At 45.6% G+C, this 230686-nt stretch carries 209 protein-coding genes, 5 tRNA genes and 2 pseudogenes (2 of these 216 only partly in view); 96 read left to right on the top strand and 120 right to left on the bottom strand.

Annotation, left to right across the window (positions count from 1 at the left end; genetic code table 11):
• Together EYA81_RS16230 and ettA are read right to left on the bottom strand one after the other, a co-directional pair.
• Positions 1 to 1835, bottom strand: the 5' portion of a protein-coding gene (locus tag EYA81_RS16230; RefSeq protein ID WP_131226078.1) for a TonB-dependent receptor. 913 nt of this gene lie to the left of the window's left edge; only the first 1835 of its 2748 coding nucleotides appear in the window; its start codon is at positions 1833 to 1835; its stop codon lies beyond the left edge, outside the window.
• 224 nt (positions 1836 to 2059) lie between these two features.
• Positions 2060 to 3757, bottom strand: coding sequence for an energy-dependent translational throttle protein EttA (gene ettA / locus EYA81_RS16225; protein ID WP_005828098.1), 1698 nt, complete (start codon positions 3755 to 3757; stop codon positions 2060 to 2062).
• A gap of 138 nt (positions 3758 to 3895) precedes the next feature.
• On the opposite strand from ettA, the gene EYA81_RS16220 reads away from it, so the two are divergent.
• A tRNA-Lys gene (locus EYA81_RS16220) sits at positions 3896 to 3968 on the top strand.
• A gap of 343 nt (positions 3969 to 4311) precedes the next feature.
• Here the strand turns inward: EYA81_RS16220 and EYA81_RS16215 are convergent.
• From EYA81_RS16215 to EYA81_RS19715, 5 genes and pseudogenes are all read right to left on the bottom strand, one after another.
• On the bottom strand, positions 4312 to 6516 hold the full coding sequence (locus tag EYA81_RS16215) for an alpha-galactosidase (protein ID WP_131226076.1): 2205 nt from the start codon (positions 6514 to 6516) through the stop codon (positions 4312 to 4314).
• A gap of 100 nt (positions 6517 to 6616) precedes the next feature.
• A complete protein-coding gene (locus EYA81_RS16210; protein WP_117600585.1) occupies positions 6617 to 7378 on the bottom strand; it encodes an SDR family oxidoreductase in 762 nt (253 codons plus the stop codon).
• A gap of 382 nt (positions 7379 to 7760) precedes the next feature.
• Entirely contained in the window at positions 7761 to 8891 is a 1131-nt protein-coding gene (locus tag EYA81_RS16205) for a DUF4852 domain-containing protein (protein ID WP_229135093.1), read from the bottom strand.
• A 99-nt stretch (positions 8892 to 8990) separates the two neighbouring features.
• Entirely contained in the window at positions 8991 to 9881 is an 891-nt protein-coding gene (locus EYA81_RS16200; protein WP_117600587.1) for a DUF4377 domain-containing protein, read from the bottom strand.
• Between the two features lie 274 nt (positions 9882 to 10155).
• Positions 10156 to 10308 (bottom strand): annotated as a pseudogene (locus tag EYA81_RS19715) (mobilization protein); the annotation flags it as partial.
• 343 nt (positions 10309 to 10651) lie between these two features.
• Here EYA81_RS19715 and EYA81_RS16185 point away from each other — a divergent pair.
• From EYA81_RS16185 to mtgA, 7 genes are all read left to right on the top strand, one after another.
• Positions 10652 to 12037 (top strand): ABC transporter ATP-binding protein, encoded by a 1386-nt coding sequence (locus tag EYA81_RS16185; RefSeq protein WP_131226074.1) that lies wholly within the window; start codon positions 10652 to 10654, stop codon positions 12035 to 12037.
• 115 nt (positions 12038 to 12152) lie between these two features.
• Positions 12153 to 12926 (top strand): ABC transporter permease, encoded by a 774-nt coding sequence (locus EYA81_RS16180; RefSeq protein ID WP_131226440.1) that lies wholly within the window; start codon positions 12153 to 12155, stop codon positions 12924 to 12926.
• Positions 12923 to 13714 carry an ABC transporter permease gene (locus EYA81_RS16175; RefSeq protein WP_131226072.1) on the top strand — a complete coding sequence of 264 codons (792 nt, stop codon included), beginning with the start codon at positions 12923 to 12925 and terminating at the stop codon, positions 13712 to 13714. The genes EYA81_RS16180 and EYA81_RS16175 overlap by 4 nt, the downstream gene beginning before the upstream one ends.
• 44 nt (positions 13715 to 13758) lie before the next feature.
• Complete coding sequence (locus EYA81_RS16170) at positions 13759 to 15096, top strand: ABC transporter substrate-binding protein (protein WP_181980952.1); 1338 nt, start codon at positions 13759 to 13761, stop codon at positions 15094 to 15096.
• Between the two features lie 32 nt (positions 15097 to 15128).
• Positions 15129 to 16457: an MATE family efflux transporter gene (locus tag EYA81_RS16165; RefSeq protein ID WP_117964495.1), complete on the top strand. Its 1329-nt coding sequence runs from the start codon at positions 15129 to 15131 to the stop codon at positions 16455 to 16457.
• Between the two features lie 100 nt (positions 16458 to 16557).
• Positions 16558 to 17232 carry an OmpA family protein gene (locus EYA81_RS16160; protein ID WP_117600594.1) on the top strand — a complete coding sequence of 225 codons (675 nt, stop codon included), beginning with the start codon at positions 16558 to 16560 and terminating at the stop codon, positions 17230 to 17232.
• A gap of 97 nt (positions 17233 to 17329) precedes the next feature.
• Positions 17330 to 18034: a monofunctional biosynthetic peptidoglycan transglycosylase gene (gene mtgA, locus EYA81_RS16155; protein WP_117600595.1), complete on the top strand. Its 705-nt coding sequence runs from the start codon at positions 17330 to 17332 to the stop codon at positions 18032 to 18034.
• Positions 18035 to 18143: 109 nt separating this feature from the next.
• Here mtgA and EYA81_RS16150 read toward each other — a convergent pair whose 3' ends face one another.
• From EYA81_RS16150 to EYA81_RS16140, 3 genes are all read right to left on the bottom strand, one after another.
• Complete coding sequence (locus EYA81_RS16150) at positions 18144 to 19292, bottom strand: cytochrome d ubiquinol oxidase subunit II (protein ID WP_131226071.1); 1149 nt, start codon at positions 19290 to 19292, stop codon at positions 18144 to 18146.
• Positions 19293 to 19324: 32 nt separating this feature from the next.
• Positions 19325 to 20887, bottom strand: coding sequence for a cytochrome ubiquinol oxidase subunit I (locus EYA81_RS16145; protein ID WP_035449218.1), 1563 nt, complete (start codon positions 20885 to 20887; stop codon positions 19325 to 19327).
• Between the two features lie 132 nt (positions 20888 to 21019).
• On the bottom strand, positions 21020 to 21241 hold the full coding sequence (locus EYA81_RS16140) for a DUF4492 domain-containing protein (RefSeq protein WP_117600597.1): 222 nt from the start codon (positions 21239 to 21241) through the stop codon (positions 21020 to 21022).
• A gap of 210 nt (positions 21242 to 21451) precedes the next feature.
• On the opposite strand from EYA81_RS16140, the gene EYA81_RS16135 reads away from it, so the two are divergent.
• From EYA81_RS16135 to EYA81_RS16090, 9 genes are all read left to right on the top strand, one after another.
• Positions 21452 to 22852, top strand: coding sequence for a TolC family protein (locus EYA81_RS16135; RefSeq protein ID WP_117966544.1), 1401 nt, complete (start codon positions 21452 to 21454; stop codon positions 22850 to 22852).
• A 12-nt stretch (positions 22853 to 22864) separates the two neighbouring features.
• Positions 22865 to 24094, top strand: coding sequence for an efflux RND transporter periplasmic adaptor subunit (locus EYA81_RS16130; RefSeq protein ID WP_117966547.1), 1230 nt, complete (start codon positions 22865 to 22867; stop codon positions 24092 to 24094).
• Between the two features lie 16 nt (positions 24095 to 24110).
• On the top strand, positions 24111 to 24857 hold the full coding sequence (locus EYA81_RS16125) for an ABC transporter ATP-binding protein (RefSeq protein WP_005828066.1): 747 nt from the start codon (positions 24111 to 24113) through the stop codon (positions 24855 to 24857).
• Positions 24858 to 24910: 53 nt separating this feature from the next.
• On the top strand, positions 24911 to 26131 hold the full coding sequence (locus tag EYA81_RS16120; RefSeq protein ID WP_117966550.1) for an ABC transporter permease: 1221 nt from the start codon (positions 24911 to 24913) through the stop codon (positions 26129 to 26131).
• A 246-nt stretch (positions 26132 to 26377) separates the two neighbouring features.
• The gene (locus EYA81_RS16115) at positions 26378 to 27445 is read left to right on the top strand and encodes a sensor histidine kinase (RefSeq protein ID WP_117966553.1); all 1068 of its coding nucleotides are present in this window, start codon (positions 26378 to 26380) and stop codon (positions 27443 to 27445) included.
• The gene (locus EYA81_RS16110) at positions 27442 to 28143 is read left to right on the top strand and encodes a LytTR family DNA-binding domain-containing protein (protein WP_117600602.1); all 702 of its coding nucleotides are present in this window, start codon (positions 27442 to 27444) and stop codon (positions 28141 to 28143) included. The genes EYA81_RS16115 and EYA81_RS16110 overlap by 4 nt, the downstream gene beginning before the upstream one ends.
• Positions 28144 to 28479: 336 nt before the next feature.
• Complete coding sequence (locus tag EYA81_RS16105) at positions 28480 to 29652, top strand: phage integrase SAM-like domain-containing protein (RefSeq protein ID WP_117974792.1); 1173 nt, start codon at positions 28480 to 28482, stop codon at positions 29650 to 29652.
• 514 nt (positions 29653 to 30166) lie between these two features.
• Positions 30167 to 30349 (top strand): hypothetical protein, encoded by a 183-nt coding sequence (locus EYA81_RS16095; protein WP_117589094.1) that lies wholly within the window; start codon positions 30167 to 30169, stop codon positions 30347 to 30349.
• Between the two features lie 43 nt (positions 30350 to 30392).
• Positions 30393 to 30797: a DUF5053 domain-containing protein gene (locus EYA81_RS16090; RefSeq protein WP_117974790.1), complete on the top strand. Its 405-nt coding sequence runs from the start codon at positions 30393 to 30395 to the stop codon at positions 30795 to 30797.
• A gap of 69 nt (positions 30798 to 30866) precedes the next feature.
• On the opposite strand, the gene EYA81_RS16085 is transcribed toward EYA81_RS16090, so the two are convergent.
• The 6 genes from EYA81_RS16085 to EYA81_RS16060 form a co-directional block, all read right to left on the bottom strand.
• Positions 30867 to 31148: a hypothetical protein gene (locus EYA81_RS16085; RefSeq protein WP_005837084.1), complete on the bottom strand. Its 282-nt coding sequence runs from the start codon at positions 31146 to 31148 to the stop codon at positions 30867 to 30869.
• A gap of 212 nt (positions 31149 to 31360) precedes the next feature.
• Positions 31361 to 31687: a hypothetical protein gene (locus EYA81_RS16080; RefSeq protein WP_008664637.1), complete on the bottom strand. Its 327-nt coding sequence runs from the start codon at positions 31685 to 31687 to the stop codon at positions 31361 to 31363.
• A 710-nt stretch (positions 31688 to 32397) separates the two neighbouring features.
• Positions 32398 to 33477: a competence protein CoiA family protein gene (locus tag EYA81_RS16075; RefSeq protein WP_117720826.1), complete on the bottom strand. Its 1080-nt coding sequence runs from the start codon at positions 33475 to 33477 to the stop codon at positions 32398 to 32400.
• A gap of 42 nt (positions 33478 to 33519) precedes the next feature.
• A complete protein-coding gene (locus EYA81_RS16070) occupies positions 33520 to 33945 on the bottom strand; it encodes a GIY-YIG nuclease family protein (RefSeq protein ID WP_117720827.1) in 426 nt (141 codons plus the stop codon).
• Positions 33929 to 34615: a hypothetical protein gene (locus EYA81_RS16065; RefSeq protein ID WP_117720828.1), complete on the bottom strand. Its 687-nt coding sequence runs from the start codon at positions 34613 to 34615 to the stop codon at positions 33929 to 33931. Before EYA81_RS16065 ends, EYA81_RS16070 begins: the two co-directional genes overlap by 17 nt.
• A gap of 10 nt (positions 34616 to 34625) precedes the next feature.
• Positions 34626 to 34865, bottom strand: coding sequence for a hypothetical protein (locus EYA81_RS16060; RefSeq protein ID WP_117958694.1), 240 nt, complete (start codon positions 34863 to 34865; stop codon positions 34626 to 34628).
• Positions 34866 to 35006: 141 nt separating this feature from the next.
• Here EYA81_RS16060 and EYA81_RS16055 point away from each other — a divergent pair, with 141 nt between their 5' ends.
• The gene (locus EYA81_RS16055; RefSeq protein WP_117974788.1) at positions 35007 to 36287 is read left to right on the top strand and encodes a DUF3440 domain-containing protein; all 1281 of its coding nucleotides are present in this window, start codon (positions 35007 to 35009) and stop codon (positions 36285 to 36287) included.
• Positions 36288 to 36366: 79 nt separating this feature from the next.
• Here EYA81_RS16055 and EYA81_RS19360 read toward each other — a convergent pair whose 3' ends face one another.
• The 4 genes from EYA81_RS19360 to EYA81_RS16030 all read right to left on the bottom strand — a co-directional run bounded on the left by EYA81_RS19360 (position 36367) and on the right by EYA81_RS16030 (position 39487).
• Positions 36367 to 36897 (bottom strand): hypothetical protein, encoded by a 531-nt coding sequence (locus EYA81_RS19360; RefSeq protein ID WP_171030430.1) that lies wholly within the window; start codon positions 36895 to 36897, stop codon positions 36367 to 36369.
• The gene (locus EYA81_RS16040; RefSeq protein ID WP_117974786.1) at positions 36887 to 37411 is read right to left on the bottom strand and encodes a glycoside hydrolase family 108 protein; all 525 of its coding nucleotides are present in this window, start codon (positions 37409 to 37411) and stop codon (positions 36887 to 36889) included. Before EYA81_RS16040 ends, EYA81_RS19360 begins: the two co-directional genes overlap by 11 nt.
• Positions 37412 to 37535: 124 nt before the next feature.
• A complete protein-coding gene (locus EYA81_RS16035; RefSeq protein ID WP_117974784.1) occupies positions 37536 to 38150 on the bottom strand; it encodes a hypothetical protein in 615 nt (204 codons plus the stop codon).
• A 743-nt stretch (positions 38151 to 38893) separates the two neighbouring features.
• Positions 38894 to 39487 (bottom strand): master DNA invertase Mpi family serine-type recombinase, encoded by a 594-nt coding sequence (locus tag EYA81_RS16030; protein ID WP_117974782.1) that lies wholly within the window; start codon positions 39485 to 39487, stop codon positions 38894 to 38896.
• A 74-nt stretch (positions 39488 to 39561) separates the two neighbouring features.
• On the opposite strand from EYA81_RS16030, the gene EYA81_RS16025 reads away from it, so the two are divergent.
• From EYA81_RS16025 to EYA81_RS16015, 3 genes are all read left to right on the top strand, one after another.
• Positions 39562 to 40119, top strand: coding sequence for a hypothetical protein (locus EYA81_RS16025; RefSeq protein WP_131226069.1), 558 nt, complete (start codon positions 39562 to 39564; stop codon positions 40117 to 40119).
• Between the two features lie 133 nt (positions 40120 to 40252).
• On the top strand, positions 40253 to 40633 hold the full coding sequence (locus tag EYA81_RS16020; RefSeq protein WP_117965679.1) for a pyocin knob domain-containing protein: 381 nt from the start codon (positions 40253 to 40255) through the stop codon (positions 40631 to 40633).
• A gap of 65 nt (positions 40634 to 40698) precedes the next feature.
• Complete coding sequence (locus EYA81_RS16015) at positions 40699 to 41103, top strand: hypothetical protein (protein ID WP_117974780.1); 405 nt, start codon at positions 40699 to 40701, stop codon at positions 41101 to 41103.
• Positions 41104 to 41219: 116 nt separating this feature from the next.
• On the opposite strand, the gene EYA81_RS16010 is transcribed toward EYA81_RS16015, so the two are convergent.
• From EYA81_RS16010 to EYA81_RS15880, 28 genes are all read right to left on the bottom strand, one after another.
• Positions 41220 to 41741: a hypothetical protein gene (locus EYA81_RS16010; RefSeq protein WP_117974778.1), complete on the bottom strand. Its 522-nt coding sequence runs from the start codon at positions 41739 to 41741 to the stop codon at positions 41220 to 41222.
• Positions 41742 to 41834: 93 nt separating this feature from the next.
• On the bottom strand, positions 41835 to 42140 hold the full coding sequence (locus EYA81_RS16005; protein ID WP_131226067.1) for a hypothetical protein: 306 nt from the start codon (positions 42138 to 42140) through the stop codon (positions 41835 to 41837).
• A gap of 76 nt (positions 42141 to 42216) precedes the next feature.
• Positions 42217 to 42561 carry a pyocin knob domain-containing protein gene (locus EYA81_RS16000; protein WP_117589304.1) on the bottom strand — a complete coding sequence of 115 codons (345 nt, stop codon included), beginning with the start codon at positions 42559 to 42561 and terminating at the stop codon, positions 42217 to 42219.
• A 99-nt stretch (positions 42562 to 42660) separates the two neighbouring features.
• Positions 42661 to 43563, bottom strand: a complete 903-nt coding sequence (locus EYA81_RS15995) for a hypothetical protein (RefSeq protein ID WP_131226066.1) — start codon at positions 43561 to 43563, stop codon at positions 42661 to 42663.
• Between the two features lies 1 nt (position 43564).
• The gene (locus EYA81_RS15990; protein ID WP_131226064.1) at positions 43565 to 44617 is read right to left on the bottom strand and encodes a hypothetical protein; all 1053 of its coding nucleotides are present in this window, start codon (positions 44615 to 44617) and stop codon (positions 43565 to 43567) included.
• Positions 44601 to 44885 carry a hypothetical protein gene (locus EYA81_RS15985; RefSeq protein ID WP_035449790.1) on the bottom strand — a complete coding sequence of 95 codons (285 nt, stop codon included), beginning with the start codon at positions 44883 to 44885 and terminating at the stop codon, positions 44601 to 44603. The genes EYA81_RS15990 and EYA81_RS15985 overlap by 17 nt, the downstream gene beginning before the upstream one ends.
• Before the next feature lie 18 nt (positions 44886 to 44903).
• Positions 44904 to 46061, bottom strand: a complete 1158-nt coding sequence (locus EYA81_RS15980) for a hypothetical protein (protein WP_131226062.1) — start codon at positions 46059 to 46061, stop codon at positions 44904 to 44906.
• 2 nt (positions 46062 to 46063) lie between these two features.
• Positions 46064 to 47368: a hypothetical protein gene (locus EYA81_RS15975; RefSeq protein WP_131226061.1), complete on the bottom strand. Its 1305-nt coding sequence runs from the start codon at positions 47366 to 47368 to the stop codon at positions 46064 to 46066.
• A 128-nt stretch (positions 47369 to 47496) separates the two neighbouring features.
• Positions 47497 to 47961 (bottom strand): hypothetical protein, encoded by a 465-nt coding sequence (locus EYA81_RS15970; RefSeq protein WP_131226059.1) that lies wholly within the window; start codon positions 47959 to 47961, stop codon positions 47497 to 47499.
• A 109-nt stretch (positions 47962 to 48070) separates the two neighbouring features.
• A complete protein-coding gene (locus EYA81_RS15965) occupies positions 48071 to 49180 on the bottom strand; it encodes a hypothetical protein (RefSeq protein ID WP_131226057.1) in 1110 nt (369 codons plus the stop codon).
• Positions 49181 to 49199: 19 nt separating this feature from the next.
• On the bottom strand, positions 49200 to 49784 hold the full coding sequence (locus EYA81_RS15960; protein ID WP_129643886.1) for a hypothetical protein: 585 nt from the start codon (positions 49782 to 49784) through the stop codon (positions 49200 to 49202).
• 23 nt (positions 49785 to 49807) lie between these two features.
• Entirely contained in the window at positions 49808 to 50419 is a 612-nt protein-coding gene (locus EYA81_RS15955) for a hypothetical protein (RefSeq protein ID WP_117589266.1), read from the bottom strand.
• A 16-nt stretch (positions 50420 to 50435) separates the two neighbouring features.
• Positions 50436 to 51503, bottom strand: coding sequence for a hypothetical protein (locus EYA81_RS15950; protein WP_117974896.1), 1068 nt, complete (start codon positions 51501 to 51503; stop codon positions 50436 to 50438).
• Between the two features lie 17 nt (positions 51504 to 51520).
• Positions 51521 to 52657, bottom strand: coding sequence for an ATP-dependent Clp protease proteolytic subunit (locus tag EYA81_RS15945; RefSeq protein ID WP_117974898.1), 1137 nt, complete (start codon positions 52655 to 52657; stop codon positions 51521 to 51523).
• A gap of 127 nt (positions 52658 to 52784) precedes the next feature.
• Positions 52785 to 53018 carry a hypothetical protein gene (locus tag EYA81_RS15940; RefSeq protein WP_117600625.1) on the bottom strand — a complete coding sequence of 78 codons (234 nt, stop codon included), beginning with the start codon at positions 53016 to 53018 and terminating at the stop codon, positions 52785 to 52787.
• Positions 53015 to 55618, bottom strand: coding sequence for a hypothetical protein (locus tag EYA81_RS15935; RefSeq protein ID WP_117974900.1), 2604 nt, complete (start codon positions 55616 to 55618; stop codon positions 53015 to 53017). Before EYA81_RS15935 ends, EYA81_RS15940 begins: the two co-directional genes overlap by 4 nt.
• Before the next feature lie 2 nt (positions 55619 to 55620).
• On the bottom strand, positions 55621 to 57498 hold the full coding sequence (locus EYA81_RS15930) for a hypothetical protein (protein WP_131226055.1): 1878 nt from the start codon (positions 57496 to 57498) through the stop codon (positions 55621 to 55623).
• Positions 57495 to 58589 (bottom strand): hypothetical protein, encoded by a 1095-nt coding sequence (locus EYA81_RS15925; RefSeq protein ID WP_117974902.1) that lies wholly within the window; start codon positions 58587 to 58589, stop codon positions 57495 to 57497. Before EYA81_RS15925 ends, EYA81_RS15930 begins: the two co-directional genes overlap by 4 nt.
• Positions 58576 to 59043, bottom strand: coding sequence for a hypothetical protein (locus tag EYA81_RS15920; RefSeq protein ID WP_117974904.1), 468 nt, complete (start codon positions 59041 to 59043; stop codon positions 58576 to 58578). Before EYA81_RS15920 ends, EYA81_RS15925 begins: the two co-directional genes overlap by 14 nt.
• A 2-nt stretch (positions 59044 to 59045) precedes the next feature.
• Positions 59046 to 59477: a hypothetical protein gene (locus tag EYA81_RS15915; RefSeq protein WP_117974906.1), complete on the bottom strand. Its 432-nt coding sequence runs from the start codon at positions 59475 to 59477 to the stop codon at positions 59046 to 59048.
• Positions 59474 to 60010, bottom strand: coding sequence for a hypothetical protein (locus EYA81_RS15910; protein WP_117974908.1), 537 nt, complete (start codon positions 60008 to 60010; stop codon positions 59474 to 59476). The genes EYA81_RS15915 and EYA81_RS15910 overlap by 4 nt, the downstream gene beginning before the upstream one ends.
• A complete protein-coding gene (locus EYA81_RS15905; protein WP_227187312.1) occupies positions 60007 to 61197 on the bottom strand; it encodes a phage terminase large subunit in 1191 nt (396 codons plus the stop codon). Before EYA81_RS15905 ends, EYA81_RS15910 begins: the two co-directional genes overlap by 4 nt.
• Positions 61140 to 61268: a hypothetical protein gene (locus tag EYA81_RS19825; RefSeq protein WP_255425210.1), complete on the bottom strand. Its 129-nt coding sequence runs from the start codon at positions 61266 to 61268 to the stop codon at positions 61140 to 61142. Before EYA81_RS19825 ends, EYA81_RS15905 begins: the two co-directional genes overlap by 58 nt.
• 54 nt (positions 61269 to 61322) lie before the next feature.
• Positions 61323 to 61835, bottom strand: coding sequence for a DNA-packaging protein (locus tag EYA81_RS15900; protein ID WP_227187299.1), 513 nt, complete (start codon positions 61833 to 61835; stop codon positions 61323 to 61325).
• Positions 61836 to 61866: 31 nt separating this feature from the next.
• Entirely contained in the window at positions 61867 to 62460 is a 594-nt protein-coding gene (locus EYA81_RS15895; protein ID WP_131226053.1) for a ParB N-terminal domain-containing protein, read from the bottom strand.
• Between the two features lie 2 nt (positions 62461 to 62462).
• Positions 62463 to 63101, bottom strand: a complete 639-nt coding sequence (locus tag EYA81_RS15890) for a ParB/RepB/Spo0J family partition protein (protein WP_227187301.1) — start codon at positions 63099 to 63101, stop codon at positions 62463 to 62465.
• The gene (locus EYA81_RS15885) at positions 63064 to 64170 is read right to left on the bottom strand and encodes a phosphoadenosine phosphosulfate reductase family protein (protein WP_117974918.1); all 1107 of its coding nucleotides are present in this window, start codon (positions 64168 to 64170) and stop codon (positions 63064 to 63066) included. Before EYA81_RS15885 ends, EYA81_RS15890 begins: the two co-directional genes overlap by 38 nt.
• Positions 64167 to 64703 (bottom strand): methyltransferase domain-containing protein, encoded by a 537-nt coding sequence (locus tag EYA81_RS15880; protein ID WP_117974920.1) that lies wholly within the window; start codon positions 64701 to 64703, stop codon positions 64167 to 64169. The genes EYA81_RS15885 and EYA81_RS15880 overlap by 4 nt, the downstream gene beginning before the upstream one ends.
• A 527-nt stretch (positions 64704 to 65230) precedes the next feature.
• On the opposite strand from EYA81_RS15880, the gene EYA81_RS15875 reads away from it, so the two are divergent.
• Together EYA81_RS15875 and EYA81_RS15870 are read left to right on the top strand one after the other, a co-directional pair.
• On the top strand, positions 65231 to 65464 hold the full coding sequence (locus EYA81_RS15875; RefSeq protein WP_117589301.1) for a YtxH domain-containing protein: 234 nt from the start codon (positions 65231 to 65233) through the stop codon (positions 65462 to 65464).
• Between the two features lie 61 nt (positions 65465 to 65525).
• Positions 65526 to 66053, top strand: a complete 528-nt coding sequence (locus tag EYA81_RS15870; protein ID WP_117974922.1) for a hypothetical protein — start codon at positions 65526 to 65528, stop codon at positions 66051 to 66053.
• A 107-nt stretch (positions 66054 to 66160) separates the two neighbouring features.
• Here EYA81_RS15870 and EYA81_RS15865 read toward each other — a convergent pair whose 3' ends face one another.
• From EYA81_RS15865 to EYA81_RS15855, 3 genes are all read right to left on the bottom strand, one after another.
• The gene (locus EYA81_RS15865) at positions 66161 to 66676 is read right to left on the bottom strand and encodes a porin family protein (protein ID WP_117589281.1); all 516 of its coding nucleotides are present in this window, start codon (positions 66674 to 66676) and stop codon (positions 66161 to 66163) included.
• A gap of 110 nt (positions 66677 to 66786) precedes the next feature.
• Positions 66787 to 67425, bottom strand: a complete 639-nt coding sequence (locus tag EYA81_RS15860) for a porin family protein (RefSeq protein ID WP_117601499.1) — start codon at positions 67423 to 67425, stop codon at positions 66787 to 66789.
• Between the two features lie 313 nt (positions 67426 to 67738).
• Complete coding sequence (locus tag EYA81_RS15855) at positions 67739 to 68587, bottom strand: mechanosensitive ion channel family protein (RefSeq protein WP_117601494.1); 849 nt, start codon at positions 68585 to 68587, stop codon at positions 67739 to 67741.
• A gap of 437 nt (positions 68588 to 69024) precedes the next feature.
• Between EYA81_RS15855 and EYA81_RS15850 the strand changes: the two genes are divergently transcribed.
• From EYA81_RS15850 to EYA81_RS15840, 3 genes are all read left to right on the top strand, one after another.
• The gene (locus EYA81_RS15850) at positions 69025 to 69711 is read left to right on the top strand and encodes an energy transducer TonB (RefSeq protein ID WP_117966565.1); all 687 of its coding nucleotides are present in this window, start codon (positions 69025 to 69027) and stop codon (positions 69709 to 69711) included.
• A gap of 212 nt (positions 69712 to 69923) precedes the next feature.
• The gene (gene pdxH, locus EYA81_RS15845) at positions 69924 to 70568 is read left to right on the top strand and encodes a pyridoxamine 5'-phosphate oxidase (protein ID WP_117601492.1); all 645 of its coding nucleotides are present in this window, start codon (positions 69924 to 69926) and stop codon (positions 70566 to 70568) included.
• A 99-nt stretch (positions 70569 to 70667) separates the two neighbouring features.
• Entirely contained in the window at positions 70668 to 71711 is a 1044-nt protein-coding gene (locus EYA81_RS15840; RefSeq protein ID WP_131226051.1) for a DUF2776 family protein, read from the top strand.
• On the opposite strand, the gene pgl is transcribed toward EYA81_RS15840, so the two are convergent.
• From pgl to gnd, 3 genes are read right to left on the bottom strand one after another with little or no spacing between them, the layout of a single operon-like run.
• Positions 71704 to 72420 (bottom strand): 6-phosphogluconolactonase, encoded by a 717-nt coding sequence (gene pgl / locus EYA81_RS15835; protein WP_117966574.1) that lies wholly within the window; start codon positions 72418 to 72420, stop codon positions 71704 to 71706. The genes EYA81_RS15840 and pgl overlap by 8 nt on opposite strands.
• Positions 72417 to 73913, bottom strand: a complete 1497-nt coding sequence (gene zwf, locus EYA81_RS15830; RefSeq protein WP_131226439.1) for a glucose-6-phosphate dehydrogenase — start codon at positions 73911 to 73913, stop codon at positions 72417 to 72419. The genes pgl and zwf overlap by 4 nt, the downstream gene beginning before the upstream one ends.
• A 16-nt stretch (positions 73914 to 73929) precedes the next feature.
• The gene (gene gnd / locus EYA81_RS15825) at positions 73930 to 75405 is read right to left on the bottom strand and encodes a decarboxylating NADP(+)-dependent phosphogluconate dehydrogenase (protein WP_131226050.1); all 1476 of its coding nucleotides are present in this window, start codon (positions 75403 to 75405) and stop codon (positions 73930 to 73932) included.
• 128 nt (positions 75406 to 75533) lie between these two features.
• Here gnd and EYA81_RS15820 point away from each other — a divergent pair, with 128 nt between their 5' ends.
• The 6 genes from EYA81_RS15820 to EYA81_RS15795 all read left to right on the top strand — a co-directional run bounded on the left by EYA81_RS15820 (position 75534) and on the right by EYA81_RS15795 (position 84451).
• The gene (locus EYA81_RS15820; RefSeq protein ID WP_131226048.1) at positions 75534 to 76694 is read left to right on the top strand and encodes a dicarboxylate/amino acid:cation symporter; all 1161 of its coding nucleotides are present in this window, start codon (positions 75534 to 75536) and stop codon (positions 76692 to 76694) included.
• 74 nt (positions 76695 to 76768) lie between these two features.
• A complete protein-coding gene (gene gmd, locus EYA81_RS15815) occupies positions 76769 to 77845 on the top strand; it encodes a GDP-mannose 4,6-dehydratase (protein ID WP_131226046.1) in 1077 nt (358 codons plus the stop codon).
• A 26-nt stretch (positions 77846 to 77871) separates the two neighbouring features.
• On the top strand, positions 77872 to 78948 hold the full coding sequence (locus EYA81_RS15810; RefSeq protein ID WP_131226044.1) for a GDP-L-fucose synthase: 1077 nt from the start codon (positions 77872 to 77874) through the stop codon (positions 78946 to 78948).
• 20 nt (positions 78949 to 78968) lie between these two features.
• Complete coding sequence (locus tag EYA81_RS15805; RefSeq protein WP_131226043.1) at positions 78969 to 81383, top strand: TonB-dependent receptor; 2415 nt, start codon at positions 78969 to 78971, stop codon at positions 81381 to 81383.
• Between the two features lie 101 nt (positions 81384 to 81484).
• Complete coding sequence (locus tag EYA81_RS15800; RefSeq protein WP_131226041.1) at positions 81485 to 83143, top strand: long-chain fatty acid--CoA ligase; 1659 nt, start codon at positions 81485 to 81487, stop codon at positions 83141 to 83143.
• Positions 83144 to 83164: 21 nt separating this feature from the next.
• Entirely contained in the window at positions 83165 to 84451 is a 1287-nt protein-coding gene (locus EYA81_RS15795) for an LA_2272 family surface repeat-containing protein (protein ID WP_131226039.1), read from the top strand.
• Between the two features lies 1 nt (position 84452).
• On the opposite strand, the gene EYA81_RS15790 is transcribed toward EYA81_RS15795, so the two are convergent.
• The 9 genes from EYA81_RS15790 to EYA81_RS15755 form a co-directional block, all read right to left on the bottom strand.
• Positions 84453 to 86441 (bottom strand): fructose-1,6-bisphosphatase, encoded by a 1989-nt coding sequence (locus EYA81_RS15790; RefSeq protein WP_005828043.1) that lies wholly within the window; start codon positions 86439 to 86441, stop codon positions 84453 to 84455.
• Positions 86442 to 86496: 55 nt separating this feature from the next.
• On the bottom strand, positions 86497 to 88167 hold the full coding sequence (locus EYA81_RS15785; RefSeq protein WP_117966592.1) for a putative transporter: 1671 nt from the start codon (positions 88165 to 88167) through the stop codon (positions 86497 to 86499).
• Between the two features lie 93 nt (positions 88168 to 88260).
• Positions 88261 to 89274: an inorganic phosphate transporter gene (locus tag EYA81_RS15780; protein ID WP_117601485.1), complete on the bottom strand. Its 1014-nt coding sequence runs from the start codon at positions 89272 to 89274 to the stop codon at positions 88261 to 88263.
• 12 nt (positions 89275 to 89286) lie between these two features.
• Complete coding sequence (locus tag EYA81_RS15775) at positions 89287 to 89934, bottom strand: DUF47 domain-containing protein (RefSeq protein WP_119961682.1); 648 nt, start codon at positions 89932 to 89934, stop codon at positions 89287 to 89289.
• A gap of 42 nt (positions 89935 to 89976) precedes the next feature.
• A complete protein-coding gene (locus tag EYA81_RS19820) occupies positions 89977 to 90105 on the bottom strand; it encodes a hypothetical protein (protein ID WP_255425209.1) in 129 nt (42 codons plus the stop codon).
• Between the two features lie 135 nt (positions 90106 to 90240).
• Complete coding sequence (locus EYA81_RS15770) at positions 90241 to 90654, bottom strand: hypothetical protein (RefSeq protein ID WP_131226036.1); 414 nt, start codon at positions 90652 to 90654, stop codon at positions 90241 to 90243.
• Between the two features lie 99 nt (positions 90655 to 90753).
• Positions 90754 to 90825 (bottom strand) — tRNA-Glu (locus tag EYA81_RS15765).
• Positions 90826 to 90840: 15 nt separating this feature from the next.
• Positions 90841 to 90913, bottom strand: a tRNA-Lys gene (locus EYA81_RS15760).
• A gap of 3 nt (positions 90914 to 90916) precedes the next feature.
• Positions 90917 to 91006: transfer RNA gene (locus EYA81_RS15755), tRNA-Ser, on the bottom strand.
• Positions 91007 to 91233: 227 nt separating this feature from the next.
• Here EYA81_RS15755 and EYA81_RS15750 point away from each other — a divergent pair.
• The 4 genes from EYA81_RS15750 to EYA81_RS15735 all read left to right on the top strand — a co-directional run bounded on the left by EYA81_RS15750 (position 91234) and on the right by EYA81_RS15735 (position 94078).
• The gene (locus tag EYA81_RS15750) at positions 91234 to 92583 is read left to right on the top strand and encodes an MATE family efflux transporter (RefSeq protein ID WP_131226035.1); all 1350 of its coding nucleotides are present in this window, start codon (positions 91234 to 91236) and stop codon (positions 92581 to 92583) included.
• An 87-nt stretch (positions 92584 to 92670) separates the two neighbouring features.
• Positions 92671 to 93255 carry a Crp/Fnr family transcriptional regulator gene (locus EYA81_RS15745; protein ID WP_117966598.1) on the top strand — a complete coding sequence of 195 codons (585 nt, stop codon included), beginning with the start codon at positions 92671 to 92673 and terminating at the stop codon, positions 93253 to 93255.
• Between the two features lie 144 nt (positions 93256 to 93399).
• A complete protein-coding gene (locus tag EYA81_RS15740) occupies positions 93400 to 93633 on the top strand; it encodes a phage integrase SAM-like domain-containing protein (protein ID WP_117601480.1) in 234 nt (77 codons plus the stop codon).
• A 22-nt stretch (positions 93634 to 93655) separates the two neighbouring features.
• Positions 93656 to 94078, top strand: coding sequence for a BT0820 family HAD-type phosphatase (locus EYA81_RS15735; RefSeq protein WP_117601479.1), 423 nt, complete (start codon positions 93656 to 93658; stop codon positions 94076 to 94078).
• A gap of 187 nt (positions 94079 to 94265) precedes the next feature.
• Here the strand turns inward: EYA81_RS15735 and EYA81_RS15730 are convergent, their stop codons facing one another.
• The 6 genes from EYA81_RS15730 to EYA81_RS15705 all read right to left on the bottom strand — a co-directional run bounded on the left by EYA81_RS15730 (position 94266) and on the right by EYA81_RS15705 (position 102585).
• Positions 94266 to 95027 carry a creatininase family protein gene (locus EYA81_RS15730; RefSeq protein WP_131226033.1) on the bottom strand — a complete coding sequence of 254 codons (762 nt, stop codon included), beginning with the start codon at positions 95025 to 95027 and terminating at the stop codon, positions 94266 to 94268.
• 62 nt (positions 95028 to 95089) lie between these two features.
• Complete coding sequence (locus EYA81_RS15725; protein WP_131226030.1) at positions 95090 to 95968, bottom strand: AraC family transcriptional regulator; 879 nt, start codon at positions 95966 to 95968, stop codon at positions 95090 to 95092.
• A 74-nt stretch (positions 95969 to 96042) separates the two neighbouring features.
• Positions 96043 to 98367 (bottom strand): TonB-dependent receptor, encoded by a 2325-nt coding sequence (locus EYA81_RS15720; protein ID WP_057258986.1) that lies wholly within the window; start codon positions 98365 to 98367, stop codon positions 96043 to 96045.
• A gap of 151 nt (positions 98368 to 98518) precedes the next feature.
• The gene (locus EYA81_RS15715) at positions 98519 to 98857 is read right to left on the bottom strand and encodes a hypothetical protein (RefSeq protein ID WP_034525598.1); all 339 of its coding nucleotides are present in this window, start codon (positions 98855 to 98857) and stop codon (positions 98519 to 98521) included.
• A 45-nt stretch (positions 98858 to 98902) separates the two neighbouring features.
• Complete coding sequence (locus EYA81_RS15710; protein WP_131226029.1) at positions 98903 to 100648, bottom strand: bifunctional UDP-sugar hydrolase/5'-nucleotidase; 1746 nt, start codon at positions 100646 to 100648, stop codon at positions 98903 to 98905.
• A 26-nt stretch (positions 100649 to 100674) separates the two neighbouring features.
• A complete protein-coding gene (locus EYA81_RS15705; RefSeq protein WP_117601476.1) occupies positions 100675 to 102585 on the bottom strand; it encodes a HAMP domain-containing sensor histidine kinase in 1911 nt (636 codons plus the stop codon).
• Positions 102586 to 102706: 121 nt separating this feature from the next.
• Between EYA81_RS15705 and EYA81_RS15700 the strand changes: the two genes are divergently transcribed.
• Complete coding sequence (locus EYA81_RS15700; RefSeq protein ID WP_117966607.1) at positions 102707 to 104842, top strand: Tex family protein; 2136 nt, start codon at positions 102707 to 102709, stop codon at positions 104840 to 104842.
• A 39-nt stretch (positions 104843 to 104881) separates the two neighbouring features.
• On the opposite strand, the gene EYA81_RS15695 is transcribed toward EYA81_RS15700, so the two are convergent.
• A complete protein-coding gene (locus EYA81_RS15695) occupies positions 104882 to 105778 on the bottom strand; it encodes a CPBP family intramembrane glutamic endopeptidase (RefSeq protein WP_117601474.1) in 897 nt (298 codons plus the stop codon).
• Between the two features lie 113 nt (positions 105779 to 105891).
• Here EYA81_RS15695 and EYA81_RS15690 point away from each other — a divergent pair, with 113 nt between their 5' ends.
• Complete coding sequence (locus tag EYA81_RS15690; protein ID WP_117601473.1) at positions 105892 to 106944, top strand: leucine-rich repeat domain-containing protein; 1053 nt, start codon at positions 105892 to 105894, stop codon at positions 106942 to 106944.
• A 280-nt stretch (positions 106945 to 107224) separates the two neighbouring features.
• Here the strand turns inward: EYA81_RS15690 and EYA81_RS15685 are convergent, their stop codons facing one another.
• The gene (locus tag EYA81_RS15685) at positions 107225 to 108844 is read right to left on the bottom strand and encodes an ABC-F family ATP-binding cassette domain-containing protein (protein WP_005827934.1); all 1620 of its coding nucleotides are present in this window, start codon (positions 108842 to 108844) and stop codon (positions 107225 to 107227) included.
• Positions 108845 to 109065: 221 nt separating this feature from the next.
• Between EYA81_RS15685 and EYA81_RS15680 the strand changes: the two genes are divergently transcribed.
• The gene (locus tag EYA81_RS15680) at positions 109066 to 109698 is read left to right on the top strand and encodes a nucleotide exchange factor GrpE (RefSeq protein WP_131226027.1); all 633 of its coding nucleotides are present in this window, start codon (positions 109066 to 109068) and stop codon (positions 109696 to 109698) included.
• 11 nt (positions 109699 to 109709) lie between these two features.
• The gene (gene dnaJ / locus EYA81_RS15675) at positions 109710 to 110882 is read left to right on the top strand and encodes a molecular chaperone DnaJ (protein ID WP_117966609.1); all 1173 of its coding nucleotides are present in this window, start codon (positions 109710 to 109712) and stop codon (positions 110880 to 110882) included.
• A gap of 74 nt (positions 110883 to 110956) precedes the next feature.
• Here dnaJ and EYA81_RS15670 read toward each other — a convergent pair whose 3' ends face one another.
• The 5 genes from EYA81_RS15670 to EYA81_RS15650 form a co-directional block, all read right to left on the bottom strand.
• Positions 110957 to 111415: a WbuC family cupin fold metalloprotein gene (locus EYA81_RS15670; RefSeq protein ID WP_034523374.1), complete on the bottom strand. Its 459-nt coding sequence runs from the start codon at positions 111413 to 111415 to the stop codon at positions 110957 to 110959.
• Entirely contained in the window at positions 111415 to 111762 is a 348-nt protein-coding gene (locus EYA81_RS15665; RefSeq protein ID WP_005836079.1) for a UpxY family transcription antiterminator, read from the bottom strand. Before EYA81_RS15665 ends, EYA81_RS15670 begins: the two co-directional genes overlap by 1 nt.
• Complete coding sequence (locus EYA81_RS15660; RefSeq protein ID WP_005836078.1) at positions 111741 to 112847, bottom strand: Wzz/FepE/Etk N-terminal domain-containing protein; 1107 nt, start codon at positions 112845 to 112847, stop codon at positions 111741 to 111743. Before EYA81_RS15660 ends, EYA81_RS15665 begins: the two co-directional genes overlap by 22 nt.
• An 8-nt stretch (positions 112848 to 112855) precedes the next feature.
• On the bottom strand, positions 112856 to 115324 hold the full coding sequence (locus EYA81_RS15655) for an SLBB domain-containing protein (protein WP_117966612.1): 2469 nt from the start codon (positions 115322 to 115324) through the stop codon (positions 112856 to 112858).
• A 112-nt stretch (positions 115325 to 115436) separates the two neighbouring features.
• A complete protein-coding gene (locus tag EYA81_RS15650; protein ID WP_117966615.1) occupies positions 115437 to 117137 on the bottom strand; it encodes an SDR family NAD(P)-dependent oxidoreductase in 1701 nt (566 codons plus the stop codon).
• Between the two features lie 198 nt (positions 117138 to 117335).
• On the opposite strand from EYA81_RS15650, the gene EYA81_RS15645 reads away from it, so the two are divergent.
• The 8 genes from EYA81_RS15645 to EYA81_RS15615 all read left to right on the top strand — a co-directional run bounded on the left by EYA81_RS15645 (position 117336) and on the right by EYA81_RS15615 (position 124831).
• A tRNA-Thr gene (locus tag EYA81_RS15645) sits at positions 117336 to 117408 on the top strand.
• A gap of 373 nt (positions 117409 to 117781) precedes the next feature.
• A complete protein-coding gene (locus EYA81_RS19710; RefSeq protein ID WP_227187305.1) occupies positions 117782 to 118054 on the top strand; it encodes a hypothetical protein in 273 nt (90 codons plus the stop codon).
• Between the two features lie 15 nt (positions 118055 to 118069).
• Positions 118070 to 119293, top strand: a complete 1224-nt coding sequence (locus EYA81_RS15640; RefSeq protein ID WP_242672388.1) for a glycoside hydrolase family 43 protein — start codon at positions 118070 to 118072, stop codon at positions 119291 to 119293.
• Positions 119268 to 120134: a TolB family protein gene (locus EYA81_RS15635; protein ID WP_131226025.1), complete on the top strand. Its 867-nt coding sequence runs from the start codon at positions 119268 to 119270 to the stop codon at positions 120132 to 120134. The genes EYA81_RS15640 and EYA81_RS15635 overlap by 26 nt, the downstream gene beginning before the upstream one ends.
• A 66-nt stretch (positions 120135 to 120200) precedes the next feature.
• Positions 120201 to 121238: an endolytic transglycosylase MltG gene (mltG, locus tag EYA81_RS15630; RefSeq protein WP_117601465.1), complete on the top strand. Its 1038-nt coding sequence runs from the start codon at positions 120201 to 120203 to the stop codon at positions 121236 to 121238.
• Between the two features lie 76 nt (positions 121239 to 121314).
• Complete coding sequence (locus EYA81_RS15625) at positions 121315 to 122907, top strand: thiamine pyrophosphate-dependent enzyme (RefSeq protein WP_131226024.1); 1593 nt, start codon at positions 121315 to 121317, stop codon at positions 122905 to 122907.
• Positions 122908 to 122911: 4 nt separating this feature from the next.
• Positions 122912 to 123493, top strand: a complete 582-nt coding sequence (locus EYA81_RS15620) for an indolepyruvate oxidoreductase subunit beta (RefSeq protein WP_117601463.1) — start codon at positions 122912 to 122914, stop codon at positions 123491 to 123493.
• Between the two features lie 30 nt (positions 123494 to 123523).
• The gene (locus tag EYA81_RS15615) at positions 123524 to 124831 is read left to right on the top strand and encodes a phenylacetate--CoA ligase family protein (RefSeq protein WP_119961673.1); all 1308 of its coding nucleotides are present in this window, start codon (positions 123524 to 123526) and stop codon (positions 124829 to 124831) included.
• A gap of 546 nt (positions 124832 to 125377) precedes the next feature.
• Here the strand turns inward: EYA81_RS15615 and rplT are convergent.
• The 11 genes and pseudogenes from rplT to EYA81_RS15560 all read right to left on the bottom strand — a co-directional run.
• Positions 125378 to 125728, bottom strand: a complete 351-nt coding sequence (gene rplT / locus EYA81_RS15610; protein ID WP_004289896.1) for a 50S ribosomal protein L20 — start codon at positions 125726 to 125728, stop codon at positions 125378 to 125380.
• A 100-nt stretch (positions 125729 to 125828) separates the two neighbouring features.
• Positions 125829 to 126026: a 50S ribosomal protein L35 gene (rpmI, locus tag EYA81_RS15605; RefSeq protein WP_005827880.1), complete on the bottom strand. Its 198-nt coding sequence runs from the start codon at positions 126024 to 126026 to the stop codon at positions 125829 to 125831.
• A gap of 65 nt (positions 126027 to 126091) precedes the next feature.
• Positions 126092 to 126694 carry a translation initiation factor IF-3 gene (gene infC / locus EYA81_RS15600; RefSeq protein ID WP_119961672.1) on the bottom strand — a complete coding sequence of 201 codons (603 nt, stop codon included), beginning with the start codon at positions 126692 to 126694 and terminating at the stop codon, positions 126092 to 126094.
• Between the two features lie 121 nt (positions 126695 to 126815).
• A complete protein-coding gene (thrS, locus tag EYA81_RS15595; RefSeq protein ID WP_005836068.1) occupies positions 126816 to 128756 on the bottom strand; it encodes a threonine--tRNA ligase in 1941 nt (646 codons plus the stop codon).
• 79 nt (positions 128757 to 128835) lie between these two features.
• Complete coding sequence (locus EYA81_RS15590) at positions 128836 to 130896, bottom strand: tetratricopeptide repeat protein (protein WP_131226022.1); 2061 nt, start codon at positions 130894 to 130896, stop codon at positions 128836 to 128838.
• Between the two features lie 116 nt (positions 130897 to 131012).
• Positions 131013 to 131570, bottom strand: coding sequence for a peptide deformylase (def, locus tag EYA81_RS15585; RefSeq protein ID WP_057256095.1), 558 nt, complete (start codon positions 131568 to 131570; stop codon positions 131013 to 131015).
• 43 nt (positions 131571 to 131613) lie between these two features.
• A complete protein-coding gene (gene ruvX / locus EYA81_RS15580; protein WP_005827870.1) occupies positions 131614 to 132039 on the bottom strand; it encodes a Holliday junction resolvase RuvX in 426 nt (141 codons plus the stop codon).
• Positions 132040 to 132155: 116 nt separating this feature from the next.
• Positions 132156 to 132908, bottom strand: coding sequence for a YjbH domain-containing protein (locus tag EYA81_RS15575; RefSeq protein ID WP_057256766.1), 753 nt, complete (start codon positions 132906 to 132908; stop codon positions 132156 to 132158).
• Between the two features lie 127 nt (positions 132909 to 133035).
• Complete coding sequence (locus EYA81_RS15570) at positions 133036 to 134175, bottom strand: OmpA family protein (RefSeq protein ID WP_005827866.1); 1140 nt, start codon at positions 134173 to 134175, stop codon at positions 133036 to 133038.
• Positions 134176 to 134218: 43 nt separating this feature from the next.
• Positions 134219 to 135091, bottom strand: a complete 873-nt coding sequence (locus EYA81_RS15565; RefSeq protein WP_131226021.1) for a DUF3869 domain-containing protein — start codon at positions 135089 to 135091, stop codon at positions 134219 to 134221.
• Between the two features lie 13 nt (positions 135092 to 135104).
• Positions 135105 to 136088, bottom strand: a pseudogene (locus EYA81_RS15560) (hypothetical protein); the annotation flags it as partial.
• An 864-nt stretch (positions 136089 to 136952) separates the two neighbouring features.
• Here EYA81_RS15560 and EYA81_RS15550 point away from each other — a divergent pair.
• The 5 genes from EYA81_RS15550 (at position 136953) to EYA81_RS15525 (ending at position 142649) form a co-directional block, all read left to right on the top strand.
• Positions 136953 to 138092 (top strand): site-specific integrase, encoded by a 1140-nt coding sequence (locus EYA81_RS15550; protein ID WP_005827858.1) that lies wholly within the window; start codon positions 136953 to 136955, stop codon positions 138090 to 138092.
• Between the two features lie 342 nt (positions 138093 to 138434).
• Positions 138435 to 139682, top strand: coding sequence for a YjbH domain-containing protein (locus tag EYA81_RS15540; protein WP_131226019.1), 1248 nt, complete (start codon positions 138435 to 138437; stop codon positions 139680 to 139682).
• 13 nt (positions 139683 to 139695) lie between these two features.
• Positions 139696 to 140586, top strand: a complete 891-nt coding sequence (locus EYA81_RS15535) for a DUF3869 domain-containing protein (RefSeq protein ID WP_057256764.1) — start codon at positions 139696 to 139698, stop codon at positions 140584 to 140586.
• Between the two features lie 43 nt (positions 140587 to 140629).
• Positions 140630 to 141769, top strand: coding sequence for an OmpA family protein (locus EYA81_RS15530; protein ID WP_005827866.1), 1140 nt, complete (start codon positions 140630 to 140632; stop codon positions 141767 to 141769).
• A gap of 127 nt (positions 141770 to 141896) precedes the next feature.
• Positions 141897 to 142649: a YjbH domain-containing protein gene (locus tag EYA81_RS15525; RefSeq protein ID WP_057256766.1), complete on the top strand. Its 753-nt coding sequence runs from the start codon at positions 141897 to 141899 to the stop codon at positions 142647 to 142649.
• A gap of 74 nt (positions 142650 to 142723) precedes the next feature.
• On the opposite strand, the gene EYA81_RS15520 is transcribed toward EYA81_RS15525, so the two are convergent.
• The 9 genes from EYA81_RS15520 to EYA81_RS15480 form a co-directional block, all read right to left on the bottom strand.
• Positions 142724 to 143689 (bottom strand): PCMD domain-containing protein, encoded by a 966-nt coding sequence (locus tag EYA81_RS15520; RefSeq protein WP_034525516.1) that lies wholly within the window; start codon positions 143687 to 143689, stop codon positions 142724 to 142726.
• Between the two features lie 25 nt (positions 143690 to 143714).
• On the bottom strand, positions 143715 to 144821 hold the full coding sequence (locus EYA81_RS15515; RefSeq protein ID WP_057256401.1) for a sulfotransferase: 1107 nt from the start codon (positions 144819 to 144821) through the stop codon (positions 143715 to 143717).
• A 55-nt stretch (positions 144822 to 144876) separates the two neighbouring features.
• Positions 144877 to 146340 carry a sulfate adenylyltransferase subunit CysN gene (gene cysN / locus EYA81_RS15510; protein WP_131226017.1) on the bottom strand — a complete coding sequence of 488 codons (1464 nt, stop codon included), beginning with the start codon at positions 146338 to 146340 and terminating at the stop codon, positions 144877 to 144879.
• A 32-nt stretch (positions 146341 to 146372) separates the two neighbouring features.
• Positions 146373 to 147284, bottom strand: a complete 912-nt coding sequence (gene cysD / locus EYA81_RS15505) for a sulfate adenylyltransferase subunit CysD (RefSeq protein WP_005826557.1) — start codon at positions 147282 to 147284, stop codon at positions 146373 to 146375.
• 6 nt (positions 147285 to 147290) lie between these two features.
• Positions 147291 to 147896 (bottom strand): adenylyl-sulfate kinase, encoded by a 606-nt coding sequence (cysC, locus tag EYA81_RS15500; protein WP_117600911.1) that lies wholly within the window; start codon positions 147894 to 147896, stop codon positions 147291 to 147293.
• A gap of 20 nt (positions 147897 to 147916) precedes the next feature.
• Positions 147917 to 149470: an SLC13 family permease gene (locus tag EYA81_RS15495; protein WP_117600912.1), complete on the bottom strand. Its 1554-nt coding sequence runs from the start codon at positions 149468 to 149470 to the stop codon at positions 147917 to 147919.
• A 7-nt stretch (positions 149471 to 149477) separates the two neighbouring features.
• Positions 149478 to 150302 carry a 3'(2'),5'-bisphosphate nucleotidase CysQ gene (cysQ, locus tag EYA81_RS15490; RefSeq protein WP_117600913.1) on the bottom strand — a complete coding sequence of 275 codons (825 nt, stop codon included), beginning with the start codon at positions 150300 to 150302 and terminating at the stop codon, positions 149478 to 149480.
• A gap of 535 nt (positions 150303 to 150837) precedes the next feature.
• Positions 150838 to 151338, bottom strand: a complete 501-nt coding sequence (locus tag EYA81_RS15485; RefSeq protein ID WP_117600914.1) for an SPOR domain-containing protein — start codon at positions 151336 to 151338, stop codon at positions 150838 to 150840.
• A gap of 47 nt (positions 151339 to 151385) precedes the next feature.
• Entirely contained in the window at positions 151386 to 151790 is a 405-nt protein-coding gene (locus tag EYA81_RS15480) for a lipocalin-like domain-containing protein (RefSeq protein WP_171030443.1), read from the bottom strand.
• Positions 151791 to 151964: 174 nt separating this feature from the next.
• Here EYA81_RS15480 and EYA81_RS15475 point away from each other — a divergent pair, with 174 nt between their 5' ends.
• The 4 genes from EYA81_RS15475 to EYA81_RS15460 all read left to right on the top strand — a co-directional run bounded on the left by EYA81_RS15475 (position 151965) and on the right by EYA81_RS15460 (position 154191).
• Entirely contained in the window at positions 151965 to 153242 is a 1278-nt protein-coding gene (locus EYA81_RS15475) for a DEAD/DEAH box helicase (RefSeq protein ID WP_117600916.1), read from the top strand.
• A gap of 93 nt (positions 153243 to 153335) precedes the next feature.
• Positions 153336 to 153545, top strand: coding sequence for a YtxH domain-containing protein (locus tag EYA81_RS15470; protein ID WP_005826568.1), 210 nt, complete (start codon positions 153336 to 153338; stop codon positions 153543 to 153545).
• Between the two features lie 19 nt (positions 153546 to 153564).
• Positions 153565 to 153918 (top strand): phage holin family protein, encoded by a 354-nt coding sequence (locus tag EYA81_RS15465; protein ID WP_005826569.1) that lies wholly within the window; start codon positions 153565 to 153567, stop codon positions 153916 to 153918.
• A 12-nt stretch (positions 153919 to 153930) separates the two neighbouring features.
• A complete protein-coding gene (locus EYA81_RS15460; RefSeq protein WP_005826570.1) occupies positions 153931 to 154191 on the top strand; it encodes a hypothetical protein in 261 nt (86 codons plus the stop codon).
• Positions 154192 to 154266: 75 nt separating this feature from the next.
• Here EYA81_RS15460 and EYA81_RS15455 read toward each other — a convergent pair whose 3' ends face one another.
• Positions 154267 to 155238, bottom strand: coding sequence for a type I phosphomannose isomerase catalytic subunit (locus EYA81_RS15455; RefSeq protein ID WP_131226015.1), 972 nt, complete (start codon positions 155236 to 155238; stop codon positions 154267 to 154269).
• A 197-nt stretch (positions 155239 to 155435) separates the two neighbouring features.
• Between EYA81_RS15455 and EYA81_RS15450 the strand changes: the two genes are divergently transcribed.
• The 20 genes from EYA81_RS15450 (at position 155436) to EYA81_RS15355 (ending at position 177855) form a co-directional block, all read left to right on the top strand.
• Positions 155436 to 156533 (top strand): aldose epimerase family protein, encoded by a 1098-nt coding sequence (locus EYA81_RS15450; RefSeq protein ID WP_117965515.1) that lies wholly within the window; start codon positions 155436 to 155438, stop codon positions 156531 to 156533.
• A 42-nt stretch (positions 156534 to 156575) separates the two neighbouring features.
• The gene (locus EYA81_RS15445) at positions 156576 to 157886 is read left to right on the top strand and encodes a sugar MFS transporter (protein WP_005826573.1); all 1311 of its coding nucleotides are present in this window, start codon (positions 156576 to 156578) and stop codon (positions 157884 to 157886) included.
• Positions 157887 to 157935: 49 nt separating this feature from the next.
• A complete protein-coding gene (gene galK / locus EYA81_RS15440) occupies positions 157936 to 159090 on the top strand; it encodes a galactokinase (RefSeq protein WP_117600918.1) in 1155 nt (384 codons plus the stop codon).
• A 266-nt stretch (positions 159091 to 159356) separates the two neighbouring features.
• On the top strand, positions 159357 to 160496 hold the full coding sequence (locus EYA81_RS15435) for an aldose epimerase family protein (protein WP_131226013.1): 1140 nt from the start codon (positions 159357 to 159359) through the stop codon (positions 160494 to 160496).
• A 27-nt stretch (positions 160497 to 160523) separates the two neighbouring features.
• Positions 160524 to 162218, top strand: coding sequence for a sodium:solute symporter (locus tag EYA81_RS15430; RefSeq protein ID WP_117965440.1), 1695 nt, complete (start codon positions 160524 to 160526; stop codon positions 162216 to 162218).
• Positions 162219 to 162277: 59 nt separating this feature from the next.
• Positions 162278 to 162955: an NUDIX domain-containing protein gene (locus tag EYA81_RS15425; protein ID WP_117600921.1), complete on the top strand. Its 678-nt coding sequence runs from the start codon at positions 162278 to 162280 to the stop codon at positions 162953 to 162955.
• A gap of 42 nt (positions 162956 to 162997) precedes the next feature.
• Positions 162998 to 163684: an L-ribulose-5-phosphate 4-epimerase gene (locus EYA81_RS15420; RefSeq protein WP_005826585.1), complete on the top strand. Its 687-nt coding sequence runs from the start codon at positions 162998 to 163000 to the stop codon at positions 163682 to 163684.
• 38 nt (positions 163685 to 163722) lie between these two features.
• On the top strand, positions 163723 to 165231 hold the full coding sequence (araA, locus tag EYA81_RS15415; protein WP_117965442.1) for an L-arabinose isomerase: 1509 nt from the start codon (positions 163723 to 163725) through the stop codon (positions 165229 to 165231).
• 110 nt (positions 165232 to 165341) lie between these two features.
• Positions 165342 to 166940: a xylulokinase gene (locus EYA81_RS15410; RefSeq protein WP_119961967.1), complete on the top strand. Its 1599-nt coding sequence runs from the start codon at positions 165342 to 165344 to the stop codon at positions 166938 to 166940.
• Between the two features lie 23 nt (positions 166941 to 166963).
• The gene (locus tag EYA81_RS15405) at positions 166964 to 168508 is read left to right on the top strand and encodes an alpha-N-arabinofuranosidase (RefSeq protein WP_117965446.1); all 1545 of its coding nucleotides are present in this window, start codon (positions 166964 to 166966) and stop codon (positions 168506 to 168508) included.
• A 190-nt stretch (positions 168509 to 168698) separates the two neighbouring features.
• Complete coding sequence (locus EYA81_RS15400; RefSeq protein WP_117965448.1) at positions 168699 to 170708, top strand: transketolase; 2010 nt, start codon at positions 168699 to 168701, stop codon at positions 170706 to 170708.
• Between the two features lie 90 nt (positions 170709 to 170798).
• Positions 170799 to 171236, top strand: a complete 438-nt coding sequence (gene rpiB, locus EYA81_RS15395; RefSeq protein WP_117600925.1) for a ribose 5-phosphate isomerase B — start codon at positions 170799 to 170801, stop codon at positions 171234 to 171236.
• Between the two features lie 175 nt (positions 171237 to 171411).
• Positions 171412 to 171687, top strand: coding sequence for a tetratricopeptide repeat protein (locus tag EYA81_RS15390; protein WP_005826598.1), 276 nt, complete (start codon positions 171412 to 171414; stop codon positions 171685 to 171687).
• A gap of 16 nt (positions 171688 to 171703) precedes the next feature.
• Positions 171704 to 171931 (top strand): ferredoxin family protein, encoded by a 228-nt coding sequence (locus tag EYA81_RS15385; protein WP_005826600.1) that lies wholly within the window; start codon positions 171704 to 171706, stop codon positions 171929 to 171931.
• 19 nt (positions 171932 to 171950) lie between these two features.
• A complete protein-coding gene (locus tag EYA81_RS15380; protein ID WP_117600926.1) occupies positions 171951 to 173036 on the top strand; it encodes a 3-methyl-2-oxobutanoate dehydrogenase subunit VorB in 1086 nt (361 codons plus the stop codon).
• Entirely contained in the window at positions 173033 to 173206 is a 174-nt protein-coding gene (locus tag EYA81_RS15375; protein WP_005826603.1) for a hypothetical protein, read from the top strand. Before EYA81_RS15380 ends, EYA81_RS15375 begins: the two co-directional genes overlap by 4 nt.
• Positions 173207 to 173218: 12 nt before the next feature.
• Positions 173219 to 173980, top strand: coding sequence for a thiamine pyrophosphate-dependent enzyme (locus EYA81_RS15370; protein ID WP_117600927.1), 762 nt, complete (start codon positions 173219 to 173221; stop codon positions 173978 to 173980).
• A 22-nt stretch (positions 173981 to 174002) separates the two neighbouring features.
• Entirely contained in the window at positions 174003 to 174548 is a 546-nt protein-coding gene (locus EYA81_RS15365) for a 2-oxoacid:acceptor oxidoreductase family protein (protein ID WP_005826606.1), read from the top strand.
• A 254-nt stretch (positions 174549 to 174802) separates the two neighbouring features.
• Entirely contained in the window at positions 174803 to 177013 is a 2211-nt protein-coding gene (locus tag EYA81_RS15360) for a putative porin (protein ID WP_117878056.1), read from the top strand.
• Positions 177014 to 177024: 11 nt separating this feature from the next.
• On the top strand, positions 177025 to 177855 hold the full coding sequence (locus EYA81_RS15355; RefSeq protein WP_131226012.1) for a transporter substrate-binding domain-containing protein: 831 nt from the start codon (positions 177025 to 177027) through the stop codon (positions 177853 to 177855).
• Positions 177856 to 178128: 273 nt separating this feature from the next.
• Here the strand turns inward: EYA81_RS15355 and EYA81_RS15350 are convergent, their stop codons facing one another.
• Positions 178129 to 180054 (bottom strand): NAD(+) synthase, encoded by a 1926-nt coding sequence (locus EYA81_RS15350; protein WP_131226010.1) that lies wholly within the window; start codon positions 180052 to 180054, stop codon positions 178129 to 178131.
• 296 nt (positions 180055 to 180350) lie between these two features.
• On the opposite strand from EYA81_RS15350, the gene EYA81_RS15345 reads away from it, so the two are divergent.
• The 6 genes from EYA81_RS15345 (at position 180351) to EYA81_RS15320 (ending at position 183872) form a co-directional block, all read left to right on the top strand.
• Entirely contained in the window at positions 180351 to 180788 is a 438-nt protein-coding gene (locus EYA81_RS15345; RefSeq protein ID WP_117965455.1) for a Fur family transcriptional regulator, read from the top strand.
• A 13-nt stretch (positions 180789 to 180801) separates the two neighbouring features.
• Positions 180802 to 181359, top strand: coding sequence for an NADH peroxidase (locus tag EYA81_RS15340; protein ID WP_117887551.1), 558 nt, complete (start codon positions 180802 to 180804; stop codon positions 181357 to 181359).
• 124 nt (positions 181360 to 181483) lie between these two features.
• Positions 181484 to 182008 carry an RNA polymerase sigma factor gene (locus EYA81_RS15335; RefSeq protein WP_117965457.1) on the top strand — a complete coding sequence of 175 codons (525 nt, stop codon included), beginning with the start codon at positions 181484 to 181486 and terminating at the stop codon, positions 182006 to 182008.
• The gene (locus EYA81_RS15330) at positions 182005 to 182463 is read left to right on the top strand and encodes a hypothetical protein (protein ID WP_117965459.1); all 459 of its coding nucleotides are present in this window, start codon (positions 182005 to 182007) and stop codon (positions 182461 to 182463) included. The genes EYA81_RS15335 and EYA81_RS15330 overlap by 4 nt, the downstream gene beginning before the upstream one ends.
• 12 nt (positions 182464 to 182475) lie before the next feature.
• Positions 182476 to 182946 carry a DUF4252 domain-containing protein gene (locus tag EYA81_RS15325; RefSeq protein WP_117965461.1) on the top strand — a complete coding sequence of 157 codons (471 nt, stop codon included), beginning with the start codon at positions 182476 to 182478 and terminating at the stop codon, positions 182944 to 182946.
• A gap of 20 nt (positions 182947 to 182966) precedes the next feature.
• Entirely contained in the window at positions 182967 to 183872 is a 906-nt protein-coding gene (locus EYA81_RS15320) for a hypothetical protein (RefSeq protein ID WP_117965463.1), read from the top strand.
• 112 nt (positions 183873 to 183984) lie between these two features.
• Here the strand turns inward: EYA81_RS15320 and EYA81_RS15315 are convergent, their stop codons facing one another.
• On the bottom strand, positions 183985 to 185673 hold the full coding sequence (locus EYA81_RS15315; RefSeq protein ID WP_117600935.1) for an OmpP1/FadL family transporter: 1689 nt from the start codon (positions 185671 to 185673) through the stop codon (positions 183985 to 183987).
• A gap of 33 nt (positions 185674 to 185706) precedes the next feature.
• Positions 185707 to 187077: a hypothetical protein gene (locus tag EYA81_RS15310; RefSeq protein ID WP_117600936.1), complete on the bottom strand. Its 1371-nt coding sequence runs from the start codon at positions 187075 to 187077 to the stop codon at positions 185707 to 185709.
• Between the two features lie 281 nt (positions 187078 to 187358).
• On the opposite strand from EYA81_RS15310, the gene prmA reads away from it, so the two are divergent.
• Positions 187359 to 188201 carry a 50S ribosomal protein L11 methyltransferase gene (gene prmA, locus EYA81_RS15300; RefSeq protein WP_117600937.1) on the top strand — a complete coding sequence of 281 codons (843 nt, stop codon included), beginning with the start codon at positions 187359 to 187361 and terminating at the stop codon, positions 188199 to 188201.
• A 54-nt stretch (positions 188202 to 188255) separates the two neighbouring features.
• Here prmA and EYA81_RS15295 read toward each other — a convergent pair whose 3' ends face one another.
• Together EYA81_RS15295 and EYA81_RS15290 are read right to left on the bottom strand one after the other, a co-directional pair.
• Positions 188256 to 189128 (bottom strand): glycoside hydrolase family 25 protein, encoded by an 873-nt coding sequence (locus EYA81_RS15295; protein ID WP_165491395.1) that lies wholly within the window; start codon positions 189126 to 189128, stop codon positions 188256 to 188258.
• A gap of 69 nt (positions 189129 to 189197) precedes the next feature.
• Positions 189198 to 190844 (bottom strand): diphosphate--fructose-6-phosphate 1-phosphotransferase, encoded by a 1647-nt coding sequence (locus EYA81_RS15290; protein WP_117600938.1) that lies wholly within the window; start codon positions 190842 to 190844, stop codon positions 189198 to 189200.
• A gap of 307 nt (positions 190845 to 191151) precedes the next feature.
• On the opposite strand from EYA81_RS15290, the gene EYA81_RS15285 reads away from it, so the two are divergent.
• Together EYA81_RS15285 and EYA81_RS15280 are read left to right on the top strand one after the other, a co-directional pair.
• The gene (locus EYA81_RS15285; RefSeq protein ID WP_117600939.1) at positions 191152 to 191457 is read left to right on the top strand and encodes an RNA-binding protein; all 306 of its coding nucleotides are present in this window, start codon (positions 191152 to 191154) and stop codon (positions 191455 to 191457) included.
• 79 nt (positions 191458 to 191536) lie between these two features.
• Positions 191537 to 192043: a cold shock domain-containing protein gene (locus tag EYA81_RS15280; RefSeq protein WP_117600940.1), complete on the top strand. Its 507-nt coding sequence runs from the start codon at positions 191537 to 191539 to the stop codon at positions 192041 to 192043.
• 81 nt (positions 192044 to 192124) lie between these two features.
• Here the strand turns inward: EYA81_RS15280 and EYA81_RS15275 are convergent, their stop codons facing one another.
• The 3 genes from EYA81_RS15275 to EYA81_RS15265 are packed head-to-tail and all read right to left on the bottom strand — an operon-like array spanning position 192125 to position 197911.
• Positions 192125 to 193501, bottom strand: coding sequence for an efflux transporter outer membrane subunit (locus tag EYA81_RS15275; RefSeq protein ID WP_117600941.1), 1377 nt, complete (start codon positions 193499 to 193501; stop codon positions 192125 to 192127).
• A 17-nt stretch (positions 193502 to 193518) separates the two neighbouring features.
• Positions 193519 to 196629 (bottom strand): efflux RND transporter permease subunit, encoded by a 3111-nt coding sequence (locus EYA81_RS15270; RefSeq protein WP_117600942.1) that lies wholly within the window; start codon positions 196627 to 196629, stop codon positions 193519 to 193521.
• Between the two features lie 7 nt (positions 196630 to 196636).
• Entirely contained in the window at positions 196637 to 197911 is a 1275-nt protein-coding gene (locus tag EYA81_RS15265) for an efflux RND transporter periplasmic adaptor subunit (RefSeq protein WP_117600943.1), read from the bottom strand.
• 303 nt (positions 197912 to 198214) lie between these two features.
• Between EYA81_RS15265 and EYA81_RS15260 the strand changes: the two genes are divergently transcribed.
• Genes EYA81_RS15260 through EYA81_RS15250 form a run of 3 tightly spaced genes read left to right on the top strand, consistent with a single transcriptional unit; the run spans position 198215 to position 199869 of the window.
• A complete protein-coding gene (locus EYA81_RS15260; RefSeq protein ID WP_117600944.1) occupies positions 198215 to 198484 on the top strand; it encodes a hypothetical protein in 270 nt (89 codons plus the stop codon).
• A gap of 1 nt (position 198485) precedes the next feature.
• Positions 198486 to 199040 carry a 1-acyl-sn-glycerol-3-phosphate acyltransferase gene (locus tag EYA81_RS15255; RefSeq protein WP_117600945.1) on the top strand — a complete coding sequence of 185 codons (555 nt, stop codon included), beginning with the start codon at positions 198486 to 198488 and terminating at the stop codon, positions 199038 to 199040.
• A 22-nt stretch (positions 199041 to 199062) separates the two neighbouring features.
• The gene (locus EYA81_RS15250) at positions 199063 to 199869 is read left to right on the top strand and encodes an amidohydrolase (RefSeq protein ID WP_131226009.1); all 807 of its coding nucleotides are present in this window, start codon (positions 199063 to 199065) and stop codon (positions 199867 to 199869) included.
• On the opposite strand, the gene EYA81_RS15245 is transcribed toward EYA81_RS15250, so the two are convergent.
• Positions 199841 to 200542: an SIMPL domain-containing protein gene (locus tag EYA81_RS15245; RefSeq protein ID WP_117600947.1), complete on the bottom strand. Its 702-nt coding sequence runs from the start codon at positions 200540 to 200542 to the stop codon at positions 199841 to 199843. The genes EYA81_RS15250 and EYA81_RS15245 overlap by 29 nt on opposite strands.
• Before the next feature lie 498 nt (positions 200543 to 201040).
• On the opposite strand from EYA81_RS15245, the gene EYA81_RS15240 reads away from it, so the two are divergent.
• Positions 201041 to 203032 (top strand): glucosamine-6-phosphate deaminase, encoded by a 1992-nt coding sequence (locus EYA81_RS15240; protein ID WP_117600948.1) that lies wholly within the window; start codon positions 201041 to 201043, stop codon positions 203030 to 203032.
• Between the two features lie 89 nt (positions 203033 to 203121).
• On the opposite strand, the gene EYA81_RS15235 is transcribed toward EYA81_RS15240, so the two are convergent.
• On the bottom strand, positions 203122 to 204933 hold the full coding sequence (locus EYA81_RS15235) for a glycoside hydrolase family 2 protein (RefSeq protein WP_131226007.1): 1812 nt from the start codon (positions 204931 to 204933) through the stop codon (positions 203122 to 203124).
• Positions 204934 to 205073: 140 nt separating this feature from the next.
• Between EYA81_RS15235 and EYA81_RS15230 the strand changes: the two genes are divergently transcribed.
• The 5 genes from EYA81_RS15230 (at position 205074) to EYA81_RS15210 (ending at position 211163) form a co-directional block, all read left to right on the top strand.
• Positions 205074 to 207995, top strand: coding sequence for a xanthan lyase (locus tag EYA81_RS15230; RefSeq protein WP_117600950.1), 2922 nt, complete (start codon positions 205074 to 205076; stop codon positions 207993 to 207995).
• Positions 207996 to 208114: 119 nt separating this feature from the next.
• Positions 208115 to 208435 carry a hypothetical protein gene (locus tag EYA81_RS15225; protein ID WP_117600951.1) on the top strand — a complete coding sequence of 107 codons (321 nt, stop codon included), beginning with the start codon at positions 208115 to 208117 and terminating at the stop codon, positions 208433 to 208435.
• A complete protein-coding gene (locus tag EYA81_RS15220) occupies positions 208436 to 208651 on the top strand; it encodes a sulfurtransferase TusA family protein (RefSeq protein ID WP_117600952.1) in 216 nt (71 codons plus the stop codon).
• The gene (locus EYA81_RS15215; protein ID WP_131226005.1) at positions 208651 to 210486 is read left to right on the top strand and encodes a YgiQ family radical SAM protein; all 1836 of its coding nucleotides are present in this window, start codon (positions 208651 to 208653) and stop codon (positions 210484 to 210486) included. Before EYA81_RS15220 ends, EYA81_RS15215 begins: the two co-directional genes overlap by 1 nt.
• A 35-nt stretch (positions 210487 to 210521) precedes the next feature.
• A complete protein-coding gene (locus EYA81_RS15210) occupies positions 210522 to 211163 on the top strand; it encodes a hypothetical protein (RefSeq protein WP_117600954.1) in 642 nt (213 codons plus the stop codon).
• Between the two features lie 18 nt (positions 211164 to 211181).
• Here the strand turns inward: EYA81_RS15210 and mfd are convergent, their stop codons facing one another.
• From mfd to EYA81_RS15155, 11 genes are all read right to left on the bottom strand, one after another.
• Positions 211182 to 214571, bottom strand: a complete 3390-nt coding sequence (mfd, locus tag EYA81_RS15205) for a transcription-repair coupling factor (protein WP_117600980.1) — start codon at positions 214569 to 214571, stop codon at positions 211182 to 211184.
• A 524-nt stretch (positions 214572 to 215095) separates the two neighbouring features.
• On the bottom strand, positions 215096 to 215341 hold the full coding sequence (locus EYA81_RS15200) for a hypothetical protein (protein WP_119961979.1): 246 nt from the start codon (positions 215339 to 215341) through the stop codon (positions 215096 to 215098).
• Positions 215329 to 217320, bottom strand: coding sequence for a hypothetical protein (locus EYA81_RS15195; protein ID WP_131226004.1), 1992 nt, complete (start codon positions 217318 to 217320; stop codon positions 215329 to 215331). Before EYA81_RS15195 ends, EYA81_RS15200 begins: the two co-directional genes overlap by 13 nt.
• Positions 217321 to 217322: 2 nt before the next feature.
• On the bottom strand, positions 217323 to 218936 hold the full coding sequence (locus EYA81_RS15190) for an O-antigen ligase family protein (RefSeq protein WP_131226002.1): 1614 nt from the start codon (positions 218934 to 218936) through the stop codon (positions 217323 to 217325).
• 30 nt (positions 218937 to 218966) lie between these two features.
• A complete protein-coding gene (locus tag EYA81_RS15185; RefSeq protein ID WP_117600958.1) occupies positions 218967 to 219419 on the bottom strand; it encodes a hypothetical protein in 453 nt (150 codons plus the stop codon).
• Between the two features lie 302 nt (positions 219420 to 219721).
• The gene (locus EYA81_RS15180; protein WP_131226000.1) at positions 219722 to 220174 is read right to left on the bottom strand and encodes a hypothetical protein; all 453 of its coding nucleotides are present in this window, start codon (positions 220172 to 220174) and stop codon (positions 219722 to 219724) included.
• A 220-nt stretch (positions 220175 to 220394) separates the two neighbouring features.
• On the bottom strand, positions 220395 to 220847 hold the full coding sequence (locus EYA81_RS15175) for a hypothetical protein (RefSeq protein ID WP_129644048.1): 453 nt from the start codon (positions 220845 to 220847) through the stop codon (positions 220395 to 220397).
• A gap of 67 nt (positions 220848 to 220914) precedes the next feature.
• Entirely contained in the window at positions 220915 to 222327 is a 1413-nt protein-coding gene (locus EYA81_RS15170; protein WP_131225998.1) for a hypothetical protein, read from the bottom strand.
• 49 nt (positions 222328 to 222376) lie between these two features.
• Positions 222377 to 224539, bottom strand: a complete 2163-nt coding sequence (locus EYA81_RS15165) for a glycoside hydrolase family 97 protein (RefSeq protein WP_131225997.1) — start codon at positions 224537 to 224539, stop codon at positions 222377 to 222379.
• A gap of 54 nt (positions 224540 to 224593) precedes the next feature.
• Positions 224594 to 225766: an FN3 domain-containing metallophosphoesterase family protein gene (locus EYA81_RS15160; protein WP_117600964.1), complete on the bottom strand. Its 1173-nt coding sequence runs from the start codon at positions 225764 to 225766 to the stop codon at positions 224594 to 224596.
• Between the two features lie 9 nt (positions 225767 to 225775).
• A complete protein-coding gene (locus EYA81_RS15155) occupies positions 225776 to 226984 on the bottom strand; it encodes a glycoside hydrolase family 27 protein (protein ID WP_117600965.1) in 1209 nt (402 codons plus the stop codon).
• 509 nt (positions 226985 to 227493) lie between these two features.
• Between EYA81_RS15155 and EYA81_RS15150 the strand changes: the two genes are divergently transcribed.
• Positions 227494 to 227733, top strand: a complete 240-nt coding sequence (locus EYA81_RS15150; RefSeq protein ID WP_119961984.1) for a hypothetical protein — start codon at positions 227494 to 227496, stop codon at positions 227731 to 227733.
• A 769-nt stretch (positions 227734 to 228502) separates the two neighbouring features.
• On the opposite strand, the gene EYA81_RS15145 is transcribed toward EYA81_RS15150, so the two are convergent.
• Both EYA81_RS15145 and EYA81_RS15140 read right to left on the bottom strand, forming a co-directional pair.
• On the bottom strand, positions 228503 to 229582 hold the full coding sequence (locus EYA81_RS15145) for a CehA/McbA family metallohydrolase (protein ID WP_117600966.1): 1080 nt from the start codon (positions 229580 to 229582) through the stop codon (positions 228503 to 228505).
• Between the two features lie 22 nt (positions 229583 to 229604).
• Positions 229605 to 230686: the 3' portion of an NPCBM/NEW2 domain-containing protein gene (locus tag EYA81_RS15140; RefSeq protein WP_117600967.1), read on the bottom strand. Its footprint extends 913 nt past the window's final position; the window shows 1082 of its 1995 coding nt (coding positions 914-1995); its start codon lies beyond the right edge, outside the window — the gene reads right to left on this strand; it ends in the stop codon at positions 229605 to 229607.

Below are 230686 nucleotides of genomic sequence, written 5' to 3'. Positions count from 1 at the left end.
TTCACATTGCCTCCCAAATAATGCTTCTTCGAAGACAGCTGTTTGTCACCACTATAATAAAAACGGTCTTTACGCCAATAACTGGTATTTGTAAGACCACCTGAAACAAATGCACTCACTTTATCTTTATTATACTCCAATTGGGCAAAACCACCTTCGTACATCACAAAACCGTCGTAGTCACGACGAATCACATCTCCTACTCCCAACTTCTGGTTTACCCAGGAGGTGACTCCACCATTCACACTATTCTCAGCCAATACACTCTTACGGTTATAAGAGTCTACATAATACTGCCCTCCAAAAAGATCGGTAATGACATTCTTGTGCAAACCTTTATAATAGCGGAAGTCAATACCACCATAGAAATCAAAGTAATCACCAAACTTAGTGGTATAAGTAGAAATTAATCCTGTCCAGAAATGGTCGTTCGAGGCTTTGTTCATAATCATCAGCGAACCTTTATAACCGGGCATTCCACTCACATTCACCGGATTAGTATAGTTATCTGCATTAAGCTTATCCACAGCATCATAATCAAAAGTACCATCAGGACAACGGAACTGAGTGTTCACCGTACCATCACTGGCCGTACCGTACCAAGAGCTGGTGTACCCCGTTACCCCCGTACCACTATAGCCCGCACCAGTACCGATAGACATATAAGCTGCTGTACTGAGGCTTGACTTATGGTTGATTTGCCACAAATGATTAAGAGACATCTGGGGCTTATGGTATTCGTTACGTGAAGAGTTCATCACTTGTCCATTGCGATAACCGAAAGTAGAATTGTAACGATAGGGACTTTCCTCACCCATCCATTGTTTTACACGCTGATACTCCTTGATATTCAAACCATTTGCCATATTACGCTGATTATGCCACTGAGGTGCTCCAAAAGCTGTAAATGAAAGTTGATGGTTGTCATTGATACGTTTTGCAATACTCATGAACCAAGTGTAGGCCTCGGATTCCGTACCTTGAATATAACCGTCGCGTTTATCTCTGGCACCCAATAAAGTAAAGGCCCAACCATCTTTTGTCAGACCGGAAGAGACACTGAACATCACTTTACTGTAGCCGTCATTACCCATGCCGTAAGAGATGAAGCCGCCTTTCTTGGCATCAGTAGTCTTGGTTATAATGTTTTGTGAGCCACCTACTGAAGGAGTTGACACCTTGCTGGCACCAAGTCCACGTTGTACCTGAATACTGCTGGCCACATCAATCAAACCACCCCAGTTACTCATGTATACTTTCTGGTTTTCCATTCCGTTCATGGGTACACCGTTAATCATCATAGCCACATATTCTGACTTAAAACCACGAATCTTTATGTTGGAATCACCAAAGCCACCTCCCTCATTAGAAGCATAAACACCCGGAGTAGATTTCAAGATTTGCGGTAACTCCTGAGAACCTATCTTATCTTCAATAAATACGGGGTCGACAGTAGATACTGCAACCGGAGTCTTGCGTGCCACAGCAATAGACGATGTAATCACTACGTCCTTCAGCATCACAGCATCCGGTTCCATTGGGATAGCACCCAAATCCACAGAAGCGCCCTTCTGCGTAATCTTCTTCTTCTGGTCTTTATAACCCACGTACTTGAATAGTAATGTCGCATTCGAAGCAACGCTTTGCTTGAAATAGCCATCAATGTCGGTCACCGATCCTTGTGTAGTACCTTCCACCATGACGGCGGCACCCACTAACGGTTCACCTGTTTCTGAATCAACAAGTTGACCTCTCACTGTAGTCTGAGCAAATGCAGCGGCACTAAATACCGACAACACTGCAACCAACAGGAATTGAATTAGATGTTTTCTCATAATTCTGTTTTTTGTTAATAGATAGTATTAATTAAACATTAATTTATGTTTTAAGTCGCAAATATAACTAATAAAAACGAGATTAATGTTATATTTATGTTACATTTTTTGAAGGTAGAAAGGCTTTTTTGAGATATTTTTAAACAAAAAAAGCCCTGCATTCTACAGCAGGGCTTTCGTATTGTCAACAAGTAAAAGAATATACTTTCAAATTCGCACCGAAATCAATCATTCATGAGCTTTCTATAACGTACACGGGTGGGTTCTTCTTTCCCAAGACGTTTCTGTTTATTTTCCTCATATTCTGAATAAGAACCTTCAAAGAAGAACACATTGGAGTCTCCTTCGAAAGCGAGGATATGCGTACAGATACGGTCAAGGAACCAACGGTCGTGACTGATGACCACAGCACATCCGGCAAAGTCCTCCAAACCTTCTTCGAGGGCACGGAGCGTATTCACGTCGATGTCATTGGTGGGCTCGTCCAGCAACAACACATTACCTTCCTCCTTCAGGCAGAGCGCCAGATGCAAGCGGTTGCGTTCACCACCGGAAAGCACCCCACAGAGCTTTTCCTGGTCGGCACCGGAGAAGTTAAAACGGGACAGATAGGCGCGTGCATTAATGTCGCGCCCTCCCATGCGAATCAGATCGTTTCCGCCGGAAATGACCTGATATACGCTCTTGTTGGGGTCGATATCCTTGTGCTGCTGGTCCACGTAGGCAACCTTTACGGTCTCCCCCACCTCGAATTCGCCTTTGTCTGCCTTTTCCAGTCCCATGATAAGACGGAAAAGCGTAGTCTTACCGGCACCGTTAGGGCCGATGATACCCACGATACCGTTGGGTGGAAGCATGAAGTTGAGGTCATCGAACAACAGTTTGTCACCGAACGCCTTTGCCACATGCTTGGCTTCAATCACCTTATTACCCAGACGGGGACCGTTCGGGATAAAGATTTCCAGCTTCTCTTCCTTCTCCTTCACATCCTCGTTCAGCAATTTGTCGTAGGAGTTCAGACGCGCCTTTCCCTTTGCCTGACGGGCCTTGGGAGCCATGCGCACCCACTCCAGCTCGCGTTCCAGCGTCTTGCGGCGCTTGCTGGCGGTCTTTTCCTCTTGCTCCATGCGCTTGGTCTTCTGTTCCAGCCAACTGGAGTAGTTACCTTTCCAGGGAATACCTTCGCCACGGTCCAGCTCAAGAATCCAGCCGGCAACGTGGTCGAGGAAGTAACGGTCGTGCGTTACGGCAATCACCGTACCCTCGTACTGCTGCAAGTGTTGTTCCAGCCAGTCGATGGATTCGGCATCAAGGTGGTTGGTGGGCTCGTCAAGAAGAAGCACGTCGGGCTTCTGCAACAATAGGCGGCAAAGGGCCACACGGCGGCGCTCACCACCGGAAAGATGTTCTACGGACTGGTCTTCGGGCGGACAACGGAGGGCGTCCATGGCGCGTTCCAGCTTGCTGTCAAGGTTCCAGGCATCGGTCGCGTCAATGATGTCCTGCAACTCGGCCTGGCGGGAGAAGAGCTTGTCCATCTTGTCCTGGTCCTCATAATATTCGGGCAAGCCAAACTTCTGATTGATTTCCTCGTATTCTGCCAGCGCGTCCACAATGGGCTGCACGCCTTCCATTACAATTTCCTTTACGGTCTTGGTGGGGTCGAGGTACGGTTCCTGGGCCAGATACCCCACAGAATATCCCGGCGAGAACACCACTTCGCCCTGATAGGACTTATCCAATCCGGCGATAATCTTCAGCAGGGTCGATTTACCCGAACCGTTCAGACCGATGATACCGATTTTTGCCCCGTAGAAGAACGAAAGGTAAATGTTCTTCAGTACCTGCTTGTTGTTCTGCTGAATGGTTTTATTCAGCCCAACCATAGAAAAGATAATCTTTTTATCGTCTACTGTTGCCATGTATTTAATGATTAATGTTCAGTGATAATGATTAATATCAAGGATTGATGGGGACAAAGATAAGAAAAAAGATGATATTATTTTGCAAATTTCAAAAAAGTATCTATCTTTGCACCCGCTTAACAGCAATGAAGGATTGAATCGCTAGCTCAGCAGGTAGAGCACAACACTTTTAATGTTGGGGTCTTGGGTTCGAGCCCCAAGCGGTTCACATAGAAACAAAGCCAGAAGGCGACAAAAAGAAAAAAGTCCTACAATATCAATGTATTGTGGGACTTTTTTTATGTTTCCATCTTACCTGAAAGTCCCAAAAGGGTACGAAAAGAAAAGTTGGACATCCAAACAGTGGTACAATTGGTACAGTGGGTACAGCGCCTCTTCTGCTTCACACACATGCGCTTATGTACATTACTTCATAACGCGTACATTATTTATATACATGCGTGTGTGAGATAGAAGAGACGCTGTACCCACTGTACCAACTGTACCCATAAACCTCACCTTTACGCCGCTCAAGTTCACCTTTACACGGCCCAACCTCACCTTTGCTTATGTCACTTCACCTCTTCCAGATAAAGCACACGGCTCGAATAGTCGTTCTGCTTGTGATAGTCCACCTTATGGTTGTAGGGAATCTCCAGCCCGTTTGCCATGAGGTAGGCACCACTGAAACTCTTTCCTTCGTAGTTCAAGGGAACATTATCTATACGGTTCAGTTCATGCACCCGGTATTGCTTGTCGGCACAGAGCCCTGCCATCTTCACACGCGGCAGGTGCTGGTTACAGAAATGTTCCGTCTTCCACCAATAGAAGACTGCCTTGTCCTTCTCCGGAGCCACGTACATCAGAGAAGCCACACCTTGCTTGTCATAAGGAGAGAGCAGGCGGTAAATGTCTCCCAACTGTACTACGGGACGAATGGTCTTGTACTCGGCAATGGCATTCTTGCAAAGAGCCTTTTCTTCTTCCGTCATATTTTTGGGCTGGATTTCCATACCCAAACGACCACTCATGGCAACGTCTATCCGATATTTCAGAGGGATGGTGCGGAACGTCTGATGATTGGGGGCAGCACTGATGTGCGATGCCATGGCTATGGCGGGGAAGAAATAGGAAGTTCCCCACTGCATATAGACACGTTGCAGGGCATCGGTATTGTCGCTCACCCAGAACTCGTCGAAGTAAGGCAGCACTCCGTAGTTGGCACGGCCACCGCCACTGGCACATGCCTGGATGGTAAGGTCGGGGTATTTGGCACGGATGCGCTGGCACACCTTCTCAAAGCCGCGATGATACTCTATATACATGTGGCTCTGATTTTCTTTGGTCAGGTATTGGGAACCGTGGTTCATGACAGCCATATTGGCATCCCATTTGATATAGTCTATCTCAGGATAAGAAGTCATCAGATTGTCAACAACACCGAACACGAAGTCCTGTACGGCAGGATTGGCAAGGTCGAGCACCACCTGCGTACCGCCGCGTCCCAGTACGAGGTCGCGTTCGGGAGCTTTGAGCACCCAATCCGGATGTTGTTCGTAAAGTTCGCTGGTGGTGTTTGCCATCTCCGGCTCAATCCAGATACCAAACTTGATGCCGTGCTTTTTGGCATCACTCAACAGCCCTTTGACACCGTCCGGAAGCTTGTTCTTGTCCACCACCCAGTCGCCGAGTGATGAACTGTCGTTCTTACGGGGATATTTGTCGCCAAACCAGCCATCGTCCATCACGAACAATTCGCCGCCCATGGAGGCGATGTCCGCCATCATTTGGTCCATACCCTGCTGGTTGATGTCGAAATACACGCCTTCCCAACTGTTCAATAAAATCTTACGGGGAGTAGTGCCGTGCGCCAACTTGTGCAGACGCGCCCAGCGGTGGAAGTTACGGCTGCTGCCACTCAATCCCTCGTTACTATAGGTCAGGGCAAGTTCGGGAGTGCGGAAAAGCTCGTCTTTCTTCAAGGAATAAGCAGAGTTCTCTTCGTTGATTCCGGCAAAGAAATGGTGATATTCATCATCATGCGTCTCGATGCGGAGTTTGTAGTTACCACTGTAACAGAGGGCTGCGCCAATCACGTTGCCCGTGTTCTCCTGCGGACGGCCGTCAAGGGAGAACATCACTTCCGCATGGTCGGTATGAGAATTTCGCACACCGTCCTTATTCTTGATAACCTTCATGCCCGGAGTGAGAGGTTCCTGCGTCAAAAAGCCCTCATTGGCCCAGGAACCGGAGAGATGGGAGAGCCACACATCACCGCGGCGGATGGGCAGATAGCCGGAGGCAAACTGATTGAGCACTACCGGCTTCTTCTCCTGATGAGAAATTTCAGTCCAGGATTCTATCACGTCGGCATCTTGCCAGGCTCGGTAGCAGACATTGACAAAAAAGGGATACACTTTGTCTTTCAGCGCCACGACAGTCGTCACGGCATTTCCTTCCTTCTCGGTAGTCACATTCAGCACTTCAAGCTGGAGGGTCATGTTACCGTCAGCATGCTTCACAGCGAGAGCCGTCTCCACGGGGGTATTCAATCCATATTCGGGATAGGCCGTGTGGCCTGCTTCTGCCGTGGCAATATTCAGCAAATCGGTTTCAGAAAGTCTGTTACCATAATACAAGTGTCTCAGTGTACCGCCTTCAGGAGCCGAAAGCACCAAAGAAGTTTTCGGAGTGGATACACATACGTTTTGAGCCAACAAACTGCCGGTCAGCAGCAGTGCTCCAAAAAGGAAATTTGTTCGTTTCTTAAAATTCATGCTTTTCTTGTTTAGATTCTATAATCATTTAGCTGTGGGCAAATGTAGACGTTTCCCCGAAGATAAAATAGTATCATTTTATCATATTCTTATACAAATTCTATTTCCGGCTGACAATTGTCCCGGTAGCCTGGTTGGCAGGCATCACCAGCACTTCTGCAATCTGGATATGCTCGGGGACGGCAGCGGCAAAATAAACCACTTCGGCTATATCGTCACCGGTCAGCGGACGTATACCTTTATACACATTGTCAGCCGCCTCCCGGTCGCCACGGAAACGGATGACAGAGAAATTGGTTTCCACCAGTCCGGGCTTGACGTTCGTCACGCGTACCGGAGTATCCACCAAGTCGATGCGGAGTCCGTCGGAAAGGGCCTTGACGGCGGCTTTGCAGGCACAGTACACACTGCCGCCCGGATAAGCGTAGTCTCCGGCAATAGACCCCATGTTGATGACATGACCGCGTCCGCGCTCCACCATGCCGGGAACTACGAGGCGGGTCATAGCGAGAAGCGCTTTCACGTCTGTATCAATTACCACATCCCATTCGTCGAGATTACCCTCGTGCTCCTTGTCTACTCCGATAACGAGTCCGGCATTGTTAATCAGTATGTCTATCGCTTTCCACTCCACCGGAAGGGATTCGAGGGCGGCACAAGCAGCCTGCCTATCGCGGACATCAAAAGGAAGCAGATACACATCGGCTCCGAATTTTTCTTCCAATTCTTTCTTTACAGCATTCAGTTTCTCCACATTACGGCCATTGAGTATAAGCCGGTAACCGTTCATGGCAAACTTGCGAGCACAGCCTTCCCCTATTCCGGAGGAGGCTCCGGTGATGAGTACAATTTTCTTTTCCATCGTGTAATAGTTTTTTATATCAATACTGTCAGCAAAGGTATTACTTATTATTTATTACAATCACATTTTTGAAAAGTCCTTTCTTCTTTTACAACCTCTTGCTTTATAAGTTTATCATCAATAAAAGTAAAAGCTGTTGTTATAATATACCATGTACCTTTGTTTAATTCTTCTTTATAGAAGAGTTTTTCTTTCTCTTGATTGTCTTGTGTATAGGATATTTCCTTATTAAAAGGCTTTCCATATCTTTTTATGAAAAGATTTTATCTATACCAATTTTATATTTTCAGAGCTGAATTTACTTATTCGACTGGATGTATAACATGATGTCAGGGCGATTGTTACCAATGTAGTCAGAATGATATTTTTTAGTTTCATATTACTATTTATTGTTCTTTTCAGGTAACGTTTGTGTACCAAGATAATTGTATGTCACTTCTTGTATGTTATAAGGGAAGACATTATAATAACCGTCTGTTTGTACAATTTCCATGTTCAAAGCTTTTTGACCGTATGCTTTACGGAGTGTTGACCACTCGAAATCGAATGAGGTTCCGGGACGCATCACCATGGTACGTTTATCAGGAAGTGATACTGGCTGTTGGAGGATGCGCACATATACATATAGGGTAGCTGTTGGTGGCAAGGTCGCCGAGGTCATTTTACGCATGGTATAGATGCCTTGGGCAATGTTTTTTTTGCAAGGCAGGGTGGTAAATGACGGAGCGTTAGTGAAATGAAAGGCACAAGTTCCCCATAAGCAATAACCTTGTTGGGATAATTCTCTGTTCTGCTTGGTTTCCACATCGACACACGTTAAGCCCGAAATCGGAAAATGCTGTTGATTAATGTCATACATTTGGAGTTCCGAGAAACATTTGATGCGGAACACTTTATTGAAATCTGCCTTTGCTACAGCTTGTTCCAGTTCTTTCCGGTATGTTGTACGGAGTTCTTCCAGTACAAACGGGTCATTGGCTGCTTCTGCATATTGTTTGGGAGCACGGAGAGAGGCATAGGTTTCAACTGATGTTGTGTCGATAGGTTTGCCGTAAAGCTTATGTGCGTAGGCGAACAAGATAGCTGGGGTAAGGTCAACAGCTCCATTCATAAGGGAAACATGATGTCCGGACATGATGTTTCCTTTGCTTAAAGCCATGTTTAGATATACGCCGATCTTGAAATCCCCTTGTTCGGCAAAGACTATTTGGGGCGTTTCCGGCTGTTGGTAAATGCCGAACTGTTGATAGAGTTCGGGCTGGTAAGTAGGTATGTCGGTAATGACGGCAGTCCGTCCGGTTGAGTTTTTCGGATCCAGACTGTCGAATTGATTATTAGCGTTTAGCTGCCTAATAAATAGATAGCCCGAAGGCAATGGTTCGCCAATACGGAGCGTGTCGCCTACTTTATAAGTACGACCGTCACAAGCATCAATGCTCTGTTGGGCTTGAAGGGGTTGGCATAACAAACAGACACTGCTTAACAATAAAGCGGTCAAATTCATTCTTTTCATACGTTTTTTTATGCTTAATTCTATAGTTCTCATATTAATAGATTCTTATAATAGTTGCAATGATAATTAGGATAATTGATGCTCGCTGAGGATTTTATGTTATTTAATAGAAACGGCATAAGAAACCACAACTGTTTTTACTCCGGCTTGCGGATATTTATTTTTGTAGTATTCAGAAAGGTCTTTATAAAGATAAGCTACATCGGGAGTTAAATCTACGTTTCTTGATTTAGCAGAACGACCCATAAACACATCAAATGAAAGATAATTCGTTTCATTTCCCTGTTCATCTGAAAAAGTCCATTTTCCATAACCAAACACATTTCCCTCTGGAGGAAGTAATTTGTAAGATTCTGGCATTTCTTCCGGAGCTTTGTTTTCGTTTTTTATAATACACGGTCCCAGTGTATTATTATCGTCTTTTATTGCAATACATCTTAGGAATTTGTCTTCGCTCCGCCAAAATATATAGTGAAAATCCAAAGGAATAAGAGATTCTTTTTCCAATTCTTCTTCAATAAGTTTTTGATTATTATCTGCATCTACTACATATTTGTATTTAGGAAGCTGTACATTCTCGTAGTATGATTTAGGGATAAAATGTAAAGGCAAATTTTCTGAATCTTTCCTATTTTTAGATATTATTTCAAGTAGTTCATATTCCGTCCATGCGGGATTTTCCATGCTATAATCCAAATAATTTGTTTCACTGATTTTTACCTTATATTCATATCCTTTCTCAAACTCAAATTTATCAATGACTCCAAGGCTCTCCCATTCTTGGGCATTTTCTTTCTTTACAGCATATACATCAGATAAATAATTAAATCCGTCTGACCAACAAACACCGGGTATCTTCTTTGATGCAATGGTTAGAGAATATTCCTTGTAGTCTGTCACTTTCTCACCCTCTTCATCTTTGTTATCACAGCCTATAAAGCCGAATATACAGAGGAATAATATCAGTATTTCTAATTTTTGTGTTTTCATATCTGTCAAATTTTACGATTCTGTATTTACTTTTATTTGCTCTATCCTTATTTTGTGTGCAAATATATAAAAAGTGCCATTCATAAGGCATTATGAACAGCACTTTTTATTGTTTTCCAGCAAGATAAAACGGTTATATCTTCATTCCCCTGCCTTTCCTTTGCGGCTGTATAGGTCGGTGTATGCTCTGCCGTAGCTTGTCGAATTGCTCTTTGAACCACTCGACAATGGGCTTTCGGTCAATGGCAAGAACCAGTCTCGTCCCGTCCGTGGGGTCTTTCACCCCGTCGGGGTATTCGATGAGACTGCGGTTTAGGTGGGTACATGTGGGGTCGGCGTTCTTCGGAATGATGAAACGCTCGATATGTGCGGTCGTTCCGCTGTCGCTGCCGTGCGCCTTTTCCATGTGTAAAACTACGAAACCCATATATCCTTCCTTTCTTTTTTGGCTTGTGAAACAATAAATCTAACTATCTTTGAGGGCGGCGAAATACCGTCCTCGACGGGGTGTGCAGAGGGGCTTGCCCCTTGCCCTATTGGAGAATTTTCAGCGATACGGAGTATTGCGGCTCGGAAGTAACAAACGATATATCAGCTGATTATCTACACTTTACCAAAAATTACTTTTTCGCTATGTGTTTATTTTAACTTCATAGGGATAATGAATTTTAGAGTAAAGCGAAAATTCCCGATAAATTATGTAACTTTGCACTCGCTTTTTTGAAAGCCCGAAATTCGTTTAATTCGTTTGGATAAAGTAAAAGACGCTTATGCAAAAGTCCGATTGCATCATCGGTGTGGAACATGTATCGAAATTCTTCGGAGACAAGGCCGTGCTGAATGATGTGAATTTGTCTGTCCGTAAGGGCGAGTTTGTAACAATACTGGGACCGTCCGGCTGCGGAAAGACAACACTGTTACGCCTCATTGCAGGCTTTCAGACAGCCTCGGAAGGAGTGATAACCATTGCCGGAAAGGACATCACACAGACACCGCCGCACAAGCGTCCGGTGAACACCGTGTTCCAGAAGTACGCCCTCTTCCCCCACCTCAACGTATTCAACAACATAGCCTTCGGGCTGAAGCTGAAGAAGCTGCCCGGTGCCACTATCGAGAAGAAAGTGAAACAAGCCCTGCGCATGGTGGGCATGACAGACTATGAGGACCGCGACGTGGACTCCCTCTCCGGCGGACAGCAACAGCGCGTAGCCATCGCCCGAGCTATCGTCAACGAACCCGAAGTACTGCTGCTGGACGAGCCTCTCGCTGCCTTGGACCTCAAAATGCGCAAAGACATGCAGATGGAACTGAAGGAAATGCACCAGAAGCTGGGTATCACCTTCGTATACGTGACCCACGACCAGGAAGAGGCACTCACCCTGAGCGACACCATCGTTGTGATGAGCGAAGGACGCATCCAGCAGATAGGTGTGCCGACCGACATCTACAACGAGCCCATCAACTCCTTTGTAGCCGACTTCATCGGCGAAAGCAACATCTTGAACGGAGTCATGATAAAAGATAAGGCCGTTACCTTCTGCGGGCACGAATTTGAATGCGTAGACACGGGATTTGGTGAACAGATGCAGGTGGACGTAGTAATTCGCCCCGAAGACATCTACATCTTCGATGTATCCGACGCCGCACAGCTGACGGGCACCGTAACCAGCTGTATCTTCAAAGGCGTACACTATGAAATGCTGGTGCAAACGCGCGAAGGCTACGAGCTGATGGTGCAGGACTACCATGCCTTCGAGGCAGGACGCGAAGTCGGTCTGCTGGTAAAACCCTTCGACATCCATGTGATGAAGAAAGAACGCACCTGCAACACCTTCGAAGGAAAACTGGTGGACAAAACGCACGTAGAATGCCTGGGCTGTAACTTCGAATGCCTGCCCGTGCAAGGCATCGAACCGGGCAGCAGCGTGCAAGTGGAAGTGGACTTCCAGGACGTCATCCTCGAAGACAACGAAGAGGACGGCCGTCTGACGGGTGAAGTGAAATTCATCCTCTACAAAGGAAACCATTACCACCTGACCGTGTTTACAGACTGGGACGAAGACATCTTTGTCGACACCAACGACGTGTGGGACGACGGCGACCGTGTAGGTATCATCATCGCACCCGAAAACGTGAGAATAAGGAATAAAGAATAGGGATTAGGGATTAAGGGTTAGCTATTATAAATTCTTTATCCTCCACCCTTAATCCCTAATCCCTAATCCTTAATCCCTAATCCCTTAATCCTTAATAAAGATGATAACTTTCTTTATGCGTCGGCGCAACTGGACGGTACCCTACGCGCTATTTCTGCTTGTATTTGTTATAGTACCGCTGCTGCTCATCGTGCTCTACGCCTTTACGGACGACGGAGGAGCGTTCACGCTTGCCAACTTCCGCAAGTTCATGATGCACCCCGAAGCGATGAACACGTTTGTCTACTCCATCGGAATAGCCGTTATCACTACGCTGATCTGCCTGCTGCTGGGCTATCCGGCGGCGTATATCCTGAGTCAGAAGCAATTCAACGCCTCGCGCACCATGGTGGTACTGTTCATCCTGCCCATGTGGGTGAACATCTTGATACGTACGCTTGCCACAGTAGCGCTGTTCGACTTCCTGAACCTGCCGCTGGGTGAAGGCGCACTTGTGTTCGGTATGGTCTACAACTTCCTGCCGTTCATGATATACCCCATTTACAACACCCTTCAGAAGATGGACCACAATTTGATTGAGGCTGCGCAAGACTTGGGAGCCTCCCCCACGCACGTATTCGGCAAGGTGATTCTACCGCTGTCCATGCCGGGTGTGATGAGTGGTATAGTAATGGTGTTTATGCCTACGGTATCCACCTTCGCCATCGCCGAGCTGCTGACGATGAACAACATCAAGCTTTTCGGTACCACGGTACAAGAGAATATTTACAATGGAATGTGGAACTACGGTGCCGCCCTCTCGCTCATCATGCTGCTGCTGATAGGCATCACCGTCCTCTTCACCAACGAGGAAGACGGCGCATCGAATGAAAGCGGAGGTATGATATGATGACACGAATCTTGACCCGCGGCTACTTGTGGCTGCTGTTGGCGTTGCTCTATTCGCCTATCCTGATAATCATGATATTCTCCTTCACCGAAGCAAAGGTGCTGGGCAACTGGACGGGGTTCTCCACCAAGCTGTACAGCTCGCTGTTCACGGGCGGGATGCACCACTCGTTGATGAACGCTATCTGGAACACATTCGCCATTGCCCTGCTTGCCGCCACCGCCAGCACGGCACTGGGCAGCATTGCAGCCATCGGCATCTTCAACCTGCGCTCGCGCACACGGCAGGTAATGAACTTCGCCAATGCCATCCCGATGATGAATGCAGACATTATCACCGGTGTGTCGCTGTTCCTGCTGTTCGTCAGCTTCGGCATATCGCAAGGATTTACCACAGTGGTACTGGCACACATCACCTTCTGCACACCCTACGTGGTGCTCAGCGTAATGCCCCGGCTCAAGAAGATGAACCAGAATGTCTACGAGGCGGCACTCGACCTGGGCGCCACGCCGTTCCAGGCATTGTGCAAGGTGATTCTTCCGGAGATATTTCCGGGTATGATAAGCGGCTTCATCCTTGCCTTCACGCTCTCCATCGACGACTTTGCCGTGACCATCTTCACCATTGGCAACCAGGGGCTGGAAACGCTCTCCACCTACATCTACGCCGATGCGCGCAAGGGTGGACTGACGCCGGAACTGCGGCCACTCTCCACCATCATCTTCGTGACGGTGCTGGTGTTGCTGATTGTAATCAACAAGCGGGCCGAACGGACAAAAAACGATTGATGTGAGTGATGAGTTATAAGTTATCAATTGTCAAAAACAAGATGATGAAAAGGATAATAAACATACTGATTCTACTGTGCTGTATCGCATCCCTCTCCTCTTGTGGAAACTCTACAGAAGAGCGCAGCCGTGTACTGAAGATATACAACTGGGCAGACTACATCGATGAAGATGTGCTTGCCGAATTTCCCGACTGGTACAAGCAGCAGACGGGCGAAGACCTCCGTATCATCTACCAGGTGTTCGATATCAACGAAATCATGCTCACCAAAATTGAGCGCGGGCACGAGGACTTCGACGTCGTATGCCCCTCGGAGTACATCATCGAACGTATGCTCCGCAAAGACCTCCTGCTACCCATCGACCGCAACTTCGGCCGCACACCGGACTACATCCCCAACGTGTCGCCCTACATCCGCCACGAGCTGAACAAGACCTCGCAACCTGAACGCCAGACCGAGGACTATGCCGTGCCCTATATGTGGGGCACCGCCGGCATCCTCTTCAACAAGAAGTTCATTACTCCCGAAGAGGCAAGCACGTGGAATATCCTCTGGACTCCCAAAAACCGTAGCAAGATACTGATGAAGGACAGCTACCGCGACGCCTACGGCACTGCCATCATTTACGCCCATGCCCGGGAACTTGCCGACAGCACCGTCACCGTAGAGCAACTGATGAACGACAACTCCCCGCAGGCCATCGCCCTTGCCGAGAAATACCTCAAGGAGATGAAACCCAACATCGCCGGCTGGGAAGCCGACTTCGGCAAGGAAATGATGACCAAGAACAAGGCGTGGATCAACTTCACCTGGAGCGGCGACGCCGTCTGGGCCATCGAGGAGGCCGATGCCGTGGGTGTGGAACTGGACTACACCGTCCCCCGCGAAGGCAGCAACATCTGGTATGACGGCTGGGTAATCCCCCGCTACGCCCGCAACGTGAAGGCAGCAAGCTATTTCATCAACTACCTCTGCCAGCCCTCCGTGGCGCTGCGCAACATGGATGCCATCGGTTACGTCAGCGCCGTCGCCACACCGGAAATCATGGAGGCGAAGACCGACACCACGCTTGACGTGCATTCCGACCTCAGCTACTTCTTCGGTCCCTTGTCCGGAGCCGACAGCCTACAGATAGACCCGGTCCAGTACCCCGACCGCCGCGTAGTGGAGCGCTGCGCCATGATACGCGACTTCGGCGACCGCACGGAACTGGTGCTCGAAATGTGGAGCCGCGTGAAAGGTGACAATCTCAATACGGGCATCGTACTGCTCATCTTCGCCGTCTTCGGTCTGCTCTTCATCTGGCTGGTATATACCAAGATACGAAAGTACAAGCAGAAACGCCGCCACCGCCTCCGCAGAAAGCGAAAAAGGAGATGATTAATACATTGTTTATCTAAAAAAACGTCAACGTGCAAGGAACTAAGAATTTGACACAAGGCCCCATCAACCGCCAGCTATTCACGCTGGCAATGCCCATCATGGCCACCTCATTCATCCAAATGGCCTACAGCCTGACAGACATGGCATGGGTAGGACGTCTGGGCAGTGAGTCCGTGGCTGCAGTAGGTGCGGTAGGCATACTGACGTGGATGTCCGGTTCCATCGCCTTGTTGAACAAGGTAGGTGCCGAAGTCAGCGTAGGCCAGTCCATCGGTGCACGCAGCGAAGAGGATGCACGCAGTTTTGCTTCACACAACATTACAATTGCCCTGCTCATCTCCGTCTGCTGGGGAGGACTGCTGTTTCTTTTCGCCCGCCCCATCCTGAACATCTTCGAACTGAAACAGCATATCACAGACGCCGCCGTGACCTATCTGCGCATCGTGTCGACGGGACTGCCGTTCGTCTTTCTCTCCGCTGCCTTCACGGGCATCTACAACGCGGCAGGACGTAGCAAGATTCCGTTCTACATCAGCGGGACGGGACTGATTATGAATATCCTCCTCGACCCTCTTTTCATCTTCGGCTTTGGCTGGGGGACGGTAGGGGCTGCACTTGCCACCTGGCTGTCCGAAGCCATGGTCTTCGGCATCTTCGTCTACAAACTCCGAGGGAAAAGCGCTGTACTCGGCGGATTCTCCTTCCTCGTCCGTCTGAAGAAGAAGTACACCCGGCGTATCTTCAAGCTCGGCCTGCCCGTGGCCACACTGAACACACTCTTTGCTTTCGTCAACATGTTCCTCTCGCGCACCGCTTCGGAGCAGGGAGGGCACATCGGACTGATGGCATTCACTACCGGAGGACAAATCGAGGCCATCACCTGGAACACTTCACAAGGATTCTCTACAGGACTGAGTACATTCATTGCACAGAACTATGCTGCCGGACAAAAGTCGCGCGTGAAGCAGGCATGGCACACCACCCTATGGATGACGGGCGTATTCGGAAGTCTCTGCTCACTGCTCTTTATCTTCTTTGGCAGTGAAGTGTTCTCTATCTTCGTGCCCGAAGCCGAAGCCTACCGTGTGGGAGGTGACTTTCTCCGCATCGACGGTTATTCACAAATGTTCATGATGATGGAAATCACCATGCAAGGTGTGTTCTACGGACTGGGACGAACGGTACCGCCTGCTATTGTCAGTATCGGATGCAACTATATGCGCATTCCGGTAGCATTGCTACTGGTACATATGGGTATGGGAGTGGACGCCATCTGGTGGGCAGTGAGTGGAACCACCATTGCCAAAGGTCTGATACTGACAGCCTGGTTCATATCCATCAAAAGGAAAATTCTCTAAAAAAGAACAGAACTGACGAACTTTAGGAAGAGAAATATGGTTATATATACATAAATTTGCAACATTAAAGATAAGATCAACTTTTAAAGAAAAAAGAGTTATGAAGAAAATGAAATTTACAGTATTGTTTTTATGCAGTGCATTGCTGCTGGGCAGTTGCGGCACCATGAACAACAAGGCAAAAGGTGGAATAATCGGTGGTGGTTCCGGCGCAGCGGCAGGTGCCATTATCGGCGGACTGATAGGTAAAGGCAAGGGGGCAGCCATTGGCGCGGCAGTAGGCGCGGCAGTAGGTACAGGTGCCGGTGTTGCCATCGGACACAAAATGGACAAGAAGGCTGCCGAAGCTGCCAAGATTGAAGGTGCCCAAGTGGAGCAGGTAACGGATGCCAACGGCTTGCCGGCTGTCAAAGTATCCTTTGCGGCAGGTATTCTGTTCGGCTTCAACTCCGCAGCACTGAGCAACGAGGCAAAGGCCTCCCTGCGCGAACTTGCACAGATTCTGAAGGAAGACCCGACAACGGACATTGCCATCATCGGCCATACCGACAAGGTGGGTACCTACGAAGCCAACATGAAGGTTTCCAAGAACCGCGCCTATGCTGTAGAAAACTATTTGCAGGATTGCGGTGTATCTCCTGCCCAGTTCAAGAAAGTGGAAGGCGTGGGATACAACGAATACGATGAAAGTCTGTCTGCCGACCAGAACCGACGCGTAGAGGTATATATGTATGCCAGCGAACAGATGATTAAGAATGCGGAGGCGAATAATTAATATGCTAATGTGATCAATGTGCCAATGTGCTAATTGGCATATTGACACATTAATCACATTGACATATTAGTACATTAATCACACTGGCACTCTCTCCATGAAACTCCCGAAACCTTTGCGGTTCCTCCGCAACATCATATTATTCTTCTTTATTTCCACTATCCTGGCGGTAGTGGTTTATCGTTTTGTACCCGTCTACATCACGCCATTGATGGTTATCCGCAGCGTGCAGCAAGTCTTCAAGGGCGAAAGTCCCCGTTGGCACCATACTTGGGTATCTTCCGACAAGATATCCCCTCACCTGCCGATGGCCGTCATTGCTTCGGAAGACAACCGGTTTGCCACACACAACGGGTTCGATTTCATCGAGATACAGAAAGCGATAAAGGAGAATGAAACAAGAAAACGGAAACGGGGCGCCAGTACTATCAGCCAGCAGACGGCAAAGAATGTATTCCTATGGCCCCAATCTTCCTGGGTACGCAAAGGACTGGAAGCCTACTTCACCGTACTGATAGAATTCTTCTGGTCCAAAGAACGTATCATGGAGGTCTATCTCAACTCCATCGAAATGGGGAAAGGCATCTATGGCGCACAAGCCGCCGCCAAATACAAGTTCAAGACTACAGCAGCCAAACTCTCTGCCGGACAATGTGCACTGATAGCAGCCACACTACCCAACCCCATACGCTTCGACTCAGCACACCCCTCCCCTTACATAAAGAAAAGGCAAGGACAGATTCTACGATTGATGAAACTGATACCCAAATTCCAGCTAAATGAGAAACAGACAAAAGAATAAAAAGAGGACGTGCCCAAAGTACATGAGCACTTTCATAATGTTATTCTGCGTAATCCGCGCCTAAAAAAAAGCGTTCAAAGGGGGTTGATACATCCCCTTTAATTTTTAATTAATACGCATGGCCTCCCTCTCCCATCTCCTTCGCATCAATCTTACGATTATCAATGCTGCGCCATGCATAGAAGATATAGGCAAGAACGAAAGGAACAAGGATAGAGACATAAGCCATAACCTTCAGTGTGAACTGGCTCGAACAACTGTTTGCCAACGTCAGCGAGCTTTGTAAGTCGTGGGTGGAAGGATAATAGGCTGTATTGTTATAGCCTGCCACAAGCAGCAATGCCAATACCGCAAGCACCGTCCCTGCACCGGCAAACCAGATTCCCTTGTCGAACGTCGGCTTCCACAGCGTACGGATGATGCCCCAAAGCACAGCCACCACACCAATCAGGAATACAAACAGCACTACCGGCATCTGCAAGAAGTTCATCAGATACTTGTAAGGTTCCATGAACACCTCTCCCGTTTCCGGACGGACAGCGTAGCCGTCGGCCACCAGTGTACGGATGACGAAGGCCAGGAAGAACACCAGAAACAATGCCGTATTTCCCCAGAGTGCCCGGCGGCAGCGTCTCACCAAGTCGTCCTCATTGATGTTATTAATAAAATAGAGCGCCCCCAAGATGCGCGCCAGGAAGAACACAGCCAGCCCGAGCACCACATTCCACGGATTGAGCAGCGCATCCAGCCCGTGTCCTGCATTGGCCCACTGACTGATGACCGGCATCACCGTATCTGCCATATTCCCTTTATTGATGTAAAATTCGGACCCCGTGAAGAACGTGGCCACTGCCCCACCCAGCAATACCGGACCTACCACTCCGTTTATCACCAGGAACGTGCGATACGTTGTCTTGCCCAGCAGATTTCCCGCCTTCGACTGGAACTCGTAGCTGACAGCCTGCAACACAAAGCTGAACAGAATAATCATCCACAACCAATAGGCTCCTCCGAAACTCGTACTATAGAACAACGGAAACGAAGCAAAGAACGCGCCTCCAAACGTGACGAGCGTTGTAAACGTAAACTCCCATTTCCGTCCCGTAGAATTAATCATCATCTTCTTTTGCTCCTCCGTCTTCCCCAGACAGAACAGAAGCGAATTACCTCCCTGCACAAACAGCAGGAATACCAGCAGTGCTCCCAGCAAGGAGACTACGAACCACCAATAGTGTTGAAGAAAAATATAGGTATTCATTGTGAATTATGAATTATAAGTTATGAGTTATGTTATGAATTATGCGTTTCTGTTTCCGGGCCTTTGCGAATGGCCTTCAGCATAATTCCCACCTCGGCAATCAGCATGACAGTGAAAAGTACCAGAAAGATAAAGAACGTGGTCTGCACGGAACCGACATCCAACTTGGAAATGGCGGCACTTGTGGGCAGCATGTCTTGGATGGCCCACGGCTGGCGACCACATTCGGCAACCACCCATCCGGCTTGTCCGGCCAGATAGCCCAGCGGAATGGTGAGCATGGCCACCCAATGCATCCACGGCATCCGCGACAAGTCTTTCTTATAGGCCAGGAACAGCACCACGATAAAGAAGAGGATGAAATATCCACCCAACATCACCATCACACGGAACATGTAGAACGTAAGAGGCACATTCGGCACCAATTCGTTCACATCCTTGATATAACCGTAACCGAAATAGGCTACATTATCTTTCAACACTTTGGCAGCCACCTCTGCATCTGCCTCATTGCCCGCAGCCTTGGCTGCACGATAGGCGGCAAACGCACTGATGGCCGTTTTCCCTTTTTCTATTTTCTCTTCTGCCGAAAGCGCCACAGTACCGTCCTTCAACGGGTATCCGCCTTTCAGCAGGTCATTGATGCCGGGAACAAAGGCATCCGTCTTCCGTTCGGCAAGCAACGACAACATCTTAGGGATTTCCACACGGAAAAGGAATGGGTCTACTCCGTCTTGCGGCGTCTGCTTGGCAGGATTCAGCAGCCCGAACGCTACCAATCCGGCACCTTGCCGCCCTTCATAATAACCTTCCATAGCAGCCAACTTCATCGGCTGCTTTTGCGCCACTTGATAGCCGGAGCCATCGCCCGTCCAGGCAGACAGCACGGCGGCACACAGACCTACCCATGCGGCAATCTTTACACTTGCCAGCGCAAATTTCTTCTCGCGCTTCTTCCACAGATACCAGCAGCTCACCCCCACTACAAACACGGCAGCCAGTACCCAGCCGGACAGCACACTGTGGAAGAACTTGTTGACAGCCATCGGCGAAGTGGCCACAGCCCAGAAGTCCACCATCTCGTTGCGTGCCGTATCGGGATTGAACTCCATGCCTACGGGATTCTGCATCCACGCATTGGCAACCAGAATCCACCAGGCGGAAATCGTGGCGCCCAGCCCCGTAAGCCAGGTAGATGCCAGGTGGAAACGCTTACTCACCTTATCCCAGCCGAAGAACATGACGGCGATAAACGTTGCTTCCATAAAGAAAGCCAAAATACCCTCGATGGCAAGCGGTGCACCAAAGATATCGCCCACAAACCAACTGTAATTACTCCAGTTCGTACCGAATTCAAATTCCAGAATGATACCGGTTGCTACACCAATGGCAAAGTTGATACCGAAAATCTTCATCCAGAATTTAGCAGTACGTTTCCAAAATTCGTCACCCGTACGGTAGTACGCCGTTTCCATGATGCCCATAATTACCGCCAGTCCAAGTGTCAGCGGCACAAAAATCCAGTGATAGATGGCGGTCAAGGCAAATTGGGCTCTCGACCAGTCAATCAGAGAAGTGTCAATGTGTCCAAGCATAAGAATCAAGTTATGAGTTATAAGTTATGAGTTATTGAGTTACTAAGTTATTGGGTTGTCAAGTAAGAACACAGAGACACGGAGAATTTATAAAGGCAAGGACATAAACTCTGCGGCTCTGTGTCTCCGTATTTAGTCACCCAGGCTCCGGTGGATAAGTTCATTACTAACATAGCCTTCTTTGTCGTCACCCACCACGGGAGTATTCAGAAACCGTGGGAAAAAGAAAAGACGGAGAATAAAAAACATGATGAATAACTTCACAAGGATGATAAGCCACAAAGTACGCCCTAACGTCATACTTCGAAAACCTTCCAAATAAAAACGCCAAATGTTTACCGCAGTTCGTTTCATGCTGATAAAATTATAATGATTACAAATATAAAATACTTTTATATAAAGAACAAATAAAAAGGTGAAAAGTTGAACAGAAAAAAGACTTCTCCCATTCATCGGTACAAAAAAGATTTTAGGCGAGGAAAATTCCCCCAACGTCTATCACTTTTGCAATCCTCTCTCCCCCCCACTACATTTGCCAATGTAAAACCATAGAATAACGAAGATATGACGAACGTAAAGAGATTGACAGTGATAGCGCTATGTGTGGCAAGCTGCATGGGAGTGGCCGCCCAAAACGACACTTCCGCGCAAACGCCCGGCAGCTCCGGGCAGCTTGCCGACGGCCTGCCCGCCCAATGGGATTTGCAGACCTGCATCGACTATGCTTTGCAACAAAACATCACCATCCGCAAGAACCGCCTCAGCGCGGAAAGTGCCCAGGTAGATGTAAAGACCGCCCGAGCCGCCCTCTTCCCCAATCTTTCAGCCAGTGTGAGCCAGCGTGTCGTAAATCGCCCGAAGAGCAAGACAAACACCATCATTGACGGCGACAACATCACCAGCAGCCAGAGCAAGACTTCCTACAACGGCAGCTACGGCATCGATGCCAATTGGACCCTCTACAACGGCGGAAAGCGCCTCAACACCATCAAACAGCAGCAACTGAACAACCGCGTTGCCGAGCTCAACGTGGCCCAAAGCGAAAACAGCATTGAGGAAAGCATCGCACAGACCTACGTACAGATACTCTATGCCTCCGAAGCCGTGAAAGTGAATGAATCGACTCTGGAAGTGAGCCAGGCCGAATGCGAACGTGCCCGCCAACTTCTTGAAGCAGGAAGCATCGCCAAAAGCGACCTGGCACAACTGGAAGCGCAGGTAAGCACCGACAAGTACCAACTGGTGACAGCGCAAGCCACCCTACAAGATTACAAACTGCAACTGAAACAACTCCTGGAACTGGACGGCGAATCCGAGATGAACCTCTACATCCCCGCCCTCGGCACGGAAAATGTACTGGCACCCCTGCCCACCAAAACGGACGTTTACCGATCCGCTCTCGTGCTCCGTCCGGAAATAGAAGCCGGCAAGCTGAACATACAGACATCCGACCTCGACATCAAAATTGCCCGTGCTGGCTATCTGCCCACACTGAGCCTCAGTGCTGGTATCGGAACCAGCCATGCCAACGGTAATGACTTCACCTTCAGCGAGCAAGTCAAACAGAACTGGAACAACTCGCTGGGCTTCACCGTAAGCGTGCCCATCTTCAGCAACCGGCAGACCAAGAGTGCCGTAGAGAAAGCCAAGATTCAGAAACAGACCAGCGAACTGGACCTGCTGGACGACCAAAAAACGCTGTACAAGACCATTGAAACCCTCTGGCTCGATGCCAACAGCGCCCAGCAGCGCTACGCCGCTGCCACGGAGAAGCTGAAAAGCACACAAACCAGCTATGAACTGATTCAGGAGCAGTTCAACCTGGGCATGAAGAATACCGTAGAACTGCTGACGGAAAAAAGCAATCTGCTCAGCGCACAGCAGGAGACACTGCAAGCCAAATACATGGCGATACTGAACATGCAACTGCTGAAATTCTATCAAGGAGAAAAAATCGAATTATAATACCTTATATATATGAACAAAAAAAGAATCATCCTCATTGCCATAGCTGCCGTTGTCATAGTGGGCGGCGGCGTATGGCTCTTCGGTGGTGCCAAGGCCAAGCACAAGGTGACCTACGCCACAGCAACCATCCATAAAGGCGAGATTTCCGAATCCGTAACCGCCACGGGAACCATCGAACCGGTGACGGAAGTGGAAGTGGGTACCCAGGTGAGCGGTATCATTGACAAGATTCATGTAGACTACAATTCTGTAGTAACCAAAGGCCAGCTCATTGCCGAGATGGACCGCGTGACACTGCAAAGCGAACTCGCTTCGCAACGCGCCGCCTACAACGGTGCAAAGGCCGAATACGAGTACCAGAAGAAACTCTACGAACGCAACAAGACGCTGAACGAAAAGCAGCTCATCGCCGCCACGGACTATGAGCAGTCCGTCTATAATTATGAGAAGGCCAAGAGCAACTACGAAAGCAGCCAGGCATCTTTGGCAAAGGCGGAACGCAACCTCTCCTACGCCACTATCACCTCTCCCATCGACGGCGTGGTCATCAGCCGCGACGTGGAAGCAGGACAGACCGTAGCTTCCGGCTTCGAGACGCCGACACTGTTCACCATCGCTGCCGACCTGACGCAGATGCAGGTTGTGGCCGACGTGGATGAAGCCGACATAGGCGGTGTGGAAGAGGGACAGCGCGCCACGTTTACCGTAGACGCCTACCCGAATGACGTGTTCGAAGGAGTGGTCACACAAATCCGTCTAGGAGATGCCAGCTCAAGCAGCACGTCGAGCGCCAGCACCAGCACGGTTGTGACCTACGAAGTAGTCATCTCCGCCCACAACCCGGACCTGAAACTGAAACCACGCCTGACAGCTAACGTCACCATCTTCACCCTCGACCGCAAAGACGTACTGTGCGCTCCTGCCCGTGCCCTGCGCTTCAACCCCGAAAAACCGCTTATCGGAGACAACGATATTGTGAAGGATTGCGAAGGGGAGCATAAACTCTGGACCCGCGAAGGCAACACCTTTACCGCCCATCCGGTGAAAATCGGTATCTCCAACGGAGTCAACACGGAAATCATCAGCGGCATTAACGAAGGTACCGTAGTGGTGACCGAAGCCACCATCGGCAGCATGCCCGGCAGCGGCGCTCCGGACATGAGTCAGGAAGCTCCCGGCGGCGAGAAGAGTCCGTTCATGCCTGGCCCTCCGGGAAGTAAGAAGAAGAACGGAAAATAATACAAAGAAAAGAATTATGAATAAAGCAGTCATTGAACTTCAAAATATCAAACGCAACTTCCAGGTGGGGGACGAAACTGTACATGCCCTACGCGGCGTCTCGTTCACCATCCGTGAAGGTGAGTTTGTCACCATCATGGGTACATCGGGCTCCGGGAAGTCGACCTTGCTGAATACGCTCGGCTGCCTGGACACGCCCACCAGCGGAGAGTACCTGCTGGACGGCATCTCCGTACGCACCATGAGCAAGCCTCAACGTGCCGTATTGCGCAACCGTAAAATCGGGTTCGTATTCCAGAGCTACAACCTGTTGCCTAAAACCACTGCCGTGGAGAATGTAGAGCTACCGCTGATGTACAACTCCTCCGTCTCGGCTTCCGAAAGGCGGAGACGTGCCATCGAAGCCCTGCAAGCCGTGGGGCTGGGAGACCGGCTGGAACATAAATCCAATCAAATGTCCGGCGGTCAGATGCAACGCGTAGCCATCGCCCGCGCCTTGGTGAACAATCCCGCCGTTATCCTGGCAGACGAAGCCACGGGTAACCTGGACACCCGCACCTCTTTCGAGATTCTGGTACTGTTCCAAAAGCTGCATGCCGAAGGACGCACCATCATCTTCGTCACCCACAACCCCGAAATAGCCCAGTACAGCAGCCGCAACATCGTGCTGCGCGACGGACAAATCAAGGACGATACCATCAACACCCAAATCCAGAATGCAGCCGAAGCCCTGGCAGCATTGCCTAAACAAGAGGAGGAATGAGGGATAAGGGATTAAGGATTAGGGATTAATTTTAAACTTTCCATTAAAACGATATGAACGGAACAAACCTTTTCAAAATAGCCTTGCGAGCCTTGAACAACAACAAGCTGCGCGCATTCCTCACCATGCTGGGCATCATCATCGGTGTGGCGTCCGTCATCACGATGCTTGCCATCGGACAAGGTTCGAAGAAAAGCATCCAAGCGCAAATCTCCGAGATGGGCTCCAACATGATTATGATTCACCCCGGTGCCGACATGCGCGGCGGTGTCCGCCAAGACCCCAGCGCCATGCAGACACTGAAGCTGACCGACTATGAAGCTTTGCGTAATGAAACCAACTTCCTGGCTGCCGTCAGCCCCAATGTCTCCTCCAGCGGACAGCTCATCGCAGGCAACAACAACTACCCCTCCTCCGTGAGCGGCGTGGGCACGGACTATCTCGAAATCCGGCAGCTCAGCGTGGAGAACGGCGAGATGTTTACCGAAACCGACATACAGACCTCCGCCAAGGTGTGTGTCATCGGAAAGACCATCCAAGACAACCTTTTCCCCGGTGGAGAAGACCCCGTAGGACGTATCATACGTTTCAACCAAATTCCTTTCCGCGTGGTGGGCGTACTGAAATCTAAAGGCTACAACTCCATGGGCATGGACCAGGATGACGTCGTACTTGCCCCTTACAGCACCGTGATGAAACGCCTGCTGGCACAGACCTACCTTAGCGGCATCTTCGCCTCCGCCCTCACCGAGGACATGACGGACAATGCCACCGACGAAATCACCGAGATACTGCGCCGCAACCACAAGCTGAAGGAGAGTGACGATGACGACTTCACTATCCGCAGCCAGCAGGAGCTCAGCACCATGCTGAACTCCACTACCGACCTGATGACCACGCTGCTTGCCTGCATCGCCGGCATATCGCTCGTAGTGGGCGGCATCGGCATTATGAACATCATGTACGTATCGGTGACGGAGCGTACACGCGAAATCGGTCTGCGCATGAGTGTAGGCGCACGCGGTGTCGACATCTTGAGCCAGTTCCTTATCGAAGCCATCCTTATCAGCATCACCGGAGGCATCATCGGCGTCATCATAGGATGCGGAGCCAGCTGGATAGTGAAGAGCGTTGCCCACTGGCCCATCTTCATCCAGCCGTGGAGCGTATTCCTCTCCTTCGCCGTATGTACCGTCACCGGAGTGTTCTTCGGTTGGTATCCCGCCAAGAAAGCTGCCGACCTCGACCCGATAGAGGCCATACGCTACGAATAACATATCTCTCTCTTGCCAGAAGTTATCAAAACACGTCCTAAGTATTAAAGAAAAACTTTCTGCCAATAAAGAGAAAAGTTATGCCGAATTAAGGATAATGTCTATCCCAAGCTTTGGGATAGACATCCGCAAGCTTGGGATACATATCCGCAACCTGGAAACGCTTATCCGCAACCTGCGAACAGAGATTTGCTTCGCAGGCGGTGGATATTTCCAATATCCATCTAAAATCCGTATCTTTGTATTATGATGAAACAACAGCTCCCTAACCCACGCCACCGCGGCATCGAAACCCTGATACACATCATCGTCTGGGGTATCGTCATCGGTTTCCCCTTTCTGATGATGACACGCAGCGGCTTCAACATCAGCCTTGCGGACTATCTGCGCCACGGTAGCAGCAGTACCCTCTCGTTCTTCCTTGTATTCTACATCAACTACTGTCTCCTCATTCCCCGCTACTTGTTCGAAGGACGCATCCGGCAGTACCTCCTGCTGAACACACTGCTCATCATCTGCATTACCACCGGCGCCCACCTTTGGCAAGAATACACATTCCAGAACCATCTGCGCGGCGATGATGACGGTCAGCACATGGGTCCTCCCAAATGGATATTCATCTTGCGCGATGTATCGACCATGATTCTCACCGCCGGCCTCAGCGCTGCCATCAAGCTGAGCCGCCGCTGGGCGCAGATGGACGCCGCCCGCCGCGAAGCCGAGAAAAGCCGCACGGAAGCCGAGTTGAAGAACCTGCGCAACCAGCTCAACCCGCATTTTCTGCTCAATACGCTGAACAACATCTACGCCCTCATCGCCTTTGACACTGACAAGGCACAGACTGCCGTGCAGGAACTGAGCCGGTTGCTACGCCATGTGCTGTATGACAATCAGCAGAACTTCGTTACCCTAGACAAGGAGATGGACTTCATCCGCAACTACATCGAACTGATGCGCATCCGCCTCTCCGCCAACGTCCGTGTGGAAACGAAGATAGACGTCCGACCGGACAGCCGTACCGAAATAGCTCCGCTCATCTTTATTTCCCTCATAGAGAATGCCTTCAAACATGGCATCTCTCCCACCGAGCCCAGCTTTATCCGCATCCATTTCAGTGAAAGCCCCGGAGAGATATACTGTGAAATAACCAACAGTTACCATCCCAAAAGCATGGCGGACAAAAGCGGAAGCGGCATCGGTCTGGAGCAAGTGCGCAAACGCCTGGAGCTGACCTATCCCGGTCATTATGACTGGAAGCAAGGAGTGAGCGAAAACATGAAAAAGTATAAATCTGTTTTAATCATAAAGATATGAATCTGAAGTGTGCCATTGTAGACGACGAGCCCCTTGCTTTGGGGCTTCTGGAAAGCTACGTCAACAAAACCCCGTTTCTGGAGTTGGCCGGTAAATACTCCAGTGCCGTGCAAGCCATCAAGGAGTTGCCCGAAAAGCACATCGACCTGCTTTTCCTCGACATCCAGATGCCCGAACTGAACGGACTCGAATTTTCAAAGATGGTCGATTTCAATACCCGCATAGTCTTCACCACCGCCTTCGACCAATACGCCATAGACGGTTACAAAGTCAATGCGCTGGACTACTTGCTGAAACCCATCTCCTACATCGACTTTCTGCAGGCTGCCAACAAGGCTGTACAATGGTTCGAACTGCTGCAACAGCCAAAGGAAGAAATTCAGAGTATTTTCGTAAAGAGCGAGTATAAGCTGGTACAAATCGAACTAAGTAAAATTCTGTACATAGAGGGGCTGAAAGACTATCTTAAAATCTACGAGGAAGATTCCCCCAAGCCCATCTTGTCTTTAATGAGCATGAAGGCTATGGAGGAACTCCTGCCCACCTCGCGTTTCATGCGCGTTCACCGTTCCTACATTGTCCAAAAGGATAAAATACGTATTATAGACCGTGGTCGCATCGTATTCGGAAAGAATTACATCCCGATAAGCGACAGCTACAAACAAGCTTTTCAAGAATTTTTAGACCAAAGAAGCTAAAAAAATCGACCAATCCGTCGATAAAATCGGAAAAGCCGTCGATTTATTATAGAATCCTTTTGCAGATTAAAATATGTTTTTTTATCTTTGCGCTGAACAGATAGGAGTTGTGAAACTCCCCCAATAGAATAGTTTAGTTAAGTCTAGTTTAGTTTTTGTGTGAAGCACTTCCTCCGTAAGCGAACGTTGGAAGTGCTTTTATTTTAGGTGTATCAGGTACTTACGGAAAAAGCAGATTTCCATCACTTCGCAGCAGGTTGCAAAATTTGATTGTCGGACAATTGTCGGACAGTATTTTTTAATAACCAAATTGTCGCAACTTTATTAAACAAAAAGATGGCAACACTTAAACTTTGTATCGTACCAGCTAAAGTGCTTATCAACGGAAAGCACAAAGTAAGAATATCTCTGGCACACAACTCCGGTACCAGATACATTCCTACAAACTGTATCATCGATGACTTGTCCCAATTTAAAGATGGTCAAGTTATCAATCACCCCGAAGCTGCATCTATGAACATGAAGCTCCGGAACCTGCTCAACCATTACCAAAAAGTCATAGACAACATCTATGATGTGGATGTATATTCATGTTCCGAACTCCGGGAAATCATCATCAAGAAGAAAGACCATACCAATGCCAAATTCTCCTCAGCTATGAATTCTTATCTATCTGAACTCGCAGAAGAGAAAAGAAGTAAATCAGAGAAGTTATATAGGCTATCCTGCCAGTCCTTCATTAAGTCACAAGGTGACTTATTACTTTCTATGATTACACCTCGGAATATAAAGCATTTCGAGATGGACCTTGAGGATAAGAGGTTATCCCCTACCACTATCAAAATATATCTGACATTACTCAAAGTGATTATCAACTATGCAAAGAAGCACAATATGGTAAAATATGAGATTGACCCTTTTGAGTTCTGCCGAATGCCATCCGCTAATATTCGTGAACTAGACCTTACTATTGACGAAGTAAAAGCTATCCGGGATATGGAAATTCCCAAATACAACATAGGTGTAGTACGCGACATATTTATGCTAAGTTATTACCTCGGTGGAATCAACCTTATAGATATGCTTGACATTGATTTCCGTAAAGATTGGATAGAATATTACCGACGGAAAACAAAGAGCAAGAAAAGCGGTGAAAGCAAAACCGCATTTTCAATCCAACCGGAAGCCAGAGAAATCATAAACAAATACATGCAAAAAAACGGAAAGCTTGTGTTTGGCAAGTACAAAACATTCGGGCAATGCTACTCCGTGGTATCACGTAAAATGGAAGAACTTGCCAAGATAGCTGGCATAAAGAAACATGTGATATATTATTCAGCCCGTAAATCATTCGTCCAGCACGGATTTGAATTAGGTATCTCCTTAGAAATACTTGAATACTGCATCGGCCAGTCGATGAAAACCAATAGACCAATATTCAACTATTTTAGGGTCATGCGAAAACATGCGGATGATGCAATGAGAAAAATCTTCGACAGTCTAAAGTGATTGTTCTTGGACGAAAGCTATTGCCTCGATAGTAGCTTCTTCCCTCTCCTTTTCTATGTCGGAGTTCAAGCGGTCTATTAAGTCCATATTTCCCGTCAGCGCGGTTTTCACACAATCGGAAAACGTGACTGTCAGCCGATAGTGACCGTAACCAATAAAGGACTTCGTGAGCTTCGGGAAGGATGATTCAGTTTTACCCATAACGCAACCGGATTAAGAATAAGAAGCGGAAAAAGAACGGTTCCGCTTTCCCGTTGCGTTACATATCTACTTACGTCGGATACAGGATGCCATTAAGCTATCTCACGGGGGTCGGAACCGTATATGAATAAGCTACTGGCAAAATCAATCACCAGTAGCCCAACGGTCAGGTTCTACCCGACGCAAATAAAAGTATGTAACGCACTGCAAATATGGAAAAAATATGCGAAATAACGAAAATAATTCATGCAATAGTTGTATAATAACCAAAAGATTATTATCTTTGTAATGTCAAATAACAAAAGTAATCAACATGAGTAACGAACAAATTAAAAAGGACCTGCTTATACAAAGAGCATTCCTCAAAAAAGAATTAGACCAGCTAAGGTTTATTGCCGAAGTTACCGGAACTAACCAAGAAAAAGAGATTGATAAAAGATTAGACCGATTACTGACAATCGACAAAATATTGAAAGAGTTAGAAAAAAAGAAGTAAAACAAAGTCCCTCTCTCCGGAGAGGGCACTAAAAAACAAATATATGACACTGAAAGATGAATTACTGGCATTAAAGCCACTACTTGGTACAGACTCTCCAGAGTTCTATACCAAAATGAGAGAAATAGCCGCCAAGTACAATTCGGAAGAAGATAAAAAAGCTATTGCAGATTTCGTATCAGAACGCTTACAGAACATTGATAGGAAACTGGACGTTATAGAAGAAAGTGCAATCAAATTGCAATTACAAGAAGTTGCCGAAATAGTTTCTCTAAGCTATCTTGCGAAAAAGTATTTCAACAAGAGCCGTTCGTGGTTATATCAGAGGTTAAATGGCAATCTGGTAAACGGGAAACCGGCACGCTTTACTAAAGAAGAATTACAGACATTCAACAATGCACTACAAGACATATCTCAAAAAATAGGCTCACTTAGTATCTCATATTGATACTCTGTTATTTGACACCATCCCCGTAGTTGAGCCGCTACGGGGATTTTTTACTGAAAAAGAAGCGATTCATTCAACTGTCCTTTCCACAATCTCCATCACTACATGGCTTGACTCCAACCAGAGCCAATACCACAGCCAAAGCATAATCCCACCCAACCAAACAAAAGCCACATCAATATAGTACAAATTTAATATCCTGCTAACCAATACACATAAGAGTTCTCCGCAAAGCACATAGGCAGCAACCATAGTAACAAGCTGGTCATTGGCAACAGTTATCAAAACCAGAATGCCTATAACGGGAAGAAGGGAAATACAATCAATTAGAAGTTGTTGTTTGTCATTCATAATACAATAGGGATTAGAATACAAATATAAACATTATTTTGTATAAAACAACCCTCTATAATAGGAATTTCTGACAAAAAAGAAACGAACTATTATTACAATATAAACAAAAAGAGCGACTATTCAGCCGCCCCTTTCGCATTAACGAGATAGACATAAAAGTATCTCAAATCATCTCTGTAGATGAATCCGAACCACTACAGAGTTTCCATTCATTCTACAGTTTCTCCTTTTTCATTCAGAAGTACCGTTACTTCTTCAGTGGATTGATTTTCCTTGGTGATGGTCAACACAACCTTATAAATCTTACCGGTTTCTTTCTCGGAAATGAAAGCCTCCTTTATTACAGCCCCCTCATAGTCCTTAGCCAAGACATTCATAACTGCCTGAGGCAAGTCTTTTACTTCCACTTTTGTGAACTCATCCTGAGGATTTTGCTGAGTTTGCTCTACAGACTGTGTTCCAGAAACCACGTAAGCAAATGCTACTGAACTGCCTAATCCCATAACCATTGCTAATGCTACCAATACTTTTTTCATAATCGTAAGTTTTAAGTAAATAAATATAGTTTTTGTATTAACTATAGGACAAACGATATGCCATGATGTACATCAGTACATAATACATTATACATCAGCATATTATAAAAACAAGAAGGAATAATTATGTGTGGAAATATGTGGAACTGAGTACCACACATGGGGAATAATTACACAATATGGATTACTTAATTCCTGGGAAATGGAACAAGACAGCTGAATAAGCTGCCCCTTCTATAAAACAGTCAACAAACAGACATTCACTAATCAAATGACATAAACATAAGCATAAATAACCCGGCTAAAGCCATAGCAAATGCAATTACCATATAAATTACTTTTTTCATAACTAATAATTTGGTTAAACACATATTTCCATCGCACGTTCAACAACGTACTCTTATCTCCGACAAAACCTCAGCCGCATAAAAGCTGAGGTCCAGCATGTTCCTTTCAATATCTACAATCAATTAGAGCACACAATGTTGGAACATTCTGTAAATCCAGTATAAAGAAACTGCAATGGCTGAAAGAAGGACTATACTAACACTATACACCGGATTCTACTATAAAGACAAATGTGTTTCTGAAATTCCCTACGTGATTTGAGGGAATTTTTATAAAAGAAAAGGCACGCAAACGAAAAAGCCCCGACATGTCATATACAAGGTATGAATTGTTACTGAAATATGAACAAAGGAAAAGGCAACTTATTGGGCTACCTTTCCTTTTATATAATCTATTCCCTCATTCCCCATACCTTTTTTCCAGATATTATATGTAATATATGATAAATAATCACAGTTTTCATTTATAATATTTTTATCAATACTGAACTCATTACATCTTAAAGCCTCACTGGATTTGCAATGCCTTTCAATACCTTTTTTCTTATACAAACAACATATCCTCTCGCTCGTATAATAATTCGTTTTATAATATTTACATAAGAAACAATTTCTCACATTTTCATAATTTTTATAGGCAATTACCCAACCAAAAGTCAAAGGATCTATAGTACGATTAGTATAATAATCGAATGTAATCTCAAATATAGCAGATGAATATCGATGGGTATATTCATTACAACTAATACGCTTATATAAACCTTTCATTGATTCTAATAATACGAATTTATTGAGTTGCATCCCACATGTTCTAGTAATCCCATCTTTACGCCTAAAATTATAAAACATTGTTGTTTCATCTTCTGAAATTATTCCATTTCTTATAATATCGTCTAATTCATATTCGGAGCTTAGAGCAACTTCAATAATACGCATCCCAGATTCTATCTTCTCCTTCTCACATTGATGTGAAACTAAAATCTCAATAAAAATAGGCTCATGTCTATTTTCAGAATCAGAAAGAAGTAAATCAGCCCGGAAACCTTTATATGTTTTTTCTCGAGTGATTACATTGTAATAATTCTTTAAGTTAAAAGATCGGCTCGATTTTTTCTCACAATAAGAAGTATAGTCATCATGATTCCATAGACAATGTTCAAAATTAGAGCATCTATCTTTTGTTCTAAAAGAGATATTTAATGCACTATCTGAATTAAACCACTCTTCAATTCTTTTCTTGGCAAGAGCATGAAGATAAGTTTCGTAGCTACAGTTTTGCGGTCTTATCTTATGAGCATAATGCTTTACTTTAATAGAACCTTCTTTTACAACCATTTCTCCTTTGCAATGAGGACATCGATATTCTATTCCTTTCTGAGCATTTCCAATACCAATGCAATTTTCATTCTTATCAAGAGCATACGTATATTTGAGTTCTGCCATATTAAAGAATCATGCTTTATTCAACAAAAGTCATATTCATTTTTATCTTTGAAAAATGGAATTATCAGTCGTCTGCACGTTGGCTAATAAGAATTCTTCTAAAGCGGCACATTCAAAAGCCGAATCAAATGGAACCGCAATAGCTGCAATATATTTAGGTGACGTGCTCCAATAAGGGCTTCTAACCCGGCATTTCCCTTCACCATCATAACAAAAATAACTTCCAAGCCTTCTGCCAATGGCAACGGATGATTTACCTATATATAGCACATTGTCCTTATCGTCCATAATCAAATAGACTCCAGGCCTATCGGCATATGGGTAGCATTGGGGCCAGCAGTTTTCCATATTCTCTTTCCCAGGAAACAAATCATACTTGTTACTAACTGAAAAACGTGTAAGACTTGGGTGACGATACTTCTCTTCGTATAATCTCACTAATTTTAAAACCTCATCTAATTTTGCCATTCTTGGTTACTCTGTTTTTTAAATCATCGAATCCCTTTTGCCAAAAACACATATCTACAACTTTCATTGATGGATAGTGGTAGTGAAGTTTTTCAGAAATATATCTTTGGCATTGCTGTATTGTATCTTTATTGCTCTGAGAACAATCAATTATCCGCTTTAATAATTCTTCGTCAAACTGCTTGCCTTGACAATGAAATGCCCGCTTAAACAAGTCATCCAATGCAGGAACACAGCCAATGGTTCCCAACATGATTTTAGTAATCAGAGTATCTGTCGCAGCAAGGTTTAAGGATGAAGTCTTATTTTCCGGTTTATAATATGTGATTTTACTGTAGTAATCTTTGAGCGCATTGTACAACTTCATTATTTGAGAAACATCATCCATTGTAAACCATTCTTTTCGTAGGGAATGAAATTTCCTTATTATGTTTACGGCATCCATATGAATCGTATAATCTTTCCAAAGTATTCCACAACTACCTCTATACATTCCCCAACTCGCTAAATAAAAAGCAAGGTGAAGAGATAAATAGTCTACTGAATCTAAATTACCGAATGCCGTATAGCAATATTCCCATGATTTAAAGCGATGATTTGAGTCTTGAACCATATTACTCAAATATTTTTCAACGCTACTTTTTTCTATGTCTAAAATAGGAAATGTCATTTCTATATAGTTAATTGTTTGACTCAATAAATTCCTTCAACCGATACAATCTATCAATGGCCGGATTGTAGAAAGCATCCGGATAGTGCTGCTTAATATCGCAGATATTCGCATTAACATACATAGAGGTGTCAAAAATATGTTCTGCCTCACTTAGCATCACCTCCTTGGGTAACTGGGTTGTCTGTGCCCATTCGATTATTGCCTTGACGGATTCCTCGTCATAGGAATATTTACTTTCTTCTGCCATAATTGCTATTTATGTTTTTATGAATTAGCCTGCACAAATATAGATAATTGAAGCCAATTACAAATGATATAGAAGCCGAAGTTATAGGAAATATTGAGGCTTTGCATTAATTTTGTCACTACTTATAATTTTTTACACCATATGAGCCCAAAGAATGTATATGAATTAATCCAGGAAAGACTGGAAGTGATTTTTAAAGAGTTCGACAATATATACATTTCCTTTTCAGGTGGAAAGGATAGCGGAGTGTTGCTGAACCTATGTCTGGACTATATGCGTAGGAACCGGCTGAAGCGCAGGATTGGAGTGTTCCACATGGACTATGAGATACAGTACAGTATGACCATTGACTATGTGGACCGGGTATTGGAGGCAAACAAGGACATGCTGGACGTGTACCGTGTCTGCGTGCCTTTCCGTGTAACGACCTGTACCTCCATGTACCAGAACTACTGGCGTCCCTGGGACGAAGCAAAAAAGGAAGCATGGGTCAGAGAAATGCCGGAGGACGCAATGACTGTAGACGATTTCCCTTTCTATAACCGCAGGATGTGGGACTATGAATTTCAGACAGAGTTTTCCCGTTGGCTCCATCAACGGAAAGCTGCACGGCGTACCTGCTGTCTGGTGGGCATACGTACCCAAGAAAGCTACAACCGTTGGCGCACAATCTATCGAGGTGTGAAAGAGCAATATAAGGATTACCAATGGAGCACGAAAATCGGTGAGGGTGTGTATAACCTATACCCACTGTTCGACTGGAAAACGGAGGATATATGGATTGCCAACGGCAAATTCCGATGGGATTACAATAAACTATACGACCTCTACTACCAAGCCGGGGTAAGCCTTGACCGGCAACGGGTGGCAAGTCCATTCATCAGTGAGGCCATTGAGAGCCTTGCCTTGTATAAAGTCATTGACCCCAATACTTGGGGACGGATGATAGGACGTGTAAACGGAGTCGGCTTTGCCGGACTTTACGGCAATACCCGTGCGGCAGGAAGGAGAGCGATACGTCTGCCGGATGGATATACCTGGAAGTCATTCATAGAATTCCTGCTTTCGACCCTGCCGGAACATACCAGGAGAAGATACCAGGCCAAGCTGGAAACCAGTATCAAATTTTGGAAGGAAAAGGGTGGAGTTCTCAGTGATGAAGTCATACAGAAGCTGAAAGACCGCAATATCCCCATCCAGGTAGGTGACAGCACCAACTATAGGACAGACAAGAAACCAGTACGAATGGACTACCTGGATGACATTGACATAGAAGAGTTCCGAGAAATTCCCACCTATAAGCGTATGTGTATATGTATCCTGCGTAACGACCATACCTGCAAGTATATGGGGTTCGCCCTAACCAAGGAGGAGAATGAAATGAAGAGCAATGCCTTGAAAAAATACAAGGATATTTTATAAATACTGCATTGTACAGTAAACATATAAAACTGCCCCGACTTTCGCAAGCCAGAGCAGTCCAATTTATAAATTTAAAGTCTTATGATGAAGATTGTCTGTTGCGCCAATGTTTTACTATCAGCATAACGACAATCAAAACGGTTACACAAACACAAGCAAAACCAATTTGTTTAAGCAAGGTGGATTCTTTTTTTTCTTTTATAGTTTCTGACCGTTTTTCCTCACGGGTATTGGAAATGGTTCTTTTATCAGCCTTGACACTCGTAGTATCGGCTACTACCGTCTGTCTATCCTCCTTCTTATTGAAATCACCTTCTACATGACCGTCAGCCAATAACGGAGATTTCCCGGTCAGGCTGTCGGGCGGTTTTCTTGTATCATAGATACGGAAATCAATCACATAGTTACCATTAGCGGTAATGAGTTCGCTCAAAGAGGTACTTGCCCCATGTACGATATCGACCGATTCACTCGTGCTGTCCTTTCTGATTACTTCTGCATCGGACTTGACAGTTTTATGAGAGCTGCCACATGATAACAATAGGAACAGACACATGAAAGGAGCCAGCAATATATGCCGGCTTACCCAGTTCATAACCTTAGCCAACATAGGCAATGTCATTTATACGGTTCATCCAGCCTCTCTTGAATTTATTGTTAGCCGGACGTTTCCTGCATATATCCTCAATGAAGTCGAACCGTGCAAGCTTAATCATGTCGAACAACTCACGCGGGTTCCTGGCATTCACCGCAGCAAGTGTCTTAGGACCTACTATTCCGTCCACAGTAACACCAAGCAAGCGTTGAGGTATCTTTATCCCATGCGCACCGGATGCCCACACCCAATCGACAAGGATATTAGCAACTGATTGCGATTTAATATCGTCAGCTTTCCATCTGTCCCAATAATGCGGCTTGAGCACCCGGTTAACGACATCCTCACGGGTAAGCAGACGCAGGTCATCCACGTCTATATCACCGTCACCGTCCTTGTCATAGCCGCATGATTTCCACGTGCCGATAGTCACACCCATATTCGTAGCCCCTCCCAAATCGTCAGGGTCATTTACAAAACCGCCTTCCCATTTGAGAATCCACGGCGCTAATTTATACACATTCGCCATTCTTATTTTCCTCCTTGATTTTTGGTTTTACATAAAAATACAATATATTTGCAAACGCCTTTGTTTAAACTTTAAGTTGTGTAGTATTAAGGGAAAGGGAGCCGTTGTGAAACACCTTCCTTTTTCATAATTTGACCTCCCTGAACTCCGGAAGGATGTACTGGATATTCACCGCCGCCTCATGCAATACTTTGTGAAGTTCGTCCTCACCCATCCCGGTATCATCAGTAAACTCACAAAAGATATTGCCAACCCAATCCTGGGAGGAATTGAGCCTCTTGATGGCAACACTGCGGCATCCGTTCGTCGAGAGTAATGATTTGACAACCCTATCCTTGACCTGGCTGTCAATATCCGAATAGAACATGAAAAGATTCTCCGCAAGGCTTTTCGCAAATACCGCCACCTCACTCATGGGAAGCGACTGGACATTCTCACGCATACCGGCAATGCCCTTACGCTTCACCTCGAACTGTATACTAAGGAACGCCACATGTCCCAAAGGATGAGGTTGGACGATATACACCCGGTCCGCTTTCGTTTCATAAAGAACCCTCCAAAGCTCACCGAATACCCTGGCCGAGTTCTCACTCCTACGGTAACTTTTCCTTTCCTCTTCTTTCTTGAAGTACTCCACTTTTAAATCCGTCATCTTGTTCTTAGTGTACTGGTTGTAGGCGAAATAGGCAGCCGCCAAAGTTCCGAGGGCGCTGACCATGTTTGCAATGTCTATTTCCATTTGTTTTTTTTAATATTAAAGGTTATATTTGCAACGTTTCATAAACAAATTTTATATAGCAGATTGTAATACGTCTTGCCTGCGACTGGTCGGACGTATTTTTCTTGTATCCTGCATATCTCGATAAAAATGAGTATCTTTGTTTCTCATAAACAATTTTTTAATTCGACTGTGTCCTGGTTTGTTCGTGAGAGCAAACCGGATGCGAAGCTTTATAAATCTGCGCAGGGAGTAAACTTCATACCGCAACATCATACTTCTCTCTAATTCCCTGCAAAAATTCCGTTCTACCGTGAGGTAGGACGGTTTTTTATATGAATGCCCCGTGTACGAAAAAAGCAAGGCATCATCAAATACACCAACATTCTACAATCACTGCCCCCAACCATTTATTTCATCCTTGTTTATATAAACATTAAAAACTATATTTGTACCGTTTTTTGAAAACTTATCTAATTTATAAAGTCCAATTACACCCTGCTTGTGACGAGTAGGGTGTAATATTTAGTAACCAACCATACAAACGTCCGACATTGTACAAATGTACATCAGACGAAATCAAACAAGTTGTTGAATTACAATTTTCCACTGACATCCCGTGACAGCAAAAGTAATTGCTTCCACAACCTTGAAAAAGGACATAAAAAAAGAGCTCGATGACAACATAAGTCGCCACTAAGCTCTTGGTATTTATATACATTTCTACAAGCAAATATAGGAATTTATATTTGAAATCCGATTACTTATTGCATCCTTTTTAAATGTTCATCCAATGTTTTAGGATTGCACTTCAACTTCCGGCAAATAACGGCTTTACTATAACCATATTCGAGCATAGTTCGGATAAGATTTTCCTTTCCAGTCAGCTTGTAATGCGTGTTTTTATCCCCCTTTTTTCGACCAAGTCGTATTCCTGCAGCTTTTCTGTAAGCAAGGGCCTCCTTGGTTCGCTGACTGATAAGGTCACGTTCAATTTCAGCGGATAAACCGAAAGCGAATGCCAATACCTTACTGTTGATGTTATTACCTAATTCGTAACGCTCCTTGACAGTAAGAACACAAGTTTCCTTAATCATACAGAGGTGAAGCATTGACATAATACCCATCAGGTTTCTTCCTAATCGGCTGATTTCTGTTATGATTAGAGTGTCGCCTTTCTTCATCCTCTTGAGAAGTGGACCTAATTTCCTATCATTAGCAATTTTGGTACCGGAAACCTTCTCGGACACCCATTTATCTATTACAAGTCCTTTTTCCGTTGCAAATTTCTGGACTTCGAACCTTTGGTTCTCGACTGTTTGTTTGTCAGTGCTAACCCTAATGTATGCGTAAACCATTTTTAGCCGTGAAGGTAGTCTTATTCAACAGCCTAACCAAAAAGGGTATTCTAATGACCCTCAAAAGTACAAGGATGATAGAGAAAGTAAAGTTATCAGAAGTGGCAACCGGTAATCCGGCATCACTTATTGGGTTAACATCCGGTCAAAGCTTGGCGCAAATGCCTATAGACCGTTTGCCAAAGACTGAGTATATCGCTATGGCATCGGGAACGGACAAATTACGATATACACAATTAAGGTATAGTACTACTTCAGGGGCAGGAAGCAGGATTCTTTTGATTGTCCCCATTTCCGGACTGACTGATAAAATGGATGCAGCCGGAGTCTTGGGTAGCCTATATGTGTTAAGAGCTGGAATGAACTACATGCCTATGATGGTAAAAGCCGATATAATGCTGTTCCGTTCCTCTTCATTCCTTGTTAATGATATGAATGTAATGGGAGCAAGTGCCGATGGTCCTGTAAACTTCAAATTGGGACATTGTACTTATGAAGGGCAGTTATATCTTGCGGTTAAATTCAATACGGAATTTTCTATAACAACTTGCTTTCAAGGATTCTACACGTCAGATTGTGTATTCCGTAACGTTCTTGAAGAGAATGTTACGGACTGGACAGACTTACTATGAAATAAGCGGAGGAAATTCTTTTAGCCGTATTAATAATCTGTAGAAATGCTCAGTAACTTTTACTTTTATTGTGCTCATTGCTGTCTATTGCTTATTTCCGTCATATCCTTTGACCCTCAAAAGTACAAAGGATATGATAGAGAAGGTAAACATAAGTCAAGTAATGAACCAGTATCAGATAGTAACTGATGCAGACTATGTGTGTGTGGAAAAAGGGAATAGCCAGGGGAAGATCAATAAGGGTGATTTGCTTAATGCAATGTTTCAAAAAGGAACACCCGTAAAAGATTACAACTTAAATACAGAAATTGGTATATACTACATAAACGTTAGCGTTAATGGCACCATCAACGGACCATCCAATTCAATTAGCTATGGTATTCTTTTTGTACTTAAAGGATTAAATAATTATATTGTTCAAATAGCATGTAGTGTTACTGGCCTTCTAAATGTATTCATAAGGACAAGAACTGAACTTGCTTGGAGTGAATGGAAATCAGTAAATATTACCTAATATGACGGTATAATTTGCTCCTTTTATTTCTTATCGAATCTTCTGACCCTCAAAAGTACAAAGGTATGATGGAAAAGATTAAGTTGTCAGAAGTGGAGAGAGGTTTGCCTAACGGAATAATTGCTCAGATACGCGGGCTGAATACCCAGGGAGAGGGCATTTTAGAAACGGTGGAATCTTTTTTGAGTGACATATTATGTGCAAGAGGCTCCTTTATATATAACAGTCAAGAAGTTATAGATAACCTCAAGCAACCTGGTGTGTATATGCATGGGGACCCCATAATCGGTACGGGGACTTTCTATGGCGCGCATGGTGTGCTCTTAGTCTTGTATGTAAATGAATATACAATACATATTGATTTTCCTGCAAGGAAAAACTTTATCCTTGTAAGAAAGTGTGTCACTGTCAACGGGAAAGATGATTGGTCAGAGTGGAAATATATATCGTTAACAGACATATCAACGTAACAGACCTACCCGTTTTATCCGAGATGGCCGGAACGGATAATCTGTTTCTCACAAACTAAACATCCGTCAATGGCGACAAAGACAAGAAACGGAAATAAATGCTACAGTGGGGGGAATTATTCCCCCACCTTAGACTCCTCCATGTAGCTCGCAGCAGTCACCTCACTCTCGTCAGCCGCTTCCAATATGAATTCAAATGTTGTCGGATGGTAGGAAGACAATAGTTTCGCATATACTCCGGGCGTGTAATCCCTACGCTCAAGAAATACCTTGAATGCTCCAGTATCGGTATTATAGAGCTTGAATTTCGGCCTTGCATTTTCCGTTCCCAAAACACCGCCTATCAGATTTAATTTGTATGAAGGAGCTGCTGTTACCCCTTCAGACCTATATATTGAAAGGAAATATAGGGCAACCGGTCCTCCTCCGTATGACTGTACACTAAATAGAATTCCATCGGAGAAAGAAGATGTGTCCTTTCTCTCAAACAACAATATGGAGGATGTCATGGATACCCGCTTTTCTTGTCGCATGTCCCTGGAAGGTTTCAGACCGTTTTTTACCTCTGTTGCAATGGGTAGTTTCCCTCTGATTAACTCAACTACATTGGAATCTGTTATGTTAACTTTCTCTATCATATCCTTGTACTTTTGAGGGTCAAAGGATAGGTAGGAAAATGGATACTCCAAAAGTCTCTTATGTTATGGTATTATTTATTAACGTCCAATCTTTCAAAACCTCTCCATTGCTACGAATGGTTTTAATATATATTTTTGCAGAGTTAGTAATATATAAATGGCTGTGTATTGAAACCCTCTTAGCGCTAATAAAATTCCAGTGCCCATATTATTTAAATTATCAGTAGATGAATATACACCAGCACTGATTTTACTATCGTATTCTTCATTTAATATATTCTTACCTTGTTCAAATCCATTAGCTTGCATAAGTCCCTTGTTTGCTTCTGTTGCAGCAGGCAGTTTTTCTCTAATTAACTCAACCACATTGGCATCTGTTATATTAACCTTTTCTATCATACCTTTGTACTTTTGAGGGTCAGAAGATACGAATGAAAAAGAATGTATTAGGAAATATTCTATTTAGTAGTAAAAATCATTTCCATTGAGTCCAAACACCATTGACTCGTGACCTCTTATACTCTTTCAGGTCGATAAAGGATATTGCTATTTGTACAAAATCAGCTGAACCTATAACTTTGACCCAATAAAAGCTATTGGTTGGAATGTTTGCCACATTATTCCATACGCTATATTCTCCAGCTTCTACAAGGTTGTTTAAGTCTCCATCTTTAACAATATTTGCTTTGTTCATTTGCAAATTAAGGTCGCTTTTCTTAATCTTCACCGGTTCACTACTTGTTTCCCCATAGAAAAAATCTGCATCATCCTTAACAGATAAGCTGTTCAAGGCTTGACTTATGTTTACCTTCTCTATCATATCCCTTGTACTTTTGAGGGTCGTCATTTTCGGATAAAAACGACAACCAGTTTAACATTTTGTTTTTATTCTCGTTTTGTTAATAATTATCTTATTTTGTCAACTGTTCGAATAGCGTTTCGTTTCCACCCCATTCTTGGAAAACGCCAACCCGATGGATGGATTTATGAGAGCACTGTATACATCATTTCCCAACGACGAGTCATTAATCATAATCGAGCCTGCTCGCAGAATAGTATCGCCAAATTCCTCACTGTTATGGTAGTTCCTCAATCTGACCATAGGAAGGTAATTGATGTTTCCATTCCATTGCTCTTCCATAAACTTGATTTCACCGATAACACTATTGTTCTGGTTGTACATCCTGATGGAGTTGGTATCCGGATCCAACTCGATTCTCGTTCCATTCAGTGAAGTGGAGAACTTGCCGATAATCTTAATGTCACCGTTATCCTCTATTCGGAATGCACCGTTGGGGGACCTGATGTTTCTGAACACGCCGCCGTCAACCTCGACATTTCTTCCATAAAAGATCCCCCTCAAGAAGTCAATCAGCAGGTTCGGCCTGAACCCGTTCGCCGGATTCATCGGATCACTGTAATTGAAGTCCTTGTACCCGCCCTCCGTCTCCACGGCCGAACCGTCCGCTCTCACCCCGTACTGGGAGAACATGTACTGCCCGTAGAATACGGCGCTCGCCAGTTTTGCGAAGTTCGCCATCAGAATCTCGACGAACGAATACCTGACCTTGTCCATCAGCACCCAGGTGGCCTTGCTGCCGTTGGCCGCATAGTCCTTTTTCGGATTAATATTCTTAAAAGTGCCCTCCTTGTTCAATACGTAATACTGCCCCTCACACAGCACCATGGGTGCGGACAGTGGGGTACGGGTATAGGATACGGATGCCGCGTACTCCCCGGTCGGATAGACCAGCGGGCCGACCGGTCCCTGCTGGAGATACTTCACTTCTCCCGTCTTGCTTGCCAACGCTTTCTTTGCCATATCATGCTGCCGTTGAGATTGTCCATGAAACATTGCCGCCTGCCTGCTGGCACATAGCTTCGGTGCAGGTACCGCTTGCCGCAGCCACATTCGCCGTAGCCGGATTGAGAATGACCCCTGCCGAATCCATAAAGACAAAATAGAACAGCATATTCTTTGCCTTCGTGGTCTGTCCCCGCTTGACAAGGATAGGCGTATAAGTCACCGAACCTCCGGAACCGGAAACAATCGTCTCATCCTCGGGATTGGGATTAGTTATGATGTCGTAGGGGTCTGACAAGTCCATCACCGTCTGCGTGTCAAGGCCTATCAGATTGCCGCCCTGCGACACCTCCACCTTAAAGATGCCCGTAGTGTCAACCAGGCTGTCCGTAACGGTCAGACTCTTGCCAGTCTGGTCGACGAGTGTCTGCCAGGCACCGTTAACCATCCTGGACCACTTGTAGGTCAGTCCGGAGGTGATCTCTGACGCTCCACGTCTCGCCATCGCCGTGAGAACGACACTGCCTCCCTTCTCACGGATGGCAAAGTATTTGTCATCACCCGAAACGATGGTCACCACGTTCTGGTTGCCCACACCCTTGGTGATAGAGATGCTGTAGACGAACTGCACCTCATCCGACACGTTGCCCACGGTCACCGTAGCCACCGCCTTGACGCTGCAGCTCGCACCGGATGACGCCTTCACCAGGTTCTTCACGATCTGAAGCCCGTAATAGTTTGTAGTGCCTGCTTTATATGGAATGAACTTGAAATGACCCGTCTCGCCGCCAAACGTGTTCGTGGAGACGTTGGATGTGAAGCTTATCAACACGTCATTGAAATACCACCTGATGGAAGAGGGCACCACAATCCCCTCAGCCACCCGTGAGGAGGTGAGAAGGAAGGAGAGCGTCGGCTTCATCGTGGTAAAGTCGGGGGCTATGTTTGTCGGAGCGCCCGACTCACCGTCATACTCCTGGTACAGGTCTCCCTTGTCGCACATGATGGCAGGCATGTATACACCGGACTTCTGTGAGAATATCACCTGCCCGACCTTACTCGCTACGCTCATCGGTCACCTCCTCCCCGTCTTTATCCATGAAACCCTCCGGAGTGGCGACCTCCACCGGATCTTCCACGCCGTCTATCTCACCCTTGGCCTGCTGCGGGGAAAGGCACACGCCCCCGACTACTGCCGCCCGGTCGAATACCGTATCGCCGGGAAAGCCTGCCACATCGGCCTGCCATAACAGCACATTGCCGTCGGCAGTGCTGTTGCGGATTCCTGCCACTCCCAGCTTGTCCGCAACCTCTCTCGTCACTTTGATATAAAATGCCATACTGCTATCGATTAATGGTTAAACATCCCTTTTCCTTGCCACTATAAACTTACCGCTGTCATCCGTCACGTACTTGCCGTCAGATGTCACCACCGCCGCATACGGGCCCTTGTCAATCACCTTCAGCTGTAGCATCATGCCGTCGGTGCATGGGATGGAGGGCGAGTACCCGGCAGCGGCCAGCACGTATGAGGAGGCGCCGGCCACCTTCGTGTACCATTCGCACTCAAGGATGGCCTGGGGATTGGGGACAATCCCTGCCGTATCACGGATGACCGGTTTCGGGTATATCATCTTGGTTCCGTCGGCCACCTGCTGCGGAAATCCCTCCCAGTCAATCTCGATGGCGGGAATACGCCTGCGAATGGTGGTGGAGACATAGTCTATGTCACTGTCCGGCTTGGATGAAGGAGCACCGTCCTTCGAGTACGATGCTTTCACAACGTAGGTCTGTTCGTGGCCGATATAGTCCCGGTCTATGGTAAGCACGTTCTTTGTCAGTGATACGAACTCCCAGTCATTGTCGCCGTTACCGTCGGTAATCTGCTCCAGTGCGCCCGTATTCAGCTTCCGATAGAAGAAGAACTTGCACTTGTTGGTTGCTGTGACATCTACATCGCCGACAAGCAGCTTGGCGGTAATGATATGTTTTGATATATCACGGCAAGGATTCCAATCCAAAGAAGAAGGAGAATCAATCACCAGCTTAGGCTGTGCTTCGCTGCCATCTACGGCGCGAACAAGACGGCTGAAACGGTAGACGTGCGTCTGTCCGGTACGCTTCGCATCGACATACTCGGCGTAGAACTCCAGTGTTACCGGACTGCCGGGAACGGTATTCTTTTTCACTTGTATCTTACCCTTCTCGGCTCCGGTCTCGGTAATGACATAGCTCTTGTTGGCAGATGTAATCAATGTCCGCACACCGTTCAAGCGCTCGTACCACTTCATGTTGACCAATGACGCGTTGACCGCGCCCACTTTGGTCACCGCATCCGGGTCGGTGGCATTGCACCGGGGGAACAGCGTCAGGGGGGTAAGCGTGTAGTCCGGAGTGTACTCGGCCTTGTCAGCCTGGTACACCTGCACGTCCGGTACGCTGCCGACAACCTCTATCCCGCCGCTGGTCTGGAGAGGGCGGTAGTTGACCTCTATCTTCTTCTGTATAGTCTGCATAATTAGAAAGTTATATAATTCATTGTCTCATAATTATTCTGCCCGTCACGCAGCAGCACCCTTGCGATAAACTTGCACCCGGTCATGTTCATATAGTCGGGGCCGAGGTCGTTGACCGTCAGCGGCAGCGACTTGCCGGTTTCCGCGTGTGCGACCGCCCAGGCGTTGTCCTCGGTGACGTTGCCCGTGTCGCGCGTCCACTCCACATCACTGTCAAGGATATGCGCCGTCACGTCACGGTTGTACAGCTCACCGGTAATGGTGAGGGTGGTCGCAAAACGCTCCGCATCGAAGTACCAGCCGTTGCTGCTTTTTATATCGATGCTGAAATCCGGATTGCCCTCGACCATTGCCCAGCCCGCTGCTCCGTACTTCGGTTCGTCGGTAGTGCCGGAAACAAGACACATCCACTTGCATCCGTAGTGCCACACGGTATCGTACATCATCACACGTACAGTCTCGGTCTGTGCCTCGCGGTCGGCTTGGTAGGGTTCTGCTCCCGTGGCGGTCTCCATGCTCCACTCGCCGCGGTCGTTGGCGATGCGGGGTAATACGCCTTGGAAGTCGATGCGGTGGATGTCCTGCGCTACCAATCCCCGAACGTAGATATAAGAGTGCAGGTAGTTGATGGGCAGGTTGTCGAACAGAGACAGATGCTTCAGCCTGCCGACGATCACCGAATAGTTGCTTTCCTCAAGGATGGGTTTTGTGACCCCGTTAAGCATGCAGATACAATGCTCACGGGATGACAGATACCAATAACCCTGCCGTTCAGTATCAACCGGGTTGCCACGGTGTGATAATATCATCAACGGCTCAGGAGGATAATTCTTGCCACCCGGCACCTCGCTATCAGGGTACATCACAGCGTTGATCGTATTGGCTGAGATGTCAACATGCAAGACACGTAGCCAGGAGGTATAATACTTGCCGCCACCTGATGTAAGGTCATTGACAACACCATATACAACATCGTTTTCTGCCAGTGCAGTAAAGTCGTTATCCCACCGCTTCTTCATCTTCAGGCTGTATGTGCCGTCTTCAAGCTGCGATACACTTTCGATGGTACCGGACTCGGAGAATGAATAGTCGCTCTCCATGGCGGAGAGACGGTTGAAGATAAGCTCAAGGACGGTAAGGCTGTCGCGGACCTCGAGGCGGGACAGCTGCATACGGCCGTCAGGGAATATTCCGGCACCCTTGCCCGCGACCATAGAGTCGATAAACTCGCCGAACTTCAACAGAAAATTTGTGCCGTCAGACTGGTCTTTGCGAAGGAACACCTTTGATAATTCTTCGATGCTCATTCCTTGTTGAATGAGTTCAAGAATGCCAATAAATGTCCGTCCAACCCTCTCTGCGGTATTCTCTCCCTCAGAAGAGGCGTTCCTTATCTGTAGAGCAAGTTTCCTTAATATGTCAAGTGTATCAGGCATTATTCACCAAGTACTCTAAAAGTTACACGATTAGCATTAATCCCTCCATTTCCCCTATACAGCGGAAAGTCTTTTTTGTTATCATTCAAATACCGAACACATTCTTTCATATACCTATCAGCAACAGAGAAAGCATCATTATAAGCCATAAGTTTCTCCTTAAAATCAGAACGCGACGAATACTCGTTATCTTTATTGACAAATCCAAAACGGGTGACATTTCCATCTCCATTTTTCACGATACGAGCATAGGTATAATATGCTAATGTCGTTTTCAGCCCTACAAAGGAACGTTTGCCTCCACATTCTATGGTATAAGAACTACCATTAAGCAACTCACTATAATTTTCCGGATGTTCTTTCACATCTAAGAATAAAGCATCACCCAAAGCTGACTTCAAATCAATGTTCTCCGACTCCCGAATATATGCCTCTATCTTTTCCGTATCGATGTGTATTGACATCGTACGAGCCAACTTATAGACCTCATCTGTTGTTATTAGACATCGCAGCATTTCTTATATATTTAAGAGGTTGTACACTAAAGTCATTGGAAGGATTGAGAGGTTCATACTAATGCGCAAAAATTTTCTGAAAAGCCCGTTCAATCATGCGTTGTTGCTTTGACACAATAGAGTTATAGTATTCAAAAGCATCTTCCAATATATCCCCAGAAAAACCAACCTTACCAATCCGGATACAATACCAAGGCTCCTGCCCGAAAGCCGAATAAATACGTTCAACCACACTGGCATCAGTAACGGTAAACTCCTTATCATAATTTTTAGGACTAATATCCACAAACTCCGGTTTTTCTTCATCAGATTCCAAGGTTACCTCTAAGACCTTTGTCGCATTGGTGTCTCCTTGTAATTGCACGATAGTATCAGAAAAACCAGTATCTTCATTAGTCCTATCCTCTTTTATAGGATTTCCGTTTTCATCAAAACGTACCGAAGAAGCACCTTTCTTTGTAATTATCATCCCGGAAGGCATGAAGTTACAACGCACATTACGATACTTCACATTGGCTAATCCCTCATCCGTACTCATTTCCGTAATCACACGGTCAGCTCTTCCGATAGGATACACGAATTTCCCTGTGTTGCTAATCCATAGTATCTGCCCCTTATAGTTTTCAATCCCTCCGGCAGCCCGAATTTGCGCATAGACCACCTCCTTACGTGGATTAAATACATCTATAAACTCCACATTTTCTGGTATTACCTTTATGGCTTTTCCCTGACGGGTTTTCTTTCCTGTCCAATCCGGATGAACTGCGATTTTTGCGATATATCCGGATTCATCCTCCTCCAACAAACGGCAATTTTCAAAGGGGATGTGCTGTACTTCCACTATATCTGCGAACATATTATAATTAACATGTATCGCCATCCCATCGTAATCAGCAACATCCTTGCAGACGAAAGCATGGATGTCATCTGCCGTATCTCCACGGCGGTTAACCACATATTCAGAAAAAGCAACCTCACGAAACCCATTTCCCTCTATGAAATTGGCATAACGTTCTGCACATTCGCTACCCGTTGAACTCGCAGCGATGATATTTCTTAGATGTTGGGGATATAAATTATCATCACCGTAGCTTTGGATGCCAAGATTACGTAAATAGCCCGTGTCAACACGCCTATTACTCTTCTTCTTTAATTCATTTACATTCATCGTTCCGTGAGGTTATTCTTTATTTCACCGTTTCTACGGCTTCTATAGTCTGCTTAGAGTCAACTACAGATTGAGCCTCTTTAATATGAGCATCCAATACTTTAGCTGTAACTTTCTTCCCGTTCAGTTTATAAGTCTTGAACGCATCTCTCACAATCTCAGAAGTAGCACCTTCCACTTCAAAGGCTTTCACCAATTCTGAAACCAAAGTTTCATCCAATGGTAAAGCAGGACTCATCCGTCTTTCAACCCTTTTCTCCCAATCGGAAGGCGTTGAAGCAAAAAAGACTATCCCTTTAGGATTTTCCGCAAGATACCTTTCTGCCGCTTCGTCAGTAAGATTGTTGTTGGTGTACATTTCACTACTTCCAAAGCCTACTTGGAGCAATACACCATTTTTCAATGCATAACTTGATTTTTCTTTCATTTTTCCATATCTTTTTAAGTACGAATACATTTCAATCACAGCGTCACGATAGCAATCACCACATGAGGTCTTGGTAAATGTCCTACCAAGAACTTCATGAAACATCAGTTCAATGTCTGATTTATCAGAAGAAGAAAGGGAGACCTTATCCCCCAATCTCTTCAACTTATCAACCATCTCCAAGACAAGCATATTCCCTCCTATGCTGCCGGTTCAGCCGTCAAAGTGTTGACAGCAGTCTTAGTTGCTTCATAACTCGTCTTGAACAAGAATAATGCAGATTTAGGCGTTTTCTGCTCTTCCAAGGTAACAGCCCATCCACCTTCAGTATCCTCGCTATACTTATCGTTGTCGATAGCTGTAGCTGTAAGCCCTTGGTAGTAACCATACACCTGAAAAGCGGCATCACCAGGGTTTCCTTCTTTCTGTAAACCCTTATATTTATTCTCCAACACCACAACATAGGTACCGTTAGCCAATCCGTCAATAACATCAGCGCATACATCCGGGTCGTTTGCCAATATCACAATCGCGACAGTATTGGTAAACGAACTACGATATGTGCCAGCCACTAATGAGGTCTTTGTACCCGTAAATGGATTTTTACCAGGAACAACAACCTTATAAGCCTTCTTCCCGGTTTTCATAGCCAGCGTTTCAATCACATTCTTTTTTGTAGAATTGAATACTGTGGCTGCAAAGTCCACATCCGCACGATTCATTATTACCCCTTCCTGCTCCAATCCTTGTACTACTGGATCATCACACGACGGAACAATATCTTTCTTTAAAATATCATCACATACTCCCATAGAATACCTCCTTTTGTCAATATGCTACTTGCACCAAGTTGTCCTCGCCAATCATAGAACCGAGTTTACCAGTAGAATAGATATAATTCTTACGGGGTTTTCTTTCAAACCAGATATCAAGGTCAGATATCGGGTTATCGCCTTCACAACCGTACATTAAATTGTCCGGAGAACATAGAACCGCACGGTGAGGAAGGTTCAGTTTCGTTTTATCGTTCTGATACGCTTGAATAAATCTATCCCAAATAGAACATTTTACGACCGTAACGCCGTCATACTCTCCTACTTCAAGGCCGTCAAAAATGACCGTCCAAGGCATAATAACCTTATATTTCTCCCTCACATCACGTGACAAAGAATCACATAATGATTTTGTAGCAAAAATTGCATGTCCGGACTTCTGGAAAATACGGCTATCCGCATCTTCAAGCATCGCGTCAAACACAGATGTAGCAGCCCCCAATTCTTTCATCTTGGACTTCTGCAAAGCATAAGATGTTTCAGAGTTGGCTGATATAACGGTATGCTGACCGGAATTCTCTGCACATATGGCAAACAGGCGTTTAAAGAAACCGTCACATGTCTTGAACAATTCTACATTCAATCCATCCGTAATTTGACCGGAACCGTCAATATTAGCGGCATCCTTGTCTCCAAACCAAGTGAAGCGCCATAACATTTTCATCATTGCTTCCGTCAGTTTTGGAAGGACAATCCCATCCATATATTCAGTAGAAGTAAGGTCCGCAATATTGGTACCCGTCTTCAAGCAGTACTTTGCAATAGTATTCTCCAAGTCCTCATAGCACATTTCCAACGGGACTTGCCAGTCACCAATTTCCCATACTTTCTGGGCGGCAGCGATAGCCACTTTTTGATATTCAGGGTCACATCCGGCGCCTGCGATACCTACATCCTCCATCTCACCGATGAAACCAACTTTCTTGCCATTGGTCACTTTAGGCATGAACGTCATAAAACGCTCCATATCCTCATTTTGAAAGACTGTCAGTTCAATCAAGTCTTTCAAATCTTTCACCGCCTGATTGTCTGGCGTCAATTTTGAAAAATCTAAAATAGGCATACTCAATTCTCCTTTCTTTACTTTTTAGCTCTCTTCTCCCTTTCCTCTCTCAATTTTCTTTGAATAGGTGTCTCCTCTGCACTTGCTTGTGTCTCAACAGTATTCTTGAAGGATTGGGTACGCAAAGAGACTCTATAGGTTGAACAATGTTTTGCTAGCCAATTCTCACCCCCTGCCATCTTTACAGCATTCAGTATCTTATTGTCCTCAACTGTACGGGCATTGGTTTTCAATGCCGCATTTTCCTCTTCAAGTTCTTCAATGCGCGCCTTTAAAGCTTCAATCTCCTCATCACCGTTTGTTTCTTCCGGGTCTTTGATTTCTGTAATCACTCCGTCTGTTACAATGATAGTCTTACCATCGGGCATAACATGCTCGCCATCGGGGGATGCCGCATCTCCCACTTGCGGTTCTCCTTCTTCACGTTCCACCGTCAGTGTATTACCTTCGGCATCTGTCAGTTCCATAGATACTACCGGAATGTCTTCTATCTTCTGGTAGCCACATTTCGCAAGCAGTCTGTCAATGATAGATTGCTTTACCGTTACTTGTTTTTCTTTGTTCATTTTCTCACTATTAAGTTTATAATCAGTTCCTTTTGCTGTAGTTGGTATAAGAACATCAGATATAAATCCAAGTTGTTTTGCAACCTCACCGCCAAACCATGCCTCCTTGTTCATCTGGACCTCCAAAATGGTCGATTCAACTCCTGTCCGTTCAACATATACAGCCATCATCTTATCCTTTTCCGCTTCCAGACTTGATTTGATGGATTCTATAGTTTCAAGGTCCAATAAATCATCATATCTTGCCAAATATGGTTTGTGGATGAGAAACTTTGCATGAGGATAAGCCTTTCTGCGTTCAAGTGGAGCAGAAAGCAAAATGATGGTAGCCATAGAAGCACATCGTCCAACAACGGTACAAGATATTTCCTTACCTGACGCACGTAATGCATCATAAATAGCATACCCCTCAACTGTATCACCGCCACACGAATGGATTTCAATGTCAATTTTAGGGTCAGCCGGGTCAAGCCATGAAAGGAAGTATTGGATATCCGGAAACGAAAGCCCCTCGTCACCGGTCAAATACCAATTTTCCATTTTATCCTTATCGGCTACAATGTCCTTGTTAATGTATAATTTAGCCATATCACATAATTGTTTGTAACAAAGGTAGAAAACATGATACGGCTTGAAGAAAATAAGAAGTCTATTCCACTGACACGCTTTGTCAGCAACTTTTTCAAAACAAAAAAAGGGCGGAATAATTCCGCCCCTAAATATCCACTTTACTTGAGAACTTATCTATTATCCGATAAATTGTCCTTTCCGCAATATTATACTCATCGGATAAATATTGCATGATATAAGTCTTTTTATGCCCCTCCTTTGACAGACGGACATACTCTTGATACACGGGAATATATTTCACATCCCCGACATCAAGCGAAGCGTCCCCCATCATTTGAAGAAGACTTTTATTCAATATCAATAGTTCATATGCTTTCATATACTACCAAGATTTTCAACGTACTTAACCCTATTAGCAACAGAGGTAAACTCTTCCACAGAAACCACCGGAGCAGGCGCCATCATCATACCTTTTGCAACAGCTTTGGCCAGCATGTCCTCTCCTAACGCCTGATTGGAAGAAGCTGTTACATTAATGGGAATACCTCCTCCTATCTGATTGAAAGCCGACAATAACGGAGCAAACATCGAGGTTGCAGCAGCCGTCATTACACTTTCACCGTTGGACAACATAGCAGGTATGGAATCGCTTGTACCGGAACCTGGCCCTTCAACTTTACCTCCTTGTGCAAATTTAGCACTTTTCACCGATTTCATAGCCTTTCCCATAACAGTAGTTACAGATGCCACTACAGTACCTATCGCAGCAAGCATGTCAATCCATGTTGCAGATGAGCGGGTAGCTGTTTCTACGGCTTTGGCAATGGCTACCCCTTGCGCAATAGAAACCTCCGCAATAGCCAGTATTTTCGCCAACTGAGCCATATTCTCGTTATCTCCTGCCGCTTGTTCCAACAAATCAGAAAGATTCCCTGCCAAGACAGAAAGGGATTCACCTTTATTTTGCTGCATCTCCACTTCCTTGTCAATGACCGCCTGCTTTGCATTCAAGTATTCTTGGTCTGCAGCAAGCTGCCTGGCCCGGAATTCGGCATCACTCTCCTCTCCCATCCGTCTCAAGCTGTCTTTCAGTTCAAGCTTCTGCTGTTCCTGCATACGAAGAAGCTCAAGTTCACTATCTCCATTCAATTTAGCTTCTGCCAATTCATTATCCAATCGAAGTTTGAGTGCATCAGCTTGTTTCTTTGCTGTATCATTCTCATGTTGAACGGACAAATCATAAATCTCTTTATTGTACTTCTCCGTAATAGCAAGCTTCATCTGTTCAGTAAGCTCTTTCTGACGGAGTTCTACGTCACGTTGGGCAACAAGTTGCTGCATCTTTAGTTGGTACTCCTGCTCACCTCCAGCTTTTACGGATTCAAGTTGCAGAGAGATTAGTTTCTGCCGGTTCTCCACCTCCTTCATCAGTTGTTCTTCCGATAATTGCTGTAATGCATCATTTTTTTGCTGTTCAAGTGCAATGATCTGCTGATTGAGTGCTTGGCGCATAGTTGCTGTAAGACCTATTTCAGTACGTAAACGGATACGTAAATCCTCTATCTGACGCTCATACACTCTCTTAGTCTCAATAAATTGTTTTTCTTGGGCATCCTTGACTATCTTCAAGGCTTCATCTTCTGCTTTTCGGATTTCCTCGCGCTCTTTTTCTTTGATGGCAGCCACTTTCTCTGCCACAGCTTTCTGCACTGTGACTATTTCTCCTCTAATCGTATTCTCCTGCTCAAGTAATTCCATAGTTTTAGAGAAATACTCCTTCTCCGCATTGTATTTTGCAGCTTCAAGTTCAGCCAACTTATCATTTGTCTCTGCATCATTTTCTGCCCATTCTGAACGCTTACGAAGAAGCTCAAACTCTCTCGTTGCCAAATCCACATTCCGCTTTGCCTGCTCCTCTTCAAGCTTATTAGCCTGCTTTACGAAAGCAAGTCTCTCCTCTGCCGTGAACTTCTCCTTGTCTTTCGCCTGCTGGCGCAAACGTGCGACCTCCAGCTGGTCTTTAGCATTCTGTACTTGGTCCGTTCGCGCTTGTTTTGCTATGGCTGCTTCTTCCTTAGCCAGTTTGATAGCCTCTCTATTGGCATCGTTAATGTCCCTGATATACTTTCCTATGCCAGGCAATTTTTCTGCCATCTTAGCTATCCATCCAATCATCTTTGCTCCAGACTCGACAACAGATAGAATACCTCCCGCCAATCGTTGAACTATGTTCAAAAGAAAATCAAGTGACCTTGATAATGGAGCAGTAATAATGTTCCAACGATTTGACGCTTCTTCACTGGAATTTATAGCTTTGGATACAAGCATTATCGCTGCAGCAATACTAGCAAGAATAGCAACTATCGGATTCGTCAGTAAAGCTAATAATTGCTTACTAAATCCTATAACAGCTGTTTTCCCAACATTAAAAGCTTGTTTCACTCCTCCAAGTTCTGTTTGCATTTTAATAATTGAATCAAGAAATGGGATATTTGATTGTGCAGCCTTTAAAATAGCAGCTTCATAGTTTCCTACATTCCGATAAAAACGCTGCGTTTCCTCCTCTGCTTCCTTTAACTCCTCGGTGATTGCATTAATATGATTCTGCAGTTCTTTACCTTTAGTACCTTCTCTTTCTTCTCTACTCAATGCGTCATATGCAGCGGTAGCATTGGAAAGTTCTGCTCGTAAAGCCACAAGGCTACCCTCTTGTTCCTTCTCTAATTTTAATTGATTCTGAACTTGCTTATTCAGCATCCGAATAGCATCATTATATTGCTGCGTTGCTATCTTCGTTTCAGACAATTTCAAATTATATTGTTCTCGACTAATCCGCCCAGCCTTCAAGTCATCCTTTAAAGTTTGCTCCCTTTTTCGGAGTACATCCAACTGTGAACGATACTCCGCTATTTTACGAATAGCATCATCATAACGTACTCTAATATTAAGAATCTTTTCTTCTACATTGCTATTTCCCATAACTACACCTCCAATTGTAACAATTTACATTCACATATTCCCGTATCTTCTGCCTTAATGGAAATAATGGCATAATATCTACCATATTGGGCCAAATAAATTGGAACAGTCATATCCAAGTCTCTCAACTCAATATCATTTATTTCTATCTTTTCTGTAATAACAATAGGCCTTCGTATGATAGATTGGTATGTTTGGTAATACATAGAAAGGAGTGTATTCCAATCAAGACCAGTAAATACCCCTTTCACACCATTATAAGCCAATAATCTTGGCTCAACTGAATTGTATTCCAAATTACCTTCCTCATCATATGAATATATTGGTATCTTGGCTACATCCGAGAATTGGTCACTGGCAGCAAACGGCAATTCTACAACATCTCTTTCACTTTCTATCGTTTCGTTTTCTACAAACAAATACCCATCATATTTCCCCACTACCGTATCATCCTCCTTCCATCTATAAAAATTCTTTTGAGAAAAATCATCAAGAGAATAGGCAATCGCATTAGGTTTATTATCTTTATATGTAGCAACCAGCCTACGGGTCCAATCCAACGCTTTCGCCTTATTAGACATAATTGTATCAAATGATACAAACACAAGGCCGTTACTTTCTGTGAACAAAGGGAAAGTACCTATGATTGCCGATATAGCTTTAATAAAATCAGACTGCTTTATATCTGGCAGATTAGGTATTATCCAATATCTACCACCCAATAATATTTCTTGCTCTATATTCGTTATCTTCAACGTGCCGCTAATAGAAACGACATCAGATGGCTTGCCTATATTCTGCAAAGCAAATTTCAGATGAGGAATAGAAGAATGTAGAGTAGAAAGCATCTCTGTTTGCCTATTCTCAAATTGAAACAAGACCTCATATACACCGTCACTTATAAAATTTACATTCAGTAATGGAATTGTAAGTACAGTACTTGTATCCAGTTCGCTACCGACTTCATTGAAGTTGTAATTATAAACTTCCAATGTAGCAGATAATGGAGCCACATTTGTATTTACTTTAACTTTAAAATTACCCGATATCTTAGGTACAGCATTTATGACTTTAGACCTATAGCCATTGTAATATCCTCCACTCACTCCGTTTCCTATTACTGCAAGGTTTCCATAAAACGAACCAACATTTCCCATATCGTTGAAGTATATGTTTGTCTTGCCAGCCCTATCCTCTGCAACGCCCTTTAAATCAACGGTTATAGCTTCGATTTCTGCATACTCTTCGCTTGGATTTTTTTCCAATAATGGAACAAACATGTTTTCCAATAAAGCCTCTTTGTCTTTTGGAAAAATAAAAGATATGCCGTTATCCTCTTCTATGTATTCCATGATTTGTTTTACAGACTGAACAGGATGATACCACACCATTGAATCTCCATTTCTGAAACCATAGTCAACCTTTGGATATACACGATCATTTTCTCCCCAATCTTTCCATTCAATATATTTCGGATAATATATACCTCCCACATATTCACCAGCATCCATATCTCTCAGGCTTTTTCCACTTTCAAGCATTGATGATAGTGCTGTTATATTTCCCCACGTCATGGCAATCTCAATCTTATCAGATATAGATATAAGTACAGCCTTAGCAGTTGGAATAACCTCTACCCCATTACGAAAATATCTTGCATCATGATATTTCCGAGGATAACCGGAGTCTGCAGATGGAAGCTCAGCATGCAATATGATACGTTGATTCCTTATTGTCTTAGGTAATTTGATTGTATAACTATTATTGCTCACAATCTTACTCAAGTCTGTAAAAATATTGCTCTTGAAATTAAGTGTAATCTTGGTATTATCGTCCAAGTCTACCAACTTACCATCAATAAATAGCATGTCATTTCTCATAAGCTTTGTACTCTTGTTTCTGGTAATATGATTGTTGCTACGAAATCCTGCAATACGGCTCTTGTCTTATTGAAGTTACCAACAGATACATTCACCGCCTTCCAGCTATCAACTCCATTCACATTTTTACCTGCATACATATCAACGATGGGTGACAACGCGAGTTGAAACAAGAAGTCAAACGTTTCAGAGTCCACTAAAGGAGCACACACCAACAATGTATTCTCTTCTGTTTTTCTCTGCTTACGTCCTGAACCTCCATGATAGCCATTAACATAGTTATAGTCTTGCATATTATTACGAATAAATTCACCATCATTGGCAATTTGTTTACTCTCATCACCACGTTTAAACAACCAATAGCAATAAAAGCCATGACGATTTATCCAACGTAAATAAATTCCATCCGTGCATTCATCAACTAAAAGCCTCACGTTTACAGCCATATTCGTCAATGCATGAAAAGTAAAATCAAATGTATTGTCGAACACGTTTGCCCCCACACTCGTTCCCGGCAATTTCAATACGACCTCATTGTTTGCATCAATTCCATTCAAAGTAATATTATACACCTTTCTTTCAGACAATGTAATAGCTGGTAAAGAAATGCTGTCAGCGGTCACACTCACATTAGCATTACCGGCCGTATACATTCCTACCGTAAACGGAAGGTTTTTAAACCACGTCAATATACGATTTCCATTATACCGTTCACCCACCTTCATTGCCCCCCAAATGATGAACGTATTGAATTGAAAACTTTCAGACATTGAACTGTCCGAATAAAAGTCAATATCTACAGAGAACACACGTCCTACCCCGCTATCTTTCGGAATCGTCTGTGAATAATCAATTTTCCAAAATTCTACAGTGTCAAATGTAGACTGCATGTAAAACGACACATCAAAAAAGCATGCATTATTAAACAGAGCCCTCTTCTCCTTGTATGAAATTTCAGAAACGATATCAGTCACCGTCACCTCCACGTAATCCCAAGCATGCCCGTAAATGTTTATCACTACCGGATTAAAACAGAAAGATATTTCATCCGGATATTCTATGGTTGTTTCCCCTATCTTATGAGTTCTCATTACTATGTAGATTTATATGTGTCACATCATCAACGAGTATACCAAACACACGGTCCATAATGTCCCGTATTGTTTGCTCCACGTCCGTTGTATATATATCCTCGTACGTACCAGAGTGATAAAGTGATGTGCCCTCTGTTGCTATCTTCCGGGCCACAAGGTATGCAAATGACCTTGGTCTCTCCACTTGGATACCCTTGTCTATCATCCATTGCTGAATAATCTTATAGAATCCTTTCGGTACTTTCCCCGAGGCACGTCCCACCTCCAGAACTCCGAACGCTTGACGACCATAAAGAGTACCATGATTATCATCCACGACAACGTGCAGGCTCTTGATAGTTTTGCCACTTGCACGCTGCCCAGCCCGTATATGATTTTCTATGATGCGCTGCCGAAGATTATCCAACTCCTCACACAATATCGCCTTTACCTCTTTCCTCCTATCTTCCATAACTAGCACATGGGCGCTCCTTGAACCTCTTTCAATTTCAATTCTATTACTATTCCGGTAACATTTACATCCAGCTTATCATAGAAAACGGAATAAGGTACCTCATCGCTCACCCACTCAAACAGCTCGCTCCTATTCAACTCACGGATAAACTGAACCGCATATCCTTTGCATCTCTCAATGACCTCCTCATTCTCCACCCCATCGAAATCAAATTTGGTCTTATCAGCAAATGCTATCATGCAGTTAGGAGAATCCCTTAGCTGTGTTCTTGATATGACGAATTTCCCGGATATAGGAAGCAAATTTATAATGGCCGGCAATGGCATCTTATCCAACCTGACATTGGCGGTCGCCCAGTTATCGAACAAATAGGTGACTCCTTCCAGCTTTTCTGCAACAGAAGCTATCTTCCTTTCTACACTTGTATTCATTGCTTATTCTGATATATTTCCCGTAATCGACGTTCATAGCGTATTTTCTCTGCATCCATGTCAAGGCATTTATATACCCTCACCCATGGAACACATTCTACCTGCTCATGGTCAGTTATCCCCATGCGGGTAGCATAGTAATCCACCAAGCCAAACAACCCGAACGAAAGTTTATCAACCCCAGCACGTCTTTCTTCCGGAGTCGGTGCCACGCTTGTAGTTTCAAAGAGCTTGGTAATACGTTCAACTTCCCTGGTTACCCATGTGGAGAATCCCAAAATATCCGCTGCTTCATACTTCTCTATCTTATCAATAGGCAAACCGAGGACAACACAACATGGAACCATTATACAGTCTATTACATTGCGTACGGATTGCAGTTCCATCAACTGACCTATGGTGAGGTCGTTCAGAGTCTCCGGAACTCTGACACCTGCGACAAAGTCCGGTTTAGGCAACTTTCCTATCTGCTCCAACAGTTCAGTAGCATTGCTCGCCACGTCACTCAATATCAAAAACTCTTTTACTGTCATATCTGTCCTAATTTTGCTTTTGGTCTTTTAGGCATCGGTTTTATACGAAAAAGCATTGCCATTATCAACATGTCGAGGTAATCCGGAGAATGTCCGAGTATATCTTTCATATTCTCCTTGCTGATTATCCCTTTCTTCCGGGTATCGGCATCTATATGGTCTTGCTTCAAGACGGACAATTCTTCCATTATGCGCTCTCTTTGCGCTTCCGTACATATAATTCTTATCTGCCGATTATTTATTAGCTCTGCAAGCTTAAATGCACATTCAGATTTCAGATTGTCGTACTCTGGATTAATCGGTCGGGTACCACCATGAAATTCTTTGATACCATTCAAATAACTTTCAAGGTAGCTTCCAAGTCCATCACTATCAACTACCATCATACTACGTGGAATCTTCCACTGTATCATCATGTTTTTAAGATCCGTCTCAATAGATTTACCCGTGCTATATTCCTGGTCTAACCGGATATAACACACATTACCCACCCAGTGCCCCCCGACAAAACGGTCGCGTCCTTTCATGGCAAGGTCAGCTGCTCCCGTCGATAATCCTATCGGTTTTACGTGCTCATTTGCGAATAGGTCACAAATAGCATCATAATCACAGAGTGCTGTCGGGTCGTTGTCATACTCCCAATTACCATAGTACAAGCGCTCCTTTGTCACTTTGTCCCTGGTATTGCGGAGCGTATCTATGTAATCCTCGGTAGCGTAGGGATTATCCTGCACCAATGCTTGAATAAAAGCGTATGGGGCTTCCAGCTTGCCTTCTTTCCACGGTTTGTAGAACTCACGATAAAGCCAGTTCTTCTTTGGATTGCAAGTGATAAGTATCTTCCCGGATATTCCATACACATCATTCAAGTGCCGTCCTATACGCGTCTTCAAAACCTCAAATGCGAGGTAGTGAACCTGCCCGGCTTCTTCAATCCATCCTCCAGTAAACTCCTTGGAGCCCAATCGCTCATACATCGGGTCTTTGACGGGATAATATGTCAAGTCAAGAAAGATGATTTCCGACCCATTCCCTAAAAGTATACCGTCATTGGTCTGCTTGTAGTCAGTGAATCGATGCCACTTTGCCACCTTGTCGAAAGTGACAGAGATAGACTCACGGCTATCTTTCAAATTATTTCGGCCAGCGAACCATCGAGTGCCCGGGAGATAGTAAGCACATTGCATAAGCCATTCACACCCAAGCCATGATTTTCCACCTCCACCAGCGCCACCATAACACAGAAACTTCGTAACATCGTCACGAAGGTAGTTATAGGCTAACCTCTGCTTTATATTGACCTTATATCCCATTACTTGACTTTCTCCGCATCTTCTGTATATGGTAGAAAATTAAATCCTTTGAACTCTTTTCCTGCATTCGTATGGTCCACCTCCTGCTTGTCAACAAGCCCTAACTTTCGGGCAATGATATTCGCATTGAAAGCTCCAACGCACGCTCCCTCAAACTGCTGCGTTTCGATGGTTTCCTCCACGCGTGCGATGACCTCCAAAAAATCTTCATCATTCTTATTTCTACATTCGGAACGAAAAGTGCTCCACCACTTGGAAGAAGCACCTACATAAATACAGAACCCGGTTAGGGAATACGGACGGGAAGTCGGGGAAACTTCTTGTTGTACTTGTTGCTCATTGACTGTCTCCACCTTCTTCCCTTTTTTCCTTTTTACCGGAACAGTCTTTTGAATGGCCTTTTTGGACAACCAGGGATTTTCATCACACCATTGGAAATACTCACATGCCGCCTCCCATAAGAGTTCTGGCGTGGAAAAGAGTTTATCCCTCCCATGCTTGCTCCTTAACATCCAAAATTTATTTCCCGTCGGTGCCGCCATATTATTTCTTCATTCTGATAATCTCTCCACAATGAGGACATGCAAGTTCAATATATTCAGTTCTTTCCTGCTCCAGACCTTCTTCAATACGTTCTGCCTTCTTCCTGAAAGATTCATTCTCTTGGCGATGCATTTCCTCACTGAATTCCTGTTTTGCCGCTTCTGATTGCGACTCTTCCGTGACATAATTGTTTGTCGGAATAAAATTCATGTCAAAACCGAGTAACTGGTCTATGGGTTCAAAAAAGAAGTCTTGCATATCTGCAGGTACATTCATTGTCCTAAGCTCACGTATCAGTTTCTCTTCATCCCATGACGCAAATTCTGATGTCTTATTATCTGCGATACGATACTGACGCGCCTTTTCCTCGTCCAAGTCCACAATGATGCACGGGGCCTCTTTATATCCAAGATTCAAAAGGGCAAAATACCGTGTATGACCAACAATGATTTCAAAATTCTTATCCAACACAAGCGGCTGATTGAAACCATATTTCTTTATTGACTCTTCTACCGGCTTAACAGCCTTACTATTGTTCCGGGCATTATTCCAATACGGAATAATCCTATCTATTGCAATGCTCTGTATATCCATAGTTATAATTCCAATGAGTTTGTATGATGAACAATTTCTTTGATGGCTTTGCTGTATTCATAATTCCTGAACATCTTGGCAAAACCGGTAATATGCTTCAGCTTCACAAGCTCCAACGGCTCCATGCCAAGCTTTCTACAAATAACAGCATCCGACTCACCGTTTTTTATCATGTTATAAATGATGTTTGTCATGCCATCAACGGAATGCTTGCCACGGGCACGATTGTGACGGACCGTAGAAGCCATACGGTCGTTGATATCCTTGTCAATGACAACAATGGGAAGACGCCCACTATTGCGCTGGGCAATGTCCTTATACATGCGCGCGATAAGGTTACGATGAAACCCGTCGACAATAATATACTTTTGCTCCTCTTCACTCCAAATCGTAACAATTGGCTGTGTATATCCATCTTCACGAATGGAAGTATAAAGGAGCTGCATCTCCTGCTTTGCCACAGCGTTCGGATTATAGTTGTTCGCCTTCACCATATCCATCGGTACCCAGAGGACACGGTCCACCGGATTGGCCTTTTCAGGAGACAGAGAGAATAAAATCTGTCTTATCTCATTGAAGAAGTTTATTTTATCTGGCGCTTCATCAAGCATCCGGATGATTATTTCTTTTAGTTTTTCCATATTTATACTTTGATTTATGAACCAATAACCTATTATTCAACTTTGTCTGTTCAAAGTCCTCTGTGATGATACCACGGGCAAAGGCGCGATATATATCAACGCGATCGGAATCAGACCAGCCCGCAATCTTATCAACCACCGTATTTAGATTATTGGTAAAAATTACTTTATTCTTGCTCTCAGCTACGATATTGTCTATGAGATATTGCAGATATTCCGGCCAGTCCTTGAAACAGTTGGGATAGTTTCTTACCTCTTCAAAGGCATCCAACAGAAGATGGTTCGTTGTGCCAATATTGGGAATACGCATGTACATGGCATTATAAGCCTTCGGGTCAATCTCTTGCAAGTAAGGAATATTCTGATTACTGTTCTCATGGATAAGAGAAGATACCCTTGCAGAACGCAACGGTTCCTTTGAAAAGATATAGTTGTAGACCTTATTGTATTTCAACCGATTGGAGAAGATGTAATACCATATATCGCGATATGACCAATCATACAAAGGATATATAACAACACCATGGCTACAACGTTTTCCATATGTCATTCCTGGCAAGGTTTCCTTTCCCGTCAATCCAGCACGACGAGCTGGTGACTCTTCAATACGGACACCTCCCAAAGATATATACCCCCCTCCCAAGTGATGATATGCGATGGCATCAAACATATCCTTAAATCTGTCGACTCCATAGACGTTTTCCTTAAAAGAGACATCTTCTTTCTCACGCATCCACACTTTCCCTGGCTCCCAAGGGATAAACCAGTCACCACTGTTCGCATTCCATAACCGGAACGGAATTTGCACCCAAATAGGTTCCACCTCTGGCAATGACATAACATAACGCATATACTCAACAGTATATGTGTACTCACATTCCTGATCAAGAAATATAACCGGCAACTTTTGAATGCCCAATTCACTTGTCACTTCCAAAGTAAGGTGTAATAAGGCAGTACTATCCTTGCCTCCGGAGAAACAAACACCTAATCTGTCCCCCATAGAAAACAACTTCCTTATCCGGTCTTTTGCCGCTTCATATACATTCTGCTCTGAATACAATATCATACGTTCGTCACGATATAATAGTTATCAAACTCCCTTACTTCACAATGAGGAAATCTTTCCTCCAGCTCACTCCTTGAATGACTGTAATGTTCCAGATTACAGCCGGTACGTTTATAAGTTACCGGATGATAATTCTCCTTGTAGAACATGAGGAAAATATTCTTTCCTTCGGGAATATCCGTCAGTGCTTCAATATCAATGTAACTGGCCGAGCCGAACAAAGCTACAATGCTATTGAATGTTGCAAACTTTAAATTGAGCAACTCAAACGGAATACACAAATTATTATACTCCGGATGCTTCTTTCTGAAAACATCAAGCATCTTACTACTTGGGTCAATACCCCAATATTCATCCGGAGACACTTTCAGAATATCAAGGAGTAACCCCGTACCACATCCCACATCCAGAAAAATCCCTGAAACCTCAAAAAGCATTGAGGCAATCTTACGATTCTCCTCAATACTGGCTTTGTCTTTGAACAGAGAATCATAACTCTCTGCAACTGCATCATACTGATTTACTGCGTACATACTTTATTATTTTGATTTACAAAATAAAGATACCGAATAATCCACGAACGGACTATTCGGCATCAAAGAAGTTACTGACACGATTTGGCAGAAGATTTTGCTTTAGCCAGCAATACCTTAAATAAATCCCAACCTTCAATTTAACAATTACACCGTTAATGGTTAACAAGTACATTTACCAGCTAAACCATGTTATAAGATGGCTGAACAAAGGCTCATAATTTGCATAACTTCCACAAAACCTTACCTTTGCAATGTGTTTTTCATAGTATTAGATTAAGGTTAACAAAAAGATTGGCTGTCTGGGATAGATAGCCTTTTTTGTACATATTACAGGCTACATCTCAAAAGCAAGTTGTCTCCAATTTATCCGATTATTTGGAAGACTTTCATTACATATTGTACCAATAAATAAGATATTTTACTCCTACATTATCTTTAAAAATGTTTCCACCATTTGCTAAAGACAATATTTATTTCTACATTTGAATTTTAACTAATCAAACAATATCACTAAATGTAAGAATATGAAAAAGTTTTTATTTGCCATATTGGCATGCACAATTGCACTTGGCTTTACATCATGCAGAGAGAAAAAAGCAAAAGACAAGGTTAAGGATCGTGTAGAAAATGTAAAGGAATCTGTTGAAGACGCACTCGAAGAAGCACAAGAACAGATTGAGGAGGGAGCAGATGATGTGAGGAAAGCCCTGGATGAAGCCGGGGATGAAATTGAAAAAGCAAAAGAAAAACTGGAATAAGAGTTGTAAAAAAGGCCGTCCTAATTTTATACAGTAAAGATCCACCTAATTTAAAAACATTATGAAAAAGATTAATTTACTACTGCTTTTTCTCCTATTGGCCTGCACCTTGCCTGCCCAGGATGGCATTTCCATCTTTATTGGCAGAGCCAACCGCTACGCAGCCGTGGAACTTTCTGATTACAGAAAGCGCCTATGTCTGGAATACAATATTTCAAACCGTTCCTTGGACGATTACTACAGACGCTGTGGGAAGGACTGGGGGAATGTAGGAATTGCACTTGAAATAGCCAGGACTTCCGGGAAAAAAATGCGTGACGTCTGTGATTATTACAACCGGTATCAACGTTACGGATGGAACCGTATCCTTGTGGAAATCGGCATAAATCCGGGAAGTGTGTATTATACCCCTTTCTATGACAGAGTCCATCACCATAGTGACTGCTGGTATGAATATTATAATTCATACTGTGAACGCCATGACAAATTTCACCATAAGAAACATAAATACAAAAAGCCGAAGAGACACCACAAGAAGCACTATCGATATTACGATGATGATGACGATGATGATGATGATGACGATTGATTTGGCTTTGAAATCCAAGCATTGAAACACTAAAAAAGAGGGGATAAGCATTAAACTATGCCTATCCCCTCTTTTATATCAATGAGATTTCTGTTCCGATATTTTCTTCAAAATCTGTACGCAGCCCCGATGTTGATGACACCCTGATCAAAATCACTGACCAACTGGTACTTAAATTCAAGATTCATGGCCCAATTACGGCTCAATGCAAATTCGGCTCCAACTCCCAAGTTTACACCGAAACGACATTCATTATGATTCCCATCGCCATCCACATGAACATGATCCCCATCCCAGTCAACATCATACATATCAAACATCCAGTTGGACAAAGTCAACCCAAACAGTGGATAAAGCTTGACATTGCTAGCTACCGGACACAGATAATGAAAATTCACGTTCACATCCAGCATGCTTACATTGTCATTTTCAAAAAAATAATTAAGAGAGGGCTCGATACGTATAGGATTGGTTATATTATACTGATACTTGATTCCCAATCCGATACTTTCAATTTCTGTACCATAACCAAGACCGAAACCTATGGCTTGTTTCCCTTTCTGCGCATAAGCACCTACTGACAACAAAAAAAGAGTTCCTAATAAAATGAATAATTTTTTCATACTACACCGTTTTATTTTAAAACAGATAAAATAATTTATAGATTGTCTACAATAAAAAAGTTAAACTATTAATAAAAATATACTCAATCAAGGGATCGTAAGGGAACTATTTAAAATTTATACCCCAGAGTAATACCGATATTCGCATTGTGCGGAGCATCCCCATCCATAATCTTGCAGAAGCCAAGCTGTGTGTCAACCCCCACAAGAATTCGGCCAAACTCTACCCCAAGACCGATGTTCCAACCGGCATCGAACCTATTGTAATTCAAGCCGTCATCACTGAATGTATCGACTTTCTCATCTCCATTGATATTGATACCTCCAACAGATGCCTTGCCATCGAACTTGGCTTTACCACCTACCCCACAGGCAAGATACGGCCCTGTCGCAATGACCAGGTTAGTATTGTCTGCAATATTGAAACGGAATTGTACATTGATGGGCAATTCCAAATAAAGCTGGTTGATCTTCACATCTGCATCCGCATCTACGACGCTACCGCTATATCCACTTGAATATTTCGCACCTTTCTGTGAGAAGAATAGCGAGGGCTGTAAGGAAACAAGGTCGCTGAATTGGTATTCCATTCCCACTCCAATGCGTGCTCCTGGTTTAAATTTGGAATGGTCAGAGTTTTCACCGATGTAACTGCTGAGATTAAGACCGGCCTTTACATTGAAAGACAATTGCGCAAATCCCATCGTGCAGAACAGCGCAAATAGAACAGTCAAGAAACTTTTTTTCATCATAATTACAAATTAAAAAAATATTAGGTTGTTATTCTTGTCAAAACCTTCTACCGCTTTTTTGTCATAAACACCACTAACAGCTATAAAAGCTGAAACAGTTAAAATAATCTTTTTATATCATATCCTAATTAAGAAATACTTGCAAATCTATATATAAAGCTTCAATAAATTAGCAACCGATAATGTTTAAAAGCAAACAAAAGGAGTTTATGATTTCTTTTTCGGAATTAATGAACAGTATAGCATACTTTTCAGAGCAAACATAAAGCTTCAAATTCTTGATAAATGGAAACTGTTATAGATAATAAACTCAATCTTTTGCGTGATGTAGAGTGAGCTGCGGGAAGGGAAATCCTATTCCTTCTTCATTAAATGTAGTATAAACTATTTCATTGATATCATACAGCACATTCCAGTAGTCCACACTTTTTACCCAGACACGGACTGTAATATCGATGCTGCTTGCACTCAATGAACCTAAGACAATAAGGGGAGCCGGTGTATCCAATATACGGCTGTCTGCATTGATTATGCGCTGTAAAACGGCTCTGACTCTCTTTACATCCTCACCGTATTCAACACCGAATACCCATTCAACACGACGCTTGTCCTGCTTACTGTAATTAGTGACGGCATTACCACTGAGACTTCCATTAGGTACATAAATCATGCGGTTATCAAGAGTGGAAAGTATAGTGTGAAATATCTGTATTTCCTTTATCGTACCACTTACTCCCGGACCGTCTATGTAGTCACCTACTTTAAACGGTTTGAAAATAAGTATAATCAGTCCACCGGCAAAATTTGAGAGATTACCGGACAGCGCCATACCCACAGCTACACCGGCAGATGCGAGTAACGCCGCAAAACTGGTGGTCTCCACACCGAGTTTGCCGATTATGGCAAAAGCAAGAATCATGTTCAGCAGTATCTTTATCAGACTCTTCAAAAAAGTCTGTACACTGGTTTCAATCTTCCGTTTTTCAAGTATCCTAGCTACTAATGCACTTATCTGTTTGATGATGAAACGCCCGATTACATAGATTAAAATAGCGATTAATATATCCTTACCGGCATCCATACCAAAATCCACCAATTTTTCCAATGCCTGTTCAAGTTTACCTCCAGCGGCAGACGTGTTCAATAAAAACAAAATCATTTCCGTATAAATAAAATAAGATTATAAAATAGGGTTAAATTCAGCGTACAAAGATAGTCAAATTCAAATGGCTATCATATATAATCTATATTTATTGCCAGCATCTGATTCCAACCAACATACTAAAGAATTGATACAAAAGCTATAACCGCATTTCAATACTATAAATACAATTTGTTTTTGTGTGAAGCCTTTCTCCATAAGCGAACATTGGAAGCGCTTTTTTGCACCTCAACACTATTTAATTCATAAGCGGAAAAATTATCAAAGCAAATTTAAAAAACTATATATAACCATATATCAAACAACAACATAACATTCATTTTCTTATCTTTAATGCAGAAACAAGTGGGCACGCATGTTTTATGATTTTACTAATCACATCTGTATAATATTAGTTTCGCGACAACCATTATACAGTAATAATCTTATAAATTATGGAAATCAAGAAAACATCCAAAGCAAGCCTGGAAAACAAGAAGTCAAATTGGCTACTTGTAGGTTATGTAATTGTGCTGGTCTTCATGTTCGTTGCATTTGAATGGTCGAAGCGTGATGTTAGGATTGACATGAGCGGTGCTATTACCGAGAACGTATTTGAGCAGGAAATTGAAATTCCTATCACGGAGCAACCCGAATTAGCAGCTCCGCCACCCCCTCAAGCTCCTGCAATTGCCGAGGTATTGACAATTGTGGATGATAATGACAATGTGAAAGAAACAGCCATTGCCTCTTCCGAAGAAATCGGTGAAGCTGTAATCATCAAACCCATATCTCCAACCGTAGATGAAGAGATTCCGGTAGAGGACGAGATTTTTGAAGTTGTAGAGAAGAATCCTGAGTTTTCTTATAATGGCATGAGTCTGATGCAATATCTGGGTAAGAGCATAAAATACCCGACTATTGCACAAGAAACCGGAACCCAAGGGCGCGTAATAGTACAATTCGTTGTCAACAAAGACGGCAGCATCGTAGATGTAAAAGTAGTAAGAGGCGTAGATCCCTACCTGGATAAAGAAGCTATCCGTGTGATTTCCACCATGCCCAAATGGAAACCCGGTGAGCAACGAGGCAAACCGGTCCGTTGTAAATTCACAGTTCCCGTAATGTTTAAATTACAATAGCAGACATGCCAGTGTCCACTTCCCATTTGTCTCCATAAAGTAATCTCCAATATCCGGCATCCCGATAGCCACCACAATCGGGATGCCATTTTTTTAAGTATCAACACAACCATTTCCTTCTTCCATATTTTCTTTCCGCAGAGAAACAAAAACATTCAGCCCTCTCAGACTGTTACATAGAAAAACATCATTCTTGATAAAACCACACGATAATGAAATCACAACTCTTTGACATCAGAAGAGAATATAAGAAAGGCAGACTGACGCCGGGTAACCTCAACGACAATCCCCTTGAGCAATTCGACCATTGGCTGAACGATGCTATCCATAGTGATGAGTACGAGCCCACCGCCATGACGGTAGCTACAGCCTCGACAGACGGGCATCCCTCTACACGCACAGTGTTGCTGAAAGGGGTGGAAAATGGCCGGTTCATCTTCTTCACCAACTACGAAAGCAGGAAAGGCCGGCAACTGACTGCAAATCCGTATATATCCTTATCTTTCGTATGGCACAAACTGGAAAGGCAAATACACATTGAAGGAAAAGCTGAAAGATGCGCTCCTGCCGATTCTGACACCTATTTTGCAAGCAGACCTTACAAAAGTAAAATCGGGGCGAGGATTTCACCCCAAAGTCACGTCATTGGCAGCCGTATGGAGATAATGCGCGCGTTCGTCCGCGAAGCGGCAACATGGGTAGGGCAAAGTATCAAACGTCCCGACAACTGGGGAGGTTTTGCCGTCACCCCTTTCCGTTTTGAATTCTGGCAAGGACGGGAAAGCAGGCTACACGACCGTTTCCTCTATTCCCAACAAGCGGATGGCAGCTGGAAAAAGGAGAGGCTGGCTCCCTAAATACGGACAGACAAGCACTTCTCATCACAAATAAATCTTAAAAGGAGGAACAAAGCCGCAGAAACGCTGTTTGAAGGGGAAACTCTAAAAACAACAGTTATGAATTACGGTATCAGTATTCTTTTCAGGGCCATACCCTTGTTGATGGCCCTTTTCTGTTTCGGCTACGGAGCCTTTGTGCTCCACGAAGGAGTGGACTCGGCAAAATTTGTGGCCGGTCCGGTAGTATTTTCCTTAGGGATGATTTGCATTACCTTGTTCGCCACAGCGGCAACAATCATTAGACAAATTATTCATACCTACAATCCGATAGTCAGATACGCACTTCCGGTTATCGGTTACCTGGCAGCCGTACTCACAGTAATCTATGGTTGGAATTATATGCACGAAGCTGCCACGGCAAGCAATTTCGTAGCAGGACACGTGATTTGCGGAGTCGGTTTCATCACAGCTTGTGTAGCTACCACAGCCACAGCCTCCACCCGCTTCACCCTCATTCCCGCCAACTCGGAACGTACCGACCAGCTACAACCTGCCGATGCATTCAATTCCTCCCAGGGATATATCCTAATAGCAGTTGCCACCCTTATGGCAGTAATGGCATGGATATGGGCCTTCTGGCTATTGTCAAAAAGCAGCGGGCACAATGCATATTATGTAGCAGGCCATGTCATGGCAGGACTTGCTTGTATCTGTTCCAGCCTGGTGGCGCTGGTTGCAACCATCGTCCGCCAGATACGCAACAACTATACAAAGGCTGAGCGGAAACGGTGGCCGGCCCTTGTTTTGATAATGGGCAGCATCAGCATTCTCTGGGGACTTCTGGTCTTAGCCAACAGCAATCCGGCACTCTCCTCCACAGGATATATTATGATAGGTCTGGGACTGGTATGCTACAGCATTTCCAGCAAAGTCATCCTGCTTGCCGCCATCTGGCGGAACACTTTCAAGCTGGCCAACCGCATCCCGCTGATTCCGGTCTTCACGGCCCTGGCTTGTCTGTTTCTCTCCGCCTTTCTGTTTGAGATGGCAAACCTGCACAATGCCTATTTTGTACCTGCACGTGTACTGGCTGGTTTGGGAGGCATCTGCTTTACATTATTCTCCATCGTAAGCATTCTGGAGAGCGGCACATCTAAGTAAACATTTTCCCGCCATTGGCCTGAGCATCGAGGAACAATTCCACACGCTCGGCATGGTGGGCCACATAAGCTGCCGGACCGGTATCCCCGGAATCAAGAATATCGCGGACCACATCCGCCTTATTCTTGCCGGTAACAAAGAAAATAAGATTCTTCGCAGCAAACAAAAGGCAGCCGGTCATGGCTATGCGTTTCTGCCCATTATAGGGATTGACACTCACCTCATAAGGATGAAAGGAAGAAAGCAGATACTCCTGCCCCGGAAAGATAGAGGAGGTATGCCCGTCGTCTCCAGCACCGAGCAAAACGACATCGAAGGCCGGGAAGCCACCCCAAAGCGGAACCGTACGGCAAACCAGCGTCGAATAGTTCTTTGCTTCAATCTCCGGGCGGTTCACTCCATAAATAGGGTAAACGTATTCATCGGGCATGCCTACTTCATCCAACAGCAAACGGCGCATGGTACCATAATTGCTCTCATAATCCTCTGCCGGCACACACCGTTCGTCCACCCAATAAATCCGCATCCGCATCCAAGGAGTCACCTCCTTGTATTCGTTAGCCCAAATGTCAAACATCAGCGAAGGAGTACTTCCCCCACTGAATGCAAAATAAAAGGTCTTTTCCGGTTCACGCTCCATCATCGCAATCAAATGTTCAATCAACGCATGCGCCGTAGCTGTAGCCGAATGGTAAACATAACTTTTCATAACTCGCAATATTCATCTGTATTAGTCAAATTCTTACACGGATTGGTCCACTCAGCACCATGTTCGTGCATCATTGCTTCACTTTCCAAAGGTCCCCACGTACCTACGGGATACCCATATAAAGGAGCATCCGTATGCTCTTTCCAATAACGCAACACGGGATCGAAAAAGCGCCATGAAGCCTCTACCGCGTCGCTGCGGGTAAAGAGTGTAGGATCACCTTGTATGCAGTCCTCTATCAGACGGGCATAGGCATCGCCGGTAGGCAACCCGCCCAACTGGTCATAACTGAAGTCCATCATCACCTGCTTCACGTCAAATCCCGGTCCGGGAGTCTTCATGCCGAATTTCAGCACAATGCCTTCATTAGGTTGCAAGCGGAGAATCAGCTTATTCGCGCGGGGACAATGTCCACCCTCGCAACGGAACATCTGATGGGGCGTCTCACGGAAATGTACAACAATCTCAGTCACCTTTGTCGGCATTTGTTTGCCGGTACGGATATAGAAAGGAACACCCTTCCACCGCCAGTTGTTAATACCGATTTTCATGGCAATATACGTTTCGGTACGCGAATCAGGTGCCACGTTCTTCTCTTCCCTATACCCGGCTTTCGAGCCCGAAGCCGTATATTGTCCGCGGACAATGTGTTCCTCCAAATCCTCCTCTTTCAAGGGGGCCAATGACTCATAGACCTTCACCACCTCGTTGCGGAAATTATCGGCATTGAAAACGGCAGGCGGTTCCAATGCAGTGAGCGCCACAAGCTGTATGAGGTGGTTTTGTACCATATCGCGCAGGGCTCCGGCACCTTCATAGAATCCGCCACGTCCTTCGATACCCAGATTCTCTACGGCTGTAATCTCCACATAGTCTATATAATTACGGTTCCATAGCGGTTCGAAGATTCCATTGGCAAAACGGAAAGCGAGAATGTTCTGCGCCGTTTCCTTACCCAGAAAATGGTCGATGCGGTAAATCTGATGCTCCTTGAAAACGGAAGCATAAATGCTATTCAGCTTTCTGGCCGACTCCAAATCGTAACCGAACGGCTTTTCAACGATGATACGCGTATCAGGACGGTTCAGACCGGCCGCCTTCAAGTGCAAGGGAATGACACCGTACAAGGAAGGTGGAGTAGCCAGATAGAACAGCAGGTTGTCCGGTTTCTTCTCACCGGTAAACTCTTGTAAACGTCCGTCCAGCAGATGATAGCCTTCAACCTCGGCAGGGTCCAAAGTCTGGTAATGCAGATGGCTGCAAAAATCCTCCATTTTATCTTCCACCTGCTCTTTGGAAGCTACAAACTTACCCAATTCACCCATTATATATTCTTGGTAACGGGCATCCGTATACTCGGTGCGTCCTATCCCCAGAATGGAGAATCCTTCCGGCAACCGCCCGCCACTATATAAAGTATAGAGCGCCGGCATCAGTTTGCGCTTCGTCAAGTCACCCGAAGCACCGAATATAACAATCACTAATTTCTTCATCATCTTCTCCCCTTTCTCACACATTGTATGTACCCGATTTCGTATCTCCTCCGTGTCCCGTCCAATTTTCATGGAAAAACTGTCCACGCAACTCGTCTGTCCTTTCAAAGGTATGCGCACCAAAATAGTCACGTTGCGCCTGAATCATATTGGCAGGCAACTTGGCAGACACCAGCGAATAGAAATAATTCAAGGCGGACGAGAATGCAGGTACCGGAAGTTCCTCTTTCATGGATTGTGCCACCAGATGTTTCCAGCCGGAAAGCAGCAGCTGCATTTCATTTTTGAAATAAGGTGCCAACAGCAGATGTTTGGGCTTGTCTTTAGCCTCGAAAGCCGTAGCTATGTCGTTCAGGAAAATACTACGGATGATGCAGCCACCCCGCCACATGCGGGCGATGGATGCCAAATCGAGGTTCCAGGCAAAAGCGTCGGATGCACGCTGCAACACAGCGAATCCCTGAGCATATGACACTAATTTGGAAGCATAGAGTGCGGAATAGATATCCTTCACCATCTCCGACTTGTTGTACACTGCCTGCGAGCGTCGGCATACAAATTGCTTGGAAGCCGTTTCACGCAAGCCCTTCTGTGCCGACAAACTACGTTCGAACACAGCCGTAGCAATCAACCCCAGCGGCATGCCCAGCTCCATCGCATTGATAACGGACCACTTGCCCGTACCTTTCTGTCCGGCAGTATCCAATATCTTATCTATCAGGTAACCTTCTGATTTGTCCTTATGACGCAGTATGTTGACGGTAATTTCAATGAGATAGCTACGCAACTTGCCCTCATTCCAATCAGCAAAGATTTCCGCCATCTGTCCATTGTCCAGACCCAGCAGATTCTTCATCACCCAATAAGCTTCGGCAATAAGCTGCATATCTCCATATTCGATACCGTTATGTATCATCTTGACGAAATGACCGGAACCGGCAGGACCAATCCACTGGCAGCACGGAGTACCGTCAGATGCTTTTGCCGCAATACTCTGCAGGATAGGCTTCACCTCAGGCCAGGCACTTTCAGAGCCTCCGGGCATGATAGACGCGCCGTTCAGTGCTCCTTCCTCTCCACCGGAAACTCCGGCTCCCACAAAACGGAAGCCTTTCTTTTCGGCCAATGCCACACGCCGGTTGGTGTCCTCATAATTGGAATTGCCACCGTCAATCAGGATATCCCCTTCGGACAAATGGGGAAACAGCTGTTCCATCAGCTCATCCACCGCACTGCCAGCACGAACCATCATCATTATTTTGCGGGGTATGGCAATGGAAGTTACAAATTCGGCTATATCTGTATAGCCTTCAATTTTTTTCCCTTTGGCGCGGCCGTTCACAAAACGTTCCACCACCCCTTCTTCCACTCCCGGAACCGTACGATTATATACCGAAACATTCCATCCCTTATCTGCCATATTGAGGGCCAAATTCTCGCCCATAACTGCCAGACCGATAAGTCCAATGTCTGTTTTATTTAAATTCTTCATATTCATGTAAATTTTGTCTTTATATGGAAACAAAATGCTAACAGCATTTGTTCGTATGAATTACGAAAATAAAATAGTACTTTTGTCAGCGAAAGCCTATTTTTCAACCAGAAAGAAAACCAATGCTCATGAAGAACTTCCACATCGGATTATTGCCACGCATCATCATTGCCATTATCTTAGGTATACTTTTCGGAAATTTCCTACCGGCTTCGCTGGTACGGCTGTTCGTAACATTCAATGCCATTTTCAGTGAATTCCTGAACTTCTCCATCCCCCTCATCATTGTGGGACTTGTCACGATTGCCATTGCTGACATCGGCAAAGGAGCAGGACGGATGCTGGTCGTTACGGCACTCATTGCTTACGGAGCTACCCTATTCTCCGGCTTTCTCTCCTACTTCACCGGTATGGCGGTATTTCCTTCCCTCATAGAAACCGGGGTACCGTTAGAAAAAGTCAGTGAATCTCAAGGCATTCTTCCCTATTTTTCCGTGGGCATCCCGCCCTTGATGAATGTTATGACCGCACTCGTACTTGCCTTCACACTGGGGCTGGGTCTGGCTCATCTGAAAAGTGAGGTACTGAAAAATGCGGCACGCGATTTTCAAGAGATTGTCATCCGCATGATCAGTGCAGTGATATTGCCGCTGCTTCCCATCTATATTTTCGGCATTTTCCTCAACATGACGCACAGTGGACAAGTATTCGGCATCTTGATGGTCTTTATTAAGATTATCGGTGTAATCTTCCTGCTTCACATCTTTCTCCTGGTATTCCAATACAGCATTGCGGCACTGTTTGTCCGCAAGAACCCTCTCAAACTACTGGGACGGATGATACCTGCCTACTTCACGGCTTTGGGCACTCAATCCAGTGCCGCCACTATCCCCGTAACATTGGAGCAGAGTCGGAAGAACGGCGTCTCTGCCGATATTGCCGGATTCGTCATCCCACTTTGCGCCACCATCCATCTGTCGGGCAGCACATTGAAGATTGTGGCATGCGCCCTGGCACTGATGATAATGCAAGGCATGCCCCATGATTTCCCTCTATTTGCAGGATTCATCTTCATGCTGGGCATCACTATGGTGGCCGCTCCCGGGGTACCGGGAGGCGCCATCATGGCATCACTGGGCATCCTGCAATCCATGCTGGGCTTCGACGAGTCGGCACAAGCGCTGATGATCGCACTATACATAGCGATGGACAGCTTCGGCACTGCCTGCAATGTGACGGGCGACGGGGCAATCGCACTGATTATCGACAAAGTGATGGGAAAGAAATAGTTTATATTTTGCCATCTCGTGGAAAATAACGAATATTGCAGTCCGAAAAGACATAATAACAAAAAGCATACATTATGAAGAAAGCCCTTATCTCCGGCATTACCGGGCAGGACGGCTCGTTCCTTGCCGAATTCCTCCTGCAGAAAGGATATGAAGTGCACGGTATCCTGCGTCGCTCTTCCTCTTTCAACACCGGCCGCATCGAACACCTCTACTTCGATGAGTGGGTACGCGACATGAAACAGAAACGTACCATTAACCTGCACTATGGAGACATGACAGACTCCAGCTCTCTCATCCGTATCATCCAGAGTGTGCAGCCGGACGAAATATATAACCTTGCCGCCCAAAGCCATGTCAAAGTATCCTTCGACGTGCCCGAATATACCGCCGAAACCGATGCCGTAGGCACCCTGCGCATGCTCGAAGCCGTACGCATTCTCGGTATGGAAAAGAAGACACGCATTTACCAGGCCTCCACTTCCGAGCTCTTCGGAAAAGTGCAGGAAGTGCCGCAAAGCGAGACAACCCCGTTCTATCCCCGCAGCCCCTATGGCGTAGCCAAACAGTATGGCTTTTGGATTACAAAGAACTACCGCGAAAGCTATGGCATGTTTGCCGTAAACGGCATACTCTTCAACCACGAGAGCGAACGCCGAGGTGAAACCTTCGTGACAAGAAAAATCACACTGGCGGCCGCCCGCATCGCCCAAGGCTTCCAGGACAAGCTGTATCTGGGCAATCTGAATGCCCGGCGCGACTGGGGATATGCCAAAGACTACATCGAGTGCATGTGGCTCATTCTGCAGCACGACACCCCCGAAGACTTCGTCATTGCCACCGGAGAAATGCATACCGTACGCGAATTTGCGACACTGGCATTCCGGGAGGTAGGCATCACTCTGCGCTGGGAAGGCCAGGGAGTGGATGAGAAGGGTATCGACACACAGACCGGAAAAGTCCTCGTGGAAGTCGACCCCAAATATTTCCGGCCTGCCGAAGTGGAACAATTGCTGGGCGACCCCACCAAAGCAAAAACACTGCTGGGATGGAATCCGAGACAGACCAGTTTTGAAGAGTTGGTACGCATCATGGCAGAGCACGACATGAAATTTGTGAAGAAACTGTATTTAAGAAGCAAAGAGCTTTGAATGAACTATTAAACTTTCAGACAATAATGTTAGACAAAAATGCCAAAATATATGTAGCAGGCCACCGGGGACTGGTAGGTTCTGCCATCTGGAAAAATCTTCAGGAGAAAGGATACACCAATCTCATCGGCAAGACCCACAAAGAACTCGATCTGCTCGACGGAGTTGCTGTACGCCGCTTCTTCGATGAGGAGCAGCCTGAATATGTATTCCTTGCCGCCGCTTTTGTGGGTGGCATTATGGCCAACAGTATCTACCGTGCCGATTTCATCTACAAGAACCTGCAGATACAGCAGAACGTTATCGGCGAAAGCTTCCGCCACGGAGTGAAAAAGCTTCTCTTTCTTGGCAGTACCTGCATCTATCCCCGTGATGCCGAACAACCGATGAAAGAAGATGCACTCCTCACTTCTCCGCTGGAATACACTAACGAGCCCTATGCCATCGCCAAAATAGCCGGATTGAAAATGTGCGAAAGCTTCAATCTTCAATATGGTACGAACTACATTGCCGTGATGCCCACCAACCTTTACGGCCCCAACGACAACTTCGACCTGGAACGCAGCCACGTGCTCCCCGCCATGATACGCAAGATACACCTTGCCCACTGCCTGAAACAAGGCGACTGGAATGCCGTACGCCACGACATGAACCTGCGTCCGGTAGAAGGCATCAACGGCGACAGCAGCAAAGAGGACATTCTGAATATCCTCCGGAAATACGGCATCAGAGAAGAAGAAGTGAGATTATGGGGTACCGGCACCCCCTTGCGCGAATTCCTCTGGAGCGAGGAGATGGCAGATGCCAGCGTCTTCGTCATGGAACACGTCGACTTCAAAGATACCTTCAAGCCGGACGACAAGGAAATCCGCAACTGCCACATCAATATCGGTACGGGCAAGGAAATCACTATCCGCCAGTTGGCAGAACTGATTGTCAACACCGTAGGTTATCAAGGCCGGCTGACCTTCGACACTTCCAAACCCGACGGCACCATGCGCAAACTGACCGATCCCGGCAAGTTACATGCATTGGGATGGCATCATAAGATTGATATCGAGGAAGGTGTGCAACGCATGTACCGATGGTACTTGGGAAAGTAATTAGTGACGTCTGATTAGCCATGAATGTCATGCGGCACAAGGTGGGAGCTGTATTGTTTATATTGCTGATACTTTTATCAGGTATCAGCCCAACCGTACATGCCATGATGGTTCCCGTGACCTATTCCGTTCGCGGCAAAGTCATCGACAGACAGTCCAGACAACCCGTGGCCTACGCCAACGTTTTCGTTGCCGGTATCCCCGGGAAAGGGGCTTCCACCGATTCACTCGGCACATTCAAGATAGAGCAGGTGCCTCCAGGCATTTATAGCCTTGAGGCATCCTGCATAGGATACCAGACTGTTTCCACCCCCGAATATATCGTTTCAGCCTCAACTCCGTTCATTGAGATAGAGATGGAAGAGGATGCCAATCTGCTGAACACAGTAGTGGTGATGCCTTCCCCCTTCCGGCGAAGTATCGAAAGCCCGGTCAGCATGCGTATCATCGGCCTGCAGGAAATAGAGAAAAGTCCCGGAGCCAACCGGGATGTCTCGCGCATCGTACGCTCCTATCCCGGTGTCTCTTTCTCTCCCATCGGCTATCGAAACGACTTGATTGTTCGGGGCGGTTCTCCTTCCGAAAACCGCTTTTATATGGATGGCATCGAAATCCCCAACATCAACCACTTTGCCACTCAAGGTGCATCCGGAGGACCGGTAAGCATTGTCAATGCCGACCTGATACGCGAGATTGCATTTTATACGGGCGCCTTCCCCTCCAACCGCTCCGGAGCCTTGAGTTCCGTCCTCGACTTCCGCCTCAAGGACGGCAATCCGGACAAGCAGGCGTTCAAAGCCACCATCGGTGCATCAGAAGTCTCGCTCAGCGGAGCAGGACACCTGGGACAACGCACCACTTATCTGTTCTCTGCACGCCAGTCCTACCTGCAACTTTTGTTCAAGGCTTTGGGACTGCCCTTCCTGCCCAATTTCATTGACGGACAATTCAAAACAAAAACCCGTTTCAACAAGCACAGCGAGCTGACCCTGCTTGGTCTCGTAGGCATTGACAAGATGAAACTGAATACCGATGAAAAAGGAGAAGATGCCGAATATCTGCTCAGCTATCTCCCCACCATCCATCAGGAAACATTCACTCTCGGAGCCTCTTACAGACACTACAATGGAAGACACGTGCAATCCCTTATACTGAGCCATAACTACCTGAACAACCGCAATCTGAAATACCGCAACAACGATGACTCTTCCGAAGACAACCTGACCCTGCGCCTACGCTCCACAGAGCAAAAGACCACCCTGCGTTTTGAAAACCAGACGCGCTTGGGAGCATGGACCCTAAAAGAAGGAGCAGAACTGAACAACTCCATCTATACAAACCACAGCCGGCAAAGACTATACGGCAGTCATTCGGGTACGCTTTCCATCTACGAAACCTCACTCAACATCTTCGGCTGGGGTGCTTTCTTCTCTTCCGACTATACCACCGCCGACAAGCGTCTCGCCCTTTCCGCCGGTATCCGTATGGACGGCAACACTTACAACCGAAAGATGCGGCAGCTATGGAAACAGTTCTCCCCACGCCTCTCTGCATCCTACAAACTCTCGGAACAATGGACCCTGAGCGGAAGTACCGGCCTCTACCACCAATTGCCTCCCTACACCGCTTTGGGATATAAAGACAATGAAGAGCAATATCTCAACAAAGGCCTGAAGTACATGCAGGTCTTTGAAAGTAGCCTCGGTCTGGACTGGCACCTGCAAGACCGGTTCATGGTTTCTGCAGAAGGTTTCTTCAAGCGTTACAGCCGTATGCCACTTTCCCTTCAAGACAACATTCCGTTGGCATGCAAAGGAAACGATTACGGTGTCACCGGCAATGAAGCACTCGTCCCTACAGCCAGCGGCAGGGCCTACGGACTGGAAACCATGTTCCGCTGGCAGGCATCCGGCAAGTTCAATCTCGTATCCTCCTTCACCTTATACCGCAGCGAATACCGCAACCGTTCAAATGAAGACTTCATTCCATCTGCCTGGGACAACCGTTTCATACTCAACATGAGCGGTACATACAACCTGCCCCGGCGCTGGAGCATAGGAGGCAAGCTAAGCTATATAGGCGGCAGCCCCTACACTCCCTATGATGAAGACAAATCATCACTCGTAGAAGCATGGGATGCCAAAGGACAGCCCTACTACGACTATGCGTACTATAATACCGGGCGGCTGCCCAACTTTGCCCAGTTAGACTTGCGTGTGGACAAGTCCTTCTACTTCCATCACTGCATGATAGGAATCTACCTGGACATACAGAATATCACCGGCAACAAACTGAAACAGCCGGATGTGATAATGAGTACGGGCATCATCGAAAATCCGTCCGCTCCTGTTGCCGAACAGCGCTATAAAATGAAATACCTCAAGCAGGAAAGCGGCACTATCCTGCCTACTTTAGGTATAACTGTCGAGTTTTAGCAAATAGCCGCCATAAAAACTATTTTCCTTATAAAAGTTTGCTTTCTATATATAAACCCTTATATTTGCACAATTTTCAATCAAATGTGCAATTAAATATCATGGAACAAAGTTTTATCGCCTATATAGAGAATAGCATAAAGGAAAATTGGGATTTAGACGCTCTGACCGACTACAAGGGAGCAACCCTACAATATAAGGACGTAGCCCGCAAAATAGAAAAGTTGCATATCATTTTCGAGGCAAGCGGCATCAAGAAAGGCGATAAGATTGCCGTCTGTGGCCGCAACAGTTCCCACTGGGGCGTAACATTCCTCGCGACATTGACCTACGGTGCGGTAATCGTCCCCATCCTTCACGAGTTCAAGGCAGACAATGTACACAACATCGTGAACCATTCCGAAGCCAAACTGCTTTTCGTAGGCGACCAGGTTTGGGAAAATCTCAACGAAAGTGCCATGCCGCTGCTGGAGGGCATCATGATGATGGCAGACTTCTACATTCTTGTCTCCCGCAGCGAAAAGTTGGACTATGCCCGCGAACATCTCAACGAAATGTTCGGTAAGAAATACCCCAAGAACTTCCGCAAGGAACATGTCAGTTATCACAAAGACCAGCCCGACGAACTGGCGGTCATCAACTATACATCCGGCACCACCAGTTACTCCAAAGGAGTGATGCTGCCCTACCGCAGCCTTTGGTCAAACACCACTTTTGCTTTCGAAGTATTGCCGCTGAAAGCCGGTGACAAGATTGTCTCCATGCTGCCAATGGCACATATGTACGGACTTGCATTCGAGTTTCTGTATGAATTCGCCGTAGGTTGCCACATATTCTTCCTCACTCGCATGCCCAGCCCCAAAATCATTTTCCAGGCTTTCACCGAAGTGAAGCCTAACCTGATTGTGGCTGTTCCGCTCATTATCGAAAAGATTATAAAGAAGAGCGTACTGCCCAAGCTGGAAACTCCCGCCATGAAGCTGTTGCTGAAAGTACCCATCATTAACGACAAGATAAAAGCGACCGTACGCGACCAGATGATTCAAGCCTTTGGCGGAAACTTTACAGAAATCATTGTAGGAGGAGCTGCCTTCAACCAGGAAGTGGAGCAGTTCTTAAAGATGATAGATTTCCCCTATACGGTAGGCTATGGAATGACGGAATGCGGCCCCATCATCTGTTACGAGGATTGGACCCGCTTCAAACCCGGTTCTTGCGGAAAGGCCGCACCGCGTATGGAGGTGAAAATCCTATCATCCGATCCCGAAAACATTCCGGGAGAGATTGTCTGCCGTGGTCCCAATATCATGCTGGGTTACTACAAGAACGATGAAGCCACCGTGCAGGTACTCGACAAAGACGGCTGGCTGCACACCGGAGACCTTGCCCTGATGGATGCCGAAGGCAACGTTAGCATCAAGGGACGCAGCAAGAACATGCTACTCGGCCCGAGCGGTCAGAATATCTACCCGGAAGAGATAGAAGACAAACTGAACAATATGCCGTACGTAGCCGAAAGCATCATCGTGCAGCAGAACGAGAAACTGGTAGGTCTGGTTTATCCCGACTTCGATGATGCCTTTGCCCATGGGCTGAACAATGACGACATCGAACGCGTCATGGAGGAAAACCGTGTGGCACTGAATGCAGAACTGCCCGCATACAGCCAGATATTCAAAATGAAAATCTATCCTGAAGAATTTGAAAAAACGCCGAAGAAATCTATCAAGCGCTTCTTGTATCAGGAGGCCAAAGGATAAAGCCAATAGGGTTCAACCAATATGAAACAACTCCTTTTATTCTTCTTTACATCCCTGCTCATTGCAGGGACAACTCTTGCCCAAGAACATAATCCGGGCAGCGTACAGCCGGACACGATTCAGAAATCCTCCGAAAATACTTTCCGGAAACAACACTCTCCACGAACAGACCATGGCCCGGTAGGTATCAATATCTCCTTATGGAAAAACATCTCCACACAGCGGACTGACACCGTAGGAAGCACCTGCTTCAATCTGGGTGTGTTCTCCTCCATGAACCGTCTGAATGGTCTCGGCATGAATATTCTTGGCAGTGTAACCGGCAGGGATGTGAACGGTGTACAGATGGCAGGTCTGTCAAATATGGTGGGGGGAAGCATGCGAGGCGTGCAGATAGCAGGAATTACCAACATCAATGGTAACAACCTTATCGGAGTATCCGTTTCGGGACTGGTAGGTATCAACGGAAATCATGCGCAAGGCATCATTATTTCCGGTCTGGCAAACATCAGTGGAGACTATAATCGTGGCGCTTCCATAGGCGGCTTGTTGAATATCAGCGGAGAAGGTGCTTCCGGCATACACTTTGCCGGACTCGCCAATATTTCCGGTGGAAATTTCAAAGGTTTTTCAGGAGCCGGCCTGCTAAGCGTAATCGGTGAAGACTTGAATGGCATGCAGATGTCCGCCCTTGCCAACATCACTGCCGGAGATATGACCGGTGTTCAGGTTTCCGGCCTGGGCAATGTGGTGGGTGGTACAGCCCGAGGATTACAAATAGGTGCTGCCAATATGGCTATACGCGCCAAAGGGCTTCAAATAGGTCTATTCAACTACTACAAAGAAAAATTAGACGGTTTCCAGTTGGGATTAGTCAATGCCAATCCCCAAACAAAAGTTCAACTGATGTTTTTCGGTGGTAATGCCACCAAGCTGAATGTAGGTGCCCGTTTCAAGAACCGGTTCTTCTATACCATCCTCGGTGGCGGTACCCATTATCTGGATTTTGGCGATAAGTTTTCCGCTGCCCTCTTCTACCGTGCCGGTCTTGAATTACCACTCTACAAACAGCTGTTCATCAGCGGAGATCTGGGATACCAACATATAGAAACCTTCAAGAACAAGGACTACGGCATTCCGGCACGTCTCTATGCCCTCCAGGCACGTGTCAATCTGGAATACCACCTGACCGAGCGCTTTGGCATATTCCTCACCGGCGGTTATGGCGGCAGCCGCTACTACACCCAAGGGAAAACCTATGACAAAGGCATCATTGTAGAGGGCGGAGTGACGATACTGAAATTATAAATTATTGTTTCTCCTTAATCAGCCCCGTCCTATACGCCACCAGCAGTTTCATCAAATCCTGAATCTGCGTAACGAGTTCACTTCCTTTGTCCGTATCCTTCACCATCATACGCTGCGAATTGAATTCGACAACCAGGGTTGTAGACTTGATGTCTTGCCCTTCTTCAATGGCTTTCTGACGGCTCTGGAACGGCTCATGCTGTACCAGTTGCAAGCCATGGGAATGATATACCAGCGTATATCCCGCAATTCCCGTTTCCGGCTGATAGGCTTTTGAAAAACCACCGTCAATCACCAGCAGCTTACCATCCGCTTTGATGGGTTTCTCACCTTTAATGGTCTTTACCGGTACATGTCCGTTGATGATATGCGAATGTGGCCCCGGCTTCACGCCGAACTCTTCAAGAATGCGGTCACACACCTCAGCCTCGTTGCGCAAAGCATAATAATGCCCTTTCGTCTCCTTATGCAATGTTTTGTCGGCCACAAAATAGCGTTCAAAAGTAGCCATCTTGTCTTTATCGAAGGAAGGGGCATCCGGTCCGCACCACATGTACCAGACATAATCCAGTGCAAACTGTTTCTCGTCCGAACCGTCCTCGTCAAAGTAAGCGGTACGTATCAGCTGGTCGGTCTTTTTCAGCAACTTACGTCCCCAGTATTCCTTTTGGCCGATGCGGACATGTTTGAAACTGCCGTCCGCATTCAGAGGCACGGAAGCATGATAAAGCAGGTTACTGTTGCACACCAGATACATGCCGCCATACGTAAACAAACAGCGCATGTGCTTCTTCATCTTCTCGCTGTTCATGAAAGAAGAATGAATCCGATGCATCAATTCACGCTCTTCGTCCGACAGACGATACGGGTCCGCCGGGTCTACGGTGGGAAAATTCACATCGCGCAAAGGATATTCCTTACCTTCGTATACAAACACACCACGTTCGAAATCCACCAGATGCAGCAGTTTCCGGTTCTCCATACCGAACTCTGGACGACGGCTGATGATTTCCGCCTCCAGTTTCAACTGGATAACCGTAATCGCCTTGTGCATCTGTGTAATCAGCCGCAAGGTCTTCTCATTGTATTCCGCATCGGCAAAGTTCATTTTCGGCGCAAAGATAGTGCAAGGGTCATCCGCATAGGTATCCATGGCAAACGTCGCAAGCGGCAACAGATTGATGCCATAACCATCCTCCAGTGTTGCTAAATTGGCATAGCGCATCGACATACGGATTACGTTGGCTATACAAGCATCATTACCCGATGCGGCACCCATCCACAGAATATCGTGGTTACCCCATTGGATGTCGAAATTATGATAATCGCAGAGAGTATCCATGATAATATGCGCACCCGGTCCGCGGTCGTATATATCGCCCACGATATGCAGCGAGTCGATGGTCAGACGCTGGATAAGGTTGCACATCGCCACAATAAAGTCATCCGCACGCTTCGTAGAGATAATGGTACTGATTATGACATTGATATAGGCATGTTTGTTGGGTTCGATGCTCGATTCGTGCAACAGCTCTTGAATGATATACGAGAACTCTGCCGGAAGTGCCTTGCGTACTTTCGAACGGGTATATTTGGACGAAACGTTCTGGCATACTTTTACCAACTGGTTCAGTGTTATCAAATACCAGTCATCCAGGTCCGTTTCCTGCTCCTTGATAAGTTGCAGCTTCTCTTCCGGATAATAAATTAACGTACAGATTTCCTTCTTCTCACTTTCGCGCAGCGTATGCCCGAATATTTCGTTCACCTTACGTTTCACTGCCCCCGATGCATTCTTCAGCACATGCTGAAAAGCCTCATACTCGCCATGAATATCCGTCAGAAAATGCTCTGTACCTTTCGGCAGATTTAGAATAGCCTCCAGATTGATGATTTCCGTACTGGCATCAGCAATGGTAGGAAAACTGCGTGATAATAATTGCAAATAACGCAAGTCATTGACAATACTTTCCGGAGTTATATTTCCCATAGTTATTTAATTGAATAATTGATAGTTGATAATTAATAGTGCCCTCCATTCCCCATTATCCATTAATGAAGAACATGAGCAGCACTTGGGCTATGATTACCCGTAGAAACATACACAGCGGATAGACCGTAGCGTACGCTACAGACGGATTGTCTCCCGGGATGGTGTCGTTGGCGTAGTTCAGCGCCATGGGGTTTGCCATGCTTCCGCACAGCATACCTGCCATTGTTCCGAAATCTATCTTCAGCCACTTGAAGGTAACGATACCCATAATCAATACCGGAACCACAGTCAGCGCAAAACCTATGGCAATCCATAACAGTCCTTCCGGCCGGAATACCGTATCGAAGAAATGGGCACCCGCATCCAGTCCCAGGCAAGCCAGATAAAGAGACAACCCCAATGCGCGGAGCATCAGGTTCGCACTGCGCGTAGTATAAGTCACCATGTGCATCCTCGGACCGAATGTCCCGATAAGAATACCTACGATGATAGGACCTCCTGCCAATCCGAGCCGTACGGGAGCGCTGATGCCGGGAATGGAAATAGGAATCGCTCCCAAAGCCAGACCGATGACAATGCCGATAAATACCGCCACCAGGTTCGGTTCCTTCAGGCTTTTCACTGCATTGCCCAGCACCTTCTCCACATTTTGTATGGCAGCGGCTTCGCCCACTACGGTCAGGCGGTCACCCAATTGCAAGGTCAGTTCCGCTGTGGCCAACAACTGCACGCCACTGCGATAAACCCGGCTGATATTGATACCGTAATGATTACGCAGATGGAGAGAGCCCAGCTTCTTGCCGTTCAGCTCCGGACGTGTCACCACGATACGTTGCGAAATCAGCTGGCTGTCAATGGCATTCCAGTCTATATCTTCCTTGTTCCAGTCGGTATGCTCCTGCTCGCCGAAGAGCACGGTCAGTGCCGGTGTATTTTTCTCCGAGGTAATCACCAGCAGGCGGTCACCTTCCTTTATAATCTTTTCCGAAGTAGGAATACTCACATTCCCATCCCGCCACAAGCGGGAAATCACAAACTTCGGATAGCTGTTCAGCCCGCCTATTTCCTTGATACTCTTGTTGAAGATGGCAGGATTGTGCACCTGGAACGCAACAATATAAGGCTTGTTCACATCATCCTTCTCTTTCAATTCCAGGTCTTCCTTATGCGCCAGCGTCTTACGGATGAACAGTACGGCCAGAATGACCCCTACCACCCCCAGCGGATATGCCACCGCACACCCCAAAGCAGGTGTACTGGTCTCCAATCCCATCTGTTTCAATGTCTGCTGTGCCGCACCGAGTGCCGGTGTATTTGTCGTGGCACCGCAAAGTATGCCCACCATATCCGGCAGGGATACTCCCAATCCATAGCTGCCCACTACAGTCAGCAGGGTGCCGATGAGCACTACACCCGTGGCGAGCATATTCAGCTGTACCCCTCCTTTACGGAAAGAACTGAAAAAGCCCGGTCCCACCTGCAAGCCCAAAGCATACACAAATATCACCAGCCCGAAGCTTTCCGCATAATTCAGCATCTGCGGGTCTATGGACAACCCGAAATGCCCGGCAATGATGCCGGCAAAGAATACAAACGTCACTCCCAATGAAATGCCGCAAACATGTATCTTTCCCAATCCCAATCCGATAGCGGAAATCAACGAGAGTACCACAACCGCCTGCAAGGCGGAGTGTTCAACGAATAAACTATATAGCCAGTCCAATGTGCATTCTATTTTACAGTTTCAAGCTGCAAAGATAGTGCAAACCTAATGCAAAATAAAACGAACCCGTCTATTTTTTATGCGGCAGCACTTCTAAAAAAGAGATACGATACAATAAATCCCTGCTGCCAGCAAAGCACTGACGGGGATAGTCAGCACCCAGGCGGTCATCAGACTCTTCGTAACTCCCCAGCGTACGGCCGAAAGCCGCTTCGTGGCCCCTACCCCGATAATGGCTCCCGTAATGGTGTGTGTCGTACTCACCGGAATCTTCAGATACTCCGTCAGATAGAGTGTAAACGCACCGGCAGTTTCCGCAACCACCCCTTCCAGCGGCGTCACCTTCGTAATTTTGGTTCCCATGGTCTTCACAATCTTCCACCCACCGGACATGGTACCGAGTGAAATGGCCGTAAAACAAGAGAATGCCACCCAGTCCGGCAGGTCATCAATACTGTTTATCCCCATTCCCAATCCTTCCGAATGCCCGGCTATCATGGCCGCAGCAATGATACCCATCACCTTCTGTGAATCATTCAGACCGTGCCCGATGCTGAACAAAGCCGAAGACACCAGCTGCAGTTTCTTGAACCACAACTCGGCCGTATGAGGATGCGCCCTGCGGCAAATATACAAGACCAACAACGTAAAACCGAATGCCACCACCATACCAATCAAGGGAGCCAGAAAAATGAATGCCGCAATCTTCAGAATGATACTCAGCTGGATGGCCTCAAAACCGTGTGCCATGATGGCAGCTCCGGCAAAACCTCCGATAAGCGTGTGCGAAGAAGAGGAAGGAATCCCCTTCCACCAAGTAAACAGATTCCAGGCAATGGCTGCAATCACACCGGCCAGAATGATAGGCAAAGTAATGTAAGGCTCCATCACCGTTTTCGATACGGTGTTGGCAATGCCGAAACCGCCGATGACACACTTGGCGATAAAAAAGGCCACAAAATTGAAGAAAGCCGCCCATATCACCGCCTGAAACGGTGTAAGCACTTTGGTAGACACAATGGTGGCAATAGAATTGGCCGCATCATGAAAACCGTTGATATAATCGAATATCAGAGCCAGCACAATGATAATCACTAATAGTTCCATACATCCGTCCGTTTATGCGTATTTCACAATCAGGCTCCTCAAAATCTTGCCCACGTGTTCGGCTGCATCCGTCGTTTTCTCCAGCTCATACATAATCTCCTTGATTTTGATGAGTTCAATGCAGTCCTTCTCTTCTTCAAAAAGCCTGGTGATGAAGAATTCATAGACATCATCCGCCCGGTTTTCTATGTCATGCATTTGGTTGCAGTATGCGCGCAGCTTATCCGGACTCTTGCGGAATGCTTCCAGTTCATCCATGGCCTGGTCAATGAGGGCCGCTTCCTGTTGGACCATATGTCCCAGCTCTTTCCCCTTGTCCGAAATAGGATGCGGATTATAGATAGTGATACGCTTGGCACAGCTGTTTATTCCATCAATCACATCATCCATGCCCGAAGCCAGGTCGTGGATATCCTCCCGGTCAAAAGGAGTAATGAAAGTAGTGCCCAGTTCATCCAGAATCAGATTGGTCAGCTTATCGCCCTCGCGCTCCAAATCTTTGATTCGTTTATAATCTTCCGCCCTCTTCTCAGGCGAGTCATGGCCCAATATTTCTATCAACAGAGCCGACGAGGACAATAAAATCTCAGACAATTGCTTCAGCAAAGGAAAGAATTTCGGTTCTTTCGGTGTGAACCGGCTAAAAAAAGAATTCTTCATAACGGATAAAAATGTACTAAGTATATTAATTTATTTTTGTTTTCATTGTTTCAGTCTTGCACGCAGCACTTCTACCACGGCCGGCAGTATGGAAATCATAATAATGACCACAATCAGCAGAAACAATATGACATACGCCCACATATGATATTCCTGCACTATATCAATCATATACTGATCAATATGGAGAATAAAATCCAATAGAAATTCCATTATATATTGATTATCAGTACTTAAAAATAGAGAAAAACTCGGCATGGGGAGACGGGAAATCTCTCCGGCTCCCGAAAGAGAGGGGGAAAAGCACTAAATAAGAATACGCCTCAGCGTATATACATAATATCTATATGAAATCTTATGAGGATGGAAAGTAAAAGGGAAAGAAGTTGTCTTTTCTTCCGGAAGCAGAGTTTTCAGGGTTCTCGCGACCTTGACAGCAATGAAGTCAGGATTAAGCCTCAATAATTTCGAGCAAGAGACATGCCGCAATGAGAAGGTATTTCCTATGCAACCGGCATCTGCCAGGCAATTGTAATTCGCGTCCTCCCCTTTTCCCTGGCATTGTCTGCCATCTGCCCCCGACAAGTTGTACCGGGTTCCGGAGAAATAATGCACATCCGCGGTAGGGAGTGTCTTACATCCCTCCATATCATCAGAAACGGAAGTGAACTTCGATATGAGGAACAACCCTAACAAGATATAGAATATACATTTCGCCATAGCGGGTGCAAATATAGAAACTATTTTCGGATTACAACAGAAAAATAAAAAACAAAAAGCGGTCAACCGTTTCATCAGTCAACCGCTTTCTTGTTTTTGTAGTGGGTACGAGAATCGAACTCGTATACCATGCGTGAGAGGCATGTATCCTAACCGTTAGATGAACCCACCCTCGCATTTGTCTTGTACACCCTCAGGGATTCGAACCCTGGACCCACTGATTAAGAGTCAGTTGCTCTACCAACTGAGCTAAGAGTGCATCTGGCGGAAGCTGGGGGATTCGAACCCCCGGTACGGTTACCCGTACGTCAGTTTAGCAAACTGGTGGTTTCAGCCACTCACCCAAACTTCCTTTTTATAACCAGCATTCTTTTCAAATGCGGTGCAAATGTAGGGCAAACTTTTGGACTGTGCAAATCTTTCCTACATATTTTTTTCACCGTTTTCATGCAATTTGAGATAACACGTTAACACTCAAACCCTAAAACAAGAAAAAAAATTTGATACATATCAAACCGTCCTTTTCAACCTTTCCTTATCTTTGCGCGATTTTTAAAGTATAGTGCACATACACGGACAATGATACAACAAGAAAGCCTGAAAAAGCGGCTTGCCAAGCTGGCCGCCCCCATCTTTATAGAGACACTTCTCATCATGATGCTCGGTGCGGTGGACACCATCATGCTGAGCCGCCACTCGGACAACAGTGTTGCCGCCGTAGGGGTAGTCAACCAGATTATCATGCTCACTTTCCTCGTTTTCGAAGTCATCAATCTCGGAACGTCCGTTCTGTGTTCCCAGTATCTCGGTGCGAAACTACACAAGAAAGTAGTGCAAGTGGTCGGCGTATCCATCCTCGTCAACCTGGCGGTAGGTATCACGGTCAGCCTGGTACTGTTCTCCTGCGCCCGTCCCATCCTCCGGCTGATGGGCCTCACCGCCGAATTGATGCAGGACGGCACGGACTATATGCGTATCGTAGGCGCTTTCGCCTTCTTCCAGGCATTATCCCTCACTCTCTCCGCCTCCCTGCGCAGCGCCAACAAAGCCATCTACCCGATGATGGTCACCGTTGTGGTCAACATCCTCAACATCATCGGCAACTACTCCCTCATCTTCGGCCGCTTCGGCTTTCCGGAACTGGGCGTAGAAGGCGCTGCCATCTCTACAGCCTTCAGCCGGGGCGTCTCCATGATTATCCTGTTCGTCATACTGTTCCGCAAGCACATCCACCGTTTCCCAGTGGCATACTTCCGCCCTTTCCCATGGATAGAACTAAAGAATCTGATGAAGGTAGGCCTGCCCTCCGCCGGCGAACAATTGTCGTACAGCTCGTCGCAAGTCGTCATCACCTACTTCATCAACATGCTGGGAGTAGAAGCGCTCGCCACCCGTACCTATTGTGTCAACATCATCATGTTCGCTTATCTGTTCAGCATCTCCATGGCCCAGGGCGGCGCCATCTGTATCGGGCATCTGATAGGCGAGAAGAAACCTCACGCAGCCTTCCTTATGGGGAAATACGTCATGAAGAAATCCGTCATGATAACCGTCATGCTGTCCTGCATCCTCGCCCTTTCGGGACATGCCATCTTTGGCTGGCTCACTTCCAATCCCGACATCATACGCATGGGGGCCACCATCCTTATTATAGATATCCTCCTCGAAATTGGACGCCCCATCAACATTTTCGCCACCAACGCCCTTCGTGCGGCAGGCGACGTCAACTATCCTTTCTATGTAGGCCTGGTAGTGCAGTGGAGCGTGGCTGTAGGAGCGGGCTACCTTTTCGGAATCCCCCTCGGATGGGGCATCTGCGGCATGTGGGTAGCCTTCCTATTGGACGAGAATATCCGTGGATTCATTTTCGTCCGCCGTTGGTATGGCATGAAATGGGTAAACAAAAGCTTCATCCGAAATTGTTTTTAATTCCAAAAGTCCTATCTTTGCTCCCCGAAAGCAGAAGCGGACCGAACTTTACCGGTCTTGCTTACCGAACAAATAAATCATGGTCTTATGGATGCATTATTGAAAGAAACCGTAGACGCCACTGTCAATTCCCGTTATCCGAGTATGGCTCCCGAAGGAAGAAAGCTGATAGAGAAAATCCTCATCCGCAAGGAAGTCGAGAAAGGCGCATTGTTACTCAATGAAGGGCAGGTAAGCCATAATATCGTACTTGTAGGAAAAGGTATGCTGCGCCAATTCTATTATAAGAATGGCAAAGACGTCACCGAGCACTTTTCCTATGAAGGCTGCATCATCATCTGCATCGAAAGTACTCTGAAGCAGGAACCCACCCATCTCATGATTGAGGCGCTTGAGCCGAGCGTCGTATATCTGTTGCCGTACAACAAGCTGTTGACGCTCACCGAAATTTCATGGGAAATAAATATGTTCTACCGAAAGATTCTGGAATATTCCCTGATTGTCTCACAAATAAAGGCTGATTCCTGGCGATTTGAGACTGCACGCGAACGCTACACCCAACTCATGGAACAACAGCCCGAGGTCATCAAGCGGGCTCCTTTGTCGCATATTGCGTCCTATCTGCTGATGACCCCCGAAACACTGAGCCGGGTACGTTCGGGCATACTGTAACCCTCCTCCTGTCTGCCCGAAGGCCACATATCTGAGTTTTATACGAAAACCCCTCTTTTCTTCCTGAAGAAAAGTTCCACCGGGACGAAATCTTTTCAGTCCCGGAAGCGTTTATATGCAATTCTAAAACTTAAAATTCAGATTATGACTTCTATATATACATTTACAAGTTCACTGATACGAAGCATAAGGCAAACCGGACGCTATAGCACCTCCGGCATATACACCAGTACACTGAACAGTTTTCTCCGCTTCACCGGCAACCGTTCCATCACCTTTGAAGAGCTTACCCCCAACCTCATCAAGCAATACGAAGACCGGTTGCTCGGCGAAGGGCGGCGCCACAGGCGGTCAAGGATAATTTTCTCCACAGTCTGAAACCAATAAAAGCTATTCATTTATGACCATAGCCGTTGATTTTGACGGTACCATTGTAGAACACCGCTACCCCCGGATAGGAGAAGAAATTCCCTTTGCCACCGCTACGCTGAAGATGCTGATAAACGAGCGTCACCGGCTGATTTTATGGTCGGTACGTGAAGGGAAGCTCCTGGAGGAAGCTGTGGAATGGTGCAGGGAACGGGGTGTGGAATTCTATGCCGTCAACCGGGACTATCCGGAAGAAGACATCGCACACACCGGTTTTTCACGCAAAGTAAAAGCCGATCTCTTTATCGATGACCGCAACCTGGGCGGACTGCCTGACTGGGGAAGCATTTACCGCATGATACATGACCGACTGACCTACGAAGAACTGTTTCGCGAAAACAGTGAACCGGTCCGGCAGAAAAAGAAAGGCTTTTGGGCACGTTTGAAAAAATAATATCCAAAGGAGATTTTTGACTTATGTCAATTCATAACCCGTAAAAACCTTCTAATTTTGTACTCGAAATAGAGAAAGATTAGTTTTTGTAAGAGTAAAGAGATTAGTTTTTAGGGTGCACTTAAAAAATAGGCAATATCCACAACGGTTATTGCCTATTTTTATATATAGCCGGAAGCCAAGTATATCAATACAAACTTCCCTGACCGACTTCCTTAAAGAGCTTCGCCAACTTCTCCACCACCGGCTTCATATAACGTTCTCCTTTCTCGGCAGAAGCTTTTTTGGGGTTCCCTACCCCGCTGTCGACTGTAGCCTTATCCCAATGGCGGGGAGCCCAGCCAACCTTTTCATTCAAGGAAGGAATGGCAAACGGGTGGGATTCTCCGTCACCGGCCTCAGCCAGATTCACCAGCTCGGGATGGTAATGCATCATGACGGAAGTCTCAGACTCGCCGGCATGGTCGTCGACAGCAGCCTCAAAGTAGTCTTTGGGAGAGACGATGCTGAACCAGTCGGCAGCGATAATCAGAAAATCGGGATATACAAACACCAGGTCACGAATCATTCCCTTGAAGTTGTTGCCGCCATGACCGCTGAGAATAATCAGCTTGCGCATGCCTTGTGCATAGAGGGAGGCAACTATGTCTTCCAAAATGGCCTGCTGGGTGGAGTAGCGCGTATGAATGCAGAACGGAAGTTCGCGCTGCCCCGGATTGTGTGCACCGAAAGGTACGGGAGGCATCACCATGCAGCGTACACCGGAATTCTGCAAAGCCAGCGCAGCCGCGTCTACAGCAATGTCATGCGGCAAAATACAATCAGTGAGATAAGGCAGATGCAGATTATGGGGCTCCGTAGCTCCCCACGGCAAGATGACAACGTCATACTTCACTCCTTTCACCTTTCCATAGCAGGAAACAGTAAGGTCAATTTCTCTTTTTTCCATGATAGTTTATTTTGGGGGTAAATCTTTACCGCAAAAATAAACATTATTCCGTCACATTGAACCTATTGCCGGCGATATTCTTTAGGTGACATGCCAGTGTGATGCTTGAAATACTTACCAAAGAAGGACTGGTTGGCAAAATGCAGCTCGTCCGCAATTTCCTGAATGCTCATTTCGGAAGACTTCAACAAGGCTTTGGCTTCCAAAACTACGAGACTGTCAATCCATTCGCCTGCCGTCTTTCCGCTGATTTCTTTCACTACGGTGGAGAGGTGCTTGGCGGTGAGAAACATCTTATCGGCATAATAGGACACACTTCGCTCTTCTTTATAGGACTCTGAAACGGCACGGATAAAGCGCTCGAACAAGTCTTCCTTCCTGCTTTTGGGAATGCGTTCCTGAACGACATGTCCTTGATAAATGTTATATATCTCATAAAAAAGGGCCAACAGCAGCCCCTGAGTGATTTCCTTACGAAAAGGGTTGTCTTTCAGCTTCACCTTGCTCCAAAGAAAAGAGTGATACTCCTGAAATGATTGGGATTCCTCCGGAGTGATGTGGACAAAAGGCCGTTCCTTAATCATAAAGAACATAGGGAAAAGCTGCTGCATGGTAGGTATCACCATATCCATAAAGTCCTTTGAAACAGCAATGAAAAGTCCGGAAAAATCTTCGGAGCGTTCCCGTTGCAGAACAATCTGGTCGGGAAGAATAATGCCCAACATACCTTCCCGCATTTCACATTGCTGCAGGTTGAGTTCCAGTTTGCACCACCCTTTCAAACAGACAGTCAGGCAAGCAGCATTCAAACGGGTGGGATAAGAGCTCAAAGGCATATCCTTGATGTTATTAAAAATAGCAAAATCATTGCCGATGAAATCAATCATCGGCAAATGATGTATCTGGGAAATGTCTACATTCCGTATTCTCTTAGTATCCATGGTTTTTGTGCTTTGGCGACAAATGTAGGACTATTTTGCGGAATTTAGCTCTAAAAATTCTTAAATGGAAACTTTTAGTTCATTATCTTGAAACCGATAAAAAAGGTTCTCGGCTGCGTCGGTCCGTAGAAATAACCCGCATCGCGGAATTCCCCTTTATCCAGGTCTTTCTGGAAACTGTTAAAGATATTCTGTACACCCGTATTCAACTGAAGCTTGATATGGTCGTGAAGCACAAACGTATAGTTCAACTTCACATTCAGATCCAGAAATTGGGGAGTATGCTCCATGCGGTCTGAAGTGATATTACAGAAGGCACCCTCGGGAGCATCTTCCGGTGCGTAGTGCGGAACAATCATCTTTCCCGTATAAGTGCCGGAAAGAGAGAAATCAAAATTCTTTACCGGTGCGGAAGAGAAAGTGAAGTACCCGTAATAATCCGGTGTACGGGGCATGCGCTTAGTGGTAAGGTCTTTTCCGTCCACCTTTGTCCAAGCTTCCTCATGGGTATAGCGGCTGCGCTGTGCCGTAAATCCGAGTTGGAACTGCGCCTCCTTACCATGGGCAATCCTCGCATCCAGATTGGCACCATATACACGTGCACCGTTTCCGTTGCGGCGCTCCTTAATAACATCCCCTACTTCGTTCTTGCCGATATCTTCGAGCACAAAGACATGGCGCAGGTCTGTATAGAAACCTTCCACCAGAATGTTTGCCTGCCAGTGCCCCAAATGGGCAGTCCAGTCTACCGAACCGCTGTAACTGTTGGAACGCTCTTCACGCAGATTGTCGGACAGTTTGATTTGGACACCCTTACCGCCTACTGCCGTTACGTGCAAGTCCTCATCGTATGCCTGCGGAGCACGGAAACCGGTAGAATAAGTCAAGCGTGCCTGAAAATCATCTGTCGGCTTGTAGAGCAGGTTGACGCGAGGACTGAAAATAAGCTTGTCAATCAGGTTGTGCTTGTCCAGACGGGCGCCGACCAACATGGTCAGTACATTCATTTTCCACTCATTCTGCACGAAAGCACTGGCAATGCGGACATCCTGCTCCATGTCACGATGATAGCCGGTCATAATGTCATGCAGGGAGTTGTTCTGATATTCCAGTCCGCCGGTGAAGGTAGCGGGAGCAAAGAAACAGTTGTCCATATTGCCTACATACATGCCACCGGCAACCCAAGTCAAGTCTTTCGTCTTGCCGTAGGCATTCATGTCCTTTTGGGCACCATAGTAACTGTTGCGATCGGTGTGCTGGATGGAGGTGTAAGCTGAAATCTTATGCTTGTACTCTTTCCAGAATAAATCGTAGCTCACGCCTCCGCTATTGATGATATGCTTGGTCTGCTCGGTAATGTCCGTCTCATGCGGCTGCAAATCAAATTTATTACCTCCGCGACGAAGTTCGTTAGTAGTATGGTATTCCAGATTGATGCGGCTGAAATGCGTAGGACGGTAATAGGCACGGAAACCGAAGGTATTCATGTTCAGCTTGCCCAGCTCGGAAAAGCCATCGCCATCGCGGTCGTAGGGGTTACGGTTGCGGTAACTCTCATAAAGGGCAATGCCGTAGGAGTTATCTTTGGCAACCAGCGATACATTGCCACCCATATATTGCTCCCAGGACTTGCCGTCCATATTGGAGAACATACTCGATACCTGGAAGGAATTGTTGATGGGATCTTTGGTTATGATGTTGATGGTGCCTCCCACAGCATTAGCTCCAAACAAGGCAGAGCCTCCGCCACGCACCACTTCTACCCGTTCAATCATGTTCACGGGGATTTGCTCCAATCCGTACACACCGCTCAATGCACTGATGATGGGACGGCTGTTTATCAATATCTGCGAATACGGACCTTCCAAGCCATTGATGCGCACCTGGGGGAAACCACAGTTCTGGCAGTTGTTCTCCACACGCAAGCCCGACTGGTAGTTCAGTGTCTTGGCAAGGTCGGTGGAGTTGACCATCTCGAACAATTTGGTACTCATCACATTCACGACTACCGGAGCTGCCTTGCGGCTTACCTCGTTGCGGTTGGCAGATACCACCACTTCATCGGTCATAAAACTCTCCTCTTCCATCGGGAAATGTATGACGGCAGTAAAGTCCTTGCTCACCGTCACTTCCTTCTCTTGGGTCTTATAGCCCACGGCAGACACACGGAGCTTGTATTTTCCCGCCGGAAGCTTGCGGAACTCAAATTGTCCTTCTTCATTGGAAACCGTTCCCTGACCGCTGCCGATAATCAAAACCGTGGCATACGGTATATTTTCCTCCGTACCTTTCACTATCACATGGCCGGAAATCATATTGCCTTCCTTTATAGGATTTACGGCAAAAGCTACGCTGGCACTTACCACTGCAAGTACCAACGCCAAAATGTATTGTTTCATCAAATTAGCGCTCTAAATAAAAAAATAATTCAAGTCTGAAAAAAGATAATAATCCGACATACCGCACTTCTTTCACTGAAATACCGGACATTCGAGACTAAAACACCTGGTATCTACATGCAAAAAATCCAGGCGTTTTTAAACCTAATGACTATGAAAAAAGAGCGGGAGGAGCGCGAAGGGAAAGAGTACGTATAACTTCCCCCTTTACAGTAGGCGTTGCCGGTTTGGCTCTGAGCATGGACAGCAAAGGACGCATCGGGTGCTGAACCTCATACACATCCACCCCGGAAGAGTGGAATACCGACAGATGCCCGATAACCAGAAGGGAAGTCTGAGAGTGAGAGTGTGTGCCATGAAAAGGGTGCGAGTGCGTTATCATCACCCCATTCACATAATGGACGTGAGTGAACGCAGTGATACTTGCCTGGTACATGATAAACAGTACCAGCAAGCTCAATGCACCTATAATTTTTTTCTTCTGCTTCACGTCCAAAAACTTATACTATAGATTTTGAGCCGCAAAGATAGTGAATTATTCTTTAACTTTGCCAAACAAGAACTCATAATCACGCTTGGAAGCCGGAGCCGCCCACTCTTTGGGAATAAACTTCCACTGATTCAGCGCACGCGGTTCAATCACCTTCTTCTGCTCAATGTACTGCATCAGATAATAGCGTAAGTCCTTATCCGTAGAGTGGATGATGCGCTCCTTCAATTCATCCTGCGAGATGCCGGCCCCCTTTGTCAGCAATTCGCCGCCACCGTTTCCGCGATAAGAATTCACCGCTACCTTATACATTTTATCCATATCGAACGGAGTACCGTCTGCCATACTGAGAATGGCTACCTTCTCGCCATCCGGCTTGGTCACATCCACCGTGTAGATAATACCCGCCGCAGAATCGAAGTTGAAGCTGAAATTCTTGAATGAGGCCCTATCCGTAGCACCTTCGCGGCGCTTCTCACGGAAGAGAAGGATATGGTCGTCCGGAGACTTCATCCGATTGGTCCACAAATCATACGACATCTCCAAGGCATCGCGTATCTCCTTTCCCGTCAGACGCATGGTGTAAAGCATATTTTCATACTTATACAGATTGAACATATCGTTCACAAAAATGTCTCCTTTACGGATTTCCGTATCATAGGACAAAGGAGCCGCAAAAGAAATATCCGCTCCGCTGATTGCCAACTGCAACTCATGAATAAGGTCTATAAAAGCGGAAGAACCGAAATAGGCAGGACGTGTGGAGATGGCCTCGGTAAAAGAACCTATTTTCTTGGAAACAAAATTCTGCACAGCTGCATATTCGGGGGCAAAGCGCTGCATGAACTCTTCGCTGACACCGTAGTCTTTCGTATCGGACAGTATGCCGTCTATCTTCTTGCCAACAACCTTGCCGTCACGCAATTTCAAGGTTATATCCACATTACTTACAACGACACCGTTGCTGGCAGGGTCCATCACCAGTACCGAGTCACCAACTATGTTGCACACCCTCTTGCATTCGCGAGCATGGTCATGGCCCATCAGGACAATATCGAATCCCGGCACATTGCATGCCACTTCCACCGAAGCGTTTTCGCGATACTTGCCTCCCATCAGCTGGGCATCCTGACCGGCATGGAACATACCGATAACCAAATCCGGCTTTTCCTGCTCACGGATAATCTTCATCCATTTGCGGGCAGTCTCCTCCATATCGTCGAAACGCAACCCTTTCCACAGATTCTCTGAAAGCCATACGGGAATGGCAGGAGTTATCATACCGAGAACCACAATTTTCACTCCGTCACGTTCCAGCACCTCATAGGGTTTGAAATGGGTTTCTCCGGTAGCAATATCCACAATATTGGCACCCAATATCGGAAAACGGCAATCACCTGCCCAACGGTCGAAAACGGCACGACCGGTCTCTACATCATGGTTACCCATATTACCGGCATCATACCCCATGAAATTCATCATCTCTGCAGTCAGATGGGGAGCAACAGTATCTATGTAATTATAGTAGTAGGCAGTGGGCTGTCCCTGCAGAATGTCGCCATTGTCCAAGAGAATCAGGTTTTCGCCATAAGTCTCACGCTCTTTTTGCACCAAAGCATGCACGCGTGCCAGACTGCCGGTTGCCTCCCGGCGGCGTATAAAGTCGTAGGGATAGTAGTTTCCGTGTATATCACTGGTCTGTACGACTTTCAGTTTCACCTCTCTTTCCTGCGCAGGCAGTATGCTTGTCAGGACAAAAATCCAGATAAAAAAACAACTAAATCTTTTCATTATATTTCCTTATTTCTTGTCAGTCCTTATAAATTCATGGGATGGGTAAATACAAACCGCGCTCCATCCGTATAGGCAGGATCTATCCAAATTTCACCGCCCCACTTCTCAACGGTCAGCTTACAGATGGACAAGCCCAAGCCGGTTCCCTGCACATATTCGTTCAGCTTCTCGAAACGTTCGAACACCCGTTTCTGTTTGTCCAAAGGAATGCCGCAACCGGTGTCAGTCACCGAAAATACTGCTACATTCCCTGCTGTATCCAGTTCCAGCTTCAAGGTTATCGTACCTTCCTTTGTAAACTTGTCCGCATTGGAAAGCAGATTTATCACAACCTGCTGTAAACGCTGCACGTCCGTCCGCATCTCCACCACCTCACGTTCACACTCAAATAGGAATTGATTGGTCGACCTACGTGCCTGGGCCACGGAAGCTACTACCTGCTGGCATATCTGCACTACATTGCAGCTCTCCAAAGAAAGGATGACGCGGTCGGCCTCCAAACGGGACACATCCAATATGTCATTAATCAGCCGAAGCAGCAAATCAGAGTTGGTCCTGATAATTTCAAAATAGCCACGCTGTTCTTCTTCCGAGGCTCCTCCGGCAGACAGCACGTCCGAGAAGCCCACAATCGCATTCAATGGCGTACGGATTTCGTGGCTCATATTGGCAAGGAAAGCACTCTTCAGGCGGCTGGATTCTTCAGCACGGTCCTTTGCCTCTCGCAAAGCACCTTCGGATACCTCCAGTTCATCCTTCAACTTCTTTGTATGATAATAAAAATAAAGGGAAACGAACAAACCGCCCAACAGCACCAATAGCACAGCACAGACAGACCAGATATGATACTTGTACTGTTCATAGAAAGAAGGGGTTACATTCAGCATCTTTACCGGTTCCGGAAGGTTGGCAATATTCAGTTCCTTTTCCTTCACGAGCTTGCCGTCCAGTATGGTCTCATTCGGAATGACTTCCATATGAGTATTCCCATCCTGCGGGTCAGTCAGCAGACGATAAGATTGCCTTGCCATCTCCTTGCCCAAAGCACGGTAGGCAGGAACGATGCCTGCCACAGCCCAGTATCCCAAACCTGCAGAACTCAAAGAGAATGTGGGCAAGGCTGGAGCAGCTTCCATCATGGCATAAGTAGCATTACGCATAAAATAACCATCATTCATATCCACGCGCCACGTCCCCATTAATACTGCCGTATGTTCCGGCAGTTCATGTAACCTATCACAAATAGTATATATTGTATTGACACGTCCGTCAAGCAGTATCAGATCCAATTCGGGAAATTTCTTCATTTCCTTCACTACATAGGCTTGCATAGCAACACCACCATAACTGTTGTCTGATATAAAAGCGATATTCTCGGTGTCAGGATACATCTGCTTTACCATGTTAATATTCGCCTCCACATCATACTCATAAACGAAACCGGCCTTGATAGGCGAATCCGGAAAATCCGTGAAAAAATCTACGGATTCAGGCATCCAAGTTTTCAAATCGATGGTATCTCCCGGCAACAATATGGCGTTCCGGCTGGATAGCGCACTCACTACTGGAGTATTGCCGCGTACAGAGTCTTCCAAAGAAAGGTAGGCAGCCCAAGCTTCCTGCCCAATAAGAACAATCAATGCCGGACTTTTATCATTCTGGTATTTGGATAATAGCCCTGCCATTCTCTTTTCCCAAAAAGGAGCTTCGGAAAAACTTTTGCAATTCATGTTTTCCAATGCAACGGTATTTGTCCCTCCTAAACGTTGGAATTCCTCCATAAAGTCAGAGATATTGCTGGAAGTCCGACCGGCATCCGGATTATAGGAGCTGATAATCAATACCGGATGCTCTCCCGTAATTGAGAAAACAGGCAAAAGGCAGCAGAAAAGCGCTACCACGCATGGTAATATTGTACGATATATGTGTTTCAATTGATTGATTCGTTTAATTGCTCCATAGCTTTGACAAATATAGATAAAAGTTGGAACCTAAAGAAAAAACAACAATTGTTTTTTTGTACTTTTACCCCCTATTTATAAAATGAGATACAAAATGATACAAGATTTTCATCGAATGATATCTGCCGTTCTCGGCATATCAGAAAAACAAATAAGCCAGACCCTCGGCTTGCTGGAAAACGGAGCGACAATCCCTTTCATCAGCCGCTACCGAAAGGAAGTGACGGGAGGACTGGACGAAGTGCAGATTGAATCCATAAAGACCCACTACGAAAAGCTGAGCGAAACCGCCAAACGTAAAGAAACCATCCTCAGCACCATTCAAGAACAAGGCAAACTGACCGCCGAACTTCAGAAGCGTATCGAGGAGACCTGGGAGAACACCCTACTGGAGGATATCTACCTTCCCTACAAACCCAAACGGAAAACACGTGCCGAAGCAGCCCGCCAAAAAGGACTGGAACCCCTCGCCACCCTGCTGATGCTGCAACGTGAGCCCCATCCGGAGGAACGCGCCGCCGGTTATGTGAAAGGAGACGTGAAGAACGTGGAAGATGCACTGAAAGGTGCCCGTGACATCATAGCCGAGCATGTAAGTGAAGATGAACGGGCTAGAAACAGCGTCCGGAGTTCCTTTGTCCGCCAAGGCACACTGACCGCCAAGGTGGTGAAAGGCAAAGAAGAAGAAGCGGCCAAATATCGCGACTATTTCGACTACTCCGAATCCTTGCGGCGATGCAGTTCCCACCGTCTGCTCGCCATCCGGCGCGCTGAAGCGGAAGGTTTGCTGAAAGTCAGCATCAGCCCCAATGACGAAGAGTGTGCGGAGCGCCTAGAACGGCAGTTCGTACGGAGCAACAACGCCTGTGGACAGCAAGTAGCAGAAGCTGTGCAGGATGCTTACAAACGCCTGTTAAAACCGTCCATAGAAACGGAATTCGCGACCCAAAGCAAGGAGCGCGCCGACGAGGAAGCCATCAAAGTGTTTGCGGAAAATCTTCGTCAATTGCTACTGGCCTCACCATTGGGGCAAAAGCGTGTGATGGGTATAGACCCCGGATTTCGTACTGGTTGTAAAGTTGTGTGCCTCGATGCACAAGGAAATCTACTCCATAATGAGAACATCTACCCCCACCCTCCAGTCAGCAAGCAGAAGGAGGCATTCGCCAAACTGCAAATGATGATGGAGTCCTATAAAATAGATGCCGTAGCCATAGGTAACGGAACTGCCAGCCGCGAGACGGAAGAGTTCTTGAAGCATCAGCGCTTCAACCGCGATGTGCAGATATTTATCGTCAGCGAGCAGGGAGCTTCCATCTATTCGGCCTCTAAAATTGCACGGGACGAGTTTCCCGACTACGACGTCACCGTGCGTGGTGCCGTGTCCATAGGCAGACGACTGATGGACCCACTGGCAGAGTTGGTAAAGATTGACCCGAAATCTATTGGTGTGGGGCAATACCAGCATGACGTGGACCAGACAAAACTGAAAAAGTCGCTGGACCAAACTGTAGAGAACTGCGTAAACCTGGTAGGTGTCAACCTAAACACCGCAAGCAGCCACCTGCTGACCTATATCTCGGGATTGGGTCCTCAACTGGCACAGAACATTGTGAACTATCGCGCCGAAAACGGTGCCTTCACCTCCCGTAAAGAATTGATGAAAGTGCCGCGCATGGGCGCCAAGGCATTTGAGCAATGTGCCGGCTTCCTACGCATTCCGCAGGCAAAGAACCCGCTGGACAACACTGCCGTGCACCCGGAAAGCTATTGCATCGTAGAACAGATGGCAAAGGACTTGGATTGCAGCGTAGCCGAACTGATAGCCAGCCGGGAGCTGCGTCTGAAGATTAATCCGGAACGCTACCTCTCCCCCACCGTGGGCATGCCGACACTGAAAGACATCCTGCAAGAGCTGGACAAGCCCGGACGTGACCCGCGCGGACCGATAAAGATATTTGAATTTGATAAGAACGTGCGCACCATCAACGACCTGCGCGAAGGCATGGAACTGCCCGGCATCGTAGGAAACATCACCAACTTCGGCGCATTTGTCGATATAGGCATCAAGGAAAACGGACTGGTACACCTCTCCCAACTCGCCGACAGATTCATATCAGACCCTAATGAAGTAGTGTCCATTCACCAGCATATACGCGTAAAGGTACTCAGCATAGATATGGACCGGAAACGCATACAGCTGACAATGAAAGGAGTGGAACAGAATTAGGGATTAAGGATTAGGGATTAATGGTTAATGGTTTCCGTATTAATCCTTAATCTCTAATCCCTTATAATAGTGTCTTAAGATAATTACTGTACCAAGCACTAAAAGTAGTGAACACAGAATGGAGCCTTCGAACCCGAAGGTTCCTCCATTTATCAAATTTTCTTCCGGAAAGTGAAGAATCAGCAGATTCTCATTGCTGAATTCATTTCCACTGACTTTATATCCCAAAACGGAACCTTGAATCCAGTTCCAGAACCAATGCAAGGCAATGGGGAAACAGAGGTTACGCGTATATATATAGGAAGCCCCCAAGAAACAACCTGCCAGCATGATATTCAGAAACGGGACAAAGGCAAAGTTAGGATTGAAAAGGTGCATCAACGAAAATAACACCGCAGAGATAAACAATGCCACAAACTTATTGATGCCTCCATCCAGCATACGCCCTAAAATAAAACCGCGTCCGATAACTTCTTCCGTAACCGCCACAAAAAAATAAAGCAAAAGACTGACCAGCAGAGATATGGGAGAAAACAAGAACCCTACCACCTCCACTGCCCCTAACAGCAAAGACAAGCCAAAACCGACTACATACAAGAACACGACAAACAAAGCTCCTCTCAGCAGGCTCCTGCCCCATCCCTTCAAAGACAAGCCCAAACCCGAAAAAGGAAGCTTCCTAAAGCCCAACACCATACAAGCGGCAATCAGCCCACTGACCAGCATCAAGACTTCATTCAGCATCTGAAAGTAAATGTTTGTTTCACCAACTTCCGTCTTCAACTCCGGAAAAACTAATGCAAAAGGTATGGCAAACAAAAACAGAAAAATCATTGAAAGTACAGCAAACAGTACTATATCAACGAATGCCAACCAAATACTTTTTGCTTTACTTGCTGTAACAAGCCCTTCCTTTACCGTCTCTTCTGTCTCCATTTGTATCTCAATATTGATTAATATCCGACAAAAATAATAATAAAAAGAAAAAACCTCATGTATTCCTGCCGTTTTCTTCCTATATTTGAAAAATCAATCTAGAATCAATAAACATGAAACTAAGAAAAATACTTTTAGCCATTGCCGGACTGGCGTTAATGCTGAATGCCTCGGCACAAAAATCCAAAAGATACTACGTAGCCAAACCCGGTACCTTGGTGGAGCTGATGACTGAAGCGGAAGCTAATGAAATTACCCAACTAACCCTGCAGGGCAAACTGAATGCCATAGACTTCAGGCATCTAAGAGATGAATTCAAGAATCTGCAGCAGTTGGACATCTCGAACGCATCTATCAGCACGTATGCAGGCAAGAACGGAACTTATCCAAACCGTTTTTACGTATATCCTGCCAATTGCATTCCGGCATATGCCTTCTGCAAGCAAATGGACGACAGTACCTTCATTGGCAAGGAGACACTGACTAGGGTTATCCTTTCCGACAAGACCAAGAACATCGAAGATGCTGCCTTTAAGGGATGCAAAAATCTCAAGATATGCCAGATACGGAAGAAAACGGCTCCCAATCTGTTGTCCGAAGCATTGGCTGATAGCGTTACAGCCATATTTGTTCCATTGGGATGCAGTGACTCCTACCGTACCAAAAAGAAATGGGAGACCTTTGCATTCATTGAAGGAGAACCACTGACAGTAAATGTGCAGATTGGTAAAATGGGCAGCCTTGCCAGCGAACTGCTAAGAGCCGGATTTCAGCCCAAAGACGTTAACTTTCTGACCGTTGAAGGTAAAATGGACGAAGCCGACTTCACATTGATACGCGACTATATGCCCAATCTGGTTTCCATCGACATGACCAACAGTAATGCCACTGCAATTCCCGACTATACTTTCACCCAAAAGAAGTATCTGCTGAACGTACGGCTCCCGCAAGAGCTTAGAAGCATCGGACAGCGTGCATTCAGTGGCTGCGGTCGTTTGTGCGGCACGCTGGTGCTTCCTGCTAGTGTAACCGCCATTGAGTACGGAGCATTTATGGGATGCGACAACCTGCGCTATGTGCTTGCCACGGGGAATAAGATTACCACGCTGGGCGACAACCTTTTCGGCGAAAGCCAAGGCAAAATTATATATAAGGAGAAACAATAACCCAGACTATTCCCCGCCTTAATAAGAACAAAGAGACTCTTTTAATAGCAAAAGAAGGTGTGTCAGAATGATAGCTAAAAATCATTCTAACACACCTTCTTCTTTTTTTCAATATCGCACAAGCCTTTATTAAACAAAAAAGATATGAAAGAAGAATCGTTCCATCATGGCAGAAATATTGTTCCACCGTGGTGAAAAAATCGTTCCACCATGGTGGAACGATTTTTTCCTCATGATGGAACGATTTAAAATATGCTTATTTAGTCCTTAGCTTCCGTTATCACTTTGTTGCGTACATACGTGCACGCAACTCCTTGATGTGGTCTGAAGTGATGTATTCGTCATACTCCATCATCTTGTCGATAATACCGTTCGGAGTCAATTCGATGATACGGTTGGCAACCGTCTGAATGAACTCGTGGTCGTGGGATGAGAAAAGGATATTGCCCTTATAGGTCTTTAGATTATTGTTGAATGCCTGGATAGACTCCAAGTCGAGGTGATTGGTAGGTGTATCCAGAATCAAGCAATTGGCATTGCGCAGCTGCATACGTGCAATCATGCAACGCATCTTCTCACCTCCCGACAATACGCTTGCTTTCTTCAGCACCTCCTCACCGGAGAACAGCATACGTCCCAGAAAACTCTTCATGTAGACTTCATTGCCTTCGCCGAACTGGCTCAACCAGTCCACCAGATTCAGGTCTGTATTAAAGAATGCAGTATTGTCCAGCGGCAGGTAAGCGGTGGTGATAGTCACACCCCAGTTGAAGGTACCCGCATCCGGTTTCATATTCTCGTTGATAATCTCGAACAGGGCGGTCATGGCACGCGGGTCGTGCGAAAGGAATACAATCTTGTCTCCCTTCTCTACATTGAAGTTGACGTCGCGGAACAGCACCGTACCATCTTCCAGCGTTTTCGTCAAACCGGAAACTTCCAGAATCTGATTACCCGGTTCGCGTTCGGGCGTAAAGATAATGCCCGGATACTTACGTGATGACGGCTTGATTTCTTCTACATTCAGTTTCTCCAACATCTTCTTGCGGCTGGTAGTCTGCTTGCTCTTTGCCACATTGGCACTGAATCGGCGGATAAACTCTTCCAGCTCTTTCTTCTTCTCCTCGGCCTTTGCCTTCTGGTTCTGCTGCTGACGGAGCGCCAGCTGGCTGGACTCGTACCAGAAGCTATAGTTACCGGCAAAGAGGTTAATCTTTCCGTAGTCGATGTCCACCGTATGCGTACAAACGGAGTCGAGGAAGTGACGGTCGTGGCTTACCACCAGCACCGTATGCTCAAAGTTGGAGAGGTACTCTTCCAGCCAAGTCACGGTCTCCATATCCAAGTCATTGGTAGGCTCGTCCAGCAGCAAGTTATCAGGATTTCCATAGAGAGCTTGCGCCAGCATGACACGCACCTTTTCCTTGTTGTTCAACTCACCCATCAACAGATAATGCTTGTCCTCCTTGATACCCAAACCACTCAACAAGGCGGCAGCATCGCTTTCGGCATTCCAGCCGTCCAGCTCGGCAAATTTCTCTTCCAATTCGGAAACCTTCAGTCCATCCTCGTCTGTGAAATCCTCTTTGGCATACAGCACTTCACGCTGCTTCATGATGTCCCACAACACCGTGTGTCCCATCATCACCGTGTCCATTACCGTAAAAGCATCCCACTTAAAGTGGTCCTGGCTCAAAACGGAAAGACGCTCTCCCGGAGCCAGCATGATGGAACCCGTCGTAGGGTCCAGCTCCCCGGAAATCGTTTTCAGGAAAGTAGATTTTCCGGCACCGTTGGCACCGATGATACCGTAACAGTTACCACTTGTAAACTTCAGGTTTACGTCATTGAACAACACTCTTTTACCAAACTGTACTGAGACATTAGAGACTGTAATCATCTTTATATTTACGATTTATTTATTTACAATTTACTATTTAATACCTATTAGTCTGCGAATTGCGAGTGCAAAGATAGTTATTTTTCCATGAATAGACACAGAGAAGCGCTGTCAATCTGACATAAAAGTATTACCTTTGCAGCGTTTTCGGCAAAAACATCCGTTTTGGCAAAGTTTTTGCTGGAGCACTGATATCGTATTAACTTAAACCCTTAACAGCAATGAAAGCAAAATCATTTTACAAGAATAATAAGCATAACAATATGAATCCGAAAGAAAAAGAAAACAACCAGGAAGAGGAGCTGAAAACTCAAGCTACTCCTAACGAAAGTGACGAAGAAACCGTAGGACAAGAAGTTTCACAAGAAAACGAAGCTCCCCTAACAGAAGAAGAAAAGCTCGCTCAGGAACTGGAAAAGGCCAATGAACAGATTGAAGAGCAGAAAGACAAATATCTGCGCTTGTCTGCCGAGTTTGACAATTACCGCAAACGTACCATGAAGGAGAAGGCAGAACTCATCCTGAACGGTGGTGAAAAGAGTATCAGCAGTATCCTACCCATTGTGGATGACTTTGAACGCGCCCTCAAAAACATGGAGACAGCTACCGATGTAGCTGCCGTAAAAGAAGGCGTTGAACTTATCTACAACAAATTCATGTCTGTATTGGGACAAAACGGCGTTAAGGTGATAGAGACAAAGGAACAACCGCTCGACACAGACTATCACGAAGCCATCGCCGTGATTCCGGCACCCAATGAAGCACTGAAAGGCAAAATTCTGGACTGCGTACAAACCGGTTACATCCTAAACGACAAAGTGATCCGTCATGCCAAAGTGGTAGTCGGAGAATAACATAAAACTGTATGGAAAAAAGAGATTACTACGAAGTATTGGAAGTCGAAAAGACAGCAACGGTAGAAGAAATAAAGAAAGCCTATCGCAAAAAAGCCATCCAATATCATCCGGACAAGAATCCGGGCGACAAAACAGCCGAAGAGAAATTCAAGGAAGCGGCAGAGGCATACGACGTACTAAGCAATCCGGACAAGCGTGCCCGCTACGATCAGTTTGGCCATGCCGGACTGGGTGGTGCCGCCGGTAATGGTGGTCCGTTCGGCGGCTTCAGTGGAGGCATGTCCATGGACGACATCTTCTCCATGTTCGGTGATATCTTTGGTGGACACAGTGGAGGAGGTTTTGGCGGTTTTGGAGGTTTCGGCGGAAGTGGCGGCACACAACAACGCCGTTACCGTGGTTCGGACTTGCGCGTCAAGGTAAAACTGAACCTCAAGGAGATCTCTACCGGTGTGGAAAAGAAATTCAAGCTGAAGAAATACGTGCCTTGTACCCACTGTCATGGCACGGGAGCCGAAGGCGACGGCGGCGCCGAAACCTGCCCGACCTGTAACGGTAGCGGCACGGTAATCCGTAACCAGCAAACCATACTCGGCACCATGCAAACAAGAACCACTTGCCCAACTTGTGGCGGTGAAGGCAAAATCATCAAAAACAAGTGTAAGGAATGTGCCGGTGAAGGTATTGTATACGGTGAAGAAGTAGTAACCGTAAAAATCCCGAAAGGTGTCGCAGAAGGTATGCAGCTCTCTATGGGAGGAAAAGGAAATGCAGGCAAGCACAACGGTATGCCGGGAGACCTGCTGATTCTTGTAGAAGAAGAACAAGACCCGAACCTGATACGCGACGAAAATGACTTGATTTACAACCTGCTCCTCAGCTTCCCGACAGCAGCCTTGGGTGGTGCAGTAGAAATTCCCACGATTGATGGAAAGGTGAAAGTAAAAATTGACTCAGGTACGCAACCGGGAAAAGTACTCCGCCTGCGCGGCAAAGGTTTGCCCAACGTGAATGGATACGGCACGGGAGATTTGCTAGTAAATGTCAGCGTATATGTACCCGAAACGCTGAGCAAGGATGAGAAGAAAACATTGGAGGAAATGGAAGAATCTGATAACTTCAAGCCAAACACTTCGATTAAGGAGAAAATATTCAAGAAGTTCAAGAGCCTGTTTGACTAATAACATGGTACATAAAGAAGCCTCCCGATATACAATAAAATATCGGGAGGCTTCTTTGTTTTATCAAAAAAATATTAAAGTTCCAACATCCGCTTCATAAAAGCCTTTATTCCCTCCACATCAGAAGTCTGAGGAGCCCATGAAGCCAAATCCTCTGAGGGTAGAGGCTGATATGGGCCTTTTTTAATTTCAAAAATAACGGTGCCTGACTCCAAGGCAATAATACTATGCCACGTATTAGAAGGAATCTCCAGACCATATTTACCTTCCGAAGGATTGAGGCATACCTTATCTGTTACATTACCGGCATCATCATAAAAAAATGCCAGCAGACTTCCACGCAAAACCAGATAAGTTTCTTCCTTATCTGTATGACGGTGAGGAGGAAGATAAGTTCCTGGTTCCAAAGCATTCAGCAACCGATGAATAGGGGCATCCATAGACGCATGAAAATTATAATTCATACGTAAACGGGAATTCTCCTTGGCTTGTGAAGTAACGGTATCCAGCAGCTCTTCTGTTATCAGCTTCATCATAACCTCAGCAATTGAGCAAACTTGGCAGGAAGTTCTGCTTTACCCGCTTCAATAGACAAACTTTTTCCTTCTTTATCTAGTAATATAGCAGCCTTCTGCGAGGAAGCCAATGAGGCAACTTCCGCCACATTACCAGCAACAAACAAGCATCCGGAAAAAAGAGGGGTAATCACCTTCCGGGTATGCCCTTTCCATTTTACAAACACAGCCTGCATCGGGCAATATGTAGTATATCCCGCAGCATTCAAACGCTGCATCAACTTATGTTCAGACTTAGGTGCTGTGTACAATGCATGCCAGCACATCATATCATTATCCGTCATCATATTGTTTGCTTTTTCCATCCCTTTAATAAATCTTTTACAAATAATATCCATCCCACACTGCCGACACCTGCCAAGAACATGAAGCCGATCAAAATCATCAATTTATTGGGCTTTGCAGGCTTCAAAGGTACCGTAGCCGGCTGGACAACCGTATATACCGGTGTAATCTCCTGCACCTTAGCTCTTGCCATCTGCAATTGTTGAGACACTTGTGTATATACTTGATAGGCTAAATTCATTTCATTCTGTAAACGCTCTTGCTCTGCGCGATAACTCAGTAATATTATATTCTGGTTTGCATCTACAAAATTTGCGTATTTCTTCTGGGCATCCTCATAACTGGCCTTTGCTTCTCCATAAAGTTTTTCGGTAAATGCCAAATCATGACGAGCCTTATTAGTCCGATAATCTGTGATGTAGTTCTGCAGGCAATGCATCACGGTATCCGTCAGCGAAGCAGATATCAAAGGATCCTGCATAGTAACAGACAAGGTTGTCACACCTGTCTTTTTGTCTACGGAAACAGAGATACGTTTACTTAAAGCATCTGCAATGGCAGACTCATCTCTAGTAAGACGAAAAGGATCCAGCTTTGCGTCCCCCTCTTCCGGTTCATCCTTAAACAAAGACAATGTCCATCCTAACACTTTAAAAGGAGCGGAGAAAATTGCACTCCACCAAGGAGAACGCTGTTCTTCTTTCAAATAAGCATATAAAGTCGTGTCTACTTTTGCTTTCTGATCCTTGACTTTAACATCGAACAGTTCAATCAGAAAAGGAGTAGAACTTACAATATCAGGATAAAGTTCGGGTGACAAAGCATCCTCACCAGAAGAAGTGCCCAAATTGATACCCGCCATGGCTGCAAGGGCTCCCATACTTCCACCACCAGATTTGCCACCACTCTCCGGAGCCAATGTCACACTTGTAGAGTACTCCTTAGGAATACTAAATGCAACAACCAGTCCTACAAGAGCAGCGATACCACACGCCTTAAAAACCAATTTGCGACTAGCCCATACTTTCTGGGCCAGTTCTATCAAATCTATTTCTTGTTCCTCAGGTTGTGGAGAGGTTATGTTTTGTATTCTTTCTTCGCTCATAATTCAAATTACTTAAAGAGATTAACCATAGTCGCAATCATCGCTGCAATAGAAGCTGTCGTACTTCCCATTCCCAGAATTTCAGCAGTAGTCATCTTCTTTTTCTGTTCTTTACTTGGAACAATTATTTCACAACCAGGTTCAATGGCTTTCTTGTTCCCTGCTTTTAAACGAGAAACTGTACCATTCATGTATATTACATAGACCTTACGTTTCTTGGCATCATTACCAAAACCACCAGCTTGATTGATGTAATATTTCAAGCTTTCACCCTTTTTATATAAAACTGTATTCGGATACATTACAGCACCGTTGATTTTCACTGTACTTACGTACTCCGGAACAAATAACACATCTCCCTCACGAAGCACCATATCAGCATCTGAACCGGGATTCTTCAAAGCCTCTCCCAGATTTATACCTACAGAATAGGTATCAGACAAATCCAATTTTTTTACAGATATGGAATCTCCACCTCCCGCTTGCGCCATACGCAGGGCATCTTCTTTACGGCGAAATTCTTCTTCGGTCATCCTACGAATAAGACGCGCTCCTTTTACATAAGCATCGGGAGTCACTCCACCAGCCTTAGCTATCAAGTCACTCAAACGTTCATTTTTTTTCGATAGTGCATAATTACCGCTAAAAAGAACTTCTCCTCCCACCATAACATTCTGTTGTTTAAAATAAGACGGACTCTTACGAATATAAACTTCATCAAAAGGTTCAAGATGGAAATCCTGGCTTCCTTCTCCCACCAATAAGCCATCTTTCAAATCAAAAGAGAAATTCTGGCCTACTGTAGTACTGAAAGATGTACTCTTCGTATCTTTCATACGCCGTGCCACTTCAACTTTCGTCGTAGCCGCTGCCTCCAACAAGCCACCAGCCTGCAACACCAAATCCTCTACTGTCATTTTATCAGAATAGAGATATGTACCCGGATTGGCAACTTCACCATGGATGGTAAGTGTAGCTTCTTCCTTCAAATCATGAATACTTGGGATATATAAAATATCATTCTTCTGCAAAGGAATATCTGCAGCCGTCCCGTTCAGCAAACCTTTCACATCTACTTGTATAATCTCATGCGACAAGTCTTCAAGCTCACGATCGATTATAGCACGGTTTAAGAATGCATCTCCGCGAAGTCCTTCTGCTTTCTTAATCAGCTGTTTCACTGTATTCATCGTACCGTCCAACTGATACAAGCCTTCACGATATACAGCACCGCGGACTTCCACACGATTCTCAAAACGTTGTAAAACGGAATCAACCGTTATCTTATCACCGTCATCTACGCGGAATACAGAATAATCCATCTCATCCACATTATAAATTTGATGCTCACGTCCACTTTTACGGATTATACGTAATGCTTTTTTATAAGCATCACCCGTAAAACCACCTGAATACTTCAATAATGTGCCTACGGTTTCAGTGGGTTTCATTTCATAAAACATCGGACGTTTTACCTTACCCAATATCTGTACCAATGACTGGTAAGGATCCACAAGAATTACATCACCATCCTGCAGACGGATGTCATCCTTCATTTTTCCTTTCATAAGTAAATCGTAAACATCCAAATCTGCTATTGTATTTCCATTGCGAATCACTTTAATACTGCGTAAACTACCAATCGGATTCACACCACCTGCACGATATAAAGCATGGAATACGGAAGCAAATGATGAGAGGGTATAAGTTCCGGGCACCATAACTTCACCCATAACGTTTACTTGAATAGAACGTATTTCTCCTAATGTCAATTTAACTTGGGTAGAGGGAACATTTCCAGTTACTCCAGAATATATTCTGGCAAATTCTTGTTTCAAATAATTATTGGCTTCACTTACTGTTTTACCACTCAGATAAACCGGTCCTAAATTATTCACAAGAATACTTCCTTCCGGAGATATTGTTTGTCGGATTGTTGTTTCAGAAGCTCCCCACACATCAATAATCACCTCATCACCAGGTCCCAGACGATAATTCTCGGGAGTAGCAACATTCACATTAGGTTCGAAAGTCAAATTATCGTTAGTAAAAATATTATGACCATAAATTTGCGAAGTCGGATCCCCCGCCCCTTTCTCTTGAGACAAGGAACGATTATCCATCATTTGTAAAGAATCCCCTGCAACATCCGTTTGCCTGGCAGAATACGTTTCCGAAGTTGTACGCAACCCTTTGACTACGCCACTCATTTCACCACGTTGACGAGAACGTTTCTCATCTTGGGTATTGCTCTGCGGACTTCCAGATTTAGAATGTTCATACTTTTTCTGAATTCTTTCAACTTGTTCCCTTGTCACTCCCCGCCGCATTAATTCAGTAGTAATCTGCTTTTGATTTTTACCCATCTGCTGAGCGCTTTTTACATACTGAACAACCTGATCATCTGACATCTGCTGAGCAAAAGCTACTCCTGACAAAGTAAATACCAAAAAGAATAGTGTTATTAATCTACGCATAAAATATTCTGATTAATCTTTTGAGTTCTTGTAATAAATATAAATCGGGCACAAAGGTAATATATTATTTTATAATATACATTTATTCCACTTCTAAGTTTCAGAAAAAGCATTAAAAAGCTGTCATTTTCACGTCTTTTCCTTGGGTAGAAGAAAGTGAGAAAATTGGCACTATTTTTTTCATTAGTCCAATCAAAATAGCCTTTTTTTCGGTATAACTATGTTGCACCAAGGCCAGCACTTCTTCCCGCACATGTTCATAATCATCAACAGATGCCTTTTCACGCTTTATCTTTTCACTGATTACAGAATCCAAAAGCCCATCCCCAGGCCCTCCTACAATGTACACTTCTCCTCCATCCCCCATGACTCCCACTTCCAGGGTGAGCATACAAGCTTCAGACAAGGTCATCAAACAATGCGCATTCATCGGATACATCTCACTCAAACGTACTATGAACATATCAGTTTCCCCTTTGTCGCGTTTCAACCTGCAATAAGATGACTGCACATACATTTCCGCCACACGCTTACTATATTCCATAGCATTCTCCGGATGACGTGCATTAGTTACAGACATCATAACCATACGGGACACTCTATACTTTACCGCCAGGTCCGCAATATTCACTGTTCCCGATATATTCGTTTGAATTGCCTCTGACACAAAATCATCCATCAGTTGTACATGTTTATAAGCAGCAGAATGAAAAACAAGTTGAGGACGTGTTCCTTCAAATATAGCCTCCATACGCGTACGGTTAGCAACATCTGCAACCAATACGCGGACCTCCAGATTCTTCCAATGATCAGACAATTCCAACTGTACATCATACAATGGGGACTCTGCCTGATCTACCAGAATCAACTGATAAGGATTCAGTGTAGCCAACTGGCGGACGATTTCCCTTCCTACAGCTCCCGCTGCTCCCGTAACCATTACTCTACGCCCCTCAATATGGGCCGCAATTTTACGCATGTCAACTTGTACCGGTTCTCCACGAAGCCAATCTTCTATTTGAATGTCCTTGATCAGTCCATCATCCATACAATCGCTTAAGGGAGGAACGGTCATTACATGAATATCATGAGAGAACAGTTTATCCAGCATTCCGGAATTTTCCAAATCCGATACCTTGCTTGGAGAGATAATGATTGTATCCACTTTCTTTTTCTTTAGACGATCAAACAGCTGTTCATCATTGGGATATACCCTGCATCCCATCGTATGTTTACCTATCATATCAAGTTCGTCCGAAATAAAGCCACGCAGGCGATAATGATTATTACGACTAACTCTCAAGGATTTTGCAACATCGACTCCAGTCCCATGGAATCCATAAATAAAAACATTCACGCAATGACGTGCATCAAAAGCAATAGCTTCATAAAGCATCTTCACAGCAATGCGCATACAAACCATCAGAGAGAAAGTAAACATATATGCCATAAACAGAATGCTGTTCGGCAAAGTTTCTTCAAGCCCCAAAACAGACCAACAGAAATTCCCCAAAAACAGTACAACATAGCTTATCGTAAGGCTCCAAAACACACGATAAATATCTACAAAAGAAGAAAAACGGATGACACCTACATAAGTACGGAAAATATGAAAGAAACAGACATTACACAATACAGCCCAAATGGTCAGCCATACATACAAAGAAATTTCATAAGATACGGACGAAAGCCTATATTGCAAAAAACATGCAGAAAGTATGGAAATCACAACGATAATTACATCTACCGACAACACCACCCATTTGGACGCTATGCGTGAAGAAAGATATTTATAATATGTTCTAAAATTCATAATCAGTATCAGACTTTTTGCTATAGGACCTACGACAAAGATGCTTCTTTTCGTTTTATTATCCAATTTTTAAGGCAATAAAGTTCAGAACATTCAAACAGAAAATTATTCTACTAAAATATTTCTAAAAAAAACAAGGATTCTTTTTGCCTTTTCAAATAAAGATGTACCTTTGCACCCCGTAAACAAAAGTTTATTGCCGCTATAGCTCAGTTGGTAGAGCAACGCATTCGTAACGCGTAGGTCGCCAGTTCAAGTCTGGCTAGCGGCTCAATATTAAAGCACTGATTATTCCAGATAATCAGTGCTTTTTCTTTTCTAAAATAAAAAACGCTCTTCTACGAGTATATTTGCATAAAACACAATGCCCTTTCAAACAGTTTAATCCATAGCCGCATGATTATCTCAAAATAGGTTTAAAACAGCACCATCTGATTACATCCACAGTCTAAAATGATAACTTGAAACATATAGATACACTATTAAAAACATAATACACCTATATTATATATAGTAATTCCCAATATTTGTGGCAACTTTTCAATAACCAAATTTTTCAATCTTAAATGAAGTATTGAGGTGACGAAAAAACACAAGCTAAAATCAAAAGGTTACCATAGATTTCTATAACATACTATAAGAAAATGAAAAGAATCAAGTTATTTACAGCGGCTTTGCTGCTGGCGGCTATGTCCGCAGGAAACGATGTGTGGGCGCTTTCCACTTCAGGAAAGAAAGACACGCATCCGGTAGAATCACCCAAATTCTTCAGTGGAAACGCCAACCCACTGTCGGATTTCATTTTTGTGGCCGACCCGACATCGATGGAATACAACGGAAGGCTCTATGTGTATGGAACCAATGACACCCAGCAACTGGACAGTGTGGGGAAAGATGGCAAAAACACATACCAATAAATCCATTCGCTGGTTATGTTGTCTACCGATGACATGGTAAACTGGACTTATCACGGACTGATTGACGTAAAGGCCCTCTCACCATGGGGTATAGCCTCATGGGCTCCATCCATTGTATCGCGGATAGAATCGGACGGTAAAACCCACTTCTACCTCTACTACTCCAACAGCGGTGCGGGCGTAGGCGTACTAACCTCCACCTCTCCCGTAGGCCCGTGGACCGACCCGCTGGGGCGTATGCTGGTGAGCCAGTTCACCCAAGGATTAGGCCACTGCAAAGCTCCCTTCGACCCGGGTGCCGTGATAGATGACGAAGGTATAGGATGGTTATCATTCGGTGGAGGCGGAAAGGGGGAAGTCGGCACCGACTACATGCCTGGAGATGCCCGCATTGTCCGCTTGGGCAAAGACCTGATTAGTCTGGACAGCGAGATAGTAGAGATAAAAGCTCCCTATCACTTCGAAGCCAATGAGCTGAACTACTGGAACGGCACATGGATTTATACCTACAATACCGACTGGAACAAGCGCACCGAATGGCCCCACGAGGGAGTGGACAAACCCAGCATCTGCTGCATGTCGTACATGACTTCACACACGCCTCTCGACACCGACAGCTGGAAGTATGTGGACAATTATTTCAAGAATCCCGGAGACTATGGTATGGGGTTCAGCAACAATCATACCCATCTGCAAAAATACAAAGGAGACTATTACCTATTTTATCACAACATGTGCTTGCAAGAACACAAAGGCACCAATGGCGGTTTCCGCAGCCTTTGCGTCAACAAGCTGAAGGTAGACGAAAAAAACGTGAAGCTGGAAATGGGAGAAGCCACACTGAAGGGTGTGGACCAGATAAAGCCAGTGAACCCGTTCATTCATCAGCAAGCAGAAACAACAGCCGCTACGCTAGGCATACACTTTGAGCCTACAGCCACACCCGGCAACATGCTTGCAGTGGGCAGTGAACAAAAGAAATCAGTTATATCCGTACGTGGCGTATTCTTCTCCGGCTTTCCCTCTCTATTCCGTGCCACAGCAGTAGGACACGGCACTCTGGAAGTGCACCTTGACCGCCCCGATGGTGAAGTACTGGCCTCCACCTCCTTCAATTCAGACTCTTTACAGACTGTCTCTACAAAGATAAACACAGACAAAGACGGTATTCACAACCTTTATTTCGTATTTAAAGGCAAAGAACTGAAGGTAGATGAATGGATATTTGAGAGATTTTGAAAAGCATAATCTACAAATACTGGATGTAACCAATGGTAACCGGACCGTCGTCAAAGAATTTCCCTACCGGATTGAAGCCCCCAATTGGACGCCCGACGGGCAATGGCTGCTATACAACAGCGAAGGAAAGCTTTACCGCCTTTCCCCCACCTCGTCTGCCGAACCGGAACTGATAAACACCGGATTTGCCCAAAACTGCAACAACGACCACGTCCTCTCGGCCGACGGACAGCAGATAGCCATCAGCCACGGGACGAAAGAGGACTATAAATCGCGCATTTATACACTTCCCATCACGGGCGGCACTCCCCGTTTAATAACGCCTATGGCTCCCAGCTACCTCCACGGTTGGAGTCCCGACGGTAAAGAACTTGCCTATTGCGCCGAACGAAACGGCAACTATGATATTTATACCATCCCCGTGGAAGGAGGTGAAGAAACCCGCCTGACCACTGCCGAGGGTCTGGATGACGGACCGGAATATTCCCCCTGCGGACAATACATCTGGTTCAACTCCGTACGCACCGGACTCATGCAAGTCTGGCGCATGAAGGCAGACGGCTCCGAACAGACCCAGATGACCTTTGACGAAACCCGCAACTCCTGGTTCCCCCACATCTCTCCTGACGGAAAATCCGTTGTATTCATCACCTACTACAAAGGTGACCTGGAACCGGGAGAGCATCTGGCAAACAAGAACGTAGAACTACGCCTAATGCCCGCAAACGGTGGAGAACCCAAAACTTTGTTAAAGATTTTCGGCGGACAAGGCACCATCAATGTCAACTCATGGGCACCGGACAGCAAACGCATAGCCTTTGTCAGCTATCGAATTAACTGATATGACTTGATGATTTTCACTCCATTTTTTACTAACTTTGCCCGACTAAAGATGCAGTAAAACAAAATGGAAAAGAAAAAGAAGAAAATCATTATCGGAACATTCGTTACACTAATTCTTATTGGAGCAGCTTGTGCAGGAACAGTATACTACTATCTGTTTGCCCCGCAATTCCATCCGCAAAAGACAGTCTATATCTATATAGACCGCGACGACACCGCCGACTCCATATATAATAAGGTGAAACAACAAGGCCATCCCCGAAGCTTCACCGGCTTCCGCTGGATGGCCCAATACAAGAAATATTCCGAAAACATACACACCGGACGCTACGCTATCCGGCCGGGAGAAAACGTATATCACGTATTCAGCCGTCTGTACCGCGGATATCAAGAACCTATGAACCTCACCGTCGGCAGCGTACGCACGCTGGACCGCCTGGCACGCAGCATAAGCAAACAGCTCATGATAGACTCCGCCGAAATAGCCGGACTGATGAACGACTCCGCATTCCAACAAAAACTGGGATACACCAAAGAGACCTTGCCCTGCCTCTTCATCCCCGAAACCTACCAAGTCTATTGGGACATGAGTGTGGAAGAGTTCTTCGAAAGAATGCAGAAAGAGCACCAAAGGTTCTGGAACCAGGAACGCCTAGGCAAAGCCACCGCCATCGGAATGACCCCGACGGAAATCTGCACCCTTGCCTCCATCGTCGAGGAAGAGACAAACAACAATCCTGAAAAACCGATGGTAGCAGGGTTATATATCAACCGCCTGCACGCCGGCATGCCCCTGCAAGCCGACCCTACCATCAAATTTGCCTTGCAGGCCTTCGGTTTGCGGAGAATTACGAATGGCCATCTGGCGGTAGAATCCCCCTACAACACCTACCTCAATACCGGATTGCCTCCCGGCCCCATACGCATCCCCTCACCCAGCGGGCTGGATGCCGTGCTGAATTATACGAAACACAACTACCTCTACATGTGTGCCAAAGAGGACTTCTCGGGCACCCATAACTTTGCATCCAATTATGCCGAGCACATGAAAAATGCAAGAAGATATTGGGATGCATTAAACGAAAGAAAGATTTTCAAGTAATCTGCTGATAAAATAAAAGCAAAATCCTATATTTGCGTCAAATATTAATCCATGACTAACACTTAAATATTCAGATATGAGCAAGCAACTCTTACTTGGCGATGAAGCCATTGCACAAGCTGCATTAGATGCCGGACTTTCGGGCGTATATGCCTATCCCGGCACTCCTTCTACGGAAATCACCGAATATATTCAGATGGCACCGGTTACTGCTGAAAAGAACATTCATAACCGCTGGTGCTCTAACGAAAAAACTGCGATGGAGGCTGCCCTGGGCATGTCCTTTGCAGGCAAGCGTTCACTAGTGTGCATGAAGCACGTGGGTATGAACGTGGCTGCCGACTGTTTCATCAACTCTGCCATTACCGGCGTAAAAGGTGGTCTGATAGTCATAGCTGCCGACGATCCCAGCATGCATTCCTCGCAGAACGAGCAGGACAGCCGTTTCTATGGCGACTTCTCCCTCATCCCGATGTACGAACCAAGCAACCAGCAGGAAGCATACGACATGGTATACAACGGATTCAGCTTCTCCGAACAGACCGGCGAACCCATCCTGATGCGCATGGTTACGCGCCTGGCACACTCCCGTTCCGGTGTAGAGCGCAAGGAGCAACAACCGCAGAATGAGATTTCCTTCAGCGAAGACCCACGTCAGTTCATCCTCCTGCCGGGTAATGCACGCAAACGTTACAAAGCATTGCTGCAACGCCAGGACGAATTTATCAAAGCTTCTGAAAACTCCGCTTACAACAAATATACCGACGGTCCCAACAAAAAGCTGGGTATCGTGGCATGCGGCATCGGCTACAACCACCTGATGGAAAACTATCCCGAAGGCTGCGAATATCCGGTACTGAAAATCGGACAATACCCGTTGCCCAAGAAACAGCTGATGCAGCTGGTAGAAGCATGTGACGAGATTCTGGTACTGGAAGACGGACAACCGTTCGTAGAAAAACAGCTGAAAGGCTATCTGGGCATCGGCATCAAAGTAAAAGGCCGTTTGGACGGCACTCTTTCACAAGACGGAGAGCTGAACCCGGACAGCGTGGCACATGCCGTAGGCAAAGAGAACAAGGCTGAATTCAGCGTTCCTTCTCTGGTAGAGATGCGCCCGCCCGCTTTGTGCGAGGGTTGCGGCCATCGCGACATGTACACGGTGCTGACCCAAGTATTGAAAGAAGAATATCCCACTTATAAGGTGTTCAGCGACATTGGTTGCTACACGCTGGGAGCCAACGCTCCGTTCAACGCCATTAACTCTTGCGTGGATATGGGCGCCTCCATCACCATGGCGAAGGGTGCTTCGGATGCCGGTCTGCATCCTGCCGTAGCCGTTATCGGCGACTCCACCTTCACCCACTCGGGCATGACAGGACTGCTGGATTGCGTCAACGAAAACGCCGACGTCACCATCGTCATCTCCGACAACGAAACCACCGCCATGACCGGAGGACAAGACTCTGCCGGCACCGGACGTTTGGAAGCCATCTGCGCCGGCATCGGTGTAGCTCCCGAACACATCCGCGTCGTAGTTCCTTTGAAGAAGAACTACGAAGAGATGAAGCAAATCATCCGGGAAGAAATCGAATACCACGGCGTATCCGTCATCATCCCCCGCAGAGAATGTATCCAAACATTAGCACGCAAAAAAAGAAACAAGTAAAGCCATGAAAAAAGACATCATACTTTCCGGCGTAGGAGGACAAGGTATCCTCTCCATCGCCACCGTAATCGGCAAAGCAGCCCTCAAGGGCGGACTCTACATGAAGCAGGCAGAAGTACACGGCATGAGCCAGCGAGGCGGTGACGTGCAGTCCAACTTGCGCATCAGCGACCAACCCATCGCCTCGGACCTTATCCCCACAGGAAAATGCGACCTCATCATCTCCTTGGAACCGATGGAGGCGTTGCGCTACCTCCCCTTCCTCAGCCCTGAGGGTTGGCTGGTGACCAATGAAGCTCCCTTCATCAACATTCCCAACTATCCGGCAGAAGAAGACATCAAGGCCGAAATCAACAAGCTGCCGCATAAAATCATGCTGAACGTAAACGAGGTGGCAAAAGAAGTCGGCTCTCCCCGCGTAGCGAACATCGTACTGCTGGGCGCCACCATCCCCTTTCTCGGCATTGACTATGCAAAGGTGCAAGACAGCATCCGCGAAATCTTCCAACGCAAGGGAGACGCCATTGTAGAGTTGAACCTCAAAGCGTTGGCTGCCGGCAAAGAGATTGCTGAAAAACTGATGTAAACTATAATTGACTCTAAATTTCAACATACCATGAATAACAAATACTGGGAAGAAGAGATTGAAACGATGCCCCGTGAGCAGTTGCGCGAACTACAACTGCAACGGTTAAAAAAGACTGTCAGCATTGCCGCCAACTCTCCCTACTATAAAAAAGTATTCCAAGAGCATGGCATCACTGCCGGCAGCATCCGGTCTATAGAAGACATACGTAAGATACCGTTTACCACCAAGGCTGATATGCGCGCCAATTATCCTTTTGGATTAGTAGCAGGCGATATGCGTGAGGACGGAGTACGTATCCATTCTTCCAGTGGCACTACGGGCACGCCGACGGTCATCGTACACTCCCAACACGATTTGGACTCTTGGGCAAACTTAGTGGCACGCTGCCTCTATATGGTAGGCATCCGTAAGACGGATGTTTTCCAAAACAGCTCCGGCTACGGTATGTTCACCGGAGGACTGGGCTTTCAGTATGGAGCCGAACGTCTGGGTGCACTGACTGTTCCTGCCGCTGCCGGCAACAGCAAGCGCCAGATTAAGTTCATCACCGATTTCAAGACTACTGCCCTACATGCCATTCCCAGCTATGCCATCCGTCTGGCCGAAGTATTCCAGGAAGAAGGTATAGACCCTACCAGTACAAGCTTGAAAACGCTTGTTATCGGTGCCGAACCCCACACAGACGAGCAACGTAGAAAGATTGAGCGCATGCTTGGTGTCAAAGCCTACAACAGCTTCGGTATGACTGAAATGAACGGTCCCGGCGTAGCCTTCGAATGTACCGAACAAGACGGCATGCACTTCTGGGAAGATTGCTACCTGGTCGAAATCATTAATCCAGAAACCGGCGAACCCGTACCGGAAGGTGAAATCGGCGAACTGGTACTGACAACCTTAGACAGAGAAATGATGCCGCTTATCCGTTATCGCACGCGCGACCTTACCCGCATTCTGCCTGGCAAGTGCCCTTGCGGACGTACCCACATCCGTATAGACCGCATCAAAGGCCGTAGTGACGACATGTTCATCATCAAGGGAGTCAACATCTTCCCCATGCAGGTGGAAAAGGTACTGGTACAATTCCCCGAATTGGGCAGTAATTACCTCATCACACTTGAAACGGTTAATAATCAAGATGAAATGATTGTAGAAGTTGAACTCAGCGACCTCTCTACCGATAACTATATCGAGCTGGAGAAGATTCGCAAAGCAATCACCCGTCAGTTGAAAGACGAGATTCTAGTAACCCCGAAATTGCGGTTGGTGAAGAAAGGCTCCCTACCGCAGAGCGAAGGAAAAGCCGTCAGGGTAAAAGACCTGAGGAACAACAAATAAACCGTAAAAACCTCTGTTCAAAACAGACCATCTGTTCCTGTTCACCCTATACAGATGGTCTGTTTTGTATAAACGTATCATCTATCTTCCCTTGATACATCATCTGTTTCAGCATCACGTATCATTTGTTTCACAATCACCCACATCCGCATAAAAAGAAAGAGGAACGGGTTATCCAGACAGATTACCGTTCCTCTTTTATAGAAAGCCGCACCGATGATGTGATGAAACTCCGTATGACATGATTTGAGTGCTCCTCCTCTTTGTAATCCACCGACTCAAGAGTTACCCCGAAGGGCGTGGCCCGCCATTGAGAAGCGAAGCTTGTCTCGGTATTTCATAAAAATTGATGAGTTTCCCGATCCAATCAATGCGGCTATTTTTTCTATAACAAAGGTAATGAGTTTCTATGAAAGAAACAAGTAAAATCAGCAAATTGTTTCAAGCCCTTTTAATGTTTTAACCCCTCCCAAGACTATCAGAAAACAAAAAGTGCTGACTACCAAAAGAGTAATCAGCACCTCGTAGTTTATCTGCTAACTGTTTTTATGCAGCCTTTGCTTTAGCAACGATAGCCTTGAAAGCTTCCGGATGGTTCATCGCTAAATCAGCCAACACCTTGCGGTTGATTTCGATACCGGCTTTGTGCAAAGCGCCCATCAGCTTAGAGTAAGACATACCTTCCAGACGAGCGGCAGCATTGATACGCTGAATCCACAAAGCACGGAAGTTTCTCTTCTTGTTCTTACGGTCACGGAACGCATAAGTCAAACCTTTCTCCCAAGTATTCTTGGCAACGGTCCAAACGTTCTTTCTTGCACCAAAGTAACCTCTGGTCAATTTCAAAATTTTCTTTCTTCTTGCTTTAGAAGCAACATGATTTACTGATCTTGGCATAGTTTTACTTGTTTTTGAATGTTAGCGCCGTTACTTCACGCAGCGGACTTAAAGCTAATGCATTCGGTTAATAACTTTAATACTTTTGTACGCTTTTCAATTACTTCATTGCTAAAAGCTCTTTCACCTGGCTTACATCTGTTGTACTTACAAGTGTAGAGTAGCACAAGTTTCTTTTCTGCTTCTTAGTCTTCTTAGTCAGGATGTGACTATGAAAAGCGTGCTTTCTTTTGATTTTACCTGTTCCGGTAAGAGTAAATCTCTTTTTAGAACCGGAGTTAGTCTTCATCTTTGGCATCTTTTTTAACTTTTTAATTATTAAATTATATGGCAACGCACTATACCTATGGCGTTACTCATTCTTTATTCTCCTTCGGTTTCAGCCGACGCGGCCTTTGGCGCATCTTCTGCAGGCTTGGGAGCCACGTTCTTCTTCGATGCCGCCGCTTTCTTCGGAGAGAGCTGGATTGTCATTCTCTTTCCTTCCAGAACCGGCATCTGGTCTACCTTCGCATAATCTTCCAAGTCATTGGCAAAACGGAGCAGCAGCACTTCTCCTTGCTCTTTGAACAAGATAGAACGACCTTTAAAGAATACGTAGGCTTTCACCTTATCGCCATCTTCCAAAAAGCCTTTGGCATGCTTCAACTTGAAATTATAGTCATGGTCATCAGTCTGAGGTCCAAAACGTATTTCCTTCACGTTTACCTTCACCTGCTTTGCCTTTTGCTCTTTCTGACGCTTCTTTAACTGATAAAGAAATTTAGAATAATCAATAATACGACAAACAGGGGGTTGTGCATTTGGAGAAATCTCCACGAGATCCGCTTCATGTTCTTCAGCAAGTCTTAAAGCCTGCGCTATCGGATACACTTTTGGTTCTACTTCATCGCCCACTATGCGGACTTCTTTGGCCCGGATTTGTTCGTTAATCCGATGTTGCCCTTTTAAGCTGTCATTCTTCATTAAATAACGTTTACTTCCAGTTTGTTTCTTATTTACTATTCCCAAATTAATGTTTTATGTTAAGTAAAAGCGATCTTTAGAACATCTAATATATGCTATGCTTCTACAATTGGGCGCAAAGTTACCATTTATTTATCATATTCTGAACTTCTTCGTTCATTTTTTTGGCAAATTCTTCAAATTTCATGGTTCCCTTATCACCTTCTCCCTGCTTGCGGACAGCAACTTCCTTGTTTTCAGCCTCCTTTTCACCTACAACCAGCATGTACGGAATACGCTTCATCTCATTGTCACGAATCTTACGACCAATCTTTTCATTGCGTTCATCCACAATGGCACGGATGTCATATCGCTTCAAGTATTGTTTCACTTCATGCGCATAGTCGTTGAACTTCTCGCTGATAGGCAGAATAGCGACCTGATCAGGAGTCAGCCACAACGGGAATTTACCAGCTGTATGCTCAATAAGCACAGCCACGAAACGTTCCATGGAGCCGAACGGAGCACGGTGAACCATTACGGGACGGTGCTTCTGATTGTCGGCACCGGTATATTCCAGTTGGAAACGTTCCGGCAGGTTGTAGTCCACCTGGATGGTACCCAGCTGCCAACGGCGACCAATGGCATCCTTCACCATGAAATCCAGTTTAGGACCATAGAAAGCAGCTTCTCCATATTCTATTTTTGCCTTCAACCCCTTTTCTTCACAAGCTTCGATAATGGCACGTTCTGCTTTTTCCCAGTTCTCGTCACTACCGATATATTTTTCGCGGTTCACCTTGTCGCGCAAGGAAATCTGTGCCTCGAAGTTCTCGAAGTCCATAGATTCGAACACGATGGAGATAATGTCCATTACACGGAGGAACTCATCCTTCACCTGGTCCGGACGACAGAAGATGTGCGCATCATCCTGCGTAAAGCTACGTACACGTGTCAGCCCGTGCAGCTCACCACTCTGCTCGTAACGGCAAACCGTACCGAACTCTGCCAAACGCAAAGGCAGGTCTTTGTAAGAACGGGGTGAGTTCTTGTAAATCATACAGTGGTGAGGGCAGTTCATCGGTTTCAAGAAGTACTCTTCCCCTTCTTCCGGTGTATGTATGGGCTGAAAGGAGTCCTTACCATATTTTGCATAGTGTCCGGAAGTGATGTAAAGCAATTTGTTGCCGATGGGCGGACACATTACTTCCTGATAATCGTAACGGGCCTGGATGCGACGTAAGAAGTCCTGCAAGCGGATACGCAGTGCAGTACCTTTGGGCAGCCACATCGGGAGTCCCTTACCTACGGTGTCGGAGAACATGAACAAGTCCATCTCCTTACCGATTTTACGGTGATCGCGCTTCTTTGCCTCTTCCAGCAGAACAAGATACTCATCCAGCATCTTCTTCTTCGGGAAGGTGATACCATAGATACGGGTCATCATCTTACGGTCTTCTTGTCCACGCCAATAAGCACCGGCGACGGAAGTCAGCTTAATAGCCTTGATAGGAGCTGTGGTCATCAAGTGAGGGCCACGGCACAAATCAGTAAATGCACCCTGCGTATAAGTTGTGATGTGACCGTCTTCCAATTCGGAAATCAGCTCGCATTTATAAGTTTCTCCACGGTCACCAAACATCTTCAAAGCATCTGCCTTGGCAATGTCTTGTCTGACAACCGCTTCTTTCTTAGCCACCAGTTCAGCCATCTTTTTCTCAATGGCCGGCAGGTCAGCTTCCTTGATAGTCGTTTCACCCGGGTCCACATCATAGTAGAAACCGTTTTCGATAGCAGGACCTATACCGAACTGGATGCCCGGATAGAGTTCCTGCAAAGCTTCGGCCAGCAGGTGGGCACTGGTATGCCAAAAGGCATGCTTACCCTGCTCATCCTCCCATTTATAAAGAACCACTTCAGCGTCTTGCATGATAGGACGCCCCAAATCATAAATTTCTCCGTTCACGCCACAAGCCAGCACGTCTTGTGCCAATCGCGAACTGATGCTTTCTGCAATCTGCAGTCCCGTTACTCCTTCGTTATATTCACGAACAGAGCCGTCTGGAAATGTTATCTTTATCATAGTTTATATGTATATTTCATTTTTCAGAACGCAAAAATAGCTAATTCTTTTTGATATTCTATTTTTTAGCAAAAAAATGTTATTCCCGTGTATCTGTAAACCTCTTTATGATATTATAGGCCGACACAATGCCCAACTCTCCGGCTTTACTCAAATCGGCAATACCTTGTTTGTTATTCCCCAGGAAGATGTGCGTCAACCCACGGTTAAAGTATGCTTCAGCAAAATCGGGGCTCAGCTCAATCGCCTTGTCATAATCCGCCAAGGCGGCACGGTAATCCTTCAGCAACGAAGACACATTGCCACGGTTATAATAGCCATAAACAAAATCAGGAGCCAATTGGATAACGTGGTCCAGGTCATTCTTCACAACTTCATAATCGATGGCCGTCACTTCAGGCTTCTTCATTTCCGTTGTACCCGAAGTGGCGCCTTCACTCATTGTGGCTTCGGCCTTTTTATATTCCAGTTGCTTATAACGCACCAAAGCACGCATAAAGTATGCCGGAAAGAAAGTGTCGTCCAACAAGATACTCTTTGTAAAGTCATCTATGGAACTGGCAAAATCCTGAACCAGATAGAAGTCCAGACCTCTCATGAAACGTTTCTTGGCGTTCTTCTCGTCAGCCACCACATCAGACGTATGAGCGTCTATCAAAGCAAAGTGGAAGCGTACTTGTTCCTCCGTCAGCGGAGCTTCCATATTGGTGATGCGCAGTGGCTTCGGGAACAGTTTCGAATGGTTCAGTTCCTCAATATACTTATGATAATGTACGATACGCTTCACATCGCTCAGTTTCTCATAATAAGTCAAAGCATACATCGGCTCAAGCTTGATGGTCACATTCCGGTCTTGTACACGTCCACGATAATCGCTCTTATAACGCTGGTCAACTTCCGAATCGTCCGCTATTACAATTTTCCGATAATTTTCCATATTCTTGTCGGATTTCTTACGGGTCTTCCCGCCATCTCCATTGGAGTTCCCCGAAGAATTATCCGCAACATCCTTACTGTCGTCACCTTCCTTTTTGTCACCAGAAGAAACACCGTTACGCTTGTCTATCTGCATCTTCATGATTTTGAACTCATCCTGCTCGGCTCCTTTATGGTCGCCAATCTTTTTACGGGCTTCGGCACGCTGATAATAGCCGGCCATAAAGTTAGGATATTCTGCAATCACTTTGGAATAGTCACTGATAGCTCCCCGGTAATCCCCCGTCTGCGCACGTAACAAACCACGATTGAAGGTGGCCATCATGTTATCCGGTTCCATCTTCAACACAAAATCAAAATCCTCTATTGCCCGGTTGTCATCGCCCACCTGGGCACGCAGCAAACCGCGGTTGTAATGCCCGAGAAAATTATTCGGATCAATATCCAAAGCCAAATCATAATCACTCATGGCACCTCTCAAATTATTCTGATGGAAACGCGCCAAGGCACGGTTGATATAGTTACCGGCATTCTTTGCACTCAGATGGATAGACTGGTCCAAATCAGCTTCAGCCTCTTTATACTTCCCCTGCTGGAGGCGTACAATAGCTCTTGCCCCCCATCCATCCGGGTCATAACGGTCCATATCGATGGCTTTGTCAAAATCACGCAAAGCTTGTATCGTATCGTTCTGTTTCAGGGAGACTTCCCCGCGCATCAGATAGGCACGTGTATATCTGGGGACAATTGTCAGAAGCGTACCCAAATCTTCCTTAGCCGCCTCATAATCTTCTTTCTGAATATGGCAAAGGGAAAGATTATGCCAAAGCACCACATTCTCCGGATCGTATTTGATAGCGGTTTTATAATCTTCAATCGCCTCGTCAAACTTGTTCTGACGGATACGTGCCAATCCTCTGATCTGGTAAGCACCTACCACAAAAGGATTTCTTTGAATCGCAGCATCACAATCACTCTCCGCTCCCTGATAGTCATCCAAATTGATTTTTGCCAGTCCACGGAAGAAATAAGGCTCATATAAATAAGGTTTCGCGTTGATTACCTGATTAAAATATTGGATAGAAAGCACGTAATCCTCAAAATACAATGCATTCCGAGCAATGGTCATCACCCGTTCCGTATTGATTTGCGCATACAACAATGTGGGTAACAGCAAAATAGCTGTCAGTATTTTTCTTATCATCTTGTTTTATAAATGCTTGTAAACGAAACAAAAGTAACGTTTTTCGTTTACTTGTCGGGATTAGCGGAACACTTTTTATATTTTTTGAGCCTTTTATACCATATTATATGGTTGACTTATTTCTTTACGGTTTTCACCTTATAAGTGCAGTGTGCCTTGCCCTTCAACATGGCATTCAGTTTTCCTTTAATCATCTGCTTGCGCAACGGAGACAAATGGTCGATGAACATCTTTCCTTCCAGATGGTCGAACTCGTGCTGCATCACGCGTGCCAGGTAGCCTTCGATAATCTCATCGTGCGGTTCCAGATTCTCGTCCAGGTACTGCACATGTATTTTGTTGCCACGCTTCACCGACTCATGAATACCGGGAAGGCTCAAGCACCCCTCGTCCATAGAAACCTCCTCACCGGACACCTCCAAAATATGGGCATTGATATACGCCTTGCGGAAATCTTTATATTCTGGCATATCTTCGGAAAGTACATCCAAATCGATTACCACCACGCGGATGGGAAGCCCAATCTGCGGTGCTGCAAGTCCTACGCCTTCGGCATGGTCCATCGTTTCAAACATATTCTCGATAAGCTCTTTCAAATTCGGATAGTCCGGGGCAATATCCTCTGCTACCTTTCTCAATACGGGCTGACCGTACACATAAATGGGTAAAATCATTTCCTTTACTACAAATTACTAATTACAAATTATTTTCTATACATTATAAAAAGGAGAAACGTTTGTTCTCCAAATAAGTTTGCAGAATAATAGTTGCACTGATTTCATCCACCAGTGCTTTATTTTGGCGGTCTTTCTTTTTCAATCCAGCCTCAAGCATCGTCCGATGAGCCAGAACAGAAGTAAAACGCTCGTCTACATATTCAACCGGCATGTCAGGCAGTTTCTTCTTCAGCGAACGGACAAAAGGTTCGATATTCTTCATGTTTTCCGAAGCCTCATTATTCATCTGCTTAGGAAGGCCTACCAAGATACGCTCTACCGGCTCCTTAGCCACATAATCAAGAAGAAACTGCAACAATTGGTGTGTAGGCACAGTTGTCAGTCCATTCGCAATCATCTGCAATGTATCACTCACGGCTATTCCCGTACGTTTTCGACCGTAGTCTATGGCTATTATTCTACTCATAATGGGCTACAAAATTACGATTAAAATTTGAATTCCGCCGTTAATCTTACATATATAATACAGAAAAAAGGGATGTCTGATAGTATCAAACATCCCTCCGCTGATTTTTTCATTAATTATTTCAAATGAATTTTGTATGTCAGCCCTCCCGTGAAATATTTCATCCTCTGCATTTCGACCTGCACATGCAGATGCTTGAACAGCAGATAAGTGGCTCCCAAAGCAAAGTCCTTGGAGTCGTACTCCGCTATCACCCTCAACTGCGGATGGAAGGTGGGATTGTAGGTGACACCCAGTGCAAAGCCATTCAGTTTGTACTCCTTGCGGTTGTTGTAAAGGTAGGAAAGATGGACACCGATCTCCTCCTTACCCACAACGGGTATATGCTTGGAGGCGGCAATATAGAAACGGCTGTAATAGCCGTTACCTTCCGTGGTGCCTACCTGGCCGCCACCGGAGGAAGTGAACGGGTCGGACGTCCCCAGCACGACAGCCGGCATGTATTTCCAGAACTGCCCCTCCTTCAACACACGCAGACGGGCGGAAAAGTAGCGGTCCTGGTTCGTGAACCCGCTATACCCGTATGGCTTCAATCCCAACGCCTCCGCCTTGAAGAGCGTACACGTGTAGGCCACTTCCAGAAAGGGGAAGATGGTGACGTTCAGGAAATAGTTGTAGGTATGATAGTACCAGGTGGGCGGTGTGAGCTCCTTGTTCAGGAAGTTGCCGCCGACCATGAAAGTCTTGTCGCGCTGCATCTCCGCAGAGGGCGCATGCAACAGCCCGGTTGTACCATACGTCAACTGGGAAAAGGCCGAAAGGGAAAGGCTGCAAAACAGAACGATAAAGAATAGCTTAAACTTCATCATCACATATAAATTCAGTCGCTGATAAAAAATGGGTTGCTTTATAACGTGCATCGGACATAGTACCAAAAAAAGGCGTCTGAGTCCCAGACGCCTTCATTTTTAGAGTCTATTTGTCACTTGGAGTGTATTATTCCAGGATAACTACGCGGTTCAGGAAGTTCTTGCCGAACATGTTTTCAGTACCACCGAATCCTACGAGTTCAAGCTGGTCCTTGTCAACACCCTGAGCAATCAAAGCGTCGTAAACAACCTGGGCACGCTTTTCGGACAGCTTCTGGTTCCAAGAAGCGCTACCGGTAGCCTTGTCTGCATAACCTGCAACTTTGTACTTCTTGTCCGGATTAGCCTTCAGAATCTTGGCAGCCAGTTCGATGTTAACCTTGCCATAGTCGTCCAGACGGGCGCTGCCAATCTTGAAGAAGATGGCACGCGGACCGGCAACTTCAACTTCCTTGGTCACTTCCTTAACTTCAGGTTTAGCGTTGGCCAGTGCATTCTTGCAGTTAGCCAGGTCAGCCTGAGCCTGAGCCAGTTCACTTCTATATCTGTTGATTTCCGCATTGACTGCGTCTTCGTCAATCTTAGAAACCGGAATAAACTTCTTACCGCCGAAGATGTAGCTAACACCTGCGGTCAGCATACCTGTACCTTCAGCCTTGCGATGGCTGCTGATATTACCGAAAATGGACGGAGCGATGGCACCGCGAGCTTCTACGTCAATGGCCCACTTGGTGTTGATATTGAACTTCAAGCCCAAACCGGCAGAAGCGCCGATACGTGCACGCATTTCTGCTTCACCGGCAGGAGCCATAGACTGCGAAGTACCATCAGCACTAATTGTAACATCCACATTTTGAGATTTTGCTACAGAAATTTGAGGTCCCAAGAAACCGTAAACTTCGAAGAAACGGTTAGGATTAGCACCGGCAAACAATGTAGAAAGATTGATCATTGCATCAATGTTACCACCTACATAAGTCTTGTTGTGTTCCCAGTATGCATCATCCAAACACAAATGCTGAGTAATACCGTTTACCTGAGCACGTACCCCCCAAGTCGGAGTAATCAGCTTACCAACTGACACGCTGAAATGCGGAGCAATCTTATTGAAACCGTCATTGTTGATGGCGTGGATACCACCACCTACACTGACAAAAATATTATCGCTCCATTTCGGAGTGTAGTAGTTCGTTTTTTCCTGTGCATTCAGATTTGCTGCACAAGCGCCTGCCAATAGTAAGGAGGCTATCATTAATTTACTTTTCATTTTCTCTTGAGTTTAAAGATTGATAACTACAACTGAAAATCAATTAGTCAGCAATTATAATACCACCACCGGCATTGCCTTCACCATGACCATGACCGTGGCTATGACCGTGACCAGGAATATCCTGATTTTCAGAGACACTCAATTTAGAAGTAGTATAATCATCAACCTTAATAGAACCCAAAGCATCAGCATCAGCCTTAGTCACAGCTTGTTTCACAACATTATACTCAGTCGTTACAATTGTATAAGTTATAGAAGCCGTTGTTCTTGAGTTAGCATAAACAGAATATTCACCATCTTTTGTTGATTCAATATGTTCCGTATAGGTATTTTCAAGCGTATTGAAGAAAGATTCAATAGCAGCACGTTCAATAAGATCGTCTGTGTTGATTTTTTTTGAACCTTCTACAATTTTGGCACCGCTCTTTTCTACATAAGTAAATGAAGGGATAGAATACCAATAAAGTTCATAATTATCCCACACTTTTTCTTTTGTTTTTTCATCTGTAGATGTAGTGGGTACTGCTACAATCTTAGTCTCAGCATCTTCTTCCTGAAGAATGATAGTCGGAGTCAGAGTAGCAAATTGCCCAGCTTGCAAAGCAGGAACCTTAACTGTAACAGTTGCACTCAAACCATTATAAGAAGCTGTAACATCAACACTCTTAGCAGCCAGAGTAGGATTACCAGTAAATGTCAACTCTGCAGGTGCGATAGTGGCTTGGCCAGTTACATCTGTAGTAACACCATCCTCTATAGCAAGCACAATCGGACTAATAACAGCTTGTGCATTAGTAGGAGTTACATTAACGTTGAACTCTTCCTTCTCACAAGAAGTTAAAGTTGTAGCTAAAGCTACTACGGCTAACGCAAATACTGCACTTATGCCGTTTAAGAATTTAATCTTTTTCATCTCAATTAATTAATTAAAAATTTAACAATTCTGACTTAATAAAATATGGGTTAAAACTATTTTCTTCCATTATATTGTCACTAACTTCCGCTTTATACTGTCTATAATAGTACCTTTCATTACCTGCATTATAAACAATGCCCATATTAGCAGAGGTATTCACACGAGGTATATATCCTTTCCTTTTATATTTATAAGGAGGTAATGCCACTTGAAATCGGAAGCCTCCATTCATCTTTGCATGTTCTGCTTTCATTGCATAGAAACCAATCGAACAATAGCGAAAATGACGAATCATTTCAAATTTAACACCTTTCTCCTTCAATAAATACTGTTCTGCTTTCAGATTAAACTGAGTGTTAAATTGCGGCCAATAAAAGCTACCGCCCAAAGACCAAGTAACAAGTGCTGTCGAAGGATCATATACATAGCGAAATCCGCTCCAATATCCCATTCCTGTATACCCAATCCGAGCCATTAAGGAAAAGCGTTCATCCTTAAAAGGGCGATAAAATTCGGCGTCCACTCCATATTGGTCAGCACTAAAACATCCCACAGTCACTTTACCAAACACATTATACGGTAATCTAAAACGCTGTGAAATTGTAATATGTCCTGGATGAACTTTATCTTCAAACCTTCCATACCCATCATTATAAACCGGTATTTTCAACTGTGCCGTTAATTTCATACCTTTCCATAACGAAACTTCTATCGCAGGACTCAAATCAAACAAGACCTGGTAAATCTGTGTAATCACCAGATTCTTGAAAGCTAATTGAGGATACACCAATACATCAATCTTGAACAAAGAACTATTTTTCAACTTTATTTTCCGTGCATTTTTCCAAGTATCACCCAATTCATAGCTTACATTCCAGTCATCACGTTCTGCTTGGAGCACCGAATCCCCCTTTATGGGATGATAATAAAGAGAAATCTGAGGTACATTATTGTCCAGAACTATTATCCGGCATGACTTTTCTTCCGGTACACCTGCTAATAAATGGGCTTTCTATCTAAAACACAGACAATCCTTGGCTTCTCTCTCTTTGTTTGTCTGCTGTTGCATAGGGGATTAATGACGCCTAACGGCCATGAACAACTCTGCTAATGGTCGTCAAGCGATTGCTTTATGGCCGTAAGCAGGGTTGTTCATGACTGTTAGGCGTCACTAACCCCAAGACTTTTCGGATGAAGTACGTAGCCTACATCTATTGTGGATAGGGCGCAAATGTATTGTACAACAACTTAAAGGACATTAGACGGCATTATTCATAGCCATGAGTTAGAAATCATCCGCTTGAATGGCTCACTCTACCGGTACCTTTCATAGTCCCTGCGGAATGATGCGTCCTACCGCCCAACTCGATATCCACCGATTTCGTAGAAGAGCAAGCTCGAAAATGCAGGAAAAACGAACTGATTGATTTATGTAGCTCTTACGTAATATTATGCTAGTAAACAGGTGGTTACTGCAAAACCTCGGCGTTTCAGGCAGGTGGAAGCAAAATTTGCTTCCACCTTTTCGGCTTGCTTCCACCGCAGGGCAAATGCCGATGGATAGGGGAATGCAGAAGGTGGGTGGAAGTGTGGAAGCAAAGTGATGGAAAATAAATTTCCAGAGAAAGTTTCCGCCGCCATAGCAATAGCCACACTCTTGATAGTTTAATTGTTACTGGCTTATTATTATATTTGTTCTTTCAGTAACGCTGTGCCCTATACTGTAAATATTTGATAGTTAATAAGGTAATTATAAAAAAAGACAAGAGTGATAGAACATGAAAGCAATTTGTAGGATTGATTTTTGTTACTGCTTTGTTACTACTAATAATAAACTGTATGTTTTTATTTAAAGAATATGAAAAAGCAATTGAATTTAAAAGAGCCAATAAAGGTGAGAACAAAAAAATTGGTTAATGGATGCCAATCCATATATCTGGATATTTATATGAATGGAAGGCGGCAATACGAATTCTTAAAGTTGTATATTATCCCTGAACATAATCAAGCTGATAAAAAAAGAAATGTCGAGACGCTAAATTTGGCAAATGCGATAAAGGCTCAGAAGATTTTGGAAATATATAATCAAACTTACGGATTTAATCATAACAGATTGTCCAATATGAAGCTGACTGGCTATATGAAATTAATAGCAGAACAAAGTGTGAACAATAGAGTACGGAAAAGTGCCATACATGCCGTTGTATGCCATTTGGAAAGATATACTCCGAATGGAATATTGCTAAGAAAGGTGGACAAGACTTATTTGTTGGGTTTTATAGATTACTTGAAGAAAACAAAACAAGAACATTGTAAGAAGGAAAAGACATTGCATGTTAACACCCAATTCTATTATTTGAAAACGCTGCGCTACTGCTTGAATAGGGCCGTCTCTGAAGATTATATAACTGTTAATCCGATGAATAAGATAAAGAACGAGGACAAACCAAAACGTAATCGAACAGAAAGGGATTATCTTACTATAAAGGAATTGACCAGATTGGTTCATACTCCTTTTTATAATACCTTATTAAGGAAAGCATTTTTATTCAGCTGTTTTTGTGGGTTGAGGCATTGTGATATTATTGCATTGAGATGGGAAGATATACGCTATGATGAAAATGGCAATGCACTATTGAGTATTATTCAGAAGAAGACGAAAGAAGCCATATCGCTTCCACTCTGTTCGGAAGCCATAAAACATCTGCCAGACAGAGGAAATGCACCAGAAACGGAAAAGGTGTTTGCCGGATTGGTCTCACTGGGGAGAAGTAATGTAATTTTACACAAATGGGTTGAACAAGCTGGGATATCAAAGCATGTAACATTTCATACAGCGCGCCACACACATGCAACAATGATGCTGACACTGGGAGTAGATTTATATACGGTCTCCAAACTATTGGGACATACCAATATACAAACAACACAAATTTATGCAAAGCTTGTAGATGAAAGTAAAAAGAAAGCTATTGATTTAATTCCTAATATATCATAGGGGTTGGTTAAATGCGAAGTGCAATTTGTCATTCTCTTTAATTCTTGCAGATATTTCTTCTATTTATCCTTTTTCAGAGAAAAGTGAATTAGCAAAAACATCTGAAAAATGACTATTTGGCACAAAAAACAACATTCTGTATAGTAATTATGCACAGCTATATTAAGGATTTTAAGATAGCTAATATACTTCATATAAACATTCTGAGTATTTGTTGGGGGCTTTTGAAGAAAAAACAACATTATTTCATTTTTTCATATAAAAATCTTTGGTATTATTAAAAATGTGTCTATTTTTGCAGCATATTTTGTGTTATACGAACACAAAAAATGGTTGAAAAAGATGAGGTATAAAAACTCTAACATAAGAAAGTGCCTAAATACTAAAACAATAGCACTGTGTGCAGCGTTCTTTTTATACTGTTTGCTCCCTTTAAAAGGGATTTGCCAAACGGGGGAAAGTACTGTAGATGCTTTAGTGGAAATGGGATTTGAAAATGTTGGATGGACAGAAGATGGCAATGAACGTGTGTATGTTCTGCAGAACTCTGCATATCGTTTGCAAGGCGTAGGCATAGGCAAAGCGGTGGATGTTATTCAAAAGATGGGTTTACCGGAAGAAAAGTCATGCCGCATAATAGTTCTGGATAATAATGTACCCCAGATTTCTCTTTATTATCATCCCATAAAGGGAGATTCGGTGCTCCAAGCAGAACGTGATGACTGGAATGTAAGCTATGAATTGGGTGATACTTGGAAAAATGCACGAAAAATAAAGTTGAAAAATAGTTCTTTGTTCAAGATTGATGTATTGGTATATCCTCAATTAGCTTTCAAGAATCTGGTGATTACACAGATTTACCAGGTCTTGTTTGATTTGAGTCCTGCGATAGAAGTTTCGTTATGGAAAGGTATGAAATTAACGGCACAGTTGAAAATACCGGTTTATAATGATGGATATGGAAAATATGAAGGTAAGGTTCATTCGGGAAATTTGACTCTTTCACAACGTTTCAGGTTGCCGTATAATGTGTTTGGTAAAGCTACTGTCGGGTATTTTAATGCGGATCAGTATGGATTTGATGTAGATTTATTTAGGCCTTTTAATGATGAGAGATTTTCTTTGCAGGCTCGAATAGGATATACTGGAACTGGATATTGGGACGGATTTAAATTGCATTATGATCCTTCTACATGGGTTGCCACTTGGTCTTTGGGGGGGAGCTTTTATTGGCCGCGGTTCAATACTCAGTTCACACTGAAAGCTGAACAATATCTAATGAAGGAAAAGGGGGTCAGATTTGAAATGGCTCGTCATTTTCGTTATTGTTCGATAGGCTTTTATGCTATGAAAGCAGAGCATGCCAAAGCGAATGGAGGATTCCGGTTTCAGGTGGCATTGCCTCCTTATAAGTATAAGAGAAGAGGGTATATACCGCGTGTAAACACCTCTGCCAATATGGGCGTTGTATATAATGCGGGTAATGAAAGGACTTATTATAAGCAATACAAAGCAGAGGCAAGTGATAATATAATGGAAGAAAATAGTTTTAACCCATATTTTATTAAGTCAGAATTGTTAAATTTTTAATTAATTAATTGAGATGAAAAAGATTAAATTCTTAAACGGCATAAGTGCAGTATTTGCGTTAGCCGTAGTAGCTTTAGCTACAACTTTCACTTCTTGTGAAAAAGAAGAGTTCAATGTAAATATTGAGCCTATCAATGCGCAAGCTACTATCAGTCCGATTGTACTTGCCGTAGAGAATGGCGTTACAACTGATGTAACTACTGCTGCTACGGTCACTATCAGTCCGTCAGCTACGTTTACTGGTAATCCAACTTTGGCAGCAACCAAAGCTACGGTTACTGCTTCTTATAAGGATATGAGTGTAGAAGTCAAAGTTGATGTTCCGGAATTGCAAGCTGGTCAGTTTGCTTCTTTGACTCCGACTATCATTCTTCAGAAGGAAACAGCAGAAACAAAAATCGAAGTTGAAGAATCTACTACTGATAAAAAGGAATCTGTAGATGGCAAGAACGCTGTTGCCAATCCTAGTGATTATTGGCTTACCACTACCATACGTTACACTAAAAAAACGGGGAATAAGGTAGTGTCTACTAAGAATGATGCAACGGATTTTGAAGATAAGATGCTTGTTAATCAATTCTTTGCAACTCTCAAGGATACATATAAAGAAGAACCTGCTGTAAAAGAAAATGTTAAAGTTTATGCTCATTCTCAAACAGAAGCAAAGGCTGTCTATACTGTTGTAAATACTGAGTATAAGATTATTAAGAAGACTGATGCTACAACAAAAGCTGGCGATGTCACTCTTGGTATTGCTGTAGTAAATAACTATACAAAAACAGATTTGGATATTAAAGTTGATCAGCCGATTCCGGGTCATAATCATGCTCCTCAATCTCATGGTCATGGACATGGTCATGGTGATGATGGCAACGCAGGTGGTGGTATTATAATTGCTGACTAATTGATTTTCAGTTGTAGTTATCAATCTTTAAACTCAAGAGAAAATGAAAAGTAAATTAATGATAGCCTCCTTACTATTGGCAGGCGCTTGTGCAGCAAATCTGAATGCACAGGAAAAAACGAACTACTACACTCCGAAATGGAGCGATAATATTTTTGTCAGTGTAGGTGGTGGTATCCACGCCATCAACAATGACGGTTTCAATAAGATTGCTCCGCATTTCAGCGTGTCAGTTGGTAAGCTGATTACTCCGACTTGGGGGGTACGTGCTCAGGTAAACGGTATTACTCAGCATTTGTGTTTGGATGATGCATACTGGGAACACAACAAGACTTATGTAGGTGGTAACATTGATGCAATGATCAATCTTTCTACATTGTTTGCCGGTGCTAATCCTAACCGTTTCTTCGAAGTTTACGGTTTCTTGGGACCTCAAATTTCTGTAGCAAAATCTCAAAATGTGGATGTTACAATTAGTGCTGATGGTACTTCGCAGTCTATGGCTCCTGCCGGTGAAGCAGAAATGCGTGCACGTATCGGCGCTTCTGCCGGTTTGGGCTTGAAGTTCAATATCAACACCAAGTGGGCCATTGACGTAGAAGCTCGCGGTGCCATCGCTCCGTCCATTTTCGGTAATATCAGCAGCCATCGCAAGGCTGAAGGTACAGGTATGCTGACCGCAGGTGTTAGCTACATCTTCGGCGGTAAGAAGTTTATTCCGGTTTCTAAGATTGACGAAGACGCAGTCAATGCGGAAATCAACAGATATAGAAGTGAACTGGCTCAGGCTCAGGCTGACCTGGCTAACTGCAAGAATGCACTGGCCAACGCTAAACCTGAAGTTAAGGAAGTGACCAAGGAAGTTGAAGTTGCCGGTCCGCGTGCCATCTTCTTCAAGATTGGCAGCGCCCGTCTGGACGACTATGGCAAGGTTAACATCGAACTGGCTGCCAAGATTCTGAAGGCTAATCCGGACAAGAAGTACAAAGTTGCAGGTTATGCAGACAAGGCTACCGGTAGCGCTTCTTGGAACCAGAAGCTGTCCGAAAAGCGTGCCCAGGTTGTTTACGACGCTTTGATTGCTCAGGGTGTTGACAAGGACCAGCTTGAACTCGTAGGATTCGGTGGTACTGAAAACATGTTCGGCAAGAACTTCCTGAACCGCGTAGTTATCCTGGAATAATACACTCCAAGTGACAAATAGACTCTAAAAATGAAGGCGTCTGGGACTCAGACGCCTTTTTTTGGTACTATGTCCGATGCACGTTATAAAGCAACCCATTTTTTATCAGCGACTGAATTTATATGTGATGATGAAGTTTAAGCTATTCTTTATCGTTCTGTTTTGCAGCCTTTCCCTTTCGGCCTTTTCCCAGTTGACGTATGGTACAACCGGGCTGTTGCATGCGCCCTCTGCGGAGATGCAGCGCGACAAGACTTTCATGGTCGGCGGCAACTTCCTGAACAAGGAGCTCACACCGCCCACCTGGTACTATCATACCTACAACTATTTCCTGAACGTCACCATCTTCCCCTTTCTGGAAGTGGCCTACACGTGTACGCTCTTCAAGGCGGAGGCGTTGGGATTGAAGCCATACGGGTATAGCGGGTTCACGAACCAGGACCGCTACTTTTCCGCCCGTCTGCGTGTGTTGAAGGAGGGGCAGTTCTGGAAATACATGCCGGCTGTCGTGCTGGGGACGTCCGACCCGTTCACTTCCTCCGGTGGCGGCCAGGTAGGCACCACGGAAGGTAACGGCTATTACAGCCGTTTCTATATTGCCGCCTCCAAGCATATACCCGTTGTGGGTAAGGAGGAGATCGGTGTCCATCTTTCCTACCTTTACAACAACCGCAAGGAGTACAAACTGAATGGCTTTGCACTGGGTGTCACCTACAATCCCACCTTCCATCCGCAGTTGAGGGTGATAGCGGAGTACGACTCCAAGGACTTTGCTTTGGGAGCCACTTATCTGCTGTTCAAGCATCTGCATGTGCAGGTCGAAATGCAGAGGATGAAATATTTCACGGGAGGGCTGACATACAAAATTCATTTGAAATAAGAAGTAAGTCAAAGTCTCGTTGACTCCATAAAAAAAGCAGCTAAAGTATGACATCAACTTTAACTGCTTTTATTCTAATAGACCAATTTTACATTGTCAATCCATAGCGAATTGCCAGGAGAACCTATATAAGCACCACCATGACTAGAGGTGAATTGCAACAGCAAATGAGTGGGCACATCGTCCTTCGTCCCCCAGGCAACCTCCTTAATAGGCACACTCTCTCCTTTACTGTTAACTGCATAGCGTTCTTCAACCTGAAGACGCATCATGTGGGCCTTGTATGCAGGGTCACCGGTGATATCACCGTACATGATGGAATAAGTGGCATTATTATGCCAATCGGTAGTAGTATAATATCGTACGACCATCGTTCCTACACGCTTGGCATAGATATTCCCCTTCTCATCTTCCCAACGCTTTTGCAGAAACAGATTCACTTCCGGGAAGTCCTTTCCCTCAACATCTGTGATACGGCTAAAGCCCGTTGCACGGATACGCTTCTCGCGGTCGGACATCTTTACTTTATAATCAAACTGTATGGCGATAGGTTTCTTTGTAAACGGTATGCCGGAATTCAGCATTTTCTGCGGATTCTTGGTCCCCTTGATAGGTTCGTGCACCTCACCCAGAAACATGGAGCCGGCAGCCAGCACCGTGATATCCACTATTCCAAAAACCTTCACACTCTCCATACGGGTGTCCATACGGGCACAGAAACCATCCCCTCGCTTTTCCGGGAAAACAGAAGTATTGGTTTTCGTGATACCGGCTACCCGGGCCATCACATTGGATGTCGCCCACGGCGAACCTCCCATATTCTTGTATGCCTTGGTCTCGGTGACAGTAGCAGTAGGCCCGATAGCATATACATTCTTCGTGGCACCGCCAATAATACCGGATTCCTTGATTTGGCGGTCAATCCATTGATCCATATTTCCGAAAGGAATCATCTCTACCTCGTGCTGCTGTGCAGAAACTGCTCCGCAACAGAGCATGGCAGACAGCATTCCCAATATACGAACTTTCTTTTGAATCATTTCTCTCATTAATAATTGACAATCATTATAAATCGTACTTCCACTGTTCCAGCGCAAAATTCCAGTTATCCTGAACCAACTGCACTGTACGCTCATCATACTTGTATTTATTCTTCTTATATCCTTTCTTTCCGCCTACATACTTTTCAATATCGGCACGTGCCTCTGCAAAGCCCGGAATGGACAAAGCCTTGTAGATATGTTCAGTCATTCCCATTGCATCCGCTTCGAAGTCTTCAAACTTCACCTCTATCAAGTTTCCTTCAGGAATACATGTCTTGTCCGCTTCGTACTTATGATACAGTTTGGCATAAATGGACAAAATATTCTTTTCAAGCTCCTCATTACTGATATCCTGCAACTTCAACGGCTGAATGGTATTAGTAAAGAAACTACGTGTACTTTCGAAAACAGTATAAGGATTACGCATCAGATAGATAAACTTAGCATTGGGGAACATCTTGACAAGCTCTTTCACACGTCCCGTATGAGGCGGATTCTTACTAAGAAACTGAGTTCCCTTCGTATTCCAAAGAGAGATTTTTATCAATTTGACGAAAGTCTCCTCAAACACTTTCAGTTCTTTCTCTGTAATATCATCAAACAGCAGATATTTATCGGCATACTCTTGCTGATATTCGGGCAGGAACCAGAAATTATAATAGGTGTAGGGCATCATATTTGCCAAAGCAAACTCCTCTTCTTGCGGAAGGTCGACGGCAAGCTCCATATTGTCCGTGGGGCGTTTGTCCGGCATCAGCCAGCTCATGTTCTTCTTAAAGAAAGGCTGCCCCCACATCATGAGATGCGGAAATACAGTCTGGTATGTCGTGTTGTAACCGAAATGCTTGTCGCAGGAGAAAACATTATGCACAAACGTAGTCCCGCTACGCCAATGTCCCAAAATGAATACCGGATCATGCTCCAGGGGCTTATCTGCCAGGAGCTTTTCATAACGTCTGTCCTGCAGAGGAGCCAAAGTGGACAGCAGGCGGCAGACAGCTTTTGTCAGCCGATACTTGCCTTTGTAGGCAGCACCGATGTCACGACCGCCCGTTATATCCTTGAATGTTTTCCAATCTGCGCCTACCAATGTGTTTATAGGAAGCTTGTTGAATTCTAATAGTCCCATTATAGTCTATATATTAATATATTACAGTTTCTCTCCCACTCTATCAAAAAGCTGTTCATTCTTTTTCCACAACCACTGCAATGCCTTGGCGCTCCAACTCCTTCACAGCCTTTTCTATGGCTTCGTAATGTTCGGGAGCTATACCCAGCTTAGGCAAATTCAGTATAGGCAGGTCTTCGGACAAGTGCATCTCCTTATCCTCCACCCTATCGATAATCATACCTACAGCACTGGTATTGTTGGTTATCGGGTCTATCAGGATGAACGAACCGGTAGCCTTATTCTGCCGATAAGGGTCAAAGAAAAGCTCTTTGGCAGTGGTCAGCACCACACGCGCAATCTGATTGAGCTGCATCGGCAATGTTTCCTTGCTCAACTTTCCATTGTCAATGGAAAGATGCTCCATCGTATTGACATCCACCTTATACTTGATGCTGTCGATGCGGGTACGGCTTATATTGGTGGTCTGTTTGATGAAGAATGATTTGTTGATATCCATCGGCTCTTCATCCATCCAAACCAGCATCGTTTCAAAATTGCGGTCCATGACGGGCAGGTTATCCGGATGTACCAGCATTTCCCCTCTCGACACATCTATCTCGTCTTCCAGAGTCAGGGTGACGGACTGGGGCGGAAAGGCGTAATCCAATTCGCCGTCGTATGTAACTATACTCTTGATATGCGACTTCTTACCGGAAGGCAATGCCATCACTTCATCTCCCTTACGAATAATACCCGAAGCCACCTTGCCGCAAAAACCACGGAAATCAAGATTGGGGCGCAAGACGTATTGAACCGGGAAACGAAAATCCTTCAAATTATGATCGTTGTCAATATGTACCGTCTCCAGAAAGTCAAGAAGTGAAATACCCTCATACCAAGGAGTACGTTCCGATTTCTCCACTACATTGTCCCCGTCCAAAGCTGACAGCGGAATGCAGTTTACGTCAGGAATACCCAATGGAGCTATAAACTTCCGATATTCATCGACTATCTCATTAAAACGTTCTTCGGAGAAATCCACCAGATCCATCTTATTGACAGCAAGCACCACATGCTTGATGCCAAGCAACGACACCAGGAAAGTATGCCGGCGCGTCTGCGTAATGACACCCATACGTGCATCCACCAGAATAATTGCCAGGTTAGCCGTAGAGCCTCCGGTAATCATGTTGCGTGTGTACTGCTCGTGTCCCGGAGTGTCGGCAATGATAAACTTACGGTTGTTGGTCGAGAAGTAGCGGTATGCCACGTCGATGGTGATGCCTTGTTCGCGCTCTGCCTTCAAGCCGTCCAGCAAAAGGGCGTAGTCAATGTGGTCGCCGGCATTTCCCATGCGCTTGCTGTCGCGTTCCAGTGCGTCCAGCTGATCCTCATATAGTTTCTTGCTGTCGAACAACAGACGGCCTATCAATGTGGATTTTCCGTCATCCACAGAACCGGCAGTCAGTAAGCGCAATAAGTCTTTCTGCTCATCCTTATCAAGAAAAGCCTTTATATCAAGTGTAGAATCGTTCATCCTTAATGATTTAATTCTTAATTTTAATTCCTTTAGAAGTATCCCTCGCGCTTCTTCTGCTCCATGCTTGCGTCTTGGTCGAAGTCAATGACACGGGTCGTCCGTTCACTCTTGGTGGTGGTCATCATTTCCTCGACAATCTTCTCGATGGTATCGGCATCGCTTTCCACAGCACCGGTCAACGGCCAGCAACCCAGCGTACGGAAACGCACCATACGCATCTTTATCTGGTCGCGGTACTGTTCAGGCAAGCGGTCGTCATCCGCCATTATCAGATTTCCGTCAATCTCCACACAAGGACGTTCCTTGGCAAAATACAACGGCACAATAGGAATATTTTCCAAACGTATATATTGCCAGATGTCCAGCTCCGTCCAATTACTTAACGGAAATACTCGGATACTCTCTCCTTTATGTACCCGGGCATTATAAATATCCCACAATTCGGGACGCTGGTTTTTGGGGTCCCATTGATGGAACTTGTCACGGAAGGAGAAAATACGCTCTTTGGCGCGTGACTTCTCCTCGTCGCGGCGAGCGCCACCGAATGCCGCATCAAACTTATACTTATCCAATGCGTGGAGCAAAGCCTGCGTTTTCATCAGGTCCGTATGCACCTTGCTGCCATGCGTAAAAGGTCCGACACCTGCATTGAAAGCTTCCATATTGCTTTCCACTATCAGGTTCCAACCATACTTCTTGGCATACTCGTCACGGAACTGTATCATCTCCTTAAACTTCCACTTGGAATCGATGTGCATCAACGGGAACGGCACTTTGCCGGGAGCAAACGCCTTTTCGGCCAAGCGCACCATAACCGAAGAATCCTTGCCGATACTATACAGCATCACCGGATTCTCAAACTCCGCTGCCACTTCACGGATAATATGAATGGACTCTGCTTCGAGTTCCTTCAAATGGCTCAATTTATATTCTTCTTTCATTATATCTTATTTCTTCTGAATTCTTGGTAAAATGAGTTCCAACAATTTATTGACCGATTCTTCCAGGCTGAGAACAGAGGTGTCCAACGTCAGAGCCGGATGAGCCGGTTCCTCAAAAGGAGCGGAAATGCCCGTAAAATTTTTAATTTCTCCCTTACGTGCCTTGGCATAAAGCCCCTTCACGTCACGGCGCTCACACTCTTCAAGCGGGGTGCTGACATAAACTTCCAGAAAATCGTCTTGTCCGATAATATCAGCTGCCATTTCACGAATATCGTTATTAGGACTGATAAAAGCCGCGATTGTTATAACCCCCGTATCAAGAAAGAGTTTGGAAACTTCGGCTATACGCCGGATATTCTCCACACGGTCGGCCTCCGTAAAGCCGAGGTTACTGTTGATGCCACTGCGGATGTTGTCACCATCCAGGATACGGCAAAGCAATCCCCTTTTATGAAGTTCGCGCTCCAAGGCAATGGCTATCGTACTTTTGCCGGAGCCGCTCAAGCCGGTAAACCAAATCATCACGCCGTGCTGCTTCAACAAGTCTTCTTTGTCCTTCCGCATCAGCATTCTGTCGAATATCGGATATATGTGGTTGTTTTCTTCCATATGTTATTATTTCTTCTTTTTTAAAATGGCCAAATTAAAGGAATCAAGAAAATGGATATCAGGAAAGTAATGATATTCAAAGGTAACCCGATGCGTACAAAATCCGTGAACTTATAGTTACCGATACCTTGTACAATCAAATTAGTCTGATACCCTATAGGAGTAGAGAAACTGGCGGAAGCCGCCATACAAATTACAACGAAGAAAGGCATCGGGCTGACTCCCATCTGTGAAGAGATGGAAAGTGCCAATGGAAAAGCGAGTGCCGCAGCCGCATTATTCGTAATCAGTTCCGTAAACAGGTTCGTTATGATAAACATAGCAGCCAGTAACACGTGGGGGCCATAATGATGGCTCATCCCTATAATGAAATGCGCCACAGCGTCTGCCACTCCGGAATTCACCATCGCCTTGCTGATAGCAAAAGCACAAGCAATCGTTATCAGAATATCCCAAGATATATATTTGGTATACTTGCGGGCCGGGAATATCTTTGTCCAGGCCATAATGATAGTAGTAATGGAAACGAAGAAAAACATATCCAGCTTGATTTCCGGGAAAGCTTCCTTGACAGCCGGAAGTTCACCGACCGTTGCCCCCACTATCATCAATATCAGCAAAGCCAAGGCAAACCAGCGCTTTCCCTTTCCGGGCACCGGCTCCGTATCCTTGCCATTGGCCAGCAACACGAACACCGAAGATTCCCCCCAGGTCTTTATAAAAGAGTCATCAGCCATCACCACCAGCGTGTCTCCTTCGCGGAGATATTCATTTTCCAGATTTCCGGCAATGCTCTGACCGCTACGCTTAATCTCCTTCACTTCGGCCCCATAATGCCGCTTGAAGTTAAAATCACCAAGTTTCTTGTTGATACCGGGAAAACGGGCGCCGAGTACAGCCTCCACCCGATGCAAATCTCCATGCTCCTCCGGCTCCTCATCCAGCTTTACCGCATCCGTACGAACATCCGGCAAAAGCCTTGAGGAGAAAGCGAACAGATAAAGGATACCCGCAATCGCGACGAAAATTCCTACTTTGCCCAACTCGAACATAGTGAAACCTTCATATCCGGCTTCCAATATCATGCCATGCACCACCAGATTGGTTGATGTGCCTATTAATGTACAGATACCACCAAGTATTGTAACGTATGAAAGAGGTATAAGAAACTTGGTAGCAGGCAATTTTACCGATTCAGCCCAACGCTTGATAATGGGAGCAAAGATAACAACCACCGGAGTATTGTTTAGAAAAGCTGAAATGAAGGCAATGGTGGGCAACATGCGGAACTGCGCTTTAAAGACTGTAGTCTTACCCTGCGGAAGCAGCTTCTTGATTATTTGCCCCAAAGCACCCGACTGCCTGATGCCTTCACTGACAAGAAACAGCATGGCAACAGTCATCATCCCCTTATTACTGAACCCTTCCAACATCTCCTTAGGAGTAAGGATGCCTGCACACAAGAACAATACTACGACAGAAAAGAGCACCATGCCCGGACGCATTTTATCCAGAACCAAGGCAATCACCATACCCAACAATGCCAATAGTACAAACAATATCTCAAATGTCATACAGTCGTTATTTTATTTCAGTATGCTTGGGCTCTACGATAAACCACGGATTCAGCAAATCCTCCTTATTATATTGCAAAGGTTCTTCCTTCCCCACCTGATAAATTTCCATTCCGGCAGCACGTGCAATAGCATGCCCAGCCGCCGTATCCCATTCCATCGTAGGGGCAAAACGAGGATATACATCAGCCTTACCTTCAGCTACCAGACAAATCTTGATGGAACTTCCACTTGATATAAGCTCAACTTCCGCATGGCTGCATTTCATCTTCTCGATATAATCTTCTGTCTCGGGCGTCAGATGCGAACGGGAAGCCACAATGACAAATCGTTCGTGCATACCTGTTTCCGGCAGCCGGACAGCTTTCGCAATCAATTCATCCCAGGACATTCCATTACGCGCAGTAATACCGGATAGCTTATAAGCACCCGAATCATGCACTCCAAAATAGAGCTCCTTTTTTACCGGCACATAAATAACTCCCATTACCGGTACCGAGTGATGCACCAAAGCTATATTCACCGTAAACTCACCGTTCCTCTTGATGAACTCCTTCGTACCGTCCAAAGGGTCTACAATCCATAAGGTTTCCCAATTTCTACGCTCTGAAAAAGGCAAATGTTTACCTTCCTCGCTTAGCAGAGGGAAAGGTGTATCAGCCAAAAAACGGCAGATAGTTTCATGAGCTTTACGGTCGGCAATAGTAAGAGGAGAATTATCCGCTTTTTTTTCTACCTGAAAATCCGATGCCGGATCATCGTAAATGGAAAGAATTTTCTCGCCAGCCTGCAAAGCGGCATCAATCGCATTCAGTATATATCGTCGTTCCATACTATATTCTTCTCAAAGATAAAGCACAAAATTAAAAACTTTTTTAGGTCCAAAAGTTTCCACCTCTTGTTTTATAACTTCTTTTAAACGAAAGAGAGAATATTATAAGCACTTTTCACAATCAGGAAAATCAATCCGGAGCAGAAAAATAGAGTGAAGTATTCACGAAGGAGAAGGAAATAAAGAAACTGTGACAACATGAGTTTATCAGAGCCTTTCCTCAGTTAGTTCATTAGTTCACAGCACTGAACACTTTGTTTCAGCATAGGAAAACAAGTTGTTTCAGTATATAAAAACATTTTGTTTTTATGCAATAGGACGAGATGTTTTGTTAAGAGAAACAAAGTGTTCTCTTTAATGAAACAAACTGTTCCGTTAAAGGAAACACTTTGTTTTGCCAAACCAAACACATGACAGCGCCAGCCTTCACATTCTTTCGGCATATCATGAAAAAGGCAGTAACTTCGCAGTTACTGCCTCATCTTGAAAGGAAACATACATTCCTTTCTGTTATGAATTACCAAAAAGAATTCTATTAATTGATGCTGTACAGCAACCATGCCTTCTGGAAGTCATCATTCGAAGGATGTTTAGCTTTGAAAGAGTCACGCAGATTCTCGGCGGATGCTCTGTCATCGAATGTACCGATAACTACACGATACAGATTTCTTTCTGCATTGTAAACCACCATTGCAGTATAACCTTCATTCACCAATGTCTGCTTCACACCTTCCGCATTAGCTTTCACGCTATAAGCTCCGCAAACTACACTAAAGGTTTTCAAGCTGGTACCACCTGATACCACAGTCACCTTTTCCTGACGCATGTCGGCAGGTGCACTTTCCACTACCTTTACTTCTACCGGAGCGGTAACTACTGGAGCCACCTCTTCAACAGGGGCAGTTGTCTGCGGCTCGGCCAATTCCTGCTGTTTTGCCTTTTCATATGCTTTCTTATAAGCACTTTCACTTGATTTACAAGAAGAGAATGCCAGAGCTATACATACTCCCATTCCCAATACGGCTAATTTTTTCATCTTTTCTATTGTTTTTATTAGTAAAATCGTCTATTCTTATCTTTATCTCAAAATTTCCGAAATACAGATTTCGTACCCTCATATTCCAAACGCAATGAAGAGTAGGATAAATCTTCTACTTTAAAGATACGTTTTCCTTCCGGCCACCCGAAATAAGTATCATAGTTTTTATCGTTAACACTTTCAGGCAACAAAATAATGGAAATTTCAGCACCTTTCAAAGAATAATTTCCAAAAAACGTAGTCGCCCCCCCATCTTTCAACAAACATATGGCAGAAAAACTTCCTTTTTGAAAATTATAAAATACACTGTCCACTTTCTCTGATGTACCGTCGGCATATTGGTACTGACGCAACTGCCACTTACCCGCCAAGTCACCCCCACCATTCATGCAAGCAGTCAAGGTACAAGTCACCAATACAATCCAAAGGTATTTTAAATGCAATTTCATCATTTTTCCATGCCACTATCTAAATATGGAACAAAAGTACACCATAACATGCGATTATACCTCAGCATCCTTAGTTAAATATAATTAAACCACTCCATAAAAAGAGATTTCCCGGAAGACTTGACGTATATTTGCCAAATATAAACAGAGCATGAGGCTCACTTAATTGATTACATGACATTTGAAAATTTGAATTTGATAGAACCTATATTGAAGGCTCTTCAAGAAGAGGGGTATTCCACCCCTACCCCAATCCAGGAAAAATCGATCCCTATATTACTTCAAGGAAAAGACTTATTAGGATGTGCTCAAACCGGAACAGGCAAAACCGCCGCATTTTCCATCCCTATCTTGCAAAAGTTATATAAAACGGATAACCGCAAAAGTATCAAAGCACTCATTCTGACGCCGACCCGCGAGCTGGCCATACAGATAGGAGAATGCTTCAGTGCATATGGTAAGTATACCGGATTGAGACATGCCGTCATCTTCGGCGGTGTAGGACAAAAGCCACAGACAGATGAACTGAAACGTGGAGTACAAATACTGGTTGCAACTCCCGGACGACTGCAAGACCTGGTCAACCAAGGTTTCATTAACCTAAAAGCGCTCGAGTTCTTCGTATTGGACGAAGCAGACCGGATGCTGGACATGGGATTCATACATGATATCCGGCGCATATTAAAGTTATTGCCCGCAAAACGGCAGACTCTCTTCTTTTCGGCCACAATGCCTCCGGAAATAGAGACCTTGGCAAACTCCATGCTGACGCACCCCGAGAAAGTGGAAGTCACCCCTGCATCGTCTACGGTTGACACAATCTCCCAATCAGTCTATTTCGTTGAGAAAAAAGAGAAAAAAGACTTACTCATTCATCTGCTGAAGAATCCGGCTATCGAATCCGTACTTATCTTCACCAGAACTAAATATGGAGCAGACAAACTTGCACGTATCCTCAGCAAGTCCGGAATAAGAGCCGAAGCCATACATGGAAACAAGTCGCAGAATGCCCGACAGCGAGCACTGACCGGCTTTAAGAACCATGAACTGCGCGTACTGATAGCAACCGATATTGCAGCACGAGGCATCGACGTGGACCAACTATCACACGTCATCAACTACGAGTTGCCCAACATTCCGGAAACATACGTACACCGTATCGGACGAACCGGACGTGCCGGCCACGACGGTATTGCTCTCTCTTTTTGCGAATCGGAAGAACTGCCTTACCTGAAAGATATCCAAAAATTGATAGGGAAAAGCATCCCAGTAATAAAAGAACACCCTTTTGTCACCGCCGATGGCTTAAAAGCCCAAGAAATCAAGACTGAAGAAATTAAAGCTAAAACCAAGGAAAACAAAATCTATCGCGGGAGCCGTACGAATGGAGACTTTTGGAGAAGAAAAAAGCAAACCTCGCAAAACAACACCCAAAAAGGAGTTGGAAGATAAGGACAATCATAAAAAAACTGATATTCCGAACAAAGTTTCAAAAAAAATTGTTAGTTTTGTCGTACGAACCTCAAAAAAGAAAGGAATATCATTATGAAAGGATTAAATGTTTTAGCAGCTTTCCTGGGTGGCGCCGCAGTAGGTGCAGCCCTCGGTATCTTATTTGCTCCTGAAAAAGGAGAAGACACCCGTAACAAAATCGCAGAAATTCTCCGTAAGAAAGGGATTCGTCTGAACCGAAGCGAAATGGAAGACTTGGTAGATGAAATTGCTGCGGAAATCAAAGGCGAGGTAACGGAATAAGGTAAAAAGCAGAACCACTATGTTTGCAGACGACAAAAGTATAGAAAATATGCAGCAGCTCTTCATTGAATTCAAGAAATACCTGGAGCTGCAAAAAGAATACACCAAACTGGAAGTCACCGAAAAACTGTCCAAACTGCTTTCTACGCTTTTATTGGTGCTATTGGTCGTTATACTCGGCGTAGTGGTTCTGTTTCATCTGTCGTTTACGCTGGTCTATATCTTAGCTCCGCTGGTAGGTGGGCTAATGATGAGTTTTGCACTTATCACGTGCTTCCATATCCTACTCATCGTTCTGCTTGTCCTATTCCGCAAAAAACTCATTATTGATCCGACAGTAAAACTTATCGCAGAATTATTCTTAGACAATTAATTCGAAATATTCATGGATAATACGACCAATACCACTCCCGTCACTTTAGAAAGCATCGCCCAGAAAAAAGCCATGCTGCTACAAGAAATACGACTCCAGAAAGAAATCATGACTGGGCTTACACAAGAAATTTTTGCTCCGCTGGAACCAGCTACCAACAAGGCAAATGCCATGATGAGAGCATTCAACACCGGTATGGCTGTTTTTGACGGTATAGTATTGGGGGTAAAGGTAATGAAGAAATTCAGAAAAATATTTGGAAGAAAGAGATAGAATATCGGATAAAAAAAGAGGGGATGACCATAACAGTCATCCCCTCTTTTTTTATCCGATATAGTCTAAGCACTTTTATACGTACGTCTCAAGCAACTTCACTGCTCCTTCAGGCACAATCGTCACTTCTTGGGTTGCAGCCGGCAGCAGGATTGTTTCGCCCGCCTGTACGGAAACTTCATTCTTCTCATTATCAATAATACGGCAAGAGCCCTCCACACAAATAAAGATAACAAAAGAATCCAGTTCAGAATAGTCACAAGTGATTTCTTCCGTCATGTCATAGATTGAAGTCGTGAAATACGGGCTTGCCACCATTTCTACCGGTTCATTCTGCACCTGATCGTATTCCGTACGAAAATCGTCCTGCACATCTGCAAAATTAATGGCATCAATAGCCTGGCTTGTATGCAGTTCTCTTGATTTACCGTCCTTATCCTTACGATTGTAATCAAAAATACGGTAAGTGATATCCGACGTTTGCTGTATTTCTGCTACAAAAGCTCCCGCACCGATTCCATGTACACGACCTGCAGGCACATAAAACACATCGCCCGGTTTGATGGCACAAGTCTGCAGAACATCCGCAAACGTACCATTATACACTCGTTCCTTATATTCTTTCGGAGTAATCTGCTCTGCAAAACCGGAAATCAACTTGGCACCCTGGTCAGCAGCAATAACATACCACATTTCATTTTTACCAAAACTGTTATGACGTTTCTTAGCCAACTCGTCACCCGGGTGTACCTGAATCGACAAGTCCAACTTGGCATCAATAAACTTTATCAACAAAGGAAACTTATTTCCGAAACGTGCATAGTTAGCTTCTCCTACCAGGTCTTCCTTATACTTTCTGACCATATCCGGCAGCGTTAATCCTTTGTCAGCACCATTGGCCACTATAGACTCACTACCTTCTACTGCCGACACTTCCCAACTCTCGCCTACATTAGCAAGGGGATCATTCAAATGTTTGAATGGAATAATCTTGTCGCCTCCCCAAAGCGTCTGCTTCAGAATAGGCTCAAATTTTAGAGGATACATTCGTTGTTTTTATTAGAACTTTCTGTTAATGATGTGATTTTTTAGATTTCGGGAGCAAACATACAAAAAATATCAATTTGTATTCCATTTGTTAAACGCTAAACTTTCCTAAAATGTTCTCCACATTTCCTTCCAATTGCTTGGGGGAACAAAAGAATTTCTTTTTATTTGCAAGAAATTTAATTAATACCATGGATATGATAAACACTACTCCAACAGAAAGTAATTTGTCCGGTTTAAGCCCAAAAGACTTTCAAAAGGATATAAATAACAAAAAGACAGATTTGTTTATCCTGAAGAATGCCCAGGGAATGGAAGTTGCAGTTACTAATTACGGTTGTGCAATACTTTCCATCATGGTACCCGACAAAAATGGCAAATATGCCAATGTTGTATTAGGACACGACAGTATTGAACATGTAATCAACAGTCCGGAACCTTTTCTAAACACTACCATCGGACGCTACGGCAACCGGATAGCCAAAGGAAAGTTTACTTTATACGGCGAAGAGCACCAATTGGCAATCAACAATGGTCCCAACTCACTGCACGGCGGTCCGACTGGCTTCCATACCCGTGTATGGGATGCCGTCCAGCCAGAGCAATCAACAGTCATCTTCAACTACACATCCGCTGACGGCGAAGAGGGCTTCCCCGGAAATCTCGAAGTAGAAATGACTTATCGCCTGGAGGATGAGACCAATGCTCTGGTCATCGAATACCGGGCTACTACCGATAAAGCCACCATCGTCAATCTGACCAATCACGGATTCTTCAATCTTGCCGGTATAGCCAATCCCTCTCCTACAGTCTTAAACAATATCGTTACCATCAACGCAGATTTTTATGTACCCATCAATGAAGTATCCATTCCTACCGGAGAGATATTGAAAGTAGAAGGTACTCCAATGGATTTCCGTACTCCCCATACTCTTGGTGAACGAATTGATGAGAAGCATACACAAATTGTGAATGGCGCAGGATATGACCATTGCTATGTACTGAACAAGACTGAAAGTGGAGAGTTGAGCCTTGCAGCCACCTGCATGGAGCCCAACAGCGGACGAACCATGGAAGTATATACCACTGAAAATGGCGTCCAGCTCTACACTGGAAACTGGCTCGGAGGCTTTGAAGGTGCCCATGGAGCCACTTTCCCTGCAAGAAGTGCAGTCTGCTTTGAGGCCCAGTGTTTTCCCGATACACCCAACAAGCCCCATTTTCCGTCGGCAGTATTGCTACCGGGTGATGAGTACCAGCAAGTGACAATCTACAAGTTTGGTGTACAAGAATGAAATAACTAATCCAATTTATAAACTTATTAATTTTACAAAACCATGACACAACAAAAACAGAATGGTAAACTCATCGCAATTATCACGATGATCTTCCTTTTTGGTATGATTTCATTTGTTACCAACCTTGCTGCCCCTATGGGAATCGTACTGAAAAATCAGTTTTCAGTATCCAACGCTTTAGGAATGTTGGGTAACTTTGGTAACTTTATTGCATATGCAGTGATGGGAATACCAAGCGGCATCTTACTACAACGGGTAGGGTATAAAAAAACGGCATTGATAGCAGTAGCTGTAGGCTTTATCGGTGTAGGTATCCAATATTTATCCGGTCATTCAAGCCCTGATATGGCTTTTGCCGTATATTTGATTGGCGCTTTCATCGCCGGTTTCTCCATGTGTTTGCTTAATACAGTGGTCAACCCGATGCTGAACAAGCTCGGCGGTGAAGGTAACAAAGGAAACCAGCTTATCCAAGTGGGCGGCTCTTTCAACTCCGTAATGGCCACCATTACTCCGATGTTCGTAGGTATCCTGATTGCCGGTTCCATTGAAAAAGCTACCATCTCTCAGATATTCCCTGTAATGTACACGGCAATGGCTGTATTTGCCATCGCGTTCTTCGTTCTTCTGATTGTGCCCATACCGGAACCCAATGCTGCAACTTCAACAGAACCTATCGGTAAGTTGATGTCAGGCGCTTTAAAATTCCGCCACTTCATTTTGGGAGCTATAGCAATCTTTGTATATGTAGGTGTTGAAGTTGGTGTACCGGGCACCTTGAATTTGTTCTTAACCGACCCTATTGAAAAGGGAGGAGCCGGCATTTCTTCCACTATTTCCGGTTTTGTTGTAGGTACATATTGGTTCCTCATGCTGATTGGACGTCTGGCCGGTGCTTCATTGGGTGCAAAAATCTCCAGTAAGGCAATGCTTACCTTTACTTCCGCATTAGGTTTACTTTTGGTATTCCTTGCCATCTTCTCATCTACCGGTTCGCTTGTCAATCTGCCAGTACTCCAACAAAGCGCTACGGGAGGTCTCTCTTTCGGATTTGCAGAAGTACCTATCAATGCAATGTATCTGGTACTGGTAGGTCTGTGTACTTCCATCATGTGGGGTGGCATCTTTAATCTGGCCGTAGAAGGATTGGGTAAATATCTGGCAGCCGCTTCCGGTCTGTTCATGGTATTGGTATGCGGCGGCGGTATCTTGCCCGTTATCCAAGGTTTGGTGGCCGACATTGCAGGTTTCATGCCGAGTTACTGGGTTATCATCGCAGCCCTTGGCTATCTGTTGTTCTACGGTTTGGTAGGCTGCAAAAATGTTAATAAGGACATCAAGGTTGATTAACAAGAAAATATAGGTAATTTATTTATTCACCTTATAAAATATAAATATCATGGATATAGAATACGTAAGAAGCCGTTTCATCAAGCACTTTGACGGAACAACGGGAGCTGTTTATGCTTCTCCGGGTCGCATCAACCTTATCGGTGAGCATACAGACTATAACGGTGGTTTTGTATTCCCCGGAGCAATCGACAAAGGAATGATTGCAGAAATAAAACCCAACGGCACAAACACAGTAAAAGCTTATTCCATCGACCTGAAAGATTATGTGGAATTTGGTTTGAATGAAGAAGATGCACCCCGCGCAAGCTGGGCAAGATATATCTTTGGCGTGTGCCGGGAAATGATGAAACGCGGTGTAGATGTAAAAGGCTTCAATACTGCTTTTGCAGGCGATGTGCCCCTAGGTGCAGGAATGTCCTCTTCAGCAGCTTTGGAAAGTACCTATGCCTATGCTTTGAACGACTTGTTCGGTGACAACAAAATAGACAAATTTGAATTGGCAAAAGTGGGACAATCTACAGAACACAACTATTGTGGCGTAAACTGTGGTATTATGGACCAATTTGCTTCCGTATTCGGAAAGAAAGGAAGCCTCATCCGCCTGGATTGCCGTTCACTGGAATATCAGTATTTCCCATTCGACCCGCAAGGCTATCGTCTGGTTCTTGTAGATTCTGTAGTGAAACACGAACTTGCATCTTCAGCATACAACAAACGCCGTCAAAGCTGCGAAGCCGCTGTTGCTGCTGTCCAGAAGAAGCATCCACACGTAGAGTTCCTGCGCGACGTTACCATGGGCATGCTGGAAGAAGCCAAAGCCGACATCAGCGCAGAAGACTATATGCGTGCAGAATATGTCATCGAAGAGATTCAACGCGTACTTGACGTTTGCGATGCCCTGGAAAAAGGCGACTATGAAACTGTAGGCCAAAAGATGTATGAAACACATCAGGGCATGAGTAAGTTGTACGAAGTAAGCTGCGAAGAACTCGATTTTCTGAATGACCTTGCATTCGATTGTGGAGTTACCGGTTCACGTGTCATGGGCGGTGGATTCGGTGGATGTACAATCAATCTGGTAAAGGATGAATTGTACAGCACATTCATCGAAAAAGCAAAAGATGAATTCAAGAAGAAGTTCGGCAGAAGCCCGAAAGTATATGATGTAGTCATCAGCGACGGTGCCCGCAGATTAGAATAACAGACATCAGTATTCAAATAAAAGGCGTTTCCCAGCAATGGGAAGCGCCTTTTTCTTCCCCCCTATTCCACCGTTTTCCACTCTAAAAAAACAAGATCATCCGAGAAGTTTATTCCGGACGTGCCTATCTATACAGCCAGTTGACACAGATATGTTTTTGACACTTATGTTGCATAACATATAAAAGTGTACAGCCTACACTAAAGAAAAGTGTTATTTTTACACCAAAAGAAGATAATCATCTCATTTACATTAAATACAAAACCATGAAAAGACATGTTCTACTTGCAGGAATTGCCGCAATGATGCTAGCTGCGTGCAATCAAAAGACAGAAACAACGCTTACGCTGTCCGGTCTTGATCCAGTAAAATTCCAAACAACGGTCAATGACGCCCAAACACATCTTTATACGCTGAAGAATAAAGCGGGCATGGAAGTATGCATCACAAACTTTGGAGGACGTATTGTATCCATTATGGTGCCCGACAAAAACGGAGCTATGCAAGATGTAGTATTGGGCTTTGACAGCATTGCCGATTACATCAACATTCCAAGTGACTTTGGTGCTTCTATCGGCCGCTACGCCAACCGGATTAATCAAGGGAAAATCGTTCTTGACGGAGATACCATACAGTTAGCACAGAACAATTTCGGACATTGCCTGCACGGTGGTCCCAAAGGATGGCAGTACCAAGTATACAATGCCAATCCCATTGACAGCACAACTCTGGAGCTTACCCGCATTTCACCGGATGGAGACGAGAATTTCCCGGGCAACGTTACGGCAAAAGTACTTTTCGAGTTAACGGATGACAATGCCATTGATATAAAATACAGTGCAACAACAGACCAAAAGACGGTCATCAATATGACTAACCATTCTTACTTCAATTTATCTGGTGATCCTTCAAAGGCAGCAACAGACCACATCTTATACATCAATGCAGACAACTATACTCCGGTAGACAGTACTTTCATGACAACGGGTGACATCATCTCCGTCAAAGAAACACCAATGGACTTTACCACTCCCAAGAGTGTAGCACAAGACATCAACCGGACGGACTTTGAACAAATAAAGAACGGAAACGGATATGACCATAATTGGGTACTGAATACTAAAGGTGACCTATCCCAAGTGGCAGCTAAACTGACATCGCCTATAAGCGGCATCACTCTGGAAGTTTATACCAATGAGCCAGGCATACAAGTATATACCGGGAATTTCCTGGACGGCACCGTAAAAGGTAAAAAAGGCATTACTTACAACCAACGCGCTTCCGTATGCCTCGAGACACAACATTATCCGGATAGCCCCAACAAAGCCCAATGGCCTTCTGTCGTACTGGAACCCGGACAAATTTACAACAGTGAATGTGTCTTCAAATTTTCCGTAGAAAAATAACAGTAACCTTATAAATCATTTATTATCGTGGAAACATTAGATTGGCTAGTCATTGGAATCTTTTTCCTGGCTTTAATTGGAATTATTGTCTGGGTTGTCAAACAGAAACAGAATGACTCAGCAGACTATTTTTTAGGCGGTCGTGATGCCACATGGCTTGCTATCGGTGCATCTATCTTTGCATCCAACATCGGTTCCGAACATTTAATCGGACTAGCCGGTGCCGGTGCTTCCAGCGGTATGGCGATGGCACATTGGGAAATACAAGGTTGGATGATCCTTATCTTAGGCTGGGTATTCGTACCGTTCTATTCGCGAAGCATGGTATTCACGATGCCTGAATTCCTAGAACGCCGCTATAATCCACAATCACGTACAATATTGTCTGTAATATCTTTAATCAGCTATGTACTGACAAAAGTTGCCGTGACGGTTTATGCAGGAGGATTGGTATTCCAACAAGTATTCGGTATAAAAGAACTTTGGGGGATCGACTTCTTTTGGATTGCCGCCATCGGTCTGGTTATACTGACTGCGCTCTACACAATCTTCGGAGGAATGAAGTCGGTACTTTATACCTCCATCCTGCAGACCCCCATCTTGCTGTTAGGTTCACTGATAATCCTGGTACTCGGCTTCAAAGAATTGGGAGGCTGGGATGAGATGATGAGAATCTGCGGTGCAGCCACAGTGAACGATTATGGCAACACAATGACAGAACTTATACGCAGTAATAACGACCCTAACTTCCCTTGGTTGGGTGCACTGATTGGTTCAGCCATTATCGGATTCTGGTATTGGTGTACAGACCAGTTCATCGTGCAACGCGTACTTTCCGGAAAGAATGAAAAGGAAGCACGGCGCGGTACCATCTTCGGAGCTTACCTGAAATTATTGCCCGTATTCTTATTCCTTATCCCAGGCATGATTGCTTTCGCATTACACCAAAAATATCTCGGAACCGGGGGAGAAGGTTTTCTACCTATGCTGGCAAACGGAAATGCCAATGCAGATGCTGCTTTCCCAACTCTAGTAGCAAAATTACTTCCTGCAGGAGTCAAAGGTTTGGTTGTTTGCGGTATTCTTGCAGCATTGATGAGTTCTCTCGCATCTTTGTTCAACTCATCTGCTATGCTTTTCACCATTGACTTCTACAAACGTTTCAAGCCGAACACTTCTGAGAAAAAGCTGGTAGGAATTGGACAGATGGCAACTGTTGCGATTGTGATATTGGGTATACTCTGGATTCCCATTATGCGCAGTGTAGGCGATGTCCTTTACACCTACTTACAAGATGTACAATCTGTATTAGCACCAGGCATTGCCGCAGCCTTCCTCTTGGGGATCTGCTGGAAACGCACCTCTGCACAAGGCGGTATGTGGGGACTGATTGCCGGAATGATTATCGGTTTAACCCGTCTGGGGGCAAAAGTATATTACAGCAATGTAGGAGATGTGTCAAGCAGTACCTTCAAGTATCTGTTCTATGATATGAACTGGCTGTTTTTCTGCGGATGGATGTTCTTGTTCTGCATCGTAGTGGTTATCGCAGTCAGCATGTTTACAGCTGCCCCAAGCGCTGAAAAGATTCAAGGGCTGGTATTCGGAATTTCAACTCCCGAACAAAAAGCAGCTACACGTGCGAGTTGGAATAAATGGGATATCATTCATACCCTTATCATCCTGGGTATTACTGCTGCTTTTTATTGGTATTTCTGGTAAATCGGTATGTTGCCATGATATATATCCATGCAGCATACCCCTTAAACAAAAATTAAGATATGAGTAATTACTATAGTTCAAATCCGAAACTTTATGTAAGTATCGACTGCATTATTTTCGGTTTCAATGAAGGAGAATTGAACCTGCTGTTGCTGAAGCGTAACTTTGAACCGGCAATGGGCGAATGGTCGCTGATGGGTGGATTCGTGCAGGAAGACGAAAGCGTGGATGATGCAGCCAAACGAGTCCTGAATGAACTAACCGGACTGGAAGATGTATATATGGAACAAGTCCAAGCTTTCGGAGCCATAGATCGTGACCCAGGAGAACGCGTAGTCTCCATTGCTTACTATGCGCTCATCAACATCAACGAATACGACAAAGAATCCGTACAGCAACACAATGCTTTCTGGGTAAATATCAATGAACTGCCAGCGCTAATCTTTGATCATCCGCAAATGGTGGAGAAAGCTCGGAAGTTGATGCAACAAAAAGCGTCCACCGAACCAATCGGCTTTAATCTACTACCTAAACTGTTCACGCTGTCACAACTGCAAAGCTTATACGAAGCTATATACGGCGAGAGCATTGACAAACGAAACTTCCGAAAACGCATAGCAGAAATGGACTATATAGAAAAAACTGACAAAATAGACAAAACGGGGTCCAAACGTGGAGCTGCTTTATATCAGTTTAATGAGAAGGCATACCGCAAAGCTCCGAAATTTAAGCTCTGAAAACCTAATATTCAACAACTTGTAATTAGTAATTTAAATAATATGCTGGAAGCACTGAAAGACAAAGTATTCCATGCTAACCTTGAACTGGTGAAGCACGGATTGGTTATCTTCACATGGGGCAATGTATCGGGCATTGACCGCGAATCCGGTCTGGTAGTTATCAAGCCCAGTGGGGTGAGTTACGATGAAATGAAGGCAGAGGATATGGTGGTAGTGAATCTTGACGGCAAGGTCGTGGAAGGACGGTTAAAGCCCTCTTCAGACACGCCGACCCACCTGGTTCTCTATAAAGCATTCCCCGAAATCGGCGGTGTGGTGCACACGCACTCTACTTACGCCACAGCCTGGGCACAAGCCGGATGTGACATACCGAATATCGGGACTACACATGCCGATTACTTCCACGACGCCATACCCTGCACAGCAGACATGACGAAGGAGGAAGTGGAAGGAGCATATGAACTGGAAACGGGAAATGTTATCGTAAAACGCTTTGAGGGGCTGAACCCGGTACATACTCCCGGAGTATTGGTAAAGAACCACGGTCCTTTCTCGTGGGGAAAAGACGCACACGAGGCGGTACATAATGCCGTAGTGATGGAACAGGTGGCAAAAATGGCAAGTATAGCCTATGCCGTGAACCCCAATCTGACCATGAATCCGCTGCTGATAGAAAAACATTTCAGCCGCAAGCACGGTCCTAACGCTTATTATGGACAGAAATAACTATCATTCTTTAAATATAAACTATAAAAATAAATCGTATGAACGCATTTGAACAATATGAAGTATGGTTCGTAACCGGAGCACAGCTCTTGTACGGAGGTGACGCAGTTATCGCAGTAGACGCACATAGTAATGAAATGGTGAAAGGTCTGAATGATTCCGGGAAACTGCCCGTAAAGGTAGTATATAAAGGTACGGTCAATTCATCCAAAGAAGTAACCGCTACCTTCAAAGCCGCCAACAACGACGATAAGTGTATCGGAGTCATCACCTGGATGCACACCTTCTCTCCTGCCAAAATGTGGATTCACGGTTTGCAGGAACTGAAGAAGCCATTACTACACTTCCATACACAGTTCAACAAGGAAATTCCCTGGGAGACGATGGACATGGATTTTATGAACCTGAACCAATCGGCTCACGGCGACCGCGAGTTCGGACACATCGTGACACGCATGCGAAAGAACCGCAAAGTGGTAGTAGGCCACTGGCAGGACGAAAAAGCCCAAAACCAGATTGCCGCATGGATGCGCGTAGCTGCCGCATGGGCTGATGCGCAGGATATGCTCATCATCCGCTTCGGCGACCAGATGAACAACGTGGCTGTGACAGACGGTGACAAGGTCAGCGCCGAACAAGTATTGGGCTATCATGTGGACTACTATCCCATCAATGATGTGATGGCATACTACAATGCTGTCAGCGACGAGGACGTGAAGGCACTCGTAGCAGAATACTTCAAGCTCTACGACCACGCTCCCGAACTGGAAGACGCACGTACGGAAGCCTACACCAAAGTATGGAACTCCGCCAAGGCCGAAATCGCCATTCGTCGCGTGCTGAAAGACACGGGTGCCAAAGGCTTCACCACCAACTTCAACGATTTGGGTGACTTTGACCAAATCCCCGGACTGGCCTCACAGCGACTGATGGCGGAAGGTTACGGCTTCGGTGCCGAAGGCGACTGGAAAACTGCGGCACTGTACCGTACCACTTGGGTGATGAGTCAAGGCATGCCGAAGGGGTGCTCCTTCCTCGAAGACTATACACTGAACTTCGACGGAGAAAAGAGCGCCATCCTGCAGGCACACATGTTGGAAGTTTGTCCACTGATTGCCGAACAGAAGCCGAAACTGGAAGTGCACCGTCTGAGCATCGGTATCGACAGCGAAACAGCCCGCCTGGTATTTACCAGCAAGCAAGGTGAAGGTGTAGCCGCTACCATCGTAGACCTGGGCAATCGCTTCCGCCTCATTGTGAACAAAGTAGAATGCATCAAGAGTAAGCCTCTGCCCAAGTTGCCCGTTGCCAGCGCACTGTGGATTCCAATGCCCAACCTCGAGGTGGGCGCTGCAGCCTGGATTCTGGCCGGAGGTACACATCATACCAGCTTCTCCTACGACCTGACGGTGGAATATTGGGAAGACTTTGCCGAAATGACCGGCATCGAAATGGTGGTCATCGATGAAAATACCACCATCAGCGAGTTCAAAAAAGAACTGCGCATGAATGAAGTCTACTATATGCTGAACAAGGCACTTTGCTGATAATCATTACGGATTACTAATTACGCGTACCACAAACGTAACCAGTAGTTTGCAATCAGTAATCCGTAGTTTATAATCGTACTATAAATCCGTAATTTATCATTAATACCATGAAATTAGATGCAAAATCAACCATTGAGGCAGGTAAGGCCATCCTTGGCATAGAACTCGGTTCCACACGAATCAAGGCGGTTTTGATTGACCAGGAAAACAAACCCATCGCCCAGGGAAGCCATACTTGGGAGAATCAGTTAGTCGACGGACTGTGGACATATAGCGTCGAAGCTGTCTGGTATGGGTTGCAGGATTGCTACGCAGACCTTCGTGCTAATGTAAAGAGCCTTCACGATACAGAGATAGAAACCCTGGCAGCCATCGGTGTCAGTGCTATGATGCACGGCTATATGGCATTCAACGAAAAAGAAGAAATCCTTGTACCCTTTCGTACCTGGAGAAATACCAATACCGGCCAGGCTGCCGCAGCCCTATCCGAACTATTTGCCTACAACATCCCTCTGCGTTGGAGCATTTCCCACCTCTACCAAGCCATCCTGGATAATGAAGAACACGTTCCATCCATCAATTACCTGACCACCCTTGCAGGTTTTGTCCACTGGCAAATAACCGGTCAAAAGGTACTGGGCATAGGAGATGCCTCCGGTATGCTCCCTATCGATCCCATCACCAAAAACTATTCTTCTGAAATGGTGGATAAGTTCGACAGACTTATTGCTCCGAAAGGATACGACTGGAAGCTTCGGGATATTCTGCCGAAGGTATTGTCGGCCGGTGAAAACGCAGGCTTCCTTACTCCCGAAGGAGCCAGTCGCCTCGACGTATCGGGACATCTGAAAGCAGGAATTCCCGTCTGTCCGCCCGAAGGTGACGCTGGAACCGGCATGGTTGCCACCAACGCCGTAAAGCAGCGCACTGGAAACGTATCGGCAGGCACCTCCTCTTTCTCAATGATTGTATTGGAGAAAGAATTGTCCAAGCCCTACGAAATGATTGACATGGTAACCACCCCCGACGGAAGCCTCGTAGCTATGGTGCATTGCAACAACTGCACTTCCGACCTCAATGCCTGGATCAATATTTTCAAAGAATACCAGGAACTGATGGGTATCCCCGTAGATATGGACGAAATCTACGGAAAGCTCTATAACCACGCTCTGATAGGCAATGCAGACTGCGGAGGCCTCATCTCATACAACTACATATCAGGCGAACCTATAACGGGACTGGCAGACGGACGTCCACTGTTTGTACGTTCGGCAAACGACAAGTTCAACCTTGCCAACTTCATGCGCACCCATCTGTATGCTTCAGTGGGAGTTCTCAAAATCGGCAACGACATCCTTTTCAATGAAGAGAAAATCAGAGTAGACAGAATCACCGGTCACGGAGGACTCTTCAAAACCAAAGGAGTAGGCCAGAGAATACTGGCAGCTGCCATCAATTCACCCATTTCCGTTATGGAAACAGCCGGCGAAGGTGGTGCCTGGGGTATTGCCCTCCTCGCTTCCTACCTTGCAAACAACGGAAACGACCAATCCCTTGCCGACTTCCTGGACAAGCATGTATTCACCGGAAATGCCGGTATTGAAATCTCACCGACAGCCGAAGATGTAAGCGGATTCAACACCTACATCGAAAGCTATAAAGCTGGTTTGCCCATCGAAGAAGCAGCAGTAAGATTCAAGAACTAAGTATTTAATAACACTAAAAAACTATGAACACAAAGTTATTTATCAGTAGCATATTTCTCTCCACCTCGTTGTCACTCTTCGCACAGAAAAGTGCCACTATTACTTTACACACAGACCAGAGCGAGCAAATCATTCCCAAAGAAATCTACGGCCAATTTGCAGAGCATTTGGGAACTTGTATCTATGGTGGACTTTGGGTAGGTGAAAACTCCGATATTCCCAACATCAACGGTTATCGCACCGACGTATTCAATGCACTAAAGGAGCTCCGTGTACCCGTCCTTCGCTGGCCAGGAGGCTGCTTTGCCGATGAATACCACTGGATGGACGGTATCGGCCCTAAAGAAAACCGCCCCAAAATGGTGAACAACAACTGGGGAGGCACTATCGAAGACAACAGTTTCGGAACCCATGAGTTCCTCAATCTCTGCGAAATGCTGGGATGTGAACCCTATATCAGTGGAAACGTAGGCAGTGGTACCGTAGAAGAACTTGCCAAATGGGTGGAATACATGACCTCCGAAGGAGACTCCCCCATGGCACGCCTGCGCCGCCAGAACGGTCGCGACAAAGCCTGGAAAGTAAAATACCTCGGCGTGGGTAACGAAAGCTGGGGTTGCGGTGGAAGCATGCGTCCCGAATATTATGCCGACCTCTACCGCCGCTATTCCACCTACTGCCGCAACTATGACGGCAATAGCCTTTTCAAGATAGCCAGCGGTGCCAGCGACTACGACTATAACTGGACCAAAGTGCTGATGGACCGCGTAGGCGGCCGTATGCACGGTCTTTCCTTGCACTACTATACCGTCAGCGGATGGAACGGCAGTAAAGGCGCCGCCACCCGATTCAGTAAAGACGATTATTACTGGACACTGGGCAAATGCCGCGAAATAGAAGATGTCATCAAGAAGCATTGCACCATTATGGATAAATACGACCCTCAAAAGAACGTGGCTCTTATGCTTGACGAATGGGGAACCTGGTGGGACACTGAACCGGGTACCAATCCCGGACATCTGTACCAGCAGAATACATTGCGTGATGCTTTTGTCGCCTCCCTCAGCTTCGACATCTTCCATAAATATACCGACCGTCTGAAAATGGCAAACATTGCCCAAATCGTCAATGTATTGCAATCCATGATTCTGACCAGCGGAAAAAACATGGTACTCACCCCCACTTATTATGTATTCAAAATGTACAATGTACACCAAGATGCCACGTACATCCCTCTTGAGCTGAACTGCGACATGATGGATGTACGCGACAACCGCAGAATACCAATGGTCAGTGCTACCGCCTCCAAAGATCAAAACGGCAAGATACACATTTCCATGTCCAACGTAGATGCAGACAATGCACAGGAAGTGACCATCAATCTGTCTGGAACGAAAGCCAAGAAAGCAGTTGGTGAAATATTGACTTCCACCAATCTGACGGACTACAATTCATTTGAAAATCCCGACAATGTGAAACCCGTTCCGTTCAAAGAGGTAAAAATTAATAAAGATATTCTCAAGATTAAACTTCCGGCCAAATCAATCGTTACTATTGAATTACAGTAAAACTACCGTGCACCGCACAAAATCAGCTAAATACGTTTAGTATCATTTTAGCAGCAAAAAGGCAGTAATACTGATAAAAAAGACACTCTTCGAGTGTTGTGAATTACGCATAAAGAGTTATCTTTGCCCTTGGAAAACCTACAAGGCCCCAATAATCCATTGATAATATTCAAAATTAATTAGATTCAATATGAACGACAACAAACTTATGAACCGTGCGGCGGACAATATCCGTATCCTTGCTGCATCCATGGTTGAGAAAGCCAACTCCGGGCATCCGGGCGGTGCCATGGGTGGTGCTGACTTTGTAAATGTACTCTTCTCAGAGTTCCTGGTATATGACCCTGAAAATCCGGCTTGGGAAGGTCGTGACCGTTTCTTCCTTGACCCGGGACACATGTCACCGATGCTTTACTCTACATTGGCCCTGACCGGCAAGTTCACGCTGGACGAACTGAAAGAGTTCCGCCAATGGGGAAGCCCCACTCCGGGACATCCCGAACGTGACATCATGCGCGGCATCGAAAACACTTCCGGTCCGCTCGGCCAGGGACACACCTTTGCTGTCGGTGCAGCCATTGCAGCCAAGTTCATGAAGGCACGTTTCGAGGAAGTGATGCCACAGACCATCTACGCCTACATCTCGGACGGTGGCATCCAGGAAGAAATCTCCCAAGGCTCAGGCCGTATCGCCGGAGCATTAGGGTTGGATAATCTCATCATGTTCTATGATGCTAACGACATTCAGCTTTCTACCGAAACAAAGGATGTGACCATCGAAGATACCGGCAAGAAATACGAAGCTTGGGGCTGGAAAGTCATTAAAATCAATGGTAACGATCCCGATGCCATCCGCGGTGCACTGAACGAAGCCAAAGCTGAGAAAGAGCGTCCGACGCTGATTATCGGCCATACCGTAATGGGTAAAGGTGCCCGCAAGGCAGACGGCAGCAGCTACGAGGCCGATTGTGCCACACACGGTGCTCCTCTGGGCGGCGACGCTTATGTAAACACCATCAAGAATTTAGGTGGTGACCCGACAAATCCGTTTGTCATCTTCCCCGAAGTGGCCGAACTATATGCCAAGCGTGCAGCTGAGCTGAAGAAAATCATGACTGAAAAATATGCAGCCAAAGCCGCATGGGCAAAAGCCAATCCGGAAAAGGCTGCCAAACTGGAAATGTTCTTCTCCGGCAAGACTCCCGAAGTGAATTGGGCCGCCATCGAACAGAAAGCAGGCGTTGCCACCCGCGCAGCATCCGCCACTGTACTCGGTGCTCTCGCCACTCAAGTAGAAAATATGATTGTTGCTTCTGCCGACCTTTCCAATTCCGACAAGACAGACGGATTCCTCAAGAAAACACATGCCTTCAAGAAAGGTGACTTCAGCGGTGCATTCTTCCAGGCCGGTGTTGCCGAGCTGACTATGGCTTGCTGCTGTATCGGTATGGCACTGCACGGCGGTGTAATCCCCGCTTGCGGAACATTCTTCGTATTCTCAGACTACATGAAACCTGCCATACGTATGGCAGCCCTGATGGAAGTTCCCGTGAAGTTCATCTGGACGCACGATGCTTTCCGTGTAGGTGAAGACGGCCCTACCCACGAACCGGTAGAACAGGAAGCTCAAATCCGCCTGATGGAAAAGCTGAAAAACCACAAGGGACACAATTCCATGTTGGTGCTCCGCCCGGCAGATGCAGAAGAAACAACTGTAGCATGGAAGCTGGCAATGGAAAATACCAAAACCCCAACCGGTTTGATTTTCTCCCGCCAGAACATCGCCAACCTGCCCGAAGGCAACGATTACGAACAAGCTGCCAAAGGCGCTTATATCGTAGCCGGCTCCGATGAAAATCCGAATGTAATCCTCGTTGCTTCAGGCTCGGAAGTTGCCACATTGGTAGCCGGCGCTGAATTGCTGCGCAAGGATGCCATCAAGGTGCGTATCGTGTCCGTCCCTTCCGAAGGCCTGTTCCGTAGCCAAGCTCCGGGATATCAGGAAGGCATTATCCCGTGTGGTGCCAAGGTATTCGGCCTGACAGCCGGTCTGCCCGTCACACTGCAAGGGCTGGTAGGTCCCCGCGGTAAAGTATGGGGATTGGAATCATTCGGATTCTCGGCACCTTATAAAGTGCTGGACGAAAAGCTCGGTTTCACCGCAGAGAACGTTTACAAGCAAGTAAAAGCAATGTTATAATCATTATCCGATGTGCTGATGTGCTGATTGCCCGCGCCCCACAACTGCAGGCATCAGCACATTGGCACATCGGTATATTAACTGACCATCATGAAAACAATAGGAATCTGTTCCGACCATGCAGGCTTCGAATTGAAGGAATATGTCCGCGGCTGGTTGGAAGCCAAAGGCTGGGCTTACAAGGACTTCGGGACCTACTCAACCGAGAGTTGCGACTATCCCGACTTTGCACATCCGTTGGCACTGGCCGTTGAAGCCGGAGAGTGCTATCCGGGAATTGCCATCTGCGGAAGCGGTGAAGGTATCAGTATGACGCTGAACAAGCATCAGGGTATCCGCGCCGCTCTCTGCTGGACGGCAGAAATAGCCCATTTGGCACGCCAGCACAACGATGCCAATGTACTCGTCATGCCAGGGCGATTCATCAGTACCGAAGAAGCCGACATGATTATGAAGGAATTCTTCAGTACACCATTCGAAGGCGGACGCCACCAACGAAGAGTGGACAAGATACCGGTACACTTGTAAAGCAGTAGAACCATATTCTTTATGATATCTGCCCGAAGTTCTGACATTCTGATAGAATCGTGAGAAACTTCGGGCTTTTTATTTGCCCCTTTTTCTTATTTTTCACAATGAAGATGCTCATTATCTTCAAATAAAAACTATCTTTGTGGTTCGATAACCCGGATATTTTTTAGATATGGAACGACTGAATACCATAAAAGAGCTTATCAACCAGGGAAATGTAGAACAAGCCATTCAGCAGCTTGACGAAATACTGCAAACAGACTTTCCCGGCAAAGACGAAGCTTACTACCTGCGGGGAAATGCCTATCGGAAACAAGGCAACTGGCAACAAGCGCTGAACAACTATCAGTATGCCATCGACCTGAACCCCGAAAGCCCGGCACAGCATGCCTATCAAATGGCTATGGACATCCTGAACTTCTACAACAAGGATATGTACAATCAATAAATAAAGAACGTAAATTATGGCAAAAATCAAAGGAGCAATCGTAGTAGACACCGAACGTTGCAAAGGCTGCAACTTGTGTGTGGTAGCATGTCCGCTCAACGTAATAGCCCTCACCAAGGAGGTGAATGTGAAAGGGTATAACTATGCCCACCAGATATTGGAAGATACTTGTAACGGCTGCGCCTCGTGCGCCACAGTATGTCCGGACGGATGTATCTCAGTATATAAAATAAAAGTAGAATAAATCTGTAAATCAGTAGAATATGGCAGAAGAAGTTGTATTAATGAAAGGAAACGAAGCCATCGCCCACGCAGCCATCCGTTGCGGTGCAGACGGATACTTCGGATATCCCATTACTCCGCAATCAGAGGTATTGGAAACTCTTGCCGAACTGAAACCTTGGGAAACGACCGGCATGGTGGTTCTTCAGGCAGAAAGTGAAGTGGCAGCTATCAATATGGTGTACGGCGGTGCCGGAAGTGGTAAAATGGTCATGACCTCCTCCTCCAGCCCCGGTGTCAGCCTGAAGCAGGAAGGTATCTCTTATCTGGCAGGTGCCGAGCTGCCTTGCTTGATTGTAAACGTTATGCGCGGCGGTCCCGGTCTGGGAACCATCCAACCGAGCCAGGCCGACTATTTCCAGACAGTAAAAGGAGGCGGCCACGGTGACTATCGTCTGATTGCCCTTGCTCCGGCTTCCGTACAGGAAATGGCAGATTTCGTAGGACTGGCATTCGAACTTGCCTTCAAATACCGCAACCCGGCAATCATCCTTGCCGACGGTGTCATCGGCCAGATGATGGAAAAAGTGGTGCTCCCGGCACAAAAGCCACGCCGCACCGATGCGGAAGTCATCGAACAATGCCCATGGGCCACTACCGGCAGAACCAACGGCCGCAAGCCCAACATCATCACCTCATTGGAACTGAAACCGGAAGAAATGGAAAAGAACAACATCCGTTTCCAGGCCAAATACAAGCAGATAGAAGAGAATGAGGTTCGCTTCGAGGAAATTCATTGCGATGATGCCGACTACCTGATTGTAGCCTTCGGCTCCATGGCACGCATCGGACAGAAAGCAATGGAGCTGGCGCGCGAAGAAGGAATCAAGGTAGGTATGCTCCGCCCCATCACGTTGTGGCCGTTCCCGACCAAAGCCATTGCCGCGTACGCCGACAAGGTGAAAGGCATGCTCGTTACAGAATTGAATGCCGGACAGATGGTAGAAGATGTCCGCCTTGCCGTGAACGGTAAAGTGAAAGTGGAACATTTCGGACGTCTCGGCGGCATTGTTCCCGATCCGGATGAGATAGTAGATGCATTGAAAGAAAAACTGATTAAGAAATGAATCCTGATAAAATAAGAAACGTACTGAACATTCTCTTCATGGTACTCGCCCTAGCAGCTATCATTATATATTTTGCTGCAAAAGATGACTTCAAGCTGTTCATCTACGTCTGCGGCGCGGCGATATTCGTCAAGCTGATGGAGTTTTTCATACGGTTCACCAACAGATAAGGAGAAGTGATTATGACAAAAGAAGATATTATAAAGCCCGAGAATCTGGTTGCCAAGAAACCGACTCTGATGAACGACAATCCCATGCACTACTGCCCGGGATGCAGCCACGGCGTAGTTCATAAACTCGTAGCCGAGGTTATCGAAGAAATGGGACTGGAAGACAAAGCAATAGGTATCTCCCCCGTGGGATGTGCCGTGTTCATCTATAATTATATAGACATCGACTGGCAGGAAGCCGCCCACGGACGTGCGCCCGCACTTGCCACTGCCATCAAGCGCCTTTGGCCGGACCGCCTGGTGTTCACTTACCAAGGAGACGGCGACTTGGCTTGTATCGGTACTGCCGAAACCATCCACGCCTTGAACCGCGGTGAAAACATCACCATCATCTTCATCAACAATGCCATCTATGGTATGACCGGGGGACAAATGGCTCCCACTACCCTTGTAGGCATGAAGACTGCTACCTGCCCCTACGGACGCGACGTGCATCTGCACGGCTATCCGCTGAAGATGGCCGATATTGCTGCACAACTGGAAGGCACCGCTTATGTGACACGCCAAAGCGTACAGTCTGTTCCTGCCATCCGCAAAGCGAAAAAGGCCATCCGCAAAGCATTCGAGAACTCTATGGCAGGCAAAGGTTCCAACCTTGTGGAAATCGTCTCCACCTGTAACTCCGGCTGGAAGATGTCTCCTGCGAAATCCAATGAATGGATGGTAGAGAACATGTTCCCCTTCTATCCGCTGGGCGACCTGAAAGATAAATAATCATGCTAAAGACAGAAGAACAATGAAAGAAGAAATCATTATAGCAGGCTTCGGTGGACAAGGTGTATTGTCCATGGGAAAGATTTTGGCATATTCCGGATTGATGGAAGGCAAAGAGGTGACTTGGATGCCGGCTTACGGACCGGAACAACGTGGTGGTACAGCCAACGTAACAGTCATCGTGAGTGACGAGAAAATATCCTCACCCATCTTGAGCAAGTACGATGCTGCCATCATCCTGAACCAGCCGTCACTGGAGAAATTCGAAAGCAAGGTAAAACCCGGAGGCGTACTCATCTACGACGGTTACGGCATCATCAACCCGCCGACGCGCAAGGACATCCACGTTTACCGCATCAACGCCATGGATGCCGCCAATGAAATGAACAATGCCAAGGCGTTCAACATGATTGTATTGGGTGGATTATTGAAAATCAAGCCGATGGTTACACTGGACAGTGTACTCAGAGGATTGAAGAAGACACTGCCCGAACGCCACCATCACTTGATACCGATGAACGAAGAAGCTATCAAAAAAGGAATGGAACTTATTCAGGAAATGAAATGAAAGGCTGTGTAAAGCCACTCCCCCATAAGAGGAGAAACTTTACGCCAGAATAAGAGATAAAGGAAAGCGGATAAGCCCTTGTGATATTGATTTATTGCAAGGGCTTATTTCATTTCAAGCCCCCAAAGCATGGATTCAAGGGCAGAGAACCGGAAGCAGTATAGGGCAAAACAGAAAACAAGACATTTTAAAAGAAGCAAAAAAGGCTGAATTCAGTAAGCAAATAATTTTTTATTGTATCTTTGCGCCTAATTATGAGACGAATTGTACTGACATATATATTTCTGTCCGTTATAGGGATATGGGGGGCTATGGCGCAAAACACCTTAAACCCAATGAACAATCGCGACCGGTTCGGTAACCAGATTGACCCGAATACCCAGCCGGACAATCTGGAAGACAGTACCAATACTGAGATTCAAAGTCTTCCGCCAAAGCTTTACATGTGGAAACTAAGTGAGACACTAGGCAACCGTACCATCATACCTGCCGATACAGCCAGCCTCAACTTCCAGAGCACCAATCTGGTGGAAGGAATGTTCGGCCACTACAATTACTTGGGGAATTTAGGTTCTCCACGCCTCTCACGTCTGTTCTTCGAACGAGAGGAAAGCGAACCCACCATCTTCATGGCTCCCTTTTCGAGTTTTTTCATACGTCCCGACCAGGTGCTTTTCACTAACAGCAACGTGCCTTACACCAATCTTACCTACTACAAGGCCGGCAACAAAGTGAACGGTGAAGAACGCTTCAAGTCCTACTTCTCCGTCAACGTCAACAAACAGCTGGCATTTGGCTTTAACATCGACTATCTGTACGGGCGCGGTTATTACCAGAACCAGTCCACCTCGCACTTCAATGCAGGTCTGTTCGGTAGCTATATCGGTGAAAAATATCAGGTACAAGCAGTCTACAACAATTTCTTCCTGAAAATGAACGAAAACGGCGGTATTGCAGACGACCAATATATCACCCGTCCCGAAAACATGTCTGGAGGAAAGAAAGAGTATGAATCCACCACTATACCGGTCAAATTGGAACGGAGTTCCAACCGCAACAAGGATTTTTATATCTATCTGACACAGCGCTATCGTCTTGGTTTTACGCGGAAAGTACGGAGCACACAGGAAGGCAAACCGACGGAATCCGCACCCCAAGCTTCTTCCTCCCCGTCCTCCGAAGCCAAAATATCCGCTTCGAACAACGACATAGCATTGCCAAACGACAGCATAGCATCAAAATCGGTCGGCACACTTGCAGCCGTCAATGACAGCTTGCCGTCTGTTTCTACCGCAGACAACGACTCACTTTTCGAAGAAGAGTTCGTCCCCGTCACCAGCTTTATCCATACCCTGAAAGTAGAACGGTCGCGGCACCAATTCCGTTCGGGAAGCGAGCCCGAAGGATTCTTCCCGGAAGACTACAAACTTTACAAGAATTACAGTAACGACTCTACCACTGCATTCAGTGTAAAGAACGTGTTCGGAATAGCCTTGCTGGAGGGCTTCAACAAATATGCCAAAGCCGGACTTACGGCTTATATCTCCCACAAGTTTAGCCGGTACGACCTGATGAACACGGACACGCTTACCGACATGCGCCGCATCCGCTACACCGAGCAGGAAATCTTTCTGGGTGGCGAACTCGCCAAGCGCGAAGGCAAACTGCTACACTACAACGTAAACGGTGAAGTGGGCTTGGTAGACAAAGCCATCGGGCAGTTCCGTGTCAACGCCAATCTGGACCTGAACTTCCGTCTATGGAAAGATACGGTGAACTTCTACGCCCGCGGTTATGTGAGCAACACGCTTCCTTCCTTCTATATGCGCCATTATCACTCCAACCACTACAACTGGGACAATGACAACATGGACAAAGAATTCCGCACGCGTGTGGAAGGCGAACTGAACATTTCTCGTTGGGGAACCAATCTCCGTGCCGGTGTAGAGAATATCAAGAACTACACCTACTTCAACCAAAGCGCCCTGCCCGAACAGAACGGAGGCAACATACAAGTGCTGTCTGCTACGCTGAAACAAGACTTCCGCCTCGGTATCTTCCACCTGGACAACGAAGTGACCTGGCAGAAGACGAGCAATGAAACAGTACTTCCATTGCCCCAACTCTCGCTCTACCATAACTTCTACATACTGGCCAAACTCGCCAAGAAGGTGCTGACCGTTCAGTTGGGTGCCGATGTCCGTTACTTCACCAAGTACAACGCACCCGCCTATGCACCCGGCGTCCAGCAATTCCATCTGCAACCTACGGACGACTTGGTGGAAATAGGCGGTTACCCCATCGTAAACGTATATGCCAACCTGCACTTGAAGCGGACGCGTATCTTTGCCATGATGTATCATGTCAACGCAGGTATGGGAAGTGCCAATTCCTTCCTGGTGCCGCACTACCCCATCAATCCGCGCCTGTTCAAGATTGGTGTCTCATGGAACTTCTATGACTAACAGATGGGCGTATGACGAAAAGCAGACTGCTCAAATACGCATTTCTGGGGATTACAGCGGCTCTCATAGCCCACTATCTCATCAAGAAAGAAGAAAAGCCGAAAGGTCATCCGCGCGACTATGCCGAAATAGCTGCCGAAGGCATCATACATGCTTCGACGGAATACAACTCCATCAGCTTCTATGTGGATGATGACACCTTGTCCGGTTTCCACTACGAGCTGATAGAAGCTTTTGCACGCGACCACGGACTGCAGGCTGCCATATCACCGGAAATGAGCTTCAACAAGCGGCTGGAAGGCCTGGCCGATGGGAAATATGACGTGATTGCCTACGGCATCCTTGCCACCAGCGAGCTGAAAGACTCCTTACTGCTTACCACCCCCATCGTATTGAACAAGCAAGTGCTGGTGCAGCGCAAGCTCGAGAATATTCCCGACTCATCACTGTTCATCAAAAGCCAACTGGACCTGGCGGGCAAGACACTGCACGTAGTGAAAGGCTCCCCTTCCATACTACGCATCCGCAACCTGGGAAATGAAATAGGCGACACCATCTACGTTGAGGAGATAGAAAAGTACGGTCCCGAACAACTGATTGCCTTGGTAGCCCACGGAGACATCGACTATGCCGTATGCGACGAAAGCATTGCCCGTACCGCAGCCGACAGTATTCCTCAAATAGACATCAATACCGCCATCAGCTTCACGCAATTCTATTCCTGGGGGGTAAGCAAACAGTCCCCTATCCTGCTGGACAGCCTCAACACATGGCTGGATAGTTTCAAAAAGGGAAAGGAATACAAGAAAATCTACAAACGATACTACGGGAAACGAAACTAAGCTGCACTTTTCCATACACGCAGCATATCCCTACTTTTACAACTACTTATTAATCAACAGCTTATTACTGCAAAATTCTGCATACATTTTGCAGTGATACTGCAAAGCCGTTGCAGTGGCGCTGCACACCGATATGCAGTACGACTGCAACAGTTATGCAGTGATACTGCAACACGTTTGCAGTCGCACTGCAAAACACATGCAGCAAGAATGCAAACAAGATGCAGTCATCAAATACCCATATCGATATTACGGCATACCCGAAGTAAAGAATTAGAGTCCTTCCACCTCCCTTAGCCACATCTCCGACGAAGCATCGCTCGGCATTCTCCAATCGCCGCGCGGGCTCAGAGAGATACTGCCCACCTTCGGACCATCCGGCAAGCAGGAGCGCTTGAACTGCTGGTTGAAGAAACGACGGCAGAAAGTCTGCAACCATTTTTTGATGGTTTCTTCATCATACATCCCCTTGAATGTGCGTGCTGCCAGGAAAAATATCTTGGAAGGACGGAAACCGCAACGCAGGAAGTAATAAAGGAAGAAGTCGTGAAGCTCATACGGACCCACCAAGTCCTCGGTAATCTGCTGGATATTACCGTTCTCATCTGCCGGAATCAGTTCCGGGCTGATGGGAGTATCCACAATGTCGAGTAAGGTAGCACGTGAAGCATCGTCCATATCATGCTCCGCCACCCATTTCACCAAGTGCTTCACCAGAGTCTTGGGGACGCTGGCATTCACACTGTACATCGACATGTGATCGCCGTTGTAAGTGGCCCATCCTAAAGCAAGTTCCGAAAGGTCGCCCGTACCGACAACCATTCCCCAGGTCTGGTTGGCAATATCCATCAGGATTTGGGTACGCTCCCGTGCCTGCGCGTTCTCGTAAACCACGTCGTGCACATGGATGTCATGGTCTATATCCTTGAAATGCTGTACGCAGGCCTCCTTGATACTGACTTCGCGGACGGTCACACCGAGGGAATTCATCAAGTCAATGGCATTCGTATGAGTGCGGTCGGTCGTCCCGAAGCCCGGCATAGTGATGCCGATGATGCCCTGGCGGGACCATCCCAACTTATCGAAAGTCTTTACGCAAACCAGCAACGCCAGCGTAGAGTCCAGTCCGCCCGAGATGCCGATAACGGCACTCTTCGCCTTGGTATGCACCAGCCGCTGCGCCAGTCCGGACACCTGAATGGAAAATATCTCTTCACAACGCTCGTCCAGCGCCGCCCCCTGTGGGACAAACGGATGCGGTTCAAAAGTACGCGTCAGATTCAAATCCTTGCTGTTGACATACTCCGTAGAGATTCGTACCGGAAGCTCCGAAGCACAATTTGCATGGCAGGCGGCAAAAGTCGTATTCACCCGGCGCTCCATGCGCAAGTGTTCCACGTCAATTTCGCTGACAACCACCTGCCCGTCGAAAGAAAAACGTTCGTTTGCCGCCAGCAGAGTCCCGTTCTCATAAATCAACCCGTTACCGGCAAACACCACATCCGTAGTGGATTCTCCGAAACCGCATGAGCTGAACACATAACCGACAATGCAACGTGCTGACTGCTGGCTGATGAGCGAGCGCAAATAATTGTGCTTGCCAATGCCTTCATTGTCAGCCGAAAGATTGAACAAGATTTCCGCACCTTGCAGTGCCAGCGTCGAGCTAGGCGGTATGGGCGCCCACAAATCCTCGCATATCTCCACTCCGAAAGTGGTATCCGCTGTTTCGAACAGCAGGTTTCTCCCCATCGGAACAATCTGCCCGCAAAGGCGCACACTGTTTTCCGCCACATCACAAGCGGAAGTAAACCAGCGTTTCTCATAAAATTCCTTATAATTGGGAAGATAAGTCTTCGGAACAATGCCCAGCACTTTCCCCTTCTGAATGACAACCGCCGCATTCAGCAACACACCGTTCAGTGCAACGGGCATGCCCAATATCGAAATAATATCCATCTGGCGCGTATTGTTCAGAATCTGTATCAGCCCCATTTCCGCCTCTTCGAGCAGAAGTTGCTGGGCAAAGAGGTCGCCACAGGTATATCCGGTAATGCATAACTCCGGAAAAGCTATGATTTGCACACCTTTCCCGTCGGCTATAATAGTCTCTTTTTCAATCTCTGAGGCATTGAACTTACAGTCAGCCACCTTGACACGGGGCACAGCCGCCGCTACTTTTACATATCCGTAATTCATAAGGATGTTATATTATTTATTCGATGCAAAGATACGGCAAAATTCTGATTAAGAGAGATTAGAGAAAAACGTTTTCTCTATATCGGCACGAGAAACTGACTAAAGCCGGGTGCATCCTATCTTCGCTTTTATGACAAAAATACGGCAACCTACCTACAAGAAGAGGAACACATATAAACAATTTTAATGACCGCAACTAAAAATTTTCCGGAAATCTTTTGGAGAATTATAGGAACTTCTTACCTTTGCAAAAGAATTAAAAATGTAATAATTACAAGTTTGAATATCAAGTTGGCATGGATGTAGTAAAACGATTGCAGAATCATAACATTAAGCCTTCAGTGCAGCGCATAGCCATTATGAACTACCTGATGGAGCATCGTACGCATCCCACGGTGGATGAAATATATACGGCATTGTCTCCCTCCATACCGACACTGTCGAAGACAACGGTATACAATACCTTGAAACTACTAAGCGAGCAAGGTGCCGCACTGACTCTGACCATTGACGAGCGCAATACGTGTTATGACGCCGATACCAGTCCGCACGGTCACTTTTTGTGTAAACGTTGTGGAAAGATTTATGACTTGATGTGCAATAATAGCATCAAGAAGGTAGTCGACATGGATATGGACGGACATGATGTACAGGAAATTCACTACTATTACAAAGGAATCTGTAAACATTGCATGGAAAAAGAACATTTAAGAATAACTAATTCAACTAATTAAAATCTGAGAGAAAATGAAAAAGTTTAGATGTACTGTATGCGGTTACGTATACGAAGGAGATGCAGCTCCCGAAAAGTGCCCATTGTGTAAAGCTCCTGCAAGCAAGTTCGTAGAAGTTGAAGAAGCAACAGCTGACGGCCCCTTGGTATTTGCCGACGAACACGTAATCGGTGTAGCCAAAGGTTGCGATGACGAAATGATTAAGGACCTGAACAACCACTTCATGGGCGAATGTACAGAAGTTGGTATGTATTTGGCAATGAGCCGCCAGGCAGACCGTGAAGGTTATCCCGAAGTTGCTGACGCTTTCAAGCGCTACGCATGGGAAGAAGCAGAACACGCTGCTAAATTCGCTGAATTGCTGGGTGACTGCGTATGGGACACCAAGACTAACCTCGAAAAGAGAATGAACGCTGAATCTGGTGCTTGCGAAGACAAGAAGCGTATCGCCACTCGCGCTAAGGCTTTGAACCTCGACGCTATCCATGATACCGTTCACGAAATGGCTAAGGACGAAGCCCGTCACGGTAAAGGTTTCGAAGGTCTGTACAACCGCTATTTCAAGAAATAATCCGATACTTTTATAGTAATGTGATGAAAAGGGACTGCTAATTTTAGTAAGTCCCTTTTTTTATTCTAACTTTTTTCACTTTTCAATGTCACGTTTGTAATTCCCATTCGTCTTATCTGTGTAAATGGAACTCAAAGAATTCAAAATAACCGTTCTTCCCCTCCGTGCCAAGCTACTGAACTACGCACGGAAGTTGACCGACGAACCGGAGGATGCAGAAGATGCTGTCCAGGAGGTGCTGCTCAGGCTATGGAACAAAAGGCTTGAATTGGAGCAATACCGGAACATCGAAGCATTTGCCATGACGTTGACGCACAACATCTGTATAGATATGTGGCGCTGCAAATGCAACGACAACCTATCTCTCGACATTGTGCAGGCGGCATCCCCCACCGGAACACCGGAACGGCTGTTGGAAATCAAAGATGAAATCCGCTTGATGCACGAAATCATCCACTCGCTGCCCAATCTTCAACGCACCATCATGCAGATGAAGGACATCGAAGGATACGAAACGGACGAAATCGCCGAAATCACGGGATGCGGACCGGAAGCCATCCGCAGCAATCTGTCAAGAGCCCGGAAGAAAGTGAGAGACGTTTACCTGCGAACCATACAAAAAAGAAAAGAAAGGAGAAAGGAACCATGAAGATAGATGAACTGCTGGATAAATATTTCGAAGGGGAAACTTCCTGCGAAGAAGAACGTGAACTGCGCCGTTTCTTTACAGAAGAGGAAGTGCCGGAGCACCTGCAAATGTACCGCCCCCTATTCGCTTATCTGAACCGGGAAGCAACTTCAATGGCGGAACCGACAGAGGAAAAATCCGTAACAACAGAATCGGCAAAGGAAGTACCCGCACAGCGGAAGCCTTCCCGTCTCTATCGCACATTCTATGCTGTCAGCGGCATTGCCGCCGGATTGCTCCTGCTTCTCGGGGTAGCCAAAATTATATTTCCGCTTTCCGGTGTTCCCGAAAATTATGTCGTCATCGACGGCCAGCGGTATACAGACGAGAAACTGGTGGAAGCCAAAGCACTGGAAGCCCTGCAGAATGCCAGCTTCACGGATGAAGATTTAAGCAACTTACTGTTTCAACACTAATATTACAAGGTTATGAAAACATCTACACTGATTTGCATACGTATTCTGTGCCTCTTTTTCCTGCTGATTTGCCTGCCAGCCTTTGTACATGCACAAGAGGGACTGCAAATAGCCGACCTGTTCAACAAGTATGGCGAACAAAAGGACGTGACCAGGGTAGAGCTGAACGGAAGCATCCTGAAATCTTACCGCATGACTACCTACAAGAGCCTTGTGTTCAAGAATGTATCCCCCTATCGCCGGGAAATTCAGCAGGCCATTGTACACGACAAGCAAGACAACGCAAAGAAGGCGCAGGAGGTAATGGAAAGCGGTGTGCTGCGCAGTGCCTATTACCAACTGAAAGAGGTGGAACGCAATGGAAAGAAACTGAACCGCTACCTCATTTTCAAGATAGGAAAAGACTCCATGGGCACTTTGATTTACATAGAGGGCCTGCTCAGTGAAAAGGAAATGATGGATATGCTTTACAAATCGGAATAACACTAAAAACAATATACGATATGAAAACCAGAATTATGATTTTGGCCTGCCTGCTTGCTGTGCCGGCCGGCCGCATGGCAGCACAACAACAGACTGACCCTGAACAGAAAGCTACAGTACAGACACAAGGCGACTCCATCATCATCCGGAAAGGAAAAGGAGACATGCGCATCAAGGTGTACGAAGAGCAGCTGGAAGACGGCGAGAAAAAAGAAGTGCAAATTTATGAAGGGGTCTATCTCGAGAAGGTGGATGCAGACAAGCGTACTTTCCTCGATGCCCTGCCATTCATCCCCAAAAAGAGAAGGTACAATGCTTACGAACCGCACTGTTCCGGTCTGTATATTGGCTACAGCCGGCTGGCTAACGACTTCCTCTTCTTCGGAGCAAGTGACAAGATGGGACTCGACTTGTCCAAATCATGGGAATTCGGCTTCAACATCCTCTCCGTATATCACAACTTCAAGAAGAACCCGCATTGGGGAATCAACCTGGGAGTCAGCTGGGGATACCGTTCTTTCAATATCGACGGTAACTATGCTTTACTAAAGGAAAATGGAACCAGTATTTTCACCGCAGGGAATGAAGAGACCAGCTACAGCAAAAGCCGTCTGCGCCATTTCTTCTTCCGCGTACCCTTATTGATGGAATGGCAACAAAGAGTAGGAAGACACAAAGTGTTCTTCAATGCCGGTCCCGAATTTGAGATACGCCACGGCGTGAAGTCATTCTCACACATCAATGGAGGCAAGAAGAAAACCGTAGGAAAAGGTATGTATGCACAGCCCGTCGGCATAAATCTGCTGGCACAAGCCGGTTACGGTAATATCGGCATTTACCTGCGCTATTCCACATACGGATTATTCCAAAAAAACAAGGGACCGGAAGTGTCTCCCTATTCATTTGGCGTGGCATGGTATTTGTAACCCCTCCTCTATAACACAAGACTCCCCGAAATGTATTTGTACATTCCGGGGAGTTCTTTTATACCCTAAGGTATTGACAATGAAAGGTTATCTGCAATGAAAAATTATTCTTCTAAAAACGTATGCCTAGAGTGAGGAGCACTTGGCTACGGGTATTGGTTACTTTGGTTGCTTGTACCAAACTATTCCCATCAAATGTATCAAATGGATAGAACTTCGCATCATAAGTAGTATACTTATAAGCTAAATCAGCATAGAACATAGAACCGCGATAACCTATACCCAATGTATAGTTACTCAACGATTCACTGTTAACAAAGTCAGTATCCGTCTGAATGGAGTTTAGTGGGAGATTCTTAAAAGCGTCATCCTTGAAAATAGAAGACTGATAATTATAACCAGCGCGCAAAGCAAACTGAGGAATCACCTTATACTCGGCTCCCAAACGAATGGTACTAACACCTTTTAACATATCTGTAGTAGAATTCTCATAATCGAAAGAGTCTGCATAACCGGCATCATCTCTGAACTGAATAGAGGAATAATCCTTATATTCATATTCAGCTCCCAACGCTAAATTATTACCCACAGTATATCCTAAACTGAGATTATAAGTCCACGGAGTACGAAGTTGAAATTTGCTCACCATGTCGCCATTAAGAATATCATAAGTATCTTCATCATAATGTCCTATCTCATTGCTCGGAGTACCCACTTCATTCGTCACATTCAAATCATTCCATACATCAGACTCCAAACGTGCATTGGTTTTATAATCCAAGCTATAGAATACCGGTGTGTGTACCGAGAACCCTATACGTAATGGAGAATACTCAAACGGACGTACGATAGCTCCCAACTTCACATCAAATCCTGCTCCATTGATTTTACTCCATGTCTGCAAATTATAGCCTTCACCTCCACCATAATTTTCATCATAGAAACAATATTTGCTATAATCCAATGCATAAGCTCCAACAGTTAATCCAAAATAGATACGGTCGTTAAAGTTAAAAGCAACATTAAAGTCAAACTGATCAATTCCTCCACGTTCCTCAGAATGAAACTTAGCATCTGCTCCGGTATACATACCTACATATTCGCCCGGAGTGCGGTACATCAATTCTCCATCCACATTTTGCACTTGTACACCATCTTTCATATAAGGTACATAGTTAGAATAATTCGGGTTTGAGGCCAACAATTTATCTAAATCTCCTTGCGAAATCAAGTCTGTAATCAAATAGCCATTATATCCCATAGCAGAAAGCCAACCTATATTATTATCCCGATAAGGATTATCAGGCCAATCTTTAATACCACCTGCACCTGATGCCTGATTAGCCATATAAATAGTTTGAGAGAAATCACCAAGATTACCTTCCATCTGCATGTTATTGTAAAAAGATTTTACACGCTGGTAGTTGAATCCAAAGTTCACGTATCGCAAAGGAGTTACATTTCCTACCTTTGTGGAAAACACAAAACCTGCATTATTGAAATCTGCCCGTGTCTTATCCGAACTCATTTTATTACCCATATAGTTACTTTCAGTTCCATATGAAGAAAATCCAAAGGAAACAGCAGCATCATTACTACGATATATACCTATGCCCGCAGGATTGGTTCCCATAGTGGTAATATCTCCTCCCAATGCTCCCATAGCACCTCCCATTCCTACAAAACGAGCAGTCCCATTCAAATCTTTATTTGCAATATTAGCTGCATTATAAATAGTCTGTGCACTGACACTCACAGCTGTAAACATAGCAAGTGCCATCATCATTATATTTTTTTTCATAAATCCACTTTTTAGAATTAATCAGTAAGTTCTTTATCTCCTTCTGGAACTTCCACCACTTGAACGAGAAGATCCTCCACCAGTTGAATAACTTCCACCCGAAGAACGAGAGCCACCTCCAGAAGAAAAGCTGGAAGAGGAACGACTATTACTGCCACTATTATTATAAGAACGACTACTGCGATTATTATTGAAATTACTACGTACAGGAGCAGTACTTGAGCCACGATTATAAGTTGCCGAGCTACGGGTAGTACTTCGCGAAGATGTCCCTACCGAGGAACGACCGCCTGCTGTAGAAGTATTACGTCGCACTCCCTCTACAGTAGAACGACTACTACCATAAGAACTACTACGTGTACTACTTGGGCGAGTATAAGTAGAGCGTCTACTCGTAGCGGCATCCGAACGCGTAGCACTGGAGCGAGTAGCGCTGGAACGTGTAGCAGCAGATGACCTTGTCCCTACTACTCTGCGATTAGTGTCGGTACTTCCACGTCTAACTTGTCCCGTTGCAGCAGCCCCACTGCGACGCACTGTTTGCCCACCATTCACATAAGAAGAACGTCTAGTTGTTGTACTTCCTCCATAGGCAGAGACCCTATTTCCACGAGAACTTCCAAATGAACGTCTATTGGTATATGCATTTCCCCAATGACCACCGCCTCCATGATACCATCCAGGATAATAGTGGTGGTGGTAATGATGATGGTGTCCCCACCAACCACCGCCGTACCAGCCGCCCCAGCTGAAACTCCAACTCGGACCGTACCAGCTGTTCCATCCCCAGCCATAGTAAGGATAGCCGCCCCAACCATAAGAGTTATAGCGCCAGTCCCACCACAAACGATTGGTAAATGTCGGGAAAGCGTATGCATACAGACCATCGGTGTACACGTTCCAATCCCAGGAATTCAAACCATAGACCACATCCCAATACAGTGGGCTGCTGATGCTGATGGCATAACGGGGATTGCGGAAACGGATAATACGGGTAGCATACTCGTAATCATCCTGCGAACCCTCGAACTCACCGTTCACCCATTCGCCGTCCAGGCCGTCATCTTCTTTTTCATTGATGTAAAGGGTATCGTTCTCCATCACGAAATCATTGTCGCGGGAATCGTAACGACGGTTATATTCGTCCACATTGCGGATTTTCCCCTTACGGTCTTTTACTACAACAGTAGTGCTTCCCGGCGATGAATAAATAGTGGTCGGCGCATTCGACTTTACTACAATCTCTTCTACGGGAGCAGCTACTTTCTTCTCCCGCTTCACTTCTTCTTTTTTCTCTTCCTTATTCTTGGAAGGAGTGTAGTACAGGTCGTCATCTATACTTTGTGCCACCAGTGTCCATGGGAGGCACAAGGCAAAAAGCGATAAAAAAACAATCTTTTTCATATTAGTTTGGTTTATGGATTTTACGTTTATCTATTTCTTCACGTCACAAAGATAACGCCGGATTTTATCCCATACAGCAGATTTTCCCCAAAGATTTATAGGGAATTCCCTAAATACCCTATCATTCAATAAATCAAAGGCCCTGCCGGATAAAAAAAGAGCACGTCCGTTTTATTCTACCCCCGGTTTGCATTATCTTTGCAAAAAGATAAACAAATATACGCAGAAACAGGTTTGCTTCTAAGAATCATATTCTGTATTTAACAAACAATCATATTCCGATGAAATATTTAGAATTTACATTCCGCACCGTTCCGTGTACAGAAATAGTCAACGATGTGCTTTCCGGCGTCTTGGGTGAAGCCGGCTTTGAAAGTTTTGTCGAGCAGACCGACGGCATCACCGCTTACATACAGAAAGAACTTTATAGCGAAACCGCCCTCAAAGAGGCACTTGCCGACTTTCCCCTGCCCGACACACAAATAGAATACAGTTATGTGGAAGCCGAAGATAAAGACTGGAACGAAGAATGGGAAAAGAACTTCTTCCAGCCCATCGTCATCGGAGACCGCTGTGTCATCCACAGCACTTTCCACAATGATGTTCCCCAGGCTGAATATGACATCGTCATCAATCCGCAGATGGCATTCGGCACGGGACACCACGAGACCACCAGCCTCATCATCGGCGAACTGCTGGACAGTGACCTGCAAGGCAAATCACTGCTCGATATGGGTTGCGGAACTTCCATCCTTGCCATATTGGCACGCATGCGTGGAGCCTCTCCTTGTACAGCTATCGATATAGATGAATGGTGCGTGCGCAACTCCCTCGAAAATATAGAATTGAATGGAGTGGATAACATTGCCGTATCCCAAGGTGATGCCTCCTCTCTGGAAAGCAAAGGTCCGTTTGATATGGTTATCGCCAACATCAACCGCAATATCCTCCTGGCAGATATGAAGCACTACATAGCCCGCATGAATCCCGGTGCGGAGCTGTTGATGAGCGGTTTCTACATAGATGACATTCCCGTCATCCGCGAAGAAGCCGAACGCAACGGGCTGCACTTTGTCCACCACCGTGAGAAGAACCGATGGGCAGCGGTGAAATTCCAGAAATAATAAAGGTCTATACTAAGAAGCTAAAGGTCAATATCAGGAAGCTAAAGTTGACCTTTAGCGCTCTATACAAGGAGTTTTCAACGTAAGCTCCAAAAGTTCCTCCATTGTACCATTAAAGACGTTCAAATCCACCTCTTCTTCGATACCGGGCACAGTGCCTACATCCGTGTGCTGCCAAAAGTGCCACTTGCCCTCATAGCGCACGGAATCTACATAATAATGAGCTATCCAATAAGGATAAGCATTGAAAATGGAATCGCTGAGATAGCGTTTCTTGAATTTATAGGAAGTATAAAGAATAGGCTTTACGCCGTAATGCGCCTCTACCCTATCCAGCCAAGTCTTGACCGCCGTTTTAAGTTCCTGCGGTGACTGCTTGCCGGTAGTCTCCACATCGAGTACGGGAGGCAGGTCTCCCCTTGCCAGCTGCACGGTACGGATAAAGAAATCGGCTTGCTTGTGGGCATCGGTCTTAGGGATAAAATAATGATAGGCACCACGGATAAAACCGTATTTACGCGCCTGGCCGAAGTTCTGCGTAAACGTATCATCACCATGGTCGCCACCCTCGGTAGCTTTCAGAAAAATAAAATGGATAGGAAATTTGGCTTCTCTATTATGTGTCAGGAGTTCCCAGTCTATCTCTCCCTGATAATGGGATATGTCTATGCCATGCACCTCATAGTTGCAAGGCATACATACACCGTAACCTTTCTGGCCATAACAAGGCTTCCAGCGATAAGCATAAGGACGAATGAAAAACCAGTAAAAGCCGGTAGAAAAAACAAGAATGATACAGACCGCCAAAAGATTGCGCAACCATACGGGCATGGTACGCGGCTGCGTTTTCTTCTTGCTCCGCGGAGAGGAAGAACGACGTGCGGCAGTAGTTTTACGCCGGGTATTTGTGGAGGTCTTGGTTGCCATGAGTAAATGAAAAGAAAGGGCGGAATGAACCGCCCCTCCGTTTTATTGTCAACTTGTTGATGCGTCAACTTATTTAGCCTGCTCCAGCTGCAAAGTTTTCGTAGCCTGGTCGCAAACTTCTGTCGGACCGAAGTACTGGATAGGACCCGGATAAACATAGTCTGTTTCCATAGCCCAACGGTCGCGCTGAGCCGCGAATGCCTTGAACGGAGCACCGTCCAGCTTCACCAGAGCCTTCTGGATAACCGGCTTCATTTCACCGTGGCGACGTTCCATGTTCATCATCATAGTGATGGGCACACCGCCTGCAATCCATTCTTCGGCAGGAGCAGTCGTGTTGCGTACAGAAGACATGTAACCGGTCTTTCCGTTAGCAATCAATGCAGATGCTGCATAACCCAAAGAGTAGCAGTAGTCAGCGTCGAAGTTAGACGGAGCAGCGCAACGTCCTTCGTAACCGAAGAAGTGGTGCTGTGCAGCAAACTTGCCTACGAACTTGCCCTCTTCTTTCCACTGAGCCAGCTTAGTGCCAACCATTTCGGACAGCAACTTTTCTGTTTCAATCAGAGATACCTGTACGTTTCCGTGCGGGTCGCGGTCCAAAGACAACTGGCGAGCCACGCCTTCGGGCAAGCTTGCGTAGATGGCAGCATTCTCCGGAGAGAGTTTACGAATGATATAATCGCGTTGGTGAGATTTCTTAATTTGAGCAAACTCTTCTGCATTGGCAGCAAGGAAGTCGTTCAACTCAGCAATCAGACGCTTCATGGCCGGGATGAATTCAACCAATCCTTCGGGGATAAGAACCGTACCGAAGTTGTTACCCTGAGCTGCACGTTCGGCAACGACCTTGGCAATGTTGGTCACAATATCGTCCAAAGACATATCCTTCGCTTCAACCTCTTCAGAGATGATACACATATTGGGCTGTACCTGCAATGCACATTCCAAAGCAATATGAGAAGCAGAACGTCCCATCAACTTGATAAAGTGCCAGTATTTACGGGCAGAGTTACAGTCACGTTGGATGTTGCCGATTACTTCAGAGTAAGTCTTGCAAGCTGTATCGAAACCGAAAGAAGTTTCAATCATATCATTCTTCAAGTCACCGTCGATGGTCTTGGGACAACCGATTACCTGCACACCATAATTCTTGGCAGCATAGTATTCAGCCAGTACGCAAGCATTGGTGTTGGAGTCATCGCCACCGATGATTACCAGTGCCTTGATGCCGAGTTCCTTCAGGATTTCATAACCTTTCTCAAACTGTTCTTCCTTTTCCAGCTTTGTACGGCCCGAACCTATGATGTCAAAACCACCCGTATTGCGGTATTCATCAATGATGTCAGCAGTCAGTTCCATATAATTATGGTCAACCAAGCCGCCAGGACCCAGAATAAAGCCATACAATTTGCTGTCTTTGTTCAGCTTCTTGATACCGTCGAAAATACCGGAAATCACATTGTGGCCGCCGGGAGCCTGTCCACCGGAAAGGATAACACCCACGTTCATTGCGGGGAAGTCAACCGCCTCATCGGTAGTTTCAAACTTAATCAAAGGCATTCCGTACGTGTTGGGGAACAATTTCTTGATTTCTTCCTGGTCAGCAACAGACTGAGTAGCTGCGCCTTCTGCAGCCTTAACAGTTCCTTTCAGCGCTTTCGGAAGTTTGGGCTGATAGGCAGCCCTTGCAATTTGCAATGCACTTTTAGTCATTTCTCTTAATTATTTAAAGGTGTTAGTAAAGTTCCGTTTAAAAGCGTCGCAAATTTCGCTTTTTTTCGTAAGATATGCAAACGAGAAGCCGAAATAATGTATAAAATGACATTTATCGTTTTTTATCCTAAAATAAAAAGGAGAAGAAAGCAATTAACTGATTTATTGTGTTATCTTTGTCGCAAAGTTTGAGTTACGAGTCGTTATCGCATTGTTCTTCTTTTAATATACATCTATTATTAGGCGGTCTCTTCCATAATTATTCTCCATACTCCAATTTAATAATTACAATTAATTAAAATTTCAAATGAACATTTACATTTCAGGTTTAAATTTCAGCACAACAGACGCTGACTTAAACGATTTATTTTCAGAGTACGGAGAAGTTTCTTCTGCAAGAATCATTACAGACAGAGAAACAAGAAGATCCAGAGGTTTCGGTTTCGTAGAAATGCCGGACGATACAGCAGGCCAAAAAGCCATTGACGAATTGAACGGTGCTGAATTTGACCACAAACAAATCTCGGTAAACGTGGCACGCCCCAGAGAAGAAAGACCTTCCAATGGCGGCAATCGCGACAGAAGAGGCGGTTACAACTCTAGAAGATATTAATATTCTTAACTACTGACAGAAGCAGGAGGTGTTGTAGCAATGCCCCCTGCTTTTTTTATAACTAAAAAAATAAAAATACATGGCCAAATCCATCTCCGCAGACAAGCGTGAAAATGAGAAGAAAAGACTCGCCCGACGGGCTGAAAAACAGAAAAAGAAAGAAGAAAAAAAGCTATCCAACAAAGCGAGCAGCTTTGAAGATATGATTGCCTATGTTGACGAAAACGGCATGATAACCTCTACTCCTCCGGCAGAAAACACTCCTAAAGAAGAAATAAAGCTGGAAGAAATCGTCATATCAACTCCCAAAAAAGACAAGGAAGAACCGGTCATCCGCAGAGGACGTATCGAATTTTTCAATGAATCGAAAGGCTTCGGCTTCATCAAGGACTTATCCGGAGTCGAAAAATACTTTTTTCACATTAATAATGTGCTGACAGATATAACAAAAGGCAATATTGTGACGTTCGACCTTGAACGTGGCCTTAAAGGCATGAATGCCGTAAACGTAGCTCTTGAAGTAGAAAAGGCAAAGAAAAAGAAAGAAGACAAGGAGACTCTAAATACAGAATCCCAGATGAAATAAGCCAATTATAGAAAAAGGGCGTGTATGTACCGAAATATTTGATAGTATATACACGCCCTTACAGTTTTCTTTAATCACACGTCATTCGGTTTGCCAGCCGCCCCCCAATGCCTTATAGACATTTACCATGGCAATAAGTTCGTCGCGGATGGCATTGCTTACCCCTATTTGGGCATCAAAATAACCACGCTGGGCGTCGAGCACATCCATATAATTGATGACGCCGTTGATGTATTGCAACTGTGCCAAATCCACATATCCCTTGGCAGAGCGTTCAAGTTTGGCACGCAGTTGGTAGACCTCCTTTATCTTATTGAAATCCACAATGGCATTCTTCGCTTCCTTAAAAGCATTCAGCACAGTCTTTTCATAACTATGCACTTCGGCTTCAAAAGAAGCCTTCTGCGCTTTCAGTGCAGCACGGTTCTTTCCCCAACCGAAAAGCGGTGCCAAGACCGCCCCATTCAATAAGGAATAGGGGGATTCCAGAAAATTGGACAACACATCACTTTCCAATCCAAATTGTCCGGTCAGGGCCAGACGGGGGAACATATTGGTATAAGCAACTTTCACTTTGGCATGTTCAGCCTTCAACTGCTGCTCTGCCGCACGGACATCGGGGCGACGTTCCAACAAATCCGAAGGCAGACCTACCGGTAAGGACTCCGGCACATCCAATTCCTGCAGAAAATTGACACGCTTGATACGGGTAGGAAATTCCCCCACAAGGAAAGAGATATCATTTTCTTTCAGAGAGATACGGCGCTCCAAATCCGGAACAAGCGTAGCCGTACGGGCTAACTCCACTTGAGCCTGCTGATAAGAGGTCTCCGAGGTCAGCCCGCCTTCAAAACGAATACGGGCCAAGCGCACTCCCTCTTCGCGCGCCTTTTGTGTCTGGCGTACAATCTCCAGTTCCGTATCAAGGGCTACCAGCTCATAATACGCCTGCGCCACTTCCGCAACGATAGTCATGCGCAACGCACGCTGCGCCTCCACACTTTGCAGATATTCGGCCACAGCAGCCACCTTCTTCCATCTCAAGTTTCCCCAAAGGTCCAGTTCCCAAGAGAGCAATGCCTTGGCTTCGTAAGAATTGCCTACATCACGGCTATGACCACCGTAATTCTCCACCTCACGCTCAGCCTCCACTTTTCCGGTGAGCTGCGGCAGAAGGTTGGCAACACTGATACGTTTTTGAGCAGCCATCTCCTTGACACGGGAAGCTGCGATCAGCATGTCTTTGTTATATTCCAGAGCACGATCTATCAAACCACGCAGCGTGCTGTCCGTATAAACCGCCTGCCACTGTTCATCGGCTATGCTCATGCTATCCTGCTGCTGTGCCAGGCTATCTGGCAATGCCATCTCCGGACGCACATAGCTCTTGCCCACCTTGCATGAGGTAAGGGCAAACATACTCAGCAACAAAATAATATATATGTTCTTTCTTTTCATAAATGTTGTCTTTAAAATCAGTCTTTCTTAATCTTATGCTGCACTTTTGCTTTTGTCTTGTATACCAGGACAAAGAAGAACGGTACAAGCACAATACCGAATACAATGGCAAATATCATTCCGAAGAAAACACCCGTACCGATGGCCTGACGGCTTGCCGAGCCAGGTCCGCTTGCCAATACCATAGGAAGCATTCCCAATACAAAAGCGAGGGAAGTCATCAGAATAGGGCGGAAACGGAGTTGGGCAGCATGGATGGCAGACTGTATCAAGTCTCCTCCCTTGTCGACCTGCACCTTGGCAAACTCCACAATCAAAATGGCATTCTTTGCCGCAAGTCCCACCAGCATCACCAAGCCAATCTGAAAATAAATATCATTCTCCAATCCGCATATCACAACGCCCAGATAGGCACCCAAAGCGGCAACCGGCAGTGAAAGCAATACAGCGATAGGCACCGTCCAACTTTCATATTGCGCAGCCAAAAAGAGGAATACGAAAAGGAATACCAGCGTAAGCACAAGGCCCGTCTGTCCTCCCGCTTTCTTTTCCTGATAGGAAAGGCCACTCCACTCCAGACCAATATTGTCTGGCAAGTGGTCACGCGCAATCTGCTCCATAATCTCCATTGCCTGACCGGAACTGTAACCTTGTGCCGCAGAACCGCGGATGACGGCAGTAGTAAACATATTGAAACGCTTGATACTGCCCGGACCGGTGGTATAAGAGGCATTTCCCAAGGAAGTAAGCGGCACCATCGCTCCGTCCTTTGCCTTTACAAAGAACAAGTTGATATTATCCTTATGCTCACGATAAGGAGCCTCAGCCTGAATATACACCTTATATATACGGTTGAACATATTGAAGTCATTCACATATACAGAACCGGTATAAGCCTTCATGGTAGAGAATACATCCGCCAGGGGCACACCCAGCATTTTCACCTTATCACGGTCCACATCAAAATAAAGCTGCGGTATTTCAGACTGCAAGGATGATGAAAGCCCCGTCAGCTCCTTATGTTTCTGGGCATAATACATCAGTGTATCTGCTGCCTGCACCAGGTTGTCAAACGTTGCTTCTCCACGCGCCTCAAGCTGCATTTCGAAACCTCCCGAAGTACCCAATCCCGGAATGACCGGAGGCGTGGAAAGATAAACCCTGCATTCGGGATATTCCTTCAAATCCTTCTCCACATTCTCCATTATCTTATCGATGGAAATTCCCTTACGTTCTTCCCACGGTTTCAGGATAACCGTCAGCTCACTGCGCGCCTGGTTACTACCCACACGGGGACTGCTACCTGTCACGTTCTGCACATAGGCCACATAGGGATTCTTCTCCAAGTATTGCACAGCACGATCCGTCACCACACGGGTTCGCTCCAAAGTAGCACCTTCCGGCAACTCCAACTCTATCTTAAAATAGCCCTGGTCTTCTACCGGCAGGAAGCTGGTAGGCACCAACCGGTGGATAATGAAAATAGCAACCAGTACCAGCCCGAACGCACTCATTAAGCGGCGGGGATTCTTGATGACCCGATTAATGACAGCCACATATTTGTGATTGCCCAAGTTCAGCCATTCATTGATTTTGCGGAAAACTATGTTCTTTTTCTTTCCATTGTCGGGTTTCAATATGAGCGAGCACATGACGGGACTAAGTGTCAGGGCCACTACCGTAGAAAGCAACACAGAAACGGCGATAGTAATGGTAAACTGACGGTATAACTGTCCGGTGATTCCACTCAAGAAACTTACCGGTACAAATACGGCACAGAGCACCAATGATGTAGCAATCAAGGCACTTGCCAATCCATTCATCGCCTTTTTGGTAGCTTCATACGGGCTCAATTTCTCCGTCTCCATAAGATGCTCTACGTTCTCCACCACCACAATGGCATCATCCACCACAATACCGATAGCGAGAATCAATCCAAGCAAAGTCAGTATGTTCAGAGAGAAACCGAAAATAAGCATGAAACCGAAGGTACCAATCAGGGAAATAGGTACCGCAACAATCGGTATCACCGTCGCACGCCAACTTTGCAAGGAAAGAAATACGACCAGTACCACCAGAATCAGCGCTTCGAACAACGTCTTGTATACCTCGTGAATGGATTCGGAAATATAAGTCGTCATGTCGAAGGGAATCTCATAACTCATCCCCTCAGGGAAATTTGCACTGATTTCCTCCATAGCAGCCTTCACGTTTTTTGCAACTTCCATTGCATTGGCCCCGGGAAGCATATAAATACCGAGAACAGCAGCATTCTCACCGTTGATTCCACTCTCCGTACTATATGAAGATGCTTCCAATGAAACACGAGCCACATCGCGCAGACGAATAATGGAACCGTTGGCATTGGCACGGACCACAATATCCTCAAACTGCTTTACCGAACTTAAGCGTCCCTGGGTAGTGATAGGGATAGTAATGTCGAGCCCATTCACCGGCTGTTGTCCCAAAACACCCGCAGCAGACTCACGGTTCTGGTCCTTCAGGGCATTCTGCAAATCCTGCACCGTCAGTCCGAAGTTGGCAAGTTTGTCGGGCAACGCCCATATCTGCATGGCATAGTAGCGACTGCCAATGTTGGAAACACGTCCAACACCGGGGATACGGCGCAACAAGTCGAGTACATTGATAGTAGCAAAGTTACTCAAATAAATTTCGTCGAACTTCGGGTCACTGGAAGTCAGACAGATGGTCATCAACTGGCTGGGAGCCTGCTTTTCCACAGAAATACCGTTTTGAATCACTTCGGCCGGCAAACGGCTCTCCGCCAGTTTCACACGATTCTGTATTTCTACGGCAGCCAAATCCGGATCGGCAGACACGTCGAAAGTGACCGTAGCCGAAAATCCTCCAGAATTGGAACTGTTGGACTCCATATATAGCATACCGGGAGTACCGTTTATCTCCTGCTCGATAGGGGTTGCCACCGCCTGCGAAACAGTCAATGCACTAGCTCCCGGATAGGAAGCACTGATTTTCACTACTGGAGGCGTTATCTGTGGATATTGGTCTACCGGCAGCATGGTCAGGCCAATGATACCGACAATTACAATCACAATCGATATCACCGCCGAGAATACCGGGCGGTCTATAAAGAAACTTACTTTCATAACATCATTACTTTGAAGGGTTGTTGTCCTTTGATTTATTCTCAGTCGGAGTAGTCTGCTTCGTTTCGGAAACAACCTGCTTGTTCAGAGAATCACTCGTCTGTTCTTCCTCCTTTTTAGGAACGGCAACCTGGGCACGTACTTTCATACCCGGAGTCAGCTTGTGGAAACCTTCCGTCACAATTTGTTCTCCGGCAGCCAGACCACGTTCAACCACCCAATTGTTGCCAAATTCAGGTCCCAACTCAATGAAACGCTTTTCAACCGTAGAGTCCCGGCGCATCACAAAAATATATGCACCACCTTTCTCAATGGTAACTGCCTTTTGAGGAACGGCGACAGCACCCTCACGTACATCCAGCAACAGCTTCACCTTTGTAAACTGCCCCGGCAACAACACTCTGTCAGGATTCGGCATTTCTGCACGTACGGAGAATGTTCCCGTCTGCGGGTCCACCTGAGGTTCGGCAAAGTCCACATACCCCTTATAAGGATAAATAGTATTATCCGCCAAAGTAATCGTAATGTTCGGCTGCCAGGAACGCGTCGAGTCCTGACGCCCTATATCGATATTCCGTTCCTTGCTTTTCAGGTAATCCAATGCCGTCATACTGAAGTCTACCAGAACTGTATCGCTTTTCACAATCGTAGCCAGCAAGGACTTGCCTCCCGGTCCGACCAATGTTCCCAAATCCACATTTCTTTCACTGATATGTCCCGATAGCGGAGAACGGACCAATGTATACCCCAATTCCAATTCAGCTTGATCCAAATCGGCCTGGCTCATCGCTACCGAGGCCTCTGCAGTCTCATAAGCAGCCTGGGCATTGTCTAAATCCAGCTGGCTGGCAGCGTTCTGCGCATAAAGGGGGCGGATACGCTCCAAATCACGTTTTGCCTTCAATGCCTGCGCTTCATCCTTCTTTAACTGTGCACGGACTTTGTCAGCCTTTGCCCTATACTGGTCCTGGTTTATTACAAAAAGCACCTGGTTCTTGGTGACATATGTTCCTTCTGCAAAAAGCATATTCTCCAAATACCCTTCCACACGCGCACGTACCTCTACAAACTGCTGGGCACGAATACGTCCCACGTACTCACCATATATCTCTACATCTCCTTTTTCTGCAGATTCTACGATTACGGTAGGAGCTTCCGGTTCAACCTTCTTAGGCCAAGTCAGAATAAAATAACCAGCCAACAATACCGTCATGCAGGCAACCATCATCAGTAGCCTCTTCTTCTTCAGCTTTAATTCTTTTTTCGTAAAAAACTGTTTCATGCTTGTTTGTCTATTAAATTTAACCCTATTTCCTTCTATCAAAGCAAATTCGATGCCAATCCACCACTATCTTATCCGTTACATCTAATAAGCTATATATCAGACAGAAGATAAGATAGTAATTCTTTATTCATGGGGGCATCTTCCATTTTACCTTGTGGAATACATCCACAGTTTGTAGAATTATTCCACAAAAGTAATAAATTAAAAACACATAAAAACCCTTTTTTCCTCTACACTAACAAAGAAAAACATTATCTTTACCGAAAATAACTCAGATTATTCATTTTAAACGTAAAGATTATGGCAAGTAGAAAAGAACTAAAAAAGAATATAAACTATATTGCGGGTGAATTATTCACAGAGTGTCTTGTAAATAGCTTATATGTACCTGGAACAGACAAACAAAAAGCCGATACACTGATGGCTGAAATTCTAAAAATGCAAGATGAATTCATAAGCCGCATCAGCCATACCGAACCAGGAAATGTAAAAGGTTTCTACAAAAAACTTCGTACTGACTTCAATGCAAAAGTAGACGAGATTATTAATGCAATGGGCAAACTGAAATAAGATGAAGAAAGCCTTTTATAGCTTCATTTATTATCGTCTGCTGGGCTGGAAGACAAATGTGACGGTGCCCAACTACGACAAATGTGTAATTTGTGCGGCACCCCATACTTCCAATTGGGACTTATTTATCGGTAAATTGTTTTATGGTGCCATCGGCCGTAAAACCAGCTTCATGATGAAAAAGGAATGGTTCTTTTTTCCTCTTGGAGTGATATTCAAAGCCGTTGGCGGCATTCCGGTGAACCGGGGGCGCAAGTCTTCCTTGGTAGACCAAATGACAGAAAGGTTTGCCGCCAGTAAGCATTTCCATCTGGCCATCACTCCCGAAGGAACCCGTAAAGCCAATCCAAACTGGAAGAAAGGCTTTTATTACATAGCACTGAAAGCACAAGTACCCATTATGCTTATCGGGATTGATTATCCTTCCAAGACCATCTCCTCTACCAAAACTGTCATGCCTACCGGAGACATAGAAAAGGATATGCGCGAGATAAAACTGTACTTCAAGAACTTTAAAGGAAAAAATCCCGAAAATTTTGATTTAGGAAATATCTAATCAGGTATTAAGCATTAATGTCATGCGAATAAGCATTCTGCAAACAGACATTGTCTGGGAAAATAAACAAGAAAATCTCCGTCGTCTCCGCGAGAAGTTAGAAACTCTTCGTGGAACAACGGAGATTGTTGTTTTACCGGAAACATTCTCCACTGGCTTCAGTATGGACACCAGCAGCTTGGCCGAACCTACAACGGGAGAAACCATCACGACTCTGCGCCGATGGTCTGAAGAATACCAACTCGCTCTTACAGGCAGCTATATTGCCTGCGAAACAGCCTCGAAAGGAGGAAATCCCTCCTACTACAACCGTGCATTCTTCCTTACGCCCGAAGGCAATGCCTACTATTACGACAAACGACACCTCTTCCGGATGGGACACGAAACAGAGCATTTCACTTCCGGCTGCCAACGTCCCATTATCCAGTATCGCGGCTGGAACATACTGTTGCTTGTATGTTATGACCTCCGCTTCCCAGTTTGGAGCCGCAATAAGCACAGCGAATACGACCTTCTTATTTATGTTGCCAACTGGCCCGTTTCCCGCCGGAAAGTCTGGGACATTCTGTTGCAAGCACGTGCTTTGGAAAATATCAGTTATGTCTGCGGTGTCAACCGTATCGGCAGAGACGGCAGAGACATTCCACACAGCGGAGGCAGTGTGGTCTACTCTCCGAAGGGGGAAGTGCTTGCCACTGTACCCGACAACGAAGAGACAACTGCCACCGCCTCCCTCAGCCTTTCCTCCCTGCAGGAGTTCAGGTTAAATTTTCCCGCTTGGAAAGATGCGGACGAGTTCGTTATTTCTTCAAATAATAGTTCACAGTAGTCACTACACGTACGCTTTTTATATAAGGAGTATAAGCATCGCGGTCACTGATGGAAAACTGCCCTTGCGAGGCATTGCGGATTTTTCCCAGTTCACTGTCCGAATCCTTAGCAAATTTCTCGGCTGCGGCACGGGCATTTTTGGTAGCTTCTTCTATCATTTTGGGTTTCACTTCATTGAGACCGGTAAATTCATAAGACACGTTATATTTATAATCCCCTCCCGTGATGGCAATGCCCTGCTTCAAGAGTTCTGCTTGCCCGGACATGAGTTTACGTACCCTATCCACATTCTTGGAAGTGACAGTGATGACAGACGTGGCATTATAACGATAAGCCACGTTGCGGTCAACATAACGTTCGGCCTGCATGTCAATCACTTCGGGTGGTGCAATACTTATTTCCTCCTTCTCAATGCCGTTGTTTTCAAGGAAACCCACGATGGCAGCGTTTTTCTTCTCCATATTGGCATAAAGCAGTGCAGGATCATTACCTATGTCTTTGTAGACAAGAGGCCAGACTACTTTGTCGGCAGGTACTTCCATCTCAGCCAACCCTTTCACACTGACTACACGATCCTTATTCACAAAATTGTTGATACCGCCTTTTACCATGATTCCCAACAAAAGCAACCCCACAGCTATGATGGCTGCTTCTACTTTCCAGCTTTTCATACATTAATATTTTAGAGTTTATAAACACACACAAATATAACAAACCCAAACGACAAAAAGTGCAATGAATGGTCTATTTTTATATGATTATCCTCACTTATACCCCAAACGAACGAGACATTATACAAAATGCACCCAATCCGCTTTTTTAGAGTATTTAATGAAAATACCCCAAAGAAAGAGTACATCTTCTCCAAAAAGTACCTATTTTTGTCCTTCGAAACAATGTCAAAGCGACAACATGATTAATTTAATAATTCTAACCCCTAAATCCTATGTTGACCCAACGTAAAATCCATACTCACGGTGGCGATTGGCCATGACTTTATGGAATGTACCGAAGACACTTTCCGTACGGCTGTCAAACCCCATATGAGATATGGGACGAACAGTATTTCTTAATTAATCTTCAGCAATATGCGGATGAACATTGTTTTTCGTATATTTGTTGATTGAAAGAACAGTACAATACTTAATCATTTATTAATAATAAATTTTATGAAAACCAATCTAAGCTCTCAAATCACTCTCAACAGAGTCTCCCCCAGGTACTACAGACCTGAGAATGCATTTGAACGGTCGGTATTGACCCGACTGGAAAAAATCCCTACAGATATTTATGAGTCTGCAGAAGAAGGCGCCAACCAAATTGCCCTTGACATTGCACAGTTAATCCGTGACAAGCAAAAGGCGGGACGTTTCTGTGTCTTGGCACTGGCAGGCGGTAACTCTCCGCGCAATGTATATGCAAACTTGGTACGTATGCACCAGGAAGAGGGATTAAGTTTCCGCAACGTAGTCATATTCAACCTCTACGAATATTATCCATTAGCTCCCAATGCCATCAACAGTAACTTCAACGCATTGAAGGAAATGCTGATAGACCATGTGGACATTGACAAACAGAATGTTTTCACCCCCGACAGTACCATCGCCAAAGACACCATCTTTGAATATTGCCGTCTTTACGAGCAGCGCATTGAAAGTTTCGGTGGCTTAGATATCGCTTTGCTGGGCATTGGTCGTGTAGGTAACATCGGTTTCAACGAACCGGGTTCACGCCAGAACTCTACCACCCGTCTGATATTGCTGGACAGCGATTCCCGCAATGAAGCTTCCAAAATGTTCGGTAGCATTGAAAATACCCCCATCAGCTCCATCACCATGGGAGTAGCCACCATCCTCTCGGCAAAGAAAATATATCTACTGGCATGGGGTGAGGAGAAAGCACAAAAGGTGAAAGAATGCGTTGAAGGTCCGGTAACAGATACTATCCCTGCATCTTATCTACAGACCCACAACAATGCACATGTAGCTATCGACTTGTCTGCCGCCGCCAACTTGACACGTATCCAACGCCCCTGGCTGGTAACTTCCTGCGAATGGAACGACAAGCTCATCCGCAGCGCCATCGTCTGGCTATGCCAACTCACCGGAAAACCCATTCTGAAGCTGACCAACAAGGACTACAATGAAAACGGTTTGAGTGAACTGCTGGCATTGTTCGGCTCAGCCTATAACGTGAACATCAAGATATTCAATGACCTGCAGCATACCATCACCGGATGGCCGGGCGGCAAGCCGAACGCAGACGACACCTATCGCCCTGAACGTGCAAAGCCCTATCCCAAACGCGTGGTCGTATTCTCTCCGCATCCCGATGACGACGTTATCTCTATGGGAGGTACCATCCGTCGTCTGGTAGAACAGAAACATGACGTGCATGTGGCTTACGAAACTTCCGGTAACATTGCCGTAGGCGATGAAGAAGTTATCCGTTTCCTGCACTTCATCAACGGGTTCAACCAAATCTTCAACAACAGTGAGGACCAGGTTATCAACGACAAATATGCCGAAATCCGCAAGTATCTGAAGGAGAAGAAAGACGGTGACATGGATACACGCGACATCCTGACCATCAAGGGGCTGATTCGTCGTGGCGAAGCACGTACCGCATGTACATACAATAACATACCTTTGGATCACTGCCACTTCCTCGACCTGCCGTTCTACGAAACGGGCAAGATACAGAAGAATCCTATCAGCGAAGCAGACGTGGAAATCGTACGCAACTTGTTGCGTGAAGTGAAACCCCATCAGATTTTCGTTGCCGGTGACCTAGCCGACCCGCACGGAACACACCGTGTTTGTACGGATGCCGTATTTGCCGCCATCGACCTGGAAAAAGAAGAAGGTGCCAAATGGTTGAAGGAATGCCGCATCTGGATGTACCGCGGTGCATGGGCAGAATGGGAAATCGAAAATATCGAAATGGCTGTGCCCATCAGCCCGGAGGAACTGCGTGCCAAGCGTAACTCTATCCTGAAGCATCAGTCACAAATGGAAAGTGCACCGTTCCTGGGCAATGACGAACGTCTGTTCTGGCAACGCAGTGAAGACCGCAACCGCGGAACAGCCGCCTTGTACGACAGCCTCGGACTTGCTTCCTATGAAGCGATGGAGGCCTTCGTGGAATACATTCCGCTATAAACGGATGAAATATAAAAAAATAAAAAGAGACTGTCTCCAAATTTTCATTATGGAGACAGCCTCTTTTTTTAATATGTATCGGACAAATCCTATTTATAACTCTCTTCCAATTCTCTGTACCATTTCTGCAAAACAAAGAAAGCTTTTTTCTTCTGTCCTTTATCAGACACCAGCCCTTTGCGATTAAAATCATCTTGTATTTCGGGTACATGACGCCTCGGAGAGCGGAAATCCTTCAGTATCCACGGTGTAGTACCGGCCAGTCCCGGAATACGCTTCAACATATTCACGTGGCGGATATACAAATCTTCCTGATACTCCTCCGTAAACCGTTCTTTCCTGGAACCGTGCCGTCCATACAAAGCACCTCCTCCAAGTTCGCTGATAAAGACCGGTTTCCGGGCATCGAACACCCAGTTCACACGGTCACATTTTTCCGAATCGCCGTCATACCAACCCACATATTCATTAAAGCTGATAATGTCAAGGAGTTCTCCCAACGGGTCATTCACAGTCATAACGCCCGGACGAACTTCTTCCTTCTCCATCGCTGCACCAACCAAGCGGACATTATCCAAACTCCTGACCTTGTTTGCCAGCTTGGTAAGGAATGCCAGGCGCGGTTCACTAAGAGGCGTTTCATTGGCTATAGACCAGATGATAACGTTACATCGATTCTTGTCACGTGCAATCATATCACACAACTGCTGTTCCGCATTCTGATAGGTATCCTTATTCTCCCAATGAATAGTCCAATACACCGGAATCTCCGACCATACCAGAAATCCCATGCGCTCTGCCTCACGCACCATCTCTTCATTGTGGGGATAATGGGCCAGGCGGACAAAATTGCATCCAAGCTCCTTTGCCCAACTCAGTAAAGTACGGGCATGGTCTCTTGAATAGGCACGCCCGCTATAGTAGGGAGTCTCCTCGTGGATACTGATACCTCTGCAGAATATCTCTTCATCGTTCAACAGTATTTTAGTTCCCTCTGTACGGATAGTCCGGAAGCCGATCTCATCAGAGACTTTATCTGTTTCGGAAGCCAGATTCACCACATACAGCTTAGGTTTTTCCGGAGTCCACAAGACTGGTTTGGCCTTTACCTGGAACGAAGCATAACCGTTGGAGTCCGTTACAACCTCTTTCTTCACTTTCAGTTCCGGAATATCCAGCACTATCTTTTGCTCTTTGGCAGAACCATCCAGTTGTACCCAGCCTTCAACCGTATCTTTATCATTCTTCTTCAATTGTACGTAATAATCACGTATGTAAGTCGAAGGCGTTTCAATCAAGGTAACCGGCCGGGTGATGCCACCGAAATTCCACCAGTCGGCATTGACCGTAGGCACAGCTTCGGGATGGCGTTTGTTATCGACTTTCACCACGAGGCTATTGGTACCTTCCCTCAAAAGGCCGGTAATTTCAAAATTAAAAGGAGTAAAGCCACCGATATGCCTGCCCAGACGTTTGCCGTTCAGCCATACAATGGCTTCATAATTAACAGCTCCAAAGTTGAGGAAAAGACGTTTGCCCGGTTGCAGGGAGTATTCAAAATGCTTTCGATACCACACAGTGCCTTCATAATAGTACAACTGAGGCCGTTGTGTATTCCAGTCACCGGGAACAAACAGCAGTTTATCCGTTTCAAAATCATACTCTTGAAGTTGGGTCTTATCAGAATAAGTCTTGTCTTGGGCATAACCGCCGTCATAAGGCTTCAAACGATAGTCATAATAACCGTTTTCAAAGGGATCTACAATCGTTTTCCATTGTCCGTCAAGGGACGTTGTCTGGCGTGCACCGACATTCATGATTTGGAGAACCTGCTGCCCGAAGGCCAAAACCGGTACCAGAAGCAAAAGGAAGGCAATACTGCTTTTCAAAAGTGTCTTCATAAGGTTTACATATTATATATGTCTGCAAAAATAATAAAAAGAAAATAACCGCAATCGTCAACGAAGCTTTCTTTTATGTACTTTTGCACGCATCACTATCTGATAAAAGCAGATATTGACAACTTCATTATTTCATCAATATGAAAAAACTTATCCTAACCGGCATATGGCTCTTATATGGAATCCTCCTTCCGGCACAAGAACTAGAGCAGAATGTGGAAGAACGCCTCCAGACATTCTTTAAGGAATACACCACCCATACGACCAACATCGGTACCTACAAGCTAGACAGTTTCCGCATTGACTTCCGGAAGAAGAAATTACTTGTCTATGCAAACGAGCGCTTTGCCTACCAGCCTCTACGGCCTGAAACCGTCGATGCCATTTACCGCCATCTGGGACAAATCCTACCAGGACCAGTAAACAACTTCGACCTCACCGTCTTTGCTGATGGGAAAAACATTGAAGAGCTTATCCCCAACCTCTACCGGAAAGGGAAGAAAGACAAGGCACGTACGTTCAGTCACTTGGAATACAAAGGTATACCTTGGGTAACCCGTACTTCACGCCCCTACGAAATCACCCGAGGACTGGAAGGAAATCACATTGCCCTTTGGCAAAGCCACGGGAAATATTACATCAATGACAAGAACAAATGGGGATGGCAACGCCCGAGGCTGTTCTGCACCACGGAAGACCAGTTCACCCAGTCGTTCATCCTGCCCTACCTCCTGCCCATGCTGGAGAATGCAGGAGCCAATGTATTCACTCCCCGCGAAAGGGACACACAAAAGCGGGAAGTCATCGTAGACAATGACGGTAGCCTAAGCAGAGATGGAGGACAAGGTTCCCTCTATCTGGACGTGAAAAGCCGGAAAGCACGTTGGGAACAGACCTCCCAACCCGGATTTGCCCAACGGAAACGAATCTATCAGGACAATGAAAACCCTTTCCTCACCGGTACGGCACGCTTTGCCAAAACTGAAAAGAAGAAAGACAAGGCTTTTGCCGAATGGGTGCCCGATATTCCGGAAACGGGAGAATATGCCGTATACGTATCTTATCAGACTCTGCCGGGCAGCGTAAGCGATGCCAAATACCTTGTATTCCACAACGGAGGCGTCACAGAATTCAAGGTGAACCAGCAAATAGGAGGCGGCACATGGGTGTACCTCGGCACATTCACTTTCGACAAAGGCCGGAATGACTATGGCATGGTGGTATTGAGCAACGAAAGCAAGGAGAAAGGCGTGGTCTGTGCCGATGCCGTCCGCTTTGGAGGAGGCATGGGCAACATTGCCCGCGGAGGACAAACCAGTGGCTTGCCCAGATACCTGGAAGGCGCACGCTACTCTGCCCAATGGGCAGGCATGCCTTACTCTGTTTATGGAGGCTACGAGGGGAAGAATGATATGAACGATGACATCAACGCACGTTCCCGTACGGTGAATTATCTTGCCGGGAAATCAGTATTCAACCCGGCAGAAGAAGGCTTGGGCATCCCCTTTGAAATGAGTATGGCCCTGCACAGCGATGCCGGTTTCAGCAAGGAAAATGAGATTATAGGCACTCTAGGCATTTATACCACCAACTTCAACAACGGCAGGCTGAATGCCGGTACAGACCGCCATGCCTCCCGCGACCTCTCGGACGTCCTACTGACGCAGTTGCAGCGTGACATCCGCTCCACCTTCAACGTAGACTGGACACGTCGCAGCCTATGGAACCGCAACTATAGTGAAACGCGCCTGCCCGCCGTTCCTTCCACCATCGTAGAACTGTTGTCTCACCAGAACTTCGCAGATATGCGTCTGGGGCATGACCCCAACTTCAAGTTCACCGTCGGACGTGCACTCTATAAAGCCATTCTGCAATATATATGCAACCAGCACGGGAAAGAGTACATGGTCCAGCCGCTTCCCGTCAGCCACTTTGCCATCCGCTTCGGTAAAAAGAAAAATACTTTAGAGCTCTCCTGGCAAGGCAAGGAAGACCCGTTGGAACCGACTGCCAAACCACGCGAATACATTGTATATACACGTATCGGACGTGGAGGATTTGACAATGGCGTACGTGTCAGTTCTCCGTTCCATACCGTAAAAATAGAACCGGGCATCGTCTATTCCTTCAAAGTAACCGCCGTGAATCGGGGCGGCGAAAGCTTCCCTTCGGAAATCCTTGCTGCCTATAAAGCCAAACGGGAAAAAGGACAGATACTTATCGTCAACGGATTCGACCGTATCAGTGGGCCGGCCGTCATAGACACTCCCGAGACTGTAGGTTTCGACCTATCGCAAGATCCCGGCGTTCCCTATCTCTATGACATCTCCCTCTGCGGTACCCAGCAGAACTTCAACCGGAAGGAAGCGGGAAAACGCCTGGGAGAGAGTAGAGAGGAATACGAAGGTATGAAAATTATCGGAAATACTTTCGATTACCCCTTTATACACGGCAAGGCCATACAAGCCGCCGGTAACTACAGCTTCGTCTCATGCAGCGATGAGGCTGTGGAAAAAGGCATCCTCTCTTTAGAGGACTATCCGATAGTAGACTATATCCTCGGGCTGGAAAAAGAAGACAATTCCAGCAATCCGGCACGCAATACATACTACAAGACATTCTCCTCATCCATGCAGCGCATATTGGCTTCGTATTGCCGGTCGGGAGGCAATCTCCTAGTCAGCGGCGCCTATGTGGGCAGCGACATGGACAATTCGCAGGGTAATAGGGATTTTATCCAGAATATTCTGAAGTACCGGTATGGAAATTCCTTGAAAACAGACGGGGATAAAATCGCTGTCCAAGGGCTGGGGCGTACTTTCACCCTTCCCCGACTGCCGAATGAGCAGGACTATCCGGTCACTTCCCCTGATTGCATCCTGCCCATGTCTCCCGCTTTTCCAGTCATGACCTATGCCACCGGCAACGCATCTGCCGCCGTGGCCTATCAAGGCAGCGATTACCGCACCTTCATCATGGGATTCCCTTTTGAAAGTATCAGGGAAGAAACGTCCAGAAATGCAATTATGGCCTCGATACTTCGCTTTCTCACCACAGATTAGGCAGAGCAACACAGAGAAAAACAGCAATCCCTATAAATAATCTGTAGAAATCTGTGTAATCTGTGGTGAAAAAACTATCTTTGCTTCTATTAATCATTAAACACTAAACATTAAACATCATGTACACCATACAAGCCAACCCCAGCGGAACCCGCAGCTTAGAAGTTTCAGAAGAAAACCTTGCCACCATTGAGAAGTACGGACTCTTCCGCCATCTCATCGACAGCAACGGCATTGTAGACGAAACAGTGCTCGACAAGTTGAAACTGAACATTCGCTCCCTCATCGCCGCACAAGAGGAAGATAGCAAAGACCTACTCGACCTCTGCATCGACGTTATCTATCACAACAACATGAAGGCCTTCGGACTGCAGCAACTCATTAAGCTCTATCTGCAATGGCTTTCCCAACAAGGCACTATAGAAATAGAAGAAGAATAAATGAAAACCATCGATACCTGCGGACAACAGCATTACAGCCCTCTAATCCCTGCCATAAAAGCCATGTGCAAGGCCGGGAAAGGCGAGAAGCTGGAAATCATCATGGACAACGCCACTGCCTTCAATGACATGAAAGAGTATCTTTCCGAGCAGCAGATAGGTTTCCGTGAGATTTACGACGGAGAACGAATGACATTACAGTTTACAATGTATTAATGAAAGAATATCGCCTTACAGACTGGCTTCCCACCACCAAGAAAGAAGTGGAACTGCGTGGTTGGGACGAATTAGATGTAATACTTTTCAGCGGTGATGCCTACGTGGACCATCCGTCTTTTGGAGCCGCCGTCATAGGTCGTATCCTCGAAGAGGAAGGACTACGCGTAGCCATTGTCCCCCAACCGAACTGGCGCGACGACTTACGCGACTTCAAGAAACTGGGACGCCCCCGTCTGTTTTTCGGCATCAGTCCCGGCTGCATGGATTCGATGGTCAATAAATACACTGCTAACAAACGCTTGCGCAGTGATGACGCATATACACCGGACGCACGTCCGGATATGCGCCCCGAATATCCTTCCATTGTATATACCCGGATATTGAAACAACTATTTCCCGATGTCCCCGTCATACTAGGTGGCATCGAGGCAAGTATGCGCCGTTTGACGCACTACGACTATTGGCAAGACCGTGTACGCCCCAGTATCCTCCTCGACAGCGGTGCCGATTCACTCATCTACGGCATGGGAGAGAAACCGGTGGTGGAACTTGCGAATAGGCTGAAATGCCAACAAATAATGGACACCAAAGGCTTCAAACAGCTCATTGCCGATATTCCGCAAATGGTCTATCTCGACAAGGAGGTAGCTGCAGAAGAAGGAGATATTACCCTCTTTTCCCACGAAGAATGTCTGAAGGATAAAAAGAAAGAAGCTGCCAACTTCCGTCATATCGAGGAGGAAAGCAACAAATATACAGCATCCCGCATGTTACAAAAGGTCGGCAAACAGACAGTGGTAGTCAATCCCCCCTATCCTCCCCTGACGGAGGCAGAGCTCGACCATTCTTTCGACTTGCCTTATACGCGCCTGCCCCACCCCAAGTACAAGGGAAAACGTATTCCGGCATACGACATGATAAAGTTCTCCGTCAACCTGCATCGCGGATGTTTCGGAGGGTGTGCCTTCTGCACCATCTCCGCGCATCAGGGCAAGTTCATCGTAAGCCGTAGCAAGGAAAGCGTTCTGAAAGAGGTGAAAGCTATCATGGAGCTGCCCGACTTTAAGGGTTACTTAAGTGACTTGGGAGGCCCGTCGGCCAATATGTACCGCATGAAGGGACGGGATGAGGCCGTCTGCAGGAAATGTAAGCGTCCGTCGTGCATCTACCCCAAGGTATGCCCCAATCTGAATACAGACCACCGTCCGCTGCTTGACATCTATCATGCCGTAGATGCCCTGCCCGGCATCAAGAAGTCGTTCATCGGCAGCGGTGTACGCTATGACCTGCTGCTGCACCAGAGCAAGGACCCGAACACTAACAAAAGTACGCAGGAATATACCCGCGAGCTCATTGCCCGCCATGTCAGCGGTCGCCTGAAGGTAGCACCGGAGCATACGTCAGACCGCGTGCTCAACATCATGCGCAAGCCTCCGTTCAGCCAGTTCGGTGAGTTCAAGAAGATATTCGACAGAATTAACCGTGAAGAAGGACTGCGCCAACAACTCATCCCTTATTTCATCAGCAGTCATCCCGGATGCAAGGAAGAGGATATGGCGGAGCTTGCCGTCATCACCAAGCGACTGGACTTCCATCTGGAGCAAGTGCAAGACTTTACCCCTACTCCCATGACCATTGCCACCGAAGCATGGTACACGGGCTTCCATCCTTATACGCTGGAACCGGTATTCAGTGCCAAAACGCAGCGCGAGAAACTGGCTCAACGCCAATTCTTCTTCTGGTACAAACCCGAAGAGCGCAGGAACATCATAAACGAACTGCGGCGGATAGGACGGACGGATTTGATAGACAAGCTATACGGGAAACGATAAAAATACGATATTTCCAAGAAACTCACAGCAACTGCATGAAACGATTCCTCCTCTGTCTATCCCTACTCTCCATCGGAGTGACAGGGATGCTGGCACAAAGCGAATGCCTACCGCAAAATTACAGCATCATCCTTGGTGGCGGTGTTTCCTTGCCCCATGTAGAAGGAAACCGCAACGACTTCTTCAGCAAGAACGGCAACCGGGTGGGATATGACCTCATGACAGAAGGCCGCTACTACATCACGCCCCTATTTGCCATGGGACTTCAATATGACTATCTGCGCATGGCCCGCCTGCCGGATAAGGCACATCTGCACTGCATACGCCCCAACATCACATACCGTCCCTTGTGGAGCAACGGTAATCAAGGACTGTTCCTATCATTCGGCATCGGGTATATGAACTATCAAGAACGGACATATAAACGCGGTGAACGGAACGGACACCTTTTCCATAAAGGATATTGTGGAATAACTTTCGCTGCAGGCTATGAGTTCCGCATCAGCTGTAAACTCTCGGGTATGATTCGCTGTGATTTCCTAACAGCAGACTGGTTTGCCAACCCCGATGCACGACTTTACAACACGGACGGCTATGATGACGGAGTAGATCATAGCTGGTTCAAAAACAACATCACTTTCTTCAATTTGGGATTCTCCTTGCAGTTCGGACGTTAGTGGCAGGAGTGGCAACAGTTACTCCTCCACCTGCATTGCCACTACCTCCTGCAACACACAGACAGCTTCTTCCACCGTCCTGACATCCTTCACCAGCATACTCCGTTTGTTGTTCTGCTCGCGCAGGTCGCAACGACGGGTATATTTCATCATGTAGGCAATGACCTTACCGAAAGCCTGGCTCTGATAGTACGGGCTGTCCGGATTGGAGACGAAGAACAGGGACATGCGCCCACCTTTCAGAAAGACTTTCTCCACGCCGAGGCGGGCAGCCAGGCGTCGCAAGGGAACGATGCGCAGCAGTTCTTCCGTTTCGGGAGGAATCGGGCCGAAGCGGTCTTCGAGGCGGGAACGGAAAGCATCCACATCCTTGTCGAGTGTCAATCCGTCCAACTCGCGATAGAGCAACATACGCTCGCTGCTGCCAGTCACGTAATCGGCAGGCAACAGAAGTTCAAGGTCGCTTTCCACCTGGCATTCGTCGACAAACTGTTCTCCACTGATGACGCCTCCGTCTGCTTTCAGTTCTTCGGCATAAAGGTCGGCAAACTCGTCGGTCTTCAGTTCATGCACAGCTTCGGAGAGAATCTTTTGATAAGTCTCGTAGCCCAAGTCAGCAATGAAACCGCTCTGTTCGGCACCGAGCATATTGCCTGCACCACGGATGTCAAGGTCTTGCATGGCAATGTGGATGCCACTGCCCAGGTCGGAGAAGTTTTCGATGGCTTGCAGACGCCGCTTTGCTTCGGGAGTAAGGGAGGACAAAGGTGGTGCCAGCAGGTAACAGAAAGCTTTTTTATTGCTCCGCCCCACACGTCCGCGCATCTGGTGCAAATCACTGAGGCCGAAGTTCTGCGCCTGGTTGATGATAATGGTATTGGCATTGGGTATGTCGATGCCACTTTCGATGATGGTAGTGGCAAGCAGCACATCGTAATCGTAATTGACGAAATCAAAGATTATCTTCTCCAGTTCGGCAGGCTCCATCTGTCCGTGTCCGATACAGACACGGCAATCGGGAATGTGCCGCTCTATCATGGTCTTCAACTCAAACAGATTGGAAATACGGTTATTCACGAAGAATACCTGCCCGTTACGGCTCATCTCGAAATTGACGGCGTCGGCAATGATTTCCTCGTTGAAGGTGTGCACTTCCGTCTGGATGGGATAGCGGTTAGGCGGCGGTGTCTGGATGACGCTCAAGTCGCGCGCACCCATCAGCGAAAACTGCAAGGTACGGGGAATGGGTGTAGCCGTCATGGTCAGCGTATCCACATTCACCTTCAATTGGCGAAGTTTCTCCTTGACGGAGACGCCGAACTTCTGCTCCTCATCAATAATCAACAAACCAAGGTCTTTGAACTTAACGTCTTTTCCCAGGATACGGTGGGTACCGATAAGAATATTCACTTCCCCTTCGGCAAGCCCTTTCACTACAGCCTTTGCCTGAGCAGCGGTGCGGGCACGACTCAGATACTCCACCCGGCAAGGCAAGCCTTTCAATCGCTCCTTGAAGGTCTGGAAATGCTGATAGGCAAGTACGGTAGTGGGCACCAGTACAGCCACTTGCTTATTGTCCGCCACAGCCTTGAAAGCGGCACGAACAGCCACCTCCGTCTTGCCGAAGCCCACGTCACCGCACACCAGGCGGTCCATCGGACGGGCACTCTCCATGTCGGCCTTCACGTCGGAAGTAGCCTTACTTTGGTCGGGGGTATCCTCATAGATGAAGGAGGCTTCCAACTCCCGTTGCAGGAAGCTGTCGGGACTGTATTGGAAACCCTTCTCCTCGCGGCGTTGCGAGTAGAGTTTTATCAAGTCGCGGGCAATATCCTTTATCTTCGTCTTGGTGCGGTCTTTCAGCTTCTCCCAGGCTCCGGTGCCGAGCTTGTTGAGGCGGGGCGCTTCACCCTCCTTTCCCTTGTACTTGGAAACCTTGTGCAGAGAGTGGATGGAGACAAACACCACATCTTCGTTCTGATAGACAATCTTCATCACCTCCTGCGTGGTGTCACCGTTGGGGATACGTACCAGTCCGGCAAAACGCCCCACACCGTGGTCGGTATGCACCACATAGTCGCCGGGGGTGAATTGGTTCAGCTCCTTCAGGCTCAAGGCCACCTTGCCGCTGCGTGCCTTGTCGCTCTTCAAGTTATACTTGTGAAAGCGGTCGAACAGCTGATGATCGGTAAAGATACAGATACGTAAAGTGTCGTCGGCAAAGCCTTCGTGCAGTGTCCGTTCTACGGCGGTAAAGGATATGTTGTCTCCACGGTCCTCAAAGATGGCACGGATGCGGTCGGTCTGTTTCAGGCTGTCGCTGCATATGTAGATGGTGTAGTGACGGGAGAGGTATTCGCGGAAACTCTCCGCCACCATGTCGAAGTTTTTATGGAAGATAGGCTGTACCGTAGTATGGAACGAGACGGTGGCATCCGGTGTTCCGGTGGGCTTGTTGCCAAACTCCATCCGGCGGAAATCGAGGGCGCGCAGGGTGAACTCGCCACCATCAATCAGCTTGCCTTCCAGCGTGATGGCTCCATTCTCCTCCGACTCACGGGCAGCGATGGCCTGTGGGGTGAGCGATTCGTCGTGCACGGTCTGGATGCGTTCGCGTAGCCAGAGGAAATCGCGCATGGCAAGCAAGCTGTCCGACGGAAGGAAATCGAGGAACGACACCATGCCGCCGCTTCCCCTTTTTTCCAGGCTATGGCTCAAGTCGGGAACTATCACGATGCTTTCTTTCCTCTCCTTCGAGAGCTGTGTTTCCACCTCGAAGGTACGGATGCTTTCCACCTCATCGCCGAAGAAGTCTATACGGAAGGGATATTCGGAAGAGAAGGAAAAGACGTCGATAATACTGCCACGAACGGCATACTGCCCCGGCTCGTAAACGTAATCCACATATTCGAAACCGTAGCTGCGCAATACGTCCGTCACAAAGTCCATATCCCCCCTCTCGCCTGCATGCAGTTTCAGTGTATTCTCCCCCAGTTCCTTACGAGAGACCACCTTTTCGGCCAGCGCATCCGGATAGGTCACCACGCAAAGCCCCTCTTCTCCTTTTTGCAGGCGACTCAGCACTTCTGTACGGAGTATTTCGTTTGCCGCATCCTTCTGCCCGTACTTGATGGCGCGGCGAAATGAAGAAGGAAAAAACAATACCTGCTCTGTCCCCAATATCTGCGTCAAATCATGATAGAAATAACCGGCTTCCTCCATATCGCCCAGAATGAAAACGAGCGGACAAGTAGCCCGCTGAACCAATACAGACGAAAACAAAGAAGCGGCAGAGGCATATAAACCTCCGCAATATAGGTGACGGACAGAGTTATCTTTCAGAAGCCTGCACACCCCCTCTACATTGGGATGGGAAGCATAAGATTGTTGCAGTTCAGTTATATTCATTGCTTTGCGCTTTTTCCCCCGGTATTGCCTCTCATAAGGTATCCTACCGAAATAAATTCGGTGCAAAAATACACAAATAATCTTTAGCTTTGACCTGTCGGCAACTATGTTCTCTGAAATAATCTTTCTGCTGTCAGCCTGCACATCCTTCACCTTTTTTCTGTATCGCCCTATTTATCGGGGAAGGCAATGAAACTTCTTTTCCTCCAATTATGAATAACACAGCCTGCACAATCCCTATTCAGGAGTTATGTTACACAAAGTTTATCCCCAGCCTGCGGACATGTATCCCAGGGGTTGGTCTGTCTATCCCAAGGCTTGGGATAGACAGACCAAGACTGAAGAGCACTTTTTCTCCCTATATCTACCCACTTTATCCTTTATACTTCGAAAGTTTTTCTTTAATAGTTTGAATGTTTTCTGTTAATGATTGAAACGGGAATAGCTAAAGATTGAGGCTAAAGTTCCAAGCATACGGTTCTTTGATTTAACCTGCATTCCTTATAGTCAGGAGTTAGAAGGAGCTACATTAGTGGCTCAATTTTAATAAAACACCAATGAAAACTTATCATTAAAAATTGAGCGGCCCACCGCATTACAAATCCGACCATAAGGAAAGCAACACCGAAAACGGCAAAGTTTCTGCTATAGCCGAATATCCCTATTAGCAGGCTGGCTACAGACTGGAACATCGTCACCATCAACAATAAGGAAACCGTATCATTCATTTCATGATTCATATCAGATTCACCACCATTCATGCTTTCCATCCTCCTGTGTAAATATACGCCTCCTGTCCTTTCGTCTTGTTCCTCAACAGAAGCAAGGCATTCCGAGGCACCCTGTCATAGTTCATTGTATACGAACTGTCACCATACTTCTCTCCCAGCGAAACCCAGCCCGCATCAAAATAGAACAATTCATACAGCTCCCCCTTGTTTATCCCATTATCATCATTGTAAGGAGCATATACTATCCTCTTTATTTTCCGGACGCGACCGAATGACAGTCCTACCCAACCACCAGAGGATACAGGCGCATCAAAGTAGGTCAACATATCATGGTCAAACACTTTATATTTGTCACGGCCATTGCCATACCAACTACCATCCGTACCGATTATCTCCCCCTCAACCAAGTTATCCTGCTCGTCATACAATTCCAGCTCTGCCAGAAAGACATTCGAGTCAGGAGCAGACAGGTATCTGAGTGCCGTTGCCTCCACAGGAGTATCAAATACAATCGAAACCGGAGCCAGTGTTTCCGGGAATTCATCTATCGTACATACATCGGTAAATCGCTCGGAGACATCAGCCATTATCTGAAAACGGCCTCCTACCGTCCGACTCCTTGACAATTCATAGACATGCTTCTTGTCGGGATATTTCCGCCTTAAAAAAACAGAAGTAAAGGAGTTGACATCAGGGGCCAATAACCTTGTATCACCGTTCTCCTCCACAATAAAGGGATTCGATGCCGGGTACGTCTTGCCCCGATGGTAATAAGTGGCCAGGTAAGCATTACCCTTTGCGACCTTCTTGAATTCAACTTTTCCATTCTTGATACGGCCCCAGTCTATGGGAATCCATCCCTTATTATTGAACACAGACAAATAAGCATACTCCTTCTTTTCAGGAGGCGAGAACGACAAGTTTACCGTTGCCGCCACCGGAGTGAAATAGAGCTCGGAGACATCTTTCAAATGCTTGTCCTCAAACAGTGGGGGAATCTCCTCCTGCGGCAAAAGGCTTGCCAATGTGCCCTCTTGTTCGCTATACATCCTTCTGTATACCTTTGCCAGCCCGTCACGCTTCCGCATATCCGCAAGGTGTTCACCCAAAGGTACTTTGTCGTAAAAAAGAAACGGAAGCTGATAACCTTTGCCGATCAGTGTACACCAGCTGTGGCCCAAACTCCTTTTTCCCCATTGGGGAGTGAAATCAATGGCAACAGGAATGCCAAGGCTTCTTAACGAATAGACAGTCAACGCCTGTAACTCCTTGCAGTTTCCCAAGCCAATCGTAGAATAAAGCAGTGACGATGGAGAAAGCTCCGGTACAATCGTCGTATAAAAGAAATCCCTTTCCGCATATTTGCGGAGATAATAACTGCAAATGCAGGAATCGGCCATAGCGGTCCTTGCAAACGAGTCAAGAGCGACCTTCATGCTGTTCCTATAGTCTGTCATCCACTCTTCCAGTCTTTCATGCCCTATCCTATGCGGCAGTACATATTCGCAAAAATCCGAAAAATCCAGTTCCTTCGTCCAAGGATAACGCAGCGACTCGAAGCTCATGTCAATGTGTCTTATCAACTGCCCGGCAGTAAGATGTCTCAAATCACATTTTATCACCGAACCGCTTTGAAGTATCTTTCTGTTCAAGCACCGGCTTATACTGTCAACATCCCGCATAAAATCCTCCTGCACGGGAGTCCCGTTTATATTGCTCAGAGAATCTATCACACGCACGTACTCATCCCCATACACATAATCCAAGGAATAGCAGTCCATCATATTCCTTATCAAATAAACCGCCGCCTTATATTTCTGGCGGTCAGGACTGTCCAAAGAGTAGTGCTTCAACACCTTTTCCAGCTCGGACCTGTTCTCTTCAGCAGCCACAAGAGCCCGTTCCAATTTCAAATCAGAAAAGCAGGAGGAACAGGCAAGCAAGACCGCAACAAGCCCTGAAATCACGTTGAAGCCTCCATTCCTAAAATATTTCCGCAATATAAATCCCGCCATCATTTTTAATCTATTTCATCAAGAAACTGTTTCATCCTCCCCCTCACCTTAATGGAAAATGTATTCTCCACTTTTACCCGTTGCGCCAGAATATGCAAAGCCATCTTTCGGGCATTCACAGTATCTTGTTGCAACAGATACAGATTCCACAGTTTATAGTTGGGGCGTATACGTGTAGGAATCATTTCTGCAGCAACTTTATAAGACTCCTCGGCCTGCCCATAGCTTTTCCGTTCCAGATATATATCACCGCGCATACAATATGTTTCGCAAGAAAGCGGCAGCTTTTGTAACAAATCCACCTGCTCCACATTCCTAACCTTCCTGCCAAGCACGTCAATCAACAATGTTGAACTTTCACAGAAAAACAACATTACATGGCCACACACCGCCAATAACCCCATAAGAGGAACAACAGCAATTCCACAAAAAATTCTGTTTACACCCAGAACAGACACAGTTTTGCCACGACACAATCCTGTGAACAATGCAAAGTTCATCATAAGTGGCACCACATTGACCGGATATGAAAACATGGCGAATATCAGCCAAGCAGCCAATACGGCCTTCAATGTCCTTTCATCAGAAAAGACAAACGGTGACACCGCCACCAGCAGGAACAAAACAAGCCCGCACATTCCGGTTTCCACTGCAATATGCAACAGTTCATTATAGGGATAAGTCACGTTGTCGGCTACATTCAGAAAATCGGATTGAGGATGATTTCTGAAATAATCCGCCTGATAGAACATGTATTTCTTTTCAAACGCCCCTACACCGTGTCCCAATAAGGGCTTGTCCATCACCATATCCGATGAGACCCGCCATATCAGCAACCTGGCATTGGCCGACAACGGGCGATAGGCAAACAACAGGATACAAACAAATGCAACAGCCGCCACCGACAGACACACACACCACGCACGTCCACGCCATCCGAAAAATTTCATCTTCCCCCCATAAGCCATCAGCAATCCTGCCGCAACTGCCAGCAAACCGGCGCGTGAATCAGCCCAATAAAATGCAGTTCCCATAACACCTATCGAAGCTACTTTCAAGACAGTTCTCGTACTCCAATGCCGAAAAGAGGACGCATACAATAAAACGGCAACAACCAATCCCACAGCAAGATACCCGCCCAGCGGTCCCGGATTGTTGAAAGTGCCCGTCACATCAAACAGAGGATGGAGACTCGACAAACAACCCACTTTTTGCAAAAGGGCCACAACCGCTTGTAATGATGCAGATAATATCAACGCTGAAAAAAGCGTTTCTTTATGATTCACCGTTCGCGCCAAAATATAAACCACTGCAAACAGAAACCATCTGAATATTGAAAGCTCCGCAACATCTTCCCTTTGCAGTAGCCATCGCAGGAAGATATAGCTTATAAACAGAGCAACGGCTATGTCACAAGCTGTCAGACGGACTTCTTTTATCTTTCTGCCAGTCTTCAAAAACAATAGCAGTCGGAAGAAAAGCGTCAGCAGGCAAATAATCAAGAGTGGGAACAATGGCATATCATTTTGGAATACGCCCGTCATCACCAAGCTGCACAACGGTGCTGCAATTATTGCCCCACCCAATAAAAGTTCTTTACTAAGATAGAGCTTTTTCATTGCGTTGGAATATACAGATTTTATTTATCATTAGAACTTAGGGACACGCCGTTTTACAGGATATATTTTCACAGAATCATTCATAGACTCATTCCGGTCTATAAAATATATTTTATCATGAGACATTATATATTTATATTTAGACTCGGCATTGGTCTTACCTTCTACCAAATCCCAATCTACAAGATTGGCAGAGTTTAAAAAGTCTTTGGACTTAACCTGAAATGGATTGTCAACGTTGTCCTTCAAATTTTCATATATAAAATCATAAAAATACAATTGTTTACGAGTATCTTTAGCACGTTCAAATATACTAAATATGTGAACAGCATCTCTATCCCAATCTCTAATCTCAAAAACTTGTTTACTCACACCTTTAATATCTAATTTTGTAGAAGTGAAAATCACATAAGCACTTGATTGAGAATATACATATAATATATTATACAGTACAAATAAATGCAAGAAAATTATTTTTTTCATAATCGCTATTGTTACAAATTGTTCTTTATTAAATACTCATTAATTTTTTCTTTCTCTGATTGTGTCAAATTTTCAAATGCATCAGAACTCGTAGCTCCTCCCCCCATTTTCCATACTTATAAAAGTCCTCACTCTGACCGGGGAAAGCACTTTGTAAACGTTCTTCCATCTTGTCCACATGACTGCCTATATATTCATGGTGCCCGTCATTTATCTTCCCCAATCCATCACCTCAGATGAATTATTGATATGAATAATCAACCGTTAGATAAATTATAAGCCATTAACCAGCTTCTGTTACATTAATACTTAGGAACACGCCGTTTTACAGGATATATTTTCACAGAATCATTCGTTGACTCATTCCGGTCTATAAAATATATTTTATCATGAGACATTATATATTTATATTTAGACTCGGCATTGGTCTTACCTTCTACCAAATCCCAATCTACAAGATTGACAGAGTTTAAAAAGTCTTTGGACTTAACCTGAAATGGATTGTCAACGTTGTCCTTATGGTTTTTATATATAAAATCATAAAAATACAATTGTTTACGAGTATCTTTAGCACGTTCAAATATACTAAATAGATGCCCTGCATCCCTATCCCAATCCTGAACATCAAAAATAAGATTATTAACACCTTTATCATCCGAGTTCGTAGAAGTGAAAATCACATAGACAGCAGATTGGGAATACGTACACAGCACAGTACATAGTGTAAATAGATGTAATAGGATAAGTTTCTTCATAAGCGTTATTTTTTAGCTAACAACATGTCTACTTGGTGGTTACAAACCAACAGACATTGACTTTATCAATGAGAGTTCGTTTATGCCCTCAGCATATTTACAAAGTACCTTATATGGCAGAAATACAATATACTAAAGATAAAAGCCGGCTAAAAGCCATATTATGAATAAGCGACCGTTAGATAAATAAATTATAAGCTATCAACCGGCTTCTACAACATTAATACTTAGGAACCCATCGTTTTACAGGATATATTTTCACAGAATCATTCGTAGACTCATTCCGGTCTATAAAATATATTTTATCATGAGACATTATATATTTAAATTTAGACTCGACATTGGTCTTACCTTCTACCAAATCCCAATCTACAAGATTGACAGAGTTTAAAAAGTCTTTGGACTTAACTTGGAATGGATTATCAACGTTGTCCTTCCGATTATCATACTCAAATCTATAAAAATACAATTTTTTACGAGTATTTTTCGCAAGTTCAAATATAGTGAAAATATGAACTACACCTCCGCCCAAATTATGAATATTAAAAACGGAATGCTCTACACCTTTGGTATCTGATTCTATAGGAGTAAAAATCACATAGACAGCAGATTGAGAATACGCACACAGTACAGTACACAGTGTAAATAAATATAACAAGATAAACTTTTTCATAAGCATTATTATAAATTATTATTTGTCAAATATTCGATAATTTTATCTCTCTCCGATTTCGTCAATTTCAGAAACGCATCAGAACTCGTAGCCCCTCCTCCCCATTTTCCATACTTATAGAAGTCCTCACTCTGACCGGGGAAAGCACTTCGTAAACGTTCTTCCATCTTTCCACATGGCTGCCCATATATTCATGGTGCCCGTCATTTATCTTCCCCCAATCCGTTGGCTCGGACGAATTGTTGATTGCTGACAACAATTCAGGCTCTTTAAGTGCAAATTCATTGCTGCTGCCAGCGGTTCTGGATTTCTCAAGCAATTCGAGATGTGTATATTCATGCTCCATCACGATCATCAGTTGCAATTCCGTAAGCGAACTGTTGAAAGTCAGAGTCAAAGGTACATTCTTATATAATATTTCAGAAATGGTTGCCTTGTCTGAAACGCCCTCAGCCAGATTGCCGTCACCGGTCTTGCCCTCTTTCATTCTCACCACTTTCTTGATATTATCTATCAAACCTGCAAATGTGACATCAAGCTTTTTCTTTATAGCCTGAGCCTTTTGAGATAAGACCGGCTGAACATCTCCTCCATCTGGATCTGGAGGGGTAGGCCGGCAACTACCGTTGCAATTAGGATCACCGCAATTAGGACAACGATAATTGTCCGTACCGTCTTCAACCCATATCTGATAACAATACTCCTCCCAACGATACTCAAAATGACATTCTACATGAGTCTCTACAATACCTTCAGCCGTAGGATAACCCGTATGATAACAAATCTCATATTCCACCAAATGAGGGTCACAGCGGGTCACATAACCACGAGGACGGACCGAGCCGCGGTTGTCTCTCAGAGAATCCAGCTCTTCTCTGCTTGGCTCAGGTATAGCAGAAATTTTTCCCACAATCCGCCCATGATGATAAATATCCCCCCACATCATTTCACCTTGCAGACTGTAATGACGGATAGAGCCGGAGAAAGATGCCAGATCATCCAATCGCAACGAGGCCATGTCATTACTTTCCTCCATGACATAAGAATAATTACCGGTTAAATGGATTATGCTGTAAAGATACTCATTTTCATGTTTCTTTTCTATAAACAAGCGAATATCCGTATTGGCAAACTTCTCATCTTCGGGAATTTCCTCATCAAATTGCTTTCTTGCAAAAATCTTGCCTAAAGGCAGATTGAAAGGGACAACAACATAAGCGCCCTCTGCATCGGAAAAACTGACAGCCTCATTCCAAAGAGGCGTAATGACAATGTCATCATCCAAAGAACGCGTGACAGCACCCGCACCAAACGGAACGATGTCCAAAGCGTCCGCTTCACGTTCAAATGCCGTACGGGCTTCCGATACCGTCAGCTTCATCTCTGGAGGACGGAATCCCTCCGAGAAATCATGAGTACACGATGCTATCGCCAACCCCACAAAGAGTACAGAGAGCATCTTCTGTTTCAGTGTTTTCATAGGCATTATTGTTTCAATTAATTAATAAAAATGGCATCTAACGGTCAACCTATTTCCATTTCTTTACTCCTTTCATATTTTCCGGTGTGGCCTCTGTCAAGCTCAGGGCAAATCCACCGCTGCGCGCCAGCTTCACATTCATCTTGCTCTTGTTCGTCACAATACCTTTCCTAATCCGGTAAGCTGTAGCATTCTTTTCAAAATCAGCATCTTCGGCATCGGCATAAAGCGTAGCTACGTATTGCCTGCCCGGTTCCAGAAAGTCAAGAACAAAAGCTGAAGTACGTGCGTGCTCATCGGTAATGCCTCCCACAAACCAGTTCTCCGTACCCTTGGCTTTACGGGCCACGGTGATATAGTCTCCCGGCTCCGCTTCGAGATACTTGCTCTCATCCCAGTCTACCGCCACGTCCTTGATGAACTGGAAAGCGTCCAAATGAGATTCATAATTCTCCGGCAAATCGGCAGCCATCTGCAACGGACTGTAGAGGGTGACGTATAATGCCAGTTGCTTTGCCAGCGTGGAATGAATCTGCCCGTGATTGTCATGATTCATAAAATTCAGGTAAATGTCAAAGATGCCCGGGGTATAATCCATCGGACCACCAATCAGACGGGTGAAAGGAAGCACGGTGGTATGGAAGGGCTTATTGCCGTCGTAAGGCTCAAATTCCGTACCACGGGCCGATTCATTGCCAATCAGGTTGGGATAGGTACGGCACAAACCGGTAGGACGTACTGCTTCGTGCGCATTCACACAAATCTTATATTCGGCAGCTTTTTGTATGGCATAGAGGTAGTGGTTGTTCATCCATTGTCCGCAGTGATGTTCTCCACGGGGGATTATATCGCCTACATAGCCACTCTTTACAGAGTTATAGCCATTATCCGCCATGAACTGATAGGCCTTGTCCAGATGGCGTTCATAATTGCGTACCGAAGCCGAAGACTCATGATGCATCATCAGCCTGACCCCTCTGCTGTGTGCATAAGCATTCAGCATCTTCACGTCAAAGTCGGGATAGGCCGTCACAAAGTCGAACACGAAGTCACGAGAGCTCCCTCCCCAACTTTCCCATCCTTCGTTCCAGCCTTCCACCAATACTTGGTCGAAACCATGTTCGGCGGCAAAGTCTATATAGCGTCTCACTCTTTCATTAGTGGCGCCATGCCGGCCGTTCGGTTTGATTTTAGTATAGTCGTTTTCTCCAAAACGCATGGCAATCAGTTCATCCGTATAGCTCCATGACTTCTGGCCGGTAATCATCTCCCACCACACGCCTACATACTTCACCGGCTTAATCCATGAGACGTCTTCATATGCACAAGGATCGTTCAGATTCAGGGTAAGCTTGGAGGCCAAAATATCACGGGCATCATCGCTCACCATGACAGTACGCCACGGGGTTTTGCAGGGAGCCTGCATATAGGCCTTATTTCCCAAAACATCCGGCGTCAACCACGATTCAAAAACGAGTTTTTTGTCATCCAGGTTGAGATGCATACAGGAATAGTCCACCAAAGCCGCTTCATGCAGATTGATGTACAGACCATCGTCCGTCCTCATCTGCAAGGAGGTCTGCACACCCGTAGGCGAGAAAACAAACTGGGAGGCATTCACCGTCACCGCCTTATCCATCAAGCCGCGGATTTCGGACAAACGGGACTCAGTATAGTCGTACTCCTGAGTGTCATAGTCACCGGGAATCCAGAAAGCGGTATGGTCCCCTGTCATAGCAAACTGGGTATGCTCCTCTTTGACCGTAAAACAGTGCAGACCTCTTTGCAAAGGGAACTCATAACGGAATCCCAAACCGTCATCATAAAGGCGGAAACGGATGACGATATGACGGTCCTGTTCCTTCTGTTCCAACCTCACAGCCAGCTCGTTGTAATGATTCCGTATTTGTGCCACTTCGCCCCACACGGGTTTCCAGGTTTCATCAAATGTTGAGGTCTTGGCCTCCACAAGTGTAAAACCATCCATCAGGCCCGGATCGTCCTGCAATTCCAACCCCAGCTTCGATGGATTCACCACGGCTTTGTTCTTATAAGACAATCGATACACAGGCTCACCGGAAGAGTTCACCACAAAATCAAGCCGGAGGTTTCCATCCGGTGAGGTAATTCCTTCAGCCATTGCAGCTTTTCCCGCCATAACCAAAAGCAGAAAAAAAATCCATTTCACAGTTACATCATGCATGTTTCTCATATTATTTCAAATCAAATATTATTATTCCAAGTTCCAAAACAACAAATAACAAAACTATCGGGCCATTATAGAAATTGTATCCACTATCCCGCCACTCATATCCCTTATCTCAATATCCAGCCTATCCCTCTTTATGACACCTTTTAAAACTGTATTGGAGGAATTGTCTATTACCGGAAAATGCACTTTGTCCGTGGGCTTGTTATTAAAATATTCATGCAAATGCCCACACAGCATCACGTCAGCTCCAGCCTCGTTCAGTATCGGAACGAACTTGTCCAAGACCTCGGCCTGCCCGTGCCAGATGTCAGTTTCAGGCAAAGGAGGCATATGGGCGATCACTATCCTGAAAGACGCATCCTGGAATTCTCTGGATTTAACGGCTTCTGCAAGCCACTCCGCCTGTTGTGTACGGTAATTGTCATAGTCGGTGATACCATGATATTCAATATCAGAGTCAGGCTTGTCCTCACCGGTATCCAAGAAAATGAAGCAAGCAGGTCCCTGCCGTATCAAAAAATACAGATGGGGTTCCTTCGGAGAGAAAAAACGATGAAAGGAAGTGGCAAATGAGCCACGTGTCTCATGGTTTCCACGGGCATAATACAACGGTTTGCAGGTAGCGAACATATCTATGGAGATGTCCATGAAGCCTTTAAACAACTCCTCCTCATCCAGTAGGTTATTGAGCATGTCACCGTTATAGATGACCATGTCTGTTTTCTTGAAGTCCGCAGCGGCCAGCAATTTAGGTATATAGTCCGTATTGCCATGAATATCATTCAGCATGACAAAAGAGGCCACGGACTTGCTACTGTCATTGGTGGTAAATTTCAATCCTCGGCGGTCATAGATACTCGGAGCCGTAGCATTGCCATATATGACCTCCTCCCCCCTGCGGGAAAGCACCTCCCTGGCATAGACACGGTAACGGTAGCTAGTACCGGGAGCAAGGCCCGTGGCACGTACCGCATGCAATTCCGAAACATTCTTCACGCCATTGACCGTATCAAAAAACTTGATACGCTCAGTACGGTAATAACTCGTACCATCATCCGGAGCAATCTCCACCCAACCTATAGAAGGCTTATCCGAAAGCCAGACTATTGTCACTTCCGTTTCCTTTAGGTTCTGGAGATAAGGGCCGTGCTTGATCTTGATCTGCTCCTGGGCAAAGCCGGAAACAGACATGAGTATACACATTACACTGAAAAGTAGTTTTACCATGACAAATTATTATTTTTTGTTTTTAGGGGAAAGTCTTACCAAGACAACACCGTGCGCAGGGACTTTGAAACTCAGATTGTCGTTGGAGGTGCCAAGATGCCTATTCCCGTCCCAAATATCATAAACATCATACTCCAATTCCCAAAACCGGATATCCGCAAAGTGGAGATGGGATTTGTCTTTCCCAAACTGATACTCGAATGTCCACGGCTGTTCGTCACGATTGAAGAAGCATACAGCGGCTTCCCCGTCAGACAACTGCTTAACCCATATCTCATGCTGTTCTATTTTCATGTAACGACGACCCTGTATGCCCAGCTTGTCCTGATTTATAGCAATCACATCCTTATTCGTCAGAATGGACAGCGTCTCCCTGTCCATAGTCCTCAGGTCATTTCCCGCCAACAGCGGTGCGGCCAGCATACACCACATGGTAAAATGTGAACGGTTCTCCTCAGCAGTCAGCACTCCGTTGCCGACTTGCAGCATGTCCGGGTCATTCCAATGCCCAGGACCAGCATAAGGCCACAAATCCGCATTCTTATCGATGATATCCACAACACTGCATCCGCCCCAATGTACTGTACCTTTAAAGGCATTGATAATATCCCCCGTAGTCCTCCACAAGTGGCCGATACCTTTGGCCCATGTCCACGGCTTGCTGCTCCCCCACTCACAGATAGAGAACACCACCGGACGACCGCTAGCCTTCAAGGCATCACGCATGGTACGGTAAGCTCCCTGAGGACTCTGCCCCTCATCAAAGCACCAGTCATACTTCAAAAAATCCACACCCCATTCCGCATAAGTGCGAGCATCCTGGAACTGATATCCACGACTCCCCGGACGCCCGGCACAAGTCAGTGAACCAGCGCAGGAATAAATGCCGAACTTCAATCCCTTGGAATGTATATAGTCTGCCAAAGCTTTTATACCGGAAGGGAAACGCACCGAATCAACCACAATATTCCCATCCGCATCACGTCCCACCTGCCAGCAATCATCCACATTCACATAAGTATAACCCGCATCCCGCATCCCGTTTGCCACAATCAGGTCGGCCATCTCGCGTATCTGCCGTTCGTTCACATCACAACTGAAACAGTTCCAGCTGTTCCATCCCATGGGAGGGGTCAGCGCCAATGAGTCAGCTCCATCAGCATGGGCAACAAGAAAACTACACACTACAATCACAAAACACAAAATCCGTCCTTTCATAATACTCGTTTTTTATTATTATACATTTATTATTCATATATTCATAATTATACCAAGACTTATCGGTAGACACTCATGCCCCCAAACAGTGATCGCCCTTAAAAGGACTGATAAAAGTAATCAGGACCAGTGTACTCTCCTTGTATCGTCACCTCAGGAAGCTGATACACCTTCATCCCGTTGACAGTCTTATTGTTCACTTCGTACAAATATCGGCAGCCTTAGCCCTGACCATAGACCTCCATAAAAGCCGGGGGACTGATGGATAAGTGTCCTCCTTCAGCCGGATCTTATAGTGTTGTGCCTTTTTCCAGAAAGGGGTAATTATGAATCCCCTCATATCAGGGAAATCGTGGGTTATGCAGAAATTGCCCTATCTATCTTTAGCGATGGCCACTAATAACTTATGCCCATTCAGGTTGCCATAAGGAATTCCCAGACAACGCCGGATGCAGAAAAGCCCTGCTCTTTGTCGGAGAGCCCAACACTGACATCTGAAAAAGAGAGGCATGCTGACGGACAAAGACAAGGCGTTCCGTCAAAGCTTCTTCACCGCATTGAATGCAGTGAAGTGTACAATCACCTCCGGCATTTCCCTCTTGGAAATGAGACCTCAGTTCCATCGTAGAGATATGACTACGATGTACGACCTGCCCACATACGTGGGGCAACAATACCAACTTCTCTTCCAGCATGCAGACAGAAAGGGACACACATCCTATAGTATATCAAAGAATCATCCTAAGTGACAGACAAGGCAACCCGATCGGATACAGCTAGCAGCAATTTAAAGCGCTTTTCCTGGTCTGAACTGTCAGACGCAACCGTATAGTGAATTGCCATCTGTTGCAGATAATAAAAAGTAGCCAATGCCCTCATGCTCGCTTTGAAAAGTGGCCAGTATATCACCTGCCAAATTTGTTCTTCCGACACAGACTTTATTATTAGAATCCTTGGTACAGACCATATACTCTACGCTTTTCTTGGAGTATGGTTCTCCATCACGACGTAACAAAGTAGCATGAGGTACCTATTTTCCTTCTCCTTCTCATACCTCACCTTCAACATAAGCAAGGATTCCGTATCCTTATAGACAGCAAACTGTCGCGTATAAAAAAGGATTCATCTGCATTGCGCATAAGATTGGTGTAAGCACGAAGCCTATACCGCCCCTTCTGGAATATCTTCCTCCAAGAAAAAAATTACGGAATATACTCTTCTCCTCCATTATCTTCTTACGGAGCAGCACTTTATTTCTGTCACTGATCAATTCCACATACAGAAAACGGCTCCGGACATCCTGTTCCTATGCGTCCGCGCATCAACCAGATACCCCTTCATCCAAATGGTATCACCCACCAGATAAAAAGGCTTGTCCATATGAACATAAACCTTTTCTTGCCTCAATGAATCCATCCCCCCATTATCACCATAAAAAAAGGAGGAGATAGAAAAGCTAAAAGTATAATCAAAATTTTCTTCATAGTATACGAATTAATTAAAGGTTTATGACAAGCCCTACCGTAAAGACGACACATCAATCACCAGCTGGCTGTTATCCGTAATATAAGTGTTAGTGAACTTCGCCTTGTCATTCAAGCGGACCTTAAATTCAGTGGTTGCATTGCCTAATATGGTAACTGACTTATTATCCAACAGGATTTCAAAGTTCAGTGTAGATTTATTCATGACTTTCACCAGCGCCTGGTTATCATGCGTATTCTTCACCTCATATGTCAGACAGGCCTTTACCAAGGCCGTCAGATTCTTCTCAGAACCAATCAGAATATCTCCAAACTTCACAACAGAACGTCCGGCAAACAATGCCTCCTTTACCCCTTCCTCCGAACGCTCCTTGGCAAAAACAACTGTCATAGGACCGCTTTGTATATCCGTACGATACGTCTGCCTATAGACGCCATGTATATCAGTGTTTCCCATATATGTCAAACCGTAATCCTTACAGTAATTAAAAGCCTTTGGGTAGTACTCGAAGCCATTTACCAGTTCAATCCCATGAATTTTCTTCTGCCTGATAAGCTCTTCATGTACCTTATAGATAGTGCTTGTGTCATTGGGCCAGCCCGGATGATTCCACATGATAAAGGCTCCTTGGGCCAGAGCATTGTCTATTGCAGTCAAAGGGTCATCCACATCCAGCGCATTGGCATCGCTCAAGAAAAGGGCATTGATGTGCCCTATCGGTTTGGAGCGGGTGATTTCCGCTCCTTGAATAACTATAACCTTAGAACTTGCCTCAATAGTCTTGGCCCTTCTATAAGATTCGTTGTGGTCGGCTTTGATGTAACTGTTCGGACGATATTCAATATGATCCGTGATAGCTATGACATCCAACCCACGAATCGCCCCTTCCCATACGCGGTTTTCCGGTTTCAAATCCCCGTCGGAAAAAATAGTATGTACATGAAAATCACATTTCAGAGCCTTATAGCCGTCCACATCAGGTATATATATGTACTCTCCGGAATATGGCTGCTGTGCCTCCGGAACTTTCACCACATCCAGTCCCTGCAGTTGCGCAGGGACCTGGAAAGTAAAAGTCAGCAAAAAAGCGATGGATAAATATAATTTCTTCATTCTTCTCCAAATTTGACAGAATTCATTTTATTGGGGTTATTTTTACGAAAGTGACACCATGATAAGGCACTTTAGTCTGGAAACTGCCGTCCACTTCTCCCAAGTCCTTCTGCCTCCATAAATCACGGACCATCGCCTTCCCCTCAATACCTAGCAGGTTCAAATCAAAGTCGAATTCATAGTCACGCATCTGCATGGATTCAGCATCATCTTGATCCCAAAGAATAAAATAAGGATCCACATGGAAGAACCCTACCGCATAAGAACCGTCATACAATTTCTTAGACCAGATCTGTCCGTTCTTGACAAGCATCTTTCTAGCCGGAGCCACCATCGGATCCTGACTGACCGCTATCACTTCATTGTTTGTCAGAAGATTCAGTGTGAAGTCATCCATATTTGCCATATCACAACCGATCAACAAAGGGGCAGAAAGAATGCACCACAAAGAGATGTGGGAATATTGCTCATCAGCTGTCAAGTAAGAATCATGCACCTTGCTTCCCCAGCCTTGCCCCAATTTGCCAACCACCAGCATGTCCGGATCATTGTTTCTACCTGGTGCCGTGGCATCTGCACACACATCCTGGAAGGTCCCAATCGCAGTCACCACATTCCATTCGTCAGTAATATCCCGTGTAGTACGCCACTGATTACCTCCTGCTTCAGCCGCCCAATTCCAGACATTGGGAGCGCCATAACCTACACAAAATACAATATCACGTTTTACCTTATCCAAAGCATTTCGCATAACGATATAAGGTTCCTGAATGGTCTCTTCTTTCGAATCCTTTTCAATATCCAGATAACCGCAATAGTCATACTTCAAGTAATCCACTCCCCAGCGTTCCCAAGTCCTGGCATCAATTTCCTCATGCTGATAACTGCCTACATGACCACCGCATGTGGTAGCACCCGGAGAAGAATAAATACCGAATTTCAGTCCTAATCCGTGGATATAATCGGTCAGAGCCTTGAAATCCGGGAATTTGTCATTAGAAAGGATTTCACCGCCTTTGGTACGTTCCGGTGCTTCCCATCCGTCATCAATGTTTATATATTCCCAACCGTACGCGTGCAATTTCTCACTCATCATGCGGGCAG

It is taken from the genome of Bacteroides sp. A1C1 (genome assembly GCF_004328515.1).
GTDB classification, from domain to species: domain Bacteria; phylum Bacteroidota; class Bacteroidia; order Bacteroidales; family Bacteroidaceae; genus Bacteroides; species Bacteroides uniformis.
This window is presented reverse-complemented; position numbering and strand designations above follow the sequence as displayed.

What these genes read in the sequence shown, in the direction of transcription:
- ettA (WP_005828098.1), bottom strand. Translation starts at nt 3,757, where the DNA reads ATGGCAACAGTAGACGATAAAAAGATTATCTTTTCTATGGTTGGGCTG.
- EYA81_RS16215 (WP_131226076.1), bottom strand. Translation starts at nt 6,516, where the DNA reads ATGAATTTTAAGAAACGAACAAATTTCCTTTTTGGAGCACTGCTGCTG.
- EYA81_RS16210 (WP_117600585.1), bottom strand. Translation starts at nt 7,378, where the DNA reads ATGGAAAAGAAAATTGTACTCATCACCGGAGCCTCCTCCGGAATAGGG.
- EYA81_RS16205 (WP_229135093.1), bottom strand. Translation starts at nt 8,891, where the DNA reads ATGAAAAGAATGAATTTGACCGCTTTATTGTTAAGCAGTGTCTGTTTG.
- EYA81_RS16200 (WP_117600587.1), bottom strand. Translation starts at nt 9,881, where the DNA reads ATGAAAACACAAAAATTAGAAATACTGATATTATTCCTCTGTATATTC.
- EYA81_RS16185 (WP_131226074.1), top strand. Translation starts at nt 10,652, where the DNA reads ATGCAAAAGTCCGATTGCATCATCGGTGTGGAACATGTATCGAAATTC.
- EYA81_RS16180 (WP_131226440.1), top strand. Translation starts at nt 12,153, where the DNA reads ATGCGTCGGCGCAACTGGACGGTACCCTACGCGCTATTTCTGCTTGTA.
- EYA81_RS16175 (WP_131226072.1), top strand. Translation starts at nt 12,923, where the DNA reads ATGATGACACGAATCTTGACCCGCGGCTACTTGTGGCTGCTGTTGGCG.
- EYA81_RS16170 (WP_181980952.1), top strand. Translation starts at nt 13,759, where the DNA reads ATGAAAAGGATAATAAACATACTGATTCTACTGTGCTGTATCGCATCC.
- EYA81_RS16160 (WP_117600594.1), top strand. Translation starts at nt 16,558, where the DNA reads ATGAAGAAAATGAAATTTACAGTATTGTTTTTATGCAGTGCATTGCTG.
- mtgA (WP_117600595.1), top strand. Translation starts at nt 17,330, where the DNA reads ATGAAACTCCCGAAACCTTTGCGGTTCCTCCGCAACATCATATTATTC.
- EYA81_RS16150 (WP_131226071.1), bottom strand. Translation starts at nt 19,292, where the DNA reads ATGAATACCTATATTTTTCTTCAACACTATTGGTGGTTCGTAGTCTCC.
- EYA81_RS16145 (WP_035449218.1), bottom strand. Translation starts at nt 20,887, where the DNA reads ATGCTTGGACACATTGACACTTCTCTGATTGACTGGTCGAGAGCCCAA.
- EYA81_RS16140 (WP_117600597.1), bottom strand. Translation starts at nt 21,241, where the DNA reads ATGAAACGAACTGCGGTAAACATTTGGCGTTTTTATTTGGAAGGTTTT.
- EYA81_RS16135 (WP_117966544.1), top strand. Translation starts at nt 21,452, where the DNA reads ATGACGAACGTAAAGAGATTGACAGTGATAGCGCTATGTGTGGCAAGC.
- EYA81_RS16130 (WP_117966547.1), top strand. Translation starts at nt 22,865, where the DNA reads ATGAACAAAAAAAGAATCATCCTCATTGCCATAGCTGCCGTTGTCATA.
- EYA81_RS16125 (WP_005828066.1), top strand. Translation starts at nt 24,111, where the DNA reads ATGAATAAAGCAGTCATTGAACTTCAAAATATCAAACGCAACTTCCAG.
- EYA81_RS16120 (WP_117966550.1), top strand. Translation starts at nt 24,911, where the DNA reads ATGAACGGAACAAACCTTTTCAAAATAGCCTTGCGAGCCTTGAACAAC.
- EYA81_RS16115 (WP_117966553.1), top strand. Translation starts at nt 26,378, where the DNA reads ATGATGAAACAACAGCTCCCTAACCCACGCCACCGCGGCATCGAAACC.
- EYA81_RS16110 (WP_117600602.1), top strand. Translation starts at nt 27,442, where the DNA reads ATGAATCTGAAGTGTGCCATTGTAGACGACGAGCCCCTTGCTTTGGGG.
- EYA81_RS16105 (WP_117974792.1), top strand. Translation starts at nt 28,480, where the DNA reads ATGGCAACACTTAAACTTTGTATCGTACCAGCTAAAGTGCTTATCAAC.
- EYA81_RS16095 (WP_117589094.1), top strand. Translation starts at nt 30,167, where the DNA reads ATGAGTAACGAACAAATTAAAAAGGACCTGCTTATACAAAGAGCATTC.
- EYA81_RS16090 (WP_117974790.1), top strand. Translation starts at nt 30,393, where the DNA reads ATGACACTGAAAGATGAATTACTGGCATTAAAGCCACTACTTGGTACA.
- EYA81_RS16085 (WP_005837084.1), bottom strand. Translation starts at nt 31,148, where the DNA reads ATGAATGACAAACAACAACTTCTAATTGATTGTATTTCCCTTCTTCCC.
- EYA81_RS16080 (WP_008664637.1), bottom strand. Translation starts at nt 31,687, where the DNA reads ATGAAAAAAGTATTGGTAGCATTAGCAATGGTTATGGGATTAGGCAGT.
- EYA81_RS16075 (WP_117720826.1), bottom strand. Translation starts at nt 33,477, where the DNA reads ATGGCAGAACTCAAATATACGTATGCTCTTGATAAGAATGAAAATTGC.
- EYA81_RS16070 (WP_117720827.1), bottom strand. Translation starts at nt 33,945, where the DNA reads ATGGCAAAATTAGATGAGGTTTTAAAATTAGTGAGATTATACGAAGAG.
- EYA81_RS16065 (WP_117720828.1), bottom strand. Translation starts at nt 34,615, where the DNA reads ATGACATTTCCTATTTTAGACATAGAAAAAAGTAGCGTTGAAAAATAT.
- EYA81_RS16060 (WP_117958694.1), bottom strand. Translation starts at nt 34,865, where the DNA reads ATGGCAGAAGAAAGTAAATATTCCTATGACGAGGAATCCGTCAAGGCA.
- EYA81_RS16055 (WP_117974788.1), top strand. Translation starts at nt 35,007, where the DNA reads ATGAGCCCAAAGAATGTATATGAATTAATCCAGGAAAGACTGGAAGTG.
- EYA81_RS19360 (WP_171030430.1), bottom strand. Translation starts at nt 36,897, where the DNA reads ATGTTGGCTAAGGTTATGAACTGGGTAAGCCGGCATATATTGCTGGCT.
- EYA81_RS16040 (WP_117974786.1), bottom strand. Translation starts at nt 37,411, where the DNA reads ATGGCGAATGTGTATAAATTAGCGCCGTGGATTCTCAAATGGGAAGGC.
- EYA81_RS16035 (WP_117974784.1), bottom strand. Translation starts at nt 38,150, where the DNA reads ATGGAAATAGACATTGCAAACATGGTCAGCGCCCTCGGAACTTTGGCG.
- EYA81_RS16030 (WP_117974782.1), bottom strand. Translation starts at nt 39,487, where the DNA reads ATGGTTTACGCATACATTAGGGTTAGCACTGACAAACAAACAGTCGAG.
- EYA81_RS16025 (WP_131226069.1), top strand. Translation starts at nt 39,562, where the DNA reads ATGATAGAGAAAGTAAAGTTATCAGAAGTGGCAACCGGTAATCCGGCA.
- EYA81_RS16020 (WP_117965679.1), top strand. Translation starts at nt 40,253, where the DNA reads ATGATAGAGAAGGTAAACATAAGTCAAGTAATGAACCAGTATCAGATA.
- EYA81_RS16015 (WP_117974780.1), top strand. Translation starts at nt 40,699, where the DNA reads ATGATGGAAAAGATTAAGTTGTCAGAAGTGGAGAGAGGTTTGCCTAAC.
- EYA81_RS16010 (WP_117974778.1), bottom strand. Translation starts at nt 41,741, where the DNA reads ATGATAGAGAAAGTTAACATAACAGATTCCAATGTAGTTGAGTTAATC.
- EYA81_RS16005 (WP_131226067.1), bottom strand. Translation starts at nt 42,140, where the DNA reads ATGATAGAAAAGGTTAATATAACAGATGCCAATGTGGTTGAGTTAATT.
- EYA81_RS16000 (WP_117589304.1), bottom strand. Translation starts at nt 42,561, where the DNA reads ATGATAGAGAAGGTAAACATAAGTCAAGCCTTGAACAGCTTATCTGTT.
- EYA81_RS15995 (WP_131226066.1), bottom strand. Translation starts at nt 43,563, where the DNA reads ATGGCAAAGAAAGCGTTGGCAAGCAAGACGGGAGAAGTGAAGTATCTC.
- EYA81_RS15990 (WP_131226064.1), bottom strand. Translation starts at nt 44,617, where the DNA reads ATGAGCGTAGCGAGTAAGGTCGGGCAGGTGATATTCTCACAGAAGTCC.
- EYA81_RS15985 (WP_035449790.1), bottom strand. Translation starts at nt 44,885, where the DNA reads ATGGCATTTTATATCAAAGTGACGAGAGAGGTTGCGGACAAGCTGGGA.
- EYA81_RS15980 (WP_131226062.1), bottom strand. Translation starts at nt 46,061, where the DNA reads ATGCAGACTATACAGAAGAAGATAGAGGTCAACTACCGCCCTCTCCAG.
- EYA81_RS15975 (WP_131226061.1), bottom strand. Translation starts at nt 47,368, where the DNA reads ATGAGCATCGAAGAATTATCAAAGGTGTTCCTTCGCAAAGACCAGTCT.
- EYA81_RS15970 (WP_131226059.1), bottom strand. Translation starts at nt 47,961, where the DNA reads ATGTCAATACACATCGATACGGAAAAGATAGAGGCATATATTCGGGAG.
- EYA81_RS15965 (WP_131226057.1), bottom strand. Translation starts at nt 49,180, where the DNA reads ATGAATGTAAATGAATTAAAGAAGAAGAGTAATAGGCGTGTTGACACG.
- EYA81_RS15960 (WP_129643886.1), bottom strand. Translation starts at nt 49,784, where the DNA reads ATGGTTGATAAGTTGAAGAGATTGGGGGATAAGGTCTCCCTTTCTTCT.
- EYA81_RS15955 (WP_117589266.1), bottom strand. Translation starts at nt 50,419, where the DNA reads ATGGGAGTATGTGATGATATTTTAAAGAAAGATATTGTTCCGTCGTGT.
- EYA81_RS15950 (WP_117974896.1), bottom strand. Translation starts at nt 51,503, where the DNA reads ATGCCTATTTTAGATTTTTCAAAATTGACGCCAGACAATCAGGCGGTG.
- EYA81_RS15945 (WP_117974898.1), bottom strand. Translation starts at nt 52,657, where the DNA reads ATGGCTAAATTATACATTAACAAGGACATTGTAGCCGATAAGGATAAA.
- EYA81_RS15940 (WP_117600625.1), bottom strand. Translation starts at nt 53,018, where the DNA reads ATGAAAGCATATGAACTATTGATATTGAATAAAAGTCTTCTTCAAATG.
- EYA81_RS15935 (WP_117974900.1), bottom strand. Translation starts at nt 55,618, where the DNA reads ATGGGAAATAGCAATGTAGAAGAAAAGATTCTTAATATTAGAGTACGT.
- EYA81_RS15930 (WP_131226055.1), bottom strand. Translation starts at nt 57,498, where the DNA reads ATGAGAAATGACATGCTATTTATTGATGGTAAGTTGGTAGACTTGGAC.
- EYA81_RS15925 (WP_117974902.1), bottom strand. Translation starts at nt 58,589, where the DNA reads ATGAGAACTCATAAGATAGGGGAAACAACCATAGAATATCCGGATGAA.
- EYA81_RS15920 (WP_117974904.1), bottom strand. Translation starts at nt 59,043, where the DNA reads ATGGAAGATAGGAGGAAAGAGGTAAAGGCGATATTGTGTGAGGAGTTG.
- EYA81_RS15915 (WP_117974906.1), bottom strand. Translation starts at nt 59,477, where the DNA reads ATGAATACAAGTGTAGAAAGGAAGATAGCTTCTGTTGCAGAAAAGCTG.
- EYA81_RS15910 (WP_117974908.1), bottom strand. Translation starts at nt 60,010, where the DNA reads ATGACAGTAAAAGAGTTTTTGATATTGAGTGACGTGGCGAGCAATGCT.
- EYA81_RS15905 (WP_227187312.1), bottom strand. Translation starts at nt 61,197, where the DNA reads ATGCAATGTGCTTACTATCTCCCGGGCACTCGATGGTTCGCTGGCCGA.
- EYA81_RS19825 (WP_255425210.1), bottom strand. Translation starts at nt 61,268, where the DNA reads ATGTTACGAAGTTTCTGTGTTATGGTGGCGCTGGTGGAGGTGGAAAAT.
- EYA81_RS15900 (WP_227187299.1), bottom strand. Translation starts at nt 61,835, where the DNA reads ATGTTAAGGAGCAAGCATGGGAGGGATAAACTCTTTTCCACGCCAGAA.
- EYA81_RS15895 (WP_131226053.1), bottom strand. Translation starts at nt 62,460, where the DNA reads ATGGATATACAGAGCATTGCAATAGATAGGATTATTCCGTATTGGAAT.
- EYA81_RS15890 (WP_227187301.1), bottom strand. Translation starts at nt 63,101, where the DNA reads ATGGAAAAACTAAAAGAAATAATCATCCGGATGCTTGATGAAGCGCCA.
- EYA81_RS15885 (WP_117974918.1), bottom strand. Translation starts at nt 64,170, where the DNA reads ATGATATTGTATTCAGAGCAGAATGTATATGAAGCGGCAAAAGACCGG.
- EYA81_RS15880 (WP_117974920.1), bottom strand. Translation starts at nt 64,703, where the DNA reads ATGTACGCAGTAAATCAGTATGATGCAGTTGCAGAGAGTTATGATTCT.
- EYA81_RS15875 (WP_117589301.1), top strand. Translation starts at nt 65,231, where the DNA reads ATGAAAAAGTTTTTATTTGCCATATTGGCATGCACAATTGCACTTGGC.
- EYA81_RS15870 (WP_117974922.1), top strand. Translation starts at nt 65,526, where the DNA reads ATGAAAAAGATTAATTTACTACTGCTTTTTCTCCTATTGGCCTGCACC.
- EYA81_RS15865 (WP_117589281.1), bottom strand. Translation starts at nt 66,676, where the DNA reads ATGAAAAAATTATTCATTTTATTAGGAACTCTTTTTTTGTTGTCAGTA.
- EYA81_RS15860 (WP_117601499.1), bottom strand. Translation starts at nt 67,425, where the DNA reads ATGAAAAAAAGTTTCTTGACTGTTCTATTTGCGCTGTTCTGCACGATG.
- EYA81_RS15855 (WP_117601494.1), bottom strand. Translation starts at nt 68,587, where the DNA reads ATGATTTTGTTTTTATTGAACACGTCTGCCGCTGGAGGTAAACTTGAA.
- EYA81_RS15850 (WP_117966565.1), top strand. Translation starts at nt 69,025, where the DNA reads ATGGAAATCAAGAAAACATCCAAAGCAAGCCTGGAAAACAAGAAGTCA.
- pdxH (WP_117601492.1), top strand. Translation starts at nt 69,924, where the DNA reads ATGAAATCACAACTCTTTGACATCAGAAGAGAATATAAGAAAGGCAGA.
- EYA81_RS15840 (WP_131226051.1), top strand. Translation starts at nt 70,668, where the DNA reads ATGAATTACGGTATCAGTATTCTTTTCAGGGCCATACCCTTGTTGATG.
- pgl (WP_117966574.1), bottom strand. Translation starts at nt 72,420, where the DNA reads ATGAAAAGTTATGTTTACCATTCGGCTACAGCTACGGCGCATGCGTTG.
- zwf (WP_131226439.1), bottom strand. Translation starts at nt 73,913, where the DNA reads ATGAAGAAATTAGTGATTGTTATATTCGGTGCTTCGGGTGACTTGACG.
- gnd (WP_131226050.1), bottom strand. Translation starts at nt 75,405, where the DNA reads ATGAAGAATTTAAATAAAACAGACATTGGACTTATCGGTCTGGCAGTT.
- EYA81_RS15820 (WP_131226048.1), top strand. Translation starts at nt 75,534, where the DNA reads ATGAAGAACTTCCACATCGGATTATTGCCACGCATCATCATTGCCATT.
- gmd (WP_131226046.1), top strand. Translation starts at nt 76,769, where the DNA reads ATGAAGAAAGCCCTTATCTCCGGCATTACCGGGCAGGACGGCTCGTTC.
- EYA81_RS15810 (WP_131226044.1), top strand. Translation starts at nt 77,872, where the DNA reads ATGTTAGACAAAAATGCCAAAATATATGTAGCAGGCCACCGGGGACTG.
- EYA81_RS15805 (WP_131226043.1), top strand. Translation starts at nt 78,969, where the DNA reads ATGAATGTCATGCGGCACAAGGTGGGAGCTGTATTGTTTATATTGCTG.
- EYA81_RS15800 (WP_131226041.1), top strand. Translation starts at nt 81,485, where the DNA reads ATGGAACAAAGTTTTATCGCCTATATAGAGAATAGCATAAAGGAAAAT.
- EYA81_RS15795 (WP_131226039.1), top strand. Translation starts at nt 83,165, where the DNA reads ATGAAACAACTCCTTTTATTCTTCTTTACATCCCTGCTCATTGCAGGG.
- EYA81_RS15790 (WP_005828043.1), bottom strand. Translation starts at nt 86,441, where the DNA reads ATGGGAAATATAACTCCGGAAAGTATTGTCAATGACTTGCGTTATTTG.
- EYA81_RS15780 (WP_117601485.1), bottom strand. Translation starts at nt 89,274, where the DNA reads ATGGAACTATTAGTGATTATCATTGTGCTGGCTCTGATATTCGATTAT.
- EYA81_RS15775 (WP_119961682.1), bottom strand. Translation starts at nt 89,934, where the DNA reads ATGAAGAATTCTTTTTTTAGCCGGTTCACACCGAAAGAACCGAAATTC.
- EYA81_RS19820 (WP_255425209.1), bottom strand. Translation starts at nt 90,105, where the DNA reads ATGATTGATATAGTGCAGGAATATCATATGTGGGCGTATGTCATATTG.
- EYA81_RS15770 (WP_131226036.1), bottom strand. Translation starts at nt 90,654, where the DNA reads ATGGCGAAATGTATATTCTATATCTTGTTAGGGTTGTTCCTCATATCG.
- EYA81_RS15750 (WP_131226035.1), top strand. Translation starts at nt 91,234, where the DNA reads ATGATACAACAAGAAAGCCTGAAAAAGCGGCTTGCCAAGCTGGCCGCC.
- EYA81_RS15745 (WP_117966598.1), top strand. Translation starts at nt 92,671, where the DNA reads ATGGATGCATTATTGAAAGAAACCGTAGACGCCACTGTCAATTCCCGT.
- EYA81_RS15740 (WP_117601480.1), top strand. Translation starts at nt 93,400, where the DNA reads ATGACTTCTATATATACATTTACAAGTTCACTGATACGAAGCATAAGG.
- EYA81_RS15735 (WP_117601479.1), top strand. Translation starts at nt 93,656, where the DNA reads ATGACCATAGCCGTTGATTTTGACGGTACCATTGTAGAACACCGCTAC.
- EYA81_RS15730 (WP_131226033.1), bottom strand. Translation starts at nt 95,027, where the DNA reads ATGGAAAAAAGAGAAATTGACCTTACTGTTTCCTGCTATGGAAAGGTG.
- EYA81_RS15725 (WP_131226030.1), bottom strand. Translation starts at nt 95,968, where the DNA reads ATGGATACTAAGAGAATACGGAATGTAGACATTTCCCAGATACATCAT.
- EYA81_RS15720 (WP_057258986.1), bottom strand. Translation starts at nt 98,367, where the DNA reads ATGAAACAATACATTTTGGCGTTGGTACTTGCAGTGGTAAGTGCCAGC.
- EYA81_RS15710 (WP_131226029.1), bottom strand. Translation starts at nt 100,648, where the DNA reads ATGAAAAGATTTAGTTGTTTTTTTATCTGGATTTTTGTCCTGACAAGC.
- EYA81_RS15700 (WP_117966607.1), top strand. Translation starts at nt 102,707, where the DNA reads ATGATACAAGATTTTCATCGAATGATATCTGCCGTTCTCGGCATATCA.
- EYA81_RS15695 (WP_117601474.1), bottom strand. Translation starts at nt 105,778, where the DNA reads ATGGAGACAGAAGAGACGGTAAAGGAAGGGCTTGTTACAGCAAGTAAA.
- EYA81_RS15690 (WP_117601473.1), top strand. Translation starts at nt 105,892, where the DNA reads ATGAAACTAAGAAAAATACTTTTAGCCATTGCCGGACTGGCGTTAATG.
- EYA81_RS15685 (WP_005827934.1), bottom strand. Translation starts at nt 108,844, where the DNA reads ATGATTACAGTCTCTAATGTCTCAGTACAGTTTGGTAAAAGAGTGTTG.
- EYA81_RS15680 (WP_131226027.1), top strand. Translation starts at nt 109,066, where the DNA reads ATGAAAGCAAAATCATTTTACAAGAATAATAAGCATAACAATATGAAT.
- dnaJ (WP_117966609.1), top strand. Translation starts at nt 109,710, where the DNA reads ATGGAAAAAAGAGATTACTACGAAGTATTGGAAGTCGAAAAGACAGCA.
- EYA81_RS15670 (WP_034523374.1), bottom strand. Translation starts at nt 111,415, where the DNA reads ATGAAGCTGATAACAGAAGAGCTGCTGGATACCGTTACTTCACAAGCC.
- EYA81_RS15665 (WP_005836079.1), bottom strand. Translation starts at nt 111,762, where the DNA reads ATGGAAAAAGCAAACAATATGATGACGGATAATGATATGATGTGCTGG.
- EYA81_RS15660 (WP_005836078.1), bottom strand. Translation starts at nt 112,847, where the DNA reads ATGAGCGAAGAAAGAATACAAAACATAACCTCTCCACAACCTGAGGAA.
- EYA81_RS15655 (WP_117966612.1), bottom strand. Translation starts at nt 115,324, where the DNA reads ATGCGTAGATTAATAACACTATTCTTTTTGGTATTTACTTTGTCAGGA.
- EYA81_RS15650 (WP_117966615.1), bottom strand. Translation starts at nt 117,137, where the DNA reads ATGAATTTTAGAACATATTATAAATATCTTTCTTCACGCATAGCGTCC.
- EYA81_RS19710 (WP_227187305.1), top strand. Translation starts at nt 117,782, where the DNA reads ATGAAAAGAATCAAGTTATTTACAGCGGCTTTGCTGCTGGCGGCTATG.
- EYA81_RS15640 (WP_242672388.1), top strand. Translation starts at nt 118,070, where the DNA reads ATGTTGTCTACCGATGACATGGTAAACTGGACTTATCACGGACTGATT.
- EYA81_RS15635 (WP_131226025.1), top strand. Translation starts at nt 119,268, where the DNA reads ATGAATGGATATTTGAGAGATTTTGAAAAGCATAATCTACAAATACTG.
- mltG (WP_117601465.1), top strand. Translation starts at nt 120,201, where the DNA reads ATGGAAAAGAAAAAGAAGAAAATCATTATCGGAACATTCGTTACACTA.
- EYA81_RS15625 (WP_131226024.1), top strand. Translation starts at nt 121,315, where the DNA reads ATGAGCAAGCAACTCTTACTTGGCGATGAAGCCATTGCACAAGCTGCA.
- EYA81_RS15620 (WP_117601463.1), top strand. Translation starts at nt 122,912, where the DNA reads ATGAAAAAAGACATCATACTTTCCGGCGTAGGAGGACAAGGTATCCTC.
- EYA81_RS15615 (WP_119961673.1), top strand. Translation starts at nt 123,524, where the DNA reads ATGAATAACAAATACTGGGAAGAAGAGATTGAAACGATGCCCCGTGAG.
- rplT (WP_004289896.1), bottom strand. Translation starts at nt 125,728, where the DNA reads ATGCCAAGATCAGTAAATCATGTTGCTTCTAAAGCAAGAAGAAAGAAA.
- rpmI (WP_005827880.1), bottom strand. Translation starts at nt 126,026, where the DNA reads ATGCCAAAGATGAAGACTAACTCCGGTTCTAAAAAGAGATTTACTCTT.
- infC (WP_119961672.1), bottom strand. Translation starts at nt 126,694, where the DNA reads ATGAAGAATGACAGCTTAAAAGGGCAACATCGGATTAACGAACAAATC.
- thrS (WP_005836068.1), bottom strand. Translation starts at nt 128,756, where the DNA reads ATGATAAAGATAACATTTCCAGACGGCTCTGTTCGTGAATATAACGAA.
- EYA81_RS15590 (WP_131226022.1), bottom strand. Translation starts at nt 130,896, where the DNA reads ATGATAAGAAAAATACTGACAGCTATTTTGCTGTTACCCACATTGTTG.
- def (WP_057256095.1), bottom strand. Translation starts at nt 131,570, where the DNA reads ATGATTTTACCCATTTATGTGTACGGTCAGCCCGTATTGAGAAAGGTA.
- ruvX (WP_005827870.1), bottom strand. Translation starts at nt 132,039, where the DNA reads ATGAGTAGAATAATAGCCATAGACTACGGTCGAAAACGTACGGGAATA.
- EYA81_RS15575 (WP_057256766.1), bottom strand. Translation starts at nt 132,908, where the DNA reads ATGATGAAGTTTAAGCTATTCTTTATCGTTCTGTTTTGCAGCCTTTCC.
- EYA81_RS15570 (WP_005827866.1), bottom strand. Translation starts at nt 134,175, where the DNA reads ATGAAAAGTAAATTAATGATAGCCTCCTTACTATTGGCAGGCGCTTGT.
- EYA81_RS15565 (WP_131226021.1), bottom strand. Translation starts at nt 135,091, where the DNA reads ATGAAAAAGATTAAATTCTTAAACGGCATAAGTGCAGTATTTGCGTTA.
- EYA81_RS15550 (WP_005827858.1), top strand. Translation starts at nt 136,953, where the DNA reads ATGAAAAAGCAATTGAATTTAAAAGAGCCAATAAAGGTGAGAACAAAA.
- EYA81_RS15540 (WP_131226019.1), top strand. Translation starts at nt 138,435, where the DNA reads ATGAGGTATAAAAACTCTAACATAAGAAAGTGCCTAAATACTAAAACA.
- EYA81_RS15535 (WP_057256764.1), top strand. Translation starts at nt 139,696, where the DNA reads ATGAAAAAGATTAAATTCTTAAACGGCATAAGTGCAGTATTTGCGTTA.
- EYA81_RS15530 (WP_005827866.1), top strand. Translation starts at nt 140,630, where the DNA reads ATGAAAAGTAAATTAATGATAGCCTCCTTACTATTGGCAGGCGCTTGT.
- EYA81_RS15525 (WP_057256766.1), top strand. Translation starts at nt 141,897, where the DNA reads ATGATGAAGTTTAAGCTATTCTTTATCGTTCTGTTTTGCAGCCTTTCC.
- EYA81_RS15520 (WP_034525516.1), bottom strand. Translation starts at nt 143,689, where the DNA reads ATGATTCAAAAGAAAGTTCGTATATTGGGAATGCTGTCTGCCATGCTC.
- EYA81_RS15515 (WP_057256401.1), bottom strand. Translation starts at nt 144,821, where the DNA reads ATGGGACTATTAGAATTCAACAAGCTTCCTATAAACACATTGGTAGGC.
- cysN (WP_131226017.1), bottom strand. Translation starts at nt 146,340, where the DNA reads ATGAACGATTCTACACTTGATATAAAGGCTTTTCTTGATAAGGATGAG.
- cysD (WP_005826557.1), bottom strand. Translation starts at nt 147,284, where the DNA reads ATGAAAGAAGAATATAAATTGAGCCATTTGAAGGAACTCGAAGCAGAG.
- cysC (WP_117600911.1), bottom strand. Translation starts at nt 147,896, where the DNA reads ATGGAAGAAAACAACCACATATATCCGATATTCGACAGAATGCTGATG.
- EYA81_RS15495 (WP_117600912.1), bottom strand. Translation starts at nt 149,470, where the DNA reads ATGACATTTGAGATATTGTTTGTACTATTGGCATTGTTGGGTATGGTG.
- cysQ (WP_117600913.1), bottom strand. Translation starts at nt 150,302, where the DNA reads ATGGAACGACGATATATACTGAATGCGATTGATGCCGCTTTGCAGGCT.
- EYA81_RS15485 (WP_117600914.1), bottom strand. Translation starts at nt 151,338, where the DNA reads ATGAAAAAATTAGCCGTATTGGGAATGGGAGTATGTATAGCTCTGGCA.
- EYA81_RS15480 (WP_171030443.1), bottom strand. Translation starts at nt 151,790, where the DNA reads ATGAAATTGCATTTAAAATACCTTTGGATTGTATTGGTGACTTGTACC.
- EYA81_RS15475 (WP_117600916.1), top strand. Translation starts at nt 151,965, where the DNA reads ATGACATTTGAAAATTTGAATTTGATAGAACCTATATTGAAGGCTCTT.
- EYA81_RS15470 (WP_005826568.1), top strand. Translation starts at nt 153,336, where the DNA reads ATGAAAGGATTAAATGTTTTAGCAGCTTTCCTGGGTGGCGCCGCAGTA.
- EYA81_RS15465 (WP_005826569.1), top strand. Translation starts at nt 153,565, where the DNA reads ATGTTTGCAGACGACAAAAGTATAGAAAATATGCAGCAGCTCTTCATT.
- EYA81_RS15460 (WP_005826570.1), top strand. Translation starts at nt 153,931, where the DNA reads ATGGATAATACGACCAATACCACTCCCGTCACTTTAGAAAGCATCGCC.
- EYA81_RS15455 (WP_131226015.1), bottom strand. Translation starts at nt 155,238, where the DNA reads ATGTATCCTCTAAAATTTGAGCCTATTCTGAAGCAGACGCTTTGGGGA.
- EYA81_RS15450 (WP_117965515.1), top strand. Translation starts at nt 155,436, where the DNA reads ATGATAAACACTACTCCAACAGAAAGTAATTTGTCCGGTTTAAGCCCA.
- EYA81_RS15445 (WP_005826573.1), top strand. Translation starts at nt 156,576, where the DNA reads ATGACACAACAAAAACAGAATGGTAAACTCATCGCAATTATCACGATG.
- galK (WP_117600918.1), top strand. Translation starts at nt 157,936, where the DNA reads ATGGATATAGAATACGTAAGAAGCCGTTTCATCAAGCACTTTGACGGA.
- EYA81_RS15435 (WP_131226013.1), top strand. Translation starts at nt 159,357, where the DNA reads ATGAAAAGACATGTTCTACTTGCAGGAATTGCCGCAATGATGCTAGCT.
- EYA81_RS15425 (WP_117600921.1), top strand. Translation starts at nt 162,278, where the DNA reads ATGAGTAATTACTATAGTTCAAATCCGAAACTTTATGTAAGTATCGAC.
- EYA81_RS15420 (WP_005826585.1), top strand. Translation starts at nt 162,998, where the DNA reads ATGCTGGAAGCACTGAAAGACAAAGTATTCCATGCTAACCTTGAACTG.
- araA (WP_117965442.1), top strand. Translation starts at nt 163,723, where the DNA reads ATGAACGCATTTGAACAATATGAAGTATGGTTCGTAACCGGAGCACAG.
- EYA81_RS15410 (WP_119961967.1), top strand. Translation starts at nt 165,342, where the DNA reads ATGAAATTAGATGCAAAATCAACCATTGAGGCAGGTAAGGCCATCCTT.
- EYA81_RS15405 (WP_117965446.1), top strand. Translation starts at nt 166,964, where the DNA reads ATGAACACAAAGTTATTTATCAGTAGCATATTTCTCTCCACCTCGTTG.
- EYA81_RS15400 (WP_117965448.1), top strand. Translation starts at nt 168,699, where the DNA reads ATGAACGACAACAAACTTATGAACCGTGCGGCGGACAATATCCGTATC.
- rpiB (WP_117600925.1), top strand. Translation starts at nt 170,799, where the DNA reads ATGAAAACAATAGGAATCTGTTCCGACCATGCAGGCTTCGAATTGAAG.
- EYA81_RS15390 (WP_005826598.1), top strand. Translation starts at nt 171,412, where the DNA reads ATGGAACGACTGAATACCATAAAAGAGCTTATCAACCAGGGAAATGTA.
- EYA81_RS15385 (WP_005826600.1), top strand. Translation starts at nt 171,704, where the DNA reads ATGGCAAAAATCAAAGGAGCAATCGTAGTAGACACCGAACGTTGCAAA.
- EYA81_RS15380 (WP_117600926.1), top strand. Translation starts at nt 171,951, where the DNA reads ATGGCAGAAGAAGTTGTATTAATGAAAGGAAACGAAGCCATCGCCCAC.
- EYA81_RS15375 (WP_005826603.1), top strand. Translation starts at nt 173,033, where the DNA reads ATGAATCCTGATAAAATAAGAAACGTACTGAACATTCTCTTCATGGTA.
- EYA81_RS15370 (WP_117600927.1), top strand. Translation starts at nt 173,219, where the DNA reads ATGACAAAAGAAGATATTATAAAGCCCGAGAATCTGGTTGCCAAGAAA.
- EYA81_RS15365 (WP_005826606.1), top strand. Translation starts at nt 174,003, where the DNA reads ATGAAAGAAGAAATCATTATAGCAGGCTTCGGTGGACAAGGTGTATTG.
- EYA81_RS15360 (WP_117878056.1), top strand. Translation starts at nt 174,803, where the DNA reads ATGAGACGAATTGTACTGACATATATATTTCTGTCCGTTATAGGGATA.
- EYA81_RS15355 (WP_131226012.1), top strand. Translation starts at nt 177,025, where the DNA reads ATGACGAAAAGCAGACTGCTCAAATACGCATTTCTGGGGATTACAGCG.
- EYA81_RS15350 (WP_131226010.1), bottom strand. Translation starts at nt 180,054, where the DNA reads ATGAATTACGGATATGTAAAAGTAGCGGCGGCTGTGCCCCGTGTCAAG.
- EYA81_RS15345 (WP_117965455.1), top strand. Translation starts at nt 180,351, where the DNA reads ATGGATGTAGTAAAACGATTGCAGAATCATAACATTAAGCCTTCAGTG.
- EYA81_RS15340 (WP_117887551.1), top strand. Translation starts at nt 180,802, where the DNA reads ATGAAAAAGTTTAGATGTACTGTATGCGGTTACGTATACGAAGGAGAT.
- EYA81_RS15335 (WP_117965457.1), top strand. Translation starts at nt 181,484, where the DNA reads ATGGAACTCAAAGAATTCAAAATAACCGTTCTTCCCCTCCGTGCCAAG.
- EYA81_RS15330 (WP_117965459.1), top strand. Translation starts at nt 182,005, where the DNA reads ATGAAGATAGATGAACTGCTGGATAAATATTTCGAAGGGGAAACTTCC.
- EYA81_RS15325 (WP_117965461.1), top strand. Translation starts at nt 182,476, where the DNA reads ATGAAAACATCTACACTGATTTGCATACGTATTCTGTGCCTCTTTTTC.
- EYA81_RS15320 (WP_117965463.1), top strand. Translation starts at nt 182,967, where the DNA reads ATGAAAACCAGAATTATGATTTTGGCCTGCCTGCTTGCTGTGCCGGCC.
- EYA81_RS15315 (WP_117600935.1), bottom strand. Translation starts at nt 185,673, where the DNA reads ATGAAAAAAAATATAATGATGATGGCACTTGCTATGTTTACAGCTGTG.
- EYA81_RS15310 (WP_117600936.1), bottom strand. Translation starts at nt 187,077, where the DNA reads ATGAAAAAGATTGTTTTTTTATCGCTTTTTGCCTTGTGCCTCCCATGG.
- prmA (WP_117600937.1), top strand. Translation starts at nt 187,359, where the DNA reads ATGAAATATTTAGAATTTACATTCCGCACCGTTCCGTGTACAGAAATA.
- EYA81_RS15295 (WP_165491395.1), bottom strand. Translation starts at nt 189,128, where the DNA reads ATGGCAACCAAGACCTCCACAAATACCCGGCGTAAAACTACTGCCGCA.
- EYA81_RS15290 (WP_117600938.1), bottom strand. Translation starts at nt 190,844, where the DNA reads ATGACTAAAAGTGCATTGCAAATTGCAAGGGCTGCCTATCAGCCCAAA.
- EYA81_RS15285 (WP_117600939.1), top strand. Translation starts at nt 191,152, where the DNA reads ATGAACATTTACATTTCAGGTTTAAATTTCAGCACAACAGACGCTGAC.
- EYA81_RS15280 (WP_117600940.1), top strand. Translation starts at nt 191,537, where the DNA reads ATGGCCAAATCCATCTCCGCAGACAAGCGTGAAAATGAGAAGAAAAGA.
- EYA81_RS15275 (WP_117600941.1), bottom strand. Translation starts at nt 193,501, where the DNA reads ATGAAAAGAAAGAACATATATATTATTTTGTTGCTGAGTATGTTTGCC.
- EYA81_RS15270 (WP_117600942.1), bottom strand. Translation starts at nt 196,629, where the DNA reads ATGAAAGTAAGTTTCTTTATAGACCGCCCGGTATTCTCGGCGGTGATA.
- EYA81_RS15265 (WP_117600943.1), bottom strand. Translation starts at nt 197,911, where the DNA reads ATGAAACAGTTTTTTACGAAAAAAGAATTAAAGCTGAAGAAGAAGAGG.
- EYA81_RS15260 (WP_117600944.1), top strand. Translation starts at nt 198,215, where the DNA reads ATGGCAAGTAGAAAAGAACTAAAAAAGAATATAAACTATATTGCGGGT.
- EYA81_RS15255 (WP_117600945.1), top strand. Translation starts at nt 198,486, where the DNA reads ATGAAGAAAGCCTTTTATAGCTTCATTTATTATCGTCTGCTGGGCTGG.
- EYA81_RS15250 (WP_131226009.1), top strand. Translation starts at nt 199,063, where the DNA reads ATGCGAATAAGCATTCTGCAAACAGACATTGTCTGGGAAAATAAACAA.
- EYA81_RS15245 (WP_117600947.1), bottom strand. Translation starts at nt 200,542, where the DNA reads ATGAAAAGCTGGAAAGTAGAAGCAGCCATCATAGCTGTGGGGTTGCTT.
- EYA81_RS15240 (WP_117600948.1), top strand. Translation starts at nt 201,041, where the DNA reads ATGAAAACCAATCTAAGCTCTCAAATCACTCTCAACAGAGTCTCCCCC.
- EYA81_RS15235 (WP_131226007.1), bottom strand. Translation starts at nt 204,933, where the DNA reads ATGAAGACACTTTTGAAAAGCAGTATTGCCTTCCTTTTGCTTCTGGTA.
- EYA81_RS15230 (WP_117600950.1), top strand. Translation starts at nt 205,074, where the DNA reads ATGAAAAAACTTATCCTAACCGGCATATGGCTCTTATATGGAATCCTC.
- EYA81_RS15225 (WP_117600951.1), top strand. Translation starts at nt 208,115, where the DNA reads ATGTACACCATACAAGCCAACCCCAGCGGAACCCGCAGCTTAGAAGTT.
- EYA81_RS15220 (WP_117600952.1), top strand. Translation starts at nt 208,436, where the DNA reads ATGAAAACCATCGATACCTGCGGACAACAGCATTACAGCCCTCTAATC.
- EYA81_RS15215 (WP_131226005.1), top strand. Translation starts at nt 208,651, where the DNA reads ATGAAAGAATATCGCCTTACAGACTGGCTTCCCACCACCAAGAAAGAA.
- EYA81_RS15210 (WP_117600954.1), top strand. Translation starts at nt 210,522, where the DNA reads ATGAAACGATTCCTCCTCTGTCTATCCCTACTCTCCATCGGAGTGACA.
- mfd (WP_117600980.1), bottom strand. Translation starts at nt 214,571, where the DNA reads ATGAATATAACTGAACTGCAACAATCTTATGCTTCCCATCCCAATGTA.
- EYA81_RS15200 (WP_119961979.1), bottom strand. Translation starts at nt 215,341, where the DNA reads ATGGAAAGCATGAATGGTGGTGAATCTGATATGAATCATGAAATGAAT.
- EYA81_RS15195 (WP_131226004.1), bottom strand. Translation starts at nt 217,320, where the DNA reads ATGATGGCGGGATTTATATTGCGGAAATATTTTAGGAATGGAGGCTTC.
- EYA81_RS15190 (WP_131226002.1), bottom strand. Translation starts at nt 218,936, where the DNA reads ATGAAAAAGCTCTATCTTAGTAAAGAACTTTTATTGGGTGGGGCAATA.
- EYA81_RS15185 (WP_117600958.1), bottom strand. Translation starts at nt 219,419, where the DNA reads ATGAAAAAAATAATTTTCTTGCATTTATTTGTACTGTATAATATATTA.
- EYA81_RS15180 (WP_131226000.1), bottom strand. Translation starts at nt 220,174, where the DNA reads ATGAAGAAACTTATCCTATTACATCTATTTACACTATGTACTGTGCTG.
- EYA81_RS15175 (WP_129644048.1), bottom strand. Translation starts at nt 220,847, where the DNA reads ATGAAAAAGTTTATCTTGTTATATTTATTTACACTGTGTACTGTACTG.
- EYA81_RS15170 (WP_131225998.1), bottom strand. Translation starts at nt 222,327, where the DNA reads ATGAAAACACTGAAACAGAAGATGCTCTCTGTACTCTTTGTGGGGTTG.
- EYA81_RS15165 (WP_131225997.1), bottom strand. Translation starts at nt 224,539, where the DNA reads ATGAGAAACATGCATGATGTAACTGTGAAATGGATTTTTTTTCTGCTT.
- EYA81_RS15160 (WP_117600964.1), bottom strand. Translation starts at nt 225,766, where the DNA reads ATGGTAAAACTACTTTTCAGTGTAATGTGTATACTCATGTCTGTTTCC.
- EYA81_RS15155 (WP_117600965.1), bottom strand. Translation starts at nt 226,984, where the DNA reads ATGAAAGGACGGATTTTGTGTTTTGTGATTGTAGTGTGTAGTTTTCTT.
- EYA81_RS15150 (WP_119961984.1), top strand. Translation starts at nt 227,494, where the DNA reads ATGCTGACGGACAAAGACAAGGCGTTCCGTCAAAGCTTCTTCACCGCA.
- EYA81_RS15145 (WP_117600966.1), bottom strand. Translation starts at nt 229,582, where the DNA reads ATGAAGAAATTATATTTATCCATCGCTTTTTTGCTGACTTTTACTTTC.